General features: G+C 66.8%; 237 protein-coding genes, 1 tRNA gene and 2 pseudogenes (1 of these 240 running past the window's edge). 98 read left to right on the top strand and 142 right to left on the bottom strand.

The features are described 5' to 3' along the window. The 6 genes from CX676_RS03400 to aat form a co-directional block, all read left to right on the top strand. Positions 1 to 168, top strand: partial view of a DUF2867 domain-containing protein gene (locus CX676_RS03400; protein ID WP_101751360.1) — the final stretch only. Its footprint begins 285 nt before the window's first position; 168 of the gene's 453 nt are visible here — the last part of the coding sequence; its start codon lies off the left edge, out of view; its stop codon occupies positions 166 to 168. Positions 169 to 212: 44 nt separating this feature from the next. Next, a complete protein-coding gene (hisF, locus tag CX676_RS03395) occupies positions 213 to 974 on the top strand; it encodes an imidazole glycerol phosphate synthase subunit HisF (protein ID WP_101754118.1) in 762 nt (253 codons plus the stop codon). After that, entirely contained in the window at positions 971 to 1,285 is a 315-nt protein-coding gene (locus CX676_RS03390; RefSeq protein ID WP_101751359.1) for a phosphoribosyl-ATP diphosphatase, read from the top strand. The genes hisF and CX676_RS03390 overlap by 4 nt, the downstream gene beginning before the upstream one ends. Before the next feature lie 117 nt (positions 1,286 to 1,402). Beyond that, entirely contained in the window at positions 1,403 to 1,918 is a 516-nt protein-coding gene (accB, locus tag CX676_RS03385; protein WP_101751358.1) for an acetyl-CoA carboxylase biotin carboxyl carrier protein, read from the top strand. A 7-nt stretch (positions 1,919 to 1,925) separates the two neighbouring features. Continuing rightward, a complete protein-coding gene (gene accC, locus CX676_RS03380; RefSeq protein ID WP_101751357.1) occupies positions 1,926 to 3,272 on the top strand; it encodes an acetyl-CoA carboxylase biotin carboxylase subunit in 1,347 nt (448 codons plus the stop codon). Positions 3,273 to 3,324: 52 nt separating this feature from the next. Next, a complete protein-coding gene (aat, locus tag CX676_RS03375) occupies positions 3,325 to 3,903 on the top strand; it encodes a leucyl/phenylalanyl-tRNA--protein transferase (RefSeq protein WP_408634494.1) in 579 nt (192 codons plus the stop codon). Here the strand turns inward: aat and CX676_RS03370 are convergent. The 7 genes from CX676_RS03370 to CX676_RS03345 all read right to left on the bottom strand — a co-directional run bounded on the left by CX676_RS03370 (position 3,870) and on the right by CX676_RS03345 (position 8,506). Beyond that, positions 3,870 to 4,232, bottom strand: coding sequence for a DUF2155 domain-containing protein (locus tag CX676_RS03370; RefSeq protein ID WP_101751356.1), 363 nt, complete (start codon positions 4,230 to 4,232; stop codon positions 3,870 to 3,872). The two genes, aat and CX676_RS03370, sit on opposite strands and share 34 nt — an antisense overlap. After that, positions 4,229 to 4,714 carry an outer membrane lipid asymmetry maintenance protein MlaD gene (gene mlaD / locus CX676_RS03365; RefSeq protein ID WP_101751355.1) on the bottom strand — a complete coding sequence of 162 codons (486 nt, stop codon included), beginning with the start codon at positions 4,712 to 4,714 and terminating at the stop codon, positions 4,229 to 4,231. Before mlaD ends, CX676_RS03370 begins: the two co-directional genes overlap by 4 nt. A 1-nt stretch (position 4,715) precedes the next feature. Beyond that, positions 4,716 to 5,099, bottom strand: a complete 384-nt coding sequence (locus tag CX676_RS03360) for an NADH:ubiquinone oxidoreductase subunit NDUFA12 (protein ID WP_101751354.1) — start codon at positions 5,097 to 5,099, stop codon at positions 4,716 to 4,718. 90 nt (positions 5,100 to 5,189) lie between these two features. Then, on the bottom strand, positions 5,190 to 5,561 hold the full coding sequence (locus CX676_RS03355) for a RidA family protein (RefSeq protein ID WP_101751353.1): 372 nt from the start codon (positions 5,559 to 5,561) through the stop codon (positions 5,190 to 5,192). A gap of 190 nt (positions 5,562 to 5,751) precedes the next feature. Beyond that, positions 5,752 to 6,192, bottom strand: a complete 441-nt coding sequence (locus CX676_RS22455; protein WP_157935838.1) for a hypothetical protein — start codon at positions 6,190 to 6,192, stop codon at positions 5,752 to 5,754. A gap of 241 nt (positions 6,193 to 6,433) precedes the next feature. Next, positions 6,434 to 7,699 (bottom strand): ATP-dependent Clp protease ATP-binding subunit ClpX, encoded by a 1,266-nt coding sequence (gene clpX, locus CX676_RS03350; protein ID WP_101754116.1) that lies wholly within the window; start codon positions 7,697 to 7,699, stop codon positions 6,434 to 6,436. Between the two features lie 174 nt (positions 7,700 to 7,873). Beyond that, positions 7,874 to 8,506: an ATP-dependent Clp protease proteolytic subunit gene (locus tag CX676_RS03345; protein ID WP_101751352.1), complete on the bottom strand. Its 633-nt coding sequence runs from the start codon at positions 8,504 to 8,506 to the stop codon at positions 7,874 to 7,876. A 154-nt stretch (positions 8,507 to 8,660) separates the two neighbouring features. On the opposite strand from CX676_RS03345, the gene pth reads away from it, so the two are divergent. The 4 genes from pth to CX676_RS03325 are packed head-to-tail and all read left to right on the top strand — an operon-like array spanning position 8,661 to position 11,513. Further along, complete coding sequence (gene pth, locus CX676_RS03340) at positions 8,661 to 9,395, top strand: aminoacyl-tRNA hydrolase (RefSeq protein ID WP_101751351.1); 735 nt, start codon at positions 8,661 to 8,663, stop codon at positions 9,393 to 9,395. Continuing rightward, the gene (locus CX676_RS03335; RefSeq protein WP_101751350.1) at positions 9,392 to 10,429 is read left to right on the top strand and encodes a DUF2332 domain-containing protein; all 1,038 of its coding nucleotides are present in this window, start codon (positions 9,392 to 9,394) and stop codon (positions 10,427 to 10,429) included. The genes pth and CX676_RS03335 overlap by 4 nt, the downstream gene beginning before the upstream one ends. A gap of 39 nt (positions 10,430 to 10,468) precedes the next feature. Beyond that, positions 10,469 to 10,858: a DUF2237 family protein gene (locus CX676_RS03330; RefSeq protein WP_101751349.1), complete on the top strand. Its 390-nt coding sequence runs from the start codon at positions 10,469 to 10,471 to the stop codon at positions 10,856 to 10,858. Position 10,859: 1 nt separating this feature from the next. Beyond that, positions 10,860 to 11,513 (top strand): DUF4893 domain-containing protein, encoded by a 654-nt coding sequence (locus CX676_RS03325; RefSeq protein WP_157935837.1) that lies wholly within the window; start codon positions 10,860 to 10,862, stop codon positions 11,511 to 11,513. Here CX676_RS03325 and CX676_RS03320 read toward each other — a convergent pair. The 12 genes from CX676_RS03320 to ihfB all read right to left on the bottom strand — a co-directional run bounded on the left by CX676_RS03320 (position 11,485) and on the right by ihfB (position 19,523). Then, positions 11,485 to 12,063, bottom strand: a complete 579-nt coding sequence (locus CX676_RS03320; protein WP_101751347.1) for a helix-turn-helix transcriptional regulator — start codon at positions 12,061 to 12,063, stop codon at positions 11,485 to 11,487. The genes CX676_RS03325 and CX676_RS03320 overlap by 29 nt on opposite strands. Then, positions 12,056 to 12,589, bottom strand: coding sequence for a hypothetical protein (locus tag CX676_RS03315; protein ID WP_157935836.1), 534 nt, complete (start codon positions 12,587 to 12,589; stop codon positions 12,056 to 12,058). Before CX676_RS03315 ends, CX676_RS03320 begins: the two co-directional genes overlap by 8 nt. A gap of 135 nt (positions 12,590 to 12,724) precedes the next feature. Beyond that, positions 12,725 to 13,225 (bottom strand): PepSY domain-containing protein, encoded by a 501-nt coding sequence (locus tag CX676_RS03310; RefSeq protein WP_101751345.1) that lies wholly within the window; start codon positions 13,223 to 13,225, stop codon positions 12,725 to 12,727. Between the two features lie 336 nt (positions 13,226 to 13,561). After that, positions 13,562 to 14,143 (bottom strand): helix-turn-helix transcriptional regulator, encoded by a 582-nt coding sequence (locus tag CX676_RS03305; RefSeq protein WP_101751344.1) that lies wholly within the window; start codon positions 14,141 to 14,143, stop codon positions 13,562 to 13,564. Beyond that, positions 14,140 to 14,676, bottom strand: coding sequence for a hypothetical protein (locus CX676_RS03300; protein WP_157935835.1), 537 nt, complete (start codon positions 14,674 to 14,676; stop codon positions 14,140 to 14,142). The genes CX676_RS03305 and CX676_RS03300 overlap by 4 nt, the downstream gene beginning before the upstream one ends. 2 nt (positions 14,677 to 14,678) lie before the next feature. Continuing rightward, positions 14,679 to 15,269 (bottom strand): hypothetical protein, encoded by a 591-nt coding sequence (locus tag CX676_RS03295; RefSeq protein WP_101751342.1) that lies wholly within the window; start codon positions 15,267 to 15,269, stop codon positions 14,679 to 14,681. A gap of 261 nt (positions 15,270 to 15,530) precedes the next feature. Then, the gene (locus tag CX676_RS03290; RefSeq protein ID WP_157935834.1) at positions 15,531 to 16,256 is read right to left on the bottom strand and encodes a hypothetical protein; all 726 of its coding nucleotides are present in this window, start codon (positions 16,254 to 16,256) and stop codon (positions 15,531 to 15,533) included. Between the two features lie 123 nt (positions 16,257 to 16,379). Next, positions 16,380 to 17,606: a tryptophan synthase subunit beta gene (trpB, locus tag CX676_RS03285; protein ID WP_101751340.1), complete on the bottom strand. Its 1,227-nt coding sequence runs from the start codon at positions 17,604 to 17,606 to the stop codon at positions 16,380 to 16,382. A 49-nt stretch (positions 17,607 to 17,655) separates the two neighbouring features. Beyond that, positions 17,656 to 18,048: a GNAT family N-acetyltransferase gene (locus tag CX676_RS03280; protein WP_198590321.1), complete on the bottom strand. Its 393-nt coding sequence runs from the start codon at positions 18,046 to 18,048 to the stop codon at positions 17,656 to 17,658. Positions 18,049 to 18,104: 56 nt separating this feature from the next. Then, positions 18,105 to 18,737, bottom strand: coding sequence for a phosphoribosylanthranilate isomerase (locus CX676_RS03275; protein ID WP_101751338.1), 633 nt, complete (start codon positions 18,735 to 18,737; stop codon positions 18,105 to 18,107). After that, on the bottom strand, positions 18,738 to 19,181 hold the full coding sequence (locus CX676_RS03270) for a LapA family protein (protein ID WP_101751337.1): 444 nt from the start codon (positions 19,179 to 19,181) through the stop codon (positions 18,738 to 18,740). A gap of 57 nt (positions 19,182 to 19,238) precedes the next feature. After that, positions 19,239 to 19,523 carry an integration host factor subunit beta gene (gene ihfB, locus CX676_RS03265; RefSeq protein ID WP_101751336.1) on the bottom strand — a complete coding sequence of 95 codons (285 nt, stop codon included), beginning with the start codon at positions 19,521 to 19,523 and terminating at the stop codon, positions 19,239 to 19,241. A 311-nt stretch (positions 19,524 to 19,834) separates the two neighbouring features. Here ihfB and CX676_RS03260 point away from each other — a divergent pair, with 311 nt between their 5' ends. The 3 genes from CX676_RS03260 to CX676_RS03250 are packed head-to-tail and all read left to right on the top strand — an operon-like array spanning position 19,835 to position 21,325. Continuing rightward, complete coding sequence (locus CX676_RS03260) at positions 19,835 to 20,416, top strand: TetR/AcrR family transcriptional regulator (protein WP_101751335.1); 582 nt, start codon at positions 19,835 to 19,837, stop codon at positions 20,414 to 20,416. A 13-nt stretch (positions 20,417 to 20,429) separates the two neighbouring features. Beyond that, positions 20,430 to 20,723: a YciI family protein gene (locus CX676_RS03255; protein WP_101751334.1), complete on the top strand. Its 294-nt coding sequence runs from the start codon at positions 20,430 to 20,432 to the stop codon at positions 20,721 to 20,723. Continuing rightward, the gene (locus CX676_RS03250) at positions 20,720 to 21,325 is read left to right on the top strand and encodes a DNA-3-methyladenine glycosylase I (RefSeq protein WP_101751333.1); all 606 of its coding nucleotides are present in this window, start codon (positions 20,720 to 20,722) and stop codon (positions 21,323 to 21,325) included. The genes CX676_RS03255 and CX676_RS03250 overlap by 4 nt, the downstream gene beginning before the upstream one ends. An 86-nt stretch (positions 21,326 to 21,411) precedes the next feature. Here the strand turns inward: CX676_RS03250 and rpsA are convergent, their stop codons facing one another. Continuing rightward, entirely contained in the window at positions 21,412 to 23,091 is a 1,680-nt protein-coding gene (gene rpsA, locus CX676_RS03245; protein ID WP_101751332.1) for a 30S ribosomal protein S1, read from the bottom strand. A 341-nt stretch (positions 23,092 to 23,432) separates the two neighbouring features. On the opposite strand from rpsA, the gene puuE reads away from it, so the two are divergent. The 3 genes from puuE to CX676_RS03230 all read left to right on the top strand — a co-directional run bounded on the left by puuE (position 23,433) and on the right by CX676_RS03230 (position 26,241). Beyond that, complete coding sequence (gene puuE, locus CX676_RS03240) at positions 23,433 to 24,839, top strand: allantoinase PuuE (RefSeq protein WP_101751331.1); 1,407 nt, start codon at positions 23,433 to 23,435, stop codon at positions 24,837 to 24,839. Beyond that, a complete protein-coding gene (locus tag CX676_RS03235; protein ID WP_198590270.1) occupies positions 24,836 to 25,678 on the top strand; it encodes a bifunctional allantoicase/(S)-ureidoglycine aminohydrolase in 843 nt (280 codons plus the stop codon). Before puuE ends, CX676_RS03235 begins: the two co-directional genes overlap by 4 nt. 86 nt (positions 25,679 to 25,764) lie before the next feature. Continuing rightward, positions 25,765 to 26,241 carry a hypothetical protein gene (locus CX676_RS03230; RefSeq protein ID WP_101751330.1) on the top strand — a complete coding sequence of 159 codons (477 nt, stop codon included), beginning with the start codon at positions 25,765 to 25,767 and terminating at the stop codon, positions 26,239 to 26,241. Between the two features lie 4 nt (positions 26,242 to 26,245). Here CX676_RS03230 and CX676_RS03225 read toward each other — a convergent pair whose 3' ends face one another. Beyond that, a complete protein-coding gene (locus CX676_RS03225) occupies positions 26,246 to 27,157 on the bottom strand; it encodes a DMT family transporter (protein WP_232816689.1) in 912 nt (303 codons plus the stop codon). Between the two features lie 62 nt (positions 27,158 to 27,219). Continuing rightward, positions 27,220 to 27,819 (bottom strand): LysE/ArgO family amino acid transporter, encoded by a 600-nt coding sequence (locus CX676_RS03220; protein ID WP_101754113.1) that lies wholly within the window; start codon positions 27,817 to 27,819, stop codon positions 27,220 to 27,222. 96 nt (positions 27,820 to 27,915) lie between these two features. Here CX676_RS03220 and CX676_RS03215 point away from each other — a divergent pair. After that, positions 27,916 to 28,782, top strand: a pseudogene (locus CX676_RS03215) (LysR family transcriptional regulator ArgP). 7 nt (positions 28,783 to 28,789) lie between these two features. Here the strand turns inward: CX676_RS03215 and CX676_RS03210 are convergent. From CX676_RS03210 to ychF, 4 genes are all read right to left on the bottom strand, one after another. Then, positions 28,790 to 29,119, bottom strand: coding sequence for a DUF779 domain-containing protein (locus tag CX676_RS03210; protein ID WP_101751329.1), 330 nt, complete (start codon positions 29,117 to 29,119; stop codon positions 28,790 to 28,792). A 55-nt stretch (positions 29,120 to 29,174) separates the two neighbouring features. Next, positions 29,175 to 30,701 (bottom strand): aldehyde dehydrogenase, encoded by a 1,527-nt coding sequence (gene adh, locus CX676_RS03205; RefSeq protein ID WP_101751328.1) that lies wholly within the window; start codon positions 30,699 to 30,701, stop codon positions 29,175 to 29,177. A gap of 140 nt (positions 30,702 to 30,841) precedes the next feature. Continuing rightward, on the bottom strand, positions 30,842 to 31,789 hold the full coding sequence (locus CX676_RS03200) for a GAF domain-containing protein (protein WP_101751327.1): 948 nt from the start codon (positions 31,787 to 31,789) through the stop codon (positions 30,842 to 30,844). A gap of 102 nt (positions 31,790 to 31,891) precedes the next feature. Beyond that, entirely contained in the window at positions 31,892 to 32,989 is a 1,098-nt protein-coding gene (gene ychF / locus CX676_RS03195) for a redox-regulated ATPase YchF (RefSeq protein ID WP_101751326.1), read from the bottom strand. An 82-nt stretch (positions 32,990 to 33,071) separates the two neighbouring features. Here ychF and CX676_RS03190 point away from each other — a divergent pair, with 82 nt between their 5' ends. The 8 genes from CX676_RS03190 (at position 33,072) to CX676_RS03155 (ending at position 38,260) form a co-directional block, all read left to right on the top strand. Then, a complete protein-coding gene (locus tag CX676_RS03190) occupies positions 33,072 to 33,494 on the top strand; it encodes a VOC family protein (protein ID WP_101751325.1) in 423 nt (140 codons plus the stop codon). A 248-nt stretch (positions 33,495 to 33,742) separates the two neighbouring features. After that, positions 33,743 to 34,540, top strand: coding sequence for a tryptophan synthase subunit alpha (gene trpA / locus CX676_RS03185; RefSeq protein ID WP_101751324.1), 798 nt, complete (start codon positions 33,743 to 33,745; stop codon positions 34,538 to 34,540). After that, positions 34,540 to 35,124, top strand: coding sequence for a VOC family protein (locus tag CX676_RS03180; RefSeq protein ID WP_101751323.1), 585 nt, complete (start codon positions 34,540 to 34,542; stop codon positions 35,122 to 35,124). Before trpA ends, CX676_RS03180 begins: the two co-directional genes overlap by 1 nt. Beyond that, positions 35,121 to 35,612 (top strand): GNAT family N-acetyltransferase, encoded by a 492-nt coding sequence (locus CX676_RS03175; RefSeq protein ID WP_101751322.1) that lies wholly within the window; start codon positions 35,121 to 35,123, stop codon positions 35,610 to 35,612. Before CX676_RS03180 ends, CX676_RS03175 begins: the two co-directional genes overlap by 4 nt. Continuing rightward, entirely contained in the window at positions 35,609 to 36,202 is a 594-nt protein-coding gene (locus tag CX676_RS03170; RefSeq protein WP_157935833.1) for a lysoplasmalogenase, read from the top strand. The genes CX676_RS03175 and CX676_RS03170 overlap by 4 nt, the downstream gene beginning before the upstream one ends. A gap of 40 nt (positions 36,203 to 36,242) precedes the next feature. Then, complete coding sequence (locus tag CX676_RS03165; RefSeq protein ID WP_408634474.1) at positions 36,243 to 36,965, top strand: TerB family tellurite resistance protein; 723 nt, start codon at positions 36,243 to 36,245, stop codon at positions 36,963 to 36,965. Beyond that, complete coding sequence (locus tag CX676_RS03160) at positions 36,962 to 37,687, top strand: sterol desaturase family protein (RefSeq protein ID WP_101751320.1); 726 nt, start codon at positions 36,962 to 36,964, stop codon at positions 37,685 to 37,687. Before CX676_RS03165 ends, CX676_RS03160 begins: the two co-directional genes overlap by 4 nt. A gap of 54 nt (positions 37,688 to 37,741) precedes the next feature. After that, a complete protein-coding gene (locus CX676_RS03155; RefSeq protein ID WP_198590269.1) occupies positions 37,742 to 38,260 on the top strand; it encodes a hypothetical protein in 519 nt (172 codons plus the stop codon). 9 nt (positions 38,261 to 38,269) lie between these two features. Here CX676_RS03155 and CX676_RS03150 read toward each other — a convergent pair whose 3' ends face one another. The 10 genes from CX676_RS03150 to CX676_RS03105 form a co-directional block, all read right to left on the bottom strand. Then, on the bottom strand, positions 38,270 to 40,210 hold the full coding sequence (locus CX676_RS03150; RefSeq protein ID WP_101751319.1) for a 3'-5' exonuclease: 1,941 nt from the start codon (positions 40,208 to 40,210) through the stop codon (positions 38,270 to 38,272). Next, on the bottom strand, positions 40,204 to 40,575 hold the full coding sequence (locus tag CX676_RS03145) for a response regulator transcription factor (RefSeq protein ID WP_101751318.1): 372 nt from the start codon (positions 40,573 to 40,575) through the stop codon (positions 40,204 to 40,206). Before CX676_RS03145 ends, CX676_RS03150 begins: the two co-directional genes overlap by 7 nt. After that, positions 40,575 to 41,072: a hypothetical protein gene (locus CX676_RS03140; protein ID WP_101751317.1), complete on the bottom strand. Its 498-nt coding sequence runs from the start codon at positions 41,070 to 41,072 to the stop codon at positions 40,575 to 40,577. Before CX676_RS03140 ends, CX676_RS03145 begins: the two co-directional genes overlap by 1 nt. Continuing rightward, a complete protein-coding gene (locus tag CX676_RS03135; protein ID WP_101751316.1) occupies positions 41,069 to 42,883 on the bottom strand; it encodes a DUF294 nucleotidyltransferase-like domain-containing protein in 1,815 nt (604 codons plus the stop codon). Before CX676_RS03135 ends, CX676_RS03140 begins: the two co-directional genes overlap by 4 nt. A gap of 63 nt (positions 42,884 to 42,946) precedes the next feature. Further along, the gene (locus CX676_RS03130) at positions 42,947 to 44,770 is read right to left on the bottom strand and encodes a sodium:solute symporter family protein (RefSeq protein ID WP_101751315.1); all 1,824 of its coding nucleotides are present in this window, start codon (positions 44,768 to 44,770) and stop codon (positions 42,947 to 42,949) included. Between the two features lie 12 nt (positions 44,771 to 44,782). Then, positions 44,783 to 45,040 (bottom strand): DUF4212 domain-containing protein, encoded by a 258-nt coding sequence (locus tag CX676_RS03125; RefSeq protein ID WP_101751314.1) that lies wholly within the window; start codon positions 45,038 to 45,040, stop codon positions 44,783 to 44,785. 121 nt (positions 45,041 to 45,161) lie between these two features. After that, a complete protein-coding gene (locus CX676_RS03120; RefSeq protein ID WP_198590268.1) occupies positions 45,162 to 47,003 on the bottom strand; it encodes an MFS transporter in 1,842 nt (613 codons plus the stop codon). Positions 47,004 to 47,072: 69 nt separating this feature from the next. After that, positions 47,073 to 49,028: an acetate--CoA ligase gene (acs, locus tag CX676_RS03115; protein WP_101754111.1), complete on the bottom strand. Its 1,956-nt coding sequence runs from the start codon at positions 49,026 to 49,028 to the stop codon at positions 47,073 to 47,075. Between the two features lie 283 nt (positions 49,029 to 49,311). Then, entirely contained in the window at positions 49,312 to 51,606 is a 2,295-nt protein-coding gene (locus tag CX676_RS03110; RefSeq protein WP_101751312.1) for a glycosyl hydrolase family 28-related protein, read from the bottom strand. A gap of 124 nt (positions 51,607 to 51,730) precedes the next feature. After that, positions 51,731 to 53,332 (bottom strand): lysine--tRNA ligase, encoded by a 1,602-nt coding sequence (locus CX676_RS03105; protein ID WP_101751311.1) that lies wholly within the window; start codon positions 53,330 to 53,332, stop codon positions 51,731 to 51,733. Between the two features lie 91 nt (positions 53,333 to 53,423). Between CX676_RS03105 and CX676_RS03100 the strand changes: the two genes are divergently transcribed. Next, positions 53,424 to 53,846 carry a tellurite resistance TerB family protein gene (locus CX676_RS03100; protein ID WP_101751310.1) on the top strand — a complete coding sequence of 141 codons (423 nt, stop codon included), beginning with the start codon at positions 53,424 to 53,426 and terminating at the stop codon, positions 53,844 to 53,846. Here the strand turns inward: CX676_RS03100 and dacB are convergent. The 5 genes from dacB to CX676_RS03075 all read right to left on the bottom strand — a co-directional run bounded on the left by dacB (position 53,806) and on the right by CX676_RS03075 (position 58,151). Beyond that, positions 53,806 to 55,314 (bottom strand): D-alanyl-D-alanine carboxypeptidase/D-alanyl-D-alanine endopeptidase, encoded by a 1,509-nt coding sequence (gene dacB, locus CX676_RS03095; protein WP_101751309.1) that lies wholly within the window; start codon positions 55,312 to 55,314, stop codon positions 53,806 to 53,808. The two genes, CX676_RS03100 and dacB, sit on opposite strands and share 41 nt — an antisense overlap. A gap of 83 nt (positions 55,315 to 55,397) precedes the next feature. Next, positions 55,398 to 55,979: a nicotinate-nucleotide adenylyltransferase gene (locus CX676_RS03090; RefSeq protein ID WP_232816570.1), complete on the bottom strand. Its 582-nt coding sequence runs from the start codon at positions 55,977 to 55,979 to the stop codon at positions 55,398 to 55,400. A 127-nt stretch (positions 55,980 to 56,106) separates the two neighbouring features. Beyond that, positions 56,107 to 57,183, bottom strand: coding sequence for a GGDEF domain-containing protein (locus tag CX676_RS03085; protein WP_101751307.1), 1,077 nt, complete (start codon positions 57,181 to 57,183; stop codon positions 56,107 to 56,109). Next, complete coding sequence (locus CX676_RS03080; RefSeq protein WP_101751306.1) at positions 57,180 to 57,764, bottom strand: heme NO-binding domain-containing protein; 585 nt, start codon at positions 57,762 to 57,764, stop codon at positions 57,180 to 57,182. The genes CX676_RS03085 and CX676_RS03080 overlap by 4 nt, the downstream gene beginning before the upstream one ends. Positions 57,765 to 57,869: 105 nt before the next feature. Next, entirely contained in the window at positions 57,870 to 58,151 is a 282-nt protein-coding gene (locus CX676_RS03075) for a DUF3572 domain-containing protein (RefSeq protein ID WP_101751305.1), read from the bottom strand. Between the two features lie 229 nt (positions 58,152 to 58,380). Here CX676_RS03075 and CX676_RS03070 point away from each other — a divergent pair, with 229 nt between their 5' ends. The 3 genes from CX676_RS03070 (at position 58,381) to CX676_RS03060 (ending at position 61,117) form a co-directional block, all read left to right on the top strand. Next, entirely contained in the window at positions 58,381 to 59,817 is a 1,437-nt protein-coding gene (locus CX676_RS03070) for a diguanylate cyclase (protein WP_101751304.1), read from the top strand. 173 nt (positions 59,818 to 59,990) lie between these two features. Continuing rightward, positions 59,991 to 60,431 carry a DUF983 domain-containing protein gene (locus CX676_RS03065; protein ID WP_101751303.1) on the top strand — a complete coding sequence of 147 codons (441 nt, stop codon included), beginning with the start codon at positions 59,991 to 59,993 and terminating at the stop codon, positions 60,429 to 60,431. Further along, the gene (locus CX676_RS03060) at positions 60,428 to 61,117 is read left to right on the top strand and encodes an NUDIX hydrolase (RefSeq protein ID WP_101751302.1); all 690 of its coding nucleotides are present in this window, start codon (positions 60,428 to 60,430) and stop codon (positions 61,115 to 61,117) included. The genes CX676_RS03065 and CX676_RS03060 overlap by 4 nt, the downstream gene beginning before the upstream one ends. Before the next feature lie 15 nt (positions 61,118 to 61,132). Here the strand turns inward: CX676_RS03060 and CX676_RS03055 are convergent, their stop codons facing one another. Both CX676_RS03055 and CX676_RS03050 read right to left on the bottom strand, forming a co-directional pair. Further along, positions 61,133 to 62,743, bottom strand: coding sequence for an amino acid ABC transporter ATP-binding/permease protein (locus tag CX676_RS03055; RefSeq protein WP_101751301.1), 1,611 nt, complete (start codon positions 62,741 to 62,743; stop codon positions 61,133 to 61,135). Then, the gene (locus tag CX676_RS03050) at positions 62,740 to 64,389 is read right to left on the bottom strand and encodes an ABC transporter ATP-binding protein/permease (RefSeq protein ID WP_101751300.1); all 1,650 of its coding nucleotides are present in this window, start codon (positions 64,387 to 64,389) and stop codon (positions 62,740 to 62,742) included. The genes CX676_RS03055 and CX676_RS03050 overlap by 4 nt, the downstream gene beginning before the upstream one ends. A gap of 128 nt (positions 64,390 to 64,517) precedes the next feature. Between CX676_RS03050 and CX676_RS23200 the strand changes: the two genes are divergently transcribed. After that, entirely contained in the window at positions 64,518 to 66,572 is a 2,055-nt protein-coding gene (locus CX676_RS23200; RefSeq protein ID WP_101751299.1) for a calcium-binding protein, read from the top strand. A 51-nt stretch (positions 66,573 to 66,623) separates the two neighbouring features. On the opposite strand, the gene CX676_RS03040 is transcribed toward CX676_RS23200, so the two are convergent. The 4 genes from CX676_RS03040 to rplU form a co-directional block, all read right to left on the bottom strand. Further along, positions 66,624 to 67,649, bottom strand: coding sequence for an LLM class flavin-dependent oxidoreductase (locus tag CX676_RS03040; RefSeq protein WP_408634473.1), 1,026 nt, complete (start codon positions 67,647 to 67,649; stop codon positions 66,624 to 66,626). Positions 67,650 to 67,956: 307 nt separating this feature from the next. Next, the gene (locus CX676_RS03035; protein WP_101751298.1) at positions 67,957 to 68,502 is read right to left on the bottom strand and encodes a GNAT family N-acetyltransferase; all 546 of its coding nucleotides are present in this window, start codon (positions 68,500 to 68,502) and stop codon (positions 67,957 to 67,959) included. A gap of 100 nt (positions 68,503 to 68,602) precedes the next feature. After that, positions 68,603 to 68,875, bottom strand: a complete 273-nt coding sequence (gene rpmA, locus CX676_RS03030; protein ID WP_101751297.1) for a 50S ribosomal protein L27 — start codon at positions 68,873 to 68,875, stop codon at positions 68,603 to 68,605. An 81-nt stretch (positions 68,876 to 68,956) separates the two neighbouring features. Continuing rightward, positions 68,957 to 69,472, bottom strand: a complete 516-nt coding sequence (gene rplU / locus CX676_RS03025) for a 50S ribosomal protein L21 (protein ID WP_101751296.1) — start codon at positions 69,470 to 69,472, stop codon at positions 68,957 to 68,959. 278 nt (positions 69,473 to 69,750) lie between these two features. Between rplU and CX676_RS03020 the strand changes: the two genes are divergently transcribed. Continuing rightward, positions 69,751 to 70,722, top strand: a complete 972-nt coding sequence (locus CX676_RS03020; RefSeq protein ID WP_101751295.1) for a zinc-binding metallopeptidase family protein — start codon at positions 69,751 to 69,753, stop codon at positions 70,720 to 70,722. Here CX676_RS03020 and CX676_RS03015 read toward each other — a convergent pair whose 3' ends face one another. Beyond that, complete coding sequence (locus CX676_RS03015) at positions 70,723 to 71,385, bottom strand: TOPRIM nucleotidyl transferase/hydrolase domain-containing protein (protein WP_101751294.1); 663 nt, start codon at positions 71,383 to 71,385, stop codon at positions 70,723 to 70,725. A gap of 140 nt (positions 71,386 to 71,525) precedes the next feature. On the opposite strand from CX676_RS03015, the gene purL reads away from it, so the two are divergent. The 4 genes from purL to CX676_RS02995 are packed head-to-tail and all read left to right on the top strand — an operon-like array spanning position 71,526 to position 75,815. Continuing rightward, entirely contained in the window at positions 71,526 to 73,706 is a 2,181-nt protein-coding gene (purL, locus tag CX676_RS03010; protein WP_101751293.1) for a phosphoribosylformylglycinamidine synthase subunit PurL, read from the top strand. After that, positions 73,703 to 74,851: a bifunctional 2-C-methyl-D-erythritol 4-phosphate cytidylyltransferase/2-C-methyl-D-erythritol 2,4-cyclodiphosphate synthase gene (locus CX676_RS03005; protein ID WP_101751292.1), complete on the top strand. Its 1,149-nt coding sequence runs from the start codon at positions 73,703 to 73,705 to the stop codon at positions 74,849 to 74,851. Before purL ends, CX676_RS03005 begins: the two co-directional genes overlap by 4 nt. Beyond that, positions 74,848 to 75,348: a phosphatidylglycerophosphatase A family protein gene (locus CX676_RS03000; RefSeq protein ID WP_408634472.1), complete on the top strand. Its 501-nt coding sequence runs from the start codon at positions 74,848 to 74,850 to the stop codon at positions 75,346 to 75,348. Before CX676_RS03005 ends, CX676_RS03000 begins: the two co-directional genes overlap by 4 nt. Beyond that, positions 75,345 to 75,815 (top strand): CinA family protein, encoded by a 471-nt coding sequence (locus CX676_RS02995; protein ID WP_101751290.1) that lies wholly within the window; start codon positions 75,345 to 75,347, stop codon positions 75,813 to 75,815. Before CX676_RS03000 ends, CX676_RS02995 begins: the two co-directional genes overlap by 4 nt. A gap of 169 nt (positions 75,816 to 75,984) precedes the next feature. Here CX676_RS02995 and CX676_RS02990 read toward each other — a convergent pair whose 3' ends face one another. From CX676_RS02990 to CX676_RS02940, 11 genes are all read right to left on the bottom strand, one after another. Next, positions 75,985 to 77,022: a threonine aldolase family protein gene (locus tag CX676_RS02990; RefSeq protein WP_101751289.1), complete on the bottom strand. Its 1,038-nt coding sequence runs from the start codon at positions 77,020 to 77,022 to the stop codon at positions 75,985 to 75,987. Next, positions 77,019 to 77,459 (bottom strand): YcgN family cysteine cluster protein, encoded by a 441-nt coding sequence (locus tag CX676_RS02985; protein ID WP_101751288.1) that lies wholly within the window; start codon positions 77,457 to 77,459, stop codon positions 77,019 to 77,021. The genes CX676_RS02990 and CX676_RS02985 overlap by 4 nt, the downstream gene beginning before the upstream one ends. Then, a complete protein-coding gene (locus CX676_RS02980) occupies positions 77,459 to 78,391 on the bottom strand; it encodes a bifunctional riboflavin kinase/FAD synthetase (RefSeq protein WP_101754109.1) in 933 nt (310 codons plus the stop codon). Before CX676_RS02980 ends, CX676_RS02985 begins: the two co-directional genes overlap by 1 nt. Positions 78,392 to 78,429: 38 nt before the next feature. Beyond that, positions 78,430 to 78,873 carry a MaoC family dehydratase gene (locus CX676_RS02975; RefSeq protein ID WP_101754108.1) on the bottom strand — a complete coding sequence of 148 codons (444 nt, stop codon included), beginning with the start codon at positions 78,871 to 78,873 and terminating at the stop codon, positions 78,430 to 78,432. 132 nt (positions 78,874 to 79,005) lie between these two features. Then, positions 79,006 to 79,875, bottom strand: coding sequence for a TIGR01459 family HAD-type hydrolase (locus CX676_RS02970; protein ID WP_101751287.1), 870 nt, complete (start codon positions 79,873 to 79,875; stop codon positions 79,006 to 79,008). After that, positions 79,875 to 80,792: a manganese-dependent inorganic pyrophosphatase gene (locus tag CX676_RS02965; RefSeq protein ID WP_101751286.1), complete on the bottom strand. Its 918-nt coding sequence runs from the start codon at positions 80,790 to 80,792 to the stop codon at positions 79,875 to 79,877. The genes CX676_RS02970 and CX676_RS02965 overlap by 1 nt, the downstream gene beginning before the upstream one ends. Positions 80,793 to 81,002: 210 nt before the next feature. After that, positions 81,003 to 81,512 (bottom strand): CarD family transcriptional regulator, encoded by a 510-nt coding sequence (locus CX676_RS02960; RefSeq protein ID WP_101751285.1) that lies wholly within the window; start codon positions 81,510 to 81,512, stop codon positions 81,003 to 81,005. A gap of 321 nt (positions 81,513 to 81,833) precedes the next feature. Continuing rightward, positions 81,834 to 82,172: a ferredoxin FdxA gene (fdxA, locus tag CX676_RS02955; protein ID WP_101751284.1), complete on the bottom strand. Its 339-nt coding sequence runs from the start codon at positions 82,170 to 82,172 to the stop codon at positions 81,834 to 81,836. 157 nt (positions 82,173 to 82,329) lie between these two features. Next, complete coding sequence (locus tag CX676_RS02950; protein WP_101751283.1) at positions 82,330 to 82,629, bottom strand: RNA-binding S4 domain-containing protein; 300 nt, start codon at positions 82,627 to 82,629, stop codon at positions 82,330 to 82,332. Between the two features lie 7 nt (positions 82,630 to 82,636). Next, positions 82,637 to 85,609: a helicase-related protein gene (locus CX676_RS02945; protein ID WP_101751282.1), complete on the bottom strand. Its 2,973-nt coding sequence runs from the start codon at positions 85,607 to 85,609 to the stop codon at positions 82,637 to 82,639. A 4-nt stretch (positions 85,610 to 85,613) separates the two neighbouring features. Continuing rightward, positions 85,614 to 86,108, bottom strand: coding sequence for a tetratricopeptide repeat protein (locus CX676_RS02940; RefSeq protein ID WP_232816569.1), 495 nt, complete (start codon positions 86,106 to 86,108; stop codon positions 85,614 to 85,616). Between the two features lie 151 nt (positions 86,109 to 86,259). On the opposite strand from CX676_RS02940, the gene CX676_RS02935 reads away from it, so the two are divergent. From CX676_RS02935 to CX676_RS02925, 3 genes are all read left to right on the top strand, one after another. Beyond that, positions 86,260 to 86,544: an SCP2 sterol-binding domain-containing protein gene (locus CX676_RS02935; RefSeq protein ID WP_101751281.1), complete on the top strand. Its 285-nt coding sequence runs from the start codon at positions 86,260 to 86,262 to the stop codon at positions 86,542 to 86,544. A gap of 13 nt (positions 86,545 to 86,557) precedes the next feature. Continuing rightward, positions 86,558 to 87,499, top strand: a complete 942-nt coding sequence (locus CX676_RS02930) for an alpha/beta fold hydrolase (protein ID WP_101751280.1) — start codon at positions 86,558 to 86,560, stop codon at positions 87,497 to 87,499. Positions 87,500 to 87,811: 312 nt separating this feature from the next. Continuing rightward, positions 87,812 to 88,036, top strand: a complete 225-nt coding sequence (locus tag CX676_RS02925; protein WP_101751279.1) for an excalibur calcium-binding domain-containing protein — start codon at positions 87,812 to 87,814, stop codon at positions 88,034 to 88,036. A gap of 15 nt (positions 88,037 to 88,051) precedes the next feature. Here CX676_RS02925 and CX676_RS02920 read toward each other — a convergent pair whose 3' ends face one another. After that, positions 88,052 to 88,636: a YdeI/OmpD-associated family protein gene (locus CX676_RS02920; RefSeq protein ID WP_101754106.1), complete on the bottom strand. Its 585-nt coding sequence runs from the start codon at positions 88,634 to 88,636 to the stop codon at positions 88,052 to 88,054. Positions 88,637 to 88,769: 133 nt separating this feature from the next. On the opposite strand from CX676_RS02920, the gene CX676_RS02915 reads away from it, so the two are divergent. From CX676_RS02915 to CX676_RS02900, 4 genes are all read left to right on the top strand, one after another. Then, positions 88,770 to 90,587 (top strand): M3 family oligoendopeptidase, encoded by a 1,818-nt coding sequence (locus CX676_RS02915; RefSeq protein ID WP_101751278.1) that lies wholly within the window; start codon positions 88,770 to 88,772, stop codon positions 90,585 to 90,587. Continuing rightward, positions 90,584 to 91,054 (top strand): GNAT family N-acetyltransferase, encoded by a 471-nt coding sequence (locus CX676_RS02910; protein WP_101751277.1) that lies wholly within the window; start codon positions 90,584 to 90,586, stop codon positions 91,052 to 91,054. Before CX676_RS02915 ends, CX676_RS02910 begins: the two co-directional genes overlap by 4 nt. 33 nt (positions 91,055 to 91,087) lie before the next feature. Continuing rightward, positions 91,088 to 92,260 (top strand): dipeptidase, encoded by a 1,173-nt coding sequence (locus CX676_RS02905; RefSeq protein WP_101751276.1) that lies wholly within the window; start codon positions 91,088 to 91,090, stop codon positions 92,258 to 92,260. 136 nt (positions 92,261 to 92,396) lie between these two features. Next, positions 92,397 to 93,377, top strand: a complete 981-nt coding sequence (locus tag CX676_RS02900) for a BMP family protein (protein ID WP_101751275.1) — start codon at positions 92,397 to 92,399, stop codon at positions 93,375 to 93,377. Between the two features lie 31 nt (positions 93,378 to 93,408). On the opposite strand, the gene CX676_RS02895 is transcribed toward CX676_RS02900, so the two are convergent. Genes CX676_RS02895 through CX676_RS02880 form a run of 4 tightly spaced genes read right to left on the bottom strand, consistent with a single transcriptional unit; the run spans position 93,409 to position 95,642 of the window. Continuing rightward, the gene (locus tag CX676_RS02895; RefSeq protein ID WP_101754105.1) at positions 93,409 to 93,849 is read right to left on the bottom strand and encodes an NUDIX domain-containing protein; all 441 of its coding nucleotides are present in this window, start codon (positions 93,847 to 93,849) and stop codon (positions 93,409 to 93,411) included. A 2-nt stretch (positions 93,850 to 93,851) separates the two neighbouring features. After that, a complete protein-coding gene (locus CX676_RS02890; protein ID WP_101751274.1) occupies positions 93,852 to 94,889 on the bottom strand; it encodes a 5-(carboxyamino)imidazole ribonucleotide synthase in 1,038 nt (345 codons plus the stop codon). After that, positions 94,882 to 95,373 carry a 5-(carboxyamino)imidazole ribonucleotide mutase gene (gene purE / locus CX676_RS02885; RefSeq protein ID WP_198590267.1) on the bottom strand — a complete coding sequence of 164 codons (492 nt, stop codon included), beginning with the start codon at positions 95,371 to 95,373 and terminating at the stop codon, positions 94,882 to 94,884. Before purE ends, CX676_RS02890 begins: the two co-directional genes overlap by 8 nt. Before the next feature lie 50 nt (positions 95,374 to 95,423). Beyond that, positions 95,424 to 95,642, bottom strand: coding sequence for a YdcH family protein (locus CX676_RS02880; protein ID WP_101751273.1), 219 nt, complete (start codon positions 95,640 to 95,642; stop codon positions 95,424 to 95,426). Between the two features lie 174 nt (positions 95,643 to 95,816). Here CX676_RS02880 and CX676_RS02875 point away from each other — a divergent pair, with 174 nt between their 5' ends. The 4 genes from CX676_RS02875 (at position 95,817) to CX676_RS02860 (ending at position 98,512) form a co-directional block, all read left to right on the top strand. After that, on the top strand, positions 95,817 to 96,227 hold the full coding sequence (locus CX676_RS02875; protein ID WP_101751272.1) for an Hsp20 family protein: 411 nt from the start codon (positions 95,817 to 95,819) through the stop codon (positions 96,225 to 96,227). Between the two features lie 14 nt (positions 96,228 to 96,241). Beyond that, a complete protein-coding gene (locus tag CX676_RS02870; RefSeq protein WP_101751271.1) occupies positions 96,242 to 96,466 on the top strand; it encodes a DUF1150 family protein in 225 nt (74 codons plus the stop codon). 173 nt (positions 96,467 to 96,639) lie between these two features. Further along, positions 96,640 to 97,002 (top strand): DUF2946 family protein, encoded by a 363-nt coding sequence (locus CX676_RS02865; protein WP_157935832.1) that lies wholly within the window; start codon positions 96,640 to 96,642, stop codon positions 97,000 to 97,002. A gap of 43 nt (positions 97,003 to 97,045) precedes the next feature. Then, positions 97,046 to 98,512: a PepSY-associated TM helix domain-containing protein gene (locus tag CX676_RS02860; RefSeq protein WP_101751269.1), complete on the top strand. Its 1,467-nt coding sequence runs from the start codon at positions 97,046 to 97,048 to the stop codon at positions 98,510 to 98,512. A gap of 5 nt (positions 98,513 to 98,517) precedes the next feature. Here the strand turns inward: CX676_RS02860 and CX676_RS02855 are convergent, their stop codons facing one another. The 11 genes from CX676_RS02855 to ehuR all read right to left on the bottom strand — a co-directional run bounded on the left by CX676_RS02855 (position 98,518) and on the right by ehuR (position 109,261). Further along, positions 98,518 to 99,330, bottom strand: a complete 813-nt coding sequence (locus CX676_RS02855; protein ID WP_101751268.1) for a TolB family protein — start codon at positions 99,328 to 99,330, stop codon at positions 98,518 to 98,520. Positions 99,331 to 99,390: 60 nt separating this feature from the next. Then, on the bottom strand, positions 99,391 to 100,383 hold the full coding sequence (gene doeB, locus CX676_RS02850; protein ID WP_101751267.1) for a N(2)-acetyl-L-2,4-diaminobutanoate deacetylase DoeB: 993 nt from the start codon (positions 100,381 to 100,383) through the stop codon (positions 99,391 to 99,393). Continuing rightward, positions 100,380 to 101,576 (bottom strand): ectoine hydrolase DoeA, encoded by a 1,197-nt coding sequence (gene doeA / locus CX676_RS02845; protein ID WP_101751266.1) that lies wholly within the window; start codon positions 101,574 to 101,576, stop codon positions 100,380 to 100,382. The genes doeB and doeA overlap by 4 nt, the downstream gene beginning before the upstream one ends. A 9-nt stretch (positions 101,577 to 101,585) precedes the next feature. After that, positions 101,586 to 102,545 carry a cyclodeaminase gene (locus tag CX676_RS02840; protein ID WP_101751265.1) on the bottom strand — a complete coding sequence of 320 codons (960 nt, stop codon included), beginning with the start codon at positions 102,543 to 102,545 and terminating at the stop codon, positions 101,586 to 101,588. Next, complete coding sequence (gene eutB, locus CX676_RS02835; protein ID WP_101751264.1) at positions 102,542 to 103,495, bottom strand: hydroxyectoine utilization dehydratase EutB; 954 nt, start codon at positions 103,493 to 103,495, stop codon at positions 102,542 to 102,544. Before eutB ends, CX676_RS02840 begins: the two co-directional genes overlap by 4 nt. Then, positions 103,489 to 104,208 carry a maleate cis-trans isomerase family protein gene (locus CX676_RS02830; protein WP_101751263.1) on the bottom strand — a complete coding sequence of 240 codons (720 nt, stop codon included), beginning with the start codon at positions 104,206 to 104,208 and terminating at the stop codon, positions 103,489 to 103,491. The genes eutB and CX676_RS02830 overlap by 7 nt, the downstream gene beginning before the upstream one ends. 1 nt (position 104,209) lies before the next feature. Next, a complete protein-coding gene (locus CX676_RS02825; protein ID WP_101751262.1) occupies positions 104,210 to 104,653 on the bottom strand; it encodes a universal stress protein in 444 nt (147 codons plus the stop codon). 9 nt (positions 104,654 to 104,662) lie between these two features. Next, positions 104,663 to 105,949, bottom strand: coding sequence for a TRAP transporter large permease (locus CX676_RS02820; RefSeq protein WP_101751261.1), 1,287 nt, complete (start codon positions 105,947 to 105,949; stop codon positions 104,663 to 104,665). 3 nt (positions 105,950 to 105,952) lie between these two features. Continuing rightward, the gene (locus CX676_RS02815; protein ID WP_232816687.1) at positions 105,953 to 106,546 is read right to left on the bottom strand and encodes a TRAP transporter small permease; all 594 of its coding nucleotides are present in this window, start codon (positions 106,544 to 106,546) and stop codon (positions 105,953 to 105,955) included. Between the two features lie 111 nt (positions 106,547 to 106,657). Then, entirely contained in the window at positions 106,658 to 107,668 is a 1,011-nt protein-coding gene (locus CX676_RS02810; RefSeq protein ID WP_101751259.1) for a TRAP transporter substrate-binding protein, read from the bottom strand. A 183-nt stretch (positions 107,669 to 107,851) separates the two neighbouring features. Further along, positions 107,852 to 109,261, bottom strand: a complete 1,410-nt coding sequence (gene ehuR, locus CX676_RS02805) for a MocR-like ectoine utilization transcription factor EhuR (RefSeq protein ID WP_198590266.1) — start codon at positions 109,259 to 109,261, stop codon at positions 107,852 to 107,854. Positions 109,262 to 109,289: 28 nt separating this feature from the next. Between ehuR and CX676_RS02800 the strand changes: the two genes are divergently transcribed. The 3 genes from CX676_RS02800 (at position 109,290) to CX676_RS02790 (ending at position 113,106) form a co-directional block, all read left to right on the top strand. After that, positions 109,290 to 109,769 carry an Lrp/AsnC family transcriptional regulator gene (locus CX676_RS02800; RefSeq protein ID WP_101754103.1) on the top strand — a complete coding sequence of 160 codons (480 nt, stop codon included), beginning with the start codon at positions 109,290 to 109,292 and terminating at the stop codon, positions 109,767 to 109,769. Positions 109,770 to 110,074: 305 nt separating this feature from the next. Next, positions 110,075 to 111,523: an NAD-dependent succinate-semialdehyde dehydrogenase gene (locus CX676_RS02795; protein WP_101751257.1), complete on the top strand. Its 1,449-nt coding sequence runs from the start codon at positions 110,075 to 110,077 to the stop codon at positions 111,521 to 111,523. Positions 111,524 to 111,735: 212 nt separating this feature from the next. Continuing rightward, complete coding sequence (locus tag CX676_RS02790; protein ID WP_101751256.1) at positions 111,736 to 113,106, top strand: aspartate aminotransferase family protein; 1,371 nt, start codon at positions 111,736 to 111,738, stop codon at positions 113,104 to 113,106. A 63-nt stretch (positions 113,107 to 113,169) separates the two neighbouring features. Here the strand turns inward: CX676_RS02790 and CX676_RS02785 are convergent, their stop codons facing one another. From CX676_RS02785 to CX676_RS02755, 7 genes are all read right to left on the bottom strand, one after another. Further along, positions 113,170 to 113,760, bottom strand: coding sequence for a nucleotidyltransferase family protein (locus CX676_RS02785; protein ID WP_157935831.1), 591 nt, complete (start codon positions 113,758 to 113,760; stop codon positions 113,170 to 113,172). Then, positions 113,757 to 116,066: a Tex family protein gene (locus tag CX676_RS02780; protein WP_101751254.1), complete on the bottom strand. Its 2,310-nt coding sequence runs from the start codon at positions 116,064 to 116,066 to the stop codon at positions 113,757 to 113,759. The genes CX676_RS02785 and CX676_RS02780 overlap by 4 nt, the downstream gene beginning before the upstream one ends. 111 nt (positions 116,067 to 116,177) lie before the next feature. Next, positions 116,178 to 116,573 carry an OsmC family protein gene (locus CX676_RS02775; protein ID WP_101751253.1) on the bottom strand — a complete coding sequence of 132 codons (396 nt, stop codon included), beginning with the start codon at positions 116,571 to 116,573 and terminating at the stop codon, positions 116,178 to 116,180. A 60-nt stretch (positions 116,574 to 116,633) separates the two neighbouring features. Further along, a tRNA-Arg gene (locus tag CX676_RS02770) sits at positions 116,634 to 116,710 on the bottom strand. A 47-nt stretch (positions 116,711 to 116,757) separates the two neighbouring features. After that, a complete protein-coding gene (locus tag CX676_RS02765; protein ID WP_101751252.1) occupies positions 116,758 to 117,111 on the bottom strand; it encodes an MliC family protein in 354 nt (117 codons plus the stop codon). A gap of 8 nt (positions 117,112 to 117,119) precedes the next feature. Continuing rightward, a complete protein-coding gene (locus tag CX676_RS02760) occupies positions 117,120 to 117,587 on the bottom strand; it encodes a GNAT family N-acetyltransferase (RefSeq protein ID WP_101751251.1) in 468 nt (155 codons plus the stop codon). Then, the gene (locus tag CX676_RS02755; protein ID WP_101751250.1) at positions 117,575 to 117,886 is read right to left on the bottom strand and encodes an ETC complex I subunit; all 312 of its coding nucleotides are present in this window, start codon (positions 117,884 to 117,886) and stop codon (positions 117,575 to 117,577) included. Before CX676_RS02755 ends, CX676_RS02760 begins: the two co-directional genes overlap by 13 nt. A 138-nt stretch (positions 117,887 to 118,024) precedes the next feature. Between CX676_RS02755 and CX676_RS02750 the strand changes: the two genes are divergently transcribed. After that, on the top strand, positions 118,025 to 118,339 hold the full coding sequence (locus tag CX676_RS02750; protein WP_232816568.1) for an I78 family peptidase inhibitor: 315 nt from the start codon (positions 118,025 to 118,027) through the stop codon (positions 118,337 to 118,339). A 79-nt stretch (positions 118,340 to 118,418) separates the two neighbouring features. Continuing rightward, complete coding sequence (locus CX676_RS02745; RefSeq protein ID WP_101751249.1) at positions 118,419 to 118,688, top strand: I78 family peptidase inhibitor; 270 nt, start codon at positions 118,419 to 118,421, stop codon at positions 118,686 to 118,688. A 3-nt stretch (positions 118,689 to 118,691) separates the two neighbouring features. Here CX676_RS02745 and CX676_RS02740 read toward each other — a convergent pair whose 3' ends face one another. The 9 genes from CX676_RS02740 to CX676_RS02700 form a co-directional block, all read right to left on the bottom strand. Then, positions 118,692 to 119,180 carry an anthrone oxygenase family protein gene (locus tag CX676_RS02740; RefSeq protein ID WP_101751248.1) on the bottom strand — a complete coding sequence of 163 codons (489 nt, stop codon included), beginning with the start codon at positions 119,178 to 119,180 and terminating at the stop codon, positions 118,692 to 118,694. Positions 119,181 to 119,268: 88 nt separating this feature from the next. Next, positions 119,269 to 121,455 (bottom strand): excinuclease ABC subunit UvrB, encoded by a 2,187-nt coding sequence (gene uvrB / locus CX676_RS02735; protein ID WP_101751247.1) that lies wholly within the window; start codon positions 121,453 to 121,455, stop codon positions 119,269 to 119,271. A 265-nt stretch (positions 121,456 to 121,720) separates the two neighbouring features. After that, the gene (locus tag CX676_RS02730) at positions 121,721 to 122,935 is read right to left on the bottom strand and encodes an NAD(P)/FAD-dependent oxidoreductase (RefSeq protein WP_101751246.1); all 1,215 of its coding nucleotides are present in this window, start codon (positions 122,933 to 122,935) and stop codon (positions 121,721 to 121,723) included. 223 nt (positions 122,936 to 123,158) lie between these two features. Beyond that, on the bottom strand, positions 123,159 to 123,782 hold the full coding sequence (gene cobO, locus CX676_RS02725; protein WP_101751245.1) for a cob(I)yrinic acid a,c-diamide adenosyltransferase: 624 nt from the start codon (positions 123,780 to 123,782) through the stop codon (positions 123,159 to 123,161). A 58-nt stretch (positions 123,783 to 123,840) separates the two neighbouring features. Then, positions 123,841 to 124,731: an aldo/keto reductase gene (locus CX676_RS02720; RefSeq protein WP_101751244.1), complete on the bottom strand. Its 891-nt coding sequence runs from the start codon at positions 124,729 to 124,731 to the stop codon at positions 123,841 to 123,843. 20 nt (positions 124,732 to 124,751) lie between these two features. Continuing rightward, positions 124,752 to 125,978 (bottom strand): NAD(P)/FAD-dependent oxidoreductase, encoded by a 1,227-nt coding sequence (locus tag CX676_RS02715; RefSeq protein WP_101754101.1) that lies wholly within the window; start codon positions 125,976 to 125,978, stop codon positions 124,752 to 124,754. Positions 125,979 to 125,984: 6 nt separating this feature from the next. Then, the gene (locus CX676_RS02710) at positions 125,985 to 127,622 is read right to left on the bottom strand and encodes a long-chain-fatty-acid--CoA ligase (RefSeq protein ID WP_101751243.1); all 1,638 of its coding nucleotides are present in this window, start codon (positions 127,620 to 127,622) and stop codon (positions 125,985 to 125,987) included. Positions 127,623 to 127,960: 338 nt separating this feature from the next. Then, the gene (locus tag CX676_RS02705; protein WP_101751242.1) at positions 127,961 to 129,385 is read right to left on the bottom strand and encodes an amidohydrolase; all 1,425 of its coding nucleotides are present in this window, start codon (positions 129,383 to 129,385) and stop codon (positions 127,961 to 127,963) included. 10 nt (positions 129,386 to 129,395) lie between these two features. Then, a complete protein-coding gene (locus CX676_RS02700) occupies positions 129,396 to 130,391 on the bottom strand; it encodes a 2-hydroxyacid dehydrogenase (protein WP_101751241.1) in 996 nt (331 codons plus the stop codon). A gap of 217 nt (positions 130,392 to 130,608) precedes the next feature. Between CX676_RS02700 and CX676_RS02695 the strand changes: the two genes are divergently transcribed. Continuing rightward, positions 130,609 to 131,343 (top strand): SH3 domain-containing protein, encoded by a 735-nt coding sequence (locus tag CX676_RS02695; RefSeq protein WP_232816567.1) that lies wholly within the window; start codon positions 130,609 to 130,611, stop codon positions 131,341 to 131,343. 50 nt (positions 131,344 to 131,393) lie between these two features. Here the strand turns inward: CX676_RS02695 and CX676_RS02690 are convergent, their stop codons facing one another. The 3 genes from CX676_RS02690 to CX676_RS02680 all read right to left on the bottom strand — a co-directional run bounded on the left by CX676_RS02690 (position 131,394) and on the right by CX676_RS02680 (position 134,599). After that, positions 131,394 to 131,795, bottom strand: coding sequence for a hypothetical protein (locus tag CX676_RS02690; RefSeq protein WP_101751240.1), 402 nt, complete (start codon positions 131,793 to 131,795; stop codon positions 131,394 to 131,396). A gap of 26 nt (positions 131,796 to 131,821) precedes the next feature. Then, positions 131,822 to 133,846, bottom strand: a complete 2,025-nt coding sequence (locus CX676_RS02685; protein WP_101751239.1) for a M3 family metallopeptidase — start codon at positions 133,844 to 133,846, stop codon at positions 131,822 to 131,824. Between the two features lie 63 nt (positions 133,847 to 133,909). Beyond that, positions 133,910 to 134,599, bottom strand: a complete 690-nt coding sequence (locus CX676_RS02680) for an ArsR/SmtB family transcription factor (RefSeq protein WP_101751238.1) — start codon at positions 134,597 to 134,599, stop codon at positions 133,910 to 133,912. A 72-nt stretch (positions 134,600 to 134,671) separates the two neighbouring features. On the opposite strand from CX676_RS02680, the gene CX676_RS02675 reads away from it, so the two are divergent. Together CX676_RS02675 and CX676_RS02670 are read left to right on the top strand one after the other, a co-directional pair. After that, positions 134,672 to 134,995 carry an NIPSNAP family protein gene (locus CX676_RS02675; protein ID WP_101751237.1) on the top strand — a complete coding sequence of 108 codons (324 nt, stop codon included), beginning with the start codon at positions 134,672 to 134,674 and terminating at the stop codon, positions 134,993 to 134,995. Continuing rightward, positions 134,992 to 135,339, top strand: coding sequence for an antibiotic biosynthesis monooxygenase family protein (locus CX676_RS02670; protein WP_101751236.1), 348 nt, complete (start codon positions 134,992 to 134,994; stop codon positions 135,337 to 135,339). Before CX676_RS02675 ends, CX676_RS02670 begins: the two co-directional genes overlap by 4 nt. Positions 135,340 to 135,351: 12 nt before the next feature. On the opposite strand, the gene CX676_RS02665 is transcribed toward CX676_RS02670, so the two are convergent. The 3 genes from CX676_RS02665 to infC all read right to left on the bottom strand — a co-directional run bounded on the left by CX676_RS02665 (position 135,352) and on the right by infC (position 137,430). Continuing rightward, positions 135,352 to 136,437: a HesA/MoeB/ThiF family protein gene (locus CX676_RS02665; protein ID WP_101751235.1), complete on the bottom strand. Its 1,086-nt coding sequence runs from the start codon at positions 136,435 to 136,437 to the stop codon at positions 135,352 to 135,354. Beyond that, positions 136,434 to 136,907 (bottom strand): dUTP diphosphatase, encoded by a 474-nt coding sequence (dut, locus tag CX676_RS02660; protein ID WP_198590265.1) that lies wholly within the window; start codon positions 136,905 to 136,907, stop codon positions 136,434 to 136,436. Before dut ends, CX676_RS02665 begins: the two co-directional genes overlap by 4 nt. Before the next feature lie 70 nt (positions 136,908 to 136,977). Then, positions 136,978 to 137,430, bottom strand: a complete 453-nt coding sequence (gene infC, locus CX676_RS02655) for a translation initiation factor IF-3 (RefSeq protein WP_232816686.1) — start codon at positions 137,428 to 137,430, stop codon at positions 136,978 to 136,980. A gap of 283 nt (positions 137,431 to 137,713) precedes the next feature. On the opposite strand from infC, the gene CX676_RS02650 reads away from it, so the two are divergent. From CX676_RS02650 to CX676_RS22445, 8 genes are all read left to right on the top strand, one after another. After that, complete coding sequence (locus CX676_RS02650) at positions 137,714 to 138,436, top strand: flagellar basal body-associated FliL family protein (protein ID WP_232816566.1); 723 nt, start codon at positions 137,714 to 137,716, stop codon at positions 138,434 to 138,436. Then, positions 138,433 to 139,341, top strand: a complete 909-nt coding sequence (locus CX676_RS02645; RefSeq protein WP_101751233.1) for a glycosyltransferase family protein — start codon at positions 138,433 to 138,435, stop codon at positions 139,339 to 139,341. The genes CX676_RS02650 and CX676_RS02645 overlap by 4 nt, the downstream gene beginning before the upstream one ends. Positions 139,342 to 139,426: 85 nt before the next feature. Beyond that, positions 139,427 to 139,936 (top strand): bifunctional 3-hydroxydecanoyl-ACP dehydratase/trans-2-decenoyl-ACP isomerase, encoded by a 510-nt coding sequence (gene fabA / locus CX676_RS02640; RefSeq protein WP_101751232.1) that lies wholly within the window; start codon positions 139,427 to 139,429, stop codon positions 139,934 to 139,936. Between the two features lie 25 nt (positions 139,937 to 139,961). Beyond that, a complete protein-coding gene (gene fabB, locus CX676_RS02635; protein ID WP_101751231.1) occupies positions 139,962 to 141,191 on the top strand; it encodes a beta-ketoacyl-ACP synthase I in 1,230 nt (409 codons plus the stop codon). Positions 141,192 to 141,195: 4 nt separating this feature from the next. Further along, a complete protein-coding gene (locus tag CX676_RS02630) occupies positions 141,196 to 141,984 on the top strand; it encodes an enoyl-ACP reductase FabI (RefSeq protein WP_101751230.1) in 789 nt (262 codons plus the stop codon). A gap of 62 nt (positions 141,985 to 142,046) precedes the next feature. Next, positions 142,047 to 142,877: an alpha/beta fold hydrolase gene (locus CX676_RS02625; protein WP_101751229.1), complete on the top strand. Its 831-nt coding sequence runs from the start codon at positions 142,047 to 142,049 to the stop codon at positions 142,875 to 142,877. Between the two features lie 170 nt (positions 142,878 to 143,047). Next, positions 143,048 to 143,419, top strand: coding sequence for a hypothetical protein (locus CX676_RS22450; RefSeq protein WP_157935830.1), 372 nt, complete (start codon positions 143,048 to 143,050; stop codon positions 143,417 to 143,419). A 30-nt stretch (positions 143,420 to 143,449) separates the two neighbouring features. Further along, positions 143,450 to 143,770, top strand: a complete 321-nt coding sequence (locus CX676_RS22445) for a hypothetical protein (protein ID WP_157935829.1) — start codon at positions 143,450 to 143,452, stop codon at positions 143,768 to 143,770. A 145-nt stretch (positions 143,771 to 143,915) separates the two neighbouring features. Here the strand turns inward: CX676_RS22445 and thyX are convergent, their stop codons facing one another. After that, positions 143,916 to 144,842 (bottom strand): FAD-dependent thymidylate synthase, encoded by a 927-nt coding sequence (gene thyX, locus CX676_RS02620; RefSeq protein WP_101751228.1) that lies wholly within the window; start codon positions 144,840 to 144,842, stop codon positions 143,916 to 143,918. 148 nt (positions 144,843 to 144,990) lie between these two features. Here thyX and CX676_RS02615 point away from each other — a divergent pair, with 148 nt between their 5' ends. Then, positions 144,991 to 145,419: a VOC family protein gene (locus CX676_RS02615; RefSeq protein WP_101754097.1), complete on the top strand. Its 429-nt coding sequence runs from the start codon at positions 144,991 to 144,993 to the stop codon at positions 145,417 to 145,419. A 3-nt stretch (positions 145,420 to 145,422) separates the two neighbouring features. Here CX676_RS02615 and CX676_RS02610 read toward each other — a convergent pair whose 3' ends face one another. The 3 genes from CX676_RS02610 to alr are packed head-to-tail and all read right to left on the bottom strand — an operon-like array spanning position 145,423 to position 147,910. Further along, complete coding sequence (locus tag CX676_RS02610; protein WP_101754096.1) at positions 145,423 to 146,124, bottom strand: ABC transporter ATP-binding protein; 702 nt, start codon at positions 146,122 to 146,124, stop codon at positions 145,423 to 145,425. An 8-nt stretch (positions 146,125 to 146,132) separates the two neighbouring features. Continuing rightward, the gene (locus CX676_RS02605; protein ID WP_101751227.1) at positions 146,133 to 146,897 is read right to left on the bottom strand and encodes an MlaE family ABC transporter permease; all 765 of its coding nucleotides are present in this window, start codon (positions 146,895 to 146,897) and stop codon (positions 146,133 to 146,135) included. Next, positions 146,894 to 147,910 (bottom strand): alanine racemase, encoded by a 1,017-nt coding sequence (gene alr, locus CX676_RS02600; RefSeq protein WP_101751226.1) that lies wholly within the window; start codon positions 147,908 to 147,910, stop codon positions 146,894 to 146,896. The genes CX676_RS02605 and alr overlap by 4 nt, the downstream gene beginning before the upstream one ends. A 188-nt stretch (positions 147,911 to 148,098) precedes the next feature. Here alr and CX676_RS02595 point away from each other — a divergent pair, with 188 nt between their 5' ends. From CX676_RS02595 to CX676_RS02570, 7 genes are all read left to right on the top strand, one after another. Further along, positions 148,099 to 149,631: an acyl-CoA carboxylase subunit beta gene (locus CX676_RS02595; protein ID WP_101751225.1), complete on the top strand. Its 1,533-nt coding sequence runs from the start codon at positions 148,099 to 148,101 to the stop codon at positions 149,629 to 149,631. 202 nt (positions 149,632 to 149,833) lie between these two features. Next, complete coding sequence (locus CX676_RS22730) at positions 149,834 to 149,977, top strand: YajG family lipoprotein (protein WP_198590264.1); 144 nt, start codon at positions 149,834 to 149,836, stop codon at positions 149,975 to 149,977. 66 nt (positions 149,978 to 150,043) lie between these two features. Then, the gene (locus CX676_RS02590; RefSeq protein ID WP_101751224.1) at positions 150,044 to 150,451 is read left to right on the top strand and encodes a hypothetical protein; all 408 of its coding nucleotides are present in this window, start codon (positions 150,044 to 150,046) and stop codon (positions 150,449 to 150,451) included. A gap of 127 nt (positions 150,452 to 150,578) precedes the next feature. Continuing rightward, complete coding sequence (locus CX676_RS02585; protein WP_101751223.1) at positions 150,579 to 150,818, top strand: hypothetical protein; 240 nt, start codon at positions 150,579 to 150,581, stop codon at positions 150,816 to 150,818. Positions 150,819 to 150,932: 114 nt separating this feature from the next. Further along, positions 150,933 to 151,157 (top strand): hypothetical protein, encoded by a 225-nt coding sequence (locus tag CX676_RS02580; RefSeq protein WP_101751222.1) that lies wholly within the window; start codon positions 150,933 to 150,935, stop codon positions 151,155 to 151,157. Positions 151,158 to 151,277: 120 nt separating this feature from the next. Beyond that, complete coding sequence (locus CX676_RS02575) at positions 151,278 to 153,326, top strand: acetyl-CoA carboxylase biotin carboxylase subunit (protein WP_101751221.1); 2,049 nt, start codon at positions 151,278 to 151,280, stop codon at positions 153,324 to 153,326. 4 nt (positions 153,327 to 153,330) lie between these two features. Next, on the top strand, positions 153,331 to 153,966 hold the full coding sequence (locus tag CX676_RS02570) for a hypothetical protein (protein WP_101751220.1): 636 nt from the start codon (positions 153,331 to 153,333) through the stop codon (positions 153,964 to 153,966). On the opposite strand, the gene CX676_RS22440 is transcribed toward CX676_RS02570, so the two are convergent. Both CX676_RS22440 and CX676_RS02565 read right to left on the bottom strand, forming a co-directional pair. After that, entirely contained in the window at positions 153,932 to 154,129 is a 198-nt protein-coding gene (locus CX676_RS22440; protein WP_157935828.1) for a hypothetical protein, read from the bottom strand. The two genes, CX676_RS02570 and CX676_RS22440, sit on opposite strands and share 35 nt — an antisense overlap. 118 nt (positions 154,130 to 154,247) lie before the next feature. Next, positions 154,248 to 154,769 carry a DUF4174 domain-containing protein gene (locus CX676_RS02565; RefSeq protein WP_101751219.1) on the bottom strand — a complete coding sequence of 174 codons (522 nt, stop codon included), beginning with the start codon at positions 154,767 to 154,769 and terminating at the stop codon, positions 154,248 to 154,250. A 60-nt stretch (positions 154,770 to 154,829) separates the two neighbouring features. On the opposite strand from CX676_RS02565, the gene scpA reads away from it, so the two are divergent. The 4 genes from scpA to CX676_RS02545 all read left to right on the top strand — a co-directional run bounded on the left by scpA (position 154,830) and on the right by CX676_RS02545 (position 159,428). After that, a complete protein-coding gene (gene scpA, locus CX676_RS02560; RefSeq protein WP_101751218.1) occupies positions 154,830 to 156,974 on the top strand; it encodes a methylmalonyl-CoA mutase in 2,145 nt (714 codons plus the stop codon). Between the two features lie 111 nt (positions 156,975 to 157,085). After that, the gene (locus tag CX676_RS02555) at positions 157,086 to 157,610 is read left to right on the top strand and encodes a hypothetical protein (protein WP_101751217.1); all 525 of its coding nucleotides are present in this window, start codon (positions 157,086 to 157,088) and stop codon (positions 157,608 to 157,610) included. Between the two features lie 19 nt (positions 157,611 to 157,629). Then, a complete protein-coding gene (locus tag CX676_RS02550) occupies positions 157,630 to 158,064 on the top strand; it encodes a methyltransferase family protein (RefSeq protein WP_232816565.1) in 435 nt (144 codons plus the stop codon). A 74-nt stretch (positions 158,065 to 158,138) separates the two neighbouring features. Continuing rightward, positions 158,139 to 159,428, top strand: a complete 1,290-nt coding sequence (locus tag CX676_RS02545) for a homoserine dehydrogenase (RefSeq protein ID WP_101751215.1) — start codon at positions 158,139 to 158,141, stop codon at positions 159,426 to 159,428. Between the two features lie 37 nt (positions 159,429 to 159,465). Here the strand turns inward: CX676_RS02545 and CX676_RS02540 are convergent, their stop codons facing one another. The 9 genes from CX676_RS02540 to CX676_RS02500 form a co-directional block, all read right to left on the bottom strand. Next, positions 159,466 to 160,485, bottom strand: a complete 1,020-nt coding sequence (locus CX676_RS02540) for an LLM class flavin-dependent oxidoreductase (RefSeq protein ID WP_101751214.1) — start codon at positions 160,483 to 160,485, stop codon at positions 159,466 to 159,468. A 119-nt stretch (positions 160,486 to 160,604) separates the two neighbouring features. Beyond that, positions 160,605 to 161,483, bottom strand: a complete 879-nt coding sequence (locus tag CX676_RS02535) for a lysophospholipid acyltransferase family protein (protein WP_101751213.1) — start codon at positions 161,481 to 161,483, stop codon at positions 160,605 to 160,607. After that, positions 161,484 to 162,377 (bottom strand): DMT family transporter, encoded by an 894-nt coding sequence (locus tag CX676_RS02530; protein WP_101751212.1) that lies wholly within the window; start codon positions 162,375 to 162,377, stop codon positions 161,484 to 161,486. Positions 162,378 to 162,459: 82 nt separating this feature from the next. After that, on the bottom strand, positions 162,460 to 164,484 hold the full coding sequence (gene tkt / locus CX676_RS02525; protein WP_101751211.1) for a transketolase: 2,025 nt from the start codon (positions 164,482 to 164,484) through the stop codon (positions 162,460 to 162,462). Between the two features lie 107 nt (positions 164,485 to 164,591). After that, the gene (locus CX676_RS02520; RefSeq protein ID WP_101751210.1) at positions 164,592 to 165,524 is read right to left on the bottom strand and encodes a BKACE family enzyme; all 933 of its coding nucleotides are present in this window, start codon (positions 165,522 to 165,524) and stop codon (positions 164,592 to 164,594) included. 23 nt (positions 165,525 to 165,547) lie between these two features. Continuing rightward, a complete protein-coding gene (locus CX676_RS02515; protein ID WP_101751209.1) occupies positions 165,548 to 166,879 on the bottom strand; it encodes an HlyC/CorC family transporter in 1,332 nt (443 codons plus the stop codon). A 4-nt stretch (positions 166,880 to 166,883) separates the two neighbouring features. Further along, positions 166,884 to 167,864, bottom strand: coding sequence for a tyrosine recombinase (locus CX676_RS02510; protein WP_101751208.1), 981 nt, complete (start codon positions 167,862 to 167,864; stop codon positions 166,884 to 166,886). Beyond that, a complete protein-coding gene (locus tag CX676_RS02505) occupies positions 167,861 to 169,384 on the bottom strand; it encodes a hypothetical protein (RefSeq protein WP_232816564.1) in 1,524 nt (507 codons plus the stop codon). Before CX676_RS02505 ends, CX676_RS02510 begins: the two co-directional genes overlap by 4 nt. Next, positions 169,353 to 169,655, bottom strand: coding sequence for a hypothetical protein (locus CX676_RS02500; protein ID WP_157935827.1), 303 nt, complete (start codon positions 169,653 to 169,655; stop codon positions 169,353 to 169,355). The genes CX676_RS02505 and CX676_RS02500 overlap by 32 nt, the downstream gene beginning before the upstream one ends. A gap of 117 nt (positions 169,656 to 169,772) precedes the next feature. Between CX676_RS02500 and CX676_RS02495 the strand changes: the two genes are divergently transcribed. Beyond that, a complete protein-coding gene (locus CX676_RS02495; RefSeq protein WP_101751206.1) occupies positions 169,773 to 170,309 on the top strand; it encodes a shikimate kinase in 537 nt (178 codons plus the stop codon). Next, entirely contained in the window at positions 170,306 to 171,421 is a 1,116-nt protein-coding gene (gene aroB, locus CX676_RS02490; protein WP_101751205.1) for a 3-dehydroquinate synthase, read from the top strand. Before CX676_RS02495 ends, aroB begins: the two co-directional genes overlap by 4 nt. A 186-nt stretch (positions 171,422 to 171,607) precedes the next feature. Here aroB and CX676_RS02485 read toward each other — a convergent pair whose 3' ends face one another. Continuing rightward, a complete protein-coding gene (locus CX676_RS02485; RefSeq protein WP_101751204.1) occupies positions 171,608 to 172,660 on the bottom strand; it encodes a Glu/Leu/Phe/Val family dehydrogenase in 1,053 nt (350 codons plus the stop codon). A gap of 286 nt (positions 172,661 to 172,946) precedes the next feature. Continuing rightward, positions 172,947 to 173,468 carry a single-stranded DNA-binding protein gene (gene ssb / locus CX676_RS02480; protein ID WP_101754094.1) on the bottom strand — a complete coding sequence of 174 codons (522 nt, stop codon included), beginning with the start codon at positions 173,466 to 173,468 and terminating at the stop codon, positions 172,947 to 172,949. A 233-nt stretch (positions 173,469 to 173,701) separates the two neighbouring features. Between ssb and CX676_RS02475 the strand changes: the two genes are divergently transcribed. Continuing rightward, positions 173,702 to 174,337, top strand: a complete 636-nt coding sequence (locus CX676_RS02475; RefSeq protein WP_101751203.1) for a lytic transglycosylase domain-containing protein — start codon at positions 173,702 to 173,704, stop codon at positions 174,335 to 174,337. A gap of 195 nt (positions 174,338 to 174,532) precedes the next feature. Further along, positions 174,533 to 174,793 (top strand): YjhX family toxin, encoded by a 261-nt coding sequence (locus CX676_RS02470; RefSeq protein ID WP_101751202.1) that lies wholly within the window; start codon positions 174,533 to 174,535, stop codon positions 174,791 to 174,793. Here CX676_RS02470 and CX676_RS02465 read toward each other — a convergent pair. Beyond that, a complete protein-coding gene (locus CX676_RS02465) occupies positions 174,790 to 175,116 on the bottom strand; it encodes a DUF6665 family protein (protein WP_101751201.1) in 327 nt (108 codons plus the stop codon). The two genes, CX676_RS02470 and CX676_RS02465, sit on opposite strands and share 4 nt — an antisense overlap. A 316-nt stretch (positions 175,117 to 175,432) precedes the next feature. Between CX676_RS02465 and sucC the strand changes: the two genes are divergently transcribed. From sucC to lpdA, 12 genes are all read left to right on the top strand, one after another. Beyond that, on the top strand, positions 175,433 to 176,626 hold the full coding sequence (gene sucC / locus CX676_RS02460) for an ADP-forming succinate--CoA ligase subunit beta (RefSeq protein ID WP_101751200.1): 1,194 nt from the start codon (positions 175,433 to 175,435) through the stop codon (positions 176,624 to 176,626). Positions 176,627 to 176,631: 5 nt separating this feature from the next. Continuing rightward, complete coding sequence (gene sucD, locus CX676_RS02455; protein WP_101751199.1) at positions 176,632 to 177,516, top strand: succinate--CoA ligase subunit alpha; 885 nt, start codon at positions 176,632 to 176,634, stop codon at positions 177,514 to 177,516. Between the two features lie 51 nt (positions 177,517 to 177,567). Next, complete coding sequence (locus CX676_RS02450) at positions 177,568 to 177,882, top strand: hypothetical protein (RefSeq protein ID WP_157935826.1); 315 nt, start codon at positions 177,568 to 177,570, stop codon at positions 177,880 to 177,882. A 154-nt stretch (positions 177,883 to 178,036) separates the two neighbouring features. Further along, positions 178,037 to 178,447 carry a hypothetical protein gene (locus tag CX676_RS02445; protein ID WP_157935825.1) on the top strand — a complete coding sequence of 137 codons (411 nt, stop codon included), beginning with the start codon at positions 178,037 to 178,039 and terminating at the stop codon, positions 178,445 to 178,447. Positions 178,448 to 178,476: 29 nt separating this feature from the next. After that, positions 178,477 to 178,956 carry a hypothetical protein gene (locus CX676_RS02440; RefSeq protein WP_101751196.1) on the top strand — a complete coding sequence of 160 codons (480 nt, stop codon included), beginning with the start codon at positions 178,477 to 178,479 and terminating at the stop codon, positions 178,954 to 178,956. A gap of 49 nt (positions 178,957 to 179,005) precedes the next feature. Continuing rightward, the gene (locus CX676_RS02435; RefSeq protein ID WP_101751195.1) at positions 179,006 to 181,990 is read left to right on the top strand and encodes a 2-oxoglutarate dehydrogenase E1 component; all 2,985 of its coding nucleotides are present in this window, start codon (positions 179,006 to 179,008) and stop codon (positions 181,988 to 181,990) included. Positions 181,991 to 181,994: 4 nt separating this feature from the next. Further along, positions 181,995 to 183,623: a 2-oxoglutarate dehydrogenase complex dihydrolipoyllysine-residue succinyltransferase gene (gene odhB / locus CX676_RS02430; RefSeq protein ID WP_101751194.1), complete on the top strand. Its 1,629-nt coding sequence runs from the start codon at positions 181,995 to 181,997 to the stop codon at positions 183,621 to 183,623. A gap of 55 nt (positions 183,624 to 183,678) precedes the next feature. Beyond that, entirely contained in the window at positions 183,679 to 184,164 is a 486-nt protein-coding gene (locus tag CX676_RS02425; protein WP_101751193.1) for a hypothetical protein, read from the top strand. Beyond that, complete coding sequence (locus CX676_RS02420; protein ID WP_101751192.1) at positions 184,161 to 184,574, top strand: EVE domain-containing protein; 414 nt, start codon at positions 184,161 to 184,163, stop codon at positions 184,572 to 184,574. Before CX676_RS02425 ends, CX676_RS02420 begins: the two co-directional genes overlap by 4 nt. 3 nt (positions 184,575 to 184,577) lie before the next feature. After that, on the top strand, positions 184,578 to 184,832 hold the full coding sequence (locus CX676_RS02415) for a hypothetical protein (RefSeq protein WP_101751191.1): 255 nt from the start codon (positions 184,578 to 184,580) through the stop codon (positions 184,830 to 184,832). Between the two features lies 1 nt (position 184,833). Beyond that, the gene (locus tag CX676_RS02410; protein ID WP_101751190.1) at positions 184,834 to 185,223 is read left to right on the top strand and encodes an MAPEG family protein; all 390 of its coding nucleotides are present in this window, start codon (positions 184,834 to 184,836) and stop codon (positions 185,221 to 185,223) included. Positions 185,224 to 185,301: 78 nt separating this feature from the next. Further along, complete coding sequence (lpdA, locus tag CX676_RS02405; protein ID WP_101751189.1) at positions 185,302 to 186,690, top strand: dihydrolipoyl dehydrogenase; 1,389 nt, start codon at positions 185,302 to 185,304, stop codon at positions 186,688 to 186,690. Positions 186,691 to 186,912: 222 nt separating this feature from the next. Here lpdA and CX676_RS02400 read toward each other — a convergent pair whose 3' ends face one another. Continuing rightward, the gene (locus CX676_RS02400) at positions 186,913 to 188,331 is read right to left on the bottom strand and encodes a class II 3-deoxy-7-phosphoheptulonate synthase (protein ID WP_101751188.1); all 1,419 of its coding nucleotides are present in this window, start codon (positions 188,329 to 188,331) and stop codon (positions 186,913 to 186,915) included. A gap of 127 nt (positions 188,332 to 188,458) precedes the next feature. Here CX676_RS02400 and CX676_RS02395 point away from each other — a divergent pair, with 127 nt between their 5' ends. From CX676_RS02395 to CX676_RS02385, 3 genes are all read left to right on the top strand, one after another. Then, the gene (locus CX676_RS02395) at positions 188,459 to 189,445 is read left to right on the top strand and encodes a GlxA family transcriptional regulator (RefSeq protein WP_101751187.1); all 987 of its coding nucleotides are present in this window, start codon (positions 188,459 to 188,461) and stop codon (positions 189,443 to 189,445) included. Positions 189,446 to 189,597: 152 nt separating this feature from the next. Further along, on the top strand, positions 189,598 to 190,824 hold the full coding sequence (locus CX676_RS22885) for a Hint domain-containing protein (RefSeq protein ID WP_232816563.1): 1,227 nt from the start codon (positions 189,598 to 189,600) through the stop codon (positions 190,822 to 190,824). A gap of 24 nt (positions 190,825 to 190,848) precedes the next feature. Further along, positions 190,849 to 191,322 carry a GNAT family N-acetyltransferase gene (locus CX676_RS02385; RefSeq protein WP_101751186.1) on the top strand — a complete coding sequence of 158 codons (474 nt, stop codon included), beginning with the start codon at positions 190,849 to 190,851 and terminating at the stop codon, positions 191,320 to 191,322. Positions 191,323 to 191,389: 67 nt separating this feature from the next. Here CX676_RS02385 and CX676_RS02380 read toward each other — a convergent pair whose 3' ends face one another. Then, a complete protein-coding gene (locus tag CX676_RS02380) occupies positions 191,390 to 192,991 on the bottom strand; it encodes a bifunctional metallophosphatase/5'-nucleotidase (RefSeq protein WP_101751185.1) in 1,602 nt (533 codons plus the stop codon). Between the two features lie 137 nt (positions 192,992 to 193,128). On the opposite strand from CX676_RS02380, the gene CX676_RS02375 reads away from it, so the two are divergent. Both CX676_RS02375 and CX676_RS02370 read left to right on the top strand, forming a co-directional pair. Continuing rightward, positions 193,129 to 193,464: a DUF952 domain-containing protein gene (locus tag CX676_RS02375; protein ID WP_101754092.1), complete on the top strand. Its 336-nt coding sequence runs from the start codon at positions 193,129 to 193,131 to the stop codon at positions 193,462 to 193,464. Beyond that, on the top strand, positions 193,461 to 194,525 hold the full coding sequence (locus CX676_RS02370) for a quinone-dependent dihydroorotate dehydrogenase (protein ID WP_101751184.1): 1,065 nt from the start codon (positions 193,461 to 193,463) through the stop codon (positions 194,523 to 194,525). Before CX676_RS02375 ends, CX676_RS02370 begins: the two co-directional genes overlap by 4 nt. 6 nt (positions 194,526 to 194,531) lie before the next feature. Here CX676_RS02370 and cysE read toward each other — a convergent pair whose 3' ends face one another. From cysE to CX676_RS02255, 23 genes and pseudogenes are all read right to left on the bottom strand, one after another. Further along, complete coding sequence (cysE, locus tag CX676_RS02365; RefSeq protein WP_408634493.1) at positions 194,532 to 195,353, bottom strand: serine O-acetyltransferase; 822 nt, start codon at positions 195,351 to 195,353, stop codon at positions 194,532 to 194,534. 84 nt (positions 195,354 to 195,437) lie between these two features. Continuing rightward, positions 195,438 to 196,151, bottom strand: coding sequence for a DUF2793 domain-containing protein (locus CX676_RS02360; protein ID WP_101751183.1), 714 nt, complete (start codon positions 196,149 to 196,151; stop codon positions 195,438 to 195,440). Then, the gene (locus tag CX676_RS02355) at positions 196,138 to 200,016 is read right to left on the bottom strand and encodes a baseplate multidomain protein megatron (protein WP_101751182.1); all 3,879 of its coding nucleotides are present in this window, start codon (positions 200,014 to 200,016) and stop codon (positions 196,138 to 196,140) included. Before CX676_RS02355 ends, CX676_RS02360 begins: the two co-directional genes overlap by 14 nt. 24 nt (positions 200,017 to 200,040) lie before the next feature. Beyond that, the gene (locus CX676_RS02350) at positions 200,041 to 200,469 is read right to left on the bottom strand and encodes a C40 family peptidase (RefSeq protein WP_101751181.1); all 429 of its coding nucleotides are present in this window, start codon (positions 200,467 to 200,469) and stop codon (positions 200,041 to 200,043) included. Next, on the bottom strand, positions 200,462 to 201,367 hold the full coding sequence (locus CX676_RS02345; protein WP_101751180.1) for a DUF2163 domain-containing protein: 906 nt from the start codon (positions 201,365 to 201,367) through the stop codon (positions 200,462 to 200,464). The genes CX676_RS02350 and CX676_RS02345 overlap by 8 nt, the downstream gene beginning before the upstream one ends. Next, entirely contained in the window at positions 201,364 to 201,996 is a 633-nt protein-coding gene (locus CX676_RS02340; protein ID WP_101751179.1) for a DUF2460 domain-containing protein, read from the bottom strand. Before CX676_RS02340 ends, CX676_RS02345 begins: the two co-directional genes overlap by 4 nt. Before the next feature lie 12 nt (positions 201,997 to 202,008). Continuing rightward, the gene (locus CX676_RS02335) at positions 202,009 to 202,662 is read right to left on the bottom strand and encodes a phage tail tape measure protein (protein WP_101751178.1); all 654 of its coding nucleotides are present in this window, start codon (positions 202,660 to 202,662) and stop codon (positions 202,009 to 202,011) included. Between the two features lie 39 nt (positions 202,663 to 202,701). Further along, the gene (locus tag CX676_RS02330; protein ID WP_101751177.1) at positions 202,702 to 202,905 is read right to left on the bottom strand and encodes a rcc01693 family protein; all 204 of its coding nucleotides are present in this window, start codon (positions 202,903 to 202,905) and stop codon (positions 202,702 to 202,704) included. Further along, positions 202,902 to 203,216 (bottom strand): gene transfer agent family protein, encoded by a 315-nt coding sequence (locus CX676_RS02325; protein WP_101751176.1) that lies wholly within the window; start codon positions 203,214 to 203,216, stop codon positions 202,902 to 202,904. Before CX676_RS02325 ends, CX676_RS02330 begins: the two co-directional genes overlap by 4 nt. Then, positions 203,216 to 203,629: a phage major tail protein, TP901-1 family gene (locus CX676_RS02320; RefSeq protein ID WP_101751175.1), complete on the bottom strand. Its 414-nt coding sequence runs from the start codon at positions 203,627 to 203,629 to the stop codon at positions 203,216 to 203,218. The genes CX676_RS02325 and CX676_RS02320 overlap by 1 nt, the downstream gene beginning before the upstream one ends. A 12-nt stretch (positions 203,630 to 203,641) precedes the next feature. Then, positions 203,642 to 204,061 (bottom strand): DUF3168 domain-containing protein, encoded by a 420-nt coding sequence (locus CX676_RS02315; protein ID WP_101751174.1) that lies wholly within the window; start codon positions 204,059 to 204,061, stop codon positions 203,642 to 203,644. Continuing rightward, positions 204,058 to 204,396, bottom strand: coding sequence for a head-tail adaptor protein (locus tag CX676_RS02310; RefSeq protein WP_101751173.1), 339 nt, complete (start codon positions 204,394 to 204,396; stop codon positions 204,058 to 204,060). Before CX676_RS02310 ends, CX676_RS02315 begins: the two co-directional genes overlap by 4 nt. Next, complete coding sequence (locus tag CX676_RS02305) at positions 204,396 to 205,013, bottom strand: head-tail connector protein (protein ID WP_101751172.1); 618 nt, start codon at positions 205,011 to 205,013, stop codon at positions 204,396 to 204,398. Before CX676_RS02305 ends, CX676_RS02310 begins: the two co-directional genes overlap by 1 nt. Before the next feature lie 174 nt (positions 205,014 to 205,187). Further along, complete coding sequence (locus CX676_RS02300) at positions 205,188 to 206,351, bottom strand: phage major capsid protein (protein ID WP_101751171.1); 1,164 nt, start codon at positions 206,349 to 206,351, stop codon at positions 205,188 to 205,190. Positions 206,352 to 206,430: 79 nt separating this feature from the next. Next, on the bottom strand, positions 206,431 to 206,952 hold the full coding sequence (locus CX676_RS02295; protein ID WP_101751170.1) for an HK97 family phage prohead protease: 522 nt from the start codon (positions 206,950 to 206,952) through the stop codon (positions 206,431 to 206,433). 3 nt (positions 206,953 to 206,955) lie between these two features. Next, the gene (locus CX676_RS22880; RefSeq protein ID WP_101754090.1) at positions 206,956 to 207,189 is read right to left on the bottom strand and encodes a GTA head formation protein, RCAP_rcc01685 family; all 234 of its coding nucleotides are present in this window, start codon (positions 207,187 to 207,189) and stop codon (positions 206,956 to 206,958) included. Between the two features lie 13 nt (positions 207,190 to 207,202). After that, a pseudogene (locus CX676_RS02285) lies at positions 207,203 to 208,381 on the bottom strand (phage portal protein); the annotation flags it as partial. A gap of 106 nt (positions 208,382 to 208,487) precedes the next feature. Further along, on the bottom strand, positions 208,488 to 209,849 hold the full coding sequence (locus CX676_RS02280; protein WP_232816562.1) for a DNA-packaging protein: 1,362 nt from the start codon (positions 209,847 to 209,849) through the stop codon (positions 208,488 to 208,490). Next, the gene (locus CX676_RS02275; protein ID WP_101751169.1) at positions 209,785 to 210,213 is read right to left on the bottom strand and encodes a permease; all 429 of its coding nucleotides are present in this window, start codon (positions 210,211 to 210,213) and stop codon (positions 209,785 to 209,787) included. Before CX676_RS02275 ends, CX676_RS02280 begins: the two co-directional genes overlap by 65 nt. A 288-nt stretch (positions 210,214 to 210,501) precedes the next feature. Beyond that, a complete protein-coding gene (locus tag CX676_RS02270) occupies positions 210,502 to 210,969 on the bottom strand; it encodes a hypothetical protein (protein ID WP_101751168.1) in 468 nt (155 codons plus the stop codon). 129 nt (positions 210,970 to 211,098) lie between these two features. Next, positions 211,099 to 212,274 carry an endolytic transglycosylase MltG gene (mltG, locus tag CX676_RS02265; protein WP_101751167.1) on the bottom strand — a complete coding sequence of 392 codons (1,176 nt, stop codon included), beginning with the start codon at positions 212,272 to 212,274 and terminating at the stop codon, positions 211,099 to 211,101. Next, positions 212,271 to 213,533 (bottom strand): beta-ketoacyl-ACP synthase II, encoded by a 1,263-nt coding sequence (fabF, locus tag CX676_RS02260; RefSeq protein WP_101751166.1) that lies wholly within the window; start codon positions 213,531 to 213,533, stop codon positions 212,271 to 212,273. The genes mltG and fabF overlap by 4 nt, the downstream gene beginning before the upstream one ends. Before the next feature lie 286 nt (positions 213,534 to 213,819). Then, positions 213,820 to 214,404 carry a TetR/AcrR family transcriptional regulator gene (locus CX676_RS02255; protein WP_198590262.1) on the bottom strand — a complete coding sequence of 195 codons (585 nt, stop codon included), beginning with the start codon at positions 214,402 to 214,404 and terminating at the stop codon, positions 213,820 to 213,822. 71 nt (positions 214,405 to 214,475) lie between these two features. Here CX676_RS02255 and CX676_RS02250 point away from each other — a divergent pair, with 71 nt between their 5' ends. Together CX676_RS02250 and CX676_RS02245 are read left to right on the top strand one after the other, a co-directional pair. Next, positions 214,476 to 215,492, top strand: coding sequence for an NAD-dependent epimerase/dehydratase family protein (locus CX676_RS02250; RefSeq protein WP_101751164.1), 1,017 nt, complete (start codon positions 214,476 to 214,478; stop codon positions 215,490 to 215,492). Between the two features lie 74 nt (positions 215,493 to 215,566). After that, a complete protein-coding gene (locus tag CX676_RS02245) occupies positions 215,567 to 216,775 on the top strand; it encodes an aminotransferase-like domain-containing protein (protein ID WP_101751163.1) in 1,209 nt (402 codons plus the stop codon). A 10-nt stretch (positions 216,776 to 216,785) separates the two neighbouring features. On the opposite strand, the gene CX676_RS02240 is transcribed toward CX676_RS02245, so the two are convergent. Continuing rightward, a complete protein-coding gene (locus tag CX676_RS02240) occupies positions 216,786 to 217,799 on the bottom strand; it encodes an adenosine kinase (RefSeq protein WP_101751162.1) in 1,014 nt (337 codons plus the stop codon). Continuing rightward, positions 217,796 to 218,458: an endonuclease III gene (gene nth / locus CX676_RS02235; protein ID WP_101754088.1), complete on the bottom strand. Its 663-nt coding sequence runs from the start codon at positions 218,456 to 218,458 to the stop codon at positions 217,796 to 217,798. The genes CX676_RS02240 and nth overlap by 4 nt, the downstream gene beginning before the upstream one ends. Positions 218,459 to 218,565: 107 nt before the next feature. On the opposite strand from nth, the gene CX676_RS02230 reads away from it, so the two are divergent. Beyond that, entirely contained in the window at positions 218,566 to 219,078 is a 513-nt protein-coding gene (locus CX676_RS02230) for a DinB family protein (protein ID WP_101751161.1), read from the top strand. Positions 219,079 to 219,133: the final 55 nt, after the last annotated feature.

Below are 219,133 nucleotides of genomic sequence, written 5' to 3'. Positions count from 1 at the left end.
GACCGCCATCTGGATTTCCGCATCGCGGTGCTGCGCCAGTCGGGCATCGTCTATGGCGCGACCTGGGTGCATTGCCACAATCTCGCGGGCCGCGCCTATCTGGCGACCGTCATGCCCTTCCATATCCTCATGTCGCGCAATGCCCTTGGTCGCGTTGCGGATCGCTGACCGCCCCCCTTTCCCGGCCCGTGAATGCGCGCTATGACCGCGCCATGCTGAAGACGCGCATCATCCCCTGTCTCGATGTCGCCGATGGCCGCGTGGTCAAGGGCGTCAATTTCGTCGATCTCGTCGATGCCGGTGACCCGGTCGAGGCCGCCCGTGCCTATGACGCCGCTGGCGCGGACGAGATCTGCTTTCTCGACATCCACGCCACCCATGAGAACCGCGGCACCATGTTCGACCTGGTGACCCGCACGGCCGAGCAATGCTTCGTGCCGCTGACCGTGGGCGGCGGGGTGCGCAGCCATCAGGATGTGCGCGCGCTGCTGCTCGCCGGCGCCGACAAGGTCAGCTTCAACTCGGCCGCCGTCGCCAACCCGGACGTGGTGGCCGAGGCCGCCGACCGCTTCGGCAGCCAGTGCATCGTCGTGGCCGTCGACGCCAAGACCGTGACGCCGGGAAAATGGGAGATCTTCACCCATGGTGGGCGCAAGGCCACCGGCATTGACGCGGTCGAATTCGCCCGCCTCGCCGAGGCCAAGGGCGCGGGCGAGATCCTGTTGACCAGCATGGACCGCGACGGCACCAAATCAGGTTATAACCTGCCGCTGACGCGGGCGATCTCGGATGCCGTCGGCATCCCGGTCATCGCTTCGGGCGGCGTCGGCACGCTGGACCATCTGGTCGAGGGCGTGACCGAGGGCCATGCCAGCGCGGTGCTGGCCGCCTCGATTTTCCATTTCGGCACCTTCTCCATCGCCGAGGCCAAGGCCCATATGGCCGCCGCCGGCATCCCGATGAGGCTGACATGAGCGCGCTTGACCGCCTCGCCGCCACCATCGATGCGCGCAAGGGTGGCGATCCCGACACCAGCTGGACGGCCAAGCTGCTGGCAAAAGGCCCCGAGAAATGCGCCGAGAAATTCGGCGAGGAATCCATCGAGGCGATCATCGAGGCGGTGAAGGGCGACCGCGCCCGGCTGACCTCGGAAGCGGCAGACGTGCTTTATCACCTCCTCGTCATGCTGGCAGCGCGCGACCTGACGCTGGCCGATGTCGAGGCAGAACTTGCCCGCCGCGAAGGCAAATCCGGCATCGAGGAAAAGGCCGGCCGACCCGCCTAGGGCGGATTGACCCGAATATGCCGCTACTCCCTTCCCCTTGGGTCATCGAAGCGGCTATAAGCGACTGAACCGCCGCGACCAGAAAAAGGGCGGCATGAACACACGGCAGAGGTCCGCATGAGCAACGACTCCAAAGAAAGCAAGCATCACGAGGGCGACGTGGCCTTCATCCAGTCCCTGGCCGAGCTTCTGAACGCCAGCGAGTTGAGCGAGCTTTCGGTCAAGCGGGAATATGGCGAGCATGACCGCCTGACCGTCAGCCTGTCCAAGCAGGGCAAGCAGGTGGTGGTTCAGGCCGCCGCCCCCGCCTATGCCCCCGCCGCCGCGCCGGTGGCTGCTGCTGCCGCCCCGGCGGCAGGTGCTGCCCCCGCGGCCTCCAGCGACGACCCGGCCAGCCTGCCCGGCGTCGTCACCTCGCCCATGGTCGGCACCGCCTATCTCTCGGCCGAACCGGGCGCCGCGCCCTTCGTCACCATCGGCCAGCAGGTCGCCGAGGGCGATACGCTGATGATCGTCGAGGCGATGAAGACGATGAACCACATCCCCTCGCCCCGCGCGGGCACGGTGAAGCGCATCCTCGTCGACGATGGCAACCCGGTCGAGTTCGGCGCGCCCCTGATGGTCGTCGAGTGAGGCGCTGATGTTCGACAAGATCCTGATCGCCAACCGGGGCGAGATCGCCCTGCGCGTGATCCGCGCCTGCCGCGAGATGGGCATCCAGTCCGTCGCCGTCCATTCCACCGCCGATTCCGACGCGATGCATGTGCGCATGGCCGACGAATCGGTCTGCATCGGCCCGGCGCCCTCGACCGACAGCTACCTGTCCATGCCCGCGATCATCTCGGCCTGCGAGATCACCGGGGCGCAGGCGATCCATCCGGGCTATGGCTTCCTGTCGGAGAACGCCAATTTCGTGCAGATGCTGGAAGATCACGGCATCACCTTCATCGGCCCCCGGGCCGAGCATATCCGCATCATGGGCGACAAGATCACCGCCAAGGAAACCGCCAAGGAGCTTGGCATTCCGGTGGTTCCCGGTTCGGCCGGCGGCGTCGATGACATGGAGACCGCCAAGGCGGTGGCACAAGAGATCGGCTATCCGGTCATCATCAAGGCCACGGCGGGCGGCGGTGGTCGCGGCATGAAGGTGGCGCAGGACGAGAAGGGCCTCGAGGTCGCCTTCCGCACCGCCCGCGCCGAGGCCAAGGCGGCCTTCGGCAACCCGGATGTCTATATCGAGAAATACCTTCAGCGCCCGCGCCATATCGAGATCCAGGTCTTTGGTGACGGCCGTGGCAAGGCCGTGCATCTGGGCGAGCGCGACTGCTCGCTGCAACGGCGTCACCAGAAGGTGCTGGAAGAGGCTCCCGGCCCGGCCATCACCCCGGAAGAACGCGCCCGGATCGGCAAGATCTGCGCCGATGCCGTTGCCAAGATCCAATATGCCGGCGCCGGCACGATCGAATTCCTCTATGAGGATGGCGAGTTCTATTTCATCGAGATGAACACCCGCCTGCAGGTCGAGCATCCGGTGACGGAAGCCATCTTCGGCGTCGACTTGGTGCGTCAGCAGATCCTCGTTGCCGCCGGCGAAGAGATGGAATTCACCCAAGACGATCTGAAGATCAACGGCCATGCCATCGAGGTCCGGATCAATGCCGAGAAGGTGCCGGGTTTCACCCCCAGCCCCGGCCGGATCAGCCAGTACCACGCGCCGGGCGGCCTGGGCGTGCGCATGGACAGCGCCATCTATGACGGCTACCGCATCCCGCCCTATTACGACAGCCTCATCGGCAAGCTGATCGTGCATGGCCGCGACCGGCCCGAGGCGCTGGCCCGGCTGTCGCGCGCGCTTGGCGAGTTGATCGTGGACGGGGTTGATACCACGGTGCCGCTGTTCGACGCGCTGCTGCAAGAGCCGGACATCCTCGCCGGCAATTACTCGATCCACTGGCTGGAACGCTGGCTGGACAAGCATTACGGCTGAGGTGCTGACGCCGCGGCAATTGCTGGCGGGCTATGCCCAGGGCATTTTCCCGATGGCCGCCAGCGCCGACGACCCGACGCTGCACTGGTTCGATCCGCTGCGCCGGGGCGTCCTGCCGGTGGGCGGCGTCCATGCCTCGCGCTCGCTGCTCAGGGATCTGAGGCGCGGCGGCTGGTCGGCGCATCTCGATGGCGATTTCGATGCCGTGGTCTCGGCCTGCGCGGCGCGGGACGAAACCTGGATCAACGCGCCCCTGTCCGAGCTTTACAGCCAGCTGCACCAGGCGGGCCACGCCGCCGCGCTGGAGGTGCGCCATGACGGGCAATTCGCCGGTGGCATCTTCGGCGTCACGCTGGGGTCGGCCTTCTTTGGCGAATCCATGGTCTCGGCGCGGACCAATGGCTCGAAAATGGCGCTGATCTGGATCTCGTCGCAGCTGTCGCGCTGCGGCTTCACCCTGTTCGACACGCAATTCCTGACGCCGCACCTGGCGCGCATGGGCGGAACCGAGATCCCCCGCGCCAGCTATCGCCGGCAGTTGACACAGGCGCTGAAGCATCAGGCCGATCTGACGGCGCGGCCGCTTCTGTCAGCCGATCAGCTTTGGCAGGAGATCACCCAGACATCATAGCGGGCATCATCCAGCGCCGAGAGCGCGGGCGATGAGGCGATCATCCAGCCGCTGAAGATGGTGGTGTTCTCGCTCATGTCGGTGATGCTCAGCTGCGCATAGGCATCCGAACTGGGATCGCCCGCCGGATAGCGGCATTCCCCCAGACGCACCTCGAGCCGGCCATAACGCGCGGCCTCGCCCACGGCGACCATCAGATCGGTGGTCTGGCCCGAAACCTTGTCGAGCCCGCGGAGCAGCGCACCTTTGCCGCGCGCCACCTCCTGCGCCGCGACGGGCAGGGTCAGGGCGGCAAGGGCAGCGGTCATCAAGGCAAGACGGCGGATCATTGGCTGGCCCCACTGTCGCTATCCCCATCGCTGGCCTGGCTGTCGACGAATTTCATCATCAGCGAGATCAGGCTGACCGCGCCCTGCACGTCCTCGATCTCGTCGCCGGGGGCAAGGTTGTCCATGCTGCCGCCGGGTTGAAGCTGGATATAGGCGCCACCGAGCAGCCCGTCGGACTGGATCAGCGCGGCGCTGTCGGCGGGCAGCAGCACATCCTCGGGCACGCGGATCACCGCATCGGCCATGTAGGTCTGCGGGTTCAGCGAGATATCGGTGACACGGCCGACGCGCACGCCCGCCAGCCGCACCTCGGTGCCAACCTCGACGCCATCGACATCGGGAAACGAGGCGATCAGGTCGTAACCGCTGGCACTGCCGGGCAGCAGGTCACGCCCGGCCGACCAGCCCAGGAACCCCAGCGCGACGGCCAGAACCGCGGCGCCGGCGATCAGCTCGGCCCGATGCTCGGCGGAAGCAGACATGTTATTCCGGCTGCCAGGCGTCGTAATCGCTGCGCTTGGCGGGATCGGTGCGATAGATCGAGCCATCGGGGCGATAGGCCTCGCCGGTGCCGGTCAGGTTCGGCAGGTGCGGCTTTTCCCAGGGGCGATGCGGCAGCGGCGCCTTGGTCGGCGGCTCGGCCCAGGTGTGGTGCAGCCAGCCATGCCATTCGGGATCGACCCGGCTGGCCTCGGCCTCGCCGTTATAGATCACCCAACGACGCGCGCCGGTCTTGTCCTGGTAGAAGATATTGCCCTGGCTGTCCTCGCCGACCTTCTGGCCATAGCGCCAGGTCCAGAATTGCGTGTTCCAGGTTTCGCTGTTCCACCAGGTGAAAAAGCGAAGCGCGAGGGATTTCACGGACATGGGTCGGATGCTCCAAGGAATATCCCGTTTGGTATGGCGCAATCACCGCCAAAGGTCCAGAGCCGAGCCGGTCCCTGCGACCGTCCGGGTTCACTTTGGCACAAGCGCCGTCACCTCGATCTCGATGCGGTATTTCGGGTCGATCAGCCCGCATTCGATCATGGTGGCTGCGGGCGGATTGGGGCCGAAGGTCTCGGCCAGAAGCGGCCAGCAGGGTTCGAACTCGGCCCGGTCGGGCAGCATATAGGTGACGCGGATCACCTGGTCGAAACCCGACCCGGCCTCGGTCAGCGCCCGCCCGATCACCGCCAGCGCCGAGCGGCATTGGTCGACCACGTTCCCGGGCACCGGATCGCCCGTGGCCACCGTGCCCGCGACATGGACCATGCCATTGGCCACCACCGCCCGGCAATAGCCGATCTTCTGCTCGTAGACACCGCCTGAGGATATCCGCCGGATCATCGCGTTCTCCCAATGAAAAGGGCCGGCCTGCGGCCCGGCGCGTTACAGTAAATGATGCCTGTGGTTGGAATATCTCAGGTTTACGAAGTCATACAGAACAGAAGCTGTCGAAGAACCTTTCGGAAGTTGGGTATGGATGTCCGCAACGCGAACTAGCTGCCGTTCGTCGCGGTAGCGACCAATGTCTGCCTTAGCGTGACAGCTCAGAGAAATGCCGAGCGAGGCCCAATGCATGCCGTTGCCCTTGAGATTGCAACCAACCTCCAAGATCGTCAGCTCCCACTTGCCGCCCTTGTCCGAAAACCGGCGATGACTGCCTACGAAGTGCCTGCATGAAACGCTCTTCCCCGTCTCCACCAAGTGACTCGATGAACACATGTCGAATGTAGTTCAGCGCAGCATCCTGATCGCCGGTAGCGGATCGGTTGAACTGGTAGTTCGCCATATCAGCCACCCCGAACAGATAGCCTAAAGCAAACTCATCATCCTCGAGTTTGGCGCATAAACTGATCGGATCCAGATCGCAAAATGGGAGCTGAAGGAAGATGATTTGCGAGGCAGAGAAAGCGCCAGGAAAATCTGCGCTAGTATTGCCGGAGAATCCCCGCAGTTTTCTTAGAAAACCAAACATCCGTCATCCCAAACTTGAGTTCAAGTATCGGGATTAAGATTGCGGCTTCCATGCATAAGAGCAAGGGCTAACTGAGGATGGAGCGGGATCGCAAGCGGACACGAGGAAGGTAGTTGCCGCATGGCAGCTCTGGCCTCGGAACACACACTCCCCCCCAAACCTCGCCATCTCCCACTCGCGTCACCCACGAAAAAAGGCCACCCTGCGGCGGCCCTTTACCGGTTTCTCCCGCGCCCCAGCCTCAGCCGGCGGTCGCGGTTTCCTTTTTCTGGTCGGCATGGATCAGCAGCGGCTTGGCGGCGGGGTTGTCGACCGCCTCTTCGTTCACGACCACCTCTTCCACGCTGGTCAGACCCGGCAGTTCGAACATGGTATCCAGGAGGATGTCTTCCATGATCGAGCGCAGGCCGCGCGCGCCGGTCTTGCGCTGGATGGCGCGCTTGGCGATGGCGGTCAGCGCATCCTCGGTAAAGGTCAGCTGCACGTTTTCCAGATCGAACAGCCGCTGGTACTGCTTGACCAGCGCGTTCTTGGGCTTGGTCAGGATGATGATCAGCGCCTCTTCATCCAGATCGGTCAGCGTGGCGATGACCGGCAGACGGCCGACGAATTCCGGGATCAGGCCGAATTTCAGCAGGTCCTCGGGCTCGAGTTCCTTGAAGGTCTCGCCCACGCCGCGCGTGTCGTTTTCCTTGACCGCCGCGCCGAAGCCCATGGCGCTGCCCTTGTTGCGCTGCTGGATGATCCGCTCCAGCCCGGCAAAGGCGCCGCCGCAGATGAACAGAATATTGGTCGTGTCCACCTGCAGGAACTCCTGCTGCGGATGCTTGCGCCCGCCCTGCGGCGGCACCGAGGCGACCGTGCCTTCCATGATCTTCAACAGCGCCTGCTGCACACCCTCGCCCGAGACATCGCGGGTGATCGAGGGGTTGTCGGATTTGCGGGTGATCTTGTCCACTTCGTCGATATAGACGATGCCGCGCTGCGCCCGCTCGACATTGTATTCCGAGGCCTGCAGCAGCTTCAGGATGATGTTTTCCACATCCTCGCCGACATAGCCGGCTTCGGTCAGCGTGGTCGCATCGGCCATGGTGAAGGGCACATCGAGGATGCGCGCCAGCGTCTGTGCCAGAAGCGTCTTGCCGCAGCCCGTCGGGCCGATCAGCAGGATGTTCGACTTCGCCAGCTCGATATCCGATTTCGAGCCATGGTTCAGCCGCTTGTAGTGGTTGTGCACCGCAACCGAGAGCACGCGCTTGGCATGTTCCTGGCCGATGACGTAATCATCCAGCACCGCGCAGATCTCGCGCGGGGTGGGCACGCCCTCGCCCGATTTCAGCCCCGAGGACTTGGTTTCCTCGCGGATGATATCCATGCACAGTTCGACACATTCGTCGCAGATGAAGACGGTCGGGCCCGCAATCAGCTTGCGCACCTCGTGCTGGCTCTTGCCGCAGAAGCTGCAATAGAGCGTGTTCTTGCTGTCTCCGCCGGACTGGTTGGCCATCGACTTCTTTCCTTCCATCGCCTCGGGGCACCCCCGCCCCTTGGCCCGTGCAGACGGATCCTGATCCGCCCGAATTGCCCCCGACCGGCCCGCAGGATGCCCGGGCCGGGCCTTGCCTCTATGTTAGGGTTCGCCGCGTCGCGTCACAATCCCCAATACGTCGAGCATTCGGGCCTATTTCTTCTCGGGTTCGGCCTTGCCACGCGGCGCCAGAACCTCGTCGATCAGGCCCCAGTCCTTCGCCTCTTCCGGCGACATGTAGCTGTCGCGGTCCAGCGCGGTCTCGACCTCTTCCAGCGTGCGGCCAGTATGCTTGACATAGATCTCGTTCAGCCGCCGCTTCAGGCTTTCGGTCTCCTTGGCCTGGATCAGCAGATCGGTCGCGGTGCCACGGAAGCCGCCCGAAGGCTGGTGCACCATGATCCGGCTGTTCGGCAGCGAATAGCGCAGGCCCTTTTCCCCCGCCGTCAGCAGCAGCGAGCCCATCGACGAGGCCTGGCCCACCACCAGCGTCGAGACGCGCGGGCGGATGTATTGCATCGTGTCATAGATCGACAGGCCCGAGGTCACCACGCCGCCGGGGCTGTTGATGTACATGCTGATGTCCTTCGACGGATTTTCCGCCTCGAGAAACAAGAGCTGCGCCGAGATCAGCGTGGCCATGCCGTCATGCACGGGACCCGCCACGAAGATGATCCGTTCCTTCAGCAGGCGCGAGAAGATGTCATAGGCCCGTTCCCCGCGCGAGGTCTGTTCGACGACCATGGGGACAAGGGTGTTCATGTAGATTTCTGCCGGATTGCTCATCTGTCTTCCTTGCCTGATTGTCCGTTCCGCACGATTCGCCCCGGGTCGAGGTCCAAAGGCATAGACGCGAAAGGTTGACAGAGTCTTAGTAACGGGCGAGGTCCGCTGCAAGGGACGGATGTGAATTGCCCCGCGACCGGGGCCGGAGGTTTGGATGAAACTGTTCGTGGGGCTGGGCAATCCCGGCGCGAAATATGCCGCGAACCGCCACAATATCGGCTTCATGGCGCTGGACCGGATCGCCGAGGATCACGGCTTCGGCCCGTGGAAACCGCGCTTTCAGGGGCTGTTCTCGGAAGGCCGGCTGGGGTCCGAGCGGGTGGCGCTGTTGAAGCCGCAGACCTTCATGAACCTCTCGGGGCAATCCGTGGGCGAGGCGATGCGCTATCTGAAGCTGGAGCCGGCGGATGTGGTGGTCTTCCATGACGAGCTGGACCTTGGCCCCGGCAAATGCCGGGTGAAGCAGGGCGGCGGCCATGCCGGGCATAACGGGCTGCGCTCGATCCACCAGCATCTCGGCCCGGACTATGGCCGGGTGCGGCTGGGGATCGGCCATCCGGGGCACAAGGATCGCGTGGCGGGCTATGTGCTGTCGGATTTCGCCAAGGCCGAACAGAAGGGGCTGGACGATCTGCTGCGCGGCATCTCGGACGGGGCGGCCGATCTGGCGGCGGGCGAGGACGGACGGTTCCAGAACGCCGTGGCGCGGCGCGTGGCACCCTCGCGGAATGACGGGGCTGCGGCGAAGCCCGCGGCGGAGGGGAAGACCCCTGTCCCGCCGAAATCCCCTGATGCCACGCCGAAATCCCCTGAACCCAAACCCGCTACACCCGAGGCGCCGCAGAGCTTCGGCGACAAGCTGAAATCGCTGGCCGATCGTTTCCGGTGACCGTCCGCAGCGCCTTCGCCGATCAGGCGGCCTCCTGCCGCGCGCTCGGGTCGGAACTGACGGCGCGGGTGGTCGAGCGGCTTGGCACGGCGCTGCAGGTGTCGCAGGGGCCTGTGGCGGCGCGGGTGCTGGGCTGGCCGGGCGATGCCTCGTCGCGCGGGGACTCCGTGCCGCTGCGGCTGGCCGGGGCGCTGCATCACCTGGTCCTCTCGGGCCGCGCACCGGCGCAGGCGGCTGGCTATGCGGCAGGCGATCCCTCTGCCGAGGTGATGCTGGCCGCCATCGCGGCAAATGAGGAGATGGTGATGGCGTGGCTCGACAGCCCGCCGCAGACGAACGAGGTCGGGCGCTCGGCGGCGCTGATCGCGGCGGCGCGGTTTCTGGCCGGGCGGCATCCCCTGCCCTTCGAGTTGCTGGAACTTGGCGCCTCGGCGGGGCTGAACCTCAATTTCGCGCGCTATCGGCTGGTGCCGGACCGGGGCGCTGCCCCGGACCCCGGGATATTTCTGCCAGGTGAAGTCGTGCTGTCGCCTTTATGGACCGGGGAGTTCCCCGAGGCTGAGTTTATGGTGAGCGCCGCCGAGGGCGTGGATCTGCGACCCGTCGATCCTGTGAAAGGCGCGGAACGGCTGCTGGCCTATTGCTGGGCCGATCAGGCGGAACGGCTGGCCCGGCTGCGGGCGGCGCTGGCAGTTGCCAAGGCGCATCCGGTGCCGGTCCATGAAGACGATGCCGCCGGCTGGCTGCAGGCGCGGCTGGCTGATCCCGCGCCGGGGCGGCTGCGCCTCGTCTATCACACCGTCGCCTGGCAGTATTTCCCGCCCGATACGCAGGCGGCTTGCGAGGCCTGCCTGCAGGCGGCGGGCGCGCGCGCCAGTGCGACCGCGCCCTTGGCCCATCTGTCGATGGAAGCCGATGGCGGGCGCGGCGCGGCGCTGCAATTGCGGCTCTGGAGCGGGGCATATCAAAGCTGGTCGCTGGGGCGGGCGGATTTCCATGGCCGTTGGGTCGACTGGCAGCCTGCGCCATATTGATCCCTTGGCGGCAGGGCGGCGGCGGGTTAGCCTCGGGCCATGAAACACCCATCCGTCAATGTGCTGGGCGGCGAGTTGCACCCCTGTTCCAGCGATCCGCTGACCGGCTTCTACCGGGACAGCTGCTGCAATACCGGCCCCGAGGATGCGGGCAGCCACACGGTCTGCGTCGTGGTCACTGCCGAATTTCTCGCGCTGTCGAAATATCTGGGCAATGACCTGTCGACGCCCCGGCCGGAATACCGCTTTGCCGGGCTGAAGCCGGGCGACCGCTGGTGCCTCTGCGCCGCGCGCTTCCTGCAGGCGGCCGAGGAATTTGCCGCCCCCAAGGTGGTGCTCGAGGCGACCCATGCACGGGCAATTGATATCGTGCCGCTGGAACTGCTGAAGGCCCATGCGGTTGAGCCGGGACCCCACCCGGAGGACTGACATGCCCCGCCTGACCGCTCTTGCCCTCATGGCTGCACTGGCCGCGCCGGCCCATGCACAATCCTCTGGCGATGCCAACCCCGAGGCCGCTGCCGCCGAGGACCAGGCACAGCGGCAACTGCCCGATGGCACGACCCTGCGCGCCGATGACCTGCGCCGGCTCAACGGCACCGATCGCGCCTATGGCGCGGCGCTGCGGCAGGCGATGGCGGATGCCGCGCCCGGCGACCTCGACCAGCTGCTGCCCGCCCTGCGCGGCGCGCCGATGCCGCCCGCCGAGGCGAGGGCGGCGATGCCGGGGGACTGGTCCTGCCAGATGATGAAGGTGGGCGGCGGGCTGGCCCTGACCATCTACCAGCCCTTCGCCTGCCGCGCCGACGATCAGGGCGGGTTCCACAAGCTCACCGGCTCGCAGCGGACCAAGGGCAAGCTGTTCGAGCGGGAGGGCCGGCTGATCTATGTCGGCACCGGCTATACCTGGGACCGCGAGCCGCTCCCCTATGCCGATCTGCCCGAGGTGGTGGACGGCTCGAGCGATGCGCAGATGCTGCCCGAGGTTGGCGTGGTGGAACTCACTGGCGCGGACCGGGGGCGGATCCTCTTTCCCGACCCCTACCTGGAATCGGTCATGAATGTTCTGGTGCTGCGGCGGTGATCGCGGCCCGATCCGGCGCTGAAACGGCGGCGGGCATCAGGTCCGGGTCGAACATGTCCTCGATGAAGAGGCTCAGCAGTTGGTGGCGGTTGGCGACCCCGGCCTTGCGGTAGACCGCCACCGCCTGCGCCTTGATCGTGCCCTCCGAGGTGCCGCGCAGCCCGGCGATCTCGGCCACCGACAAGCCCTTGATCGAGAACAGCGCCACCTCGCGCTCGGCCGGTGACAGGCCCCAGTCGGCAAAGCGCTCCAGCGCCAGATCGGCGAAGGCGGTACGGGCCCGGCGCAGCTTTTCCTCGGCCCGCTGGCGCTGGCGCAGGGACTGCACCAGCATGTGCCCGCCAAGCACGATGCCGGCGATCAGCCCAAGCGCCGCGCCGATATCGAGATATTCGAGGTATTCCCAGGCCAGCGGCTCGTAATAGATGCCCAGCACCGACAGCACCATGTCGCGGACCAGGTAGATCGCGCAGAGCGATTGCAACGCCAGAAGGGCGATCAGGGGGGCGTGCTTCAGCAGGTGGCCCGATGAGGAGGCCCGGTCAGTCATCGTCCCCATCGTCGCTGTCGCTGTCACTGTCGCTGTCGCGGTCGCCACCGCCGCCGGAACCGGAACTGTCACCGTCGTCGCCGTCATCGCTGCCCGAGCCGGAACGGTCGTCATCCTCGCCGTCGTCACCGCCGCTGCCGGACCCGGAACTGTCGTCGCCGTCGTCCTTGTCGTCGTCCTTGTCGTCGTCGTCCTTTTCGTCGTCATCTCCGCGGTTGCCGACCCGGGCGATGCTGACACCGTGGTCGCCGCCGTTATCCTCGCGCACCAGATCGCGCAGCAGCGCCCCGTTGCGCGGGTCGATGACGATCTCGCGCTCATGCCCGTTGCCGCGCGCGGTGACCACGACCTTGCCCAGAAGGGTGCGCCGCACCTCGATCTGGCGATAGCCCTGTGCCCGCAGCTGCTGGCTGACCTGTGCCGCGACATCCGGCGGTGCCGCCACCAGCTGCGCCGGCGGAAGCGCCAGCACCACCGCCAGCGACAGGGCCTTCATTCCGGCCGAAAGGGTCTTGTGCCGCCTCACGCTTGATATCCTCATCTTATGAAGGATCGGGGCGGCAGGCGCCGCCCCTCTCCATTCTCTGCTCTGACAGGTTCTGCCGCAAGTCTCGATCCGAAACGTCCGGCTTGTCACCGCCGGATCAACGCCCTGCCGCAATCAGTCGCGGTCGTCATCCCGGTCGTCATCCCGGTCATCGTCGCGATCATCCCGGTCGTCCCGGTCGTCCCGGTCATCGCGGTCGTCATGATCATCGCGGTCGTCATGATCGTCCCGGTCGTCGTCATGACCATCGCGGTCATCGTCCCGGTCGTCATGGTCGTCGCGATCATCGCGGTCGTCCCGGTCATCGCGATCATCGCGATCATCGTACCAGTCGTCGCGGTCATCCGCCGCCTTGCCGCCCGGCACGCGCTCGCGTTCCTGCTTCACCACCGCGCCGGTGGCCGGGTCATAGGTCACTTCCAGTTTTTCCTCGCCGCGCCAGCCCTCGATCTCCAGCTGGCCATCGTCGCGCTTCACCTCGATATTGGTGAAACCCTGATCGGTCAGCGACCGGACAGCGTTGTCGGTGTTCATGGTCTGGGCCGAGGCCGCCGTCACGCCACCGACCAGTCCGGCGGTCAGCACTGCGGTGGTAAGGGTCAAAATCCTGCGCATCGTCTCGCTCCTTCTTTTTCGCGGGCCGGGTCATCCCGGCATGGGCAAGACTAGGCAGGCTGTCGCGGGCCCCGCTATTGGTCGACGGTCGGAAATAGGCCCAATAAACTTAAGATTAGTGTTGGGTTCCGGTCTTTACTGAAGCGGATTCCCGGTGAACCTCTAGGGTTTGGTCACTCATTGCCTGCAGATGCGCTCGTGAGGCGTGAAGCCTTTGACTGTCGTCAGCCTTCGCAGGGTGTTGCGGCACTGCCGTGAAGAATCACACCCAGGGCGCATCCGTCCATGTCGGGACAAGACTGCATCCCCAAATTCCAGGATCGGACGGCAGGTATCTCAGGCGACGCTGCGGGAGGGCCTTCCTGCAACCTCGGAGGCAGGGTTGCCCAACCTGAGCGGATCGTCGTCGCGCATCAACTCTTCGATGAACAGGCTCAACAGCTGCGTCCGGCCGCTGACGCCGGCCTTGCGATAGATCGCGTTGGTCTGCGCCTTCACCGTTCCGTCCGAAGTCTCGCGCAGGGTCGCGATCTCGGCCGTGGACATGCCCTTGATCGCGAACAGCGCCACATCGCGTTCGGCAGGGGTCAGCCGCCATTCGGCAAAGCGCTGGTTCAGGATCTCGGCAAACGCGCCCGAAGCCCGGCGCAGCCGTTCCTCGACCGCGTTGCGTTCGGCCACGGTCATGCGCAGCGCCCAGGCCCCCAGCGCGATCCCGATCACCAGGCCAAGCGCGGCCCCCAGTTCCAGCATCTCGCGGGACCGCCAGCTGAGCGGCCTGGTTTCCAGCCCGATCACCGACGACAGGATATCCGCGATGAAAACAGCGGCGCAGAGAATCTGGAACAACAAGAGCAGCGTCAGGCCCAACCGCTTTCTGGTCAGGAACCTGCGCAAGCCGGACGTTCTCGACCTCATTTGGGCTCCGTCAGATCGATTCCATCTTCGATCGATGCCTCGAGGTCGCGTGTCATCCCGATCGCACCAGCCTCGTCTTCCTGCCCGACCGCCTCGACATCGCCGCCATCCCTGAACCGGTGGGCCTCGCCCCCCGTTTCATCATCATGGTCGTCCGAGGCCAGCTGGCTGAAATTGCTGCGCAGGTCGCGCAGGATCTCGCCGGTCTTCGGATTGATGACGATCTCGCGGTGCATGTCGCCGCGTTCCGCCGTGAAGCGCAGCCGGCCCAGCCATGTGCGCGAGGCCTCGATCTCGTCATATCCCTGATCGCGCAGTTGCGAAACGACCTGGCTGCTCAGGCGGTTGTCGCCGGCCTGAGCCAGCGCCGGCGTTGCCACCATTATTGCCATCAAGGGAGCCAAGACGCAGAACCAACGTTTCATGTTACCTCCGGTCCCAACGGAAGAACCGGGGCAAGTTGGTGCCCCGGCGTTGAAATTTTCCCGACTCTGCTGATCGGGAAAGACAGCGTCAATCTGCCTTTTCAGCACAGTTAGTGGCTGAGATCTTCCGTCTTGAGACGGAGGAACGCGGCCGGCAGGTCATCATTGGAGACCGAGCCAGATTGACGCCCTGCCTGCTCATCCGCGCCGACCTCGCGCCTCAGCCATTCCTTTGGGATATCGCCGGAATCGTCCAATTGCATGACGCTGCCGTCCGTCGGCTCAACGAATCCGTCGGAGGTGTCGACGAACCCGTCCGCGGAATCCGCGGTTTCGTCCATCGTCTCGACGAAACCGTCGGTGGTATCAACGAAGCCGTCCGCAGGATCGCCCAGTTCGGGATCGATCGCGTCATCGCCGCCATCGACCTCGACCGCGATCGTTCCGTCTCCGTCTTCCTCGATCACGCCGCCCTCGATCACGTCGACGCCGATCTCGGTCACATCGGAGGGTTCATTCTCGTCGGGAATTTCCGGAAGAACCTCGTCCTCGCCCGCCGCAGCCAACCAGATCTGCCCCAGCCCGGAAGCATTCGCCGGCATGACCAAATCGCGCGGCATCGGCGACGCATAGCCGGCCCCCGCGATCAGCACGGAGGCCGCGACACCCGCAAGCAGCCTTTGCTTCTTCTTTCCGATCATTCTGTCTCTCCGAGAATATGGGCTTCGCCACCCTGGCGATCGCCGTGAGAGAACCTGGCCACCGCGACGGGAGACAGTCCATCCGAGGCGGGTTTAGGGATGCTGGCCAGGGGTTTATGCCGCGGGCCTAAACCGAAGTTTAGGGCGGCGATCGGCGCAAAAACCCGGCAAATGCAGTGATTGGTCCGTTGCCACGGAAAACGGCCGGGGCGAGAGATTCGCCCCGGCCGTTCCGGTTCATTGGGTCAGGGCAGGCTGAAATCAGCCGTTGGTCCCGTCGCTGTCCGAGCCGCCGGTGCCGTCCGAACCGCCATCCGAGCCCGAATCCGACCCGGAATCGGCGCCCGAGTCAGCGCCCGAGTCAGCGCCGGAATCGGTGCCGCCATCGGTCCCCGAATCCGTGCCGGTGCCGGCGCCAGCATCGGTGCCAGAATCGGTGCCGGTGTCGGCATCCGGGGTATCGGTCGCGCCATCCGTCGCGCCGTCGGTGGCACCCTCATCGGTCGCACCATCGGTCGCGCCATCGGTGGCCTCGTCCGTCGCCCCGTCCTCGGTCGCCTCGTCAGTGGGCTCCGTGGGGGCTTCCTCGGTCGCGGTGGGCTGCTCGGCATCGGGTGACGGGTCCAGCGTGCGCTCTTCCTCGGTCAGGACACGCTCGCCATTCACCTCGATCAGGCGACCCTCGACGAGGTTGTAGACCAGCTTGATGTCATCGCCGTCGCGGGTCGCGGTGACGGTCATCAGCGAGCCGTCGCGCAGGATGTAGATGTCGCTGAAGCCCTGGGCGATCAGCGTCTCGGCGATGGCCTCGTCATTGGCGTCCTGATTGAACACCGGGTAATCTGACTCGACCACGGTGGCGATCGGCGACACGCCGTCGGATTCGACCGCGGCACCGGGGACGACCACGGTCTGACCATCGGGGGTCTCGACCTCGGTCGCGGTCTGCGCCAGTGCGCTGGTGCTCATCGCGGCCGTCAGAATCATGGCCAATTTCATGTGCTTCGTCAGCATTCTTCATGCCTCCAGTAAGGTTGCTGGCAAGAGAACGCCCCGGATCAACGGGGGTTCGGCCTCCTCACGGAAACGTCAGAATGGTTAACCGGCCGTTCAGGTCTTGATGTCGACGCCGAGATGCTTGGCGACGGTGAAGATGTCCTTGTCGCCGCGCCCGCACATGTTCATCACGATCAGGTGGTCCTTGGGCAGGTCGGGGGCGATCTTCGCCACATGGGCCAGCGCATGGCTGGGCTCCAGCGCCGGGATGATGCCTTCGGTCGCGCAGCAAAGCTGGAAGGCCGCCAGTGCCTCGTCATCGGTGATCGAGACGTAATCAGCGCGCATCTGGTCTTTCAGCCAGGCATGTTCCGGCCCGATGCCGGGATAGTCGAGACCGGCGCTGATCGAATGGCCCTCGAGGATCTGGCCCTCGCTGTCCTGCAGCAAGTAGGTGCGGTTGCCATGCAGCACGCCGGCGCGGCCGCCGGTCAGGCTAGCGCAATGCTGCATCCGGTCATCGACGCCCTTGCCGCCGGCCTCGACGCCGATGATGTGGACGGATTTGTCGTCGAGGAAGGGATAGAACAGCCCCATCGCATTCGAGCCACCGCCAATGGCCGCGACCAGCGTGTCGGGCAGACGGCCTTCGCGCGACAGGATCTGTTCCCTGGTCTCCTTGCCGATGATCGACTGGAAATCGCGCACCATGGCCGGATAGGGATGCGGACCGGCCACCGTGCCGATGCAATAGAAGGTGTCGCGCACGTTCGTGACCCAGTCGCGCAACGCGTCGTTCATCGCGTCCTTCAGCGTGCCGCGACCAGAGGTGACTGGCACCACTTCGGCACCCAGCAGCCGCATGCGGAACACGTTCGGCGCCTGCCGCTCGACATCATGCGCGCCCATGTAGACCACGCATTTCAGCCCGAAGCGGGCGCAGACCGTGGCCGTTGCGACGCCATGCTGCCCTGCCCCGGTCTCGGCGATGATCCGGGTCTTGCCCATGCGCATCGCCAACAGGATCTGGCCCAGCACATTGTTGATCTTGTGCGCGCCGGTATGGTTCAGCTCGTCGCGCTTCATGTAGATCTTGGCGCCGCCCAGATGGTCCGACAGGCGCTCGGCGTGGTAGAGCGGCGAGGGCCGGCCGACGTAGTGGGTCCAGAGATCGTCCATCTGCGCCCAGAAGCTCGCATCGGTCTTGGCGCGCTCGTACTCGGCCTCGAGGTCAAGGATCAGCGGCATCAGCGTCTCGCTGACGAAGCGGCCGCCATAGATGCCAAAGCGCCCCTGCTCGTCCGGGCCGTTCTTGAAGCTGTTCACGAGATCATCGGCCATGGCGCTGCCTTTTCGGTGCTGGACTTGGATATTTGGACGAGAAAGAAACCTAGAGGGACTTCTTATAGCCGATATGGGACGGGGTGAAGCCCATGCGGTCATAGAAGCGGTGCGCGTCGGTGCGGGCCTTGTTGGTGGTGAACTGGATCAGGCTGCAGCCGGCGGCGCGGGCGCGGTCCTCGGCATCGTGCATCATCGCCTCGCCGATCCCCTGCCCGCGATGGCTGGCGGCGACGCGCACCCCCTCCATCAGCGCGCGACGGGCGGCGGTCAGCGACAGGCCGGTGATGAAGGTCAGCTGGTAGCAGGCCATCACCAGGCCCGCATCATCGCCGACGATGATGGTATTGCTGCCCTCGGCCCGCATGGCGTCGAAGGCGGTCAGGTAGCGGCTCATGTCGCTGCTTTCGCGCGACTTGCCCAGCATGTCATCGCTGAGCATGGCGACGATGGCGGGCACGTCCTCGCGCCGGGCCTCGCGCCAGATCACCGGCTGGCTCACGACGCAGCCGCGATGAAATCGCGGATCAGGTCGCTGTCCTTCTGGCCCGGCGCAGTCTCGACGCCCGAGGAGACATCGACCCCGGAGGCGCCGGTCAGGCGGATCGCCTCGGCCACGTTGGCCGGGGTCAGCCCGCCGGCCAGCAGCCAGGGCTTCAGCCATTTGCGCCCGGTCAGCAGTCGCCAGTCGAAGGCCAGCCCATTGCCGCCGGGCAGCACCGCATCCTTGGGCGCCTTGGCATCGACCAGCAGCATGTCGGCGACAAGTCCGTAATCCCAGAGCGCATCCAGATCCCCGGGCCCGGCCACGCCCAAGGCCTTCATCACCGGCAGCCCGGTCAGCGCCTTGATCTCGGCAACCCGGGCGGGGCTTTCCTTGCCATGCAGCTGGATCATGTCGAGCGGCGCGACCGCCAGCGTCCCGGTCAAGAGCGCATCATCGGGATCGACGAAGAGGCCGACGCGGGCGATGCCGGCGGGGATGTCCGCCATCAACCGGGCGGCCTCGTCAGGGCTGACGGCGCGCGGCGATTTCGGGAAGAACACGAAGCCCAGGTAGCGAGCGCCGGCCTCGACCGCCGCCGCGACATGCTCGGGCTGGCTGAGGCCGCAGATCTTGACCTGGGCCATTCAGCGTCCGCCGGGGCTCGGCAGCGTGGTTCCGGGCGCGGGCGAGGGCGAGGCGATCGGGCGCGGCGGATTGCCGGTGCCGGTGCCGCCGGCAGCGCGCGGACGATCGACAATGGCCAGAACCTCGTCGCGCGGGCCGGCGTGGCGGTCACGCAGATGGCCGACCTCGCGTTCCAGCTGGGCGACCTGGCTGGCGCGCTGGCGCGATTCGCGGCGGATATGCGCCTCGCGCAGCCATTCCCAGATTAGACCGATCACCACGCCGAACAGGATCGCCAGGAAGATCACCAGGAACAGCGGCAGGCTGATCGACCATGTGCCGCCCAGGTATTGACCGAAATTCGCCGGGAAGGCGGTCAGAGTCACCATCTCGCGGTTGGCGAGCGCTATGGCGATCAGCACGATGGCCAGCACGGCGACGAAAAGCAGGCGGATAAAGCGCATCTGGTATCCCTTCTTCCGGCCCGGAAGGCCCGGGCACGCGCGGCCTTTCTACGGCGATCAGGCCTCGCCGTTCAACCGGTCACGCAACAGCTTGCCGGTCTTGAAGAAGGGGACATGCTTTTCCTCGACATCGACGGCGTCGCCGGTGCGCGGGTTGCGGCCGGTGCGGGCATCGCGCTGCTTGACCGAAAACGCGCCGAAGCCGCGCAGCTCGACCCGGTCGCCGCGCGCCATGGCATCGACGATCTCTTCGAACACCGTGTTGACGATCCTCTCGACATCACGGCGGAACAGGTGGGGGTTCTCTTCGGCGATCTTCTGGATCAGTTCTGACCGGATCATGTTCTATACCTGCAAATAGCCTGGACCACGGGAACGGACGGTCGGTGCTTGGCCCACCGTTCGCACGAGTATAGCGCCCAACGCAAGACAAGTCATTTGGTTGCATCGGTTTGATATGCCCATCTTTTCCGACCGAGGGCGAAAGTCGCTTGCGAGCCCTCCAAAGGTCAGGGTCCGGGCGCGCGGCCAGAGGGGCACGATTGCGCCGTAGGCGGGCCAGAGGTTGCTGCGACCTGCGGTTCCGACATGGGCATTGACGAATTAGGTCATCTGTCCTAGAGATCGATGTGAGCTAGGACAGATGACCTAACATGCCAACGCCCACCACGCGCGAACTGATTGTCGAACAGGCGGATGCCCTCTTCTACGAGGGTGGATACGAGGCGACATCCTTCGCCGAGATCGCCGCGGCGCTCGGCATCTCGCGCGGGAATTTCTATCACCATTTCAAGACCAAGGACGATATACTTGATGCGGTGATTACCCGCCGCGTCGAGAAGACGCGCGTCCTGCTGGACGGCTGGCAGGCCGAAGCCATTGACCCGCGCGCCCGCATCCTGTCCTTCATCCGCCTCGTGATCGCCAATCGCGCCAAGATCATGGCCTTTGGCTGCCCGGTCGGCACGCTGGCCTCGGAACTCGCCAAGCTTGATCACGCCGCGCAAGATCGCGCGGCCGAGATCTTCGGCCTCTTCCGCGACTGGCTCGCCTGCCAGTTCCGGGCTCTTGGCGCGGGCGAGCGTAGCGAGGCCTTGGCGCTGCACCTGTTGGTCTGGTCGCAGGGCGTGGCGGTGATGGCATCGGCCCTGCGTGACGAGACGATCATTCACCGCGAGGTCGAGGGCATCGAGCACTGGCTCGCCACCCTTACCGACCTCGCCCCCGCCCAGTGACCTAGGAGCGCCGATGTTTGTCACCTTGCTGAAATTCGCCCAAAATCGCGCCGCGGCGCCTGCGTTCATGGCGGCGCATAATGACTGGATCGCCCAGGGCTTTGCCGATGCCGCCTTCCTCTGCGTCGGCGCGCTCGCGCCCAATGCCGGAGGCGCGATCCTCGCCGCTGGCGAAAGCCGGGCCGCTCACGATGCCCGGATCGCCGCCGATCCCTTCGTTGCCGAGGGGATCGTGACCGCCGAGACCTACGAGATCGATCCGAAGCGCACGGTGCCCGCGCTGGATTTCCTGAAGCTGCCGGCATGAGCGGCACCATCCCCGGCCCGGACGGCCGCCCGCGCTGCCGCTGGTGCGCAGCCGCGCCGGAGTTCTTCGCCTATCACGACCGCGAATGGGGCTTTCCGGTCGTCGACGACATCAGGCTGTTCGAGAAACTGTGCCTCGAAAGCTTCCAGTCGGGCCTCAGCTGGCGCACGATCCTCGCCAAGCGCGAGAACTTCCGCGCGGCCTTCGCCGGCTTCGACTTCCGCAAGGTGGCGCTGTTCGACGAGGGCGATGTGACGCGACTGATGGCGGATACCGGCATTGTCCGGCACCGGGGCAAGATCGAGGCCGTCATCAACAATGCCCGCTGCGCCTGCGACATGGTCGAGACCGAAGGATCGCTGGCGGCCTATCTCTGGAGGTTCGAGCCGGAGGGCGACGAGGCTGCGCCACAAAGCCGCTCCACCTCGCCAGCCTCCGAAAAGCTGTCAAAGGAGCTGCGCAAGCGGGGATGGAAGTTCGTCGGCTCGACCACTATCTACGCCTTCATGCAGGCGATGGGGCTGATCAACGATCACGCCAGCGACTGCGCGATCAGGCCCGAGGTCGACGAGGCGCGAAAGGCCCTGCGCCGCCCCGGCTGAGCCAACCCAACCGCCCCGCAAAGGAAAGGCCCCGCCCCTGCGATCTGCAGGGACGGGGCCAGGTCTCGTGGCGTATCGCCGCCCGCTTAGTTGTTGCGGTTCAGCGCGGCGCCGAGGATGTCACCCAGCGAGGCACCCGAATCCGAGCTGCCATACTGGTCGATCGCCTCTTTCTCTTCGGCGATCTCGCGGGCCTTGATCGACAGACCCAGACGGCGGGTCTTGGTGTCGATATTGGTCACGCGGGCATCAACCTTGTCGCCGACCTGGAAGCGCTCGGGGCGCTGGTCCTGGCGGTCACGGGCCAGATCGCTGCGGCGGATGAACGACTTGACGCCGTTATACTCCACTTCGATCCCGCCTTCCTCGATCGAGGTCACTTCTGCGGTGACGATCGTGCCGCGTTTCACGCCATCCACGGCCTCGGCCATGTTGTCGTTTTCCAGCGCCTTGATCGACAGCGAGATGCGTTCCTTGTCGATATCCACGTCCTGGACAACGGCTTTCACCACGTCGCCCTTGCGGAAGTCCTGGATCGCGTCTTCGCCACGGGCATCCCAGCTGATGTCCGACAGGTGAACCATGCCGTCGATGTCGCCCTCGAGCCCGATGAACAGGCCGAATTCGGTGATCGACTTCACTTCGCCTTCGATCTGGGTGCCGGCCGGGTGGGTCTCGGCGAAGACTTCCCACGGGTTGCGCTGCGTCTGCTTCAGACCCAGCGACACGCGGCGCTTGGCTTCGTCGATTTCCAGAACCATCACGTCAACCTCTTGCGAGGTCGAGACGATCTTGCCCGGATGGACGTTCTTCTTGGTCCAGCTCATTTCCGAAACGTGGACCAGGCCCTCGACACCGGCGGCCAGTTCAACGAACGCGCCGTAATCGGTGATGTTGGTCACGCGACCCGAATGCACCGAACCGATCGGGAATTTCTCGATCACGGTATCCCACGGATCGGCCTGCAGCTGCTTCATGCCGAGGCTGATGCGGTGGCTGTCCTTGTTGATCTTGACGACCTGGACCTTGACGGTCTCGCCGATCGACAGGATCTCGGACGGGTGGTTGACGCGGCGCCAGGCCATGTCGGTGACGTGCAGCAGGCCGTCAACACCGCCCAGATCGACGAAGGCGCCGTATTCGGTGATGTTCTTGACCACGCCGTCGACCGTCTGACCTTCGGTCAGGTTGGCGATGACTTCGGCGCGCTGCTCGGCGCGGCTCTCTTCCAGGATGGCGCGGCGCGACACGACGATATTGCCGCGGCGACGGTCCATCTTCAGGATCTGGAACGGCTGCTTCAGACCCATCAGCGGGCCGGCATCGCGCACCGGGCGGACATCGACCTGCGAGCCGGGCAGGAAGGCCACGGCACCGCCCAGATCGACGGTGAAGCCGCCCTTGACGCGACCGAAGATGGCGCCTTCGACGCGCTCTTCATCGGCATAGGCTTTTTCCAGACGATCCCAGGCTTCCTCGCGGCGAGCTTTCTCGCGCGAGATCGAGGCTTCGCCGCGGGCATTTTCCACGCGGTCCAAGTAGACCTCGACTTCGTCGCCAACCTTGATGCTGGCTTCTTCGCCGGGATTTGCGAATTCTTTCAGATCGACGCGGCCTTCCATCTTGTAGCCGACATCGATGATGGCCTGGCCCGCCTCGATGGCGATGACCTTGCCCTTGACAACGCTGCCCTCGTCGGGCGTGTCCATGTCGAGGCTCTCATTGAGCATCGCCTCGAAGTCTTCCATGGTCGCTTTTTCAGCCATGTGTATCCGTTTCCTTTACAATGTTGTGTCTGGCCATGCGGTTGGCTCCGCCGGTCTTTGGCGTCTCCCGGGAATGACAAAGGGTCGCGGCAATCTGCCCGACCCAAGTTTCAGCGGTCTGTTGTGACCATGTCGCCCGTTTGACTTGGGCGCGATATAACCCCCGAAAGCCCGCCACGCAAGGCCGGATCGCCCGTGCTTTGCCCGAAAACATGCAGAAATCGCAGGTTTCGCGGCCCCATCCTCTCCGTTTCATTGATACTGAATTCCGGATTGGCGGGATTGCAATACCCTGCCCGGCACGGCTTTCTTCTGGCAGACATCAGCAAGGAGCCCGCCCCATGCGCTACAGCCGCGACCTGCGAGGATATGGCGAACAGACCCCCGATCCGAAATGGCCGGGCGGCGCGCGGATCGCCGTGCAGATCGTCGTCAATTACGAAGAGGGCGGCGAGAACAGCATCGAGCATGGCGACGCGGCCTCGGAGGCCTTCCTGTCCGAGATCATCGGCGCTCAGCCCTGGCCCGGCCAGCGGCATTGGAACATGGAATCGATCTATGACTACGGTGCCCGCGCCGGCTTCTGGCGGCTGCATCGGATGCTGAAGGACATTCCTGTCACCGTCTACGGCGTCGCCCATGCGTTGAAGCGCAGCCCCGGGCAGGTCGAGGCGATGCAGGCCGCGGGATGGGAGATCGCCACTCACGGGCTGAAATGGATCGACTATCGTAACATCCCCGCCGAGGTGGAGGCCGAGCATATCGCCGAGGCAATCCGCATCCATACCGAGGTGACGGGCGAGCGGCCGCGCGGCTTCTACCAGGGCCGCACCTCGATGAACACGGTGGCGCTTGGCTGCGAGGAAGGCGGGTTCGAATACCTGGCCGACACCATCGCCGACGATCTGCCCTATTGGCATGTCCACAAGGGCAAGCCGCAGCTGATGGTGCCCTATACGATGGACGCCAATGACATGCGCTTCTCCTCGGGTCAGGGCTTCGGCACCGGGGTCGAGTTCTTCGACTATCTGCGCGACAGTTTCGACGTGCTCTATGCCGAGGGCGCGGCGGGGGCGCCGAAGATGATGTCGATCGGGCTGCATTGCCGTCTGGCCGGGCGTCCGGGCCGGGCCAAGGCGATCCAGCAGTTTCTGGACCATGCCCGCGCCCATGAAGGCGTCTGGTTCGCCTCGCGCCTCGACATCGCCCGTCACTGGGCGCGCGAACATCCCTGGCAGCCGCGCCAGCGCCCCTCGGAACTGGATCGCGAGACCTTCGTTCAACGCTTCGGCGGCATCTACGAGCATTCGCCCTTCATCGCGGAACGGGTCTGGGAGGGCGAGATGGGCGCGGTTCATGACAGCGCCGAGGGTCTTGCCGCCCGCATGGCGCAGGTTTTCCGCAGCGCCAGCGACGAGGAACGGCTTGGCGTGCTGATCGCCCACCCCGACCTCGCCGGCAAGCTGGCGGCAGCAAAGCGGCTGACCGCCGAAAGCACGTCCGAGCAGGCCAGCGCCGGTCTGGACGCGCTGACCGACGAAGAAAAGGCCGAATTCACCCGGCTGAACGACGCCTATACCGCCAAGCACGGTTTCCCCTTCATCATCGCCGTGCGCGACCATGACAAGGCTGGCATCCAGCGCGCCATGGCCCGCCGGGTCGACAACGACACCGCCACCGAACGCGCCGAGGCCGAACGTCAGGTCATGCGCATCGCCGAACTTCGCCTGCACGAGGCCCTGAAATGACCATCACCCCCCCGACCCGCACCTATACCGGCCCGATCGCCGGCCTGCCGCCGCAGACCGACCTGACCACCGACACCGCCGTCTTTACCGAGGCCTATGCCGTCATCCCGCGTTCCACCATGCGCGACATCGTCACCAGCTACCTGCCGGGCTGGGACGGGATGCGGATGTGGATGATCGCCCGGCCGCTCAGCGGTTTCGCCGAGACCTTCAGCCAGTACATCGTCGAACTGGCGCCGGGCGGCGGCAGCGATGCGCCCGATGGTGATCCCGAGGTGCAGCATGTGCTGTTCGTCACCGATGGCGAATTGCGCGCTACCATTGACGGCAAGGATCATGTCCTGACGCCGGGCGGCTATGCCTATATCCCCGCCGGAACCGCATGGTCGGTGCGCAATGCGACGGATGGCAAGACCGGCTTTCACTGGTGGCGCAAGCGCTGGCAGCCGGCGCCGGGCATCGGCAAGCCCGACGTGATCGTGACGCAGGAACAGGACGTCACCCCCAACGCCATGCCCGACACCAACGGCGCATGGGCTACGACCCGATTCGTCGATCCGACCGACCTGCGCCATGACATGCATGTCACCATCGTCACCCTGCAGCCCGGCGGCAGCATCCCCTTTGCCGAGACCCATGTGATGGAACACGGGCTGTTCGTGCTGGAAGGCAAGGCGGTCTATCGCCTGAACCGCGACTGGGTCGAGGTCGGCCCCGGCGATTTCATGTGGCTGCGCGCCTTCTGCCCGCAGGCCTGCTATGCCGGCGGTCCGGGGCCGTTCCGCTATCTGCTCTACAAGGACGTGAACCGGCACGCGACGCTCTGGCCGAACCGGTAGGGCATCCTCCCGCAGCTGTGCATTGAACCTTTGCCGCCGGCCCATCAGGTTGGCGGCATCTGGTTTTGCCCGCGTAAGGAGTATCCATGCCCCGCATCCTGCCCGCCCTGATCCTCGCCGCCCTCAGTGGCCCGACGCTGGCCGAGACAGAGCCCAATGTCTTCATGGACGATCGCTCCTCGCCGGAAAGCGTGGTGATCTCGTTCTACAATGCCATCCATCGCCACGAATACCTGCGCGCCTGGAGCTATTACGATCCCGACGATGCGCCCGACTATCCGGGGTTCCGCGATGGCTATGCCGGGACCGACAGCGTCAAGCTGCGCGTCGGCGAGGTCCAGTCCGAGGGCGCGGCAGGCAGCATCCATTCCTCGGTTCCGGTGGCGTTGCGGGCCACCGCGACAGATGGCACGGAAACGGTCTATACCGGCTGCTACCGCCTTACCCAGGTGCAGCCCGCGAACCAGGACATGCCGCCCTTCCGCCCGATCCAGATCGACGCGGGCGAGATGGCGGTCAGCGACCAGCCCTTCGCCAGCGCCATGGGGGTCTGCACGGAGTAAGGCCTCACGCCTTGGTGGCGTTCACCGGCGGGGTGACGGTGCTCGCCCGCACCCGCGCCTCGCGCCAGGTGATATAGCTGATCGCCCCGATCATCATCGCCCCGCCCAGCAGGACCCAGGCATCCACCGGCTCGCCGAAGACGAAGACGCCCAGAAGGCTGGCCCAGACCAGTTGCAGGAAGGTGACGGGCTGGGTCACGGTCAGCGGTGCGGCGGCGAAGGCGCGGGTCATGGTGTAATGCCCGGCGGTGGCAAAGACCGCGACCAGACCGAGCCAAGCGATCTGCTCCAGTGTCGGCGGCACCCAGTCCATCAGCGCCAGCGGCGCCAGCCCGATCGAGACGGTCAGCGACATCATCGCCACCACCACGGTTGCCGGCACCCGCTCGGCCAGTTGCTTGGCGATGAGATAGGAGAGGCCGAAACAGACCGCCGCCGCCACCTGCGACAGGTGGCCGGGATCCATGGGCCTCAGGCCCGGGCGCAGCACCACCAGCGCGCCGATCAGCGCGACCGCGATGGCAAGGATGCGGCGGACGGCCAGCTTCTCGCCAAAGATCAGCGCCGCGCCGATGGTCACCATGATGGGATTGAGAAAGCCGATGGCCGTCACCTCGGCCACGGTGATCCGCGACATGGCATAGAACCAGGCGATCACCGCCGCGACATGCAACGCGCCGCGCAAGAGGAACAGCCGCCAGACATCGGCCGGAAAGCCCTGCTTCAACGTCGGCACGATCACCGGCAGCAGGAAGGCCAGCCCGAAGAGAAAGCGGATGAAGGCCGCCTGCGGGGCGGGCAGCGCGCCTTCGAGCCCGCGCACGATGCCGTTCACCGCGACAAAGCACAGCCCGGTCAGCAGCATCCAGCCGATGCCCTGCAGGTCTTGCCTTGTGCTCGTGTCGAGTTGCATCATCTGCAAATGAACGCATTCCAGTTCGGGCGCAAGCAGGATCGCATGGGTGCCGGCGTGGCCTTCTACCCCAACAGCAGCTTGGCGGCGATGGCCCACATGATGCAGCCGATGGCGAATTCCAGCACCTGCCACGAGCGCGGCCGGGCGAAAACCGGGGCCAGCAGCCTTGCGCCATAACCAAGCGCGAAGAAGAAGGCGAAGGAGCCGGTGATGGCTCCGGCGGCAAAGGCGGTTTTCTGGGTGAACTTGGCCGAGACCGCGCCCAAGAGGAACACGGTATCCAGGTAGACATGCGGATTGGCCCAAGTCAGCATGGCGATGGTCGCCAGCGTCGCGACCAGCCCCGCACCCGCACCATTGGCCCGCGCCTGCAACGCCTCGCCCCCGCGCGAGGCCGCCAGAAAGGCCCGCGCGCCATACCAGATCAGGAAGGCCGCGCCGCCGTATTTCATCGCCACCATCGCCCAGGGCGCCAGTTCGGCGATCTTCCCCATGCCGCTGACGCCAAGCGCGATCAGGGCCGCATCCGACGCGGCGCAGAACAGGCAGACGGCGAAGACATGCTGCCGCAGCAGGCCCTGTTTCAGCACGAAGGCATTCTGCGCCCCGATGGCGACGATCAGTGACAATCCGGTGGCAAATCCGGTGAGATAGGCGTGCATGGCGGTCTTTCCTTTGCTTGCAAAGCCTCTTGCCATGCCGTGCGCCATAAGTGAAATTCATTCATCTGCATCAGCATTAGCCAGACTTATTATCCCATGCTCGACTACCCAGCCCTTGCCGCGCTTGCCCAGGTCATCCGTCGCGGCTCGTTCGAGGGCGCGGCCTCGGCGCTTGGCGTCACGCAATCGGCCATCTCGCAGCGCATCCGCGGGCTCGAGGATCGCATGGGCGCGGTGCTGGTCCATCGCGGCCCGCCGCCGGTGGCGACCGAGGCGGGCGCGCGGCTGATCGCGCATTTCGACCGGGTGCGGCTCTTGGAATCGGAACTGGGCGAGGACGTCACCGGCGCCTTGCCGGTGATCCGGGTGGCGGTAAATGCCGACAGCCTTGCCAGCTGGGCCATGCCGGCGCTGGCGGCGGCGCCGGGTCTGCTGGACCTGGTCATCGACGACCAGGACCATGCCGATCAATGGTTGCGCGCCGGTCAGGTCGCCGCCGCCATCACCGCCCAGCCCGGCCCCCTGCCCGGCTGCGACAGCCTGTCGCTTGGCGCGATGCGCTAACAGGCGGTGGCCAGCCCCGATTTCATCGCCCGACATTTCGCCGATGGGGTGACGCCCGAGGCACTGGCGCAGGCGCCGCTTCTGACCTTCAATACCAAGGACGCGCTGCAATCGCGCTGGCTCATGCAGGTGACGGGACGGCGGGTCAGCCCGCCCACGCATCTGATCCCCTCTGCCGAGGCTTTTGCAGCGGCGACCCGGTTGGGGATGGGCTGGGGGATGAACCCGGATGTGCTGATCGGGGATGACCTGGCAGCGGGGCGGCTTGTTCCGTTGATCCCCGGCACCGCGCTCGACATCGCCCTGCACTGGCAGGTCGCGCGGATAACCGCAACGGCGCTGAAGCCGCTGACCCGTGCGATCCGGGACGCGGCAGCCAAGGCTTTGGCACGGGGCTGACGCCCCCTCAGAGGCTGCAGATCTCCGAGCGGGTCAGGAACCGCCGCTCGCGGCCATTGTCGAGGCTGAACATCCCGCCGCGTCCGACCACCACGTCGATGATCAGATCGGTATGCTTCCACGCCTCGTGCTGGCTCGCGGAGATATAGAAGGGCGCGCCGCCGATCTCGCCGATCTTCACGTCGCGCTCGGACAGGCGGAACTCGCCCTCCGCATAGCACATCGGCGAAGACCCGTCGCAGCAGCCGCCCGACTGGTGGAACATCACCGGGCCATGATCGGCGACGATCTCGGCCAGCAGATCCAGCGCGGCGGGCGTCGCGGTGACTGTGGACATGGCAATCCTCCCAAACTGGAATGGGGGCCGCGTGGCCCCCATCCATTTCAGTTGCTCAGAAGAAGCCCAGCTTCTTCGGGCTATAGCTGACCAGCATGTTCTTGGTCTGCTGATAGTGGTCGAGCATCATCTTGTGGTTCTCGCGCCCGATGCCGGACTGCTTGTAGCCGCCGAAGGCCGCATGGGCCGGATAGGCGTGGTAGCAGTTCGTCCAGACCCGACCCGCCTGAATGGCGCGGCCAAAGCGGTAGCAGGTGTTCACATCGCGCGACCAGACGCCCGCACCCAGACCGTAGAGCGTGTCATTGGCGATCTCGAGCGCCTCTTCCTTGGTCTTGAAGGTCGTGACCGACAGCACCGGGCCGAAGATCTCTTCCTGGAAGATGCGCATCTTGTTGTTGCCACGGAAGACGGTCGGCTGGACGTAGTAGCCGCTGCTGAGCTCGCCCCCGTGATCGGCGGCGGCACCCCCGGTCAGCAGTTCGGCACCCTCTTTCTGGCCGATGTCGATATAGGAAAGGATCTTTTCCTTCTGCTCGCCCGAAGCCTGCGCCCCGATCATCGTCTCCAGCGCGCGCGGATCGCCCTGGCGGATCGCCTCGACGCGCTTGATGGCGCGCTCCATGAAGCGGTCATAGATCGATTCCTGGATCAGCGCGCGCGACGGGCAGGTGCAGACCTCGCCCTGGTTCAGCGCGAACATGGTGAAGCCTTCCAGCGCCTTGTCGAAGAAATCGTCATCCTCGCGCGCCACATCGTCAAAGAAGATGTTGGGCGACTTGCCGCCCAGTTCCAGCGTCACTGGGATCAGGTTTTCCGAGGCGTATTGCATGATCAGCCGGCCGGTCGTCGTCTCGCCGGTAAAGGCGATCTTCGAGATGCGCGGGTTCGAGGCCAAGGGCTTGCCGGCCTCGAGGCCGAAACCGTTCACGATGTTCAGCACGCCCGGCGGCAGGATATCCGCGATCACATCCATGAACACCAGAATGCTGGCCGGGGTCTGCTCGGCCGGCTTCATCACCACGCAATTGCCGGCGGCCAGTGCCGGGGCCAGCTTCCATGCGGCCATGAGCAGCGGGAAGTTCCACGGGATGATCTGTCCGACGACGCCAAGCGGCTCGTGGAAGTGATAGGCGATGGTGTCGTGGTCGATCTCGGAAATGCCGCCCTCCTGCGCGCGCAGGACGCCGGCGAAATAGCGGAAATGGTCGATCGCCAGCGGCACATCGGCGGCCATGGTCTCGCGGATCGGCTTGCCATTATCCCAGGTCTCGGCAATCGCCAGACGCTCGAGATTGGCCTCCATGCGGTCGGCGATCTTCAGCAGCAGGTTCGACCGCTCGGTGGTCGAGGCCGCGCCCCATTTGTCCTTGGCGGCATGGGCGGCGTCCAGCGCCAGCTCGATATCGGCCGCGCCCGAGCGGGCGATCTCGCCCACGCCGCCGCCGGTGATCGGGGTGGTGTTGGTGAAATAGCGCCCGTCACGCGGGGCGACCCATTTGCCGCCGATGAAGTTGTCGTAGCGCGGGGCAAAGGGAATCGCGGTCGCGCCTTGGAAATGCGGTGATTGATCGTTCGCCATTGTTGAAAATCTCCTCCTCAGGATTCCGCCGGCAGGCTGAAGCCGGTGATGGGAGGAAGGTGCCAGAGCGGCGGATTCGCACAATCGGGGGGGCTTGGGCGAGACCGGGCGACTGTCTCACGGGTGAGACAGTCGCCCGCTTATTTCTGCTCGAAGCCCAGTTTGGCCATCCGCCGATAAAGCGTCGCCCGCCCGATCCCCAGTGCCCGCGCCGCCGCCGAGGCATTGCCATCGGCCCGCGCCAAGGCCCGCGCGATGGCCGCGCGCTCGCCCTTGTCGAAACCCCGCATCCCCTCGTCGCGCTGCAGCACATCCGAGGCCGGGCGCGGCCGGATCTCGCCCTCGCGCGGCAGGCCCAGCAGCTTGCGGGCGGCGCGGGTGGCGCCGATGGTCAGGTCATCCTCGTCGACCGCGATCAAAGCCGCGCCGCCAAGCCGGTCTTCGCTGGCCAGCACGATGCGGGCCGAGGGGAAACTGGCGCGGAACAGCAGCGCCTCGATCGAGGCCGCCGCCTGCCCCACCTGCGCCGCGATCAGCCGGTTGTAATCATCAGCCTGCACCGGGCGGACCGAACTGACATCCAGCGCCGCGATCAGCCGCCCGTCCGGGCCCCAGATCGGTGCATCCATGCAGGACATGGCGGTGTTGCGGGTGTGGAAATGCTCGTCGCGGGTGATGGTCAGCGCGCGCCCCTCGGCCAGACAGGTGCCGATGCCATTGGTGCCCTGCGCCGCCTCGGACCAGTCAAAGCCCTCGCTGAGGCCCCAATCGGCGAATTGCGCCGCATCGCCGTCGCGCACCCGCTGCGCCAGCACCAGCCCCTCGGCATCGGTCAGCAGAACGTTGCAGCCCGACAGGCCCACCAGGTCGAACAGCTGATCGAGCTGCGGATGGGCGACATGCATCAACAGGTCCATCGCCTCGCGCCGCCCGGCCAGTTCCGATCCCAGCACCCGCGCCGGCAGCCGCGTCGCCGCCGGGTCGAGCCCGTATTTCACCAGCGAGCGGCGCCAAGAGCTGACCAGAGCCGAAGCCGCGCTGGCGGATTGCGACTGCTCGGCCACGAAATCGGCATGGGATTTGCGCATCCGGATGGTTCCTCCCCGGAGAAACCATAGCAAATGCGGGCGCGCCGGGGCGAGGCGCAATGCGCCGCACCCTATTGGACATAGGTCGAAGGAGGGTGAGGATCAGCCGCTGAAGAGGAAATGCAGGACGTCGCCGTCCTTGACCTCATAGGTCTTGCCCTCGACGCGCAGCTTGCCGGCCTCGCGCGCCCCCGCCTCGCCATTCCCGGCAACATAGTCGAGATAGGCGATGGTTTCGGCCCTGATAAAACCCTTCTCGAAATCGCCATGGATCTCGCCTGCCGCCTGCGGCGCCAGCGTGCCCTTGCGGATCGTCCAGGCCCGAGCCTCTTTCGGGCCGACGGTGAAATAGGTCTGCAGGCCGAGAAGGTCATAGGCGGCGCGGATCAGGCGATCCAGTCCGGCCTCTTCCAGCCCCATCTCGCCGAGGAACATCTCCTGCTCGTCGGCAGGCAGCTGGCTGATCTCTTCCTCGATCTTGGCCGAGATCACCACCGAGCCATTGCCCTGCGCCGCCGCCATCTCGGCCACGCGCGCCGACTGGCTGTTGCCCTTGGCCGCGTTCTCTTCCTCGACATTGCAGACGTAGAGCACGGGCTTGGAGGTCAGCAGCTGCAGCATGTTCCAGGCCTTGCGGTCCTCGTCATCGACCTTGACGGTGCGCGCGGGCTGACCGGCTTCCAGCGCCACCAGCGCCGCCTTCATCAGCTTTTCCTGTGCCGCCGCCTCCTTGTCGCCGCCCTTCAGCTTGCGCTGCAGGTTGGCCAGACGACGCTCGATCGATTCCATGTCGGCGATCATCAGCTCGGTCTCGATCACCTCGGCATCGGCGATCGGGTCAACGCGGCCCTCGACATGGGTGACGTCGCCATCCTCGAAGCAGCGCAGCACATGGGCGATGGCATCGACCTCGCGGATATTGGCGAGAAACTGGTTGCCAAGCCCCTCGCCCTTGCTCGCGCCCTTCACCAGACCGGCGATATCCACAAAGGTGATCCGCGTCGGAATGATCTGTTTCGACGTGGCAATCGCCGCCAGCTTGTCCAACCGGGGGTCGGGCACGGCCACCTCGCCCACATTCGGCTCGATGGTGCAGAAGGGGAAATTCGCAGCCTGCGCGGCAGCGGTTTTCGTCAGCGCGTTGAACAGCGTCGACTTGCCGACATTCGGCAGCCCGACGATCCCCATGCGAAAGCCCATGATTGCAACCTTTCCTGAATTCGGCGGTTACTTAGAGCCGGGGCGGGCACAAGTCCAGCCTGACGGCGGAAAGGATCCTCTCATGCAGTTCATCCCCTATCTCTCGTTTCAGGGCGAATGCCGCCCGGCCTTCACCACCTATGCCGAGATCTTCGACGGCACGCTGGAGCTGATGCCCTTCTCGGACATGCCGCCGGGCGACGGGATGCCGAGCCTGCCGCCCGAGCAGGCGGGCTGGATCATGCACGGATCGGTCACCCTGCCCGATGGCGGCTTGCTGATGGGCGCCGACATGCCGCCGCAATTTGGCGGCGAGCGCATGGCCGGGGCCTCGGTGGCGATCTCGCTGCCCTCGCCCGCCGAGGTGAACCGGGTCTTTGACGCGCTGAAGGTGGATGCGCAGACCATCGCCATGGAGGTAGGCCCGACCTTCTTCTCGCCCGCCTTTGGGATGCTGACCGACCGCTTTGGCACCAGCTGGATGATTATGACCGAGCCGCAATAGGCGCGGCAGAGGGCGGGCGCCGGCCCGTGGGTGGGCGCCGCACCGGCCGAGCGATGCGCTTTATGGCGCCAGCTACCTCTTCTGCGGCGACGCAGGACCAGCGGCACCAAAGCGCCTACCCGCCGGAACGGGCAGGCGCTCGCCCGGCGGTCTTGCAGACCGCGTATCGGGCGGGGTTGCGGGACCAGCCGATTGCGTCTCTCCCCCATAGAAGCTAGTGCTAACAGCCGGACAAGACGGGGCGGGACATGACCAGAATCGACGACACTTTCGCGCGGCTCAAGGCCGAGGGCAAAAAGGCCTTCGTGGCCTATATCATGGCCTCGGACCCCGACGAGGCGACCACCGCCGAGATCCTGCGCGGCCTGCCCGGCGCCGGCGTCGACATCATCGAACTGGGCATGCCCTTCACCGACCCGATGGCCGATGGCCCGACCATCCAGCATGCCGGCCAGCGGGCGCTGGCGGCGGGGGGCAGCGTCACCCGCACGCTCGCGATGCTGCGCGAGTTCCGCAAGACCGACAACACCACCCCCGTGGTGCTGATGGGCTATTACAACCCGATCTACGCCCGGCGCGGCGGGGTCGACCGCTTTCTGGAAGAGGCCGTCGAGGCCGGTGTCGACGGGCTCATCGTCGTCGACCTGCCGCCCGAGGAAGATGCGGAACTCTGCATCCCCGCCGGCAAGGCCGGGCTGAACTTCATCCGCCTCGCCACCCCCACGACCGATGACCGCCGCCTGCCCGCCGTGGTCAAGAACACCTCGGGCTTCGTCTACTACGTCTCGGTCACAGGCATCACCGGCGGCCCCGCCGCCAATGCCGCCGAAGTGGCCCCCGAGGTCGCCCGCATCCGCGCCGCCGCCGGCCTGCCCGTGGTGGTTGGCTTCGGAATATCGACCCCCGAGGCAGCCCAATCCGTGGCCAGCGTCGCCGATGGCTGCGTGGTGGGCAGCGCCATCGTCAAGATGATCGGCGAAGGCCGCCCAGTGCCCGAGATCCTCGGCTTCGTCGCCGAACTGGCCGCAGGGGCGCATCGGGGCTGATGTCTTCCCGGCTGGCCCTCGACCACATCGTCATCGCCGCCGAGACGCTGGCCGAGGGGGTGGACTGGCTGACCGCACGGCTTGGCACCCCGCCCTTGCCCGGCGGCAAGCACCCGCTGATGGGCACGCATAACGCGCTCTGGCATCTGGGCGCGCGCGAGTATCTGGAAGTCATCGCCATCGACCCCGAGGCCCCGGCCCCGTCGCGGCCCCGCTGGTTCGGGCTGGATCAGTTCAGCGGCGCGCCGCGTCTGGTGGCATGGGTCGCGCGCAGCAGCCCGCTGACCGCACCCGAGGGCAGCACCATATCCGAGGCGAGCCGGGGCGACCTCAGCTGGCGCATTGCCATTCCCGACAGCGGGGTCTCTGCCGCAGACGGCATCGCACCCCTGCTGATCGACTGGGGCGACGGGCCGCATCCGACCAGCCGGATGCCCGAGCAGAGCCTGCGCCTGACCGCGCTGACCCTCTCCCATCCAACCCCGCCGGCATTGCCGCTCACCGATCCGCGCATCACCGTGACCACCGGCCCCCTTGGCCTCTCGGCCCGGATCGTCAGCTATCAGGGCGAGGTCAGCCTGTGATCCGCGACAGCCGCGTGGGTGATGCCGCCGCCATCGCCGCGATCTGGAACCCGATCATCCGCGACACCGCCATCACCTTCTGGCCGAGCGAGCGCGGCGAGGCCGAGATTGCCCAGATCATCGCCGAGCGCCAGCGTCAGGGCTTTGCGCATCTGGTCATGGAGGCCGATGGCGCGATCATCGGCTTTGCCAGCTATGCCCAGTTCCGTGGCGGTGGCGGCTACGCCCATTCCATGGAACACACCATCCATGTCGCTCCCGAGGCGCGGGGCACCGGCACCGGCCGCGCGCTGCTGATCGCGCTCGAGGATCACGCCCGCGCTGCCGGCCACCGGCTGATGATCGGCGCGATCACCGCCAGCAACGCGCGCTCGGTCCGGTTCCATGACCGCATGGGCTATGCCCAATGGGGCCGCATCCCGGCGGCGGGCTGGAAGTTCGGCACCTTCCACGACCTGATCTTCATGGGCAAGGACCTCGCCGCATGATCTGGCTCGCCGCCGGCTTTGCCGCGATCTACGGGCTGCGCCATGCCGGGGCCGCGCCGTCCTGGGCGGGCAGCATCGCCAAGACCGCCGCCACCGCGCTTCTGGCCCTCACCGCCCTGATGGCCGACGCGCCGCCCCTGCTGATCGCCGGCCTTGCCCTCGGGGCCGCCGGCGATTTCGCCCTGTCACGCCCCGGCCAAGCCGCCTTCTTGGCCGGCATGGGCGCCTTTGCCGCCGGGCATCTGGCCTATGTCGCGCTGATGTGGACGCCCGAGGGCGTCGGGCAGATCTGGCCCTTGGGGCTGGCGATGCTAGCGCTGGCGATCTCCACCGAATTCTGGCTGATCCCGCGCGCGGGCGAGTTGCGCTGGCCGGTGCGGGTCTATGTCCTCATCATCTCGTTGATGGCGCTGGCCGCGCTGAGCCTGCCGCCGGACCAGACCCTGACCCGGATCGGCGCGGGGTTGTTCGTGCTGTCAGACCTGCTGCTGGCGATCCACCTCTTCGTCGCCCCGCGCCGCCTCTTGGCGCTGACGCTCTGGCCGGCCTATTGGGGCGGGCAGGCGCTGATCCTGATGGGCCATCTGTGACCCGCTGGCCCCCTGCGCAGAACCACGATACTCTGCCCCGATGATGGATCAGGCGATACCACCGATCGACGCGCCCGAACTGCCGAAGCCCCGCAGCTTCTGGCAGCGAATCGCCGACCGGCTGGCGGCGATGCTGTCGCCGCGCCCGGCCTCGGTTGCGCCGGAACGCTCGGTGGCTTTCTCCATCGCCATCATTGCCCTGGGCGCAAAACTCGCCAAGGCCGATGGCGCGGTAGCGAAATCCGAGGTGGCGGCCTTCCGCCGGCTCTTTGTCATCCCGCGCTCCGAGGAAAAGAACGCCGCCCGGGTCTTCGATCTCGCCCGACAGGACGTGGCGGGCTATGACGCATGGGCGCGGCGCATCGCCGCCATGTTCCCACCCGCCGATCCGGTGCTTCTCGACGTGATCGAGGGCCTGTTCATCATCGCGCTGGCCGATGGCGGGCTGCACCAGGCGGAAGTGGAGTTCATCGACGAGGTGGGCCGCATCTTCGGCGTCACCCCGGCACGCATCGCCGCCATCCGCATGCGCCACGATCCCAATCGCGGCTGCGCCCCTTGCGAGGTGCTGGGCCTTGCCCCTGACACGCCGCTGCCCGAGGCGCGCAAGCGCTATCGCTCGCTGATCCGCGAGGCCCATCCCGACCGCGCCATCGCCCGTGGCCTGCCGCCCGAGGCGGTGCGTCTGGCCGAGGCCCGCACCCGCCGCCTGACCGAGGCGTGGGAGCAGTTCCGCAACATGCAGCAGGTCCCTGCGGGATGAGCCGCCTGCGTCTGCTGGCCAGTCACTGGGCAATTTTGGTCATGGCTCTGGCCTTTTTGGCCGGGCTGGTCATCACCGCAAACGGGCCGCTCTGGCTGTGGCTGCTGGTGCCCCTGGGCGTGGCGCTGCAATTCGTGAACGAATACGGCATGCACCGTTTCCTGTTCCACCTGCCGCCGCCACGCGCGCAATGGCGCTTTGACCTGATGTACCAGGCACATTACGGCCATCACGATTTTCCGACCGTGCCGGGGCTGTTCTTCGTGCCGTGGTGGATTGCCCTGCCGATGCTCGGCACGCATTACCTGATCGCCAGCGCCCTCGGCAGCCTCCTGTTTCCCGGCCTCGGCTGGCAGGTTGGCGCGGCGGTGATCCTTGTCGGCGGTGTCGGCACCTTCCTCGCCTATGAGTGGTTCCATGCCACCGCGCATCTGCCGGTCAAGAAGACTGCCGCCGAGCGCCATGTGACCATGCTGCACAACCAGCACCATTTCCGCGACTTCTCGCGCTGGTTCCATGTCTCGCCCGGTGGCGAGGTGATCGACCGTGCGCTTGGCACTGCCATCGACCGCGAGGCGCTGAAGGGTGCGCAGCGGGCCGAGTTCATGACCACGCTTGGTCTGCGCCCCGACGATCCGCGCCTGATCGCCGCCCGCCGCCGCTTCGGCCCGCGCCACGGCATTACCGAGACACAGATCGCCCGCGCCGCAAGACTGGGCTGACCTGTCGCAGCCTTGCGACTTGCGCCAGCGCCGTTCAGCCCCCACATTCGGCGAATGAAACGCATCTACGCCCTGCCCGTGATCGCCCTTCTGGCTGCTGCGCCCTTCGCACTGGCCCAACAGGAGAACGCGCCCGATCTTCCGGCGCCGGATTACCAGTATACCCCGCCGCTGGCCGACGAGGCCCCCGGCTCGCCTGCTCCTGATGCCGGCGGCTCCATGGCCGAAGGCGGCGACCTGATCGAGCGCGGCATGGGCATGTTCCTCGACAACCTGCTGAACGACATGGCGCCCGAGATCGACGGGCTGTCGCGCGATCTGGGTGGCGCCTTGTCGATGCTGGGGCCGGTGATGACCGATCTCTCGACGCTGGTCGATGACATCTCGAACTACCAGACGCCCGAGCGGCTGGAGAACGGCGACATCATCATCCGCCGCAAGGCCGATGCCCCGCCGCCGCCGCCGATCGGGGAAAGCCTGCGCGGCTTTGGCCGCGGCACGCCGGAAGGTGAGTCTGCGCCAGACGGCCGGCAGTTTCCGGTCGATCCATACCAGCCTCAGGTAGAACTTTAGGTTCTTTCCCTAACCATCTGATCTTGAATTAACATCGTCGATCAATCGGCGATGTTTCCGGGCTTCTTTCAGCACATCCTCGAACCGCTCGATCCCTTTCGCCGCCAGCGCCGGCACCATGCGCAGGAAGGCCGAAGCCGTCGCCTGCGCGTCCCCCATGGCGGTATGGCGCAGCTCGGGCGGGATGGCGATGTCCAGCCGGGCGCAGAGCGCATCCAGCGAGTGATCGGCCGATTGCCCCCAGAGCATCGCGGACAACAGCACCGTGTCCAGCACCGGGTTGGTGAAATGCGCCCCGGTCTCCGGAGCGGCGCGGCGCAGGAAGCCCATGTCGAAGGGGGCGTTATGGGCGACCAGCGTGGCCTCGTCGCAGAAATGCTGGAAGGCGGTCAGGGCGGCGGCCTTCAGCGGCGCATCTGCGACCATCGCGTCGGTGATGCCATGGATGCGGGTCGAGGCGGCGGGGATCGGGCGGCCGGGCTGAACCAATGTCTCGAACCTCTCGCCGGTCAGCCGCCCGCCGGCGATGCGCAGGCCCGCGATCTGCAGGATACGGTCGCTGTCGGTCAGGCCCGTCGTCTCGGTATCGAAGACCACGCAGGTCAGGTCCGCCAGCCGGGTCGAGGCCGCACCACGCCCGGCCAAAGCGAAATCATAGGTCAGCCCGCCCGACGCATCCGCACCGGCCGCCCGCGCCAGCGGCAGGACCAGCCGTGCCTTGCCATCGGCAGCGCGCTCGGCCCAGATGCCGGCACCCTGTGCCGCCAGCAGATCCGCGCCGGAAACATCGGGCTGGTCGGGATCGGGGGCGCGGGCCAGCCAGTCCTCCAGCCGGTCCATCGGCAGCGCCGCGCCTTGCCATTCGAGCACGAGCCGCACTTCCTCGGGATCATCCGCCTCGACGCGCAATTGCGGATCATGCCCCTCGGCCCGCAGGCTGCGGTCAAGATCGCGCAGGAGCGCATTCACCGGCCCGGCCTCTGCCTGCACCGCGATCAGCGGCAGGGTGTCGGCGAAAAGCCCGGTGGCCAGCTCCGGCAGCAGCGCGCGGGCGGTGGGCAGGGCGCGGGCCGAGGCGTCGGACAGCGCACGGGTGGCGGCGGCCAGCCCCTGCCCCTCGACCCGGATCGCCTCGGCCAGCGCCGGCGGGATCGGACCGTCCAGCGCCCCCAGCATCGGCACCAGAGTCGCGGCATGGCGGCGCAGCGCCTCGATCGAGGCGCGGGCATCTGCCCGGTCGGCGGGATGATCGCGCAGGATCAAGAGCGTGCCGTGATCCAGCAGCCGCATCCGCCCCGCCAGCCGCCCGCCCGTCACCGTCAGCGCGGTCAGATCGGTGGCCTCGATCCCCTGCCCGTCCAGTCGCGCCCGCGCCGCCAGCAGCGGCCCCCGGCGCAGATGCCGTTCCAGCGGTCGGTCCAGTCCCAGCCCCGGCAGCATCCGGGCGGCGGCGGCGTTGTAGAAGACCACCCGCCCGGCCGCATCGCTCATCACCGCGCCGGCACCGAAATCCGACAGGATGCTTTCCAACACCGCCATCTCATGCGCCTGTTCGGCCGCATGGTCCTTGAGCGCCTGCGCCAAGGCTTCGGCGGACCGCGCCCGCGCCTCGGCGGCATCCCGTGCGGCGGGGCCGAGATCGCCAAGATACTGCGCCTCCTCGCCTGCGGGGGCCTGCCCGGTGCGCAGCCCCCCGGCCAGCGTCTCGATCGGCCGGGCGACATGGCGGTCGAAGAGATACCAGACCGCGACCACGGCCAGCACCACGCCCAGAACGGCGACGAAACCCGCCAGCAGCATCGGCGACAGCGCCTGATCCAGCGCCACGCCCTGCGCCATCAGCCGCCGCGCCTCGACCCAGAGGGCGAAGAGGATGACCAGCGCCGCCGCCGCTGCCAGCCCTGCAAAGATCAGCAGGACCCGCAGCCGCAACGGCAGCTGGCTCAGCATGGCTTTTCCAGAAGCCGGGCCATCTCGGCCCTGAGTTCCGACAGCTCGAACGGCTTGGCGATGAAGCCATCGGCCCCCAGCGCCATGCCCTTGCGCCGTTCGACCACCGAGCCGCGCGCGGTCATCATCAGCACCCGCGTCGCCGACAGACCCGGATCGGCCCGCATCTCCTGCACGATCTGGTAGCCCGAGACCTCGGGCAGCATCACGTCGAGCAGCACCAGGTCAGGCCGCTGGTCGCGGATCGCCTGCACCGCGCCCGCGCCGCTGGCCATGCGCGAATGGTCATGGCCGTCGCGGGTCAAGAGGTAGTCCAGCGCCAGCGCGATATTGTCCTCGTCCTCGATGACCATGACCCGCGCCATCACGCCCCCTCCCCGCAGACCAGGCGGAAGGCCGGGTCATCCGCCCCCGCCGCCTGCCAGTCGCCCGATGCGGGCCGGATCAACCGCTTTGCGCAGTCGAAATCCTGCGGCACCACGACGGTATTGCCCCGCCGCTCGACCAGCATGATGCGGGCGCGCGAGGTAGCGTCGGCGTTGCTTTCGATGCTGGCCGGGTCGATGGCGGCAAAGCGGGTGGTGATCGGGAAGAGATAGCTCCAGGGCGCCCAGGGCTGGCTGACCTCGCCGGTCAGCAGCACCGAGGCATCAGTCGGCAGGCGGGCGACAGCGCGGTCATACCAGGCGTAATCGTTCCAGACCGAATAGGCGATCATGGCAAGGCCGATACCGGCGGGCAGCAGCCAGCGGGCCGGGATGACCCCGGCCTTTCGCAGCGCATGAAACAGCGCGTAAAGCACCGCCGCCGCGCCGATCCCCACCGCGATCACCCCCAGAACCTCGACCCCTACCCCTGTCATCCCAGCATTCCCTTTCCCTGTCCCAGTGCCGATTGCATCCCGCGTACGACGACGAAGGCATCCCGCAGATGGCTGCGCTCGAAATCGGGCAGATCGGCGGGGGCCAGATAATTGTCGGGCTTGCGGCCCGAGCGGATCAGATGCGCCTGGTTTTCCAGCCGCAGCGTCTGGATCACGTCATAGGCGGCGATCAGGTCGCGCGCGCCGCTGCCCGAGATGACGCCGCGATCCTCGGCCTCCAGCAGTCGGGCGCGGGTGTTCACCGCCGTCAGTCGCCCCTGCAGCGCATAGATGCGGGCAAGGTCAGTGACCGGCACCACGCCGTTATGCTTCATGTCGATATGGTGGCGATGCTCTCCCGAGCGGATGGTGGCAAAGCCGCCGATGATGCCCAAGGGCGGGCGGTGCTTCAGCGAGTTGGCGATCATGTGGGCCACGAAGATCGAGTTCTTCGAGGCCATCGCCAGCGTCTCGGCCTGCAGCCCGGTCAGCAGCGCCGCCTCGCCACCGATGGCGCGCAGGTCGAACATCACCGAGGCCAGCATCTGCGCCTCGGGGCTGGGCTTGCGGATCCAGCCGGTGAAATAGTCGCGCCAGACGTTCAGCGGCTGCCGCCAGCGCGGATTGGTCGCCATCATGTCGCCGGGACAAAAGACGAAGCCCGCCCGGTTCAGCCCGTCGCTGACGAAGCGCGCGAGCGCGGCGAACCATGGATGCGCAGGGTCGGCGCCCTGCTCGAGGATCAGGCAATTGTCCTGATCGCTGACCCCGGTCTGTTCCTGCCGCCCCTGGCTGCCACAGGCCGCCCAGAGCCAGCGGGCGGGGGCCGGGCCAAGCTCGGCCTCGGCCAGCACCAGCAGCCGGCGGGTCACAGCATCGGTGATGTCGGTGATCATCCGGGTGATGACCTCGTGGCGCTGATGCGCGGCGACGAGGCTGACCAGCAGTTCCGGCACCCGCGCGGTGATCCGCGCCATCTCCTCGGCGGAACCGGTATCGGCCAGATCGCGGATCAGCACCGAGGCGCTGATCGCCTGCACCCGCGTCAGGTCGGTCTGGGTGATCATGCCGACGAAGCGACCCTGATCGACCACCGGCAGATGACCCACGCGACGTTCCAGCATGGCGTTCAGCACGTCATAACCCAGGGCCTGCGGCGGCAGGGTCACGGGATCAACGGTCATCACCTCGCTGACCGGGCGCGACGGGTCGAGGCCCGCCGCGACGACGCGGTTCGACATGTCGCGGATGGTGACGATGCCCAGCAGGCGCCCCTCCTCGGTCACACCGATGCTGCTGACTCCGGCATCGCGCATCATCTGCGCCGCCTGTCGCACGGGTGTTCCGGGCGCACAGGTCAGCGGCTTGCGGGTCAGCAGGTCCTCGACCTTCAGCGTGGCGATCTCGGCGCCCCGTCCCTGTCCCTGCCCGCTGCGGCCCCGGTCAAAGAAGCGCGCCACCGCCCGGTTCTGCGCGATGAGATCCAGCAGCACCTCGCGCGGCAGCATCCACAGCACCGCATCCTCGGTGACGCGGGCGGTGGTGACCGCCGACCCCTCGCGCAGCAGCCCGCGCTCGCCGAAGCTGTTCCGCGGCCCCAGTTCCGAGACGGAATCGCCATTGCGGTCGCTGACCGCCACCCGGCCGCTTTCGATCAGCCAGATGCCCGGCAGCAGGTCGCCATATTCATAGACCACGGCACCCGCCGGCATCTGCCTGCGGCTGAAGGAACTGGCGGCACGCGCCAGCTCGTCCTGCGACAGGCTGTCATAGGGGTGGACCGAGGCGATGAAACCGGCGGCGTCCGTCATGTCACTCCCTTGGTCTTGCAGAGAAATGGCCGCGCCCCGAGCAGGGGGCGCGGCCGGTCCGTATCAGTGGGCGACGGCGTCGCCGGCACCGCGCGGGACGCGGATCGACTCGACCAGTTCGATCACCTCGACCGGCGGCTCCTCGGTCGCGCTCGACACCGCATAGGCGACGATGAAGTTGATCAGCGCGCCGACGGTCCCGAACGAGGCCGGCGAGATGCCGAACAGCCAGTTCGCGGCCGTATCTTCCAGCATGTTGGTGCCCGAGATGAAGAACCAACCCTTGTAGGCGAAGATATAGAGCAGCGTCGACAGGATGCCGGCAAGCATCCCCCAGATTGCCCCCTGCTTGTTGATGCGCTTCGAGAAGATGCCCATCATCAGCACGGGGAAGATCGAGCTTGCGGCAAGGCCGAAGGCCAGCGCCACGGTCTGCGCCGCGAAGCCCGGTGGGTTCAGACCGAGGATCGTCGCCACCAGGATCGAGACCCCCATCGAGATCCGCGCCGCCATCAGCTCGTTCTTCTCGCTGATGTTCGGGTTGATCGCGCCCTTGATGAGGTCATGGGAAACCGCACCGGAGATCGCCAGCAACAGGCCCGCCGCCGTCGACAGCGCCGCCGCCAGACCGCCCGCCGCCACGATGGCGATGACCCAGCCCGGCAGGTTGGCAATCTCGGGATTGGCCAGAACCATGATGTCGTTGTTCACCGTGGTCAACTCGTTGCCGGTCAGGCCCTGCGCCGCGATCTGCTCGGCCACCGGGGCGCCTTCCGCGCCGGCCTCGTTGTAATACTGGATCAGGCCGTCGCCGTTCTTGTCCTCCCACGAGAGAAGCCCGGTGGTCTGCCAGTTCCGCATCCATTGCAGTTCCGGTGCGGTCTCGATCTGTTCAAGCGAAATCGCCGGTTCCGAGAAGGTCGAGCCCGCCTCGGTTCCGGTCACCGCCCCCGGCCACATGGTCGCGGTCAGGTTGAAGCGTGCCATCGAGCCCACGGCAGGCGCGACGGTATAGAGCAGCGCGATGAACACCAGCGCCCAGCCTGCAGAGGCCCGCGCATCCGACACCTTCGGAACGGTGAAGAAGCGGATGATGACATGGGGCAGACCCGCCGTGCCGATCATCAGCGCCAGCGTGAACAGCACCATGTCCAGCGTGGACTTGTGGTGGCCGGTATAATTGGCAAAGCCCAGATCGGTGACGACCTGGTCCAGCTTGGCCAGGAACTTGGCGCCCGACGCGTCATGCGTGCCGAACAGGCCGGTCTGCGGCAGGACGTGGCCGGTCAGCTGCATCGCGATGAACACTGCCGGGATGGTATAGGCGATGATCAGCACGACATATTGCGCCACCTGCGTATAGGTGATGCCCTTCATGCCGCCCAGAACCGCGTAGCAGAAGACCAGCGCCGCACCGATCCAGAGGCCGGTCGAGTTGCTGACCTCGAGATAGCGCGAGAAGGTCACGCCGACGCCGGTCATCTGGCCGATCACGTAGGTGATCGAGATGATCAGCAGGCAGATGACGCCGATGATCCGCGCGGTCTGCGAATAGAAGCGGTCGCCGATGAATTCCGGCACGGTGAACTTGCCGAACTTGCGCAGGTAGGGCGCAAGCAGCAGCGCCAGCAGCACGTAGCCACCAGTCCAGCCCATCAGGTAGGTCGAGTTGTCATAGCCGGTGAAGGCGATCAGGCCCGCCATCGAGATGAAGCTGGCCGCCGACATCCAGTCCGCCGCCGTCGCCATGCCGTTCATCACCGGGCTGACACCCCGGTTCGCGGCATAGAATTCCGATGTGGAACCGGCCCGGGTATAGATGGCGATGCCGATATAGAGGGCAAAGCTCAGGCCGATGACGATGAGGTTAAGCGTGAATTGATCCATGTCTCTGCCCCCTCACTCGTCCACGCCATGTTCACGGTCGAGACGGTTCATCCGCGCCGCGTACCAGAAGATCAGCACGATGAAGATCAGGATCGAGCCTTGCTGGGCAAACCAGAAGCCCAGGTCCGTGCCGCCGATGCTGATGCTCGAGATCAGCGGCCGCAGGATGATGCCGAAGCCATAGGACACCAGCGCCCAGATAATGAGACAGACCCAGATGATCCTGAGATTGGCCTGCCAATATGCGTTCGATGATTGTCTGTCACTCATGTCCTTCGCTCCTCCTCGTTAGGGACAGCCGTCTTGTTCGCGTGACTCCCGGCCCGACGGCGGAGACGGGGTAGACGATAAGGCCCCGGCACTTTCGCGCCGGGGCCCCTGTTTCATTCGCTCACCAGCCCTTCGAGGGCGGGGCATTGTCATAGCCCGAGTGGTGAACCTTGTGCTCTGTGTCGTCGCCGAACAGGCTGCGGCGATAGCCGCTGTTCGGGACGAAGATCAGGCCGATGATGACGGTCAGCCCGGCAACCACGATCGCGTACCAGAGACCGGCATAGATGTTGCCGGACTGGGCCGAGATGGCGAAGGCGGTGGCGGGCAGCAGCCCCCCGAACCAGCCGTTGCCGATGTGGTAGGGCAGCGACATCCCCGAGTAGCGGATGCGGGTCGGGAACATCTCGACCAGCGCCGCGGCCATCGGGCCATAGACCATCGTGACCAGCACGATGAGATAGGTCAGCAGCAGCACCAGCTTGAAGTTCTGGCCGTTGAACACGTCGAAGAAGTGATCGGCCTTGGCGATCGTGGTGTTGGTCTTGGGATCGATCGGATAGCCGGCCTCGGTCAGCGCCCCGTTCACGGTCTTGTCGAACTCGGCCTTGGCCGCTTTCAGCTCCTCCGCCGGCAGGGTGCCGTCATAGACCGGGATCTGCTTGTCGCCGATCTGGACCACGGTCGGCGCACCGGCCGCGACATCCACCGAGGTATAGTTGACCGAGGACTTGGCCAGCATCGCCTTGGCGATGTCGCAAGCCGAGGTGAACTTGGCGGTGCCGGTCGGGTTGAACTGGAACGAGCAGGTTTCCGGGTCAGCCGATACGGTGACGACGGTATTGGCCTGCGCCTGCGCCAGCGCCGGGTTGGCGGTTTCGGTGATCATGCGGAAGACGGTGAAATACGAGACGACCGCCAGCGCGCAGCCCAGAAGGATGATCGGCTTGCGACCGATCTTGTCCGAGAGCGAACCGAAGAACACGAAGCCCGCGGTGCCGAGGATCAGCGACCAGGCCACCAGCACGTTCGAGGTGAACTGGTCCAGTTTCACGACGTTGTTGATGAAGAACAGCGCGTAGAACTGACCCGAATACCAGACCACTGCCTGACCCGCGACCAGGCCGAACAGCGCGATCAGGGCGATCTTGCCGTTCTTCCACTGGCCGAAAGCCTCTTTCAGCGGCGCCTTGGACTGGGTGCCCTCCTCCTTCATGTGCTTGAAGGCCGGGCTCTCTTCCATCTGCAGACGGATATAGAGCGAGATCAACAGCAGGAAGATCGAGCCGAGGAAGGGAATGCGCCAGCCCCAGGCCTTGAACGGCTCGAGCATGACCTGCAACCCGTCGGGGCCCAGAAGCGGCTCGCCATTCGAGAATTGCGGGACGGGTTCATAGTTGCCGTTCACATAGGATTGCACCATCAGGATGACGACCAGCGACAGCAGGAGACCCATGGTCGCCGTCGTCTGGATCCAGCTGGTGTAATAGCCGCGGCGGTTCATCGGCGCGTGCTCGGCGACATAGGTCGCGGCACCGCCATATTCGCCACCGAGGGCCAGGCCCTGCAGCATCCGCAGCGCGATCAGGATGATCGGCGCGGCCATGCCCCAGCTTTCATAGCCGGGCAGAAGACCGACGATGAAGGTGGACAGACCCATGATGAGAATGGTCATGAGGAAGGTGTATTTGCGCCCGACGAGATCGCCGAGCGAGCCGAAGACAAGTGCGCCGAAGGGACGCACGATAAAGCCAGCCGCGAAGGCCAGCAGAGCAAAGACGTTCCGAGTTGCCTCGGGGAACGAGGTAAAGAACTGGGCCCCGATGATCGCTGCCAGCGATCCGTAGAGGTAAAAGTCATACCATTCGAAAACGGTACCCAGCGAAGACGCGAGAATGACCTTCTTCTCCTCGCGCGTCATCGGCCTCGAACGGTCGACGTCTGTTGCTTCGACTACTGCCATTTGTTTCCTTTGGCTCCCTGAAGGAAAGGCGCGGGCGGGATGCCCGCGCCGGCGAAACGCATGTCCGGGCTATCCCCGGTTCATGCGATTATTGATAAGCTCGTCCACAACCTCGGGCTCGGCGAGCGTCGAGGTGTCACCCAAGGCGCCGAAATCGTTCTCGGCGATCTTCCTGAGGATGCGGCGCATGATCTTGCCCGAACGGGTCTTGGGCATACCCGGCGCCCATTGGATCAGGTCGGGCTTGGCGATCGGGCCGATCTCGGTGCGGACCCATTTCTCCAGCTCGCCGCGCAGATCCTCGGTCGGCTCGACCCCGTTCATCAGCGTGACATAGGCATAGATGCCCTGCCCCTTGACCGGGTGCGGATAGCCCACGACCGCCGCCTCGGCGACCTTCTCATGGGCGACCAGCGCGCTTTCGACCTCGGCCGTGCCCATGCGGTGGCCCGAGACGTTGATCACGTCATCGACGCGGCCGGTGATCCAGTAATAGCCGTCCTCGTCGCGGCGGCAGCCGTCGCCGGTGAAGTAATAGCCCGGGTATTGCTGGAAATAGGTTTCCATGAAGCGCTGGTGATCGCCCCAGACGGTACGCATCTGGCCGGGCCAGCTGTCACCGATGCAGAGCACGCCCTCGGCCGGGTTGCCCTCGACCACCTTGGCGCTTTCGGCCTCCAGCACCACCGGCTTCACGCCGAAGAAGGGCACCGTGGCCGATCCGGCCTTGGTCTCGATGGCGCCGGGCAGCGGCGTGATCAGGTGGCCGCCGGTCTCGGTCTGCCACCAGGTATCGACGATCGGGCAGCGGCCCTTGCCGACATGGGTATTGTACCAGTTCCAGGCCTCGGGATTGATCGGCTCGCCCACCGTGCCGAGAAGGCGCAGGCTGGACAGGTCGTGCTTTTCGACGAATTCCGCGCCCTTGCCCATCAGCGAACGGATGGCGGTGGGCGCGGTGTAGAACTGGTTGACCTTGTGTTTGGCGCAGACCTCCCAGAAGCGGCCGGCATCGGGCCAGGTCGGCACGCCCTCGAACATCAGCGTGGTCGCGCCATTGGCCAGCGGGCCATAGACGATATAGCTGTGGCCGGTCACCCAGCCCACATCGGCGGTGCACCAGTAGATGTCGCCGTCCTGATAATCGAAGGTGTATTGATGGGTCATGGCGGCAAAGACCAGGTAGCCGCCGGTGGTGTGGACGACGCCCTTGGGCTTGCCGGTCGAGCCGCTGGTATAGAGGATGAACAACGGGTCCTCGGCATTCATCGCCTCGGGTTCGCAGGTCTCGCTCGCCTCGGCCATCAGCGCCTTCAGGTCGATGTCGCGCCCCTCGGTCCAGGTGGTCTGGCCGCCGGTATGCTTCACCACCAGGCATTTCACCCGGTCCGAGGTGTTGAGCAGCGCCTGGTCGGCATTGGATTTCAGCGCCGTCCTGCGGCCGCCGCGCGGCGCCTCGTCGGCGGTGATCAGGATGTTGGCACCGGAATCGTTGATGCGGTTGGCCAGCGCGTCGGGCGAGAAGCCGGCAAAGACGATGGAATGGATGGCGCCGATCCGGGTGCAGGCCAGCATGGCATAGGCCGCCTCGGGGATCATCGGCAGGTACAGGACGACGCGGTCACCGCGCTTGACGCCGAGGTCGCGCAGCACGTTGGCCATCTTGTTCACCTGGCGCGACAGCTCGGCATAGGTGATGTGCTGGGCTTCGGCCTTGGGATCATCGGGCTCGAAGATGATCGCGGTCTGGTCGGCGCGGGTGGCGAGATGGCGGTCGATGCAATTGGTCGAGACGTTCAGCTGCCCGTCCTCGAACCATTTGATGCTGACCTGGCCGAAGGTGAAATCGGTGTTCTTCACCTTGGTATAGGGGGTCATCCAGTCGAGACGCAGGCCTTCGCGGCCCCAGAACCCATCGGGATCGTCGATCGATTCGGCATACATCCGCCTGTAATCGTCAGGTCCCGCATGAGCCTTTTCAAACCCTGCCGGAATTGCGTGCTTTTCAATCGCTTCTGCACTCATGACGCCCATCCTCCTCATGGCCAGCGCGCCGGATCCGATCCCCTGCCGACGGGCTGCCTGACAGGCTCGGATCACGGGTTGGCGATATGTTAATCACAAACCACCCATTCGCGTAAACTGTTTTTTTCAAAGGAAAGTTTTGTAAATTTATTAGCTGATCTGTTTGGAAATTTGTAAAACATTCACAGAAACGCGAGCCAATTCGCGACCTAAGTCGAACGAAACGCCGCCGCAGTCGGGACTGCGGCGGCGTCGAGCCACGCGGAATGGCCTGCGCGGTTACTCAGTTCGGATCGTCGACACGCACCCTCAGCGAGACGCTGCCCTTGACCGGCACGCTCCAGTTCAGCCGCAATTGCCGGCCGTCCGTGCCGACGGCGCTCTGGACCCAGGGCGATTCGGACACCGGCGCGCCGCCGACATTGGTCAGCGCGCCGGTCAGCACCACCGAACTGACATTCTTGGCCCAGCCCTGGAACGGCAGGCCGGTGACCACCGGCAGCGTCCAGGTCTTGGCGGCACTGGCCTGGACATGCGCCACGGTCAGCGGGTTTGCGACATAATCACGCACCCCGTTCAGGCTGTTGCCGGAGAACTGGATGTTGCGCATCCGGGCATAGTTCAGATCGGCATGGCTGGTATCGACCCGCTCGATCCGGTCGACCTTGGTATAGAGCGACTTGAACACGTTGCCCGAGACGTTCAGCCCGTGGATGAACTGGCCGCTGCCGAAGGGCTTGACCACGAGCCATGAAAACCACGGCACCGTGCTGTCGGACAGAAAGGTGTTGTTGCTGATCGTCAGCCCGCCAAAGCTGTAGCCGCCGGATGCGAAATCGGGCTTGGCGTCATGCTCGTTGGTCCATTCGATGGCGGCGTTATCGACATAGTTGCCGCTGATGGTGATCATCGGGTTCAGCAGCGTCAGCACCAGACCGGCGGTGCGCAAGCCCTCCTCGGACCCATCGCCCTGGAACCAGTGGTTGCCGGTGATGATATGGCCGCCGCCATGCGCCACCATGAAATGCGCGAAGCGGACAAAGCGGTTATGCCGCACCTTCACGTCATTGGCGTTGATGTTGACCGCGATGCTGCGACGCAGATGCGCCGGCTGGTCCGTCTCGTTCGAGCGGAAATCGCACTGGTCGATCAACATGCCTTGGCAGCCGCGCCCGATCGAGGTGATGCCGCGATCCTTGGGCCGGTCAAAGCAGCAGTCGCGGAACCCGAACAGCCCGCCATCGGCCGGCAGCATCACCGCGCTGCCAAGGCCCTCGCAGTTGAACTCGACATCGACGAAATTCACCCGCTGCAGCCCCGGCACCTCGGCGAAATCCAGCGCGTAGCGGCAGCGGTGGAAACCGTAGCTGCGGGTGCCAGAACCGCCATGAAGCGGCTGCGACAGGCTCAGCGTCGCGCTCGCCACGTCGCGGCCATTGACATAGACCTCGCGCCCGACCCCCGGCCCTTCCAGCCGGCTGCCGATCTCGATGGCGGCGACATTGGCGACATTGCGCAGGATCAGCGGGTCGTCATCGTCATAGCTGGCGGCGCTGGTCAGCGCCCGGGTGGTCCAGGCCGCACCCGCCACCAGCCGGATCTCGCCATTGGCGATGGTGCGACGCGTGCTGAAGTTCCGCAGGTCGGGCACCACATCTGCAACCACGATCGGCTCGGCCAGATCGACCCGCCGGCCGCAAAGATCCAGTCGCACATGGTCGGAATAGCCGAACAGCGCCTGGATGGCCTTCTTCAGCCCCAGTGTCTCGTCGCCGAAGGCATCGGCATAGGTGGGGAAATCGAAGCTGCGCAGGAAAGTGATGCGCGCCGCCGCCGGCGCGGTCAGCTTGCCCTTGAAGCGGATGGGCGCGGCGACCGAGAGGCTGCTGCCGATGCGGAAATTGCCCTCGGGCACCAGGATGCCGCCGCCCCGGCTGGCCGCGTCCGCGGCGGCGAAGGCAGCGCGGTCATCGGTCACGCCATTCCCGACCGCGCCGAAGTCGCGCACATCCACCCAGTCGATGAGTTCCGGGATGAAGGCCGAAGTCACGTCCTCGATGCGGACCGATTCAATCCGCACCGCGCCACCATTCGGCCCGGTCAGGTCCAGCCCGAAATGACCATAGACCGGTCGCGGGCCCCAGCTCAGATCCACGCCCCGGCGCGCGCCGATGCCGACGATGGCGCTGATCTCGATGATCTCGCCGTAGCCCGGCAGGCTGCGTGCGGGCGCAACCTCGGTCAGCCCGGCCACGTGGTCACGCTGCCCGTCCCCGGCCCAACCGGCGATGCGCGCCTCGGGCAGCGCACCGGCCATCGCCTTCAGCCGTGCCGAGACGCGCAGGTAGACGCCGGGGATCATCGGCGTCTCGCCCTTGAAGCGGATGCGGGTGGTGGTTGCGGTCTTGACGATTTCCAGGCAGGTGCCGAAATCCTGGTCCGCAGGCACGATCGCCGCATTCGGCTGGCCCGCCCAACTGTCGCTGCCCGGGGTGCCGTCCTCGCGCGACCAGACCGTCAGCCCGGCGCCAAAGCTTGGCGGCATCAGCAGCAGCCCGTCGGTAATCGCAATGTTCATCGCCCATCCCCTCCATCCTGACCCGGCCGAGACGGGCCGCGTGACAGCGCGAAGGAATAGGCGATGAGGCTTTAACGGCGGCTTGAGGCTGCGCGCGCCGCAACGGCGCGGCGCGCAACAGGGATCAGGCGTCGGCGGTAGTGGTCGCGCTGCTGACCAGTTCACCCGCCAGCGCCCGCTCGATCAGCGCGCGGGTCTCGTCGATGCCGTAAAGCGCGATGAAGCCACCGAAGCGCGGCCCCTGGTCGGCGCCCAGCAGCACCTGGTAGAGCGCCCCGAACCAGTCGCGCAGCGGCTCGAACCCGTGTTCCTTGCCGACGGCGAAGACCATCGACTGCAGCGCCTCGGCATCAACCGGCTGGTCCCATGCGGCCAGACGCCCGGCCAGATCCTCGATCGCCCGGCGCTCGACCTCGGTGGGCAGGCGGAAGACCCGCGTCGGCGCCACGAAATCGTTGAAATAGCGCACGGCGAAACCAGCGGCGTGATCCAGACCCGGATGGGTCTCGGGGCTGGCCTCCGGCGCATAGCGCTGGATGAAGCCCCAGAGCCCGTCCTTGTCCTTGGCCCCGGCCACCGAGGCGAGGTTCAGCAGCATCTGGAACGGCACCACCATGTCCGATGCCGGCACATCGCCGCCGTGGATATGCCAAACCGGGTTCGCCGCCTGCTGCTCCGGCGTCTGGTCGGCATAGGCGCGCAACTGCTGGTGATACTCGTCGACCGCCTTGGGGATGACATCGAAATACATCCGCTTGGCAGTCTTGGGCTTCTGATACATGAAATAGCTGAGGCTCTCGGTCGAGGCATAGGTCAGCCATTCATCGATGCTGAGCCCGTTGCCCTTCGACTTCGAGATCTTCTGGCCTTCCTGATCGAGGAACAGCTCATAGGTGAAATGCTCGGGCTTCCGGCCGCCCAGAATCTCGCAGATGCCGTCATAGATCGGCGTATTGGTCGAGTGATCCTTGCCATACATCTCGAAATCGACATCCAGCGCCGCCCAACGGGCGCCGAAATCGGGCTTCCACTGCAGCTTCACATTGCCACCCGTGACCGGCAGCGTGGTTTCCACCCCGTCCTCGTCGAAGGTGATCGTGCCGTTCTTCGCGTCCACATGCTTGATCGGCACGTAAAGCACCCGGCCCGTCTTGGGGCTGATCGGCAGGAAGCAGCTATAGGTCTGCTGACGCTCCTCGCGCAGGCTCGCCAGCATCACCTCCATGATCGCGTCATAACGTTCGGCGGCCAGTAGCAGCGTGTCGTCGAACTGGCCCGAGCGATAGAACTCGGTGGCGCTGATGAATTCGTACTCGAAACCGAAGGTGTCGAGGAAGCGGCGCAGCATGGCGTTGTTGTGGTCGCCGAAGCTGGGATACTCGCCGAAGGGATCGGGCACCGTGGTCAGCGGCTCCTGCAGGTGCTGGCGCAGCATCTCGGTATTCGGCACGTTGTCCGGCACTTTGCGCATCCCGTCGAGATCGTCCGAGAAGCAGAACAGCCGCGTCGGAATGTCGCTGATGATCTCGAAGGCGCGGCGGATCATCGTGGTGCGCGCCACCTCGCCGAAGGTGCCGATATGGGGCAGGCCCGAGGGACCATAGCCGGTTTCGAACAGCACGTAGCCCTTTTGCGGCGGCGCCTTTTCATAGCGTTTGAGCACCCGGCGCGCCTCTTCGAAGGGCCAGGCCTTGGAGGTCATTGCGGCGTCGCGCAGGGTGGTCATGGGAATTCTCCGTTCCAAAGAGGTGCCGAGGGCTTATTGAAACCCCGAAGGATCGTCAATAATTTGGCCCTGAAACGCTACGGAGAAATCGATGACCAGCGACCTGCCCTCCTTCTCGCCCTGCGACGCGCTGGTGGCGGTCATGGTCGCCACCTCGGCCTCGGATGAAACCATGCGCACCTCGGAACTCGTGGCGATCCAGCGCATGGTCGATCACATGCCGATCTTCGCCGAATATGACGCCGACCGCATGCGCGCCGTCAGCCAAACGGTGATCTCGCTGTTCGAGGAGGAAGAAGGTCTGGATGCCCTCTTCGGCCTGATCCGCGAGGCGCTGCCCGAACGGCTTTACGAAACCGCCTATGCCATGGCCTGCGACGTGGCCGCCGCCGATGGCCGCACCTACGAGGGCGAGATCGCCATGCTAGCCGAGATCCGGCACGAGCTGAACATCTCGCGCCTGCACGCGGCGGCTATCGAGCTATCGGCTCAGGTTCGGCACCGGCTGCAATAGGCAGGCCCTCGACCGCACCCTCGACCGCGCCTGAGCTCCACCCCTCAATCAATTGTCGCTGCAAAGTTTTCGCACGCTTGGTCCAGGTAGACACCCCGGCGGGCAGCTCCTTGCCCTCGCTGGCCGCGCGCCGGTCCAGGTCGCCGCAAAGCACGGCAAAGGCGATCTGCCGCCCCTCGGTGCCGCTGGCATAGCCTGCAAGGTTCGAGACGAAATTCAGCGTCCCGGTCTTGGCCTCGATCCGCGCCAGCGCGGCCGGGTCGCGGCCCAGGTCCTCGGTCAGCGGATCGTCCTTCATCAGCTCGCGCAGCCCCGCCGTCGCGCCATAGCCGGCCATCAGCCGGGCCATCGACTGCGCGGTGATCTGGCTGTCGGCCGACAGTCCCGAATGATCGGCAAAGCGCAAGTCTCCGCTGCCGCCCCGCTCCTTCAGCCAGCCGGCCATCGCCTGCCCCGATGCTGCCAGCGAGGTCGCACCGCTGGCGTGCAGCCCGACCACCTCGGCGGTCAGATTGGTGGAATAGCGCATCATCCCCAGCAGGATCTCGCGCAAAGACGGGCTGTCGATGCCGGCCAGTTCGCTTACGCCTTCGGGTAGCTGATCGATCACCTCGGGCGCGGGCAGGACCAGCCCGCGGGCGCGGCAAAGGGTCTGGAACACATCGCCGGCGTAAAGCTCGGGCTGGCGGACCGGCAGCCAGCGGCTGCCCGCCCGGCCCATCGCCGCGCGCGAGATCAGCCAATGCTCGCGCTTGTCATCGGCGGAATAGGTGAACAACTCGCGCTGCGGACCCGGCGCGGCGGTGATCGAATAGGCGCGCGGCGAATTCCGCTCGGCCCGCGCCTCGAGCGACAGCTGGTAATCGCCCGCCGCTTGCCGCCAACCCAGGTGCACCCGGTTGAAATTGAGGATCATCCCCGAGATGGTCGGGTTATAGGCCAGCCAGACCGCCTGATCCGGTTCGAGCTCGGCGATCCGGGGCAACGCGCCACCCCAGACGGCAAAGCGCGCCGGGCTTTTGGCCCCCGTCGCCACCAGCGCCTCGGCCAGACGGTCCAGATCGTCGGTGCTCAGCACCGGATCGCCGCCCCCGGCCAGCACCAGCGTGTCGCCCATGCGCAGGATGCGGGTGCGAAAGCGGTGATCGGCCCCCAGCCGGTCCAGCGCGTAGAGCGCGGTGATCGATTTCAGCGTGCTGGCGGGCGGCAGCGGTGTGTCCCCGCCCCGCGCCTCGATCACCTCGCCGCTGTCGAGATCGATGGCCGCGAAACTGACGACGCCCCCCAGCCCCGCCTGCGCGATCAGCGCCTCGGACGAGGGCCGTGGCTTTGCCCGGGGGCGGCGCGCCAGACCCTGAGGATCGGGCGGCCCGCCCAGAACCTCGACCGGCTGCGCCAGCGCCGCCCGCACCGTCAGGGCAGAGGCCGCAGCAGCGGTCAGAAATCCGCGCCGGTTCATCCGGGTCATGGTTCAGCCTCGCATCTTCAATTCGTTGCGCCGGCTATAGACCCTGATCCGCCACGCTGTCAGCCACGCACGCAGTTTTGTGATCACCGCACGGGCTTGGCCTTGCGCGTGCGCCGCGCGCGAAGCGCGGTCGAGGACAGGCTGGACATCGGCACATTGATCATCACCCAGGCCGGCGGATCGGAAAACGCCAGTTCCCGCGCGCGGTGCTCCGGCAGCCGCCAGCGCTTCAGCACCTGCGCCGCAACCGAATGCCGCGCCGCCAAGCGCGATCCGGGCCGGGCCATCACCCCGATCGGCACCCGACCGGCGATCTCGCGCCAGCGGTCCCACTGGTTGAACTGCACGAGGTTGTCGGCCCCCATCAGCCAGACGAAATGCACGCCGGGATAAAGCTCCTGCAGCCGGGCGATGGTATCGGCGGTCATGCGGGTTGCGATCTGCGCCTCGATCCCGGTCACCGTCACCCGCGGGTCCTGCATCAGCGCGCGGCCATTGGCGATGCGCTCGGCCAGCGGCGCGGGCTGGCGCGCCTTCAGCGGATTGCCGGGGCTGACCAGCCACCAGACCCGGTCGAGATCGAAACGCCGCAGCGCCTCCTCGGTGATCATCACATGGCCCTCATGCGGCGGATCGAATGACCCGCCCAGCAATCCGACCCGCATCCCGGGCAAAGCAAAGGGAAAATGATGCCTCATAACCGAGGTTTAGCCTGCGAAACGCGGCGCTCCAAGCCCTTCCGTCACCCGTCAATTCGGCCCGCGGGAACGCCCGGCCCCGCACCCCGGCGGCTCAGCCCGTCCCCTCCTGCCCCGGATCATGGATCGAGGCCCGCGCACGACCGGCATGTTTCGAGCGGTAGAGCGCGGCATCCGCATCGGCCAGCAACGTTTCCGCCACCGGCGGATCATAGAGCGAGGACAGGGTGATGCCGATGCTGACCGAGATCAGGCACTCGCCTTCGTCCAGCAGGATCGGCCGCTCGATCTCGGCGATGATGCGCTGCGCCAGACGCTCCAGCGGCGCGGTGGCGGTCATGCCGGGCAGGATCAGCACGAATTCATCGCCGCCAACCCGGGCAACGGTGTCATTGCTGCGGGTCTCGCTGCGCAGGACCTCGGCCACCCGGCACAGCACCTGGTCGCCCGCCGCATGGCCGTATTGGTCATTCACCTCCTTGAAGCGGTCGAGATCCAGGTGAGCCAGCGCGAATCCGGGCCGTGCCGCGACCCCTGCCGGGCCCGATGGCCGCGCGGTCGCCGCCCGCAGCGCCATGGCCAGCGCGATCTCCAGCCCGCGCCGGTTGTAGAGCCCGGTCAGCGGATCGCTGAAGGCCTGGGTTTCGGCCACCTCGCGCGCCTCCTCTAGCCGTAGGTTGAAGCGCGACAGCTCGCCCATCACCGCGCGATTGGCCTCGTGCAGGAACAAAAGCTCCATCGCCAGCTCGGCCGGGGCGAAATCGCTGTCCTTCAGCTCCAGTTCCCGCACCGCATCGACCAGCGCGATGCCGAAGCCGAGGTTCAACAGCAGCCGCCCGGCCCCGATCTCGACCGCGTGGCCGCGCAGCGACAGCTGCGGCGGCGCGATCATGCGCAGGAACACCCGTTCGGCCTGGTGCGCGGCGAGGATCAGCGCCTGATGATCGTCCTCCTGCGCCACCGGACGGGTCAGCACGAAGACATCGGACAGGCGCGCCGGACCGGCAGGCACGATCTTGCGCAGCGTCGGCCCGGCGGAGCCGATGCGGCCATCGGCCTCGATCATCAGGTGCATGGGCAAGAGATCATCGAGAATCGTCGGGGTGAACAGCACATCCGCCGCCCGGGACAGCGGCGGGGCAGAGGGTTCGGGATCGGGAAGCTGGGTCATGCCGCACCCTCGTCCCGATGCAGCGGGCCGGCGCCAAGCTCGAACCCGCGCCCCTCGCTGAAGCTTTCATGCGAGATGGTGACCTTTACCGCATTTCCCTCGACCGAGATCAGGCCCAGCACGCCGTAATCATCCGCCATGCCGCGCAGCAGCCCGGCCATGACGCTGCGCCATTCGTTGAAGCAATCGGGCATGACGATGCGCAATTCATCCTCGCCCCCCGGCTCGACGCGGATGCGCGGCATGCCGAGGTCGGGGATCACCATATGCGCCCGCCCCTTCAACTCTTCCAGCGAATGCAGGAAATCGACGAAGCTGCGGCCCGAGAAGCGCAACAGCCGGCGCACCGGCTCGACCCGCGCCAGCCAGGCCCCCAGGTCCTCGAGCAGCGCGGTCTCGGGCTTGTCCAGACGCTGAGAGGCCTGGTTGATCAGCGCTTGGCTGATCGAGTCGGGATAAAGCCGAACGGTCTGGAAGCCGCGGGCATCGATACCCGATGCCTCGGCGACATCGGCCCAGAAGGCGTCGCCATAGGTGTCGCGCAGGAACCCCTCGATCGAGCGATTGATCAGACCGTGCATTCTCTCCTCTTCGGTACCGATCTTAGCGGCGAACGGTTAAGAAATCGAAACAGAATGCGATTTGGCACGATCCCGTGACCTTGGGTCGCAGCCCTATCGAACGGGTCAGCCATCGCGGCCGTCCCCGCCATGGATCAGCCATTCGCGCGCCTGCAGAACAGCCTCGGGCGGAACCGCCCGATCCGCCGCAAAGGCAAGGACCCGTCGGTCGTCCTGCAGGATGAAATCCAGCAGGAACAGGCCGAATTCGGGCTTCGCGGCAGCCTTGCGCAGATCGCCCGGCTGCAGTCCCGAAACATCGAGCAGCGCGGTGACCAGTTCGGGGTCCGCGGCGATGAAGCCCAGGGCATCCGCTGCCAAGTCCCTTGCCCGCGATTCTGAAAGCATCTGCCCGTCCCGTCGATCAGTCTCAGACGCCGATGCTTTCCCGCCTTCCGGGAAATTGCAATCACTTCAATTGTTTTTGAACGTTTTTTCGGCGTCGAGGCCGGAGGTCACGCGCGGGGTCAGGACAATTTCTGCAGATTCCGCAAATTTGTTCCCCGGGGAAACCGTTTGTTAAACTTTCTCTGCGAGTCTTGTCTCCAAGGGAATAAGACAAAGGAAGATCGGCCGCATGACCGGACGAATCCTCATCGCTGACGGGCTTGCCACCAATCGAATCATGCTGAAGGTCAGGCTGTCGGCCGCCTGCCATGACGTGCTGACGGCCGAGACGACCGAACAGGTGATGGCGCTGGCGATGCGCGAACGGCCGGACCTGATCATCCTTGGTGCCTCGCTGACCGGCGACGACCCGGTGGCGCTGTGCCGAAGGCTGCGGCAGGACGCGGCCACCGCGACGGTTCCGCTGCTGGTGCAATGCGATGCGGCACGTCAGATCGAGGCGCTGCGGGCCGGGGCGACGGCGGCGCTGGACCCGCGTATCGACGAGCAGATGCTGCTCGCCCGCATCCGCAGCCTGCTGCGCGAACGGGAATTTCTGGGCGCGATGCCGGGTATGGCCGAGGCGGCCGCCGGGTTCGAGGCACCGCTGCGCGGCACGGTCACGCTGGTGGCCGACACGCCAAGCCGCGCGCTCGGCTGGAAGCACCTTCTGTCGCAGCGCCTGCCACTCAACTTCACCGTCAATGATGCCGAACAGGCGCTGGCCGCCGCCGCGCGCAACAAGCCGGCCGAGCTTTACGTGATCGCCTCGGATCTCGAACACCAGGGCGAGGGGCTGCGGCTGCTGGCCGAACTGCGCTCGCGCACAGGTTCGCGCGATGCCTCCTTCATCATGGCGGTGCCGCAGGGTCGTTCGGACATCGCCACCATCGCACTCGATCTGGGCGCGGGCGACACCATGCCCTTGGCGCTGCAGACCGATGCGGCGGTCGAGGCGACGGCCATCACCATCACCGCGCAGATCCGCCGCAAGCGCCAGACCGACCGTTACCGGGCCGAGGCCGAGCGTCACCGGGTCTGGGCGATGACCGATTCGCTGACCGGGCTCTACAATCGCCGCTATGCCCTGCCGCGACTGACCGCCATCGCGCAGGAGGCGCAGGAACAGGGCGCGCCCTTCTCGATCCTGGCCATGGACCTTGACCGGTTCAAGCAGGTCAACGATCGCTTCGGTCATGCCGCGGGCGATGCGGTGCTGGTCGAGATCGCCGCGCGTATCGATGCTGCCCTGCCCGAAAGCGTGCTGGTCGCCCGCGTCGGCGGCGAGGAATTCGTGGCCGTGCTGCCGCAGACGGATGCCGACGAGGCGATGGGCATGGCCGAAACCGTGCGCCAGGCGGTGATGGCCGAACCGGTGATCCTGCCCGAGCGTGTCGGCGGCGGCGATCTGCAGGTGACGCTGTCGATCGGCATTGCCACCGGCTGCCCGGTCGAGGGCCGCTGTGCCGAACCCTTGCGGGTTGCCGAAGATGCCATGGATCAGGCCGACCGGGCCATGCTGGAGGCGAAATCGCTTGGCCGGAACCGGGTGATCCGCGCCTCGGCGCTGAGGACAGCCTGGCAATGGCCGCAGTCCGCATCGCGGGCCGGTGTCTCGGGCAGGTAGGGTCCGCCCGGCACATTTCCCGGCAGGTCTTGAATCATACCCTCCGCTGTCGTGACATTCCCCGCCAGACAGGGCAAACTCGGGTCAAGTCAAAGGGGGTGCGACATTTTCGCAGTGGTTGCGCGGGGTCTCGCTTCCTAGATTGTTCCTGTCACCAAATAGGACAAGTTGCGATGAACACCGACCAAGGAACGGTCGCCGGGGGCTATTCGACCCAATCCGGCGCCACCGAGAACGACCGGCCGACCCGTCCGGCCATGCTGCGCGGCGCCATGGGCCGCTGCCCCGCCTGTGGCGAGGGCAAGATTTTCGACGGCTATCTGAAGGTCAACGACCATTGCCCGAATTGCGGCGAAGAACTGCATCACCAGCGGGCCGATGACGGCCCGGCCTACCTGACCATTCTCATCGTCTCGCATATCGCGACGCCGCTGCTGCTTTACATCTTCATCGCCTATCGCCCCTCGGCCCTCAGCCTGCTCCTGGGCTTCGGCATCGGCACGGTGTTGGCCTGTCTCCTGATGCTGCCCCGGATCAAGGGCGCCTGGGTCGGGCTGCAATGGGCACGGCGGATGCACGGCTTCGGCCTGCCCGCAGCGACGAAATCCGCATGACAGCGGGCGACCCGCCGATCCGCGACGCCGCCACCGTCATCCTGCTGCGTCGCGGGCCGCAGGGCGCCAGCGTGCTGATGGGGATGCGCGGCGACAAGGCCGCGTTCATGCCGTCGAAATACGTCTTTCCCGGCGGCGCCGTCGATGCCGGAGACGGCGCGGTCGCACTGGCTGCCGGGCTGGCCGAACCGAGCCTCGGCCGGCTGGCGCAGGAGCCACGTCCGGGCGTCGCCATCGATGCGCCGGCCCTTGCCGCCGCCGCGCTGCGCGAACTGGTCGAGGAAACCGGGCTGATGATCGGCCGCAAGGAAGGTGTGGGCTGCGACTGGCCGGGCTATGCCGAGGCCGGGCTGACGCCCGATGCCGGGGCGCTGCATTACGTCTTTCGCGCCATCACTCCGCCGGGCCGTCCGCGCCGCTTTGACGCGCGCTTCTTCATCGCCGATGCCGCCACGCTCAGCAATGATCCCGACGATTTCAGCGCCGCCGCTGACGAGTTGTCGCACCTGCACTGGGTCCCGCTGGACGAAGCGCGGGCACTGAACCTGCCATTCATCACCGAGGTGGTACTGGCCGAGGTGGCAGAACTGGTGGCCGAGTCGGGCGATGGCCCGCTGCAGGCGCCGGATACGGTGCCCTTCTTCGACAACCGCAACGCCACGCCGCGTTTCGCCCAGATCAGCTGACCCGCCTGCCTTCGGTCACAGCGCGATGACGCGACCCGCCGCGTCACGCTCTGCCGGGCGGTGCGAGGCGATGAGGATCGCGGCATCGGGCAGATAGGCGCGGATGCCCGCCAGAACCTGCCGCGCGGTGGGTTCGTCCAAGCCTTCGGTCGGCTCGTCGAGCATCAGGATAGCCGGCCGCCGGATCAGCACCCGCGCCAGCGCCAGCCGCCGCGCCTCGCCGCCGGAAAGCCCCTGTCCGGCCTCGCCCAAGCGGCGCTCCAGCGGCAGCGGCAGGGCCACGACCTCCAGCACCTTCGCCATGTCCTCGGCCGTCGCATCGGGCCTGCCCAGCAGCAGCGCCTCGGCGATGGTGCCGCTCGTCAGCGCCGGCCGCTGGGTCAGATAGCCGAGCATCTGCCGCAGCGCCACCTCGTCCTCAGCGCCCTGCCCCAGCGCGATCCGGCCCGACAGCGGCGGGCGCAGCCCGGCAATTGTGTCAAGGAGTGTGGTCTTGCCCAGCCCGCTGCGCCCCGAAAGCGCCACGGTCTCGCCCGGCGCGACGGCCAGATCGAGCGGGTGCATCAGCGGCACCCCGTCCAAACCGACGACCAGCGCCTCGACGTCCAGCCCGCCTGATGGCGCGGCGGGAATCCCCGGACCCTCGGCCTCGGGCGCAGCCTGCATCAGCGGGGTCAGCCGCGCTGCCGCGCCGCGCATCCGGCCATAGTCGGCAATGGCGCGTGAGAGGGGCGCCATCACCTCGGCCACCGCCAGCGCCGCGAAAAACGCCAGCGCCGCTCGCGCCGGATCGAGCGCGCCCGCCAGCACCGCCTGACCGGCAATGACCAGCGCCCCGGCAGCGGTCAGCGCGTTCAGTGCCAGCAAGGCCGCATCAAGGCTGATCTCGATCCCCGCCAACCGCAGCGCCGCTGCCCGCGCCGCGCTGTCATGGGACAGGGCTGCCGCCCGCGCCGAGGGCAGCCGCCCCTCGACCGCCAGGGCCGAGCGGCTGCGCAGGTGATCGATCATCGCCGCGCGCAGGGATTGCCGCGCCGCCTCGGCCCGCTCGGCCTCGCGCGCCGCCGGCGACCCAGCCATGAGCGCCAGCAGACCCGCGCCCAGCAGACTGCAGCCGGTGATCCACAAGGCGACAGTGGGCAGCACCAGCCACCACAGGAACGCCCCGGCGACCGAGAGGCTCAGCAGCCCGGCGAGGACCGGGAAGACCAGCCGGATCGCCAGCCCGTCCAGTGCATCCACATCCGCCGTCAGCCGGTTCAGCACCGCCCCGCCGCGCAGCCGCGACTGCAGCCCGTGACCGGCCAGCGCCAGCGCCGCCAGCAGCTGCACCCGCCAGCCGGCCAGAACCCGCAGCGTGGCGTCATGGGTCAGCATCCGCTCGCCATAGCGCGCCACCGTGCGGGTCAGCGCAAGGAAGCGCACGCCCGAGGCGGGGCGGAAGATCTCGAAGGTGATGCCCAGCCCCGCCAGCCCGGCGATGCCGGCGGCGGTGATGAACCAGCCCGAGAGGCCCAGAAGCGCGATCCCGGCCAGCAGCACGACCAGCGACAGGACCAGGCCGCGGATCAGCGCCGGGCGCTCAATGACCCAGATCCGGCGCAGGAAGGGGGCAAGGTGGTTCACAGCGCGATCCTCCGCCCCATCGCCGCGATCAGCCGCGGGTCGTGGCTTGCGACGACCAGCGTGGCGCCGGCGCGGTGCAGGTCCATAAGCCCCGCGATGACCTCGGCGGCGGTCTCGTCATCCAGATCGGCGGTCGGCTCGTCGGCCAGCAGCAGCGCGGGGCGGCGCAGGGCCGCGCGGGCAATCATCAGCCGCCGCGCCTCGCCGCCCGAAACCCCGGCCCCGCGCTCGCCAAGCCGGGTCTGCAACCCCTCTGGCAGCCGCGCGACGATGTCCTGTGCATGGGCCAGCCGCAGCGCCTCCTCCAGACCCTCGGCCCCGTCAGGACCAACCCCCAGCGTCTCGGCCAGCGTCTCATCGCCGAAGTGGACCTGCTGCGGGATCAGCGCCAGCCCGGCCCGCCATCCATCGGCCGTGTCCGGTCCGATGGGCTGGCCGCTGACAAGCACCTGCCCCGGCGCAGCCTCGCCCAGCCCCGCCAGCAGGGCGATCAGCCGCGATTTTCCCGCACCAGACGGCCCGGTCAGCGCAAGGCTCTCGCCCGGGGCAAGATCGAAATCGGGGATCGCGCGACCCTCGATGCTGACACCCCGCAGCTGCAAGCCGGTGAATCCCATCGCTACCGCCGCGCCGCCCTCGCCCAGAATCTGCGGCGCGGGACGATCCATCTCGGCCGCCAGATCGCGGGCCAGCGCCAGCGCATCGGCGCGGTCATGCCAGGCTGCCGCCAGGTCGCGCATCGGCTGGTAGAAGGCCGGGGCCAGCATCAGCAGGAATATCCCCTGCCCCAGCCCCAGCCCCTCGCGCCAGAGACCGAAATCGATCAGCCCCAGCAGCGAGAAGCCGACATAAAGCGCCATCATCGCCACGCCGAGCGCCGAGAAGAGTTCCAGCACCGTGCTGGAGAGAAAGGCCAGCGCCAGCACCCGCATGGTGCGGCGGCGCAGCCGGTCGGCGGTCTCCGCAAAGCCGGCCAGCATGGTCCCGCGCGCGTCGAGCAGACGGATATCGGTCAGCGCCGTCAGCCGCTCGACCAGCAGCGCGTTCATGTCCGAGATCTCGTCCATCCGCTCGCGGCTGGCCTGCCCGGCGGCCATGCCGACCAGCGCCATGAAGACCGGGATCAGCGGCCCGGTGATCGCAAAGATCAGCGCCGCCGCCCAGGAGATGGTCAGGGCGAGCAAAAGGATCAGCAGCGGAACGGTCGCGACCCGCATCCGCGCCACCGGCCAGCGGCGCAGATAGGGCAGCAGCAGCGCCAGCTTGTCGGTGGCCAGCGCCGCGATCGTTGCCGAAGGCGCCGCCCCGGCCTCGGGCGCGCGCCGGTCCGCCCGTTCCAGCAGCTTCGCGCGCCACACCCCGGTCAGCGCATCGCCGGCCCGGGCCAGCCGCAGGCCGGCCAGCGCGTTCAACCCGGCACGGACCAGCCCGACCAGCAGGAAGCCTCCCGTGCCGAGCAGCAGATCCCGCCCCGCCGTTTCCGTGCCTTGGGCGAGCCCCGCCAGCACCAGCGCCACCAGCCCGGCCTGAAGGGTCCACAGCGCCTCGGCCAGCGTCGCCAGCACGGCGGCGCGTTTCAACTGGCCCGACTGGTCCCGCGTGATCCGTTCGAGGTCTGCTCGGTCATTGGCACTGGCTCTGCTCATGCGCCCTCCATTCCGGGATTTGGCGGCAAGGTCAATGCGACCGGCTGTCCCCGACGCGGCGGCGATTAACCGGGGATTAGGCCGGTGCTGCTAGCCTGCCCCCTGTCTCAACCGTGAAGGGGTCGCCCATGTCTGATCCGGCCAGTCTCGATGGCGACGCGGGCGACAACCTGCTGACCGGCAGCGCCGGGGCCGACCTGATCCGGGGACTGGGCGGCGATGACCAGATCACCGCGCTCGACGGGGACGACCTGCTGCAGGGCGGCGACGGCAATGACAGCCTTTTCGGCGATGCGGGCAATGACACGCTGGAGGGCGGCGACGGCGGTGACGTGCTGGATGGCGGGACGGGGATCAACCTGCTGGTCGGCGGCACTGGTGACGACCTCTATTTCGTCTACCAGCCCGGCGAGATCATCATCGATGTCGCAGGGCCGGCCGGCGGCTATGACCGGGTCTTTGCCCTTTGCAGCTTCTCGCTGCTGGATCAGGCCGCCGAGGTCGAAGAGATTTTTGCCATCGGGTCAGGCAACCTGGTCCTGCAGGGTAATGACATTGCCAACCTGATCATCGGCAATGGCGAGGACAACCAGATCAGCGGTCAGGCCGGCGATGACCGCCTCCACGGCCATGGGGGCAATGACCGGCTGGATGGCGGCAGCGGCGCTGACCTGATGGTGGGCGGCGAGGGCGATGACATCTTCGTCGTCGATGCGGCCGGCGACCAGGTGGACGACACCTCCGGGCAGGACCGGGTGGAGAGCACGGTTAGCTATGACCTCGCCCGTGCCGCCGGGCAGGTCGAGGAACTGGTCCTGCTGGGCATGGCCGCGCTGAGCGGCTGGGGCGGTGACACCGACAACCTTCTGACCGGCAATGCCGGCGCGAACCGGCTGTCAGGCCGGGGTGGCAATGACCTGATCGACGGCGGCGCGGGCAATGACCGGCTGGAGGGCGGCGACGGCAATGACGGGCTGACCGGCGGCGAGGGCGATGACGAGCTGATCGGCGGGGCGGGAAGCGACACGCTGAGCGGAGGGATTGGCAATGACATCTACCAGGTCGATGATCCGGGCGATGTGATCGACGAGCGCCCGGGAGAGGGCGCGGACCTGATCCGCATCGCCGCCTCGATCCAGCTGGTCGGCGTCTTCGCCAATCTCGAGCACGCGACGCTTCTGGGTTCAGCGTCCTATACCCTGCGCGGCAATGAGCAGCCCAACCGCCTGACCGGCAATGCCGGAAACAACCTGCTGGCCGGCTATGGCGGCATCGACCTGTTGCAGGGCGGTAGCGGTCAGGACCACCTCGCCGGCGGTATGGGCGATGACCGGCTGCTGGGTGAAGCCGGCCATGACCGGCTCTATGGCGAGGACGGGGTGGACCGGCTGGAGGGCGGGCCCGGCAACGACCTGCTGTCGGGTGGGGCCGGCAACGACGTGCTGCTGGGCGGGTCCGAGCGCGACAGCTTGACCGGCGGCAGCGGCAGCGACCGGCTGTGGGGATCGACCGATCACGATCTTCTGCTCGGCGCCGGGGATGGCGACACGCTGCTGGGCGAGGCGGGCGATGACCGGCTGTATGGCGAGGATGGCCATGACCGGCTGGATGGTGGCATCGGCAATGACCTGCTGTCGGGCGGCAACGGCAATGATACGCTGCTGGCCGGTCCCGGGCGCGACAACCTGTCGGGCGGCACTGGCAATGACTGGCTGGCGGCCTCGACCGATCACGACCTGCTCAATGGTGGCGATGGCGCCGATACGCTGCTGGGCGAGGCTGGCAACGACCGGCTCGGGGGCGGCAACCAGAATGACAACCTTCAGGGCGCTGATGGCGATGACACGCTTTACGGTGAGGCCGGGGATGACCTGCTGATCGGCGGCAACGGGGTGGACCGTCTGCGCGGCGGCCCGGGCCATGACCGGCTGATCGGCGGGATCGGCACCGATTATTTCTATTTCGAGGGCAAGGGCGGTCGCGACACGGTCATCGGCTGGCAGAATGGCATCGACCGGCTGGTCTTCCTCGACAGCAGCCACATGGACAGCTTTGCCGAGGTCAGGCGCTATTTCCGGCAGGTCGGGGACGATGTGCGGATCGCCCTGCCCGATGGCACCGCGATCCTGCTGGACCACGCCCGCACCGGTCATCTCGATGCGGGCGATTTCATCTTTCTTTGACGGCCTTCCTTGACCGCGCGAGCGATCACGACGCCGCCTGCGCGGCGCCCGTCAGACCGCCGCTTTCGCGGCAGGATGCGCCCCGGCCAGCGACTGCATCGCCTCGGCGGCCAGTTCGAAGCTGTGCAGCCGCGCGGCATGGTCGTGGATCTGCCCGGTCAGGATCACTTCGTCGGGCTGGTAGCGGTCGATCAGCGCGGCCAGCTGGTCGCGCACCTGGTCACGCGTGCCGATGGCGCTGATCCGCATGGCCTCGTCGACGCCGCGGCGGATGGCCGGCGGGATCACCGCATCGATGTCGCGCACCGGTGCGGGCAGCTTGCCCGGCATCCCCGTGCGCAGCTTGGCAAAGGCCTGCATCATCGTGGTCTTCAGATATTGCGCCTCGTCGGTGCTGTCGGCGGCAAAGACATTCGCGGCCAGCATGAAGCGCGGCTCGGGGTTTTGCGCCGTGGGCTTGAACCGCTCGCGGTAAACGGTGACCGCATCGTCCAGATCGCCGGGGGCGAAATGGCTGGCAAAGGCATAGGGCAGCCCCAGGTAAGCGGCGAGCTGCGCCCCGAAAAGCGAGCTGCCCAGCATCCAGATCGGCACATTGGTGCCCTCGCCCGGCAGCGCGCGGACGGCGGCGCCCGGCCGCTCGGGGCCGAGATATTCCATCAGTTCGACCACGTCCTGCGGGAAACTGTCCGCCATCGGGTCGCGGCGAAGCGCCCGGATCACCGCGCCATCGCCGCCGGGCGCACGGCCCAGCCCCAGGTCGATGCGACCGGGAAAGGCGGTGGCCAGCGTGCCGAAGGCCTCGGCCACGGTCAGCGGCGCGTGGTTCGGCAGCATGATGCCGCCCGAGCCGACGCGGATGGTCTTGGTCTTCGCGGCGACAAGCCCGATCAGCACCGCGGTCGCGGCGCTGGCGATGCCGGGCATGTTGTGATGCTCGGCCATCCAGTAGCGGTGGTAACCCCAGCCCTCGGCTTTCTGCGCGAGGTCCAGCGTGTTGGCGATGGCCTGTCCGGCATCCGAGCCCTCGGGCACGGGCGACAGGTCGAGAACGGAATAGGGGATCGCATGTGTCATGGGGGATAGCTAGGAAGCCATCCGCGTCACGAAAAGAGCCGGCGCGACGAACGCGACGGCTTTTTTGCAGATCGTGCAGATCTGGGCTACGGTTTTCGGGTGGGAAGAAGCATGACCGAGGGCCGGCGGCCTGCCGTGGATGGCCGCTGCGGCGGCCGAACGACAGAGCTTTATGGCTCCAGCATATCGAACAACTGCACGGCGCGGGTGGTCACCAGAGCGGCCAGCCGCCGGGACGGCAGGCCGCTGGCCCGGCGGTGCTGCGCACCTTCATTCCGGGCCAGGTCGCTGTTCAGCTACCAGCCACTCAGTCCATCCGGCGCAGGTAGGTCCAGGTCGGCACCCGGGCCTGGCGCGCCACCGACCAGCTTTCGGCATCGCCCAGGTAGGCAAAGCCGCAATTGGTCAGGACGCGGGCCGAACCCGGATTGTCCTGGAACGCCTCGGCGAAGAGGGTGCGCGCACCATGGGGATTGGCCGCGACCAATGCCTCGACCGCCTCGGTGGCAAAGCCGGTGTTCCAGAAGCCGGCCCCGATCCAGAAGCCCAGTTCCGACTGCTGATCCTCGAGCCGGGTCAGCGAGACCACGCCCAGCAGTTCGGCCAGGCGGTTGGCGCTGCCGTCGATGGCCCAGACATCCTCGCTGCGCTCGGGCGCCAGCGCGCGCTTGATGAAGCCTTCCGAGGCGCCGGGCGGCAGCGGATGGGGAATGGCGCGGGTGCCCTCGGCCACGCGCTTGTCGGCGGTGTAATGGGCCAGAAGCCCGGCATCGGACGGGCGCAGCGGACGCAGCAGGAAGCGCGGCGTCTCGATTGTCGGCTGGATCGACGTGGCGGGGGCCAGATCAACCATGTGAATGTTCCTCCCGGGTGCCGCCAGAACACGGCGGCGAAAATGAAAAGGGGGACCGGCTGAGCCGATCCCCCGATACTGTACGTATCTCAATCGGCCGTTATTCGGCTGCCTCGATATTGGCGGGCATAATCGAGACGAAGGTGCGGCCCTTCAGGCCCTTGGTGAAGGTCACCGCGCCATCGGTCAGGGCGAACAGGGTGTGATCCTTGCCCATGCCGACATTGGCGCCGGCCCACATCTTGGTACCGCGCTGACGCACGATGATGTTGCCGGCGATGGCTTCCTGACCGCCATACAGCTTGACGCCGAGACGACGACCGGCCGAGTCGCGGCCGTTGCGGGACGAACCGCCTGCTTTCTTGTGTGCCATGACTTTAGTCCTCTTGCACTCTGGCCGGATCAACCGGCCGACTTGTTCCGTTCAGCGGGGCCATCGGGGCCCCAGCAGCGATCAGGCTTCGTCCGAAGTCTCGGCGGCTTTCTTGGCCTTGGCCGGCTTCTTCGCCGCTTTGGCGGGCGCGGCGGCGTCAGCAGCCTCGACCTTCGCCTTGGCGGGTTTCTTGGCCTTGGCAGCGGGCTTCTTGTCGGCAGCCGGGGCCGCGACGAAGGACGCGCCGGCGGTGCGGAAGCCGATGGCTTCCTTCACGCCCGACTTGTCGGCGCCCGATTCCAGCACCTCGGTCACGCGCAGCAGCGTCAGTTGCTGGCGGTGGCCACGGGTGCGCTGCGAGCTGTGCTTGCGGCGGCGCTTGACATAGGTGATGACCTTGTCAGCCTTGATCTGCTCGATCACTTCGGCCTGCACGCCGGCACCCGCCACCAGCGGCGCGCCGAGGGTCGAGCCGACCATCAGAATCTCGTTGAACTGGACGGTATCGCCTGCATTGGCGGCCAGTTTCTCGACGCGCAGGACGTCACCCGCCTGCACCTTGTACTGCTTGCCACCGGTTTTCAGAACCGCGAACATGCCTTGTCTTCCTTCATTTGCCGCGTCCTGTGGCCCCTGCCTGCGCAGGTGTTGCCGGGCCTGACCCGCCGTCGGACAGCGCACCCTGTCGATTGGGTGGTGTTGAAAATAACGCACCGGCCAAAAGCGTTTGCCTGGCCGGTCCGCGGCTATATGGCGGATTCGGGGGGGCAAGTCAAGCGATGCAGGGGGTGGCGACGGGTGTCGCTCGCGTGATCATGACCCGGAACCCGCCCGGCCCGCAAGGCATTGTCCCGCGAAAGGAACCTTGCCAACCCATGCAACGCTTTGCCTGTCCCGCCTGCGGCCGCCGCGCCTATTTCCACAGCCTCAGCTGTCCCTGTGGTCACGATCTCTATTTCGACCCTGCCCGCGCCCTGATGCTGAACGCCGCCCCGCCCTGCCCCAATCGCGGCCCGATCGCCTGCAACTGGATCGCGGGCGATCTGGGCGCCTTCTGCGCCTCCTGCGCGCTGTCGCAGGTGGTGCCCGACCTCAGCGCCGGCAACAATATCCAGCTGCTGAACCGGGCCGAGCGCGCCAAGCGATGGGTGCTGGCCAATGTCGCCAAGTGGAACTGGTTCACCGCATCCGATCCCGGCCCGCGCCCGCGTTTCCTGATGCTGTCCGAGGATATGGGCGGCCGCGTCCAGCAGATCACCATGGGCCATATGGGCGGCGAGATCACCATCAACGTGACCGAGGCCGACGAGCTGATCCGGCTGCAGCGCCGGCAGGAACTGGGCGAGCAATATCGCAGCATGGTCGGGCATTTCCGCCACGAGCTGGCGCATTTCTTCTTTGACCGGCTGGCGGTCTCGCCGAATTTCCTGCCGGGGTTCCGCGCGCTGTTCGGGGACGAGCGCGCCGATTACGGCCTGGCGCTGCAGACCTACTATGCCGCCCCGCCGGACCGGACCAATGTTTTCATCACCCCCTATGCAGGTGCCCATCCGCACGAGGACTGGGCCGAGACCGTGGCCCATCTGCTGCATCTCGTGGACATGACCGACAGTTTCGTCAGCACCGGCCTTTCGATGCCCGACCTGCCCGAGGGCTTTGACGCCTATGCCGCCGATGACACCGAGGCGCTTCTGGACATCGCCGCCCGCGTCGCCATCGCGGTGAACGACATCAACCGCGCGCTGGACAATGCCGATCTCTATCCCTTCGTGCTGACCACGCCGATGCGGCAGAAGATCGGCTTCGCCCATCGCTGGTTGAAGAACCATCTGGCGGAAGGGGCCTAGTCAGACCGAGGCCAGCACGGCACGCAGCGGTGCCGGAATGCAGTCCTCGTCCAGCGCCTCGACGATCAGCCGGGCATAGCGCAGGCTGCGGCTGGCCTTGCTGCGCAGGAAGCGGTGCAGCAGGTCCCCGGCCGGTCGGTCCCGCCACTCGGCCGGTTTCCCCAGCGTCGCCAGCGCCCCACCCTCGCCCTCGGCCGCGATCAGCGCCGCCAGCCGCGCCGGGCCGATGGCACGGATCAGCTCGTCCTCGAGATCGCGGGTCGAGATGTGAAAGCCAAGCTCTGCAAGGCCGGTGACACTCTCGGACGCCTCCAGGCCCGCCGCCGCCAGCGCGCGGCGGAGAAGCGGAAGCGCATCGCGGTCGAAGAGCCCGGCGAGGATGGGACGCGGCTCGGCAGCGGCAAACTCGGCAAGATAGCGCCGCAGCGAGCCTGAGCCGCCGGTCGGAAAGACCAGCACCCCCTCGGCGGCCAGATCGCGCCCACATCGCCGGGCCAGCGTCTCGATGGCGATCTGGTCGCTGATCCCCTCGACCAGAATGATCGCCCGCGCGGCGTCCGCCTGCGCGATGCCCGCCCGGATCGCCGCCAGCGCCGCATCGGGGCCATGGCGATAGCCCGCCAGCACCTCCAGCGCGCGGTCGGATTGTTTGGCTCGCCGCAAACCCTTCCCTCCCCGAGATCGCACCGCTTTGGGCCAGCCTAGCCCCGCGCGGGGCCGGGGAAAACCATCGCCCCTTTCCCTTGCCCGCCGCAGCGCCTAAAAGGCGGCGAATTCCCCGATGACCGCAAAGGGCGCATGACATGCAGGAACCGTCGATCACCCCGGATCTGATCGCCGCGCACGGGCTGAAGCCCGACGAATATGACCGCATCCTGCAGATCATCGGGCGCGAACCGAGCTTCACGGAACTCGGCATCTTCTCGGCCATGTGGAACGAGCATTGCTCCTACAAGTCGTCGAAGAAATGGCTGCGCACCCTGCCAACCACGGGCCCGCAGGTCATCTGTGGCCCGGGCGAAAATGCGGGCGTCGTCGATATCGGCGACGGTCAGGCCGTGGTCTTCAAGATGGAGAGCCACAACCACCCCAGCTATATCGAACCGCACCAGGGCGCGGCCACCGGTGTCGGCGGCATCCTGCGCGACGTCTTCACCATGGGCGCGCGTCCGATCGCGGCGATGGATTCGCTGAGCTTCGGGCGTCCCGAGCACCCCAAGACCCCGCATCTGGTCAAAGGCGTGGTCGAGGGGATCGGCGCCTATGGCAATGCCTTCGGCGTCCCGAACGTGGGCGGCGAGGTGCGCTTTCATCGCAGCTATGACGGCAACTGTCTGGTCAATGCCTTTGCGGCGGGGCTCGCCGATGCCGACAAGATCTTCTACTCGGCCGCTTCGGGCGTCGGCATGCCGGTCGTCTACCTGGGCGCCAAGACCGGACGCGACGGCGTCGGCGGCGCGACCATGGCCTCGGCCGAGTTCGATGACACGATCGAGGAAAAGCGCCCCACCGTTCAGGTCGGCGACCCCTTCACCGAGAAATGCCTGCTGGAAGCCTGCCTCGAGCTGATGGCCTCGGGCTCGGTGATCTCGATTCAGGATATGGGCGCGGCGGGGCTGACCTGCTCGGCGGTCGAGATGGGCGACAAGGGCGGGCTTGGGATCAAGCTGCAACTGGACGCCGTGCCGCAGCGCGAAACCGACATGACCGCCTATGAGATGATGCTGTCGGAATCCCAGGAGCGGATGCTGATGGTGCTGAAGCCCGAGAAAGAGGCCGAGGCGCGGGCGATCTTCGTCAAATGGGATCTCGATTTCGCCATTGTCGGCGAGACCATCCCCGAAGACCGCTTCCTGATCCTGCACGGCAACGAGGTGAAGGCCGATCTGCCGCTGTCCAAGCTCTCCTCCAGCGCGCCGGAATATGACCGGCCCTGGGTCGAGACCCCGGCGGCGAAGGCGATGCCCGCCCTGCCCCCGATCACCCCGATCGCGGCGCTGCGCAAATTGATCGGCTCCCCCTCCCATGCGCATAAGGGCTGGGTCTGGGAGCAATACGACACGCAGGTTGGCGCCGACACGATCCGCCGCCCCGGCATGGGTGCGGGCGTGGTCCGCGTCCATGGTACGCAAAAGGCGCTGGCCTTCACCAGCGACGTGACCCCGCGCTATGTCAAGGCGAACCCCTTCGAAGGCGGCAAGCAGGCGGTTGCCGAGGCCTATCGCAACCTTTCCGCCGTGGGCGCGCTGCCCTTGGCCACCACCGACAACCTGAATTTCGGCAATCCCGAAAAGCCCGAGATCATGGGCCAGTTCGTCGGCGCGGTGAAGGGCATCGGCGCGGCCTGCGCGGCGCTGGATTTCCCCATCGTCTCGGGCAATGTCTCGCTTTACAACGAGACCGACGGCACCGGCATCCTGCCCACGCCGACCATCGGCGGCGTCGGGCTGATTGAAAACCTCGACGAGCTGATCGCTGGCCTGCCCGAGGATGGGCACATCGCCATCGTCATCGGCAAGACCGAAGGCCATCTGGGCCAGTCGGCACTGGCCGCCGAGGCCTTCGGGATCGAGGCGGGCGACGCCCCGCATGTCGATCTGGCCGCCGAGCGCGCGCATGGCGAGTTCATCCGCGACAATCGCAGCCATATCCGCGCCTGCGCCGATCTGTCGGATGGCGGGCTGGCGCTGGCCGCGTTCGAGATGGCGGAAGGTGCGGGCATCGGGTTGCGCCTCGACAGCGGCGAGATCGGCCAATTGTTCGGCGAGGATCAGGCCCGCTATCTGGTCGCCACCGATGCCGAGGGCGCCGAGGCGCTGCTGAAAGCCGCCGAGGCCGCTGATGTGCCGGCCGCGCAGGTCGGCAGCTTTGGCGGGCTGGCGGTGCAGATGGGCGAGGATGCGGGCGATCTGGCCGAGCTCTCGGCCCTCTATCGCAGCGCCTTCGCCACCGCGATCAGGGGCGACATGCCCGATCACGCATGAGCGTGACAGCCCCGAAAGGCTATGCCGCCATCATCACCGCCGCCGGTCGCGGCACCCGTGCGGGGGGCGGTGAACCCAAGCAATGGCGCGCCTTGCAGGGCCGGCCGGTGCTGGCCCACACGCTTGACCGCTTTGCCGGCTTCGAGCGGGTGATCCTGACCGTCCATCCCGAGGACATGGCCCGCGCGCAGGACCTGTTCGCCGGGCAAGTGACGATCCTGACCGGCGGCGAGACCCGCGCCGCCAGCGTCCGTGCTGCACTCGACAGCCTGCAGGGCAGCGACATCACCCATGTGCTGATCCATGACGGCGCAAGGCCGCTGGTCAGCGATGCGGTGATCGAGGGCGTGATCGCCGCGCTGCAATCGGGGGCCGAGGCCGCCGCCCCGGCCTTGCCCGTCACCGATGCGCTCTGGCGCGGCGAGGGTGGCAGCGTCACCGGCACCGCCTCGCGCGATGGCCTGTTTCGCGCGCAGACGCCGCAGGGTTTCTCGCTCGCCCAGATCTCCAAGGCCCATCGCGACCACCCGCAGGATGCCGCCGACGATGTAGAACTGGCGCGCAAATCCGGCATCCCGGTCGCCATCACCCCGGGCGACGAGGACAATCTGAAGATCACCTTTGCCCCGGATTTCGCCCGGGCCGAGCGCATTCTGGGAGGCGGCATGGATATCCGCATGGGCAATGGCTATGACGTTCACGCGCTTGGCCCCGGCGATCATGTCTGGCTCTGCGGCGTGCAGATCCCGCATGACCACGGGCTGGTCGGCCATTCCGACGCCGATGTGGGCATGCACGCGCTGACCGACGCGATCTACGGCGCGCTGGCCGAGGGGGACATTGGCCGCCACTTCCCGCCCTCTGACCCGCAATGGAAGGGTGCCGACAGCGCCATCTTCCTGGCGCATGCCGCAGAGTTGTTCCGCGCGCGCGGCTTCCGCCTTGGCAATGCCGATGTGACGCTGGTCTGCGAGGCGCCGAAGATCGGCCCCCATGCCCTTGCGATGCAGGACCGGCTGGCGGCGATCATGGGTGTCGAGGCCGGGCGTGTCAGCGTCAAGGCCACCACCTCGGAGCAACTGGGCTTCACCGGCCGGCGCGAGGGCATCGCCGCCATCGCCACCTGCACCCTGATCGGAGCGTGAGCATGCAGCGCCTTCTCAGCATCTGGTTTGGCGCGGGGCTGTTGAAGCCCGCCCCCGGCACCTGGGGCTCGGCCGTCGCCGTGGCGCTTGGCCTGCTCATTCACCGCATCGGGCATTTCCCGCTGCTGGCGCTGGCGACGCTTGCCGTCACCCTTGCCGGTTTCTGGGCGGTCCGGGGCTATACCGCCGGCATGGCCGATCCCGATCGCAGCGAGATCGTCATCGACGAGGTGGCCGGGCAATGGCTGGCGCTGTGCTTCCCCTCGGCGGGTTTCTGGTTCGCCGGCCTGCCAGTAGACAGCTTCCCCTATCCGGGCTGGGTCGCGGCCTTCGTGTTCTTCCGGCTTTTCGACATCTGGAAGCCCTGGCTGGTGGGCCGCGCCGACCGGCGCAAGGATGCGGTGGGGGTGATGGCCGATGACCTCTGGGCTGGCCTCTTCGCCGGCATCGCCACGATGATCGCCTCCGCCGCCTTCCACATCCCGTTGATGCTATGAGCCTCGCGGCCGAGGTTCTGGACGCCGCCCGCGCGCAAGGCGCGATGATCGCCACGGCGGAAAGCTGCACCGGCGGGCTGATCATCGGTGCGCTGACCGAGATCGCCGGATCCTCGGACGTGGTGGATCGCGGCTTCGTCACCTATTCCAATGCCGCCAAGATGCAGATGCTGGGGATCAAGCCGGAGACGCTGCGTGATTTCGGCGCCGTCAGCGAAGAGATCGCCGCCGAGATGGCCATGGGCGCGCTGGAGCATTCGCAGGCGCAATTCACCGTCGCCGTCACCGGCATCGCCGGTCCAGGCGGGTCCGAGCACAAGCCCGAGGGTCGGGTCTGCTTCGGGCTGGCCGGGGCGCAGGGGCTGCGGGTCGAGACGGTGGAATTCGGGGCGATTGGCCGGGCGCAGGTGCGCGCAGCAACGGTTGACCATGCGCTGAGAATGCTGCTCGAGGCGTTGAAGGGCTGACACAGGGCGAGAGCCTGCCCGTGGGGTGGCGCTGCCATGGGCTGAGCGATGCGCTTTATGGTGCCAAGTCCCTCGCTTCCCTGAACGCAGGATCAGCGGCACCAAAGCGCCAGCCCGCCGGAACGGGCAGGCGCTCGCCCGGCGGGCTTCGCCCTTGTTCCGGGCGAGGTCAGCCGATCAGCCGCAAAAACCCCTCGATCTCCTCATCCGGCGTGTCCCAGGCCGTGACCAGCCGCAGCGGCACCGGGTCCAGCCCCTCGGCGCTCTTGTCGGGCCAGAGGTGATAGCGCACGCCGGCCGCCCTTGCCCGCTGATGCGCAGCCGTCGGCAGGGTGGCGAAGACCGCGTTCGACTGCACCGGCAGGATCAGCCCGCCGCCTGCCGCGAGAATCCCCTCGGCCAGCCGCGCGGCCTTGGCATTGGCCAGCCGGCCCAGTTCCAGCCACAGCCCGTCGGTCGCCAGCGCCAGCATCTGCGCCGCCAGATAGCGGTTCTTGGAAAAGACATGGCCTGATTGCTTGCGGCGATAGTCAAAATTCTCGGCCTGGGCGGGATCGAAGAAGACCATCGCCTCCGCCCCCATCGCGCCGTTCTTGGTGCCGCCGAAACACAGAGCATCGACGCCCGCGCGCCAGGTCAGGTCCGCCGCCGTCACCCCCAGACCCGCGACGGCATTGGCAAAGCGCGCGCCGTCCATGTGCAAGGGCAACCCGCCGGCATGGGCGATCTCGGCCAGCGCCGTCACTTCGGCGACGCTGTAAAGCGTGCCCCATTCGGTCGCATTGGTGATCGAGACCATGGCGTTGCGGCCCTCGTTCAAGCCGCCGGCGGCCCCGCGCCGGATCGCCTCGGTCAGCGTCTCGGGGGCGATCTTGCCGCCCGCGCCGGGCAGCGTCACCAGCTTGGCGCCGCCGGTAAAGAATTCGGGCGCGGCGCATTCGCTGGTCTCGATATGTGCGTCCTCGTGGCAATAGATGCGGCCGAAACCCGGTGCCAGTTGCGCACAGACCAGCGCATTGGCCGCAGTGCCGGTGGCGACGAAGCGGATGACGGCCTCGGGCGCCTCCAGCACCTCGCGCAGCGCGGCCTCGGCCGCCGCCGTCACCGCATCGGCGCCATAGCCCATCATCGCGCCGTGGTTGGCGTCAGTCAGCGCGGCCATTACCGCCGGATGGGCGCACCAGGCATTGTCCGAGGCGAAATTCACGACAGGTCCTCGATCATGTAATCTTCCCAATCATCCTCATCCACCTCGACCTCGCTGATGGTCCGGTCGCGCATGCTGATGCCGGCGCGATGGATGGTCTCGCGGTCGCCCGAGATCAGGTAATGCCAATTCTCCAGCGGCTTGCCCTCGTGGCGAAGCCGATAGGCGCAGGTCGCCGGCAACCAATAGGCCACCTCTTTCAGCTTCTTCGGCGTCAGCACCACGCAATCGGGCACGTAGTCGTGGCGGTTGGCATAGGAGGTGCATTGGCAGGCATGGCCGTCGAGCAAACGGCAGGAGACGCGAGTAAAGACCAGTTCGGGCGGGTCCTCGAATTCCAGCTTGTTCAGGCAGCATTTGCCGCAGCCGTCGCACAGCGCCTCCCATTCCTCGGGATCGAGCTTCGCCAGCGGCAATTCCCAGAAACGCGGACGCATCAGACCCCCGCCAGGATCGCCCGCGCCTGAGCGGCATCGGCCTCGATCTGCGCGATCAGCGCCGGCAGCCCGTCGAATTTGGCCTCGTCGCGCAGGAAATCGACCAGCGCCACCGACAGGTGCTGGCCGTAGAGGTCGCCCGAGAAATCGAACAGGTTCACTTCCAGGTTGGGGCGGTTCTCGCCGAACATCGGCCGCACGCCAAGGCTGGCCACGCCCTGGTAAGTGCCGCGATCCGGCCCGGTCAGCACATCGACCAGCACCGCATAGACGCCAAGCCGCGGCAGGTGCAGCCCATCTACCGACATGTTGGCGGTGGGCCAGCCCAGTTCGCGGCCGCGCTTCTCGCCATGGATCACCTCGCCCTCGATCCGGTGCCAGTGGCCCAGCATGGTCTCGGCCTCGCGCACCCGGCCCTCGGCCAGCGCATCGCGGATCGCGGTCGAGCTGAAATCGGTGCCGTCGCGGCCAATCAGCGGCGCGATGGTGACGCCAAAGCCCATCTCGCGCCCCAGCTGCTGCAGGGTCTCGGTGCTGCCCGCCCGGCCCTTGCCGAAGCAGAAATCCGCGCCGACGGTGACATGGGCCAGACCCAGACCGTCGCACAGCACCTGACGGGCGAAAGCCTCGGGCGAGAGGCCGGCCAGAACCGGGCCGAAGGGCAGTTCGAACAGGTGTTCGACGCCAAGCCGGGCCAGCCGGTTGGCCCGCGCCTCGGCATTCATCAGCCGGAAGGGCGCGGCGTCACGGGCAAAGAACTGGCGGGGATGGGGTTCGAAGGTGATGACCGACAGCGCCGCGCCGGGTTGGGCGCGATGCGCCGCCTCGATCACCGAGCGATGGCCCAGATGCACACCGTCGAAATTGCCCATGGCGGCACTGGTTCCGCGCGCGCTGGCGGGCAATCCGGTCCAGTGATGATGGATCTGCACGGCAGCGCCCCCCATGGGGCGCGCGCCGCACCCCGTCTTCAGTCGAATTTGCGGCTTGGCGCCAGAACCACCGCCTCGCCCTTCAAGACGACCGTATCACCGACGAGGCAGCGGGTTGCAAGGGTCACGCGGCGCTTGGACATGTCAATATCCAGCACCGAGACCTCGGCGCGGACCATGTCGCCGGGGCGAACGGGGGCCATGAACTTCAGCGTCTGGCCCAGGTAGACCGTGCCGTGGCCGGGCAGCTGCTCGCCGATGACGGCCGAGATCAGCCCGGCGGTCAGCATCCCGTGGGCGATGCGGCCCTCGAAGATGGTATCCTGCGCGTAAGCCTCGTCCAGATGCACCGGGTTGCGGTCGGTCGAGACCTCGGCGAACAGCTCGATATCGTGGTCTGTCACCTGCTTTTGCAGGTAACGGGTCATGCCGATTTCGAGATCCTCGATGACGATGGTGCCACGCGGAAGATTGTCCAACATCCCAAACCCCTTGCTCCGGTTCTGATGCTGCATAGCAGCATGAAAACCGTCACGCAAGAAAATATCGCGACGCTTGGCCTAAAGTATAAGATTGTTACCCGGCGGATTTTCAGCCGCCGGAACGGCCGCGCCTCAGCGCAGCCGCCCGATGGCATAGGTCGGGGTCAGCTGGTGCATCGCCAGCCATTCCTGCAACAGCACCGGATCGGGGTTCTCGACGTCATCGCCAAGCGCCGACGCCGCGAGGCCGCCGGTGACGAACAGCGAATCGATGCCCTCCTCGACCGCGCCCTTGATGTCGGTGTTGATGCCGTCGCCGATGGCCAGCACCCGCGCGTCATCGCCGAGACCCAGAAGCTGTCGCGCCCGGTCATAGATCGGCGGGTAAGGCTTGCCAAAATAAAGCGAGGTGCCGCCGATCTCGTCATAAAGCGCGGCCAAGGCGCCTGCGCAGTAGATCCGGGTCTCGCCCATGTCCACGACGACGTCGGGATTGGCGCAGAGCAGTTTCAGCCCACGCTCGCGCGCCAGCATCAGCCGGCCGCGATAATCGTCGGGCACCTCGTTCAGCTCGTCGAAGGGGCCGGTGCAGACGATGCCTTCGGCCTCTTCCAGCGGTACCCGGACAATCGCCGGCGCATCCTGCCATGCGGCGGGAATGTCGCTGAAGAAGCCCTCGTCTTTCTCGGTGCCGATGAACCAGACCTTGCGGCCCACCGCGCCCGCGAACATCGCATCCTGCGCGCAATCGCCGGAACTGACGATGATGTCATAGGAGTCCTGCGGCACGCCCATGCGGTCCAGCTGGGCGCGGACATATTGGTTCGGACGCGGCGCGTTGGTCATCAGGCAGACCTTGCCACCGCCCCGGCGATACGCCTGCAGCGCCGCCACGGCGGCCGGATAGGGCTGCTTGCCATTGTGCAGGCAGCCCCAGAGGTCGCAATAAAGCGCGTCATAGCCCTGCCCGATCTCGGACAGGGAGTTGATGATCGGAACCATCAGACAGCCAGAGCCGGGATGATCTGCTTCTTGCGGCTCATGATGCCCGGCAGCAGCACGGTGTCGCCGGTGACGGTGGCGTTGAAGCTTTTCTCGGCCACGGTCTTCACGAAGTCGTTCGGGACCAGCAAGGTCGCCTGCTCGTTGAGGATGTCGACGATGAACAGCAGAACCTCGTCGGCACCATCGGCGGCGGCAACGCCCGGCATGGCGGCCATCAGCGCATCCTTGCGGTCCAGCAGCACCTGCGGCGCGGTGGTTTCCAGAACCGAGACGCGCAGCTGCTTGCCGCCCAGCTCGTATTCCTTGCTGTCCATGCGCAGCAGCGCGTCATCGGCAAAGGCCGAGACATCGGACTTCGCGGCGAACATTTCGGCGGCATAGTCGGGGATGTTCACGCCCAGGTCGGCGGCCAGCTTCTCGGCCACGGCCCGGTCATGGGCGGTGGTGGTCGGGCTGCGGAATTCCAGCGTGTCCGACAGGATGCAGGTCAGCATCACGCCCTTGATCGCCTCGGGGGCCTGCGCCAGATCCTCGCCGATCAGGTCATGCATGATCGTCGCGGTGCAGGCCAGCGGGCGGATGGTGATGTTGATCGGCGTCTTGGTCTTGATGCCGCCGGCCAGCAAGTGGTGGTCGATGATCTCGATCACGTCAGCCTCGTTGATCGAGGCGGGCAGCTCGGCCGGGTTGTTCGTATCGACGACCACGACCTTCTCGCCCGCCGCCAGGTCGGCGATAATCTCGGGCTTCTCGACGCCCCAGCGGGTCAGCATCCAGCCGGCCTCGGTATTCGGCTCGCCCTGCAGCACGGCGGCGGCCGGGGTCTTGCGGACCTCGTTCAGATACCAGGCCCAGATGACAGGGGAGCCGGTGGCATCGGAATCGGGGGCCTTGTGGCCGAGAACCTTGATCATGGTGCGCCTCATAAAGGGATGGGAAATTTGCCGGCCTTATAGGTGGCCGGGGCGGCAATGTCCACGCGGGGCGCGGCGGGCGGGGATGCGACGAAAGGCCGGGGTGTCTACGCATATGGCAGCAACCCCGCGCGGATAGCAGCAGTCCGGCCCGCCCAAGAAAAAGGGCGCCCCTTGCGGGACGCCCTTCCGATGTGGTGACGCAAATTCTTACGCGGCGCGGCTGGTCAGGACCTCGTCCACGCGCTTCTGGGCCGAGCCCTCGTCGAGGCCGGCCACGGCGGCAACCTCGCGGGTCAGGCGGTCCAGCGCGGCTTCGTAGAGCTGACGCTCGGAATAGGACTGCTCGCGCTGGTCGTCATTGCGGTGCAGGTCGCGGACCACCTCGGCGATCGACATCAGATCGCCCGAATTGATCTTCTGCTCGTATTCCTGCGCGCGGCGCGACCACATGGCGCGCTTGACGCGGGCCTTGCCCTTCAGCGTCGCCAGCGCCTGGTCGACCAGATCGGGCGAGGCCAGGCTGCGCATGCCGATCTCGGCGGCGCGGGCGGTGGGCACACGCAGGGTCATCTTGTCCTTCTCGAAGGAGATGACGAACATCTCCAGCTTAAGACCGGCGACTTCCTGCTCTTCGATCGAAACGATCTTGCCTACGCCATGTGCAGGGTAGACAACGAAATCGTCGGGACGGAATTCGTTTTTCTTGGTTTTCGACATCAGGCTTCCTCATCGATAGTGTCCATGCGTCAGCGCAGGGCACAAGCGGCCCGAGGCGGGATGCCCGCCCGGGGTCGCGTCTGGTCATTTTCATCTTGTCCCAGGACCGGCAGGGGTCATTGGGATCAGCAGCTTACGGGCGCACGTATCCCGGGGCCTCACCCCGGTAAACGCGAATGTAACCATTATATAGCATAAAAAACGCTTCAAAAAAAGAAGCTTGCGTCAATTCGCGCCCGGGAAACGCATGTTCAATTAAGACTTGTTTGCCATGGGGTTAGCGCCTGACAACTGGGCCTGCCCGCTGCGCGACCGGACGAATCAGTCGCCCTCGCCCGGCGCTTCCGAGAAATACTTGTCCAGCTTGTCGGCCTGCCCGTCCATTTCCTCGGCGGTCGGCAGCGGGTCTTTCTTGCGGGTGATGACCGGCCATTGTTCCGAGTATTTGCGGTTGAACTCGACCCATTTTTCCATGTCCGGTTCGGTATCCGGGCGGATCGCATCGGCCGGGCATTCGGGCTCGCAGACGCCGCAATCGATGCATTCGTCGGGGTGGATCACCAGGGTGTTCTCGCCCTCATAGAAGCAGTCGACCGGGCAGACCTCGACGCAATCCGTGTATTTGCACATGATGCAATTATCGGTGACGACATAGGTCATGGGATGCTCCGTTCAGTCCGAGGCGCTAGTTACGCCCGGCGGCGCGATCAATCAAGGCCGCGCGGGTTGAAAAGTCCGGCATTCCGGACAGGTGGCAAAGCCGGAACGCCCGTCCTGCCGGCGGGTCGGGACGGCAAAAACCATCCCGGTCGCGGGCTCAGTCTTCGGTCGCGTCCGTCGGGCCGGGTTCGGTCAGATCCTCGTAGAGCGTCTGCGCCTCGCTGGCCGGGCCGCGCCGGACACCCGGCGCGATCATCCGCAATGCACGCACACGGCCCTGCATCGAGACGGTCACCTCGTCACCGGGCCGGATGCTGCGGCCCGGCTTGCGGCTTGGCTGGCCGTTCACCCGCACGCCGCCGCCCTCGATCCTCTCGGCGGCCAGTCCGCGCGTCTTGAACAGGCGCACATGGACCAGCCACTTGTCCAGCCGGATGCTGTCGGGCGCCTCGCTCACGCGCGGGTCAGACCTTGCCCTTCAGCGCCGCCAGCACCGCGAAGGGACTATCGGGATCGGCCTTCTTCTCGGGGCGCGACTGGTAGGTCTTGGGGCTTTGCGAGCCAGAGGGTTTGCCACCCTTCTTGAAATCGCCCTTCTTGAAGTCACCCTTCTTGCCAGGACCGCGACCGGGCTTGCCCTCGCCCCGGTTCTCGCCGCGACCTTCACCGCGGGCTTCCTTGCGGTCCTCGCGCTTGGGCCGATCGCCCTGCGGCTGACCTTCGCGCTGTCCCTGACCCTCGCGCGGACCCTGCGAAGCGTCGCGGCGCGGGCCGCGACGGCCCTGACCCTCGCCCTGCGGACGACGCGGGGCGCGGGGCTTCGGCGCCCAACGGAAGGTATAGAAGGTTTCGAGCTCGGCGGCCTCGGTCTCGGCCGGGGCCTCGCCGTCTTCGGCAACCGCCTCGCCCGCTGCCGCAGCCGCCTCGGCCTCGGCGGCCTTCTTGGCCGCCTGCTCGGCTTCCCATTTCGCCCGGGTCTCGGCGGCCAGCACCGATTCCTCTTCGGTCATCGGAGCATCGGTCGCCGGCGTCTCGGCCACGGCTTCCGGTGCGGCCTCGACCGCCTTGGCCTTGGCCCGCTCGCCCTTCTCGGCGGCATAGCCCAGCCCCTGCATCAGGCCGGCGAACTGTTCCAGCGTCATGCCGGTGATCGACAGCATGTCGGGATTGGCCTCGAAGCCGCCGCGCGTGTCCTGCGCGCGCACCAGATCGGCCAGCCGCTCCAGCATGTCGATGCGGATCGCGCGGTCGCCCGCCGGGTGATAGCCCGAGAGAATGTAATAGCCGTCCGGCACCTCGGCCAGATGCGGGATCGTCACCAGGCCCGGTGGCGGGCTTTCGGGGAATTCGTCAAGGCCCGCGTTCAGCGACCACAGGACCAGCCGCAGCCGCGTCGGCGCAGGCTTCAACAGGGCCGGCTGGAAGATGGTGAACTGGCCAAAGCGCACGCCATGCTTGCGCAGGGTGCCGCGCGCGTCCTGATCCAGCGATTTCACATCGCCCGCAACCTCGTCGCGCGGGATCACCCCCAACGACTCGACCAGCCGGAAGGCGAAACCGCGTGCCAACCCGGTCAGCGCCTCGTCCTTCTGCAGCGCGAGCAGCGGCTCGAACAGGGTCGCGACCTTGCGGTCGATGAAATGCTGCAGCCGGCGGCGGACCTTCTCGGCGATCTCGGGACCGGCTTCCTCGTCCACGAAAGGCTCGACGCCCGGATGCAGCGCGTCCGCGCCCTTGACCAGCTTGCCCACGGCCGAGGCGCCCCACATCAGCCCACCCTGCTCGGTGAAGTCGAGCTCGGTATCCGGGGCGTTGTAGAAGCGGTCGGCGCGCAGGTGGAATTCGGGCTTCAGCGCCTCGTAGCTGGCGCGGTTCAGCATCTTCGCCTCGTCCGCCGTCGCGGTCTGGTCGGGGCGGAAGCGGAATCCCTCCAGCCGGCCGGCGAACTCGCCTTCGACCGTCACTTCGCCCTTGTCATTCACTTCGGCCACGAGGCTCTCCTTCTGCTTGAGCCGGCGCAACAGCACCGAGGTGCGCCGGTCCACAAATCGTTCGGTCAGTGCGACATGCAGCGCATCCGACAGGCGGTCTTCTACAGCGCGCGTTTCCCCGCGCCAATGGCTTTCATCCTGAACCCAGCCACGCCGTTGCGCCACATAGGTCCATGTGCGGATATATGCCAAGCGCTTCGACAGCGTGTCGATATCCCCTTTCGGGCGATCCAGCCGCTCGATCTGGCCGGCCAGCCAGTCCGAGGGGATCGCGCCTTCCTGCAGGAAACCGAAGATGCGCTGCAGCAATGTCGTGTGTTCCGCCGGGGAAATGCCCCTGAAATCAGGCACCCGGCAGACATCCCAGAGCAGCCGCACATCCGGCGGCCCGGTCACCCGGTCGCGGATCTCGGGCAGATCGCCCAGGGTTTTCAGCGCCCGCAGGTCATCGGCCTCGCGCCCGCGCACCAGCCATTCGTTCTCGGGCGAGACCTCGAGACTGGCGATCAGCCGTTCGAGCGTGCCGTATTCGACTGCGGCATTGCGCCACATCAGCCGCTGGATCGGCGCGAAGCGGTGGTTCTCCAGCGCGTCGATCAGCCCCTCGTCCAGCGGCCGCGCCTCGCCGGTGACGCCGAAGGTGCCCGGTTCGCTGTGCCGCCCGGCCCGTCCGGCAATCTGGCCCATCTCGTGCGGGAAGAGGTGCCGCACCCGGCGGCCGTCGAATTTCTGCGTGGAACTGAAGGCGACATGGTGGATGTCGAGATTGAGGCCCATGCCGATGGCATCGGTGGCGACGAGGAAATCGACCTCGCCCGCCTGGTACATCGCCACCTGTGCATTGCGCGTGCGAGGGCTGAGCGCGCCCATGACCACGGCGGCCCCGCCACGCTGCCGCCGGATCAACTCGGCCATGGCATAGACATCATCGACGCTGAATCCGACGATGGCCGAGCGCGCCGGCATCCGGCTGAGCTTCTTCGAGCCAGCCCAGGTCAGGGTCGAGAACCGCTCGCGCCGCTCGAAGCGGACATTGTTCACCAGCGCGTTGATGGCGGGACGCATGGTGTCGCTGCCCAGAAGCAGGGTCTCGTGCAGCCCCCGCATGTTCAGCATCCGGTCGGTGAAGACATGGCCCCGCTCGGGATCGGCGCAAAGCTGGATCTCGTCGATGGCGACGAAATCGGCGCCAACCTCGGGCATGGCCTCGGTGGTGGCGACCCAGTATTGCACCCGGTCGGGCACGATCCGTTCCTCGCCGGTGACCAGCGCCACGACCGAGGGACCGCGCGCCTTGACGATCCGGTCATAGACCTCGCGCGCCAACAGACGCAGCGGCAGGCCGATGACGCCGGTGCGATGCGCCAGCATCCGGTCGATGGCGTAATGGGTCTTGCCGGTATTGGTCGGCCCCAGCATGGCCGTCACGCGCGAATTCGACTTCATGGGATCAGATATCGGTGCCGTGATTGGCCATTTCCAGACGGGCCAGCCCGTCGATGGCCTCCTGCTGATGCGGATGGATCTCCAGCGTGGCGCGATAGGCGGCCATGGCGCGTTCGTCGTCGCCCATTTCCTCCAGCATCACGCCCATCTGGGTCAGCGCCGCGAATTGCCGTGGTTCCAGTTCAAGCGCATGGGCCAGGTCGGCGATGGCCGGGCCGTAATCGCCCTTCAGCGCATAGGCGGCGGCGCGGGCCTGGTAGCCGGTGGCGAAATCGGGAGCGTGATCGGTCAGCGCGGTCAGGTGGCCGATTGCGGTGACGGCGTCGCCCTGGTCCAGCGCCTCCTCGCCGCGCTTCAGCAGCAGGTCCATCGCCGGCGAGCCGGATTTCGACCATTCGCGCAGGATATCGCTTTCGGCAATGCGCCAGCCCTCGCCCTCGGGCTGGGACAGTTGCTGAAACAACGCATCCATGTCGACCGTGCCCTGGGATGACGCCACGCCAGCACTTGCGCCAAGGGCAAAAATGTTGACGCTTGCGGCAAGCAGCACTGCTGCGACCCGAACCATTTTCCCGCCTTCCGCCTTGTCTGCCCCCAGTGTAGACAGTCCTTGGGTTGGGGACCAGTCATAGCGCAACGGAGAAATGCAGATGAGCGAAGTCGTGAACAAGGCCGTCGAGAAACTGAACGAGCGTCTCGGGAGCTTTGACTCCACCGCGAAATTCGTGATCGAGGATGAAGGCGCGATCATGATCGATGGCAATGGCGCCCGCGCCGGCGACGAAGAGGCGGAAGTGACCCTGTTCGCTTCGCGCGAAACCTTCGAGGGCATCCTTGACGGCACCGAGAACCCGACCTCGGCCTTCATGACCGGCAAGCTGCGCATCGAGGGTTCGATGCCGCTGGCGATGCAGCTGGGCGTGGCCCTGTCCTGATCCGGAGCGCCCGGTGAGACCTGCCCCCTTTCACAGCCTGCCGGGGGATCACCTTCCCCCGGCAGAGGCGTTTTTCGTCACCGCCGATGACGGGGTGCAACTGCGTCTGGCGCATTGGCCGACCACCCGGCGGACGCCGCGGGGCAGCGTGCTGCTGTTCCCGGGCCGCACCGAATATGTCGAGAAATATACCGGCGTCGCCGCGCGGCTGAATGCCGCTGGCCTCTCGGTCCTGTCGATCGACTGGCGCGGCCAGGGCCTGTCGGGTCGGCTGCAGAACGATCCCCGCCCCGGCCATGTCAGAGATTTCGCCGACTACCAGCGCGACGTGGTGGAGATGGTCCTTGCCGCGACCGAACTGGACCTGCCCCGGCCCTGGCATCTGCTCGCCCACTCCATGGGCGGCTGCATCGGGCTGGCGGCGCTTTACAACGAATTGCCGGTCGAGACCGCAGCCTTTTCGGCGCCGATGTGGGGGATCAACCTCCGGCAAATGCCGCATGGCGTGGCGCTTGGCATGGCCTACCTGGCCGGTCGGCTTGGTCACGGTGGCCGCGCCGCGCCGGGCAGCGGTGCCGCCGGAACCTACCTGCTCGACGAAAGCTTCAGCGCCAACCTTCTGACCCATGACGCCCCGACCTGGGCGCGTCTCGTCTGCGAGGCGGCCGCCTGGCCCGAGCTGACCATCGGCGGCGCCAGCTTCGACTGGGTGGCCAAGGCGCTGAACGAATGCACCCGGCTTGCGGGCCTCGACTCGCCCGGATGCCCGGTGCTGATCACCCTTGGCGACGGCGAGAAGATCGTCTCGGGCGCCGCCATCCGCGACCGTGCCGCCCGCTGGCCGGGATCGGAGCTGCTGGAACTGGCGCGCTGCCGGCACGAGGCGATGATGGAAAGCCCCGACGTGCAGGAGCGGTTCTATGACGCGCTGCTCAGGCATTACGGGGCGGCGTGACGCTTTTGCGGCGCTGACCTGACGCGCATCAGAGGGCCAGCGCCGGCCCGTGGGGTGGCGCTGCAACGGCCGGCCTACGCGCTTTATGGTGCCAAGTCCCTCGCCTTTCTGAACTCGGGACCAGCGGCACCAAAGCGCCAGCCCGCCGGGACGGGCCGGCGCTGGCCCGGGCGGGCTTCGCCCTGGTTCCCGGGCCGATGTCGCCGCGCGAACCTCAGTGAGATCTGCAGGACCGACCCCACCCCACTAGCCATTCAGACATATTGCCATCCCGTTAACCACATCCGACAGTCGGGCATTGGAGTTTGCCCGATGTTCCGAGTCAGCCTTTTCACCCTACTCTTCATGCCCGCCGCCTCTTTCGCGCAGGACTGTCATCCCAGCTATGATCTGGTCTGCGTTCCGGTCAGCAGCGATGTCGATTGCGCCGGTGGCAGCGGCAATGGCCCGGATTACGTGCGTGGGCCGGTTCGGGTCATCGGCCCCGATGAATACGGCCTCGACCGTGACGGCGACGGCATCGCCTGCGAGAAATAGGCCCGCTTACCCCCCTCAATCATGCATCCCCTTCCCGGCGAGGATCTTCTCGGCCGCCTTCTCGATCCGTGCCACCACCGTCTTTGACTGCTTCGGCTGCGAGAAATGCAGCAGCCAGCCGCGCCGCCGCCCCGGGGTCAGGGCGTCGAAGGCCTCGCGCAGCGCCGGATCCGCGTCCAGCGCCTCGTCAAGTTCCGGGGGATGGTCCAGATCGTCCTTCTCGAAGGTGATCTTCAGCCCCTTCGCCTCGTTCTCCACTGCCTCGACCACCAGCGCCCGGATCGCCGGGGCGGCGGTCTTGATCCCGGAGAGATCGGTGAATTTCAGCATCCGGGCCGAGCGTGAATTGTCGCCCGGCGGGACCAGCAGCCCCTCGGGATCACTCAGAAGCGCGCCCTTGAGGAACGAGACGAAGGCGCAATCCTTCATCCCGCCGATGATGGCGATATTGCCGTCATGGGCGCGGTAGCAGGGCTGGCGCCAGCGCAAGTCTTCTTCGACCGGGCCCTCCAGCATGATCACCCTCAGCGCCTTCACCTCGGCCTTCCAGGGCGTGTCGCGGTCAAAGAAGCGGTCCAGCCGCGGGTTCGGGTCGGCCATGCGGTCCTCCGTCTCGGGTTCGGCCAAACTTGCCCGACGCGCGGCAAGCTGTCCACCGCCCGAACTTGAGCCGCCCCGGCCTTGCACCGGCCCGCCCGGCGGTCCACATCTAGGCCAACAGAAAGGACCCAAGATGTTGCGCACCCCGCTTTTCGACGCCAAGGACCCGGTCACCGACAAGCCCTTCGGCGATCTGCCCGAATGGGATCTGACCGACCTCTACCCTGCCCCCGACGCGTCCGAACTGGCGCGCGATGTCGAGGCGCTGCGCGACCAGGCCGCCAGTTTCGCGGCGGATTACCAGGGAAAGCTGGCCGATCTGACGCCGTCGCAGATGCTCGAGGCGATCCAACGTTACGAGGCCATCGACATCCTCGGCGGCCGGATCATGTCCTATGTGGGCCTGCGCTATTACCAGCAGACGACCGACCCCGCCCGCGCCAAGATGCTGGGTGATTACCAGTCGAAGATCACCGATCTGACCACGCCGCTGGTCTTTTTCAGCCTCGAATTCAACCGCATCCCCGATGCCACCTACGAGGCGATGTTCACCGCCGCCGATGGTCCCGCGCGCTACAAGCCGGTCTTCGACCGGATGCGTGCCATGCGCCCGCACCAACTGTCGGACGAGCTCGAGCAGTTCCTGCATGACAATTCCGTCGTTGGCGCCGCCGCGTGGAACCGGCTGTTCGATGAAACCACCGCCGGGCTGGAATTCGATGTCGACGGCGAGACGCTTGGCATCGAGGCCACGCTGAACCTTTTGACCGATCACGACCGCGCGCGGCGCGAGGCCGGTGCCAAGGCGCTGGCAGTGGTCTTCCAGAAGAATATCGGCCTCTTCGCGCGCGTCCACAACACGCTGGCCAAGGAAAAGGCCATCGAGGACAAGTGGCGCAAGATGCCCACGCCGCAATATGGCCGGCACCTGTCGAACCATGTCGAGCCGGAAGTGGTCGAGGCTCTGAGGAATGCCGTCACGGCCGCCTATCCGCGCCTCTCGCATCGCTATTACGCGCTGAAGGCCAAATGGCTGGGCCTTGACAAGATGCAGGTCTGGGACAGGAACGCCCCGCTGCCGACCGAAACGCCCCGCGTCATCGACTGGCCCGAGGCGCGGCAGACCGTGCTGGACGCCTATGCCGGCTTCTCGCCCGATCTCGCCGATCTGGCCGAGCCGTTCTTCGACAAGGGCTGGATCGACGCGGGCGTGAAGCCGGGCAAGGCACCCGGCGCCTTTGCCCATCCGACCGTCGTCACCGTTCATCCCTATGTGCTGCTCAACTATCTCGGCAAGCCGCGCGACGTGATGACTTTGGCGCATGAGCTTGGCCACGGCGTCCATCAGCGACTGGCGGCCGATCAGGGCGAGCTTCTGGCCTCGACGCCCCTGACGCTGGCCGAAACCGCCTCGGTCTTTGGCGAGATGCTGACCTTCCGCGCGCTGCTGGCGAAAACCACCGACCCGGTGCAGAAGAAGGCGCTGCTGGCCGGCAAGGTCGAGGACATGATCAACACCGTGATCCGCCAGATCGCCTTCTATGATTTCGAGGTGAAACTGCACGCCGCCCGCGCCGAGGGCGAGTTGACCCCGGATGACATCAATGCGCTGTGGATGTCGGTTCAGGCCGAAAGCCTCGGGCCCATCTTCGAGTTCATGCCGGGCTACGAGACCTTCTGGACCTATATCCCGCATTTCGTTCACTCGCCCTTCTACGTCTATGCCTATGCTTTCGGCGACGGGCTGGTGAACGCGCTCTACGCCGCCTACGAGGACGGGCTGCCCGACTTCCAGCAGAAGTATTTCGAGCTGCTGAAGGCCGGCGGGTCGAAGCACCACAAGGAGCTTCTGGCCCCCTTCGGCCTCGACGCCTCTGACCCGGCCTTCTGGGACAAGGGCCTGTCGATGATCGAGGGGCTGATCGACGAGATGGAGGCGCTGGAGGCGTGATCCTGCTTCAGCCTTTGTCCAAGGACGACCCCGCCCGGGTCGCCCATATCCACGTACTGCCCGAGCAGGAGCCGTTCTGCGGCACCATCGCCGGGCATTTCGCGGATTTCGACCCAGCGGTGGATTTCCACCAGATCAGCCGCGACGGTCAGGTGGTCGGTTTCTTCAAGATCGATCACGCCTATCCCCAACGCTACGAGTTTGCCCATCCGGGCGAGATCGGGCTGAGGGGGGTGATGATCGACCGGGGCGAACAGGGGCGCGGCACCGGCACGGCGGCCATGGCGATGCTCAGGCACTACCTGCCCGGCCTCTATCCCGAGCCGCCGGCGCTGGTCCTGACGGTGAACGCGATCAACCCGGCGGCCATCGCCGCCTATACGCGGGCCGGTTTCACCGATACCGGCGAGCGGTATCTGGGCGGCAAGATCGGGCCGCAACATGTCATGCGCATGGCCCTGTGCTGAGGCGCGGGGCAGAATGGGACAAGAGGGACGGGAATGGTTCGGAAACTGCTGATCGGGCTTTTGGGGCTCATCTCTCTCGCGGTCATCGCGGTGCTTATCTGGGGCCCGGCCTATGTCGAGCGCCAGCTGAACCCGCTGACCACCCCGCCCGAGGGCTGGCCGGCCTCGGCCGAGGCGCAGGCGCTGCATGACCGGCTGGTGATCGGCGACTGGCATGCCGATCCGCTGCTCTGGGACCGCGACCTTCTGGACCGGGGCGTGCGCGGCCATACCGACATCCCGCGTCTGGCCGAGGGCAATGTGGCGGTGCAGGTCTTCACCACCGTCACCAAAAGCCCGCGCGGACAGAACTACAGCGAGAACAGCGCCGAGGCGCCCGACAACATCACCCCCCTCTTCATCGGCCAGTTGCGCCCGGTTCGGGCATGGTTCAGCTTGAAGGAACGGGCGCTGGTGCAGGCCGAAGCCTTGCGCGACATGGCCGAGGCCGCGCCCGACCGGCTGTCGCTGATCCTGACCCGCGCCGACCTGCAAGCCGTGCTCGACCGCCGCGCGCAGGGCGAGCCGGTACTGGGCGCGGTGCTGGGCAGCGAGGGCGGACACCCGCTGGAGGGCGAGATCGCCAATCTCGACGTGCTCTATGACGCCGGCTTCCGGCTGATGGGGCTGACGCACTTCTTCGACAACGAGCTTGGCGGCAGCCTGCATGGTCAGGGCGACAAGGGGCTGACCGAGTTCGGGCGGCAGGTGGTTCTGGCGATGATGGCGAAGGGCATGGTCATCGACCTCGCCCATGCCAGCCCGCAGGTGGTCCGCGACGTGCTGGCGATGGAGGGCACGCAACCGATCATCTCGCATACCGGCATCCACGGCCAATGCCAGACGCCGCGCAACTTCACCGATGACCTGATGCAGGCGGTGGCGCAGAAGGGTGGCGTCATCGGCATCGGCTTCTGGGCGGATGTGGTCTGCGGCAAGACACCTGCCGACATTGCCGCCGGTATCCGCGCCGCCATCGCGCTGGTGGGCGAGGATCACGTGTCGCTCGGCTCGGATTACGACGGCTCGGTCGATGCGCCCTTCGATGTGGCGCATCTGTCGGCATTGACGCAGGCGCTGATCGATGCCGGTCTGACCGAGGACCAGATCGCCAAGGTCATGGGCGGCAACATGATGCGCTACCTGGCGGAGACACTACCGGAATAGCCGGGATCACATCAACCTCGCCGCTCAAACCAAACCGAGCGTTTCAACGAGGCCCGGCATCAGCATATAGAAATCATGAGTAACCGGATGTGCAGCACCAAACCATGATGGCTCCACTCAACCTAGGGAGGAAGTCATGCGGAAGTTCTGTTTTGCCGGCGCCATGGCGCTGATCGCTTCATCGGCTCAAGCTCAAGATCAAAACCTGGAAGTCGCGATGCTGCTGCCCGGCAATATCGAGGATAACGGATTCATGGAGGCGGGCTATAGCGGCCTGCTCGCCATTCAAGAGCAATTTGGCGCGGAGATATCCTATATCGACGGTGTAAAGCCCGAGCCGGCGCTTCTGGAGGCGGCGCTGCGTAAGCTTGCCGATCGCCAGCCGGACATGGTGATCGCCCATGGTGGCCAGAACAACACGGCCGCCGAGGTGGTCGCCGCCGAATATCCGGGTATCGAGTTTGTTGTCGTTCAGGGCGGGGTGACGGGGCCGAACCTCTCGAGCTACGAGGTGCTTCAGGAAGAGAGTGCGTGGCTCGCCGGAGCTGCTGCAGGGATGCTCACCAAGAGCGGTGTGGTCGGCCACATTTCTGGCATTCGCGTGCCACCGGGGCTGAAGGGTCGGGGCGCTTTCCACGATGGCCTCATCCACAGCAATCCGCAGGCAAAGTTCGTGACGATCTTCGCCGGCGATCAGGACGACAATGCACTATCGGCGCGCGTGGCCAAGGCCGAAATCGAGCAGGGCGCGGACATCATCTTCACCATGCTCAATGCCGGTCGGACCGGGGCGACCGATGCCATGCGTGAGGCTGGTGTCCAGCAGATCGGCAATGTGATCGACTGGACCGAGATCGATCCCGCTGTCTTTGTTGCCTCGGCCGTGGCCAATGTCTCGATCCCGAGCGTCGAGGCCGTCCGCGACTTCACCGGAAGTGACTGGAAACCGGGCGTCATCAAGTCGATCGGCCTCGAGAATCCTGACGCGGTCTCGCTGACGCTTTCAGGCAATGTCCCCGATGACGTGCGCCAGAGCATCGATGTGTTCCGCCAGAAGATCGTCGATGGCGAGATCGAGGTCGTGACGGATTACGAGGGACCAGAACTCGAGATCTAGGCAGGCCGGTCAGGATCAAGTGGGCGATGGATCAGAGGACGATCCGCTCCAGCGGGTCATAAATCGCGCTTGCCTCGCCCCAGACCGCCGCGCCAAGCGCATCCGGCTTGTGCCGCAGCCCGGCAAGCTCGGCGCGGCTGACCCAGCGAAAGCGGTTCACCACCCCCTCGGGGTCCTCCAGCCGCACCGCATCGCCGCCGTCCAGTTCGGCGCGGAAGAACAGCTCGACCTGGTGGAAGCCGCTGGCCGGGTCGTGGAACTCGTTCACCAGGAAGGGCGCGCCGACCGTGATGGCGAGGCCGGTTTCCTCACCAACCTCGCGGATCAGGTTCTCGGGCAGCGACTGGCCCGGCTCGACCCCGCCGCCCGGCAGCGCCCAGAGATCGCTCTCTTGCCCCGGATAGGCGTTGACCAGCAGAAGCCGGCCGCGATGCAGGATCGCCGCGCGGACAGCCAGTCGCGGGCGGGCCAGCTTCACCGGGTGATCCGGTTCACATGGCCCATCTTGCGGCCCTCGCGCGCCTCGCCCTTGCCGTAAAGATGCACCTGCACATCGGGCGCGCGCAGCAGCTCCGGCACCCGCGCGATGTCGGCGCCGATCAGGTTCTCCATCACCACATCGACATAGCGTTTGCCATCGCCCAAGGGCAGCCCGGCCACGGCGCGGATATGCTGCTCGAACTGGTCAACGGTGCAGCCGGCCTGCGTCCAGTGACCGGAATTATGGACGCGGGGCGCGATCTCGTTCACGATCAGCCCGCCGGGCGTCACGAAAAGCTCGACCCCCATGACGCCGACATAATCCAGCGCCGCCGCGATCCGGGCGGCGATCAGCACCGCATCGGTCGTCACCCGCGCGGGCAGACCGCAGGGCACAGTGGTCGTGCGCAGGATGCCGCCCTGATGCACGTTCAGCCCGGGATCGAAGGCCGCGACCTGACCATCGGCGCCGCGCGCCACGATGACGCTGATCTCGGCGGTGAAATCGACGAAGCCTTCCAGCACCGAGGGCGCCCCGGTCCAGTCGGCTTGGGCCGGGTCGGTGATCCGCACCTGCCCCTTGCCGTCATAGCCCATGCGCCGGGTCTTCAGGATCGAGGGCGTGCCGATCTGGGCAATCGCCCCGGCCAGCGCCGCCTGATCGGGCACATCGGCAAAGGGCGCCGTCGCCAGCCCGATCTCGTTCAGAAAGGTCTTCTCGGTCAGCCGGTCCTGCGACACGGCCAGCGCCCGGCGGTTGGGGCGGATCGGCGCGAACCGCTCGATCAGGTCCAGCGCCTCGGTGGGCACGTTCTCGAATTCATAGGTAACCACATCGACCGAGGCCGCAAAGCTGCGCAGCGCCGTCTCGTCCTCGTAGGTCGCGGTGGTCAGGTCATGGGCCACATCCGCCGCCGGGGCCGCCCCCGGCTCGTAGATATGGCAGCGCAGGCCAAGCCGGCTGGCCGCGACCGAGAGCATTCGGCCCAACTGCCCGCCACCAAGGATGCCGATGGTGGTCACGTCACTCATCCTTGGGCTCCTCCGGGATAGAGGCCGAGAGCGCCGCGCGCCAGTCATCCAGCCGCTGCGCCAGCGCCGGATCGGAGACGGCGAGGATACCCGCCGCCATCAGCCCGGCATTGGCCGCACCCGCCGCGCCGATGGCCATGGTGGCGACCGGGTAGCCCTTGGGCATCTGCAGGATGGAATAGAGCGAATCGACCCCGGACAGCGCCTTGGTCTGGACCGGCACGCCAATGACCGGCACCCGCGTCTTCGAGGCCATCATGCCGGGCAGATGCGCAGCCCCGCCAGCCCCCGCGATGATGACCTTGAGGCCCCGCGACACCGCCGTCTTGCCGTAATCCCACAGCCGGTCCGGGGTGCGATGGGCGCTGACGATCTTCGTCTCGTAAGCCACGCCCAACTCGTCAAGGATCGCGGCGGCCTCGCGCATGGTCGGCCAGTCGGACTGGCTGCCCATGATGATTCCAACGGGTTTTTCCAACGCCATCCCCCTTTTTCTCACCGGCACGCCTTAGCGCGCGGCGGCGCGGGGCGCAATCAGGCGATGATATCCGGGGTCAGCTCATCCGCCAGCCGGGCGATGCGGTCCTTCAGCCCCAGCTTCTGCTTTTTCAGCCGCTGCAGGGTCAGGGACGAGGACAGGTTCTGGGCAGACAGCGCGGCAATCGCCTCGTCCAGGTCGCGGTGCTCGCGCTTGAGCACTTCAAGACGGGCGCGCACGATCTCTTCATGCGACATTTCGTGATGGGTATTCATGGGCTGACTTCTTGCTGGCTGCCGCGAACGGGAACCCTGTTATAGCGCGCCGCCCCGCCGCTGTTAACAGAATCTTGCGGCACTTGCGCGCAAGCCGGACGGGGCACATATTCTGGACACGGGCCGCTGCCATGGCGGGGTTCGTGACCTGCAGTCGCTTCGAAAGGGCTGACCATGACCAAGATCTCGCTGGGGGCGCACCCCTACCTGCTGGGCTTCGATCAGCTCGAGCGGCTGGCCGAACGCGCGGCCAAAGGCGCCGAGGGCTATCCCCCCTATAATATTGAGCATTTCGCCCCCGATGGATTCCGCATCACGCTGGCGGTGGCTGGCTTTGCGGAAGACGATATCAGCATCACCATGGAGGACCGGCAATTGGTCATCCGGGGCCGTCAGGCCGAGGAGGATGGCGAGCGGGTTTTCCTGCATCGCGGCATCGCCGCCCGGGCCTTCCAGCGCAGCTTCGTCTTGGCCGATGGCGTGGATGTGACCGAGGCCAGACTTGAAAACGGGCTGCTCAATATCGATCTGACAAGGGTGCAGCCACAACAAGTGGTGCAGACCATTCCGATCAGCCGCAAGTAAAGGGGATCAGAGAGATGAATACGAAATACGATTTTGGCGACGGCGAACAGAACACCGTCTATATCCGCCGCGTGGCGATCGACAGCCTGCCCGACGAGGTGCGCGAACAGGCGCCCGATCTCGACAGCCTCTATGCCGTCCACGGCATCGACGGCGAGCGTCTGGCGCTGGTCAAGGACCGCAAGCTGGCCTTCTTCCTGGCCCGGCAGAACGACCTTTCGCCGGTCAGCGTTCACTGAATTCTTTCCGACAGGGGTCGCCGATGGGCGGCCCCTGTTGCCATCTGCCTTGTGACCCGACGCCACGGTATGCCGCAGCGCCTTACTTGACCCCGCATTCCCCGATCGCCTAACACGGGCTCGTGACAAACGGGTCGGTTCAGCGCGGCTTTCGCCAAATGGTTGTGGGGGCCTTGCTGGCTCCCTTCCTGCTGCTGTCGCTGATCTCGGATGCCGTCATGCCCGTGCGCGGGGCCGATGGCCAGCTGATGCTGGTCCTCTGCACCCCCATCGCAGTGCAGCAGGTCGCGACAGACCCGCACCACCATAGCGGCCATGCCGGGCATGCGCAGGACGATCCCGAAGACCAGCCCGCAGCAACCGACCGTTGCCAATGGGCCGGCCTTCATCCGGTGCTCGCCCTTATCACCCCGCCGGACCTGCCGCTGCCCGAAAACCGGGTCCTGTCGCCGGCCCCGCCTCCCCTGCCCGTCATCCTCATCGCCGCCCGTGCGACCGGCCTGCCGCCGTCCACCGGGCCACCCCTCGCCGTCTGAGTTTCCGACCTTTCAGAAACCCAATGACGACGAGACAACCTGAATGACCGACATTCCCCGGGGGACGGCTGTCCCCAAGGCCGAACCGGCTGCAAGCAATACCTATTTCATCGCCTGGCGCTGGCATTTCTATGCCGGGCTTTACGTCATCCCCTTCCTGACCATGCTGGCCCTGACCGGGCTGATGATGCTGTGGGTCTCGTGGAGCAGCGGCATCGGCAGCGAGCGTCTGGCGGTCACGCCCTCGGGCGACCTCCTGCCCGCCAGCACCCTGCAGGCCACCGCCGAGGCCGCCGTTCCGGGCGCAACCGCCTTCCACTATCTCGAACCGCTGGCCGCTGACCGTGTCGCCATCGTCGCGGTTGCCGCCGATGGCGTGAAAACCGGCGTCGCGCTCGACCCCTATAGCGGCGAGGTGCTCCGCAGCTTTGACTGGCAGGCCGGTTGGTATGACTGGCTCAGTGTCATCCACGGCACGCTGATGCTGGGCGTGACCGGCGACCGGATGATCGAGATCGCCGCCAGCCTTGGCCTCATCATGATCGCCACCGGCATCTACCTCCACTGGCCGCGCGGTCAGTCGGGCTGGCGCGGCGCGCTGGTGCCGCGTCTCTCGGCGCGCGGGCGCAGCTGGTGGAAATCGCTGCATGGCGTCTTGGGTTTCTGGGTCTCGGCGCTGCTGGTCGTGTTCCTCGTCTCGGGCCTCAGCTGGAGCGGCGTCTGGGGCGAGAAATTCGTGCAGGCCTGGAACACCTTCCCGGCCGAGAAATACGCCCCGCCGCCGTCGGAAGCCGTGGCGGTCGCCGCCGGTGAAGCGACGCACGACATGGCCATGCACGAGATGCCGATGTCGGACGATGTCCATGCCAAGATGAACCACGGCGCCGAGAAGGAGGTGCCCTGGACGCTGGAACAGGCCCCGATGCCGGCCTCGGGCTCGCTGGCCGGCACGGCCGCCATCGACGGCGCTCCGGATCTGGACAGCGTGGTGGGTTTCGCCCGTGCTCTCGGCTTTGACGGGCGTTTCCAGGTCGCCCTGCCCGATGGCCCCGAGGGCGTCTGGACCGTCAGCCATGACAGCGCCTCGAATGACGGCCCCGGAGCCGGCAGTGACCGGACGCTGCATCTCGACCGCTATACCGGCAATGTGCTGGCCGATATCCGCTATGCCGATTACTCGCCCTATGCCAAGGCAATGGCCTGGGGTGTGGCCTTCCACGAGGGCGATCTGGGCGTCTGGAACCTGGTCCTGAACACGCTTTTCTGCCTGTCGGTGGTGTTCCTGACCGTTTCGGGTCTGGTCATGTGGTGGAAGCGCCGCCCGGATCGCGCCGGTCGTCTGGCCGCCCCGCCCCGCTCGCCCGAGCGGTCGCTGTGGAAAGGCGCGGCGGTGCTGGTGGTAATCCTGTCGGCGCTGTTCCCGCTGGCCGGTGCCGCCATCGTCGCGGCATGGCTGCTGGACCTCACGCTTCTGCGGCTGATGCCCGGACTGAAGCGCGCGGTCAGCTGACCGGCCTACGCCTCGGGGGCATAGCGCATGAAGGCGAAGCTTTGCCCATCGGGCGACCAGCAGGGCACGTTGATCGTGCCCTGCCCTCCGAACAGATCGAAAAGCTTGCGGCGGTTGCCGCCGTCCTGATCCATGATCCACAGCGCCACATCGCGGTCGCGCGGATGACCCTCGGTTCCGGGCGCATAGGCGAGATAGATCACCCGCCGCCCGTCGGGCGAGGGATGCGGAAACCAGTTCACATTCTCATCGCGAAAGACCGGCGCGGCCTCGCTGCCATCAACGCCCATGCGCCAGATCTGGGCATGGCCCGTGGCATCCGAATTGAACCAGATATGCTGGCCAGAGGCCGCGAAATCCGGCCCGTCATGATGGGCGATGCCGGGGGTCAGCACCGTCTCGGCCCCGGTCTCCAGATCCATCACCGCCACCCGTACCACCCGGTCACCTCCCCGCGCGCAGGCATAGGTGATGCGCGACCCGTTGGCCCCGTGCCACCAGCTGGGCCGGGGCAGTTTCAGGTCGCGCGGACCTTCGGGCTCGAGGATGTAAATCCCCGCGCCCTGATCGTTGTGACAGGAAAAGACGATCCGGCCATCGGGCAGGAAACCGTGATCGTTGTTGCAGCGATCCAGCCCGCCGAGATCGATGGGCGTCAAGCCTTGCGCACCCGCCCGCCACAACCGGCCTTCGCCATTGACCAGAAACCAGCCCTCGGGATGCCAGTTCGGTGCCTCGATCAGCAAGTCGCTTTGCAGGACCACGCGGGTCTCGCCGCTTGCCGGGTGATGCACCTCCAATGACGACCGCCAGCCCATCGCGTCCCTCCGCCTGTCCGGTCCAGCGGTGACCGATTGCGGCGCGCGGGGCAAGACGGTTCAGACCAGAACCGCGATCACCGCCAGACAGTCGCCGCCCTGCACCAGTCCGGGGAAATGCCGCGCGGCCAGCAAACCGTCGCGGTTCGCCCGCACCTCCTCGGGTGCGACGCCGCTGCGGTCCTTGGGCCAGATGCGGGCGATGGGCTGGCCGGCGGTGACCGCATCGCCCAGATCGACGAGCGACTGCACCAGCCCGTCGCACGTGGCGAAATGGAAGCAGTCATCCGCCGGCATGTCGAGCATCCGGCTGCCCCCCGCAAGCTCGATCCCGCCCGACAGGATGCCGGCATGGCGCAAGACGTTCTTTGCCCCGCGAAGGGCGATCTCTGCCGATCGCGCCGTCGCCGTGCCGCCGCCGCCAAGTTCTGTCGTGACGAAGACCTTGCCCTGTTCCTCGACCGCCGTGTCGAACATGCCCACGGCGTCGATCTCGACCATCATCATCGAATAGGGTGCACCAAAGGCGCGGACGGCGGCAAAGCAGGCCTCTTGCTGGGTCTTGTCCGCCAGATAATGCGCGGCGGCAAAGGGCAGGAAATCAAGCGTCTTGCCGCCGGAATGGTAGTCCAGCACCACATCGGCCATCGGCACCAGCGTGTTGCAAATATAATCGGCAATCTTCTGACTGGGGCTGCCATCGGGCTTGCCGGGAAAGGCGCGGTTCAGGTTCACCTGATCGATCGGGCTGACCCGCGTTCCGGCGCGAAAGGCCGGGCTGTTCAGATAGGGGATGAGGATGATCCGCCCCGTCACCTCTTCCGGCTCGATCTCCCAGGCCAGCTGCTGCAATGCGATCGGACCTTCGTATTCATCGCCGTGATTGGCCCCGGTCAGAAGCGCCGTCGGCCCCTGCCCGTTCGCAATGACGGTGATCGGGATCATCACCGAACCCCAGGCGCTGTCATTGCGGCTATAGGGCAGGCGCAGGAAGCCATGCGCCTTGCCGGGGGCATCGAGCGGAATGGTCGGGCGGATCGGGTTCGCCGTCATGCTTTCACCAGCATCTTCCGGGGCAGGTCGCAGAAGGTTTCGGGCGCGCCCTCGGTGATCAGGATCGACTCGGTGGTCTCGTAGCCCCAATCCTCCATCCAGAGGCCGGTCATGAAATGGAAGGTCATGCCCGGCTGCAGCACGGTCCGGTCGCCCCGGCGCAGCGACATGGTGCGCTCGCCCCAGTCGGGCGGGTAGCTGAGGCCGATCGGATAGCCGGTGCGGTTGTCCTTCACGATGCCGTAACGGTCGAGCACGGTGAAGAAGGCGATGGCGATATCCTCGCAGGTATTGCCGGCGCGCGCGGCGGCCAGCCCGGCCTCCATCCCCTCGAGCACGGCCTTTTCCGCCTCGATCATCTCGGCGGGCGGCTTGCCCAGAAAGATCGTGCGCGACAGCGGGCAGTGATAGCGCTGATAGCAGCCGGCGATCTCGAAGAACGTGCCCTCGTTCGCGCGCATCGGCAGATCGTCCCAGGTGAGATGCGGGGCGGCGGCATCGGGGCCCGAGGGCAGCAGCGGCACGATGGCCGGGTAGTCACCGCCCACCCCGGTCGCCGGATCAAAGCGCAGCCCGGCATCGTAGATCTCGGCCACCAGATCGCATTTGCGCATCCCCACCTCGACCGTCTCGGCGATGCGGCGGTGCATCCGCTCGACGATGCGGGCGGCCTTGCGCATATAGGACAGTTCCGCCGGGGATTTCACCGCCCGCTGCCAGTTGACCAGGGCCGTCGCGTCGACAAGGGCGGCATCGGGCAGGCCCGATTGCAGGCGTTCATGGGCGCGGGCGGAAAACCAGTAATTGTCCATCTCGACGCCGATGCGGCCGCGGTTCCAGCCCCGGTCAGTCAGCTGCGCGGAGAGGTAGTCCATCGGGTGCCGCTCGGTCGATTGGACGTAATGGTCGGGATAGCCGATGATATTCGCCTCGCCCATCCAGACGGTGCGCAGCGCGCCATTGCCGTCCTGCCCGCGCCCGAACCAGAGGGGCGGGCCATCCGGGCCGACGATCACCGCCTGATGCACATAGAAGGACCAGCCGTCATAGCCGGTCAGCCAGGCCATGTTCGAGGGGTCGCTGACGATCAAGAGGTCCAGCCCGGCCTGCTCCATCGCGGCGCGGGTGCGGGTCAGGCGGGCCTCGTATTCGGCGGTGGGGAAACGTTCGGTGCTGCGCTGCAACTCGGGCATGGGAAACCTCTAGGCAAACAGGGAAAGCGTGTGGCTGGCGATGGCGGTGTCCTGAACCCCGGTGCCGGTCAGGTCGGCAATGGTGATCTGGTCGGGCGAGCTTCGCCCCGGATGCTGGCCGGCGATGATCTGGCCAAGCTCGGGGAAGGCGGCATCCCTGGCGATCAGCCCGGCGGCCAGCGCCGCGCGCAGCTCGCCCAGATCGCGGGTCTGGCTGAGGCGGTCGGCGACATAGATATCGGCGCGGTCCAGCGCGCGGGGGTCCAGTTCGTTCTTGCCCGGCTGATCGCTGCCCATGGCGGTCACATGCTGGCCGGGACGCAGCCAGTCGGCGCGCAGGATCGGGGTGGTCGCGGGGGTGGTGGTGACGATGATATCCGCTGTCGCCACGGCGGTTTCGGGGTCGGCCTCGGCGCGGGTGGGCAGACCCTCGGCACTCATCTCGACGGCCAGCGCGCGGGCCTTGACCGGATCACGCGCCCAGATCGTGGCCTCGGTGATCGGGCGCACCAGCCGCAGGGCTTGCAGCTGCAACCGCGCCTGCAACCCCGCGCCGAAGATGGTGGCACGGCTGGCATCGGCCCGCGCCAGATGCCGCACCGCCACGCCCCCCGCCGCCGCCGTGCGCAGGTCGGTCAGGTAGCCGTTATCCAAGAGCACCGCCTGAACCCGCCCGGTCGCGGAGGAGAGCACCACCATCAGCCCCGAGGTCGAGGGCAGGCCCTTCGAGGGATTGTCAAAGAAGCCGGGAGAAATCTTCACCGCGAAGCCCGGCAGGCCGGGCACGAAGGCGGTTTTCACATCGACCTCGCCATTTGCCTGCGGCAGGTGCATCGACAGGATCGGCGGCATCACCACCTCGCCGCCGGCCAGCGTGGCGAAGGCAGCTTCGATCACGTCGATCAGGCTCGCGTCCAGAGGAATGCGTTCACGCAACTGCGTCTCGGTCAGGATCAGGATCTCGCTCATGTTTCGCCCTTCACGATGGCGGTGTGGCGGGCCGGATCGATATTGCCGCCCGAGAGGATCAGGACCATCGGGCCGGTAGCGCGCAGCTTGCCGGCAAGCACAGCCCCTGCCCCCACCGCCGCCGCGCCTTCGACCGTCTCGCCATCCTCCAGCGCCAGATGGCGGATGCCGGCGGCGATCTCGGCCTCGGTCACAAGGATCAACTCATCCATCAGGTCGCGGACCATCGGGAAAGTCAGGTGATTGCCCTGGCCGATACCGCCGCCAAGGCTGTCGGCCAGCGTCTCAACCTCCTCGACCTCGACCGGATGCCCGGCCTTAAGGCTCGTGGCCATCGCCGCGCCCCGCTCCATGCTGAGGCCGATGATGCGGATGCCGGGGTTCAGCGCCTTGGCCGCCGCCGCCACGCCCGCCAGAAGGCCACCACCCGACAGCGGCACGGCAATCGCGGCCGCATCGGGGATCTGGTCGAGAATCTCCAGCCCCAGCGTGCCCTGGCCGGCGATCACATCGGCATGGTCGAAGGGCGGGATCAGGGCAAAGCCCTCGTCGCGCTGCAAGCGTCGGGCCTCGGCAAAGGCTGCGTCCTGACTGGCGCCGATCACCCGCGCCTCGGCCCCCAAGGCGGCGATGGCGTCCAGCTTGTTCTGCGGCACCAGGGACGAGACGCAGATGATCGCCGGCAGCCCGCGCGCCCGCGCCGCATGGGCCAGCGCGCGGCCATGATTGCCGGTCGAGGCGGTGGTGACACCCGCCACATCCCCCAGCCGCGCCACCGCGTTGCTGGCCCCGCGCAGCTTGAAGGCGCCGGTCAGTTGCTGGTGCTCACCTTTCAGCCAGACCGACCCGCCCGCCAGCGCCGACAGGCTGGCGGAGGATTTGATCGGCGTCACCCGCACCATCCCCCGGATGCGATCTTCCGCCGCGCGGATGTCCTCGAGGCTCACCATGTCCGCACCGACATCAGCCGATAGGCGCCGGCGGCGGCGATGCCCGCCTGATCCAGCATCGACCAGTAGAGCGCCAGATTGGCCGAGAGCACCGGCTTTTGCAGTCGCGCCTCGAGCCGGGGGATGACGTCCAGCGCGGCGAGCGCGGTGCAGGAGAGAAACAGCGCCTCCGCCTCGGGATGGTCGGTCGCCAGCGCGGCCTCGATCAGCGCCTCATCCCCCAGCCGCGCCATGTCGCGGTCATCGGCATGGCCGAGCGAGCGGCTGGCCACCACCGCGATCCCCTGTGCCTCGAAATAGCCCGCGACCGGAACGGTGGTTTCCGGCAGATAGGGCGTCATCAGCGCGATCCTCTCGATGCCCATCGCCCGGAACGCCCGCACCGCCCCGCCCGCTGGCGTAGAGATCGGCGCGCGGGTGTCACCGATCAGCGCCGGCAGATCGTCGCCCAGAACCGCCCCGGCCGAGGTGCAGGCAAAGCCGATCCCCGCCAGCGGCACATCCGGCACCAGCAGCGCCGCCGCATCGCGCAGGCGCGGGCCGGTGGCACGCAGGTTCTCGGGTGTCGTCGGGTTCTCGAAGGCGATGCGGGTGACATGCAGCGCCGTGCCCTCAGGCATCAACCGGGCGGCGTCGCGTTCGGTCGTCAGGTCCGTGGCCAGCGCGATGAGGCCAAAGCGGCGGATCGGATCAGGGGGCAGCGGGGCGGGCATCTCAGACCACCAGCACCGGACAATCGGCAAGACCCGTCACCTTGTGACTGACCGATCCCAGAAGATAACCCTCGGTCGAGCCGAGGCCGCGCGAGCCGACGACGATCAGGTCGGCGCCCTTCTCGGTCGCGACCGAGATGATGGTGCGGGCGGGCTGCCCCGCCTTGATGAAGGCCGACACCTTCGCCACACCGGCATCCTTGGCATGGCTTTTGGCATAGTCGGCAGCGTTGCGGGCGGTGTCGCGCATGGCCGCGTCCAGGTTGCCGCCCGGCTCCAGCGCACCGCGCACCATCGAGATCGAGGCCTCGAGCATGGAATGGTGGCGATAGACAGTCAGCACGACCAGCGCCGCGCCGGTCAGCTTGGCCAATTCGGATGCCTTCTCCAGCGCGCGCTCGGCACCGACCGAGCCGTCATAGGCGATCAGGATCTTCTGGAACATCGCCGCCCCCTATTTCGCAAAGGCCAGGTCACGCAGGAACAGCGCGATCTGCGGGAAGAAGATCAGCGCCACCGACACGCCCAGCAGCATGATGATGAAGGGCGGCGTGCCACGCACCACCTCGGCATAGGGGCGCTTGAAGATGGCGATGGCGGTGAAGATGTCGCAGCCAAAGGGTGGCGTTGCGCTGCCGATGGCGACCTGCAGGGTGATGATGGTGCCGACCAGCACCGGGTCGAGCCCGACCGAGTTCACCACCGGGGCAAAGATCGGCACGAGGATCAGGATCACCACGATCGGATCGACGAACATGCAGCCGATGAAGAAGGCGATCGAGATGGTGAAAAGGACGCCGTAAGGCCCCATGCTGTCGATGCCGATGCCGCCAAGGATCGCCTGCGGGATCTGCGCGAAGCTGATGACATAGGAAAAGGCCGCCCCTGCCCCGACGAGGATGAAGACCACGGCGGTGATGAGGCCGGTCGATTTGGCCGTCTGGTACAGCTGGCGCAGGTTCATCTCGCGAAAGACCACCATCTCCAGGAACAGCGCGTAGAGGACGCAGGCAGCGGCGGCCTCGGTCGGCGAGAAGATACCGCCGTAGATGCCGCCGACGATGATCAGCGGAAACCCCAGCGGCCACAACGCCCGGCGCAGCGCCGCCACCCGCTCGGCCCAGCTGGCCTTGGGTTCGGTGGGAACGTTGTTCCTGAGCGCGTAGATGTAGGAATAGATCGAGAAAAGCACGAGGATCAGCAGCCCCGGCCCGATCCCGGCGATGAACAGCTCGGAAATCGAGGTGCCCGAGACGACGCCGTAGATGATCATGCCGATCGAGGGCGGGATCAGGAAGGCGATATCCGAGGCATTGATGATCAGCGCCAGAACGAAGCTGTCATTGTAGCCCGCCTTCAGCATCCTTGGCCTCAGCGGCCCGCCGACGGCGACGACAGTGGCCTGTGTCGAGCCCGAGACCGCACCGAACAGCGTACAGGCCGTGGCGGTCGAGATCGCCAGCCCGCCCCGGATATGGCCGACAAAGGCCATGACCAGATCGATCAGGCGGTTGGCCGACTGGCCGCGCGTCATGATGTCGGCGGCGAAGATGAACATCGGCACGGCGATCAGGCTGGCGGGCCGGATGCCGGCGAGGATCTGCTGGACCATCGTGTCCAGCTGTCCGAAGCCACCGAAAAGCGCGATGAACCCGATCAGCGCGCCCATGAGCAGCGGGATCATCATCGGGAAACCGATCAGCAAGAGCACGATCATCGAACCGAAGATGGCATAGGCCATGGCTCAGACCTCCTCCTCGGTGCTGTCGTCATAGCCCTCGATGACCGAGGTCGACAGCCAGACATCGCGGTCGATCAGGTTCTTGATCGCGGTCAGCGCGTATTGCAGGCCAGTGAGCAGGAACCCCAGCGGCACCCAGACGATGATCCACCATTGCGGGATCTGCAGCGCCGGTAACAGCCGGCCCCGGCCCATCTGCGCCATGAGGTAGTCGAAGGAATACCAGCTGAGCAGGAACATCATCGCGGCGGTAATTGCCGCGATGGCGACCATCATGGTCTTGCGCAGGGGAAAGGGCGCGGCGTCGAAAAAGGCCGACATGCGGATATGCCGTCCGTGCCGCGCGGCATAGGAGATGCCGGCAAAGGTGATCAGGATGATCAGCGCCTGATTGAGCTCCTCGGAAAAGAAAATGCTTTCGCCGAGAAGATAGCGACCGACGACATTGGCCATGGTATTCAAGGCCATCAGCAAGACGCCAAGCGCCAGCAGCACCGCCTCGATCCGCGCGATCACCACATCGATCACCCCCAGCGGCCCGGGCAGGCCCGAGACATAGCGGGAATCGTCGATATCGTCATCGGTGGCCGAGATCATCTCGGGGATAGCGGCGGGCTTGTCGTGCAGGGTCATCGGGTCGCCTCGTGAGTGGTGGTGTGTCAGAGGACGGGTCAGGCCCGGCCCGAAGGCCGGAGCCACTGTCAGGGATCAGCCGCCGGCAGCGGCGGCCAGATCGGCTTTCATCTGGTCCAGAATGGCCTGCGCCTGCGACCCGCCGATCTCGAGGAACTTGGCCTCGACCGCCTCGGCCGTGGCCTTGAAGGGCGCGCGCTGTTCCTCGGTCAGGGTGGTGACGGTCATTTCGGGCTTGGCCGCCTGGATCTTCTCGACCGATTCCTCGGTCAGCCCGGTCTGGTACTCGATGATATAGTCAAAGGCGGCGGCAGTGGCGTTCTGGATGACGGTCTTGTCCTCATCGCTGAGGCCGTCAAAGAACTCCTTGTTCGCCATGACCGCGGTGGTGAAATTATTATGCCCGGCGCGGGTCAGGTGATCGGTCACCTCGTACATCTTGGTCGATTCGATGAAGAAGGCGGGGTTTTCCTGCCCCTGAATGATGCCGGTTTGCAGCGCGCCATAGACCTCGCCCCAGGGCAGCGGCGTCGGCGTGGCACCGAAGGCCTTGTAGCTTTCGACCAGCAGCGGGTTGGTCATCACCCGGAACTTCACCTCGTTCAGATCCTCGGGACTGGCGACCGCTTCGGTGGTGGTCATCATCACCTCGCCCTCGGGGAACATGGTCAGCAGTTCCAGCCCCTGCTCGGCATAGAGCGGCGGGAACAGCTCGTGGATGGCCTTGGAATTGCGGAAGAAGCTGACCAGCTGATCCTGATCGGCGGGCAAGAGATAGGGCACGAAGAACACCTGCGCCTCGGGGATCAGCGCACCGGTAAAGCCGGGCGATTGGTCGACGAATTGCAGGATGCCCGATTGCGCCTGTTCCATGATATCGGCGCTTTCCCCCAGCGTGCCGAAGGGGAACAATTGCACCTCGTGGTCGGAATTGGCCTCGACCTCTTCCTTGAACTTCTGGGCGTATTTGCCCTGAACCTCCTCCATCGCCTCCTCGAAGGCATAGCGCCAGGTATCGGCAGCGGCCGCTCCTGCGCCGAGGATCAGCGCGGTCAGACTGACAGCGGTAAGAGCCTTGTAATGCATGGTTTTTCCTCCTGTTCTGGGCAGCGCATCCGAAGCCGGTGCGCGCCTCTGGTTTGCAGGATTCGGGCCGGTTTTCGCCCGATCTGGCTGGCCCCAGAACATGCGCCCGGAAAATTACAAGTCAATTTTTATATTAAATCATGACAATTTTCGAGGATGCCCCTGCCCACTGAAAAAGCGGTTTCAGCCCGCCGGCAGCAGCCGTGCCAGCGTTGTCAGCCCCTGTTCGAGATCGGGCAGGCTGGCCCCGCCAAGCGAGACACGCAGCGCCGGGGTGGTGTCGGTGACGGCAAAGCCCGCGCCGGGCGCCAGCGCCACATCCTGTTCCAGCGCATCGGCCAGCAGCGCGCGTTCGTCGCTGTCCTCGGGCAAGGGCAGCCAGCGGTGCAGCCCATGCGGAAAGCCCTGCCCTGCCCCGGAGAGAAGCCGCTGTGCCAGACGGTTGCGCGCCGACAGTTCCGCCCGCTGCGCCTCCAGAAGCCGGTCGGCGATGCCGCTCTCGATCCAGTCCTTGGCGATCTCGGCCATCAGGGGCGTGGTCATCCAAGAGATCGACAGATGCCGGTTCAGCGCCTGCCGCGCCTGACGCTCGGGCATGACGAGGAACCCCAGACGCAAGCCGGGCGACAGGCTTTTCGACAGGCCGGTGAAATAGAAACTGCGCTCGGGGGCGAAGCTCGACACCGGCGGCGGGCGGCGCGGCGAGACCGGGCCGGTGGCATCGTTCTCGAGGATCGTCAGCCCGGCCAGCGCCGCAGCCTCGGCCAGCACCTCGCGCCGCTCGCGGTCGATGATCCGGGCGAAGGGACCGGCACCCGAGGGCAACAGGAACACCGCCGTCATCCGCCCGGCCGAGGCACGCGCCGCCGCCAGCAGCGCCTCGGGCAGCATGCCGCGCTCGTCGCCCTCGATGCCGCGCAGCTGGGCGTGCAGGTATTGCGCCGCCGGCTTCAGCGTGTGGCAGGTCGAGCTTTCGGTGGCGATGATCTCGCCCGGCTTCACCGCCGTCATCAGCGCCACGAACATCGCGGGCGTGGTGCCATTGGTGATCAGGATACGCTGCGACGGCACCACCATGCCGCAGCGCGCCAGCCAGCCCGCCGCCATGCCAGCATAGCGGGTCATGGTCTGGCGCGGACGAAAGGACAGCATGGCCGGGTCGGGCAGCCGGTCGGCCAGCCGGTTCAGGCTGTCGCGCCAGGCCTCGGCGATCAACGGCAGGCTGACCGGGGTCATCATCGACAGGTCGATCGGCTGGCGACCCTCGGGCGCGCGATACCACGGCACCTCGACCACCTCGCGCGGGCCGGATTTCACGAAACTGCCCCGCCCCACCTGCCCCGAGATCAGGTCGGCCCGGATCAGTTCCTCATAGGCGCGGCTGACGGTCTGGACCGAGACGCCCAGCTTCCAGGCCAGATCCCGATGCGGCGGCAGCCGGTCGCCGGGGCGCAGGTTCCCCGCATCGATGGCCGCGGCAATGCCCTGCGCCAGACTGCGATAGGCCGGGCGGGTGATGTCAGAACGGGTCAACGGCCAATGCGACATGGACCGAGTGTCGCCCCGGCGCAGGTCCTTGTCCAGAATTGACAAAGCGAAGCCTTGACCGGCAGATGGCCAGATGACCCAGACCCGCCTTGACGATCGTGACATCGCCATCCTTGCCGTCCTCGCGCGCGAGGGTCGCATCGCCAAGACCGAACTGGCGGCGCGGGTGAACCTCTCGCCCACGCCCTGCTGGGAGCGGATGAAGCGGCTGGAACAGGCCGGGCTGATCCGAGGCTATCGCGCCGAGATCGACCTGACCCTGCTCGGACCACACGTGCAGATCTTCGTCACCGTCGAACTGGACAGCCACAAGGCCGAAAGCTTCCAGACCTTCGAGCGGGTGGTGGCGCGCATGGATCAGGTGACCGGCTGCTGGGCGATCGGCGGCGGTCATGACTATCTGATGCAGGTGATCGCGCGCGACGTGGCGGCGTTTCAGGACCTGATGGACGGGATGCTGGAAAGCCGCGCCGGGGTGCGGCGCTATTTCAGCTATATCGTGACGAAGCCGGTGAAGGACGGACCACCGGCGCTGGGGTTGCTGGGCGGGTAAGTGCGGCGTAGGGCCTGCGGTCTGCCGTGGATGGCCGCTGAGGCGACTGTGCGACGCGGTTTATGGTGCCAGTATATCGAACGGCTGTTCGGCGTTGATGGCCACCAATGCGGCCAGCCGCCCGGACGGCAGGCCGCAGGCCCGGCGGCACTTCGTGCCTTGCTCCGGGCCGGGTCTGCCCTGCCACCCGAGTTTTCCTCTCTTCGGTCGTGGCGGAAAAAGAGAAATCCTCTGCCCGCCGCCCAACAATCAGCGAAATCCCCTGCCCGTCCACCCGCATCCTTCCCGCAACAGGGAGGGATGCGATGCTGGACGAACCCAAGGCGAAACTGGCCGATCCGGATCTGCTGAACCTGACCGGCGATTTTGCGGGCCATGGGCGGCTGGCGGTGCGCGACCCGGCGACCGGTGATCTGGTGGCACAGGTCGCCATCAGCGATGCGGCGGGCGCGCGGGCTGCGGTCGATGCAGCCGAGGTCGCCTTCACCGGCTGGTCGACGCTGCTGCCCCAGCATCGGGCCGAGATCCTGCATCGCTGGCACGGGCTGATCCTTCAGGCGAAAGAGGACCTGGCGCGGATCATGGTGGCCGAACAGGGCAAGCCCATCGGCGAGGCGCGGGGCGAAATCGATTATGCCGCGAGCTTCGTGCAGTTCTATGCCGAGGAGGCACTGCGCCCGAATATCGAGGGCGTCACCAGCCACTTGCAGGACGCCGAGATGGAGTTGTGGCGCGAGCCGGTGGGCGTCGCCGCGCTGATCACGCCGTGGAATTTCCCCTGCGCCATGATCACGCGCAAGGCGGCGGCGGCGCTTGGCGCGGGCTGCACCGTGGTCATCCATCCCTCGGCCGAAACGCCGCTCTCGGCGCTGGCGCTGGCCGAACTGGCGCGGCGCGCGGGCTTTCCCGGCGGCGTGGTGAATACCGTCATCGGCGATGCTGCGACCATCGTCGGCGCATGGACGGCGGATGCCCGCGTCCGCGCCCTGTCCTTCACCGGCTCGACCGAGGTCGGGCGGCTTCTCTATCGCCAGTCGGCGGACACGGTGAAGCGGCTGGTGCTGGAACTGGGCGGCCACGCCCCCTTCATCGTCTTCAAGGGTGCCGACCTGGACCGGGCGGTGGCCGAGGCGGTGAAGGCGAAATTCGCCACCTCGGGGCAGGATTGCCTCGGCGCGAACCGATTCTATATCCATCGCCCGATCTATGCAGAGTTCTGCGCCCGCTTCACCGCAGCGGTCGAGACGCTGACGCTCGGGCATGGGATGGATGACCCCGATCTCGGCCCGCTGATCCATGAGCGCCAGATCGCCAAGCAGATCGCCCATGTCGAGGATGCGCTGTCACACGGCGCGCGGCTCTTGACCGGCGGCAGGGTGGACGAGGCGCTTGGCCCACTGTTCTTCCGCCCGACCGTTCTGGCGGATGTGCCCGACGCGGCAGCGATCATGCGCCAGGAGACCTTCGGCCCGGTCGCCGCGCTGTCCCCCTTCGAGGATGAGGCCGAGGTGATCACCCGCGCCAATGCCAGCGAATACGGGCTCATCGCGTATCTCCACAGCCTCGACCCGCGCCGCATCTACCGTCTCACCCGGGCGCTGCACTACGGCATGGTCGCGGTGAACCGAACCAAGGTCACCGGCGCGCCGATCCCCTTTGGCGGGATGAAGCAGTCGGGGCTGGGCCGCGAGGGCGCGCGGCAGGGTTTGGAAGCCTTCACCGAGATCAAATATGTCTGCCGCGACTGGGGTTGAGCAACGCGACACCGGCCCGGGAACAAGGGCGAAGCCCGCCCGGACCAGCGCCTGCCCGTCCTGGTGGGCTGGCGCTTGGGTGCCGCTGTCCCTGAGTTCAGGCAAGAGAGGGCCTTTGCACCATAAACCGCGCCGACGATCCGTTGCGGCGCCACCCCACGGACAGGCGCTGGCCCTCTGGTCGCGCAAGATGACCCCGAAAGGAAACCGACATGCTGACGAATGACGAACTGGCGAAATGGGACCGCGAGAGCTTCTTCCACCCCTCGACCGCGCTGGGGCAATTCGCCCGGGGCGAGGCGCCGCAGCGGATCATCAAGGGCGGCGAGGGCGTCTTCATCACCGACCGCGACGGCAACCGGCTGCTCGATGGCTTTGCCGGGCTTTATTGCGTGAATGTCGGCTATGGCCGGACCGAGATCGCCGACGCCATAGCGAAACAGGCGCATGAGCTGGCCTATTACCACGCCTATGCCGGTCACGGGTCCGAGGCGAACATCACCCTTGCGAAGATGGTCATGGACCGCGCGCCCGAGGGCATGGCGCGGGTCTATTTCGGCTTGGGCGGCTCGGATGCCAACGAGACCAACATCAAACTGATCTGGTATTACAACAACATCCTCGGCCGGCCCGCGAAGAAGAAGATCATCAGCCGCTGGCGGGGCTATCACGGCTCGGGGCTGATGACCGGCTCGCTGACCGGGCTGGAGCTGTTCCACAAGAAATTCGACCTGCCGCTGGCGCAGGTCATTCATACCGAGGCGCCCTATCACTTCCGCCGCCCCGAGCTGACGATGAGCGAGGCGGATTTCGTCGCCCATTGCGTCGAGCGGCTGGAGGCGCTGATCGCCGCCGAGGGGGCCGACACTATCGCCGCCTTCATCGGCGAGCCGGTTCTGGGCACCGGCGGCATCGTGCCCCCGCCTGCGGGTTACTGGCCGGCGATCCAGAAGGTGCTCGACCGCCACGACATCCTGCTGATCGCCGACGAGGTGGTGACGGGTTTCGGACGGCTGGGGTCGATGTTCGGCAGCGATCACTATGGCCTGAAGCCCGACCTCATCACCTGCGCCAAGGGCCTGACCTCGGCCTATGCGCCGCTGTCGGCGACCATTGTCGGGAACCGCATGTGGGAGGTGCTGGCGCGCGGCACCGATGAGAATGGCGTGCTGGGCCATGGCTGGACCTATTCCGCCCATCCCATCGGTGCGGCGGCGGGGATCGCCAACCTGAAGCTGATTGACAAGCTGGGGCTGGTGCAGAATGCCGGCGAGACCGGGGCCTATCTGAACGCCGCCATGCGTGCGGCGGTCGGCGATCATCCGAATGTCGGCGAGGTGCGCGGCGAGGGGATGCTGTGTGCGGTGGAACTGGTGGCCGACCGCGAAGGGCGGCAGTTCTTTGAGCCGGCGCAGGGGATCGGTGCCAAGGTCGTGGCGGCGATGCTGCGGCGCGGGGTGATCGCGCGGGCGATGCCGCAGGGCGACGTCCTGGGCTTTGCGCCCCCCTTGTGCCTGACGCGGGAGGAGGCGGATCAGATCGTCGAGGTCACGAGCGAGGCGATTGCGGAAGTGTTGGGGTAATTGCCGCCGTCGGACCGGGGCGCTGCCCCGGGCCCCGGGATATATGGACCAGGTGAATGTGGTTTACCGGGACAGCTTGCGCAGCGCCTCGGGCGTGTCGATGTCGGGGAGTTGTCCTGACGCATCGATGATCTGGCCTGCGGGCAAGTCGCGCAAGAGGCGCCCTGCCCCTTGGTCGCCCGTCAACTCGGCAAGGCGCGGCAGCCAGCTTGCGGGAAAGCAGGCGGGCGGCATGGGCGGGCCATTCGCCTCGCGGCCGGCCGATGCATGGTCGTCGGTGCAGGCGGCGATGACACGATCCAGCAGTTCGGCGCTGACCAGCGGCATGTCGCCAAGCGCGATCAGCAGGCGGTCGGGCGTCCCTGCGGCGGCAATGCCCGCGCGCAGGCTGTCGGATTGTTCGCCCTGCGCGATGCGGATGACCTCGAACCCGTCCAGAAGCGCGGCGGTTTCGGCGGAACTGACCACGGCGATGCGGCGGTCCAGCGCCGCCGCGCGCATGGCTGCGGCAGCATGGGACAGAAGCGGCCGACCCGCGAAGGGGGCCAGTAGCTTGTCCTCGGGGCCAAAGCGGCGCGAAGCGCCGGCGGCGAGCAGCAGGCCGGTGCGCTTCGGCGGGTGGGCTGTGCCTTCCATCGCGCCGGACCCGGTCACCGCTTCTTCATCGCCTCGAGCAGCGCCGCGCCGAGCCCACCGGGGGCATCCGGTTTCGTGCCTTTCGGTGCCGCACCCTTGGGCTTGCCGCCCTGCCGCGATGGCTGCCCCCGGTCGGCGGGCTTCTCCTGCGAGGCGCCGCCATCCTTGCGCATGGTCAACCCGATACGCTTGCGGGCAATGTCGACCTCGGTCACGCGGACCTGCACGACATCGCCCGCCTTGACCACCTCATGGGGGTCCTTGACGAAACGGTCGGCCAGCTGGCTGACATGCACCAGCCCGTCCTGATGCACGCCGATATCAACGAAGGCACCGAAGGCCGCGACATTGGTGACGGTGCCTTCCAGCCGCATCCCGGGTTTCAGGTCCTTGATCTCCTCGACGCCCTCCGAGAACTTCGCCGTCTTGAACTCGGGCCGAGGGTCGCGACCGGGCTTTTCCAGCTCGCGGAAAATGTCGCGCACCGTGGGCAGGCCGAAGCTTCCGGTGACGAAATCCTCGGCGCGGAGCGCGTTCAGCGCCCCCGCCGTGCCGACGATCTGTCGCAGGTCCCGGCCACAGGCCGAGACGATCCGGCGCGCGACCTCGTAGGCCTCGGGATGGACGGACGATGCGTCCAGCGGCTCGGCCCCGTCGCGGATGCGCAGGAAGCCCGCGCATTGCTCGAAGGCCTTGGGACCAAGGCCCGAGACCTTCAAGAGCGTCTTGCGCGAGGGGAAGGAGCCATGTTCCTCGCGGTAAAGCACGATCGACTCCGCCAGCGACGGCCCCAGACCCGCGACCTGCGCCAGAAGCGGGGCCGAGGCGGTGTTTAGATCCACGCCCACCGCGTTCACCGCATCCTCGACCACCGCGTCCAGCGCGCGCGACAGGCTGCGCTGGTCCACGTCATGCTGGTATTGCCCGACGCCGATCGATTGCGGGGTGATCTTCACCAGTTCCGCCAGGGGGTCCTGCAAGCGCCGGGCAATCGAGACTGCACCGCGCAGCGAGACGTCGAGACCCGGGAATTCCCTGGCTGCCAGTTCCGAGGCGGAATAGACCGAGGCCCCGGCTTCGGACACCACCACCCGCGTCGGTGCCTTCACCCCCTGCGGCAAGAGCCGCAGCGTGTCGCCGACCAGCTTCTCGGTCTCGCGGCTGGCGGTGCCATTGCCGATGGCGACCAGTTCGACGCCATGCTTCGCGATCAGCTGGATCAGCGTGGCCTCGGCCCCGCGAACATCCATGCGCGGCTGGAAGGGATAGATCGTCGCGGTTTCCAGCAGCTTGCCGGTCTTGTCCACCACCGCGCATTTCACCCCGGTCCGGATGCCGGGGTCCAGCCCCAGCGTCGCCTTGGCACCGGCCGGCGCCGCCAGCAGCAGGTCCTTGAGATTGCGCGAAAAGACGGTGATCGCCGCCTCGTGCGCGCGCTGGCGCAATTCGCCCAAAAGGTCGATGTAAAGCGTCAGCGAGAACTTGACCCGCCAGGCCCAGTCCGCCGCCGCGCGCAGCCAGCGATCGCCGGGCGTATCGCCGGCGGTGCCAAGCGAGGCCGCGATCATGGCGATGGCCTGCGGCACGCCGGTCTCGGCCTCCGGGGCGACCTCGATGGTGACGATCTCTTCCTTGGCCGCGCGCAGGATGGCCAGCGCCCGGTGCGAGGGGATGTCGGCCCATTTCTCGCGCTGGTCGAAGTAATCGGCGAACTTGGCCCCCGCGGCCTCCTTGCCCTCGATCACCTTCGAGACGACGAAAGCCTCGCGCCGCATGAAATCGCGCAGCTTGCCCAGCAGGTCCGCACGTTCCGACAGCTCCTCGGTCAGGATGTCCCGCGCGCCGGTCAGCGCGTCCTTTACCGTCGGCACGGCCTCGGTCAGGTAGGCTTCGGCATGGGTTTCCGGTGCCACTGCCCGCTGGTCCATGATGGCGCGCAGCAGCGGCTCCAGACCGTTCTCGCGCGCGATCATCGCCTTGGTGCGGCGCTTGGGCTTGAACGGCAGGTAGATATCTTCCAGACCCGCCTTGGTCTCGGCCTGGGCGATGGCGCGCGTCAGGTCATCGGTCAGCTTGCCCTGCTCGCGAATGGATTTCAGGATCGCCTCGCGCCGCGCCTCGAGCTCGCGCAGGTAGGCCAGCCGCTCGGCCAGCGTCCGCAGCTGCGTGTCATCCAGCCCGCCGGTCACCTCCTTGCGATAGCGCGCGACGAAGGGCACGGTCGCCCCCTCGTCCAAGAGCGTCGCCGCCGCGGCAACCTGCGCCGGGCTGGCGGCGATCTCTTGCGCGATGACGCGGGCGATATGGGCGGCGGTCTGGGTCACGGTGGGCTCTCCATCTGTCGGAAGTCCGTGATAATCAGCCAGCGCCGGGGCGGCAACACGGAGTTGCGGCGGGGGTGACGCTTAGGCGCCATCGCAGCGAAGCCTTGCCCGTTAGAGGCCCGCCGAGATCGTCACCGGCCCGAGGCTGTTGCTGATGGTGCAGATCGCCTTGGCATCGGCGACGAGATCGGCACCACCCGGCTGGTCCATCGGCCAACCCTCGACGGCATAGCGGATGCTGCCCAGCCTGCCCGGCAGATCGAGCGCCCGTTCGCCGATCACGGTGATGGTGAAGGCCCCGGGCGTCAGCCCCTTGCCGCGGGCGACGATGCGCAGGGATTCGACGAGGCAATGGCCGAGCGAGGCGAGCAGCGTGACCACCGGCGTCGAATGCGGCGGATGGGCATGGCGCTCGCCCGTCTCGCCCTCGGCAAAACTCACGCCGCCCTCGCCGTCGAAATGGACGTGAACCGGGCCATAGGTCTTGGGTTTGAATTTCAGGGCCATCTCGGAACCTCTCCTGCGGTCAGGGTGATCGCAAGAGAGATTATTCCGCAGCAACCCGATTGGCGATCCCGGAAGGGCTCGAACCCTCAACCTGCCGATTAGAAGTCGGCCGCTCTATCCAGTTGAGCTACGGGACCGCGTGGCGGCTTTCTGCGTGATCGGGCGTCCGGGTGCAAGCACCGCCTCACTTGGCGGCGGTGCAATCCTCGGCCACGGGCGCATCCGCATCCTCGGGGCCCTTGGTGATCATGGCGTCGTCGCCCTTGGTCCAGATCTGGTAGCCCGGCGCCGGCGTGTCGCTGCGATAGCGCGCGCCCGAGGCCGAGACGGCCAGCGGCAGGACCATCAGCTTTCCCTCGATGACAGCGGTCGCATAGCCGGTGTCGGAATCGGGCGGATTGACGAAGATCACCGGCACGGTCACGTCACCGGCGCAGCGATAGGTGACCGGCACCTGTTCCGGCGTCTGGCCTTGCGGGGTCATGGCGCAGGCAGGCGCGGCAAGGGCGAGAAGCCCGGCGGCAAAGCGTAGATACATGGTTTAACTCACAATTCCCGCGTCATGAAGACGCTGTTGGGGTCAGGGCGATAGCTGCCGAAGGGCGCGCATTCGGAAAAACCAGCACGGGCATAGAGGCCACGGGCCGAGGCGAAACTGTCCTGCGATCCGGTCTCGAGCGAGAGCCGGGCGAGACCATCCGCGCGCGACGCGGCAAGCATGTGGTCCAGAAGCCGGCGCGACAGGCCGCGGCCCCGTGCCTCGCTGAGCACATGCATGGATTTCACCTCGCCATGGCCCGGCGCGATGGTCTTCACAGCACCCATGGCCAGCGGGCCGGTCTGGTCGCGCAGCACGAAGAAAGCAATATCAGGCCGGTCCAGATCGGCGCGCGGCATCATGTGGATCGATTCGGGTGGCGTGTCGCCATGCACCATCTCGACGGTGTGGCGTTCGAACAGCAGCGCGAGATCAGCCGCCAGCGGGCTGTCGCGCGTGATCGTCAATGCGTCCATGGCGAACGGCGGTCGGTGGCGAAATTCTCGCCATAACCGCGCGGACGGACATTGGCGGCGCGGCTGTGCGGATCCACGACCGTGACCTCGATCTTGTTGGCGCGGGCATATTCCTCGGCCTGCTTGCGGGTCTCGAAGCGCAGGCGCACCTGGCTTTGGGTGTCGTCGCTGCTGGTCCAGCCCATCAGCGGGTCGATCTCGCGCGCGTCGGCGGGCGGAAATTCCAGCACCCAGCCCTGGGTCTGGGCAAGGCCCGACTGCATGGCGTTGCGGGCAGGCTGATAGATGCGGGCGCGCATGGGCTGGTTCCTTCCAGAGCGGTCTTGCCGTCTTATCGCCAATGCACGCGCCCGGATCAAGGGCCGGATCGTCGCAGGACCGGGAACAATGCCGGGCATCTTGGCGTTCCGCCTGCACAAGATTTCAGGGAGAGAAACATGAACATCCTCAAGCCCCTTGGCCTTGCCGTCCTGCCGCTTGCACTGGCCGCCTGCGCCCCGCCGCCGACCCAGGTGATCGTCCCGATCATCGAGGAGACCCCGGTGACCGAGGCCGACGCCCCCGGCGACACCTGCGGCGCGACCACCTATCAGCAATATGTGGGCCAGCAATCGCCGCAGATCAGCCTGCCCGCCGGCACCGTCATCCGCCACTACCGGACCGGCGATCCGATCACGATGGATCACGCCTCGGGCCGGATCAATTTCGAGTATGACCGGACCGGCAAGCTGGTGAAGGTCGCCTGTGGCTGACCGCACGCAGCGGTGATTTCGGGATCGCGGGCGCGGCGGATATGCTGGGCGCCCGCGACGCCTTCAGGATGGAGACGCCATGACCCGCCTTCCCCTCCTCGGCCTTGGTCTTCTGACGTTGGCCGCCTGCGAACCTGCTGCGCCTACCGGGACGCCCGCCGCAGCACTCGCCTGCGATGACAGTTACCAGTCCCTCGTCGGCCAGAATATCGGCGCGGTCACCCTGCCCGCCGGTCTGTCGCACCGGATCATCTCGCCCGGCATGGCAGTGACCGAGGATTACAACCCGGACCGGCTGAACGTCTATGTCGATGACAAGGGCTGGATCGCCAAGACCGAGTGCTGGTGAGGCTCAGCCCCGGCTGTCCCGCCCCAGCCGCCAGGTGCCCCAGCCGGCGAGCAACAGCGCGAGCCCCGAGGCAACCGTGCGGACCTGGTTCCAGACTTGCCAGCGCGGTGAATAATCGGCCCAGATCGCGGCGGCTTCGGCCCGGTCCTGCGGGATGGTCACCTGTGCGAGCGCCTCGTTCATTGGCACATTGACCGCAAGCGTCAGGATCAGCCCGCCGAGGGTGTAAACGACCGCCGCCGCCGCAAAGGCCAGCGCGGCCGCGCCCGAGGCCCTGCGACTCGCCAGCGCCGTGACCAGAAGCACCAGCGGCGTGCCGAAGAAGGCCGGCGCAAAGACCGCATTCCTGACCGAGGCATTCATCGCCTGCATGGCGGCAATGGCGACCTGCGGATCGGCGGCGTCCAGCCCCCACATGGTCGATGAAACCCAGGCATAGAAGAAGCCGAAGATCGCGCCGGAAAACAGCAGCGACAGCAGTGCGAAGACCATTGCGAAACCCCTGACTGATAACGATACGCGCCCGTTCTGGACGATCGGGCGGCGCTTGCCAACTGGTCCGAGGAGCCGGGCGCTTGGTTCAGCCGCGCCGTTTCGACCGCTTGTTGCCGCCGCGCTGGCCCGCCCGTCCCGCCGTGGACCGGCCCGAGGATTTCACCGCCTCTTCCGCCGCCGCCTCGATGGCCGATTGCCGCGCCAGCGGATCGTCGGCAATCGCCAGATCGACGGCTTCCAGCCGCTTCACCTCGTCCCGCAACCGCGCCGCATCCTCGAATTCGAGGTTCTCGGCGGCCTTGCGCATCTGCGCCCTGAGCGCCTCGAGATGCGCCTGCAGGTTCGAGCCGACCATCGGCTTGTCGATCTTCGCGGTGATCCGTGACTGGTCGGTATCGCCCTGCCACAGGCCCGCCAGAACATCCTCGACATTCTTGCGCACGGTCTGGGGGGTGATGCCATGCTCGACATTATAGGCGTGCTGCTTGGCACGCCGCCGATCCGTCTCGGCAATCGCGCGTTCCATGCTGCCGGTCATCTTGTCGGCATAGAGGATCACCCGGCCATCGGCGTTCCGCGCCGCCCGGCCGATGGTCTGGATCAGCGAGGTTTCCGAACGCAGGAAGCCCTCCTTGTCGGCATCCAGAATGGCGACGAGGCCACATTCAGGAATATCAAGACCTTCGCGCAACAAGTTAATGCCGACCAGCACATCGAAAGCGCCAAGGCGCAGGTCGCGCAGGATCTCGATGCGTTCGATGGTGTCGATGTCGGAATGCATGTAGCGGACCTTGATGCCCTGCTCGTGCATGTATTCGGTCAGATCCTCGGCCATGCGCTTGGTCAGCGTGGTGACCAGCGTGCGCATCCCCGCAGCGGTCACCTTGCGCACCTCGTCCAACAGGTCATCGACCTGCATTTCCACCGGGCGGATCTCGACCACCGGGTCCAGAAGGCCGGTCGGGCGGATCACCTGTTCGGTAAAGACGCCGCCGGTCTGGTCCATCTCCCATTGCGCGGGCGTGGCCGAGACAAAGACCGACTGCGAGCGCATCGCGTCCCATTCCTCGAATTTCAGCGGGCGGTTGTCCATGCAGGACGGCAGGCGGAAGCCGTGTTCCGCCAGGGTGAACTTGCGCCGGAAGTCGCCCCGATACATGCCGCCGATCTGCGGCACCGAGACATGGGATTCATCGGCGAAGACGATGGCATTGTCGGGGATGAACTCGAACAGCGTGGGCGGCGGCTCGCCGGGCGCGCGGCCGGTCAGGTAACGCGAATAGTTCTCGATGCCGTTGCAGACGCCGGTGGCCTCCAGCATCTCGAGATCGAAATTCGTCCGCTGCTCCAGCCGCTGCGCCTCCAGCAGCTTGCCCTCGTCGGTCAGCTGCTTCAGCCGCTCGATAAGTTCCTTGCGGATGCCCTTGATCGCCTGCTGCATGGTCGGGCGCGGGGTGACGTAGTGGCTGTTCGCATAGATGCGGATCTGCTTGAAACTGTCGGTCTTCTGGCCGGTCAGCGGGTCAAACTCGGTGATCGCCTCCAGCTCGTTGCCGAAGAAATCGAAGCGCCAGGCCCGGTCCTCGAGGTGCGCCGGCCAGACCTCGACCAGATCGCCGCGCACGCGGAAGCCGCCGCGCTGGAAGCTGGCGTCGAGGCGGCGGTACTGCTGCGCCACCAACTGGCCCAGAAACTCGCGCTGGTCATAGGAATTGCCCACGATCATGTCCTGGGTCATGGCCGAATAGGTCTCGACCGAACCGATGCCGTAGATGCAGCTGACCGAGGCCACGATGATCACGTCATCGCGTTCCAGAAGCGCGCGGGTGGCCGAGTGGCGCATCCGGTCGATGGCCTCGTTGATCTGGGATTCCTTCTCGATATAGGTATCCGACCGCGCCACATAGGCCTCGGGCTGGTAGTAGTCGTAGTAGCTGACGAAATACTCGACCGCGTTGTCGGGGAAGAAGCCCTTGAATTCGCCATACAACTGCGCCGCCAAGGTCTTGTTCGGGGCAAGGATGATGGCCGGTCGCTGGGTCTCTTCGATGACCTTGGCCATGGTGTAGGTCTTGCCGGTGCCGGTCGCGCCCAGAAGCACCTGATCGCGCTCGCCGTCGCGCACGCCCTGCGACAGCTCGGCAATGGCCGTGGGCTGGTCGCCGGCGGGCAGGAATTCGCTGGACATGACAAAGCGCCGCCCGCCCTCGAGCTTGGGACGGCTGACTTCGGGAAAGCGCGCGACGGGGGCGTTGGTGTTGTTGTGAGCCATGCGGTTCAAGGTGGGCGTGAGGGACGGAAAGTCAAGCCGGGCTGCTGATAGGAGGTGTCAGGAGGCGGGGGAGTGTCGGAAATGTAGGGCTGAGGGCCGCGCCCGGCCCTCGGGTGGGCGTTCGTGGCGGCTCGCTTGCCGTGCTTTATGGTGCAAACCACATCCGACTGCCGTGCTGATCGCAGCGTCGCAATGCGCCCTCCCGGTGGGAGGGTCGGGCGCGGCCCGTGCTGGTCGCACGGGCCAAGGCGTGAATAACGGCCCCTTACCGCTTCAACCGCATCGGCTGCAGTTCCGCCCAGCCCTGCCCGCCATCCATCTCGTCGGCGAGGATCTCGGCGGTAACCGGGCCCAAGGTAAAGCCCTGGTGGCCATGGCCGAAATGGGCCCAGAGGTTCTCGTGATCGGGCACCCGGCCAACCACCGGCAGCATGTCGGGCATGCAGGGGCGGCGGCCGGTCCAGGGTTCGGCCTCAACCGGGGCGCCGATATGGAACAGCTCCTGCGCGGCCTTCTCGCCATGCTTGAGCTGCGGCGGCGACAGGCGCGGATGCGGGGTCAGCTCGGCGGCGGTGGCGATGCGCAAGCCCCGGCGCATGGGCGACAGCACCACCGAATTGCCGAAATCGGCGATCGGGTGATTGGGCGGCGTCTCCATGTGGTAATGCTTGTGATAGCCGCGCTTGTAGACCATCGGCACCTTCAGTGCATAGCGCGCCAGCAGCATCGGTGACCACGGCCCCAGCGCGATGACGGCATGTTCACCTTCGGCCTCGTCGGCCTTCCAGCCCTTGCCGGCGCGGTGCAGATCGCCCGCATCGCCGACCACGACACGACCGCCGCGCTTCTGGAACAGCGTCGCATAGGCCGCCACCAACCCGCCGGGATCGGCACAGTTCCAGCTGTCAGACCAATGGGTTGCGCCCTCAACCTCGATCTTGATCGAAGGTTCCAGCCGGGCCAGTTGCTTGCCATCCATCAGCGTCGCCTCGACCCCGAACTCGGTCAGGAAGCGCTCGGCCACCTTGCGCGCCTTGTCCATCTTGGCAGGGGTGCGGTGGATCTCGATATAGCCGTCGCGGCGGATGATATTGTCGGCACCGGCAGCGGCGATCAGCGGGCCGTGCCGCTCGGTCGATTGCCGGATCAGCTTGCCCCAGGTCTGCGAGGCGCGTTTATGCGCCGCCGGCAGCGAGTTCCGGGCATAGGTCAGCACCGCCTGCGCCTGCGACAACAGACCCGAGACGTTCCATTTCACGTCATAGCCGCGACCCATGGCGATCTGCAGCAGCGCACCCGGCGCCAGCGGCATGGCATAGGGCTCCACCGCTTCGGTCTGGATCAGCCCGGCATTGCCATAGCTGGTCTCGCGGCCCGGCGCGGTGCGGTCGATCATGACCACCTCATGCCCGCGCGCCTGCAAGGCCAGCGCCGTGCTGACCCCCACCATCCCTGCACCCAGAACCAGAATCTCGGCCATCACCGCCTCCACACAGCATTTCCGCGAGCAGATGCTTATTCCTCTGCGATCTGGCAAGGATTATCGCACCTTCTGCGGAGTCCTGTCGAAAATTCGCAAGATCCTTCTGCGCTGCAGAAATTCCGTCGAAGAAGGTTCGAAAAAAAGGGGCCGTCACCCCACCCCTGCCCGCTGGCAGAGGAGGCTGACGGCCCCGGCTGATTCTCGTTACGGGTCTGGCGGTTCAGAACTCGACCCCGGCCTGCGCGATGATGCCCTGCGACTTGAACGGGTGCTTCACCTCGGTCATCTCGGTGACCAGGTCGGCGGCCTCGATCAGCTCGTCCTTGGCATTGCGGCCGGTCAGGATGACATGGGTCATCGGCGGCTTCTCGGTCAGCAGGAACTCGACCACCGCATCGACGTCGAGATAGTCATAGCGCAGCGCGATGTTGATCTCATCGAGCAGCACCAGCCGCATCGCCGGATCGCGGATCAGCTCTTTCGCCTTCTCCCATGCGGCACTGGCGGCGGCGATGTCGCGCTGCCGGTCCTGCGTGTCCCAGGTAAAGCCCTCGCCCATGACATGGATCTGGCATTCCTTGGCAAAGTGATCGCGCAACACCCGCGCCTCGCCGGTCTCCCATCCGCCCTTGATGAACTGCACCACGGCGCAGGGCATCCCGTGACCGATGGCGCGGAGGATCATGCCGAAGCCCGAGGAGGACTTGCCCTTCCCCTTGCCGGTATGGACGATGATCAGGCCCTTCTCGCCACCGGTCTTGCCGGCCATGATCTTCTGCCGCGCGGCCTGAATGCGCTTCTTCTTCTCGCTGTGGCGAATGTCCTCGTCGCTCGCGTCTGTCATGTCCCTGCCCTTGGTTGATGGCGGGACAGTGGCACAGCGGCGCGCGCGGCGAAACCCGTCAGGGCACGTCCCGGCCAAGCGCCGCCTGATAGAGCGCGAACCAGTCCTGCCGGTCCATCCGCACCGCCAGCGCCTGATGGGCCTGGGCGATGCGGTCGAGATTGTTGGTGCCCACCACCGGCATGATCCGCGCCGGATGGGCAAGAAGCCAGGCGAGGGCCACGGCGCCCATATCGACACCCTCGCGCTCGGCCAGGTCCTTCAGCATTGCGGTCAGCTCGGGCCGGACCGAGGCAAACAGGCTGCCACCGCCAAGCGGCGACCAGGCCATGACCGGGATGCGGCGTTCCATCAGGAAGGCCAGATCGCCATTCTCAAAGGGTTCATGCGCCAGAAGGCTGAGTTCGATCTGGTTGGCCGAAAGCGGCTGTTCCATCCGGCTTTGCAACAGGCTCATGTCCCAGGGCCGGAAATTCGAGACGCCCACCGCCCGGGTCTTGCCCTCGGCTACCAGCTGGTCCAGCACCGCGCCGGTCGCGTCGGCATCCATCATCGGGTCGGGGCGGTGGATCAGCAGCAGATCCACCTGCTCGACCGCCAGATCGCGCAGGCTTTGTTCCAGCGAGGCGCGGATATAGGCGGGGCTGGTGTCGTAATGCTTGACCTGCGCGCCATTCCTGCCCGGCGGCACGATGCCGCATTTGGTGACCAGTTCTATCCGCTGGCGCAGGTCCGGCGCGGCCCGCAGCGCCGCGCCCAGAAGGGTCTGGCCGGTGCCGCCGCCATAGATATCGGCATGGTCCATCGTGGTAATGCCCTGCGCCAGGCAGGCCTCGATCTTCCGTTGCACCAGCGCCGGCGAGGTGTCGGCATCATCGCCAAGGCGCCACATGCCATAGACGATGCGGCTGAGGCTGACGCCGCCTCCGGGCAGGTCGATCCGTTCCATGATTGCGTCCTTTGGCTGGCTCAGGTCAGGCGCGCGGGGGCAAGCTCGGGAAAGACCGCTCCGCCCGCCATCGCATCGGCCAGAAGAACGCCGCTGATGGCCGCCAGAGTCAAGCCGTGATGACCATGCCCGAAATTGGCCCAGAGGCCCCGTTGACCCGGCACCGCGCCAATGACCGGTAGCATGTCGGGCATGCAGGGTCGCCGGCCGGTCCAGGCCTGCGGCTCCACCGGATCGAGCGGTCCCAGGAGTTCGGCGGCGGCGGCCTCGCCCCGGCGCAATTGTCGCGGGTCGGGGCTGGGCTGGGCGGCCAGATCGGCGGCGGTGCAGATGCGCAGGCCCGCCTGCATCGGCGCCAAGACCACGCCATGTTCCAGATCGGCGAGGGTATGGCGCGGGGTCGTCGCCGGGCGATAGTGCCGATGATAGCCACGCTTCAGCAGCATCGGCACCCGCAAGCCGAAGCGCCCGGCCAGAGCGGGCGACCATGGGCCAAGGGCAATGACGGCAGCCCCGGCCTCGACCGTGCCGCCTTCGGCCAGTCCCAGCCGCCAGCCGCTGGCGGCCCGGTGCAGGCCCATCGCGTCCCCTCGCAGGATGCGGCCGCCGCGACGGGCGAAAAGATCGGCATAGCGCGCGGTCAGCGCGGCCGGGTCGCTGACCGTCCAGCAATCGCGCCAATGCAGCGCGCCGGGGAGGTCGCGCCGAATGGCCGGCTCGGTCGCGCGCAGCCCCGCCCCGTCCAGCACCTGCACCGCCACGCCATAATCCTCGGCAAAGCGTCGCGCCATCGCCCGGCCCTCGTCCAGCCCCCGGTTGCTGCGGAAAAGCTCCAGGTAACCGTCGCGGCGGATCAGATCCTCCGCCCCCGCAGCCTCGATCAGCGGGGCGTGGCTCGTGCAGGCCTCGGGGATCAGCCGGCGATAGGCGGCGATGGCGCGGGCATGGGCAAGGGGGCGCGAATGCCGGGCATAGCGCAGCAATGCCTCGCCCTGCCCCATCAGCGCCGCCGGGGTCCAGCGTACATCATTGCTGCGCCCGCTGGCGATCTGCCACAGCGCGCGGGGCGCCAAGGGCATGGCATAGGGCTCGACCGCCTCGCATTGAATGATGCCGGCATTGCCGAAGCTGGTTTCCTGCCCCGGCGCCGCACGGTCGACCAGGGTGACGGCATGGCCCTGCTGCTGCAAGGCCAGCGCCGCCGAGACGCCGACGATCCCGGCGCCGAGAACCAGCGTCTCCGGCATCATCCCCTAGCGCAGGTCCGGGTGGACGTAATCGGCCAGCGACTCGCGCAGGTTCAGCTTGCTGATCTTGCCGGTGGCGGTCATCGGCAATTGCTCGACGAAGACGATGTCATCGGGCAATTGCCAGCGCGCCATCGACCCCAGCATCAGCGCCTGGATCTCCTCGAGCGTCGGCAGGTCATCGGCGGATTTCGCCACCACGACCAAGAGCGGCCGCTCGTCCCATTTCGGATGTGGCACGGCGACCACCGCCGCCTGCGCCACCTTGGGATGGGCGGTGGCGATGTTTTCCAGATCGATCGAGCTGATCCATTCGCCGCCCGACTTGATCAGGTCCTTCGACCGGTCATGCAGCTGCAGGTAGCCATCGCCCCGAATCGAGGCGACATCGCCGGTGGCGAACCAGCCCTCGGCATCCATCACCTTGGCGGTGGCGGCGTCATTCTCGTAATAGCCCGAGGTGATGTTGTTGCCGCGCACATACAATTCGCCCTTGGCCTTGCCGTCATGGGGCTGGCGCTTGCCGTCATCGCCGACGATCTTCATCTCGACGCCATAGGCGCGGCGGCCTTGGGTGGATTTCAGCGCCATGCGCTCGTCAAAGGGCAGGTCGGCGATTTGCCAGGCCAGCGCGCCATGGCTGCCGATTGGGCTCATCTCGGTCATGCCCCAGGCATGGTTGACGCTGACCCCGCTCTGCTCGAAGCGCTCGATCAGCGAGCGCGGCGCGGCGCTGCCGCCGACGACGATCTGGCGCAGCGCGGCGGGCTTGCGACCATGGCGGTCGATGGCGCCCTGCAGCCCCTGCCAGATGGTCGGCACGCCCCAGGAGCTGGTGACGCCCTCCTCCTCCATCAGCGTCCACAGGCTTTCGCCATCGAGGTTCGGCCCCGGAAAGACCAGATCGGCCCCGACCATCGGCGCCAGATAGGGCAGGCCCCAGGCGTTCACATGAAACAGCGGCACCACCGGCAGGATCCGGGCATCGCGCCCCATATCGGTCAGAAAGCCGCTGGCCGCGATCTGAAGCGTGTGCAGCACGCTCGAACGGTGGGAATAGAGCACGCCCTTGGGATCGCCGGTCGTCCCCGAGGTATAGCAGAGACCCGCCGCCGTGGTCTCGTCGAACTCGGGCCAGTCGCGCGTGGTCGGTTGGCCGTCCAGCAGATCCTCATAGCAAAACGCGTTCAGCGTGTTCTCGGGCATATGCGCGGCATCGGTCATGAAGACATGGCGCATGTCGGCCGGGAAAATGTCCTTCAGCTTTTCCAGAAGCGGCACGAAGGTCAGGTCGGAAAACAGCAGCATGTCGCCGGCGTGATTGGTGATATAGCCCAGCTGCTCGGCCGAGAGGCGCGGGTTGATGGTGTGGCAGATCGCGCCGATATTCGAGATGGCGTAATACAGTTCCATGTGGCGATAGCCGTTCCAGGCCAGCGTCGCCACGCGGTCGCCGGGCTTCACCCCAAGTTCCTCGAGCGCCAGCGACAGCTGCACCACCCGCGCGCGCATGGTCGGATAATCGGTGCGATGAATGTCACCCTCGACCCGGCGCGAGACGATGGTGGCATGGCCATGAACCTCTGCGGCATAGTCCAGGATGCCGCTGATCAGCAGCGGCCGGTGCATCATCATACCCTTCATCACGTTCCTCCTCGTGGTCATGCGGATGTGGCGGCAGCCTGTTGGTCCATCCGAGTCGGATCAACCGCAGGTCGTCCCTTGGACGCAGGGTAACCGAGCGCGAACGTCGGGTCACCTCCTGCCATGGAGTCGGGGGGATGGCAGTTGTGCCACATGCGCGGCACTGGGCGGGCGCCTGTCCGTGGGCCGGCGCCGGAACGGTTCGCCGGCACGCTTTATGGTGCCAAGGCCCTCGCATCCTGATCTCGGGACCAGCGTCACCAAAGCGCCGGCCCGCCGGGACGGGCAGGCGCTCGCCCGACGGTCTTGCAGACCGCGTATCGGGCGGGGTCTGCGGCTCACCCCACCGGGCGCGGCACCAGCGGCGGCTCGACATCCTCGGGCAGCGGGTTCCGGTAGGGCGTTTTCCTCAGCCGCTCGGCATGTTCGGCCTGCGCCTCGGCCAGCAGCGCCGGGTCCTCGATCAGCATCTGGGCGCAGCGCGCCATCACCTTGGCGGCATGGGTCATGCCCTTGTGCGCGGCAGGGGACTTGCCCTGCGCGGTGATCTGCCAGCTGTGCGCGGGCGTGCCGATGGCATGGGTGGCGACCAGCACCTCGCTGAGCGGGACAACCCAAGACACATCCGACACGTCGGTCGAGCCGATCAGCACCTCGCCCCCGGGCCGCAGCGGCACGATGTAGTCACACAGCGGCTCGTCCTCGCGCGGCTCCATCGCCACGCCGCGATAGGGCGCGGCCAGATCGGCCTCGGTCAGCGTTGCCTGAATGGCGCGGGCATAGAGGCGGTCGGCCTCGTCAAAGGGCACGCCGCCCAACTCCTCCAGCGCCCGCTGCATGGCACCGTCCATGACCTTGTTCTCCAAGGTGCTCGACACCGCCGAGAAGATCTGGAAGGACATTTCGGTGCCGGTCATCAGCGCCGCGCCACGGGCCACGTCCTTCACCCGCTCGACCAATGCCAGCATTTCCGCCGAATGCAGCGCGCGGATGGAATAGCGCACCTTGGCGCGGGACTGCACCACGTTCGGGGCCGAGCCGCCAGCATCGAGATAGGCGTAATGGATGCGCGCATCCTGCACCATATGCTCGCGCAGATAGTTCACCCCCACCGAGGTCAGCTCGACCGCATCCAGCGCCGAGCGGCCCAGATGCGGGTTCATCGCCGCATGGCTCGAGCGGCCCTGAAAGGTGAAGTCGATGCGGGTATTGGCGAGGCTGAGGGGATCATCCACCCGGGTCATGCCGTCGGGATGCCAGGTCACGGCGGCATCGACATCGGCGAAGGCGCCATCGCGGACCATGAAGGTCTTGGCCGCCCCGCCCTCTTCCGCCGGGCAGCCGTAATAACGCACCCGGCCGGGCGTCCCGGTTTCCGCCAGCCAGTCCTTCAGCGCGGTGGCGGCCAGCAGCGCGGCCGAGCCCAGCAAGTTATGCCCGCAGCCATGGCCATTGCCGTTCGGCGTCACCTCGCGCGGCTCGGCGATGCCCGCCACCTGCGACAGACCCGGCAGCGCGTCATATTCGCCAAGGATGGCAATGACCGGCCCGCCCTCGCCCGCCTCGCCCATCACGGCGGTAGGAATGCCGGCCACGTTCTCGGTCACGCGGAATCCCTTGGCCTTCAGCATCTCGGCATGGGCCTGACACGAGGCATATTCGCCATAGAGCAGTTCCGGCGTCGACCAGACCTGGTCGGCCAGCCCGGTCAGGTCATCGCGATGGGTCTCGACATGGGCCCAGATCGGCGGGGTGTTCAGCATCGCGGCATCCTCACAGCATCGAGGGCACGACCAGATCGGGCGGGCGGTGGCCGTCGGCGAAGGTCTTGATGTTGATGATCACCTTCTCGCCCATCTCGTTGCGACCCTCGACCGTTGCCGAGCCCATATGCGGCAACAGGACGACATTCGGCAATTCGCGCAGGCGCGGGTTGATCTCGTGCCCGTGCTCGAACACGTCGAGACCAGCGCCGGCGATCTCGCCCGCGCGCAGCATCCGGGTCAGGGCGTTCTCGTCGATCACCTCGCCGCGCGAGGTGTTGATGACCACGGCCGAGGGTTTCAGCAGCTTCAGCCGCCTTGCGTTCAGCAGGTGGAAAGTGCCGGGCGTATGCGGGGCATTGACGCTGATGATGTCCACCCGCGCCATCATCTGGTCGAGGCTTTCCCACCAGGTCGCCTGCAATTCCTCTTCGATCTCGGGGCGCAGGCGCTTGCGGTTGTGGTAATGGACCTGCATGCCGAAGACATTTGCGCGCCGCGCCACCGCCTGGCCGATCCGGCCCATGCCGAGAATCCCCAGACGCCGGCCACCGACGCGCCCGCCCAGGTGCGAGGTCGGCGCCCAGCCATGCCAGCGCCCGGCCTGCATCTCGGCCAAGCCCTCGGGGATCTTGCGGGTGACGGCGAGGATCAGCGCCATCGCCATGTCGGCGGTATCCTCGGTCACGACCCCCGGCGTGTTCGAGATCAAGACCCCGCGCTGACGCGCCGACAGGACGTCGATATGGTCAACACCCGCGCCGTAATTGGCGATCAGCTTCAGCCGCTCGCCGGCCTGTGCCAGCATGTTCGCGTCGATATGGTCGGTGACGGTGGGCACCAGCACGTCGCTGTCGCGCATCGCGCGGGCCAGTTCCTCGCGCGTCATCTTGGTGTCGCTCTCGTTCAACGAGACGTCGAAAAGCTCCTTCATCCGGGTCTCGACCGCCTCGGGCAGGCGTCGCGTCACCGTGACCTTCAGGCGTGGGCGCGATGATGATGACATATTGACCTCACATTCTCGACGACGTGGTGCTGCGCACTTTTCTTGCGCGGCCGGTTTTGGCAAACTGCCCCCGTTGAGGGGCAGGCACAAGACCCCTGTAGGTGGGTTGTCGCGGTCATCGTGCCGCGAGCGATCCGAGGATGAGGCAAGGCAGGCGGCAGGCAGCGCCCGGTGGACCGGGCGCGGCGGGCTGATGGCAGGCAGGAACGGGCAAGGAATGACGCTTTCAAAGGGTTTCGGCGCGATCGGAACGAGGATGCGGCGGGGGATCATCTTCGGCACTGCAGTGGCCCTTGCGCTGCCATTGCTGGCGGGCGGCCCCGCGCCGGCGGAAACATCCGACACAGGAACACCGGCCCCAGAGGCGGTCACCATCCCGCCCGGCGTCACCATCGTCTCGACCGGCGGCCCCGACAATTCCACCAATGGCCTGCCGGTCCCTGCGGGCGGCGGCGTCATCGTGCTGAGCCAGGCGCCAAGCGCCGATGCCCAGATCAGCCGCAACCCCGGTGGCCGCGACCCCAATCGCGGGCCGGTGACCAACATGCCCCTGCCCCGCTATGTCAGCCTCAAGGGCGGCGAGGGCAACGCGCGGCGCGGGCCGAGCCTCTCGCATCGCATCGACTGGGTCTTCCGCCATGCCGGGATGCCGCTGCGCGTGGTGGCCGAGTTCGGCCACTGGCGCCGGGTCGAGGACAAGGACGGCGCCGGGGGCTGGGTCCATTACGCGCTGCTCTCGGGCGTGCGCACCGCCATCGTGCAAGAGGACATGGTGGAACTGCATTCCAAGCCCGACCTCGATTCGGATGTCGTCGCCCGGGCGGAGGCCGGGGCCATCGTCCGCCTTGGCGAATGCACCAAGGACTGGTGCCGCATCTCGGGCGGGGGCGAACGGGGCTGGGTGATGAAGCCCTCGATCTGGGGTGTCGATCCGGGCGAAGTGCGGGAATAGGTCAGACCCGCCGACCGCGAGGGCCGGCGGGTGCGATCAGGCCGTTCCGATCAGGCCCCAGCCTCGCATTTGAAATAGGTCAGCGTGGTCGAGTCGTCGGTCAGGCGCAATTCGCCCGGGCGGTTCTGCAGTTCGACGACGCGGTTCCGCTGCTCGCCCTCGCCGGCACAGGACAGCGTGACCTGCGTGGACGAGGTGCCGGGCTCCGAGGCCGCGACGGTGCAGGCGGATTCGTAGAAGTTGAACTTGTTGCCCTCGATGGTAAGCCGGGTCTCGGGCGCGCCCTGATCGGTGCAATCCGAGGCCCTGAGGTTATAGGTGCCGTTCAGCGAACCGGGCGCGTCGATCGGCCCGGCTGCGGGTTCCGGCACGGGCGGCGCGGCGCCCTCTTCGCAGGCGGCAAGCCCGAGGGTGGCGATGGTGGCAATGGCAAACAGGCTGACGGTTTTCATGAACTCTCTCCCTTTACATCGGGCGCTCAGCTCAACCCGCGCCCCTCTAGTAAAGGCCCAACCCCCGGCATTCGTTCCCTGAACTCGATCCAGAGGTCATCGGCCTGCGCCGATCCGCCGCGCGACAGGATCGCGCTTTCCAGCCGTTTCGCAGTTTCGGGGTCGAAGATGTCGCCGGCCTCGACAAAGGCGGCGAAGGCATCGGCATCCATCACCTCGGACCACATGTAGCTGTAATAGCCGCTGGCGTAATGGCTGCCGGAAAAAACATGGCTGAAATGCGGCGTGTCGTGGCGCAGCGGGATGGCCGGGGGCGCACCCAGTTGCGCCAGCAGATCGGCCTGCCGCGCCGCAGGGTCGGCGGGCGCATCGCCCCGGTGGAAGGCCAGATCGACCAGCGCCGATTCCAGGTATTCGACGGTCGAGAAGCCGGCATCGGCCTTGTCTGCGGCCAGCAGGCGGTCCAGCAGCGCCGGTGGCAGCGGCTCTCCCGTCTGGTAATGCCGGGCATGCTGCGACAGAACCTGCGGCTGCGACAGCCAGTGCTCGTAAAGCTGGCTCGGCAATTCGACGAAATCGAGCGCGACCGAGGTGCCCGAGATCGAGGGCCAGTGCACATCCGACAGGATGTGATGCAGCGCATGGCCGAACTCATGGAACAGCGTGCGGGCATCGTCCCAGGACAGGAAGGCCGGGGCACCGGGCTGATCCGGCGGGGTGAAGTTGCAGACATTCACCACGATGGGTCGCTGCCCCGCGCCGATCTTGTGCTGGGGTTGCAGCGAGGAACACCAGGCCCCCGAGCGCTTGCCCGGTCGGGCGTAGTAATCACCAAGGAAGACCGCCATCGGCTGGCCGTCGCGGCTGATCTGCCAGGCCCGCACATCGGGGTTCCACAAGGGCGCCTCGAAGGGCGTGAACTCCAGCCCGAACAGGCGCTGCGCGGTGTCGAAGACCGCGCCGATCATCGCGTCGAGCGTCAGGTAGGGTTTCAGCAGGTCGGGGTCGAAATCATGCTCGGCCCGCTTGCGGCGCGCGGCGTAATGGCGCCAGTCCCATGCTTCCAGCGGCCCATTTCCGCCCTCGGCTTGCAGCATCTCGGTCAGCGCGACCTCGTCCTTTTGCGCCCGCGCCACAGCCGGACGCCAGACCTGCATCAGCAGATCCTCGACCCGGTCCGCATCGCGCGCCATCTCCGGCTCGAGCCGGTAGGCGGCGAAATCGGCATAGCCGAGCAGCCGGGCCTTTTCATGCCTCAGCGACAGGATCTCGGTGACCAGACCGCGATTGTCGGTGGCAGCACCCCCGGCGCCCGCGCCCGAGCCACGCGCGGCCCAAGCCCGGAAGGCCATCTCGCGCAGCGCCCGATCTTCGGAGAGTTCCAGGAACGGCACGATCAGCGAGCGGCTGAGGGTGACGACCTGCCCGGTCAGCCCGCGTTCCCGCGCCGCCGCGCGCATCGCGCCCAGAAGCCAGTCGGGCAGCCCGGCCAGCCGGTCATCGGGGATGGGCAGAACGAAATCGCGCTCGTCGGTCAGCACGTTCTGGGAAAACTGCGTGGTCAGCACCGCCAGCCGCTCGTTGATCGCCGCCAGCCTTGCGCGATCCTCGGGCGGCAGACCGGCCCCCGAGCGGCGCCGGGCGCGCAGCTGCAATTCGGTGATCCGGGCATCCTCGACCGGCAGCGCCTCCACGGCGTCCGAGACAGCCTGCACCCGCTCGAACAGCCGCGGGTCCATCATCACCGTGCTGGAATAGGCCGACAGTTTCGGCGCCAGATCGCGCTGCAATGCCTCGCGCGCGGGGTTCGAGGCGACGCCGGCCAGCGTGTAGAACACCCCGCAGGCACGATCCAGCGGCTCCTCGCAGGTCTCCATCGCGGCGACGGTATTGACGAAATCCGCCGGCGCGGCATTGGCGGCGATGGCCTCCACCGCGGCCTCGGCGCGCGCCAGTTCGGCATCGATGACCGGGGCGAAATCCGCGTCCGCGATCAGGTCAAAGCGCGGCAGCCCATGCGGGCCGGTCCACTGCGTCAGTTCGGGATTCATCGGCGGCTCCTCTGCGTGTCGGACCAGAGGCTATGCCAGCGCGCCGGCAGGTGCCAGAGGGGGTCAGGCCGTGACCAGCGCGAATTGCGCCCGAAACGCCCGCTCGCCCGCCGGGCTGAAGCGCAGGGCGCGGCTGTCATCCTGACGGCTGGCCCAACCCAGCGCCTCGATCCGGGTCAGCAGCGCCCGACCGAAACTGCCGGCCAGGTGGGCCCGCCGTTCGCTCCAGTCCAGGCATTCGCGGCAGAGCGGCGCCCGACCCACCGACAGCGCGGCAATGTCGATGCCGAAACCGGTGGCGAACCCCCTGCCCGCCTCGGTCAGCCGCAAGGCCTCGCCCTGCCGCGCGATGATCCCCTGCGCCAGCAGCGCATCGAACAGCTGGGTGCCCAGATCGCCCGCCAGATGGCTGTAGCAGACCCGCGCATGGCGCAGCGCCGGATCGGCGGGGCCGGTGCGGCTGCGCAGATGTCCCGCCCCCGCTGCCACGCCCATCAACAATTCCAGCAGCCGCCCGATCTCGTCCCCGGCCAGCGACAGGTACTTGTGACGCCCCTGCTTCTGCTGGCGCAACAGCCCGCCCTCGGTCAGCCGGGCCAGATGGCTGCTGGCGGTCTGCGGGGTGACGCCGGCCTCGGCGGCCAGTTCGGTCGCGGTCAATGCCTTGCCGCTCATCAGCGCGGTCAGCATGTTGGCGCGGGCGGGATCACCGATCAGCGCGGCGATGCGGGCAATGTCGGGGCCAGATTTCATAGTTCGACGCTAGCCGAAGCATTTCGGTCGCGCAACAGGCTAGATGAGGGAAAGCCGAGAAAGGAAATCCCGATGCTGACCTGCGTGATCCGATACGAGATCGACCCGACCCGCCCCGAGCTGTTTCATGAGTACGCGCAGAACTGGGGGCAGGCAATCCCCCGCTGCGGCGCGGACCTGATCGGCTATTTCGCCCCGCATGAAGGCTCTTCGACGCTGGCCTATGGCATCTACAATATCCCCAGCCTCGCCGACTACGAAGCCTATCGGGCGCGGCTCAAGCTTGATCCGCTTGGCCGGCGCAACTACGATTTCGCCCGGGCCGAGGGCTTCATCCGGCGCGAGGATCGCACCTTCCTGAAGCTGGCATCGGCCCCGCATGGAGGAGCCACATGATCGCCGTCATCTTCGAGGTTGAACCCGCCGGCGACAGCCAGCGCAGCGCCTATCTGGACATTGCCGCCGGGCTGAAACCGCTTCTGGAGCAGATCGACGGCTTCATCTCGGTCGAGCGGTTCCAGAGCCTGACCAATCCCGGCAAGATGCTGTCGCTGTCGTTCTTCCGCGACGAGGCCGCCATCGCCGAATGGCGGCAACTGTCGCGCCACCGCGCCGCGCAGGAGGCCGGGCGGGGCGGGCTGTTCGCGGATTACCACCTGCGCATCGCCCATGTGATCCGCGATTACGGGCTGAACGAGCGCGACGAGGCCCCGGCGGACAGCCGTGCGGTGAATGGCTGAGACCTTGCCCGGTCAGGCGGGATGCACCCCGCCGCAGATCGGGCAATCCGCGCGGCGTTCGGTCTGGATCATCCGGGTCTCGCCGTAGAGCCCGTCGAAGATCAGCATCCGGCCGCGCAGCCCCTGCCCCGCGCCGGTCAGGTGCTTGATCGCCTCGAGCGCCATCAGGCTGCCGACCACGCCGGGCAAGGCACCGACCACGCCGGCCTCGGCGCAGGCCGGGGCCAGACCGGCGGCGGGGGCTTCGGGGAAGAGACAGGCAAGGCAGGGCCCGCCCCGCACCGGGTCGTAAAGCGCCAGCTGCCCTTCCCATTGCGCAATCGCCCCGGCCAGCAGCGGCACGCCCGCCGCGACGCAGGCGGCGTTGATGGCCAGACGCCCGGCGAATGTGTCGCTGCCGTCCAGCACCAGGTCATGTTCGGCGATCAGCGCGGCGTCGTCAGCGGTGATGCGTCGTCGCAGCGGCGTCACCGTCACATGCGGGTTCAGCGCCGTCATCGCGGCAGCCCCGGCCTCGGCCTTGGGCGCGCCGGTCTGGTCGCTGCGGAAGATCACCTGTCGCTGCAGATTCGACAGGCTGACCGCATCGTCATCCGCCAGCGTGATCCGCCCCACTCCCGCCGCCGCCAGATAGAGCGCCGCCGGCGCGCCAAGACCGCCCGCACCGATCAGCAACACATTCGCCCCGCGCAGCCGCATCTGCCCCGGCCCGCCGATCTCGCGCAGCACGATATGGCGGGCGTAGCGGTCAAGCTCGGCATCAGAGATGGCGTTCGACGGCGGAACCGCAGGCGCCTCGGCGGGCGCCGTGACCGGTGCCGGCTCCGCGATCGGCAGCGCGGCGTCGCGCAGTCGCCCGATCACCCGGCGATAGCCGATGACCAGCGCGACCGCTATTCCCGCGACGAACCAGCTGCCGAGACTTCCCCCGAGCTGGTGGGCCATCCAGTACAAGGGCTGGCTCGAGGCGGCAAGGTAATGGATCGCCAGCACCGCCAGCCACCAGAGTAGCAGCCCCCAGCGCAGGACCCGCCATCGCAGACCCAGAACCACCCAGGCAAAGGCAAAGGCCGCCGCGCTGATGAGCAGAATGCTCATCCCCGCCCGGTCGAGCCGAAGCCGCCCGCCCCCCGTTCGGTGTCATCCAGTGCCTCGACCAGCTCGAAACGGGCCTGCGGTGCAGGCGCGACCACCATCTGCGCGATACGATCGCCGTGGGCGATGGTAACGGGCGCCTGCCCCAGATTGACGAGGATCACGCCGAGAGGCCCGCGATAATCGCTGTCGATGGTGCCGGGCGTATTCAGAAGCGTGATGCCCTGCTTCAGCGCCAGGCCCGAGCGCGGGCGGATCTGAACCTCCCAGCCCTCGGGGATCGCCAGCCGCAGCCCGGTCGGGATCAGGGCGCGGGCACCCGGCGCAAGCTCGACCGTGCCGCCGCCCAGATCGGCGCGCAGATCGGCACCCGCCGCGCCGGCGCTGGCATAGGCCGGCAAAGGCAGCGCGGGATCGGCGCTCTCGATACGGACAATGCGGATGACAGGCAGAGGATGGGATTTGTCGGACATGGCCGCTCTTCCCATGAAAAAGGCCGCGCGGCAATAACCAGCGCGGCCCCCATCAATGCGGCGTGAGAGATCAGCGCGGGGCGATCATCATCACCATTTGCCGGCCTTCCAGCTTGGGCATGGATTCGATCTTGCCGGTCTCGCCGACATCCTCGCGAACCCGGTTCAACAGATCCAGACCCAGATCCTGGTGGGCCATCTCGCGGCCACGGAAGCGCAGGGTGATCTTAACCTTGTCGCCCTCGCCCAGGAACTTCATGACGCTGCGCATCTTGACGTCATAGTCGTGCGTATCCGTACCGGGACGGAACTTCACTTCCTTGATGTCGATGATCTTCTGCTTCTTGCGCGCTTCGGCCTCGCGCTTCTGCTGTTCGTACTTGAACTTGCCGAGGTCCATGACCTTGCACACCGGCGGAACGGCATTGGGCGAGATCTCGACCAGATCGAGGCCGGCCTCTTCGGCCATCCTCAAACCGACGGAGGGCGGCACGACGCCAACATTCTCTCCCTCGGGGCCAATCAGGCGAATTTCGGCGACGCGGATACGGTCGTTGACGCGAGGTCCGGTGTCGCGTTGGGGCGGCGCATTGTGCGGTCTGCGGGCTATGGCGAGAATCCTTGGATTGTGGAAGTTTGATTAACGGAAAATAGGCAAGACAACCGGGTGATTCAACCGGATTCCGGTGGCATTCGTGGCATATCAGGGACATCCGGCGGCGAATCCTTCCGCAAGACGCGACTTTTCGGAGGCGTGCCGCTGTGCAATAGCTGGGGCAACCTGACCCTCAGCCGGAGCCCTGCCCATGCGTCGTATCCTGCCCCTCATCGTGATTCTCGCGGCGGCCTTCGCCGGCTGGCAGTGGTGGCAGGGGCGCGAGGCCGACCAGGCGGCGGTGACCGAACCCGCCGCCCCGCCGACCGAGCCGGTGGAAACCGCCCCCGAAGCCGCCGCCGAGGTCGCCGAGGAGACGGCTGCCGAGGCGGATGCGGCGGCAGATGTGGCCGAGGCGGATGCCGCTGACCCCAGCGCCGATACCGCCGCCGCCGCCGAGGCCGCAGCAGATGCCGCAGCCGATGCCGCCGCCACCGCCAGCGATGCCGCCGCCGAGGCCACCCGCGCCGCCGACGAGGCCGGGATCGAGGCCGCCGGTGAAGCCGCGACCGAGGCCGAGGCTGCCGCCGAAGCCGCGATCGAGGCCGCCGACCGCGCCGCCGATGCGGCTGCCACCGCCGATTCCGCCGCCGCCCCCGCCGCCGAGGAAGCAGCTGCCGAAGAGGCCGCCGAGGCTGCACGCGATGCCGCCAGCGCCACCGGAGAGGCTGCCGATGCCGCCAGCACGGCGGGCGAGATAGAGGCGCTCTTGACCCCCGAGGGCTTCGACCTGGCCAAGGTCAACGGGCTGATCGATGGCTCGGCCCTCAGCGAGCCGCAGAAGGCGACGCTGAAACGGCTGGTGGAAAGCGCCAGCGGCAATCCCGACCTGCTGCGCTCGGCGCTGGAGCAGGTGAAGGCGATCATGCAGTGACCGCCAGTCCGGTCCAGACTGCACCGGGAAAGCCTGTCCCGGCCCTGGCCGATTACCTCGCCGCGCGCCCGGCTGTGCTGAAGCGCGGGCCGGTGGCGATGATCCTGTTCGAGGATCTGGCGGCGGTCGGGCCGACACTGGACCATGCCCTTGCCCGTGGCTTCCGCCTGATCCTGGCGCTCTCGCCCGAACCCCTCGCCCTGCCGCCGCATCTGGCTGGCGAGACGCGGGTGGTGAACCTGATCCACGACACCCGCCGCCCTGATGCCCATGTCCCGGCGGTCAATGCGCTGATCGAGGCGGTGCCGGCGGGGACCTGGCTGCATTACGGCTTCAACGCCGAATTCCTGTTCTATCCCTTCTGCGAGACCCGCAGCGTCGGCGAGCTGCTGGCCTTCCATGCCGAGGAACGGCGCGATGCGATGCTGGGCTATGTGCTGGACCTCTATGCCCCCGACCTGGCCAGCCATCCCGATGCGGTGGATCTGGACGGGGCGATGTTCGACCGCAGCGGCTATTTCGCCCTTGGCCGCAAGAAGCCCGTGGGCGATGGCTATGAGGAGCGACAGCTGAACTTCCACGGCGGGCTGCGCTGGCGCTTCGAGGAACATATTCCCGCCGACCGTCGCCGCATCGACCGGATCGCGCTGTTCAAGGCCGCGCCCGGGCTGCGGGTGACAGGCGATCACCGCTTCAGCGTCGAGGAATACAACACCCATTCCTGCCCCTGGCATCACAGCCTGACCTGCGCGGTGGCCTCGTTCCGGGTCGCCAAGGCGCTGCTGCGTAACCCGATGTCGCGCGACCGGATCGACAGTTTCCAATGGCGCAACTCGACCCGGTTTGACTGGCAGGGCCAGCAGCTGATGGATCTGGGGCTGATGGAACCGGGACAATGGTTCTGAGCCTGCACTTGCGGCGGGCTGACTGCGGGTGATAGACGAAACGTCAACGTGATACAGTGACCCCATCGCAAGGAAGACCGTTCCCATGGCCATGACCCAGACCAGCTTTGACTATGATGACCTGCTGGCCTGCGCCCGCGGCGAGCTGTTCGGGCCGGGCAATGCGCAATTGCCCGAACCGCCGATGCTGATGATGGATCGCATCACCGAGATCTCGGAAGACGGTGGCGCCCATGGCAAGGGCCATGTCGTCGCCGAATTCGACATCAAGCCCGACCTGTGGTTTTTCGCGTGCCATTTTCCCGGCAACCCGATCATGCCCGGCTGCCTTGGCCTTGACGGCCTCTGGCAGCTGACCGGCTTCAACCTCGGCTGGCGCGAATGGAAGGGCCGCGGCTATGCCCTCGGCGTCGGCGAGGTCAAGCTGACCGGCATGGTCCGCCCCGACCGCAAGCTTCTGCGCTACACCGTCGATTTCACCAAGGCGGTGCAGACGCGCCGCCTGACGATGGGGGTCGCCGATGGCAAGGTCGAGGCCGATGGCGAGCTGATCTATCAAGTCAAGGACATGAAAGTCGCGCTCTCCGAGAGCTGATTTCAACCGAATGAAAGGGGTGCCCATGCGCCGCGTCGTCATCACCGGGCTGGGGATCGTCTCGCCCATCGGCAATAACGCTGCCGAAGTCACCGACAGCCTGAAGGCCGGCCGTTCCGGCATCGTCTTCGCGCCGGAATATGCCGAGCACGGCTTCCGCAGCCAGGTCCACGGCATGCCGCAGATCGTGCTCGAGGACCATATCGACAAGCGCAACATGCGCTTCATGGGTCCGGGCGCGGCCTATAACTTCCTCGCCATGGAACAGGCCATCGCCGATAGCGGGCTGGAGGAAAGCGACGTCTCGAACGAGCGCACCGGGTTGATCATGGGTTCGGGCGGCCCGTCGACCTCGAATTTCTTCGAGGCGCACCGGATCGTCATCGACAAGGGCGCACCCAAGCGCATGGGTCCGTTCATGGTCACGCGCTGCATGTCCTCGACGAACTCGGCCTGCCTTGCCACGCCGTTCAAGATCAAGGGCGTGAACTACTCGATCACCTCGGCCTGCGCGACCTCGGCCCATTGCATCGGCAATGGCGTCGAGCAGATCCAGATGGGCAAGCAGGACATCGTCTTTGCCGGCGGTGGCGAGGAACTGGACTGGACGCTCAGCTGCCTCTTCGACGCGATGGGCGCGATGTCGTCGAAATACAACGACACGCCCGAAACCGCCTCGCGCGCCTATGACGCGACCCGCGACGGTTTCGTCATCGCCGGCGGCGGCGGGGTGGTGGTGCTGGAAGAATTGGAACACGCGCTGGCGCGCGGCGCCAAGATATATGCCGAAGTCACCGGCTATGGCGCGACCTCGGACGGCTATGACATGGTCGCGCCCTCGGGCGAAGGCGGCGAGCGGGCGATGCGCGTGGCGCTGTCGACCCTGCCCGAAGACCGCAAGGTCAGCTATATCAACGCCCACGGCACCTCGACCCCGGTCGGCGACCTGGGCGAGATCAAGGCCATCCGCCGCATCTGGGGCGAGGGCAGCACGCCGCCCGTGAGCTCGACCAAGTCGCTGACCGGCCATTCGCTTGGCGCGACCGGTGTGCATGAGGCGATCTATTCGCTGTTGATGCTGCAGGATGACTTCATCACCGCATCGGCCAACGTGACGACGCTGGACCCCGAGATCATTCCGAACGAGATTGCCACCACGCGGGTGGACAATGCCGGTCTGGATACGGTGCTGTCGAACAGCTTTGGATTCGGTGGCACCAACGCCACCCTCGTGATGTCGAAATACCGGGATTGAGTGCATGGGCGATTTGCTGAACGGAAAACGCGGCCTTGTGATGGGGGTCGCGAATGACCGTTCCATTGCCTGGGGCATTGCAAGGGCGCTGGCGGAACAGGGCGCGGAGCTGGCCTTCTCCTACCAGGGCGAGGCCTTTGGCCGGCGGGTCGAACCGCTGGCGGCCTCGGTCGGATCGGATTTTCTCGTCGATGTGGACGTGACCGATGACGCATCGCTGGACGCCGCCTTTGCCGCGATCACCGAACGCTGGGGCAAGCTGGACTTTCTGGTCCATGCGATCGCCTTCTCGAACAAGGACGAACTGACCGGCCGCTTCGTCAACACCAGCCGCGAGAACTTCAAGCACAGCCTTGAAATCTCGTGCTATTCGCTGATCGAGGTCGCGCGCCGCGCGCATCCGCTGATGGTGCCGGGTTCCTCGATCATCACCCTGACCTATGGCGGATCGAACCGGGTCACGCCCTTCTACAACGTCATGGGTGTGGCCAAGGCGGCGCTGGAATCGACCGTGCGCTACCTGGCCAATGACCTTGGCACCGACGGCATCCGCGTCAACGCCATCTCGCCCGGCCCGATGAAGACACTGGCCGGCGCGGCCATCGGCGGGGCGCGCAAGACCTATCGCCATACCGAGGCCAATTCGCCCCTGCGCAGCAATGCCACGCTGGAAGCGATCGGCGGCACCGCCGTCTGGCTGACCAGCGACTGGGGCGGCTCGACCACCGGCGAGATCGTCATGGTCGATGGCGGCTACCACGTGCTGGGGATGCCGCAGAGCGAGAACCTTTGAGCGCCGGCCGGGGGCTTCGCGCCCCCGGACCCCCGCGGGATATTTCAGCGAAAGAGAAGCCCATGGACGTGCAGTTCTTTTCGACCGCCGACGGCGCGCGGCTGGCCTATTCGGACGAGGGCCAGGGCCTGCCGGTCCTCTGCCTTGCCGGGCTGACCCGCAACATGGGCGATTTCGACTATCTCGCCCCGCATCTGCCGGATGTCCGGTTGATCCGCATGGATTACCGCGGCCGCGGCCAGTCGGACTATACCGGCGCCGCCACCTATACCGTCCCGCAAGAGGGCAAGGACGCGCTGGCGCTGCTGGACCATCTGGGGATCGAGAAGGCGGCGGTGCTGGGCACCTCGCGCGGCGGGCTAATCGGGATGCTGCTGGCAGCCGTGGCGCATGACCGTCTGCTGGGCCTCTGCCTCAACGATGTCGGCCCGGTGATCGAGCGCGTCGGGCTGGAGCGCATCTTCGACTATGTCGGGCGCAATCCCTCGGCCAAAACCTACGAGGCCGTGGCCGAGCGCATGGCCGCGCTGAACCCCGGCTTTGCCAATGTCCCCGAGGGGCGCTGGCTGTCGGACGCGCGGAAATTCTATGCCGAGACCGAGCGCGGCTTGCAGATCCGCTATGACCCGACCCTGCGCGAGGCGTTCCTGGCGGCCTTCGAGGGCGAAACCCCGGACCTCTGGCCGCTCTGGGAGGCGACGGCGGGTTTCCCGGTCGCGCTGATCCGGGGGGCGAATTCCGACCTGCTGTCGCGCGAGGTCTATGACGAGATGCGGCGGCGGCGGCCGGATGGCGTTTACGCCGAGGTGCCGGACCGGGCGCATGTGCCTTGGTTGGATGAGGCCGAGAGCGTGGCGGCGGTCAGGGAATGGGTTCGGAAGGTGCGGGCGTAGGGTGGGGTTTCACCCCACCATGTGCGCGTCGGTCGGAATGGTGGGTTGGAAACCCACCCTACGCGGGTTGGCACATCAGACAAATGTGCCATTTTGTTCAATTTTTTTCTTGTTACCCTAGTCAAGGGCGAGCGCATCGGCATTATCCTCTGCAAGAGGGAGAATGCTGAATGTCTGACGAGATCTTCTATCTGAAGGCCCGAATGAAGCAGGCGCGCGCAGCCGTTAAGGCGACCAACGGCTTTGGACACAAAGATTCTCAGTATGCGGAGTTAAAGGGCTTTCTCCTTGACTTGGCCAAGAATCTGGCGGGCCAGCGTCAGGCGGAATTCGACCAGGCATTCGGTTTTGTTGTGCGTGCAATGGGAGAAATCGCACGTCAAAACGCCTCGGAAGCATATAAACCACACGGATACAAGAATCCGTTCGAAGCGCGTCCTGTTGCCCCGGCACCTCCACCGAAGTCGCCGGCCCAGCCAAAACCATTGTGGTCGTTTCCAGTCATCAACCACCCGCCGAAAAATGGCAGCAGCGATTTCTGAGCAGACTTTCGCAGGTACTCCGCGCTCAAGATGTTCGGATACACCGTCGGAAAAACGGATGGCTGGCGCCCGACGGAGCGCCGGCGTTTCCTATCGAATTTCATCGAACTGCAGCTTCCGAGCATTGTTGAAGATACATTTGGCGATGAGTATGGAGCGCCCATGACTGCTCAGAGGCTTCGCAAGGTCGCGAACGTAATTGCGTCAAATGCCAGCAATTTCTACAGAAATGATCCACGCCGCTATGAAAACGCGATAAGCGATTGGGAAGACGATCTCAGTTTCCTGAAAAAAGAGTACTATGAGCGCGCTGGCATGAAGTTCCAGCCTTGGCCGACAACAAGGTCATGAGTTTGCCGAAGGCGGGCGACCTGGGAAAGTCTGGCACCCTGTCTCCAAGCCTCACCTGCGAGACAAGGCACCTTGGCTTCTGACGGACCGAGTTTCGGCCCGTACAAACTCTTCAGTGTGGGAAGAACCTATACAGGCCTCGCCCTCACCCCCAATCCCCCTCAAACTCCCGCCATTCCCGCGCGCTCATCCCGCTCTCTTCCTGCGTGACCACCTCGCCCTTCAACCGCCGCCGCAGCACCGCCGCTGCTTGTGCGGACAGGCTCACCGCCTCCATCCGGTAATCCCGGAACGCCCCGAAGGCCGCCGGCACCCAGTCGGCGACAATGGCGCACATGGCGTCTGCATAGGCGCGGATCTCGTACTGGGCGTGGGGGTCGGCGCGCAGGCGCAGGAAATGCAGCAGGTTGTGGAGATCGACCTTCCAATACCATTGCGTATAGATATTCGCCGGCAGGTTCATCCGCGCCAGCTCACGCGCCAGACCCTGCTGGGGCGTTCCATCAGGCTGGGCCTGGCTCAGCATCGCCTCGTAATGGTCATAGCTGCGCATCGCGTCCTCGCGCAGCAGCGACAGCACGCGCTGCGCCTCCTCGCCCTCCAGCACCTCGCCCCGGCCCTGGTTGTTCTGGCGCGACTGCGCCGCCAGTTGTTCGGGCTGGGGGATGTAGAATTCGCGGTCGAGGATCGAATAGCGCGCCGAATATTCGTTCACATTGGCGGTGCGGTGGCGGATCCATTGCCGGGCGACGAAGACCGGCAGCTTGACGTGGAACTTGGCCTCGCACATCTCGAAGGGGGTCGAGTGCCAGTGCCGCATCAGATAGCGGATCAGCCCCTCGTCATTCTGCACCGACTTGGTGCCGCGGCCATAGCTGACCCGGGCCGCCTGACAGATCGCGGCATCGTCGCCCATATAGTCGACGACGCGGACAAACCCGTGGTCCAGCACCGGATGGGCGGTGTAAAGATGCGCCTCCATCCCCGGCGACACGGCGCGCAGGGTGGGTTGCGGGCTGTCGCGCAGCGCGTCGATCTCGGCCTGTTGGTCGGCACTTACCGGCGTATTCATGGTAGTCTGTCCCTTTCGATCCACATCATCTTGTGCCACCTACGTCCGAGTCGTTCAACCGAATTGCGCCGCTTGCGAACGGTTTGCGCCCCGGCTTTCGGCGTGCCAGTCTGCGGCCCGAAACTGGCTGCATTGAAAGGCGAGGATGATGAAAATCCGCTATCTGCACACCATGGTCCGGGTGAAGGACCTCGAGGCCAGCATGGCCTTCTTTCGCCTGTTGGGGCTGGAGGAGATCCGCCGCAGCGACAGCGAGAAGGGCCGCTTCACGCTGGTCTTCATGGCGCCGCCGGGCCAGCCGGAGTGCCCGGTCGAACTGACCTATAACTGGGATGGCGACGAGGGCCTGCCCGCCGACAGCCGGCATTTCGGCCATCTCGCCTACCGGGTCGAAAACATCTACGAACTTTGCCAGAAACTGATGGATGCCGGCGTGACCATCAACCGTCCGCCGCGCGACGGGCATATGGCCTTCGTGCGCAGCCCCGACAATGTCTCGATCGAGCTGTTGCAGGAGGGCGAGCATCTGGCCCCGGCGGAACCCTGGGCCAGCATGGAAAACACCGGTCACTGGTAGGGTCTACTCGGCCCCGAGAAACGCCTGCAACGGGTCGGCGGCGGCCATCTGCGCCACCGGCCCGTCCCAGGCAATGCGCCCGTCCTGCAACAGCGCGACCCGGTCGCCGATGGCGCGGACAGAGTGCATGTCATGGGTGATGGTGATCGCCGTCGCCCCGGTCTCGGTGACGATGCCGCGGATCAGCTCGTTGATGCGGCGCGCGCGGATCGGATCGAGCCCGGTGGTCGGTTCGTCGAAGAAAATGACCTGCGGGTCATCGGCAATGGCGCGGGCCAGCGCCGCGCGCTTGGCCATGCCGCCCGACAGCTCGGCTGGCATCAGGTCGGCGGTCTCGGGGCCAAGGCCGACGCGGGCCAGCTTCTCGACGGCGATGGCGCGGGCACGGGCGTCGGACATGCGCTGGCGCAGGCGGAAGCCGACATTCTGCCAGACGGTCAGACTGTCGAACAGCGCCGCGCCCTGGAACAACATGCCGAAACCCGAGAGGAAGTCGCGCCGCGCCGGGGTCAGGGGCTGGCCCTGCCACAGCACGTCGCCCGCGTCAGGCTCGACCAGCCCGAGGATGCATTTCAAGAGGATCGACTTTCCGGTGCCCGACTGGCCGATGACGCAAAGGCTTTCGCCCTGCCCCACGGCGATGTCGATGCCCGCGAGCACCTGCTTCGGGCCGAAGGATTTCGTCAACCCGCGGGTCTCGATCAGCGGCGCAGTCATTGGAAGAACGCCCCGGTCAGGATGAAATTGGCGGCAAGGATACCGACGGCGGCGGCGACCACGGCGGATTTCGTCGCCCGCCCCACCCCCGCCGCGCCGCGATCCGAGCGCATGCCGAACCAGCAGCCGCTGACCGCGACGATCAGCCCGAAAGCCGCGCCCTTGATCAGGCCCGACAGCACGTCCCATTCTTCCAGATAGGCCCAGCTGTTCGACAGATAGGCGGCGGACGTGAAGCCAAGCGATTGCGTGCCGACGATCCAGCCACCCATGATGCCGATGATGTCACCGACGCCGACCAGCAGAGGCACGGTCAGCACCCCGGCCCAGAGGCGCGGCGTGACCAGCCAGCGCATCGGATCGGTAGAGAGTGTCACCAGCGCGTCGATCTGTTCGGTCACCTTCATCGTGCCGATCTCTGCGGCGATGGAGCTGGCAACGCGGGCGGCGACCATCAGCCCGCCCAGCACCGGCCCCAGCTCGCGCACCATGCCGATGGCGACGATGGCCGGAACCACGTCACCGGCCTGAAACCGCGCGCCGCCGGAATGGATCTGCAGGGCCAGTGCCGCGCCGGTGAAAAGTGCGGTCAGCCCCACGACCGGCAGCGACAGCCAGCCGATCTGGACCAGTTGCGCGGCGAGCGCGCGGCCATGGAAGGGATGCAGGCCGAAGAGACCGCGCCCGGTGAACAGCGTCACCGCGCCGATGCCCCGCGTCAGCCACAGCGCCAGCCGGCCCAGCCATCGGACAGGGTTCACAGGTAGGCCCGTTCGTAACGCCGGCCGAGGGAGGTCAGGATTTCGTAGCCGATGGTGCCCGCCAGCTCGGCCAGCGCGTCGACGGGCTGCGCCGGGCAGATGATGTCCAGCGCCTCGGGCACCTTGGCCAGCCCGGTCACGTCGACGGTGATGAGGTCCATCGAGACGCGCCCGACGATCGGACAGGCGGTGCCGGCGGCATAGAGGTTCGCGCCCTTCCCCGACATCGCCCGGTGCAGCCCGTCGGCATAGCCGGCGGCCACTGTGGCGATGCGGCGCGGGCTGTCGGCCACCCAAGCCGCGCCGTAGCCCACGAACTCGCCTGGGGCCACGTCGCGGGTCTGGATCACCGGCAGCGACAGGCGGATCACCTGCCGCGCTTGCGCGAAGGGCAGCCCGCCATAAAGGCCGACGCCGGGCCGGGTCAGGTCGAAATGATAGTCCGGTCCCAAGAGGATGCCCCCGGTCGCGGCCAGCGATCGCGGGACGTTGCAGCCCTCGGTCATCGCGTGGAAGGCGGCAAGCTGCATGGGATTGGCCGGATGATCCGGCTCATCGGCGCAGGCCAGGTGCGACATGATCAGCGCCGGCCCCTCGGCAAGCACCTCGTCGCGGATCGCGGCCCATTGCGCCGGTTCCATGCCAAGCCGGTTCATGCCGGTGTCCAGCTGGATGGCGAAGGGCTGGCCCGGGCGCAGGCTGCGGTCGCGGAAATATTGCTGCGGGCTGTTCAGGACCGGCACCAGCCCGTCCAGATCGGCGCCCTCCATATGGCCCGAGAGGACGAAGATGCGCGCGTCATCGGCCAGGTGCGGGCGGATCGCCTGCCCCTCGCCCGCCAGCGCGACGAAGAAATCGCGCGCCCCGGCCCCGTAGAGCGCCGGCGCCACCCGCTCGCCGCCCAGCCCATAGGCATTGGCCTTGACCACCGCCCCCGCACGCGCCTTGCCCGAGCGGTCGGACAGCGCCAGCCAATTGGCCCTGATGGCCCCAAGTTCGATCTGCAATACCATGCCTATCGCTTGCCCGCGCCCCTGCCCCTCGTCAAGAGTGGATCAACCGCGACCGGGTGGCGCAGGACGTTTGCAATTTCGCAATTTGCATCATCAACTCGCGACTGATTTTGCAAATTTTCTGCATTTCGCTTTCCTCTCGCGCGTCCCCGCCTTAATTTCCGGCAACTTTACCGGGAGAGGCAGCCATGAAAGACATTCTGGGTGAGCTTGAGCGCCGTCGCGATCAGGCCCGGCTTGGAGGCGGTCAGCGCCGCATCGACGCACAGCATGCCCGCGGCAAGCTGACCGCGCGCGAGCGCATCGACCTGTTGCTGGACGAGGGCAGCTTCGAGGAATTCGACATGTTCGTCGCCCATCGCTCGACCGATTTCGGCATGGAGGCGGACCGCCCCTATGGCGATGGCGTGGTCACCGGCTGGGGCACGATCAACGGCCGCATGGTCTACGTGTTCTCGCAGGATTTCACCGTCTTCGGCGGCTCGCTGTCGGAAACCCATGCGCAGAAGATCTGCAAGATCATGGACATGGCGATGCAGAACGGCGCACCGGTCATCGGCATCAACGATTCGGGCGGCGCGCGGATCCAGGAGGGCGTGGCCAGCCTTGCCGGCTATGCCGACGTGTTCCAGCGCAACATCATGGCCTCGGGCGTGATCCCGCAGATCAGCCTGATCATGGGCCCCTGCGCCGGCGGCGCGGTCTATTCGCCGGCCATGACCGACTTCATCTTCATGGTGAAGGACACCAGCTACATGTTCGTCACCGGCCCCGACGTGGTGAAGACGGTGACCAACGAGGTGGTGACCGCCGAGCAGCTGGGCGGTGCCTCGACCCATACCAAGAAAAGCTCGGTCGCCGATGGTGCGTTCGAAAACGACGTGGAGGCGCTGTCCGAGATTCGCCGGCTGTTCGATTTCCTGCCGCTCTCGAACCGCGACAAGGCCCCGACCCGGCCTTTCTTCGACGACCCGGCCCGGATCGAGGACAGCCTCGACACGCTGATCCCCGACAACCCGAACCAGCCCTATGACATGAAAGAGCTGATCCTGAAGGTTGCCGACGAGGGCGATTTCTACGAGATCCAGAAGGACTACGCCGCCAATATCATCACCGGCTTCATCCGCATCGAGGGCCAGACGGTCGGCGTCGTCGCCAACCAGCCGATGGTGCTGGCGGGCTGCCTCGACATCGACAGCTCGCGCAAGGCCGCGCGCTTCGTGCGCTTCTGCGACGCCTTCGAGATCCCGATCCTGACCTTCGTCGACGTGCCGGGCTTCCTGCCGGGGACGACGCAGGAATATGGCGGCGTCATCAAGCACGGGGCGAAACTGCTGTTCGCCTATGGCGAGGCGACGGTGCCGAAGGTCACGGTCATCACCCGCAAGGCCTATGGCGGCGCCTATGACGTCATGGCGTCCAAACATCTGCGCGGCGATTTCAACTATGCCTGGCCCACCGCCGAGATCGCGGTGATGGGGGCCAAGGGCGCGGTCGAGATCCTGTATCGCAGCGAGCTGGGCGATGCCGAGAAGATCGCGGCGCGGACCAAGGATTACGAGGACCGCTTTGCCAATCCTTTCGTCGCCGCCGAGAAGGGCTTCATCGACGAGGTGATCCAGCCGCATTCGACCCGTCGGCGCGTGGCGCGGGCCTTCGCCAGCCTGCGCAACAAGAAGCTGACGAACCCGTGGAAAAAACACGACAACATTCCGCTGTAAGGTCGCCCAGAATGACGCATTTGCACGAATCCGTGAATGATGCAGCGCCGCCACAGGGCGGTTGGCATCTGTCGCCGCGCCAGCCTGGAAACTGTTTCGGCGCGAGGCCCGTGGCTAAGGTGGATTGTCCGGCGCGTGAAGACGCCGGTGTCAACCCGAGCAGTCGGGCCGTGCGCGGCCCGCGAAACAGGAGCTTGCAGATATGTCGAAGAAACTCGCCTTTGCCCTCGTGCTGGTCGGCGTCCTGGCCGCCTGCGCGCAGCAGCAGCCCGATGTCGTCGTCACCGACCCGATGGTCCCGGTCACCCAAGAGCCGGTCTACCAGGGCAAATACGGCGCCACCTGACGCCCTTCTGCGCGGGTGGCCCTGCCGCCCGCGCAACCCGCAGGCCGCCCGCATGGGGGGCGTGTCATGCTGAAGCATCGCGGCTTTCCGGGCCGCCTTCCCGGTTCAGACTTCCAGTTCACCATCCGCCGCGCCGTCAACAAGAAGGGCGCGACGCCGATCGTCCGGCGCGAGCGATTCCGTGATCGGCGCGCCCATGACCGCGCTGCCGACGAGGGTTTTCTCGCGGCGCTGATCGAACATTTCGGAGGTGAAGAGTTTCAACGCGGAAACCTCGATGCCGGTCGCCTCTCCTGGCTGATCGGGCGCGAGGTTGTTGCAGTTGGGCAACTCGACCCCACCGATTACGAGCAATTGCTGCGGGTCGACCTGGCTGCAGCCGAGGCCTCTTTTCCCCAATTGTTCAAGCAGGTTGGCGATGATGCCGACGGCGAGGACGAGGATTGGGACGAAGATCAAGAGGAACGTGACTGATGCGCGATTTGCCGCCCATAGAGGTCGCGTCACATGCTTGTCAGTTTGACGGCCCTCTGCCGCGTGCAATATTCAGCGCATACCTACAACCGACCCCCAAGCGGGTCTCAACTACAGGCGAAGACCAATGCAAATCTCGACCCTTTTCCGCCTTTCGGGCGCCCTCGTCGTTGCGGCCACTCTGGCGGCCTGCGCCCCCGGCTACCAGACCGGCCTGTCGCCCGACGCGCAGCGCGCTGCTGGCGGTGCTGTCGCCGGTGCCGTCATCGCCAAAGCGCTTGACGAAGACATCGCGACCGGCGCGGCTCTGGGTGGTGCAGCCGGTGCACTGTGCGACGACGCCGGCGTCTGCCAGCGTCGCTACTGATCAACGCAACCGTGAACCCGCGGCGCCGGAACCAACGGCCGTCGCGGGGGTTGCAGTTCGGTCAAGACGGGGCGGTTCAGTTCCGTCCATCGAGCAAACCAAAGGATCACTTCCATGCGTAAATCCGCAACTTTCGCAGCCATTGCCGCGCTCGGCTTTGCCGTGGCCGGCTGCACCCAGGGGATCAACCCGACCGACACCGACCGCGCCATCATCGGCGCCGCTGTCGGCGCGACCGCTGCCCATGTCGGCGGCCGCGAGGAAAGCGACTACTACAAGGCTGCTGCCATCGGCGCTGCCGGCGGTGCGCTTTGCGACGACGTTCGCCTCTGCCAGTAACAGCCTGATCCTGCGCGGCCAGCCGGCTGCCGCAGCATCCCCGACCCTTGACGCCGTTCCCGCACATCGCGGGGGCGGCGTTTTTCGTTTTCCGTCTCAAGACAATCCGCAGGGACAGCCATGTTCAAGAAAATCCTGATCGCCAACCGGGGCGAGATCGCCTGCCGGGTCATCAAGACCGCCCGCAAGATGGGCATCAAGACCGTGGCCGTCTATTCCAACGCCGACCGCAACGCGCTGCATGTGAAGATGGCCGACGAGGCCGTCCATATCGGCCCGCCGCCGGCGAACCAGTCCTATATCGTGATCGACAAGATCATGGAGGCGATCCGCCAGACCGGCGCCGAGGCGGTGCATCCGGGTTACGGCTTCCTGTCGGAGAACATGAAATTCGCCGAGGCGCTGGAAGCCGCCGGCGTCGCCTTCATCGGCCCGCCCTCGCCCGCCATCGAGGCGATGGGCGACAAGATCACTTCGAAGAAGATCGCCCAGGAAGCCGGTGTCTCGACCGTCCCCGGCTACATGGGCCTGATCGCCGATGCCGACGAGGCGGTGAAGATCTCGAACCAGATCGGTTACCCGGTGATGATCAAGGCCTCGGCCGGCGGCGGCGGCAAGGGCATGCGCATCGCCTGGAGCGACCAGGAGGCGCGCGAGGGGTTCGAAAGCTCGAAGAACGAGGCGGCCAACAGCTTTGGCGATGACCGGATCTTCATCGAGAAATTCGTGACCCAGCCGCGCCACATCGAGATCCAGGTTCTGGCCGACAAGCATGGCAACGCGGTCTACCTTCACGAGCGCGAATGCTCGATCCAGCGCCGCAACCAGAAGGTCATCGAAGAGGCCCCCTCGCCCTTCCTCGACGAGGCCACCCGGAAGGCCATGGGCGAGCAGGCCGTGGCCCTGGCGAAGGCCGTGGGCTATTCCAGCGCCGGGACGGTGGAATTCATCGTCGATGGCGACAAGAACTTCTACTTCCTCGAGATGAACACCCGGCTTCAGGTGGAGCATCCGGTGACGGAACTGATCACCGGCGTCGACCTGGTCGAACAGATGATCCGCGTGGCCGATGGCGAGACCCTGCCCTTCACCCAGGCCGATCTGCAGATCAACGGTTGGGCGATGGAAAGCCGGCTCTATGCCGAGGACCCCTATCGCGGCTTCCTGCCCTCGATCGGCCGCCTGTCGCGCTATCGCCCGCCGGTCGAGATCGCGGCCGGTCCGCTGAAGGCCACCGGCAACTGGGTGAATGACAGCGACGGCCGCGACAGCGCGGTGGCTGTCCGCAACGATACCGGCGTCTACGAGGGTGGCGAGATCAGCATGTTCTATGACCCGATGATCGCCAAGCTCTGCACCTGGGCGCCGACGCGCGGCGAGGCGATCGAGGCGATGCGCGTGGCGCTGGACACCTTCGAGGTCGAGGGCATCGGTCACAACCTGCCGTTCCTCTCGGCGGTGATGGACCATCCGAAATTCGTCGCCGGCGACATGACAACGGCCTTCATCGCCGAGGAGTATCCCGAGGGCTTCCAGGGCGTCGAACCGGCACCCGAGGACATCGCCCGCATCGCCGCCGCCGCAGCTGCCATGCACCGCGTGGCCGAGATCCGGCGCACCCGGATCACCGGGCGGCTTGGTAATCACGAGCGCCGGGTGGGCAAGCATTGGGTGGTCTTCATCGGCAATCACGACATCCCGGTCGAGATCGAGGCCGACCGCGACGGCTCGACCGTCACCATCGACGGCCGCGCCATGCGGGTCGAAAGCGACTGGCTGCCCGGCCAGTCCCTCGCCCGGCTGGTGGTCGATGGCCAGCCCTTGGTGCTGAAGGTCGACCGCATCCCCGCCGGCTATCGCCTGCGCACCCGCGGTGCGGACCTGAAGGCCTATATCCGCCGCCCGAACGCCGCCGCCATGGCCCGGCTGATGCCGGTCAAGGAAGCCCCCGACACCTCGAAATTCCTGCTCTGCCCGATGCCGGGCCTGATCGTGAAGATCAACGTCGCTGCCGGTGACGAGGTGCAGGAAGGCCAGGCGCTGGCCACCGTCGAGGCGATGAAGATGGAAAACATCCTGCGCGCCGAACGGAAGGGCGTGGTCAAGTCGGTGAATGCCGAACCGGGCCAGAGCCTCAAGGTCGATGATGTGATCATGGAGTTCGAATAGGCCCTTGGACTGGCAGGCGCTCCTTCTGAACGACCGGGTCGTCGCATCCCTCGTCACCGCCCTTGTCGGCGGTGGCGTGGTCGCGGCTGGCTGGTTCTGGACGCATGCCCTGTCGCGCCGCCGCGACAAGCTCTTGCGCAACGAGCGGATCGACGACATCCAGCGCGCGCTGCTGGCCGAGATCAGGGCCCATGTCGTCGCGCTGGAACGCCAGAGCGATGCCGGCGGGCTGGAAGCGCGGCCGCTGATCAGCGACGAGGATTACCTGCCGATCCTGCCCCATGACGCCAATGACCGCATCTTCCGCGCCATCGTGGAAGAGGTGCACATGCTGCCCGAATGGGCCATCGATCCGGTGGTGCGCTACTACCGCCTGCTGGCCGTGCGCGCCGCGCTGGCGCAGGACATTCGCAGCAATGCCAAGGACTATCCCCGCCGCGCGGCCGAGATGTTCCGGGACTATGTGCTGCTGAACGAGGAGACGCTGGAAACCGGGCTCGACGCGATGGAGATCCTGACCGCCAGCGTCAAGGGCGGTCGTCGCGAGGTCGAGGCGGCACTGGCACGCCGGCGGCGCGAGATCGAGGGCGACCTTACGGTTGCCGTCAATACGCGATCTTCGGACCCGAGAGGCCAGTGATGGGGGTCAGTCCGATGGCGCTGGTAATGTCATTCGCGCGGCGGCGGGCCGGCTTTCCGGCTGGCTTGTCGCGCGCAGCGGCCTCGCGCTCCTCGCGGAACTCGCGCGAGACCCGCGTCCGCAAGTCCTGCGGGGACCGTTTCTCGACTGCCGAATTCGTCATCGCGCCATCCTCCGTCGCAGCGGATCTGTCCGCCGTTACCAACAATATAGGTCAGGCCGCGCAGTTCCACAATATTTTGCATCAAACCCCAGAGTTCCGCCCGATGCGCGCCATCCGGCTAGGGCAGCACCCCCGCCCGGCCGATCTCCTGCCGGCGCAGGGGGAACTTGTCGATGGCCCGGCCGATCTCGCGCCCGCTCCAGGGCAGGGGCTTGCGCAGCTTGACCTGCCCGTCCTTGTCCATGAGGACCAGCGAAAAACCGCGCGGATGCAGGGTGTTGCGCCAGACAGTTCGCGAATCGGGTGCGGTATCGGTGATCACCACCACGTCCCGCTCGGCCAAGAGGGCGGCGCGGGCGGTGATGGCATTCATCTGCTCGACGAAGGCCGGGTCCTGCGGGGTGTCGGCAAAGACCACGACCGGGCGGCGCTGCCACAGGAATTCTTCCGGCGTGGCTTGCGCGGCATCCATGATCACCAGTTCGGGCGCCACGGGTTCGGGCACCACCTCGGGTGCCGGCTCGGGTTGAACCTCGGGCTGCGCCTCGGGCGCAACCTCCGCAGCCTCGGGCAAGGCACCGGATTTCCCCGGCCCCATCGCGGCCAGAAGCATCACCATCAGAACGGGTCTCAGATTCATCGGCACCTCTTTCCCTTGGAATATAGGGCAGACGGGCCGGGACGAAAGGACGGATAAGACATGACCGACGACACGAAACCGACACTGGCCGACTGGCAGACGCTGGCCGCGAAGGAATTGAAGGGCCAATCGCCCGACAGCCTGAACTGGGACACGCTGGAAGGCATCACCGTCAAGCCGCTCTACACGGCCGAGGATACCGACGGGCTGGCGCATATGAACAGCCTGCCCGGCATCGCCCCCTTCACCCGTGGGCCACGCGCCACGATGTATGCGGGCCGGCCCTGGACCATCCGGCAATATGCCGGCTTCTCGACCGCCGAGGAATCGAACGCCTTCTATCGCCGCAACCTCGCCGCCGGGCAGCAGGGCGTGTCGGTGGCCTTCGACCTCGCCACCCATCGCGGCTATGACAGCGACCACCCGCGCGTCGAGGGCGACGTTGGCAAGGCCGGGGTGGCCATCGATTCCGTCGAGGACATGAAGATCCTCTTTGACGGCATCCCGCTGGACAAGGTGTCGGTCTCGATGACCATGAACGGCGCGGTGATCCCGATCCTCGCCAGCTTCATCGTCGCGGGCGAGGAACAGGGCCATTCCCGCGCCGTGCTGTCGGGCACCATCCAGAACGACATCCTGAAAGAGTTCATGGTGCGGAACACCTATGTCTATCCGCCCGAACCCTCGATGCGGATCATCGCCGACATCATCGAATACACCTCGAACGAGATGCCCAAGTTCAACTCGATCTCGATTTCCGGCTATCACATGCAGGAAGCCGGGGCGAACCTGGTGCAGGAACTGGCCTATACGCTGGCCGACGGGCGCGAATATGTGCGCGCGGCCATCGCGGCGGGCATGGATGTCGATGTCTTCGCCGGACGGCTCAGCTTCTTCTTCGCCATCGGCATGAACTTCTTCATGGAGATCGCCAAGCTGCGCGCGGCGCGGATGCTGTGGCACCGGATCATGTCGGAATTCGGCGCGAAAAAGCAAAGCTCGCTCATGCTGCGCACCCATTGCCAGACCTCGGGCGTCAGCCTGCAGGAGCAGGACCCCTATAACAACGTCATCCGCACCGCTTACGAGGCCATGTCGGCGGCGCTTGGCGGCACCCAGTCGCTGCACACCAATGCGCTGGACGAGGCCATCGCCCTGCCCACCGACTTCTCGGCCCGGATCGCGCGGAACACCCAGCTGATCCTGCAGGAAGAAACCGGCATCACCCATGTCGTCGATCCGCTGGCGGGCTCCTATTACATCGAAAGCCTGACGGCGGAACTGGCCGAGAAGGCCTGGGCGCTGATCGAGGAGGTCGAGGAGATGGGCGGCATGACCAAGGCTGTCGCCTCGGGCATGCCCAAGCTGAGGATCGAGGAATCGGCGGCCCGGCGGCAGGCGATGATCGATCGCGGGCAAGAGGTCATCGTCGGCGTGAACAAGTATCGCAAGGACAAGGAAGACCTGCTCGACATCCTCGACATCGACAACATGGCCGTGCGCGACGCCCAGATCGCCCGGCTGGAAAGGATCCGCGCCAGCCGCGACGAGGCCGCCACCCAGGCCGCGCTCGAGGAACTTACCCGCCGCGCCAAGGATGGCGGCAACCTGCTCGAGGCGGCCGTCGAGGCCGCCCGTGCCCGTGCCTCAGTCGGAGAAATCAGCATGGCTATGGAAAAGATCTTCGGTCGTCACCGCGCCGAGGTGAAGACGCTGGCCGGTGTCTATGGCGCCGCCTACGAGGGCGACGAGGGCTTTGCCGCCATCCAGCGCGATGTCGAGAAATTCGCCGAAGAGGAAGGCCGCCGCCCGCGCATGCTGGTGGTGAAGATGGGTCAGGACGGTCATGACCGCGGCGCCAAGGTGATCGCCACGGCCTTCGCCGATATCGGTTTCGATGTCGATGTCGGCCCGCTGTTCCAGACCCCGGAAGAGGCGGCACAGGACGCGGTGGACAATGACGTGCATGTCATCGGCATCTCGTCGCAGGCCGCCGGTCACAAGACGCTGGCACCGAAGCTGATCGAGGCGCTGAAGGCGCAGGGCGCGGGCGAGATCCTGGTGATCTGCGGCGGCGTCATCCCGCAGCAGGATTACGACTTCCTGAAAGCGGCGGGCGTCAAGGCGATCTTCGGCCCCGGCACCAATATCCCCGCTGCCGCCGCCGATATCCTTCAGCTGATCCGCCAGGCCCGCGCGGCCTGACCCGGGACACATTGCCCCCCTCTTTCTCGCGGAAATATCCTCGGGGGGTGAATTGGCCGAAGGCCAAGAGGGGGGCAGACAGCCCCCCTTTTCTGTGACTAGATCAGGCCCATGACCATACCCCGCGCCCCCGACCGCCTGTCCGACGAGATGGCCACCGCCATCGGCCATGCCGTTTCCGCCTTCGGTTTCCTCGAGGAAGCCCTGAAGCGCGCCATCTTCTCGCTGACCCGCAAGGACCTCGGCGAGGAGGTCAGCGAGAAGGCGATGCAGAAATGGCTGCGCCGGATGGAGGATATCGCCGATGACACGCTTGGCACGCTGATCGACAGCTTCCTCGCCGCGCTGCGCAACGGCCGGATGGCGGAGCGGCAGGAACTGGCCGGGGTGCTGGCCGAGATCCGGATGAAGCGCAACCTGCTCTGCCATGCCTCGTGGCGGCGCGGCAAGGAACCGGGGCAATGGCATCCGACCTTCATCAACACCCGTGGCGAAAGCTTTCCCGATGATATGGGCGTCGAGGAGGTGATGGCGGTGCACGCCATGACGCTGAAAACCGCGCGGCGGGTGGTTGGCATCATGCGGGCCACCGGGATCGATGGCGAATGGCTGGGCTGGGACGATGTCGAGGCGTGAGGGCAAACCCGGCTGGCCCGTGTCCGCGGATTACCCGCCGGTCTGGACGCTGGGGTTTGCCGTCGCCATCTGGCTGATCGGTCGCCTGCTGCCCTCGGGTGCCGCGCTATTTGTCGCACTCGGTTGGCTTCTGGTGCTGGTCTCGCTTGGCCTGATGCTCTGGGCGGTGCTGCACTTTCGCCGCGCGAACACCACCGTCAACCCGCATGGCCAACCCGCGCGGCTGATCACCGGCGGGCCGTTCCGGTTCTCGCGCAATCCCATCTATCTCGGCGATGCCTTGCTGCTCGTGGGCCTCTGCCTCGCCTTCCGCGCCCTGACCGCGCTGGTCCTGATCCCGGTTTTCGTCTGGATCATCAATCGCCGCTTCATCGGGCCGGAAGAGGCGCGGCTGACGGCGGCCTTTCCGCAGGACTACCCCGAATATGCAAGCCGCATCCGCCGCTGGCTGTAGGCCGGTGCTTTCGCGCGTTGCAACGCGCCCTCGTCCGCGCTAACACCCTGCCGATACGGAACAAGAGGGACATCATGTCAGCGCCCCTACGCCTTGGCATCGCCGGGCTCGGCACGGTCGGGATCGGTGTGGTCAAGATCGTGCAGAAACATGTCGATCTGCTGGCCGCACGCTCGGGCCGCCCGATCGCCATCACGGCGGTCTCGGCCCGCGACCGGATGAAGAACCGCGATGCCGACCTGTCGGCGATCACCTGGGTCGATGATCCGATGGCGCTGGCCGTGCGCGATGACGTGGATGTCTATGTCGAGCTGATCGGCGGCGATGCCGGCATCGCCAAGGACAGCATCGAGGCCGCTTTGCGCGCCGGCAAGGATGTGGTCACGGCGAACAAGGCGCTCTTGGCGGTGCATGGCCAGGAGCTGGCCTCGCTGGCCGAAAGCCTCGGCCGGGTGATCCGCTTCGAGGCGGCGGTGGCGGGCGGCATCCCGGTCATCAAGACGATGACGGAATCGCTCGCTGGCAATGGCATCACCCGCGTCATGGGCGTGATGAACGGCACCTGCAATTACATCCTGACGCGGATGGAAAGCGCCGGCCTGCCCTATGACACGGTGTTCGAGGAGGCCCGGCAACTGGGCTATCTCGAGGCCGATCCGACGCTGGACGTGGGCGGCATCGATGCCAGCCACAAGCTCGCCATCCTCTCGGCCATCGCCTTCGGCACCAAGGTCGATTTCGACGGCGTCGAGATCGAGGGGATCGAGCGCGTCAGCATCGACGATATCCGCCGCGCCCATGACATGGGTTACAAGATCAAGCTTCTGGGCGTGGCGCAGATGACCGCGCGCGGGCTGGAACAGCGCATGTCGCCCTGCCTCGTGCCCGCCGAAAGCCCGCTGGGGCAGCTGCATGGCGGCACCAACATGGTGGTGATCGAGGGCGACAGCGTCGGCCAGATCGTGCTGCGCGGTGCCGGGGCCGGCGAAGGTCCGACCGCCAGCGCCGTCATGTCCGACATCGTCGAGATCGCCCGTGGCGTGCGCCTGCCGGTCTTCGGCCAGCCGGCTGACGGGTTAAAGAACGCCCAGCCCGCCCGCACCGCCGTTCCGGCCGCCTATTACATGCGGATGGAGCTTCAGGACAAACCCGGCGCGCTGGCCAAGGTGGCCTCGGTTCTGGGCGATGCCGGCATCTCGATCGACCGGATGCGGCAATATGGCCATGGCGAGGATGACCGGGTGCCGGTGCTGATCGTCACCCACAAGACCACGCCCGAGGCCATCGACCACGCCATCGAGGCCCTGCCCCGCACCGGTGTCCTCTCGGGCGAGCCGGTGGAACTCCGGATCGAGGAAGTCTGAGAGCGGCGCCCGCAATCAGCGGGCGCCCTCCATCCCCTCAGCGCCAGCCCATCTCGGGCGCCACATGGGTCAGGATGCTTTCGATCACATGGGCGTTGTAGTCGACGCCCAGCATGTTCGGCACCGTCAGCAGAAGCGTATCGGCCTCGGCAATCGCCTCGTCCTCTTTCAGCTGCGCAACCAGCCGGTCGGGCGTATCGGCATAGCCGCGACCGAAGATGGCGCGGAAATCGTCGATCTGGCCGATCTGGTCGCTCTCTTTCCCGCCCCGGCCGAAATACATCCGGTCCTGATCGTTCATCAGCGCGAAGATCGAGCGGCTGACCGAAACCCTCGGCTCGCGGTCGTGCCCGGCGGCTTTCCACGCCTCGCGGAACTTGCGGATCTGCGTGGCCTGCTGGATGTGGAAGGGCTCGCCCGTCTCGTCGTTCTTCAGCGTCGAGCTTTGCAGGTTCATCCCCATTTCGGCCGCCCAGACCGCCGTCGCATCCGAGGCCGCACCCCACCAGATCCGCTCGCGCAGGCCCTCGGAATGCGGTTCCAGCCGCAGAAGACCCGGCGGGTTCGGGAACATCGGCCGCGGGCTCGGCTCGGCAAAGCCCTGGCCTTCCAGCAGGTTCAGAAACACCTCCGCATGGCGCCGCGCCATCGCGGACCCATCCTCGCCCTCGCCGGGCTGGTAGCCGAAATGCCGCCAGCCATCGATCACCTGCTCGGGCGAGCCACGGCTGATCCCCAGTTGCAGCCGCCCGTTCGAGATCAGGTCGGCGGACCCGGCATCCTCAACCATGTAGAGCGGGTTCTCATAGCGCATGTCGATGACGCCGGTGCCGATCTCGATGGTCTTGGTGCGCGCCCCCACCGCCGCCAGCAGCGGGAAGGGCGAGGCCAGTTGCCGGGCGAAATGGTGGACGCGGAAATAGGCCCCATCAAGGCCCAGTTCCTCTGCTGCCACCGCCAATTCGATCGACTGCTGCAACACATCCGCCGCCGTCCGCACCCGCGAGCCGCGATCCGGCGACCAATGACCGAAGGAGAGGAAACCCAGTTTTTTCATGACCCTATGCTCCGCTTGCAGGTTGGCCTCATGCCACCCGCCTTGACCCCTATCTGGGATCAGAGATGCAGCCTGTGCAAGTGGCGGCGGCCCTGCAGGGATGCGCAGGGCCTGTGCAGCTATTTCCAGCGGCGATGGATCCAGAACCACTGGTCCATGTGCCGCCGCACCAGCGCCTCGAGATCGTCATTTAGCGCCTGCATCATCACCGCAGGCTCGTCGGGCTGCAACGGCGCGCCGACATGAACCTTGAAGGACAGCCCGTCCGGCTGGCGGATGCCGGCGATATGGACGACCAGCGCGTCATTGCGGATCGCCAGTTCGGCGGGGGTCAGAACGGTCTTGGTCGGCAGGTCGAAGAAGCGCAGTTCGGCCCCGTCGCGCTGGTACTGGTCAAAGCCGAGCGCCATCCAGCCACCGCCGCGCAGGAAGCGCAGCATGGCGGTCAGTCCGGCCCGGCCGCGCGGAAAGATCGGCTCGGCAATGGCGCGCATGGCCGGGATGTAATGGGCGTTGAAGGCCTGGTTGTTCATCGGGCGGTACAGCGCGCCAACGGGCCAGCCCCGTGCCGCCAGCGCCGCGCGCATGGCGTCGTAATTGCCGAAATGGGCGCAGGCGAGGATCACCGCGCGGTTGGTCTTGAACGCCGCCTCCAGCGCCGGGACGCCCGGCCCCTCCATCGGATTGCTGTCGCGGATGCGGTCGGTGAACTCGGCGCCCGAATAGATCTCGGCCAGCGAGCGGCCGGCATTGTCGGGAACCGCGCGGACCAGCGCCTCGACCTCGTCGGATGACAGGTCCGGCCGGGCCAGTGCAAGATTGTCGCGGATGCGCTTGCGCCAGCCGGCCACCGGGGCCAGCACGCGCGAAAAGAACCAGCCCACCGCCGGGATGCGGCGGTCATAGGGCAGCAGCCGGGCGATCCCCATGACCGCGAGAAAGGCGCCATTGGCCAGCCGGTCGCGCAGGTCTGGCTTCTCCTCGGTCTCGTCGCTCATTCACGCCTTCCGGGTTGCGGGCCGTGCCAGGGCCGCCTCGCGCGACCAGACATAGATGCCGGCGGCCACGATAATCGCCGCGCCAAGGATGGTCCAGCCATCGGGGATCTGCCCGAAGAACAGCGCCCCCCAGACTCCCGCCCAGATCAGCCCGGTATAGCCGAAGGGCGCGATGGCACCGGCCTCGGCCAGCGCAAAGGCACGGATCAGCATGGCCTGACTGCCGGCCCCCAGCACCCCGATCAGCAGAAAGGCCCAGAGATGTTCCATCTGGATCGGCTGCCAGAAGAACGGCACGGCCAAGCTGGCGATCAGCGTGCCGAAAACCGTCGACCACAGAAGCGAGGTGGCGGTGGAATCGCCCCGCACCACGCGGGTCAGCAGCGCGCCGGCGGCATAGGTGAAAGCGCCGATCAGCGGCAGGATCGCGGCGGGCTGGAACACGCCCATGCCGGGCCGGATGATGATCAGCGCGCCGGCCAGTGCGGCGGCGATGCCAAGCGCCCGGCGGATGCCGATGCTTTCGCCCAGAAACAGCGCCGCACCAAGGGTGATCAGCACCGGGTTGATGTCCATGATCGCGGTGGCCTCGGCCAGCCCGATATATTGCAGCGAGGAAAAGAACAGCCCTACCGAGCCGATCTGCGTCAGGCAGCGCAGGAACTGCACCCCCGGCTGGCGTGTGCGCATCAGCGTCGGGATGCGGACGTGGAAGATCGCCACCAGCAGAACCATGTTGCCGGCAAAGCGCGCCCAGACCACTTGGGCCGGGTGATAGAATTGCGTCAGGTATTTCGCCGTGGCGTCCATCAGCGTGAAGCTGAGGATCGCCGCCAGCAGCAGCAGGATACCGGCGGACTGGTCACTGCCCGGCCGCCGCAGCCCCCGCATCATTCCGCCCGGGCAGGGATCATCGGATGAAGAGGAAAGGTTTTCTTCTTCATCCAGATATCCCCGCCGGAGGCGGAACGCTTCATCACAGCAGGGCCTTGGCCTTCTCGACCACGGCGTCGGCGGTGATGCCGAATTCTTCGTAAAGCTCGGGTGCCGGGGCCGAGGCGCCGAAGCCCGTCATGCCGACGAAATCGGACTTTTCCTCGCGCCCGCGCTCGCCCAGCAGCAGCCAGTCCCAGGGCTGGCGCACGGCGGCCTCGATGGCGATGCGGACGGTGCCGGCGGGCAGCACGTCGCTGCGATAGGCGGCGTCCTGTTCGCGGAAAAGCTCCATCGAGGGGACCGAGACCACGCTGGTCGGTGTGCCTTCGGCTTCCAGCACCTCGCGCGCCGCCACGGCGATCTCGACTTCCGAGCCGGTCGCCATCAGCACCACCGCGGGCTTGCCGCCCGAGGCGGCGCGCAGCACATAGGCACCCTTGGCCGACAGGTTCTCGGCGCTGTTCTCGACCCGCAGCTCGGGCAGGTTCTGGCGCGACAGGGCCATGACCGTCGGGCGGGACATCTGCGACAACGCGATTTCCCAAGCCTCGGCGGTTTCCACCTGGTCGCAGGGGCGCAGCACCAGCGTGTTCGGCGTGGCGCGCGAGATCGCCAGATGCTCGACCGGCTGGTGGGTCGGGCCATCCTCGCCCAGGCCGATGCTGTCATGGGTCATGACATAGACGACCGGCAGACCCATCAGCGCCGACAGGCGCATGGCGCCGCGGGCGTAATCGGTGAAGGTCATGAAGGTGCCGCCATAGGGGCGGAAGCCGCCATGCAGCCACAGCCCGTTCATCGCCGCCGCCATGCCATGCTCGCGGATGCCATAGTTCAGGTAACGGCCCTTGCGGTCCTCGGGCGAGAAGATGCCCAGATCCTTGGTGAAGGTGTTGTTCGAGCCGGTAAGGTCGGCAGAGCCGCCGAAATTCTCGGGCATCACCGGGTTCAGCACTTCCAGCGTGTTCTCGCTGGCCTTGCGAGTGGCGATCTTCGGCTTGGCGGCAACCGCCTGATCCTTCAGCGCGGTGATGGTCGGCGCCAGGTGCGGGTTCACGTCGCCATTGATGCGTCGGGCGAATTCGTTGCGCGCATCGGCGGCCAGCGCATCGACGCGGGCGTTCCAGCCGGCGCGGGCCTCGGCGCCACGGGCGCCGATGGCGCGCCAGTCACCCGCGATGTCGTCGGGAATGATGAAGGGACCATGTTCCCAACCGATGGCAACGCGGGCAGCCTCGATCTCCTCGGCCCCCAGCGGCGAGCCGTGGACCTTGTGGCTGTCGGCCTTGTTCGGCGCTCCGAAGCCGATGATGGTCTTGCACGAGACCAGCACCGGGCGGCCGTCCTCCTGCTGCGCCTCCGTCAGGGCGCGATCGATATCGGCGGCGTCATGGCCGTCGCATTCCAGCACCCGCCAGCCCGAGGCGGCAAAGCGCGCCAGCTGGTCGGTCTTGTCCGAAATGGTGACACGCCCGTCGATGGTGATGTTGTTGTTGTCCCAGAGCACGATCAGCCGGCCCAGTTGCTGACGCCCGGCCAGGCCGATTGCCTCCTGGCTGATGCCCTCCATCAGGCAGCCGTCGCCGGCGATGACCCAGGTGCGGTGGTCGCACAGATCCGCACCGAATTCCGCCCGCATCGCCTCTTCCGCGACGGCGAAACCGACCGAGGTGGCGATGCCCTGCCCCAAGGGGCCAGTGGTCGTCTCGATGCCCTCGGCATGACCGTATTCCGGGTGGCCGGCAGTGATCGAGTGCAGCTGGCGAAAGTTGCGGATCTGCTCCATCGTCATCTGCTCGTAGCCGGTCAGGTGCAGCAGCGCGTAAAGCAGCATCGAGCCGTGGCCCGCCGACAGGATGAAGCGGTCGCGGTCGAACCAGTTGGGCGCCGAGGCGTCGAATTTCAGGTGCTTCTGGAACAGCACGGTGGCCACGTCGGCCATGCCCATCGGCATCCCCGGATGGCCGGAATTCGCGGCCTGCACCGCATCCATGGCCAGGACGCGGATGGCGCTGGCCAGTTTCCAATGGGCGGGGTCGGCCTTGCGGCGGGCTTCGATGTCCATGTCGGTCCTCTGCGGCTGAAACTGACGGCGTGTCGCTTTGCCGCCCTGATAGGCAGGGAGCGATCCGGTTGCAAGGTGAACTGCCGTGGCGGCGGGCCGGATCGGCGTCAGAAGGCGACCTGATCCACGCCTTTCAGCGCCAGCATCTCGCGCGCCTCGTCGGGCGTGGCGATCTCGAGCCCCAGCCCCTCGATGATCTGGCGCACCTGCCGCACCTGCTGGGCATTGCTTTCGGCCAGCTTCCCCGGCCCGGCCCAGAGCGAATCCTCCAGCCCCACCCGGACATTGCCGCCCATTGCTGCCGCCATCGCGGCAACCGGCATCTGGTTCCGGCCCGCACCCAGCACCGACCAGCGATACTGGTCACCGAACAGCCGGTCCGCCGTGCGCTTCATGTGCATGACATCCTCGGGATGCGCGCCGATGCCACCCATCAGGCCGAAGACCGTCTGGATGAACAGCGGCCCCTGGACCAGCCCCTGATCGTGGAAATATTTCAGGTTGTAGAGATGCGAGCTGTCATAGCATTCGAACTCGAAGCGGGTGCCATTGGCGCCAAGCGTGGTCAGGATATGCTCGACATCGCCGAAGGTGTTGCGAAAGAGGATGTCCTTGTTCGCCAGGTAGCCCTGTTCCCACTCATGGCGCAGCTGGCCCTCGAACCGGCCCAGCATCGGGAAGAGGCCGAAGTTCATCGAGCCCATGTTCAGCGAGGCGACCTCGGGCTGCCAGGTCGCGGCGGGCAGGATGCGCTCGGCGATGGTCATGGTCGGCGCGCCGCCGGTGGTGATGTTCACCACGCAGTCGCTTTGCTGCTTGATGACCTGCAGGAAGGGCCGGAAGGCCTCGGGCGTCTGGTCGGGCCGGCCATCCTCGGGGTTGCGGGCGTGCAGGTGGATGATCGCCGCCCCGGCCTCGGCCGCGCCAATCGCTGATTCCGCGATCTCGGCGGCGGTCACCGGCAGATGCGGCGACATGGACGGCGTGTGGATCGAGCCGGTGATGGCGCAACTGATGATGGTCTTCCGGGTCCGGGCCATGCGAGTTCCTTTGATCTGGGGGATCAGCCCTCCTCGGCCTGATCGTTGCCGGCCAGCGGCCTGATCCGCAGCTTGGTGATGCGGTTGTCGCGCCGGGCCACCACCTCGAAGCGATAGCCGTGGAAGGAGAAGACCTGCCCCTGTTCGGGGATCGACTGCGCCATGTGGATCACCAGCCCGGCCACCGTGTTTGCCTCGTCATCGGGCAGGTTCCAGTCCAGTTGGCGGTTCAGGTCGCGGATGGTCATGCCGCCCTCGACGGTATAGTCGCCCGCCGCGTTCGGGGTCAGCGTCTGGTCGGCCTCGGTGTCGTGTTCATCGGCGATCTCGCCGACGATTTCCTCGAGGATATCCTCGAGCGTGATCAGCCCGCGCAGGCTGCCATATTCATCGACGACCAGCGCGAAATGGGTGCGGCGCTTCAGGAACTCGCGCATCTGCTCGTCGAGCGGGCTGGTCTCGGGCACGAAATAGGGCTTCATCGCCACCGACATCACGTCCAGCGTCTGCAGCGCCGCCGGGTTGCCGGTCTCGCGCACTGCGCGGTTGACCGCGCGCAACAGGTCCTTGGCATGGATGACGCCGACGACATTCTCGCGCTCGCCCTTGTAGACCGGCAGGCGGGTATGGGGGCTGGCCAGCACCTCGCTGAGGATCTCGGCGGGGGGCGTGGCGGCATCGATCATCTCGATCTCGGATCGGTGGCGCATGATCTCCTCGACCGTGCGGTTGCCGAGATCGAGCGCACCCAGCAGGCGGTCGCGGTCTTCCTTCTGCACCGCCCCGGTTTCCTGCCCGATGGACAGCGCGCCCGCGATCTCCTCGTGCAGCGAGAACATGTGCGAGCCGGGATCGGTGCGCTGCCCGAACAGCCGCAGGATGCCGCGCACGATGAAGCGCACCACGGCCACCACCGGCGACAGGATCACCGTCAGCCAGCTGATCGGGCGGGCGACGTTGCTGGCGACGTTCTCGGGCGCCGAGATGGCATAGGTCTTGGGCAGCACCTCGGAAAAGATCAGCACCATCACCGTCATCACCAGCGTCGCCAGCGCCACCCCGCCCGAGCCGAAAAGCCGGGTGAAAAGCGCGGTGGCGAGACTGGCCGAGAGGATGTTGACGACGTTATTGCCCAGCAGGATCGCGCCGATCAGCCTTTCGCTGTCCTGCGTCACGTTCAGCGCCGCCTGCGCGCCGGCATCGCCCTTGTCGGCGCGGGCGCGCAGCTTGGCGCGGCTCGAGGCGGTCAGGGCGGTCTCGGAACCCGAGAAGAAGGCGGACATCATCAAGAGGACGACAATGGCGATGATCGTGGTCCAGAAGGTGACATCCATCATCGAGGCGGCGTGTTCCATGGGCTCAGTCTGTTGTCCTGTCGGGGGGTGAAGCCTGCGACGCGCCGTGCGGCTGCGCAAGGGGGTGGTGGTTCAGCACCAGATCGCGCATCCGCGCGTCGAGCACATGGGTATAGATCTCGGTCGTGCCCAGATCGGCATGCCCCAGCAGCGTCTGGATCGCGCGCAGATCGGCGCCACCTTCCAGCAGATGGGTGGCGAAGGCGTGGCGGATGACATGGGGGCTGACCCGCGCCGGATCGACCCCGGCGGCGGTGGCAATCTCGCCCAGCAGCCTTCCGAAGCTTTGCCGCGGCATATGCCCCTCCGCACCGGGGGCGGGGAACAGCCAGCGCCCGCCCTTGCCGGCGACCAGTTTTCCAAGCGGGGTTGTCTCGTCGGCCCGGTCGCGGATCGCCAGCCATGCGGCCAGCGCCGCGCGCGCCTTGGGGGTCAGCGGCACCATCCGCTCGCGCCCGCCCTTGCCGCGAATGAGCAGCACCGCCGGATCGCCGCGGCAGGCGCTGACCGGCAGCGCGACCAACTCGCTGACCCGCATCCCGGTCGCGTAGAGCAGTTCGATCAGGCAGGCATTGCGCGCCCGCTCGACCGGGTTGCGGCCCAGATCGGGCGCGGCGTCCAGCATCGCCCCGACCTCGGACTGGCTCAGCGTCTTCGGCAGGCGCTGCGCCCGGCCCGGACCGCTGATGCGGATGGCGGGATCATCCTCGCGCAGACCTTCCTCGAGCGCGAAGCGGGTGAATTGCCGGATCGAGGACAGGCGGCGCGCGCGCGTCGCCCGAGACAGGCCCTGCGCGTCGCAGAAGCTCAGGTAGTCCTCGATGCCCTCGCGGCTGACGCCGGGCAGGCCACCGCCCTGCCCCGCCAGCCATTCGGCGAAATCCGCCAGATCGCGGCCATAGGCCAGAAGCGTGTTCCGCGCCGCCCCGGCCTCGGCCGCCTGTGCGTCCAGAAAGGCCGAGATCAGGCGATGATCGCTGCTCATGGGGCGCTGAGCCCCGGGGCGAGGGTCAGCTGCGTCTCGGCCAGATCGGCCTCGGCTGTCAGCCCGAGGGCGCGCAGCGTCGCCAGCCCACGCGCCGCCTGCGCCCTGTCGCCGTCGAGGCCCCGGTCGATCTGGGTCATGGCAATTAGTAGCGCCTCGCCCTTGCGATCAGACCCTGCGGCCAGCGCATCGGCCTCGCCCCCGGCCAGCGCCGGATCGGCAGGCGTGGGCTTGGCCACCGTCAGCCCCTGCCATTGCCTGAGCTTGCCGGCAATTTCGCCCGCCTCGCCCGGCAGGTCATCGGGCAGTTGCTCGGCCACCAGTGCGGCCAGAACATCGCCCATGTTCGCACCGGTGAACTCGGCAAAGGCCGGTGGCAGCGCCTCGGCCAGCGCGGCCTTGTCGTCCGAGGCCAGCGCCGCATCGAGCCGCTGGAAGCTGGCCGCCCGTTCCCAGACCCCGCCCGAGGCGGCGGGCTTCTGTTCGTCATAGATGCCGTGCAATTGCGACGGCGGCAGCACACCGGCACTCGCCAGCCGTTCGGCGGCCTCGAGCCGGGCCTTCCAGCCGCCATTCGGCCTGAGGTCGGAATGGGCAAAGGCCAGCGGCAGCGGCGCGGTCGGCAATGGTTGACCCACGGCCTCGTGCATGCGGAAATCCAAGGGCGTCACCGGCTGCGGCGGTTCCAGCACCTGGCCGGCATCGACATAGCTGTCATCGAGATATTGCGCCAGCAGCAGCAGCCGGTCCTCGGGGATCAGCTGCAGCGCCTCGGCCCCGTGGAAGGTGATTGCGGCGGCGGACCAGTCGCCCGATTGGGCAAGACAGAAAATGCGGGCGGCAAAGCTGGGGGCGATGCCGGGCGTGTCGTTCATCACCGCGCAGGCCCGCGCCTCTTCGCCGGCCAGCAGCGCCACGTCGAAGAGGCGGCGGAAGCTTTCGGGCGAGCGCAGACCGGCGCTGGCCAGAAGCCGCGCGGCCTCGGCATTGGCGCCCATGCCCAGCAGCCGGTCGACGCGCGCAAGAAACAGCGTGCCGGGCGCGGCCTCGACCATGGCCGAAGGCGGGGTCAGCTGCGCGGTCAGCACCCGGCGCAACAGCGCGTTCATCGCCGGCAACCGGGCCGGCGTCTCGCCGATCAGCTGCGCCAGCCGGGCCGGATCGCTGCCCGACCAGAGCGAGGCCGGCAGCCCGGCCTTTCGCGCCGATTGCGTGCCGGCGGCGTCGGGATCGGCCTCGTCCAGCCGGGTGACGGCGACCGCCCCCACCGCCCCGGTCTCGGCCACCGGCGGCAGGACGCGCTTGGGCGGCAGCGCGTCGGCGGGCAGGCCCTGATCCGGCCGCCAGCCCGAGCTTTCGCGCGGCGGTGCCTGGATCGAGCCCGAGAGCCAGTCACTCGCCGACAGCGGGTCCTGCGCCAAGCCCGGCGCCGCGCTGACGCCAATTGCGATTAGCGCGGGCAAGACCAGTGCGGGAATGCGCCGGGGATTAGTCACCCGGCGCCTCGCTGGTGTCTTCATTGGTGATGGCCTCTGCGGGCGCGTCTGCTGCCGGGGCCTCCGCTGCGGGAGCCTCTGCCGGGGTCTCTGCTGCCGGGGCCGCAGGCTCGGCAGGTGCCTCTGCCGCACCCTCTGCCGGCGCCGCGGGTGCCGGGGCCAGTTCGCCGCCCTGCACCGGGATGGCAGTTCGGATCTCGCGCTGCTGCGGCTCCATGTCGCCCAGGTAGGCATAGCCCACCAGCGCGATGACCGCCGCCACCACCAGCACCACGAGAAACTTGATCAATCGCATCTAACTGCCCTTTCTTCGCCGGTCTCAGGCCGGTTCGGTGGAAATATATATGGCCTTTCCGGAAAGATCACGCCATTGAACGCAATCGAGCCCCAAAGGCTCAATCAAGGGGCAAGGATGGACCGGCATATCGTTCTGATCGGCATGATGGGCGCAGGCAAGACGGCTGTGGGCGGTGAATTGTCGCGCAAGCTGAAGGCCCGGTTCATCGATTCTGACCACGAGATCGAATCCGCCGCCGCCATGACCATTGCCGAGATCTTCGCCCGCGACGGCGAGGAGTTCTTTCGCGCCCGCGAATCCGAGGTGCTGCGCCGGTTGCTGGATGGCCCGCCCATGGTCATCTCGACCGGCGGCGGCGCCTGGCTTCGGGCCGAGAATCGCGAGATGATCAAGCAGAAGGGCCTGTCGGTCTGGCTGGATTGCGATCTCGAGACGCTGTGGAACCGGGTGCGGATGCGCTCGACCCGGCCGCTGCTGAAAACCCCGGACCCCAAGGGCACGCTGACGCAGATGCTGGAAACCCGGCGGCCCTATTACGCCATGGCCGAGCTTATCTACCCGGTGCAGCCGGGCGATACGGTGGACCAGACCGCGACGCGGCTGCTTGGCATGATCCGCGAACACCATCCCGAGACGCTGGGGCAAGCATGACCGACGAGACCACCACCACCGTTCACGTTCCCCTTGGCGACCGCGCCTATGACGTGCTGATCGGACAGGGGTTGATCGGTCGCGCCGGGGCGCTGATCGCGCCGCTGCTGAAGCGCCCGCGCGTTGCGATCCTGACCGATGAGACCGTGGCGGCGCTGCATCTGGCGCCGTTCGAGGCGGCACTGAAGGCCGAGGGCATCGACAGCACGGCGCTGGCCCTGCCGGCGGGTGAGAGCACGAAAAGCTGGCCCTATCTGACGCAATCGGTCGAATGGCTCTTGGAACAGAAGGTCGAGCGGCGGGATATCGTCTTGGCGCTTGGCGGCGGCGTGATCGGCGATCTGGCGGGCTTCGCCGCCGCGATCCTGCGCCGGGGCGTGCGCTTCGTGCAGGTGCCAACCTCGCTGCTGGCGCAGGTCGACAGCAGCGTCGGCGGCAAGACCGGGATCAACAGCAGGCAGGGCAAGAACCTGATCGGCGCGTTTCACCAGCCCTCGCTGGTGCTGGCCGATATTGACGTGCTGGACACGCTGACGCCGCGCGACTTCATTGCCGGCTATGGCGAGGTGGCGAAATACGGGCTTCTGGGCGATGCCGGTTTCTTCGACTGGCTCGAGGTGAACGGCCCTGCCCTCGCCACCAATCCCGCCCTGCGCCAGAAGGCGGTGGCCCATTCGGTCGCGATGAAGGCCGGCATCGTCAGCCGTGACGAGACCGAACAGGGCGAGCGCGCGCTGCTGAACCTTGGCCATACCTTCGGCCATGCGCTCGAATCCGCGACCGGCTACTCCGACCGGCTGCTCCATGGCGAGGGCGTGGCGATCGGCTGCGCGCTGGCCTTTGACCTTTCGGCGCGGATGGGGCTGTGCAGCCAGGAGGCACCAAGCCGGGTGCTGCAACATCTGCGCCAGATGGGGATGCCCGCGCGGCTGTCGGACATTCCGGGCGAACTGCCCGATGACGAGGCGCTGATCGCGCTCATGGGGCAGGACAAGAAGGTGGTCGACGGGCGTCTGCGCTTCGTCCTCGCGCGCGGCATCGGCGAGGCTTTCGTCAGCGATGATGTGCAGGTGGAGATGCTGCGCGCCGTGCTGGCCGACGCGCGGCACTGAGCGCGGCGAAGGGCGAGCGCCGGCCCGTGGGGTGGCGCCGCAACCGTTCGTCGATGCGGTTTATGGTGCCAGGTCCCTCGTCGTTCTGAACGCGGGACCAGCGTCACTAAAGCGCCAGCCCGGTGGGGCGGGCCGGCGCTCGCCCGGCGGCACTGCGTGCCTTGTTCCGGGCGAGGTCTGCGGACCTTACGCCGCTTTCGCCTGGTCCAGCATCCGGTCGACCATGGCATCGGCGATCTCGACCGTGGTGCGGCCTTCGGCCTTTGCTCGGGCCAGCATCTCGGCGACGCGGGTGGCGATGCCGTCCAGACGGCCACGGCGGTAGTTTTCACCGCGCTTGTGGATCTCGCTCGCCACGCTGATGATGCCGCCGGCATTCACCACGTAGTCGGGCAGGTAGACGATCCCGCGCGCCTTCAAGAGATCGGCGATCTCGGGCGTGGCCAGCTGGTTGTTGGCCGCGCCGCAGACCAGTTTCGCGCTCAGCGCCGGCACGGTTTCCGCATTCAGCACCGCGCCAAGGGCGCAGGGCGCGAAAATGTCCATCTCCTGCTGGAAGACCTCGCCCGGCGCGATCACCTCGGCCCCCAGGCGCTCGGCGGCATCGGCAAGGGCGGCGGCGTTGATGTCGGTGACGATCAGCTTGGCACCGGCGGCGTGCAGTTTCTCGGCCAGCGACAGGCCGACATGGCCCAGCCCCTGCACCAGCACCCGCTTGCCGGTCACGTCCTCGGTTCCCCAGATATGGGCGGCACCCACCTTGAGGCAGCGGAACACGCCCTCAGCGGTCCAGGGCGAGGGATCGCCCGAGCCGTGATCGCCACCGGCCAGACCGACCGCATAGACGGTTTCCTCGGCGGTGTAAGCCATGTCCTCGGTCGAGATGCCGACATCCTCGGCGGTGTAATACTGCCCGCCAAGCGCCTGCACCGCGCGGCCAAAGGCGCGCATCAGCTCGGGCGTCTTGTCGCGGCGGGCATCGCCGATGATGACCGACTTGCCGCCACCCAGGCCCAGGTCGGCCATGGCGTTCTTGTAGGTCATGCCGCGCGCCAGACGGGTCGCGTCGGTGATCGCCTCGGCATCGCTGGCATAGTTCCACATCCGGCAGCCGCCGGCCGCCGGGCCAAGCGCGGTCGAATGGATGCAGATCAGCGCGCGCAGGCCCGCATCAGCGTCTTCGGCCAGCACCAGGCGTTCGAAGCCGGGCTGTTTCAGGTCGGTCAGGTTCAGGGTCATCAGGGTCGCTCCTCCCGCTCGGGGCGCCGCTCGGGCGCCCGGTCCAGGGCAGAAATGCCGCAGTTTGAAGGCATTGCAAGCCTAGCATGTTTTGCAAAGGAAGGCCCGCGTGACGCGATATTTTCGGTCGCGCGAAAGATTGTTGCGCGCAATTTTTGGCGGGCGGTTTCCGGCGTGCCGGGGTGATAGCGCCAACCGGGACGGCGTGGTGATTCGCGCCGGCCCGAAATGACAAACGCCGCGCCCTTGCGGGGCGCGGCGTTCTATCTGGACCTGTGGCCCGGGATCAGAACGGGATTTCGTCGTCGTAATCAGACCGGCCGCCGCTGCCACCGCTGCTGCTGCCACCGCCCGACGAGGGGCCCTGGTCATAGCCACCACGGTCGTCATAGCCGCCGCCGCTGCCGCCCCGGCTGCCGCCGCCATAATTGCCGCCGCCGCCACCGCCGCCCTCGCCGCGACCGTCAAGCAGCGTTAGGTTGCCCGAGAAGGGCCGCAGCACCACCTCGGTGGTATAGCGGTCCTGGCCCGACTGGTCCTGCCACTTGCGGGTTTCCAGCTGGCCCTCGAGATAGACCTTGCTGCCCTTCTTCAGATACTGCTCGGCGATCCGGGCCAGCGGCTCGGAGAAGATCGCCACCGAATGCCATTGCGTGCGTTCCTGGCGCTCGCCGGAATTGCGGTCCTTCCACTGTTCGGAGGTGGCGATGCGCAGGTTCACCACCTTGCCGCCGTTCTGGAACGTGCGGACTTCCGGGTCCTGACCCAGATTGCCGATCAGGATGACCTTGTTGACGCTGCCTGCCATGATTGCCTCGAATTCGCTGGATTTCGGCATGGGTCTATCGCGTTGCAGCCCTCCACGCAACGCTCTGCACGGGCGATGGCTAACAGCCGCTTGGGTTAATTTCGATCGCGTAATGGTTGTATTTGGGCGAAATCTCGCCGACGCGACCGGGCATGGAACTGGTGAAATCGGTGCTTGTGGCGTCAAAGTGCATTTGCTGTATAGTTCTGCAAAAGACTTTGAGGGCGGTGAACATGCAAATCCAGAAGATCGCGCGCGGGGCGGTGACCCTCGCTCTGGGCGCCATGCTGGCGATGCCGGTGGCCGGTTCGGCCGAGGCCGAGGGGCTGCGGCTCTCGGGATCGTCGTCGAAGTCGCGGGCCGAGCAGTTCGCCCGCCAGACCCGGCTGATGGATTCGCGTCTGGCCGGGCAGTACCAGCAGTCGGCGCGGCTGCAGCCGGGGGCGAACAACAAGTCGGTGGTGACCATCGAGCTGTCGCCGAACATCCCCGCCTATCGCGGCAAGCGCAGCACCTACCTGCCCCATGCGCAGGCAGCGGCGCGGAAATACGGCATCCCGGAAAACCTGTTCCTGCGGCTGGTGCAGCAGGAAAGCGGCTGGAACCACGGCGCGCGCTCGCACAAGGGCGCGATGGGGCTGGCGCAGCTGATGCCCGGCACCGCGGCCAAGCTGGGGGTGAACCCGCGCGACCCGATCCAGAACCTCGAGGGCGGCGCGCGTTACCTGCGCATGATGTACAACCAGTTCGGCGACTGGCGGCTGGCGCTGGCGGCCTATAATGCCGGGCCGGGCGCGGTGGCGAAATACGGCGGCATCCCGCCCTATCGCGAGACCCGCAACTATGTGCGGATCATCGCTGGCGGCTGATCGGCCACAGGCAGCAACCATGCGGGCGCCGTCGCTTGACCGGCGCCCTTTTTCATGGCACCTCCGCCATCCCTGAACCCAGAGTTTTTATGTCCGAGACTGTCTGAACCTGACCCTGCACGATGCAGGGTCGCCTTGTCCCCGGTGACGCAACCCGCGCCGCCGGACCCATGACGTTCAGACCCAGGACATTCCATGAATATCTCGAAACGGGAACAGCGCGTCTTGCACGTGCTGGCGCAGGGCGGTTGCATCCGCCATCTGCGCGAAGACGACCAGCGCCGGATCAGCGAGGTGATCTGTGTCACCCGCGACGGCGCGGTGCTGAGTGATTGCGACCTGCCCCTGTTCCGCCGCCTGCGCCAGCGCGGGCTGATCGGATCACAGGGCGGCGCGCCTTACCGCATCTCGCTGAAGGGGCGACGCGCGGTCAGGGCGCAGCCTGACAACCGTTAGGTGGAAGACCGAGGCTGCACGGCGCCCATGCCGTGCAGCACCTCGGGCGGGATCGCATAAAGCCGGATCACCGCCGGCCAGTCGCGCAAGCCTGCCGCCTCGCGCTGGACCATGAACTCCCACGCCCGCCGCCGGGCCATGGCAAGCCGCGCCGCGCGGTTCGTCTCATCCGCCGTTGCAAGGTCCGCCAGCGCCGCTTCCAGCCGCTTGCCGCCGGTGCCAAGCGCCGAGGCGCGCTCGGCCTGCAGCTGCGCCTCCAGAATGTCGCTGCCGCTCTGCTTCAGCGCGCTGGCCCATTCGATCTGCGGCAGGAATCTGGACATGGCGCCCCCGATGCGTATCGACCCAAGTCTAGCCGGGCGCGAGCGGACCGCAACCCGGCTCCGCCCCCTCACCTGCCCCCTCACCCATTGCCTCCCTCGAATCAGTGCCGGCAAAAACGGCAAAGCCGCTCTCGGCATACCGTTGCATGCCAAACGCGAATTCCCCTGCGGATTTGTGATCACGACCTTTCGCCCCGTGATCACAACCTTGTCTTTCCGCCCGAATTCCTGCGTTTGCGGGCGGAAAACGGTTCATCGCCCCGCCGCTCTATGCCAGAACCGCCCGAAATCTGCTGAACCGATCAAGGGGGTCGCGATGAACATCCACGAATATCAGGCCAAGGCGCTGCTGCGTCAATTTGGGGCGCCCGTCAGTGATGGCCGCATCGTCACGCAGGCCGATCAGGCCAAATCCGCCGCCGGCGAGCTGGATGGTCCCCTCTGGGTGGTCAAGGCCCAGATCCATGCCGGCGGTCGCGGCAAGGGCCAGTTCAAGGAAAAGGAAGCCGGTGAAAAAGGCGGCGTCCGTCTGGCGAAATCGGTGAGCGAGGCCGAGGAGCTGACCCGCCAGATGCTGGGCCGCACGCTGGTTACCCACCAGACCGGCCCGGTCGGCAAGCAGGTGAACCGCATCTATATCGAAGACGGCTCGGACATCTCCCGCGAGCTGTATCTGGCCCTGCTGGTTGACCGTGGCACCAGCCGCGTCAGCTTCGTCGCCTCGACCGAGGGCGGCATGGACATCGAGGAAGTCGCCGCCAAGACCCCGGAAAAGATCGTCAGCTTCAGCGTCGACCCGGCCTCGGGCCTGTCGGATTTCCACGGCCGCCGCGTCGCCTTCGCCCTCGGGCTGGAAGGCGCGCAGGTCAAGCAATGCGTGGCCCTGATCAAGACGCTCTACCGCATGTTCATCGAGAAGGACATGGAGATGCTGGAGATCAACCCGCTGATCGTCACCGAGAAGGGCGATCTGAAATGCCTCGACGCCAAGATGGGCTTTGACAACAACGCCCTCTACCGCCAGCCCGACATCATGGCGCTGCGCGACGAGACCGAGGAAGACCCGAAGGAACTGGCCGCCTCGAAGTTCGACCTGAACTACATCGCGCTGGATGGCGAGATCGGCTGCATGGTGAACGGCGCCGGCCTGGCGATGGCCACGATGGACATCATCAAGCTTTACGGTGCCGAGCCGGCCAACTTCCTCGACGTGGGCGGCGGTGCGACCAAGGAGAAGGTGACCGAAGCCTTCAAGATCATCACCTCGGACCCGAACGTCAAAGGCATCCTCGTGAACATCTTCGGCGGCATCATGCGCTGCGACATCATCGCCGAGGGCATCGTCGCCGCGGTGAAAGAGGTCGGGCTGGCGGTTCCGCTGGTCGTGCGCCTGGAAGGCACCAATGTCGAACTGGGCAAGGAAATCATCCGCAACTCGGGTCTGAACGTGATCGCCGCCGACGATCTGAAGGACGGCGCCGAGAAGATCGTCAAAGCGGTGAAAGGGTAAGAAAAATGGCCATTCTCGTCGACAAGAACACCAAAGTCATCACCCAGGGCATCACCGGCTCGCAGGGGACCTTCCACACCGAGCAGGCGATCGCCTATGGCACGCAGATGGTCGGCGGCGTGACCCCCGGCAAGGGCGGGTCCGAGCATCTGGGCCTGCCGGTCTTCAACTCGGTCCATGAGGCCGTGGCGAAAACCGGCGCCAATGCCACCGCGATCTACGTGCCGCCTCCCTTTGCTGCGGATTCGATCCTCGAGGCCATCGATGCCGAGATCCCGCTGATCGTCGCCATCACCGAGGGCATCCCGGTTCTGGACATGATGCGGGTCAAGCGCGCGCTGGAAGGCTCGTCCTCGAAGCTGATCGGGCCGAACTGCCCGGGCATCATGACGCCGGACGAGTGCAAGATCGGCATCATGCCGGGCACCATCTTCAAGCGCGGTTCGGTCGGCGTCGTGTCGCGTTCGGGCACACTGACCTATGAGGCGGTGAAGCAGACGACCGATGTGGGCCTTGGCCAGTCCTCGGCCGTGGGCATCGGCGGCGACCCGATCAAGGGCATGGAGCATATCGACGTGCTGCGCCTGTTCCTCGACGATGACGAAACCACCTCGATCATCATGATCGGCGAGATCGGCGGTTCGGCCGAGGAAGAAGCCGCCGAGTTCCTGGCCGAGCAGAAGCGCAAGGGCAAGTGGAAGCCCACCGCCGGCTTCATCGCCGGCCGCACCGCCCCTCCGGGCCGGCGCATGGGCCATGCCGGCGCCATCGTCTCGGGTGGCAAGGGCGACGCGGAATCCAAGATCGAGGCCATGAAAAAGGCCGGCATCATCGTCGCCGACAGCCCCGCGGGCTTGGGCGAAGCGGTGCTGAAGGCGATCAAGGGCTGATCCGTCATGAGGTTTCGTCGGCACGGCAGCAGATCGAACCAGGCACGCCGTTTGGCCGCATGGATGATCGGCGGCCTCGTCCTGGGTGTCCCCATGCTGGCCCAAACCAGCCAGGCTGAAACCGTCGGGCTCATGGAGGCCGTCACCGGCGAACCCATGGGCCCGATGCCGATCATCGGTCGCATTGGCCGGCCTTCGAGCGGCATCTCGGTCGGCTATGACAACACCATGATGACGGAAGCCGACGCCGAAGCCTATGCGATCGAGGACTGTGCGGATTACGACAAGGCTCCGGCCAAGCTGAGACACCAGCCAGCGCAACCGGATGCCCCTCACTTGTCCTTCGTCAAGTATACCTGCGAATAGCGAGGTTCAGCCATGATCGACCAATCTTCCGCCGCCGCCTCGACCGCCGACAGCCCTGCGGGCCTCGGCGAAGCGGTGCTGCCGGCGATCAAGGGTTGATGATTTGAAACCCTGCGCCCCCCGGCTTAGTTGGGATGGGGGGCGCAGTTAAGGAATGTTGGGTGCTACGGTGATGATGCAGGATCGGGCCGAACCGCGACAAGCGGCAGAGCGCAGGAACGGGATGCGGGGCCTTGCCCTGCCCGCCGCCGCTCTTGCCCTGCTGGCGCTGTCCGCCTGCGGACGTGCGCCGACCGAGGACATCCTGCGCGGCGGTGTGCCGGCGATGACCAACCTGCACCAGGCCAGCAACCTGCCACCCGAATCCGTCCGCACCGTGGCGCGGCGCGATTACGGCTGGCGGCTGATCTATCACCCGGCGCGCGCGCCCGTGAATGCCGAACAGGGCGCCGCCCGGGCGCTCTGCGGGCTGGAAAGTCGCCGCGCCGCCCGCATCGACCATATCCCGCGCATCGATCCGCTGGCCGATCCCGGTGCGCGGATCATCGACATCTACTGTGCATGAGCAAGACACCGTCCAACATGGGGGCTAGCATGAAACCGAACCTGATCGTCCGTCCTACCCGGGGGCGCATGGCGCTGACGCTTCTGGCGGCGCTGGCCCTGTCGGCCTGTGCCGTGGCCCCGATGGCGACCAATGCGCCGGTCGCGCCGGTCACCTCGGCGCCGCCGCCCGCCAGCCCCTATCGCACCCTGCCCGCCCCGGCGCCCACACGGCCCGCCGCCCCGGTTGCGCCCGTCGCCCCGGCGACGCCGCCTGCCCCCACCTATTCCGGCGGCTTCGATGCCCGCACCGGGCTGCGCCAGTCGGCGGTCGTCGGCGTCAGCGGCGATGCCAGCTCGGGCTATACCATGATGTACCGCCCGGCGCGGACCGAACCGGCCACCGTCGATGCCGCCGCCGGCAAGCTCTGCGGTGACGCGGGCGTGGCCAGCAGCCGCAGCAACTCCGCCGGCTCGGGCAGCGCCATGCCCGGCGTGCAGATCATGATCGTCAAATGCAACGCCGCCTGACCGCGACGTCTTCACCCCTTCCATCCATTGCGTCAGGGACGCGCTGAACATGACCGACCAACCCAAGAACGCCGATTTCCACGACTCTTCCTTCCTGCAGGGGCATAACGCCGCCTATATCGAGCAGCTTTACGGTCAATGGGCGAGGAACCCGCAGGCCGTGGATGCGGCCTGGGGCGAGTTCTTCCGCGGTCTCGGCGATGCCGGGACCGACGTGACCCGCGAGGCCTCGGGCGCCAGCTGGAAGCGCGCCGACTGGCCGCCCGCGCCCTCGGATGAACGCACTTCGGCGCTGACCGGGGAATGGCCGCAATCCACGAAGGCCGAAGCCGACGCGGCGATGAAGAAGATCGCCGCCAAGGCCGAGGAAAAGGGCGTCACGCTCAGCGATGCGCAGATGCGTCAGGCCACGCTGGACAGCATCCGCGCGCTGATGCTGATCCGCGCCTACCGGATCCGGGGTCACCTGCACGCCTATCTCGACCCGCTGGGGATGCGCACCTATCCCGATCATGGCGAGCTGAAGCCCGAGACCTATGGTTTCGGTCCGAACGACCTGGACCGGCCGATCTTCATCGACAACGTTCTGGGGCTGGAAGTGGCCTCGATCCGCCAGATCAGCGAGCTGATGTGGCGCACCTATTGCGGCACCTTCGCACTGCAATACATGCATATCTCGGACCCCGAGGAAGCCGCGTGGCTGAAAGAGCGGATCGAGGGCTACGGCAAGGAGATCCAGTTCACCCAGGAGGGCCGCCGCGCCATCCTGAACAGCCTGGTCGAGGCCGAGGGCTTCGAGAAGTTCCTGCATGTGAAATACATGGGCACCAAGCGCTTCGGCCTTGATGGCGGCGAGGCGCTGATCCCGGCGATGGAACAGATCATCAAGCGCGGCGGCCAGCTGGGCGTGAAAGAGATCGTCATCGGCATGCCCCACCGGGGCCGCTTGTCGGTGCTCGCCAACGTGATGGAAAAGCCCTATCGCGCCATCTTCCACGAGTTCCAGGGCGGCAGCTACAAGCCCGAGGACGTGGACGGTTCGGGCGACGTGAAATATCACCTCGGCGCCAGTTCCGACCGCGAGTTCGACGGCAACAATGTCCACCTGTCGCTGACCGCGAACCCCTCGCACCTCGAGGCGGTGAACCCGGTGGTGCTGGGCAAGGTCCGCGCCAAGCAGGACCAGTATAACGATCGCAATGCGCGGACCGCCGTTCTGCCGATCCTGCTGCATGGCGACGCGGCCTTTGCCGGACAGGGCATCGTGGCGGAATGTCTGCAGCTGTCGGGCATTCGCGGCCACCGCACCGGCGGCACCATCCATATCATCGTGAACAACCAGATCGGCTTCACCACGGCGCCGCATTTCAGCCGCACCTCGCCCTATCCGACCGATATCGCGCTGATGGTCGAGGCGCCGATCTTCCACGTCAATGGCGATGACCCCGAGGCCGTGGTCCATGCCGCCCGCGTCGCGACCGAGTTCCGCCAGCGCTTCCACAAGGACGTGGTTCTGGACATCTTCTGCTATCGCCGCTTCGGTCACAACGAAGGCGACGAGCCGATGTTCACCAACCCGATGATGTACAAGCAGATCAAGGGCCACAAGACGACCCTGCAGCTTTACACCGAACGGCTGGTCAAGGACGGTCTCATCCCCGAGGGCGAGATCGAGGACATGAAGGCCGCCTTCCAGTCGCACCTGAACGAAGAGTTCGACATCGGCAAGAACTACAAGCCGAACAAGGCCGACTGGCTGGACGGCAAGTGGTCGGGCTTCGAGCGCGAGGGCGCCGAATATTCCTCGGGCGAGACCGGCATCTCCCCGCAGGTGATGACCGAGGTCGGCCATGCGCTGACCACCGCGCCCGAGGGCTTTGACCTGCACAAGACCGTGGCCCGGCAGATCGAGGCCAAGAAGCAGATGTTCGAAACCGGGACCGGCTTTGACTGGGCAACCGGCGAGGCGCTGGCCTTCGGCAGCCTCTTGGTCGAGGGCCACCCGGTCCGCTTGGCCGGGCAGGACAGCACGCGCGGCACCTTCAGCCACCGCCATTCGGCCTTCATCAACCAGAGCGACGAAGACCGTTACTACCCGCTGAACCACATCGAGAAGGATCAGGCGCATTACGAGGTCATCGACTCGATGCTCTCGGAATACGCGGTACTGGGCTTCGAATACGGCTATTCGCTGGCCGAACCGAATGCGCTGACGCTGTGGGAAGCGCAGTTCGGCGACTTCGCCAATGGCGCGCAGATCATGTTCGACCAGTTCATCTCGTCGGGCGAGAAGAAATGGCTGCGCATGTCGGGCCTGGTGATGCTGCTGCCGCATGGCTTCGAGGGCCAGGGGCCGGAACATTCCAGCGCCCGTCTGGAACGCTTCCTGCAGATGTGCGCCGAGGATAACTGGATCGTCGCCAACTGCACCACGCCGGCGAACTATTTCCACATCCTGCGCCGGCAGATCCATCGCGGCTTCCGCAAGCCCTTGGTGCTGATGACGCCGAAATCGCTGCTGCGCCACCCGATGGCCGTCAGCAAGGCCGAGGATTTCCAGACCGGATCGACCTTCCACCGGGTGCTGTGGGACGATGCCGAGCGCGGCAATTCCACCACCACGCTGGTCCCGGATGACGAGATCAAGCGCGTCGTGGTCTGCTCGGGCAAGGTCTATTACGACCTGCTGAAAGCCCGCGACGAGGCCGGTATCACCGACATCTACCTGCTGCGGCTGGAACAGTTCTACCCGTTCCCGGCGCAGGCGATGCAGAAGGAACTGTCGCGCTTCAAGCAGGCCGAGATCGTCTGGTGCCAGGAAGAGCCGAAGAACCAGGGTGCCTGGAGCTTCGTCGAGCCGAACCTCGAATGGGTGCTGGACCGGATCGGCGCCAAGCATGGCCGCCCGCGCTATGTCGGTCGCAATGCCGCGGCGTCCGTCGCCACCGGCCTCGCCTCGCGCCACAAGGCCGAGCAGGAGGCGCTGGTGAACGACGCGCTGTCGATCAACGACATCGTGGCCAACGAAGGATGAGCTGATGACAACCGAAGTCCGCGTTCCGACACTGGGAGAATCCGTCACCGAGGCCACGGTCGCCACCTGGTTCAAGAAACCCGGCGACCGGGTCGAGGTCGACGAGATGCTGTGCGAGCTGGAAACCGACAAGGTGACGGTCGAGGTGCCAAGCCCCGCCGCCGGCATCCTGGCCGAGATCATCGCCGAGGAAGGCGCGACGGTCGAACCGAACGCGCTTCTGGCGCAGATCACCGAGGCGGGCGCTGCATCCAGCCCCGCCCCGGCGAAACCCGCCGCCCCCGAGAAGGCCCCCGAACCGGCCTCGGCGAAGGCCCCCGAAAAGCCCGCAGACAAGCCCAAGGAGGGGCAGACGAACATGAGCGGTAAAAATGTTGACGTGATGGTGCCCTCGCTTGGCGAAAGCGTGACCGAGGCGACCGTCGCCACCTGGTTCAAGAAGGTCGGCGATGCCGTGGCCGTGGACGAGATGCTGTGCGAGCTTGAGACCGACAAGGTCTCGGTCGAGGTTCCCAGCCCCGCCGCCGGCGTGCTGGCCGAGATCCTGGCCGAGGAAGGCGCGACCGTCGATGCCAAGGCCCGTCTGGCGATCATCAGCGAAGGCGCCAGCGCCGGTGGCGCAGCGCCCGCCGCCGGCAAGGAGCCGGAAGCCGAAGGTGACAAGGACAGCGACACCGCATCCGATGTCGGCTCGCCCGGTGCCGGTCCGGAAGAGACCAAGCCCCGCGAAGGCGCCGGCCGCACGGATGTCGAGGATGCGCCCTCGGCCAAGAAGGCCATGGCCGAAGCCGGCGTCAGCCGCGATGCCGTCACCGGCACCGGCCGCGATGGCCGGGTGATGAAGGAAGACGTGGCCCGTGCGGCTGCCGCCCCGGCACCTGCTGCTTCCTCACCGGCCAAGGCCCCGGCTGCCCCGCGCTCGACCGATCAGGCTGACCGCGAGGAGCGGGTCAAGATGACCCGCCTGCGCCAGACCATCGCCCGCCGGTTGAAGGACGCCCAGAACACCGCGGCGATGCTGACGACCTATAACGAGGCCGACATGTCGGCCATCATGGCGCTGCGCAACGAGTACAAGGACGCCTTCGAGAAGAAGCACAAGGTCAAGCTCGGCTTCATGTCCTTCTTCGTGAAGGCCTGCACCCATGCGCTGTCCGAAGTGCCCGAGGTCAATGCCGAGATCGACGGCGACAGCGTGGTCTACAAGAACTACGTAAACATGGGCATCGCCGTCGGCACGCCCTCGGGTCTGGTGGTTCCGGTGGTCCGCGATGCCGACCAGAAAAGCTTTGCCGAGATCGAGAAGGAAATCGGCGAGCTGGGCATCAAGGGCCGCGACGGCAAGCTGACCATGGCCGAGATGCAGGGCGGCACCTTCACCATCTCGAATGGCGGCGTCTATGGCTCGCTGATGTCCTCGCCGATCCTGAACCCGCCGCAATCGGGCATCCTCGGCATGCACAAGATCCAGGACCGCCCGATGGCTATTGGCGGGCAGGTCGTCATCCGCCCGATGATGTACCTGGCGCTGAGCTATGACCACCGGATCGTCGACGGCAAAGGCGCCGTGACCTTCCTCGTCCGCGTGAAAGAAGCGCTGGAAGATCCGCGCCGGCTGCTGATGGACCTGTAAGCATCGGACAAGGGCGGCGACATCGCCGCCCTTTCTCTCTCGGACGAGCCAGACCATGACCCCGCGCCTCGCCTTCATCACATCGCTGCTCATGTCGCTGATCATGGCGGTGGGTCTGGTGCCGCTGCTTGGCCTCTTCGGCGTAGAACGGCTGCAACCCGGCGCCGGTCAGACCTTCTGGTTCCTCGTCACCGTCATCGCTCTCGGTACCTTCTGCGCGATGCTTGGCGAGATCGGGCCGACCCCACGCTGCCGATGGTGTGACCGCATCGTCCGCGTCCTCCGCTATGTCTGGATCGTTTGGGTCGCGCTGCTCTTTGCATCCTTCATCTACATCATGCCGACCCGGCCCGCTTCGGACCTGCCGCCATCGCAACTTGCGCTGGCGATCGCCTCCGTGGCGGATTGGCTTGCCAGCTTCCATGCGGCACTGACGCAGCACCTGGCCGATCTGCCGGCCGAATTGCTATTGCTGATCCCAGCTCTGTTCGCTGCGGCCGCCCTTCACCGCCACCGCGCCAGCAGGGGCGCACCCGCATGACCCGCCACTGGATCAGCGTTGTTTCCCGCGAACATGTCCTGATCGGCGTGGCGGGTGGCTTTGCGATGATGAACCACGGCAAGCTCGCCCCGCTGAAGCGCCTGAACCCCGGCGACAGCCTGACCTATTATTCGCCCAAGACCGCCTGGCCGGAGGGCGAGCCGCTTAAGGCCTTTACCGCCACCGGCACGGTCGGCGCGGCCCCACCCTACGGCGCCGAGATGCCCGGCGGGTGGACCGGAAACCGCATCGATATCGACTGGATGACCGCCCGCGAAACCCCTATCGTCAACCTCACCGACCGGCTGGAATTCACCAAAGGCAATTGGGGAATGCTGGCCCGCCGGAGTTTGTTCGAAATCTCTGACGCGGATTTCCGGACCATCCGCGCCGCCATGACAGGAGACTGATCCATGCAGATGATCGCGCATTACAAGGTGACCGAGTACAGCACCTTCAAGACCGCCTTCGACAATGACGCGGAAGACCGCGACAATGCCGGGCTGTCGCTGCTGCAATTGTGGCGCGAGGATAATGGCAATGCCTGGGCGCTGTACCAGGTGAACAACGCCAAGGCTGCGCGGGATTACCTGCAGGGCGCCGCCGGCGTGTTCAATAGCCAGGCCGGGGTGACCTCGGCCGATTTCCACATGGTCGAGACCGCCTGAGATGACGCCCGAGCTGACGGTGCTGGCGCTTGCGGGTCTGCTTCAGGGCCTGCAACTGGCTGCCTTCTCGGTCGCCGCCAACCGACAGGTCGGGCCGAAGGTCACGACCGGCACCCGCGACAATGCGCCCACCCTGACCGGCACCGCCGGCCGATTGCAGCGCGTTGTGTCGAACCATTTCGAGGGGCTGATCCTCTTCACCATCGCCGTGGTGGTGGTCAGCTTCGGCCAGCAGGGATCGGGCTTCACCGCCACCTGCGCCTGGATCTATCTCGCCGCGCGCGTGCTTTACGTGCCGGCCTATGTCTTTGGCTGGGTGCCCTGGCGCTCGGCTATCTGGGGCGCGGGCTTTCTGGTCACGGTCCTGATGATCTTCGCCAGCCTGATCTAGCTCACCCTGGCCTCAATATCCTGCGGGGGTCCGGGGGCGCAAAGCCCCCGGCTCCGACACTGAAAGAAGGGACCACCAATGTATGACCTGATCGTAATCGGCGCCGGCCCGGGCGGCTATGTCTGCGCCATCCGCGCCGCGCAGCTGGGCCTGAAGGTCGCCTGCGTCGAGGGCCGCGACACGCTCGGCGGCACCTGCCTGAATGTGGGTTGCATCCCCTCGAAGGCGCTGCTTCATGCCAGCCACATGCTGCACGAGACGCATGAGAATTTCGACAAGATGGGCCTGACCGGCGCCAAGGTTAAGGTCGACTGGACCAAGATGCAGGGCTACAAGGCCGACACCGTCACCACCAACACCAAGGGCATCGAGTTCCTGTTCAAGAAGAACAAGATCGACTGGCTGAAGGGCTGGGCCACCATCGAAGCCCCGGGCAAGGTCAAGGTCGGCGATACCGTCCATGAGACCAAGAACATCGTCATCGCCTCGGGCTCGGAGCCCTCGCCGCTGAAGGGGGTCGAGGTCGACAATGCGGGCGGCGTCATCGTCGATTCCACCGGCGCGCTGACCCTGCCGAAGATCCCGAAATCGATGATCGTCATCGGTGCCGGCGTCATCGGGCTGGAGCTGGGTTCGGTCTATGCCCGCCTTGGCGCCGAGGTCACGGTGATCGAATATCTCGACGCCATCACCCCGGGCATGGATGCCGAGATCCAGAAGCAGTTCCAGAAGACGCTGACGAAGCAGGGCTTCAAGTTCATCCTTGGCGCGGCCGTCCAGGGCGCCGAGGTCAAGAAGGGCAAGGCCGTCGTCACCTATGCGCCGAAAGCCGGCGGCGACGCGCAGACCGTCGAGGCCGACGTGGTGCTGGTCGCCACCGGTCGCCGCGCCTTCACCGAGGGGCTGGGGCTGGCCAATGCCGGGGTCGCGGTCAGCGATCGCGGCGTGGTGCAGGTGGACAAGCACTGGCAGACCAATGTGCCGGGCATCTATGCCATCGGCGACGCGGTGCCCGGCCCGATGCTGGCGCACAAGGCCGAGGATGAGGGCATGGCGGTGGCCGAGGTCATCGCCGGCAAGGCGGGGCATGTGAACTATGACGTGATCCCCGGCGTCATCTATACCAGCCCCGAGGTCGCCAATGTCGGCCTGACCGAAGAGGCGGCGAAGGCCACCGGACGCAAGATCAAGGTCGGCAAGTTCCCCTTCATGGGCAATGCCCGCGCCAAGGCCATGTTCATGGGCGACGGCTTCGTGAAGATCATCGCCGATGCCGAGACCGACCGGGTCTTGGGCGCGCATATCATCGGCCCGAACGCGGGCGAGATGATTCACGAGATCTGCGTGGCGATGGAATTCGGCGCCTCGGCCGAGGATATCGCCCTGACCTGCCACGCCCATCCGACCACTTCGGAAGCCGTGCGTGAGGCCGCGCTGGCCCTCGGCGGCGGCGCGATCCACGTCTGAGACATAAGACCCGGGCCGGTGCATCTGCGCCGGCCCGATCAAGCATCGCCAGTTCAACGCGTTGCACCGTCGCCTCGGCGACCTTGGCCCTGCGCGCGGCAGAGGGTCAGCACAAGCTGCATCCCGCAGATCGGCCAGACACGCGGTTCCATCCTGCCCAAACGAAAACAGCTGGCCGCGAGGCGGCCAGCTGAGTGAGGTGTTCAACCTGTGACGGGCGGCTCAGCCGGCCTTGGCCTGCTGCGACGCTCCGCCGTTCTGGCGACGGTCCCGCAGCTCTTCCGCCACGAGGAAGGCCAGTTCCAGCGACTGGCTGGCGTTCAGGCGCGGGTCGCAGGCGGTGTGGTAGCGGTCCGACAGATCCTCGTCGGTAACCGCACGGACGCCGCCGGTGCATTCGGTCACGTCCTGGCCGGTCATCTCGAAATGCACGCCGCCGGGGACGGTGCCCTCGGCCTTGTGGATGGCGAAGAACTCGCGCACCTCGCGTAGCACCGAGTCGAAGGGCCGGGTCTTGTAGCCGGTCGCCGACTTGATGGTGTTGCCGTGCATCGGGTCACAGGACCAGACGACGTTCGCCCCCTCTTCCTGCACCGCCTTGACCAGCCGCGGCAGGTGATCGCCGACCTTACCCGCACCGAAGCGCGCGATCAGGGTCAGGCGGCCGGCCTCGTTTTCCGGGTTCAGCTTGGCCATCAGCACCTTCAGATCCTCGGCAGTAGTCGTCGGGCCGGTCTTGAGGCCGATCGGGTTCTGCACGCCACGGGCAAATTCCACATGCGCGCCGTCCGGCTGCCGCGTGCGGTCGCCGATCCAGATCATGTGGCCCGAGCCCGCGACCGGCAGGCCGGTGGTGGAATCGGTGCGCGCCAGCGCCTCTTCGTATTCCAGAAGCAGCGACTCGTGGCTGGTGTAGAAATCGACCTGGCCCAGGTCATGCGCGGTCTCGGCAGTGACGCCGGCCGCCGCCATGAAGGCCATGGCATCGCCGATGCGGTCGGCGACCTCGCGGTATTTCGCCGCTTCCGGGCCACCGACGAAATCGGCGATCCAGCTTTGCACCCGGTGCATGTCGGCATAACCGCCGGTCGAGAAGGCGCGCAGCAGGTTCAGCGAGGCAGCCGCCTGGGTATAGGCCGCCAGCATCCGCTGCGGATCGGGAATGCGGGCCTCGGGGGTGAAGTCGAAGCCGTTGATGATGTCGCCACGGTAGCTGGGCAGTTCCACCCCGCCCAGAACCTCGGTCGGGGCCGAGCGCGGCTTGGCGAATTGACCGGCCATGCGGCCGACCTTGATGACGGGCATCTGCGCGCCCCAGGTCAGCACCACGGCCATCTGCAGCATCACCTTGAAGGTGTCGCGGATATTGTCGGCGCTGAATTCGGCAAAGCTCTCGGCGCAATCGCCGCCCTGCAACAGGAAGCCCTTGCCGCGCGAGACATCGGCCAGCTGCGCCTTCAGACGGCGAACCTCGCCCGCAAAGACCAGCGGCGGGAACTTGCCCAGCTGCGCCTCGACCGCCTGCAGCGCGGCCGGATCGGTATAATCGGGCATCTGGACGCGCGGATAGGCGCGCCAGCCGGCCTTCGTCCAGCCTTGGGCGGCGGGGGCAGCGGCGGTGCGGTTGTCCTGCGTCGTCATAGCACGATCTCCTGTTCAAATGCTGGGCTGTATATATGGCCCCTGATCGCCGAGTAAAAGCCTTGCCTCTTGCGGGCGGACCGGTTCCTGACTTAGCTGGTGTTCGATAACGACCCGAAATGCCCCAATGACGACCTCAAAACCCCGGCGCTTCACCTTCCTGCTGCTCGAACGCTTTACCATGTTGCCCTTCTCGGGGGTGATCGAGGCCCTGCGGCTGGCCAACCGCGCGGCGGGGAAGACCCTTTACGAATGGCGGCTCGTCGGGCCGCAGGGCGATGTGGCGCATTGCTCGAACGGCACCGGCATGGTGCTGGATGCGGGGCTGGAGGATCTGTCGAGCTTTGGCGAACGCGCGACCCCGCGCGGCGACCAGGTGGTGATCGTCTGCGGCGGGATCGACGTGCGGAAAGAGGCGACCAAGCCGGTCCTGAACTGGCTCAGGCGGCAGGAGCGCGGCGGGGCGATCATCGGCGCGGTCTGCACCGGCGCCTGGGTGCTGGCCGAGGCGGGTCTGCTGGATGACCGCCGCGCGACGATCCATTGGGAGAACCATGACGGCTTTGCAGAGGCCTTTCCCGATGTGGACCTCTACCGCTCGGTCTTCGTCAATGACGGCAACCGCATCACCGCCGCCGGCGGCACCTCGTCGATCGACCTGATCCTGCACCTGATTTCCGAGGATCATGGCGAGGCGCTGGTGACGCAGATCGCCGACCAGATGCTGCACACGGCCATCCGTTCCGATCAGGATGACCAGCGCCTGTCGATCCCCACCCGCATCGGCGTGCGCCATCCGCGCCTGTCGGAAGTGATCGCCCGGATGGAGGCCAATCTGGAAGAGCCGATCAGCCCGGCGAAGCTGGCCGCCGATGCCGGCATGTCCACGCGCCAGCTCGAGCGGCTGTTTCGCCGTTACCTGAACCGCAGCCCCAAGCGCTATTACATGGAAACCCGCCTCGCCCGCGCCCGCAACCTCTTGATGCAGACGCAGATGTCGATGATCGAGGTGGCGCTGGCCTCGGGCTTTTCCAGCCCGTCGCATTTCTCGAAATGCTACCGCGCCCGTTACGGCAGCACCCCTTATCGCGAGCGCGGTACCGGGGGCGCGTGATCGTCCCCGTCGAAGAATTCTCACAACTTAATCCTGCATTAACCGGCTCTTAAGCATTCCTGCCTAATCCTGAAGGCGAGGCGCAAGGCCGCTGAGACGGCCGCGCCCGCAAGGCCATGCCCCGGCATGGCGCGGGAGGGAGAGCTCGGCCGATGGACTACACGATCACCGTCATCACGATGACAACACCCATTCCCGTGGGGAAGTTAGGGAATGCGGCACAAACACCCTATGGAAACCTTACACCCTATTCGGAGAGCTCGAACACCGGTCAATTGCTGAACTTTGCCGGTGCCGACATCAAGACCATGCAAGTCAGCGATGGTGACGCGCGGCTGGACGGGTATGTCGGCGCAAAATCCGCCGGTGTTCCCCCCGATCTTGATCAGGTGGTGAGCACGCCCATCACCCTGGGCCATGGCGACAGCAGCCAGAGCCTGCTGGCCGGGCAGCGGATCGGCTACGACTTCTCCGCCTACATCTACCGGGTCGATCAGGGCCAGATCATCGCTGCCTATGAGATCGCCTTTCCGCGCATTCCGGCCGCCACCGAGGGCAATGTCGGCACCATCGTCGGCAGCAAGTATTCGATGATGGTGATCCCGGTTTCCCATACATTGAAATCGGGTGCGGTGCTGGATCCGGTTCCGTTCGATCCCAGCAAGAGCTTTTACTTCGGCCGCAACGCCTTCTACAGCAAGGACCACTATGCCATCGACTACTACGTCGATTGCTTCGCCACCGGCACCCTGATCGACACCGCCTCGGGGCCGCGCCCGGTCGAAACGCTGCAGGCCGGCGACCGGGTCGAGACGCGCGATCACGGGCCGCAGCCGCTGCTCTGGGCCGGCAGCTGCCGGGTCGATGCCGCCCGGATGGACCTGCAGCCGAACCTGCGCCCGGTCCGCGTTGCCGCCGGCGCGCTAGCACCCGGATGCCCGGCCCGCGACCTGGTCCTGTCGCCACAGCACCGGGTGCTGGTCCGCTCGTCCATCGCGCTGCGCATGTTCGACACGCCCGAGGTGCTGGTCGCCGTCAAGCATCTGGTCGGCCTGCCCGGGATCGAGGTGCTGACACCACCCGAAGGCGTCGGCTATCACCACCTGCTTTTCGCCGGGCATGAGGTGGTCCGCTCGGACGGGGCATGGACCGAAAGCCTGTTCCTTGGCCCGCAGGCGATGAAGGGGCTGGACCCCTCGGCCCGGCGCGAGGTGATGGCGCTGTTCCCGGAACTGGCGGCGCAGGATGCCATGCCCCGGCCCGCGCGCCAGCTCCTGTGCGGGCGCGAGGGGCGCAAGCTGGCCGAGCGTCACGGCCGGAACCGCAAGCCGCTGGTCGAGCCGGTCAGCGAGACCGCACTGCCCCTCTTGCCGGCCTGATCCGGGCGGCATAGCGTGCCGCGCATGAGCGCATATACCATCGAACCCGCCCGCTTTCCCGAAGATGCCGAGACCGTGCGGCGCCTCTTCCGCGCCTATGCCCATTGGTTGGCGGTGGATCTGGATTTCCAGGATTTCGAGGCCGAACTGGACGCCCTGCCCGGCGCCTATGCGCCGCCCGACGGCGCGGTGCTGCTGCTGCGCAATGCAGCCGGCGAGGCGCAGGGCTGCGTTGCCCTGCGCAAGCGCGCAGACGGCGAGTGCGAGATGAAGCGGATGTATCTCGACGATGCGGCGCGCGGATCGGGCCAGGGCCGCGCCCTCGCGCTGGCGATCATCGCCACGGCCCGCGCCGCCGGCTATCGCCGCATGGTGCTGGATTCGCTCGACCGCCTCGGCTCGGCGCTCAGGCTTTACGACAGCCTCGGCTTTCGGGAAATCGCGCCCTATTACCACAACCCCCTGCCCGGTGTGGTCTATCGCGGGCTGGATCTCTAGCGGGGACCCTCCACGCAAATGAAAAGGCCCCGGCCAATGCCGGGGCCTTCACTTTGGCAAACCGCGCTCAGTTCACCGTGATCCGGCCATCCAGCACCGGCTTGAAGCCGGGGCCTTGCGCGGCGAGGTATTCGGCCAGCACATCGGCCAGGTCGGGACCGAAGTCATAGGGGTTCTGGGCCTTGGTGGCGAAGACCTCGAACCCGTCGCCGCCGCCGCGGACATAGTTGTTCGAGACCACGCCATAGACCGCCGCCGGATCGATCGGCGCCCAGGCACCTTCCTGCATCACCTGCACGTCGCTGACCCGACTGCCCGCCGCCGCCTTGCTGTCGATGGTGTATTTCAGCCCGGCCACCTGCGCAAAGCGGCCCGCGCCTTCCTCGATCTGGCTAGCGCCGTTTTCCAGCGCGGCCACCACGTCGGCGCCGGTCAGCTGGAAGGTCGCCAGCGTGTTCTGGAAGGGCAGCACCGTCAGCACCTCGCCCATCGACACCGGCCCGGCATCGATCGAGGCGCGCAGCCCCCCACCATTCGAGATGGCGATGCTGACGCCCTGGTCCTTCACCCGTGCCAACATGGCTTCCGAGACGACATTGCCCATCTCGCATTCCTTGGCGCGGCAATTGGCGCGATCGCCGTCGATCGGCGCGGCGGTCTCGGCCACCAGCTTGTTCTTCAGCTCCTCGATCGGCGCGCCCAGCTCCTTGATCCGGGCCAGCGTCGCCTCGTCAGGGGTGACCGAATTGTCCATCAGGATCGGCTCGCCCTCGACCTTGATGACCTTGCCGGCATCGTCGAAGGTCAACTTCAGGTGGCCAAGATATTTCGAATAGGCATAGGCCTGTACGACCGGAACCTCGACGCCCTCGCCGCCCATCACCATGGTCGGATAGGGGCCGACGGCGTTTTCCATCGTGCCAAGCGGGCTGTGCGAATGGCCGCCGACAATGGCGTCAAGGCCGGGCACTGCGGCGGCAAGTTCCTGATCGCGCTTGTAGCCCTCGTGGGTCAGGGCGATGATCTTCGTCACCCCCGCCTCGGTCAGTTCCTGCACGTCGCCCTTGATGCTTTCCACATCGTCCATGAAGATCACGTGGTCGCCCGGCGCGGCGATCTCGGGCGTGTCCAGCGTGGTGCCGCCGATGATGCCGATCTTCTCGCCACCGACTTCAAGGATCGCATTACCGGTCAGCTTGCCCTTCAGGTGCTCGTCCTGCGAGGCGTCGATATTGGCCGAGATGACCGGAAATTCCACCGCATCCATGAAGGCCGCCAGTACTTCGGGGCCATCGTCGAACTCGTGGTTGCCCACGGCCATCGCGTCATAGCCGAGCTTGTTCATGAACTCGGCCGTGTCCTTGCCCTTGTAGGTGGTATAGAACAGGCTTCCCTGGAACTGGTCGCCCGCATCCAGGAGGATCACCGGCTCGCCCGCTTCCTCGAACTGCTTGCGAAGCTCGGCGATCTTGGTGACAAAGCGCGCGGTGCCGCCGAAGCATTCACCCTTGCCCTCGGTCTCGGCGTCGCAGGTGCTGTCGAAGGCGTTGATCGATTCGACGCGGCTGTGGAAGTCATTGGTGTGCAGGATGTGCAGCACGGTTTCGGCCTGAGCCGTTCCCGCAGCCAGCGCCGCCGCCGAGGCAGCCAGAAGAAGCCGGTTTTTCATTATGATTCCTTTCGGTCCCTGTTGGTCTGATGGGGACAGACTGGCGCAGCGATCCGCCCCGGTCAAACGCATTGGTCTGCGGGTGGCCGCGTGCCTTGGCCCTTGACCCGAACGCGCAGCCCGCCGCATATGCCGCCATGCTGATCTACAAGATATTCCGCCCCGCCGAATGGGCCGAGCTGCAGTCAGAGGGTGCCACTCCGGGCGCCCCCGTCGACCGCGCCGATGGCTATGTGCATTTCTCGACGGCCGATCAGGTCGCGGGCACACTGGCCAAGCATTTCGCCGGTGAAGAGGGGCTGACCCTGCTGGCCTGCGAGACGGATGCGCTGGCAAATGATCTGCGGTGGGAGGCGTCGCGCGGCGGGCAGGACTTCCCGCATCTTTACCGCGCGTTGCGGATCGGGGATGTGCTCTGGTCGCGGCCGATTGAGTATGGCCCTGACGGCCACAAGCTGCCGGACCTGACATGAACATGCTGGAGAAACTGGGCGTCGCCGCGCTGCACCGGCTGGACCCCGAACAGGCGCATGACCTGTCGATCCGGGCGCTGGCCGCAGGGCTGGTGCCCCTTCCCGGCGCGCCCGTCACCTCGGACCGGCTGCGGCTCAGACTGGCGGGGCTCGATCTGCCGAACCCGGTCGGTCTAGCCGCCGGCTATGACAAGAACGCGCGCGCCGTCGCGCCGCTGATGCGGGCGGGCTTCGGCTTCATCGAGCTGGGCGCGGCCACGCCCCGGCCGCAGCCCGGCAATCCGAAACCGCGCCTCTTCCGGCTCAGCGGCGATCGCGCCATCATCAACCGCTTCGGCTTCAACAATGAAGGGGCCGAGGTCATCGCCGCGCGGCTGGCGGCGCGTCCCAAGGGCATCCCGGTCGGGCTGAACATCGGCGCCAACAAGGACAGCACCGACAAGGCCGAGGATTTCGCCCGCGTCGTCCGCCTCGCCGGCCATGCGGCGGATTTCCTGACGGTGAATGTCAGCTCGCCCAATACCGAGAAACTGCGCGACCTTCAGGGTCCGGCGGCCTTGGCGGCGCTGCTGCAGGGGGTGATGGAGGCGCGGGACGGGCTGACTGCCAAGCCGCCGGTCTTCATCAAGATCGCGCCGGATCTGGACGAGGCTGCGCTGGCGGATATTGCCGCCGTGGCGCGCGAGGCCGGGGTGGACGCAATCATCGCGACCAATACCACGCTGTCGCGCGAGGGCTTGGGCGATCCGCAAAAGGGCGAAACCGGCGGACTCTCGGGCGCGCCGCTGTTCGAACGCTCGACGCGCGTGCTCGCGCGCCTGTCGCAGGAAACGGGTGGGAAAATTCCGCTGATCGGGGTCGGAGGCATCTCGACAACGGATCAGGCCTGGGAAAAGCTGCGCGCGGGCGCGAGCGCCGTCCAGCTCTATTCCGCCCTGATCTACCAGGGCTTTTCGCTGGCGGCGCGGATCGCGCGGGAGCTGGATGAACGGCTGGCGGCACAGCGGCTGACGCTGGCCGAATTGACCGGCAGCGGCGTCAGCGACTGGCTTCGGCAGTAGCGGGCTTCAGAAGTAATCGTCGATCCCCAGAAGCTGGTTCATCGTGCGCGAGGGATCGGTGCAGCCGGCATCGCCGATGACCCGCGCCGGCACCCCGGCCACGGTCTTGCAGCGCGGCACGCTCTGCAGCACGACCGAACCGGCAGCGATGCGCGAATGGTCACCCACGGTGATATTGCCCAGCACCTTGGCCCCGGCCCCGATCAGCACGCCCTCGCCGATCTTCGGATGGCGGTCGCCATCCTCCTTGCCGGTGCCGCCAAGCGTCACCGAATGCAGCATCGAGACATCATTGCCGACCACCGCCGTCTCGCCGATCACGATGGAATGGGCATGGTCGATCATCACCCCGGTGCCGATCCGCGCACCCGGATGGATGTCCACGCCAAAGCATTCCGAGCAGCGCATCTGCACGAAATAGGCCATGTCCAGTCGGCCCTTGCGCCACAACCAATGGGCGATCCGGTACGCCTGCAGCGCCTGGAAGCCCTTGAAGAACAGGATCGGCTGGATCAGCCGGTGGGTCGCCGGATCGCGGTCATAGACCGCCAGCAGATCGCAGCGCGCCGCATCGCCAAGCGAGGCATCGTCGGCATAGGCGGCATCGGCGATCTCGCGCAGGATCTGCTCGCTCATCTCTGCCGAGGCCAGCTTCATCGAGAAGCGATAGGCCAGCGAGGCCTCGAGGCTCGGGTGATGCAAAAGCCCGGCATGGATCATCGCGCCCAGCAGCGGTTCGCCCTGCACGGCATCGCGCGCCTCGTCGCAGACCTGCGCCCAGATGGCCTCGCGTCCACGCGCCGCCGTGGTCTTGGCATTGTTCTGCATGTTCATGGCAGGCCCGCCCATTCTGTTTCAGACCCTCTATCTATACCATTCGTGTCAAGGGTTAAAGAACGGGCGGGCAGGTTCTCAGTCCGGCAGGCGCAATGCCAGCCAATGCACGGCGATCTTCACCTTGCCACCGGCGAACTGGCCGTTTTCAGCGGTCAGGATCAGGTTCTCGGCCTGCCAATAGGTCATCGGCTGGCCCAGCATCCCGCGCGCCCAGCTGCCGGTTTCCTTGCCCAGACCCTGGCCGAAACGGTTCTCGGCCCCCGGCGTGCCCAGTTGCCAGCCACTCAGGTTGCCGGTCAGCGCCGCGCTGACCCGCGCCGTGGCGCCGATGACCAGACTATGCGCCGGGATCTGGACATCGCTGGTGACGCTGGCGCCCGGGGTGATCGTCACCTCGCCCTCGGCCAGCCCGGCCAGCAGCCCCGCGCCGGTCAACCCCAGCGTGATCGCGCCCGTGACCCAGTCCCGGCCGTCATGGATCGCCTGCAGCCCCCGATCCGCGACAAAGGCGCGCAGCCCCAGCGCCGGTTGCCGGAACACCCAGCCGCCATTCGCTCCGATGGCGATCTGTCCGCCCTGCCCCTGCCAGTCCCCGCCAGCCCCATCGGGCACCGCCCAGCAGAGCCCGTCCGTGACCACATCGGGCGGCGTGGTGACGCTGGTGCTTTGCAGCACCAGACCCACCAGCCCGTCGAGCCGCATCAGCGCCTCGTTCACCGTTACATGCTTCTGCGCCTGTGCCGGCATCAGCAGCGGCAGGCCCAGTCTCGCGGTATCATTCTCCGCCATCGATCTCTCTCCTGACAAACGGCCCGGCCCCGAACTGGTCGGAGAGTTGCGCCACTTCGATGATGAAGGCACCTGCGGCGCTGGCCTGCTGCCAGATCGCCGACGGCACCTCGTATTCAGGCCGCTCGACGCGGGCGGAGTGGATCACCACCCCGCCCCGCCGCAGCCGCAGCAGATATTGCTCGCGGCTTTCCCCCAGCGGCACGTCCGGCCCGTCCCAGCCATCGCCGTCGATGCGGGTCCGGCGGATCCAGCTGATACGCCGCCCCTCCTGACGCAGATGACAGGGCGCATAGGGCCGCAGGCCGATGCCGCTGATGGTCAGTGCACCCGCGCGATAGGCCCGGTCATCCATCGGCCGCGCCGCCGGACCGATCCGCCAGAACCGCTCCTGCCCGCGTGCGGCGGGTGGAAGACCAAGCTGCGTCACCGCGCTGTCCAGCAGAACCACCGTGCAACCGGCGGGCCAGGTCTCTGGCATAAGCGCCTCGGTTCCCGCCTGCCCGCGCAGCCGCTCGCTGATCTCCCAGATGCCCTTGGCGACGGGAACGGCGCGGGCGAATTGCAGCACCTCCCAGTGATCCGGGCGGCCATCGCCGATCGCCAGCACGTTCGCCCCGTTGAGCAGCGCCCGCTGCCCGACCGAGGCAAGCTGCCCATCCAGCAACCGCAGACGCAGCGGCGCGCCGCGGTCGATCACGCCCGGCCTCGCCGCCGCCAGCGGCGTTTCGGTGACACCCATCGTCGCCGGCTGGTTCAGCGTTCGGTTCAGCGTGAACCCTCCCTCTTCCTCGACCGACAGGAAGGCCGCGACCGGGCCGGGCCAGCTCTTGGCCGCCACTGCGAGGCTCGGCGCATGAGGCACCTCGTCGCCGCGCAACAGCGGCAGGTCCATCAGCACCGGCCAGACCAGCATCGGCGGGCGATAGGCCTTGACCGAAGCGCCGGCATTGGTCGTGAGCGCGGGCAGATAGATCCCCGGCTCGACCCGGACCGCATCCACGGTTGCCGCGCCCGTCCGTTCCACCCGGTCGATCCGCCAGCGATGCGCGCGACCATCCCTGCCCCGGACCCGCACCACATCGCCAACCCCCAGATGCGACAGCGAGGGCGGCAGGGCAAAGCGCGCGGCATCGCGGGCCACCCGCGATTCCGCCAGCCAGCGCTCAGCGATGGCACGCCCCTCAACCCGGGTCAGCGACAGCGGAAACTCGCTGTCGGCCACGGCCACCGGATCGTCGCCCGGCAACATCGCCTCGGCGGTGCAGGGCGTGTAATCCGACCCGGCCTCGACATGGGTCAGGCGGATGCGCCCGGCCAGTTCCGGCTCGGCCGCGCGCACCGCCTCGAATCCGCCGATCTCCCCGGCCAGCGCCAGATGTTCCGGCCCAAGTTCCGCCACCGCCTGCCCGTCACGCATGACGAAACGCAGCACGCCCTCGCGCTCGACCGCGTCGAAACCGTAAGCCAGCATCAGCGGCTGCAGCGCCGCCCGCCCGGTTTCATCGCCGCCAAGGACATAGCCGCGCACGGTTCCCGACAGCCCGCTGGTATCAAACGCGGCGATCCCGGCCTCACGGCAGATATCCCCCACGACCGAGGCCAGCGGCACCGCTCCCGCGCGCCCGTTCAGCCAATGGCCCCGTTCCCAGGCCGGGCCATCGCTCCACAACTCGCCGCGCTGCGGGAAGGCCGGGTAAGGCCGCGCATCCCAGCACCAGACATGCGCGCGGGCGGTATCCACCATGCGCCCGCCCGGCATCGCCGGGTTGTTGGTAGGATTCGACCAATGGTCCATGATCGCCCGCAGATAGGCGGTCTGGACCGCGTCATCGCGCCGCCCGTTCGAGAAATAGGGCAGCCGGCTTTCCGAACTCATCGCGTCGAGGAACTTGTTCGGCTGGTTCGTGCCCTTGTCCAGTGCCGCGCAGCCGATCTCGGTGAACCAGATCGGTTTCGAGCCCGGCACCCAGCCGGTCGCCTGCTCCTGCCGAACTCCGCCGGGGCGGTTGAAATGCGGGTTCTCCCACCAGCCCTTCAGATCCTTGTAGCGCCAGATCCAGTCCTCGCCATGCGCGCCGTCGCGGATCGGGCTGCGGTTCTGGTCGCGGCGGTCCTGCTCGCTGGCGTAATGCCAGTCATACCCCTCGCCGCCACAGACATTCGCGCGCAAGTAGGCCGGGTTGTCGATCCGCCGCCAGCGCGCATCCAGATGTTCTTCCCCGTCGCGCCAGTCCGACAGCGGCATGTAATTGTCGATGCCAATGAAATCGATGTTCGGATCGGACCAGAGCGGGTCGAGATGGAACATCACCTCGCCCTCGCCCGGATGATGGCCGAAATATTCCGACCAGTCGGCAGCATAGCTGATCTTGACCCCGGGCCCGAGGATGGCCCGCACGTCACCGGCCAGCCGCTTCAGCTGTGCGACGGCCGGATAGCTGCGCCCCTCGCCCCGGATCTGGGTCATGCCGATCATCTCGGACCCGATCAGGAAGGCATCGACCCCGCCCGCCAGCGCACAGAGATGGGCATAGTGCAGGATGAAGCGGCGATAGGACCATTCGTCCGGCCCGGCATAGCCGACCCCGCCATCCGCGATGGTGAAGTCCGAGGCTTCCGCCGTTCCGAAAAACGCATCCACCTCGACCTTCGCCGCCGCCGTGCCATGGCTCGACCCCGCACGCCCTGCCGCGATGCGGGTCGTGATCCGCCCGCGCCAGGGCATCACCGGTTGCTCCCCGGCCCCATGAGGGTCGGGCAGGCCGTTCCCTGCCAACTGGTCCATCAGGATGAAGGGATAGAACATCGCCTTGCGGCCCGTTGCCGAGATGGCCTGCAACGCCTCGATGACGGAACGGTCGCAAGGTGTGCCGCCATAGATCGGCCGCCCCTCGACCCGCGCAACCTCCTGCGCCTCGGCGCGTGCAATGCCGCCAGCCCGCCAAGGCATCTCGACCCCGTCGGCGCCCCGGTGCTCGACCTTCGGCTGCAGTTTGCACTGGCCGATCCGCAGATCGTCCCCGAACCAGGACACCACCAGCGAGACCGAACCTACCTTCGGCAGCTCGCGCCTCAGCGTCCGCAGGCTGACGGCGAAATCCGTGCCGCCCGCCGGGGTGTTCACATTGACCAGCTGCTCGTCAAAGCGATCAAGGCGCCGCGACACCTCGGTCGTCGCCAGCGCATATTCCCCGGTCGCCGGGATCATCGCCACCGCGCGAACATCGCCGGCCAGACCCGATCCGTCCCGCGCCGCCGCCGTCACCTCGAAGCTCAGCTGCGGCATCCGGTTGCCCCAGCGCTCCAGTCCCAGGTCCTCCAACACGACATAGGCCAGCCCGCGATAGGCCGGTGCCTCCTCGCCATCCTCCGCCGCAACGGCACTGTCGGGCAGTTGCTCCTCGCCACCGCGATAGACCCGCATGTTCAGCTCGCTTGCGGCGATCTCCTCGCCATCGGCCCAGACCCGGCCAACGCCAAGGATCGGCCCCTCGCACAGCGCCAGCGCGATCGACAGGCGATAGCTGATCTCGGTCACGCGCGGCTTCGGCGCGCCCTTGCCGCCGCCCTGCTCGTGCCGGATTTCTTCGAGGGCCGAGGCCCAGATGACATGGCCCGGCAGGCGCATCTGCCCCCAGACCTGCGGGATCGCGGTGCCCTCGCCCGCCGTCTGCAGGCGCAAACGGTCGATCCGCCCGGTCTCGACCGCCTTCGAGCCGCCGCCCAGCAGGCGCTGATCGATGGCGCGGCCCAGGGTCGCCCCGACCGCCCGCCCGATCACCGCCCCCGACAGGCCCAGGAACGCGCCGCCAAAACCGCCCCCGATCGAGGCACCCACGGCTGCAAGCACTAACGTGGCCATGCCGGCCCTCCTTCTCTCGTCACCTCAGGGAACGCGGAACCGGCGCACCAGCCGCGCCCGCCAGGGATCACCGAACGGGCTCTCGATCACGCCATGGCGGTCATAGGCATGGAGAAAGCGCGCGGCCCCGCCCACCGCCGTCAGGATACCCAGATGCTTGGCAACGGCGCCCTCGCGCATCCGAAACAGCAGCACCTGCCCCGGCGCCTCGGCTTCATCCAAGGCCACCGGGTGCAAATGCCGCATCGCGCCGTCGAGCAGTTTCTCCTCGCGCCCCGCCTCGCCCCAGTCAGCGGAATAGGGCGGAACCGGCTCCGGCTCGTCGCCATGAAGCTCACGCCAGATGCCACGGATCAGCCCGAGGCAATCGGTGCCCGCGCCCTTGATGCTTGCCTGATGCACATAGGGCGTGCCGATCCAGCCGCGCGCCAGTTGCACGATCCGCTCACCCATCGCGATCCCCCAGCGCTGCCGAAATGCTGAAATCCGACAGATCGCCTGCGGACCGCGCATCCGGGGCGCGCTTTGCCCTGTCGGGCGACATCAGCCAGTCCTCGCTCGGCAGGTGCGGGAAGCCACGGAAGTTCACGAAGTTGTCGAACTTCCCCCGGCAGGTCCCGGCGTGCTTGTCACAGCCCGCCACCAGCCGCAGCCGGTCGCCCGCCCCGGGCAGGATGCCGAACCCCGCCCACAGATCGACCCGCCGCCTGCCCCCCGGCAGGGCGCGGTCATTCTTCACCCAGCCGCGCAGCCCCCGCGCCGGCCCAGTCAGCACCTCGACCGCCCCGCGTTCGAACCAGCCGCTGGCAAAGCTGCCTGTCACCCACAGGTCAAAGGCCGCTCCCTCGGCAGCCGGCGGCGCGAGGATGTCGGCCTCGACCCGCATCCCTGCCCGGCCCAGGTCGGCGCGGCACTGGCCGTCGCCCAGCATGGCCGAACAGCGCGGGTGAAAGCGCCGCCCGCGCGCCTGGTTGAGCGGCTCGGACAGGCCGCGCAACTCGGCCCGGAAGGCACCGCCGCTGCATGACACCTCGCCCAGTGTGCCGCGAAACTGCAACCGGCGTTCCGTGGGCCGCTGCCAGTCCACCTCCCACATCCGCAGCTCGGCCCCGTCCCACAGCCCGGCCATCAGATCGGCCTCGGTGATCGCGTCATCCGACAGCGCGCCCTCGGCCTCGCTATTGTCGACCGACAGGCCTGCCGCCTGGACCAGCGCGCGCGCCGAGAGGCCGGTTTCGGGACGAAAGCGGATGCCGCCGAAACTCAGCACCCCGTCATGATCGGTAAAGCCCAGAACCAGCCCGTCCCTGCGGCTGATGGCCCAGGCCCGGGCCAGCGTCGTCGTGCTCATATCCGGATCTCCACCACCGGCACCTGCGGCAGGTCGCCGGCCTGGAACGAGGCCACCGAGACCGCGATCCTGTCGGTGTCAAAGCGCACCGGCACATCGAACTCGAACCCCGCCGTCACCGCGACGCCGGGTGCCGGGGCGGTCTCGAAGGTGACGACCCCGGTCGCATGATCGACCGAATAGCCCGCGCCCGGGAACAGCTCGATACTGCCGATCCCGGCCTTGACGCTGTCCAGCACCGGCTTGCTGATCGGCCGTTCATAGCGCACGCCGCCCGAGACATAGGCCTTCAGCAATTGAAACGCCCGGCGCTCGCCATCGCCCCGCCCGATCACCTGGTCGCCGAACTGCGGCGCGGCGGATGGCTTGCTGCTCTTGAAATCCGACCAGTCCTTCCAGCGAAAGCCGTGCAGCTGCCCGGCCCGCGCCTCGAAGAAGGCCAAGAGGTCCTGCACATCGTCCAGCGAGCGCAGCCCCATCCCCGCGTCATAGCGGCGGCGCGAATGCGCCCAGGGCGAATTCCGCTCCTCGAAGCCGCTGGCCAGCGTCACGATCTCGGATCGCCGTTCCGGCCCGCCGACCGAGCCAAGGGACAGGCTGGCCGGAAAGCGCACCTCATGAAAAGCCATTCTGCTGTCTCCTCAACCGTTCCGCTCGCCGCGCGACAGGGCCCGGCCCAGCTCTGCCGCGATCTGCGACTGGCTGCGCCGGAAGCCCGCCACATCGGGCGTGGTCACGTTCATGGTGATATTGATCGCCCGGCCGCCACCGGTCGCCGCGACCCCCAGCCGGCCATCGGCCCCGCGCCGCAGCGGCATGATCGCCTCGGACCCCGCCTCGCCCATCAGCCCGGTCGCACCGCGCATCGGGAAGGTTGTCGGCTGGCTGACCACGCCGCCCTTGGCAAAGGGCATCACCCGCCCCTGCAGAAAGGCCCCACCCATGGCAAAGGGCATGGCCCCCGCCATCACCCCGCCGATCCCCTGCGCCAGCGTCCCCGCCAGCGCCTGCTCGACCGGCTTCATCGCGACGGCAAAGATCGTGTCCGAGATCGAGCGTCCCAGCCCGCGCAGCGTGTCCGACAGTTTCGCCCCGTCGAAGACCAGCCCCTCGAAGGCGCGGCGCAGCCCGCTGCCGATGCCGCTCGACAGCGAGCTGACCTCGCGGCTGGTGAACATCATCTCTTCGCGCAGCCGCGCCAGTTCCGCCTCGAAGGCGGCGGTCATCGCGCCGGCTCGGTCGAAATCCTCGTCCAGCCCGTCGAGCCCAACTGAAAATCCGTTGCTCTCCGTCATCAAACGCCCTCGCTTGCAGAAATCCCTGCGCCCGCCCGCTCAGTCGGGAAAGCGCGCCGCCAGTTCGGCCAGCCGGTCGCGGGTCATCGCGGCAGCCCCCGCCTCGATCCCCAGCATCAGCGCCAGTTCCGCCGGGGTCAGCGCCCAGAACTCGGCCGGGCGAAGGCCGAGGCCCCGCATCCCCGCGCGCATCAGCCCCGGCCAGTCCAGCCCGCGCGGCCGGCCCTCCGGCGCCCCGCTCATGGCTCTAGCCGGAAGGCCCGGGCCAGCAGTTCCGCCGCCAGCCGCGCCGCCGCCATCGGCCCGCCGCCGATCTCGACGTGCTGCAGATCCTCGGCCCGCCCCTGCCAGCCACCGCCGCGCAGGCCGGTGACCAGCACGGCCAGCACGTCGCGGCTGGAAAAGCGCGCCTGCTCGAACCGCTCGACCAGCGCCAACATGCTGTCTGCGCCCAGTCCTGCCTCAAGCTCGGCCAGCGCCCCCAGCGTCAGCCGCGCCAGATGAGCCTCGCCATCCAGCGTCACCTCGACCTCGCCGCGCATCGGGTTTGCCATCACAACGCCACGAAGCTCAGCGCCCCGGCCGAGGCCAGCGTCAGCTCATAAGTCGCCTCGCCATTATGGCTGCCGGCATATTCCAGGCTGGTGATCTGGAACGGCCCCTCGACGATACCGAAATCCGGGATGATCACCTGGAAGCGCGGCACCTCGCCGTCAAAGAACACCTGCCGCGCACGGCCATCGCTCGCGGCATCGCGGAACACGCCCGAGCCCGAGATCGAGGCGCTGCGCACGCCCGCCCCGGCCAGAAGCTCGCGCCAGCCGCCCTCGCTCTCGAGGCTGGTCACATCCACCGTCTCGGCGTTGAAGGCCAGCCGCGAGGCGCGCAGCCCGCCGACCGTCTCGAAAGAGCCGTCGCCGATCATGTCCATCTTGATCAGCAGGTCACGCCCGTTCTGCACTGCCATTTTCCTGTCTCCTCAACCCAGATCAATCCGCGCGCGAAAGGTCAGATCGACCCGCCGCCCCGCCCCATTTTCCACTCGCAGCGCCCGTGCGCGCAGGAACCACAGCCCCGCCAGATGCCCCCGATCGAGGTCCAGCCGGGACGTCTCCAGCGCCTCGGCCACCGCGCCTGCGACCGCCTTCACCTCGCGAAAGCCGCCGCTCCCCTCGGACCCCGACAGAACCGAAACGATGAAATCATGGCGCGAGCCGCGCCCGGTCATGTCCCCCGCATCGCGCGCCTCGTCCGGCCCCAGCGCCACATAGGTTCCGCCCGGCGCCTCGACCGGCATGGCGTCGAAGATCGCGTCGCCCACCAGCCCGGCCAGCGCCGGATCGGCGCAGAGCTGTTGATAGACAGCCGCCTGCAGGGCCGCGCCCGCCGCATAGCTCATGTCCGTTTCTCCTCTCGGGCAAAGCAGGTGAGATAGCGGCCATCGCCATCGCGCTCGGCCACCGCATCGATGCGGAACAACCGCAACCCCATGCGCAAACGCTGCTCGGGCCTTGGCCGGCGCGGATCGCCCTCGGGTGCCCCCCGCGTCACGATCCGCCAGGTGACGACGCTCTGTGCCCCCGCCTGACCCGAGCGCTCGGCCCCGCTGACGGCGCTCAAGCCCGCCCAGAGCTGGCCGACCACCTGCCAGACGGTGCGATACCCGCCCGCGCCATCGCCCTGCCGCTCGGGCGTCTCGAGGATCATCGGCAGGTTCAGCCTTGGCTCGGCCATCACCGCCCCTCCCGAACCGCGCCGCGCCCGGCCAGCGTGCGCACCGCCCGCCAGCGCTCGATCAGCGCGCTGACGCCAAAGGGCAGCGCCGATTTCGCCGCGCCGGAACTGCGGTCCTCATAGAACTGCGCCGCCAGCATCAGCACCGCCTGCGCCAGATCCGCCGGCACCCTGTCCCAACTGTCGCCGAACCCCGCCATGAACGTCACCGCGACCGAGCCGAGCCGCGGCACATGCGGCAGGATCACCCCCGCCGGCAGGATCATCGGCCGCTGCAGGTCACCGATCAGCCGCCAGCTTTCCGCCGGCAATTCCGTGACCGTGCCCTGCCCGTCCTCGATCTCGATCCGCTCGACCGCGATCACCGGGGCCAGCGGCAGGGTCTGCCCCAGCCGGTCGCGCCAGTCATCCAGCCGCATCACGAAGCGTCGCGTCAGCAGCACCTTGCCGGTGCGCCCCTCGATCGTCGCGATGGCGGCACGCAGGAACCCCGCCAGCGCCGCGCTCTCCGCCTCGTCATCGGCCAGCCCAAATCCCGAACCCAGCCGCAGATGCGCGCGCAGCTGGGCGACCGGCAGCGCCTCCGCCGTCGGCGCCGTTTCTTCGATCAGCAACATCTCCCGAACCTTCCCTGCTGCCATTCCGCCAGAAATCCACTGCGCCGCTCCATCCCGAGGGACAGGGCGGCGCAGGTCGGGGGTCGCGCCCGCGCACCTGGCTTCAGCGCGCGCGGACAGTTGTGCCGGTCAGCCCGGCGCGTGCTGCGCGGCCCCCTTTCGCCCGATCCCCGATCAGGCGAATTTCATCAGCTTCACGGCACGGAAATCGGTGACGCCGCCGCCGACGCGCTTGGTGGCATAGAACAGCACATGCGGCTTGGCGCTGAACGGATCGCGCAGCACCCGCAGGTCCGGGCGCTCGACCACGGTATAGGCGGCGCGGAAATCGCCAAAGGCGATCGAGAGCGACTCGATGTCCAGGTCCGGCATGTCCTCGCTGACCATCACCGGATAGCCCAACAGTTGCGCCGGCTGGCCGGCCGCCAGCCCGTCCGCCCAGATGAACCGGCCCTCGGCATCCTTCAGCTTGCGCACCGCCGCCGCCGTTTTCGAGTTCATCAGGAAGCTGGCATTGGCGCGGTATTCCGCGCCCAGCGCATAGACCAGGTCGATCAGCGCGTCTGCGGGATCGACCGGGGCGAAATCACCCAGGTTGCCGCTGGCGACCGTGCCGATCTGGCCCTCGCCCTCGCTGCCGGCCTCCGCCGTGGCATAGGACAGGATGCCGCGCGGCTTGCCTGCACCATCGCCGGTGATGAAGGCCGCGGCCTCGGCCCGGGCGAACTTGTCGGCGATCCGCTCGGCCAGCCAGGCCTCCACGTCGAAGGCCGCATCGTCCAGCAGCCGCTGGCTGGCCTTGGGCATGGCCGACAGTTCGTGCACCGGGATCGAGATACGCTCGATGCCCCCCGCACCGGTCTCGGCCGTCTGGGTCTCGCTGGCCCAGCCAGCCCCCAGATCGCCCTTGTCGACCAGAACCTCGTAACTCGCGCTCTCGACCGTCACCACGTTCGCCAGCTTGCGCAGCGAGGCACCCGAGCGCAGCACCGCCTGCACCGCCTCGGCCACCTGCGGCGCGGCGAGGAACCCGCCATCGCTGGCAACCGTCAGGCCCTTGCCTTCCAGAGCGATGCCGCGCAGCGCGTCATCATCGCCGCTGCGCAGATAGGCGTTGAAGGCCTTCTGATGCGGCACCTCGACCTCGGCATGGGTAGACAAAGGGCTGCGGCCCCGGAAAGCGGTCTTGCGGTCCAGCATGGTCATGCGGTCGTCCTGTGCTTGAAGTTTGCTCTGAATATCGTCGCGGAAGCTCTTGAGTTCGCTGACGAACCCAAGCATCGCCCCCTTCAGTTCGCCGGGCATGTCATCCCCGGCCGCGGCTTTCACCTCGGTCATTCCCTTCTCCTCATCACGTTGGTCTGGGCGATGCCGCCCCATGGTCTGAACCGCGCGCAGCCCGCGCGGCCCGAACGCCTCACCCCCGCAGCGCCTCGGACGCCGCAAGGAAAACCGCCGCCATCTCGCGCATCTCCTCGGCAGCCTTGCTGCCCAGCTTGGCCTCGGGCAGCATCGGGAAGGTCACCAGCGACACTTCCCACAGCTCGACCTCGGCCAGCCTGCGCCGGCCCTTCTGGTCCCGCTCGGCCCGGATGGTGCGATAGCCGATCGACAGCCCGTCGATCGCCCCCGCCCCGATCAGCGCCGCCGCCTCGCGCGCCTGCGCCACATCCGTCAGCAGGCGTCCCTTGACCCACAGCCCCTTGCCATCCTCGCGGATCTCGTCCCAGACTCCGATGGGTTGCGCCGGATCATGCTGCCACAGCATCCGCACCTTGCGATCCACCGATCCCAGCCGCTTCAGCGACGCCGCGAAGGCGCCCGGCAGGACCGCATCGCCGCCTTGATCGGTCAGCCCGAAGAGGCTCGCATAGCCCTCGATCACCGAGCCATTGCTCAGCACCGGCACCCCGCCGGCGAATTTCCGTTCCAGATCCATCCCTCAGCCCCCTTTCGGCACATAGTCCAGAATTCCCTGCACGGCCTGCGTCAGGATGACGGCGACGACGCCGTAAACCGTCATCCACAGCCGCCGCTCCAGCCCCTCGATCAGCGCCTCGATCCGCTCCAGCCGCTTCTCGACCGCGCCGAACTGCAGCGCCATGATCCGCTCCTGCGCCTCGAAGCGCTGGTCGTGCCAGCCCCAGGCATCCTTGACGAAACGCGATCCCTCCATCGCGCCCCCATCCATCTGCCAGCGGCGGCAGTCCCAGCAGGGCCCGCTTCTCCGAGTCGGTCAGGAAGCTCGCCTCGCCGATCCGCCGCCATTGCTGGTCACGCTCGGCCGCCAGCGCCGGGACGCCATCGGGATCGGGCCGCAGATCGACCTCGGCCCCCAGATGCTCGCTCAGCCACCAGGCCACCGCCGCTGCCACCCGCGTCGCCAGCGGCAGCACGGTCAGCCGGTAGAATGCCCGATGCGCCTCGGCGTAGTTCGCATAGGTCGCATCGCCGGGAATCCCCAGCAGCATCGGCGGCACGCCAAAGGCCAGCGCGATCTCGCGCGCGGCGGCCATCTTGGTCTCGTGGAACTCCATGTCCGAGGGGCTGAACCCCATCGCCTTCCAGTCGAGCCCGCCCTCCAGCAGCATCGGCCGCCCGGCATTCCGCGCGCCCTGGTGGTTCGCCTCGATCTCCGAGACCAGCCTGTCATATTGCTCGGGCGACAGGCTGCCCTGCCCATCCGCGCCCCTGTAGACGATCGCCCCAGAAGGCCGCGCCGCGTTATCCAGCAGCGCCTTGGACCAGGCTGAGGCGCTGTTATGCACATCCAGCGCCACCGCCGCCGCCTGCATCGGCGACAGCCCGTAATGGTCGTCCTGCGGGTGGAAGCTCTTGATATGGCAGATCGGATCGGGACTGCCCGCCATATCGAAACGATGCTTGCGCCCGCCCACCGCGTAATCGAACGCCACCGGCCAGCCATCCGCCCCCGGCACGATGCTCATCCGGTCCGAGCGCAGCACATGCAGCTCCTCGGGCAGCCCGTCCTTGCCCAGCCCGACGGCTTCCAGGTAACCATTGCCGGACAACAGCATCTGCCCGAACAGCGCCTCGAACAGCTCGGCCCGACCCTGCCCCGGATTGGGCCGGCGCAGCAGCTCGATCACCGGATGGCTGTCATAGCGCCGCTCCTTGTCCTGGCAGATCAAGGGCACCGCCGCCGCCGCCTCGGCGATCAGCCGGACCGAGCGGAAGCCCACCGGATTGCCGACAAAGCCGCCGCGCGTCAGGCTGCCCATATCCCGCGCCGACCAGGCCACCCGGCCAGACCCGCTAGCAAAGGCCACCACCCGCCCGGTCGCACTGGCCTTCTTCTCCACCACGGGCGGGGCCTTGCCCTCCCGCGAAAACAATCGAAACGCCATCTCCCGCCTCCTGCGCTCCCCAAATGAAAAGGGCCGCCCCGCAGGACGACCCCATTTCATCTTGGCAAAAATATCCCGGGGTCCGGGGCAGCGCCCCGGTCCTCCCTCACAGCCCGCGGACTTGCGGCCTTCGCCAGCCCGCCGCCGGTTCGATCATCAGCTCGTGGATCGCCCAAACCAGCGCATCCAGCCGGTCGGGCGAGCCGCGCCCCTCGAAACCGCGCACCGTCATCTGGGTCAGCTGATCCTCCAGCGCCCCCAGATTGCCGGTCCGCAGATGCTTGACCCGACCCTGTTCATAAAGCGCCGCCACCGGCTCGGCCCTCAGCCCCTTGCCGCGCCCGGCCCTCAGGCCCCGGAACGGCACCAAGGGATCGACCTGCCGGATCACCTGCTCGACCAGATCGCCCCCTTGGTTCACCTCGGCCACCAGCCGCTCGGCCCCATGCCGGTCCATCGCCGCGATGGCAGCCCGCGCCCAGTCCATCGGGCTGCCCTTGACGGTCGCATCCTCCAGCACATAGCCGCGCCAGTTGCCCGGCTCCCCCTCGCAGACCACACCGGCCACCACGATCCCGCATTCGTCGCTGGCGCGCCCCGCCGTCACCGCCGGATCGACCGCCACGACCACCCGGCTCAGCTTCGGCGCCCGCTCGACCCGGCACGCCTCCAGCATGGCCGACGACCACAGCGCCCCCTCGACATCGTCGAGCAGCACCCCCTCCAGCTCCTGCCGCCCCTGCCGCGTGCCGCCATAGCGTGCCGCCACCTCGGTCAGGAAGCTTTCCGCCAGGTAGGCGCGGTTGGCATCGGTCGGCGCATGGGTCGTCACCGTCGAGGCATTGGCGAGGATGCGCTTCAGCACCGCGATGTTCTTCGGCGTCGTCGTCACCACCTGCTGCGGATGCTCGCCCAGACGCAGGGCGAATTGCAGCATGTCCCAGGCCTCCTCGGCCTTCTGCCACTTGGCCAGCTCGTCGACCCAGGCGCCGTCGAATTGCGGGCCCCGCAGCGCCTCGTAGTCATGGGCCGAATAGACCGTCGCCGTGGCGCCATTGGCCCAGACCAGCCGCCGCCGCCCCGCCTCCCAGACCGGCCGGCGATCGGGAGGCGAGCAGGCAAGGATGCCGCTCTCGCCCATCACCATCACCTCGCGCGCCTGCTCGTAGGTCTCGCCCAGCAGCGCCAGCCGGTGACAGCGCCCCGGCGCGGTGGCCGTCGGCCCCTCGACCATGCGCCGCACCCATTCCGACCCGGCGCGGGTCTTGCCCGCGCCCCGCCCGCCCATGATCACCCAGCTTTTCCAGTCGCCCCCGGGCGGCAGCTGGTGCGGCAGCGCCCAGAACTCGAACAGCCAGGGCAGGCTCAGCAGCGCGTTCTCGCTCAGCCCGTCGAGGAATTCGTCAACCTCCGCCGGCTCGGCGCAGGCAAGCCAGGCGGCGCCCGATCTCGTCTCGTGCGGCGCCAAGGTCGAGGCAGCCTCCTCCGACCCCGCCGGCCAAATCCTTGCGAAGTTTGTCAACCTTGTCCCTCTCCTGCTTCATCAGCACCAGCGCCTCGCGCACATCCCGCGCGGATTTCACCGCCCGCTTCAGCGCCTCGGCATCCAGCGACACCTCGCGACCCGCCCGCATCTCGTCGAAATCGCGTTTCAGATCGGCCACATAGCTCCAGAACAGCGACGAGGTGAACGCCACCCCGTCCGTGTCCTTCGCCTCACCCGCCCGCGCGACCGCCGCCAGCACCGCCGCGCGGTCCGCCTCGGGCACGCTGTCGGGGACCGCAAACGGCCCCCCGGGACCACCGGCCCCGCCCCACGTCATGTCATCCATCAGGTTACTGCCCCGCCTCGTGTCCTGTCCGCACGAGCGAGAAACGAAAAAGCGGCCCAAGGGTCACCCCCGGCCGCTTGCCCACCTCTCCCAGCATGTATAATTTCTACTTTAGGGCGTTCCGTGAGTCAATGGGAAACCCATGGGGCGATCAATTCACGTTCTATAAACACGCAAAAACAATTAGTTACATAACGCAACAGGGGCAGCGCGCGCTGCGCAACACTGCCCCTGCCAATAGAAAAATTCAACCTATGCGAGTGCCATTCGACGCGAATCCCCGCGCGATCAGGCCTTCTTCTTGCCCGCCGGCGCAGCCGCCTTGCCGGCCTTGCCCCGCGCCTCGGCGGCAGCTGCAACGGCCTTGCTGGCCTCTTCCTGCACCTGCTGGGCATAGGCGACCATGTTCGCGGCATAGGCCTCGGACCAGTCGGCCACGTCCTCCTCGTGCATGTCCTTGGCGGCGACGCGCATCTCTTCGCCCTTGGCCTTGATCTTGGCGACCTCCTGGTCCCAGTCGGTCTTGGCGGTGTTCCACTGCGCCTTCACCTGCTCGCTGGCATCGTTGAAATAGCCCTTGATCTGCGCGTCCAGATCCTGCTGCCGCTGCTCGGCGGTCTCGCGCCATTTCTTGGCGCTTTCCATCATGTCCTCGCCGCGCTCGCGGAAATCTTCCTGCCACTTCTCGACGCGTTTCTCGAAATCCTGCGCGTTGCGGGCAAGCGAAGCGAACATGTCCGAAAGTTTCATCACCATCACCAACTTCTCCTGTGGCTCGTTCCGAAAACAGATCCTGCGATCAGACCCAACGAAAACCCCCGCGCCGGGTTCCGGTCACGGGGGTCATGATGGCGTGGATTCCTGCCCAGTTCCAGCGGCTTCGCGTCAGCCACCGTTCTCGGGCTGGGTCGCGGGCTGGCTGGCCTCGATCTCGCGCCAGCGCGCGACATTGGCATTATGCTCCTCCAGCGTCCGGGCAAAGGCATGGCCACCCGAGCCATCGGCGACGAAGAAAACGAACTCGGTCTCCGCCGGGTTCAGCGCCGCATGGATGGCAGCCTTGCCCGGATTGGCGATGGGCGTCGGCGGCAAACCGTCGATCTGGTAGGTGTTATAGGGCGTCGCCCGGTTCAGCTCCGATTGCCTCAGGCCGCGGTCCAGAATGCCCTGCCCGCCGGTCACGCCATAGATGACCGTCGGGTCGGTCTGCAGCCGCATCCCTTCCTCCAGCCGGTTGACGAAGACGCTGGCAACCGTCTCGCGCTCGTCGGGAATGCCGGTTTCCTTTTCCACGATCGAGGCCATGATCAGCGCCTCTTCCGGGCTGGCATAGGGCAGGCCAAAGGGCCGCGCCTCCCATTCCGCCGCCAGGATCGCCGCCTGCCGCGTGCCCATCTCGGCCAGCAGCGCGGCGCGGTCGGCCCCCGGCTTCACCTCGTAGGTATCGGGCGCCAGGCTGCCCTCGGCCGGCACCTCCCCGACCTCGCCGGCCATGAAATCGGCCTCTTTCAGCCCCTCGACGATCTGCCAGCTGGTCACGCCCTCGGCCACGGCGATGCGCAGACGTGCATCCGGCTGCTGCTCCGCCGCAAGGATCGCCTCGGGTGCTTCTTCCTTGGCCGGGTCGTATTTTACCCGCTCCTCATAGGCGCCGGTCTCGGGGTTGATGTCGCGCAGGACCACGCTATTGGCCCGCACACCAACGCGGAAGATCACCTCGGTCCCGCAGGTCGACGGCCCGCCGGCGGTGATCGCATCGGCGATATCCTCCATGCTGGCCCCCGGCGGCACCATGTAGCTGCCGAATTTCAGCTGGCCCGCGCGGCCCTGGTAATCCACCCCGGCGCGGAAGATATAGGCGCTGCTGATCGCCCCCTGCTCGGCCAGCCGGTTGCTCACCGCGTTCAGGCTCGCGCCCTGCGCCACCTGCACGCATTGCGCCGTGGCGCTTGGCCCCGGCCCGCTGAACTGCCGCTTGCCCCAGGCCACGGCAATCGCCGCCGCCACCATCAGGACCAGCGCCAGCGTCAGGAAATTCGAGGCAACATGACGCCAGATCATGCGTCGACCTTGCCAAGGACCAGGCTGGCATTGGTGCCACCAAAGCCAAAGCTGTTCGACAGCGCCACGTCGATCTTGCGGCGCACGGCGGCATTGGCCGCCAGGTCCAGCTTCGGCGTCACCGCCGGGTTGTCGAGGTTGATCGTCGGCGGCGCGATCTGGTCGCGGATGGCGAGGATGCAGAAGATCGCCTCGACCGCCCCGGCCGCACCCAGCAGGTGCCCGATGCTCGACTTGGTCGAGGACATCACGGCATCCTTGGCATGGTCGCCCAGCAGGCGCTCGACCGCGCCCAGCTCGATCGTGTCGGCCATGGTCGAGGTGCCATGGGCGTTGATGTAATCCACGTCCGCCGGTGCCAGCCCGGCGCTTTTCAGCGCGTTGCGCATGGCCCGGAAGCCGCCATCGCCATCCTCGCTCGGGGCGGTGATGTGATAGGCATCGCCCGACAGGCCATAACCCAGCACCTCGGCATAGATCTTCGCGCCGCGCGCCTTGGCGTGCTCGTATTCCTCCAGCACCACCACCCCCGCGCCCTCGCCCATGACGAAGCCGTCCCGGTCGGCGTCATAGGGCCGGCTGGCCGATTTCGGGTCATCCTCGCGCTTGGTGGACAGCGCCTTGCAGGCGTTGAAGCCGGCAATGCCGATCTCGCTGATCGGCGCTTCCGCCCCGCCCGCGACCATCACATCGGCATCGCCCAGCATGATCAGCCGCGCCGCATCGCCAATGGCATGGGCGCCGGTCGAGCAGGCCGTGACCACCGAATGGTTCGGCCCCTTGAAGCCGAAGCGGATCGAGACCTGCCCCGAGGCGAGGTTGATCAGCGAGCCGGGGATGAAGAAGGGCGAAACCCGCTTCGGTCCGCGCTCCTTGATCAGCACGGCGGTCTCGGCGATCGAGGTCAGCCCGCCGATGCCCGAGCCGATCATCACGCCCGTCGCCTCGCGGTCCGCGTCGGTTTCCGGCTTCCAGCCCGAATCCTCGACCGCCTGCACCGCCGCAGCCATGGCGTAAAGGATGAAGTCATCGACCTTGCGCCGGTCCTTCGGCTCCATCCAGTCATCGGGATTGAAGGTGCCGTCGCTGCCATCGCCGTAAGGGATCTCGCAGGCATATTTGGTGATGACATTGCTCGCGTCGAACCGCGTGATCGGCCCGGCCCCGGACTTCCCGGCCAACAGCCGCTCCCACGTCGCCTCGACCCCCGAGGCCAGCGGCGTGACCATTCCCAATCCGGTGACTACAACCCTGCGCATCCGCGTCTTCCTCTGATCTGCCCGTCTTTTTTGACCTGATACACGCGGGGTGCATAGCGCGCAACGCCGGCCTGCCCCGCACCGGCTCACGCCCGCGCGACAATCCGGCCGCACAGAGGGCCAGCGCCGGCCCGTGGGGTGGCGCTGCACCGGCACGCCTGCGCGCTTTATGGCGCCAAGTCCCTCGCCTCCCTGAACTCGGGACCAGCGGCACCAAAGCGCCAGCCCGCCGGAACGGGCAGGCGCTGGCCCGGGCCGCTTGCGCGGCGCATCCGGGCCGGGTCTGCTACGCCACCCCCAGCACCGCCGCGATCACCGGCTCCAGCAGCCCCGCCAGCACCTCGGGATCGGCATCGGCCAGTGCCGGCAAACCGATTTGCTGGCGCATCAACTGCACCCCCGCCACCAGCGACAACAGGATCGCCGCGCGTTCGGGCGCGTGATCGCCCCGGACCAGCCCTTGGGCCGTGGCGTGGTGCACCGCCATGATCTGCTCGCGCGCGATCCGCGCCGCCACCTCGCTGCCACCCGAGGCCCACATGACCCGGAACCCGTCCAGCACCGCCTGCCCCGGTGTGCTGAGGCCAACGAGCGCCCGGGCGAACTCCCGCGCCATCTGCGGCGATCCGAGATTCTCCGCCGACAGGATCACCGGGTCGCGCATGGTATCGGCGACCACTTCGGCAAAAAGCTGCTCCTTCGAGCCGAAATAGCGCCCCACCATCATCGCCGTCACCCCCGCCGCCTCGGCAATGCCGCGCAGCCCGGCGCCGTCATAGCCGCTTTCGGCGAAGGCCTTCCGGGCCGAGGCCAGAATGGCGCTGCGCGTCTCCTCGGCATTGCGCCTGCGTGCCGGTCTCTGATCCGCCATCATAATCCCCTTGTAAGTCTACACTCGTATACTTATATCCGGCTCATCAGATTTGCAAAGGGATTCGTTCCATGTCCAAGACCGTCCTCGTCACCGGCGGCACCGGCTTTATCGGCAGCTGGTGCATCGTCGATTTGCTGAAGCGCGGCTATGATGTCCGCACCACCATCCGCAGCGCCGCCCGCGAAGGTGATGTGCGCCGCGCCGTCGGTTCGCAGGTCGATCCCGGCGACCGCCTCAGCTTCGCCATCGCCGACCTGACCAGCGATGCCGGCTGGACCGAGGCCATGGCCGGCATCACCCATGTCCTGCATGTCGCCTCGCCCCTCGGCCGCGAGGCGCCCAAGGATCGCGACGCCCTGATCGCCCCGGCCCGCGATGGCACCCTGCGCGTGCTCAAGGCCGCCGTCGCTGCCGGTGTTGACCGCGTGATCCTCACCTCCGCCGCCGCCACCGCCCGCGACCGCGCCACCGGCCAGTCCAGCGAGGAGATCTGGGCCGATCCCGAGGATCCGCTGCTCGAAGCCTATCGCCGCTCGAAGATCCTGGCCGAACGCGCGGCCTGGGACTTCATGCGGGACCACGGCGGCAAGACCACGCTGACCACCATCCATCCGGGCGCGGTCTTCGGCCCGCTTCTGCCCGGCATCGATCCCTCCTCGGTCTGGCTGATCGGTGCGCTCCTGCAGGGCCAGCCGGCGCGGCTGCTGAACCTCGGCCTTTCGGTGATGGACGTGCGTGACCTTGCCGCCGCCCATGTTGCCGCGCTGGAAGTCCCCGCCGCCCCCGGCCAGCGTTACCTCTGCACAGGCCATTTCCTCTGGATGCCCGAGATCGCACAGATCCTGCGCGACGGCCTCGGCCCCCGTGCCGCCAAGGTGCCCACCAAAACCCTGCCCAATGCGCTGGTGCGGGTCGTCGCGCTGTTCCAGCCGCACCTTCGGATGTTCCGCCACGATATCGGCCAGCGCCGCGAGGTCGATCATTCCAAGGCCACCCGCGATCTGGGCTTCCGCCCGCGTCCCGCCGGCGAAACGCTGATCGATTGCGCCGCCTCCCTGCTCGAACCCCGCAAGCAAGCCGCCTGAACAGGTCAGACCCATTGACTTACCCTCTGCCGCACGCATTGGTTGGCAGAGGGAGCAGTAAGGGGAGACCGGCGATGGATTGGAGCACGCTCTGGGCCGAGCGGATGACGCGGATGCGTGCCTCGGAGATTCGCGAGCTTCTGAAGCTGCTCGACCAGCCCGACATCATCTCCTTCGCCGGCGGCATACCCGACCCGGCGCTGTTCCCGGCCGAGGCGTTTCGCGCGGCCATGACCAGCGCGCTCAGCGACCAGAATGCCGGGGTGGCGCTGCAATATTCGGTCAGCGAGGGCTATGGCCCGCTGCGCGACTGGATCGCCGAACAGATGACGGCCGACGGCATCCCCTGCACCCGCGAGAACATCCTGATCACCTCGGGCTCGCAGCAGGCGCTGGATTATCTGGGCAAGCTGATGCTGACGCCCGGCGATACCGCACTGGTCGGCTGGCCGACCTATCTGGGCGCCATCGGTGCATTCAACGCCTATCAGCCGCGCTATGCCCCGCTGATCCCCGGCGATAACCGAGCTGCAGCCGAGATCCGGGCCGAGGCGCAGGCGGCGGGCGGTCAGGTGAAATTCGCCTATCTCTCGCCCGATTTCGCCAATCCCACCGGGGTCAGCATGGACCGGGCCGAACGCCTGCGCATCCTCGATCTGGCCGATGAATTGGGCATGGCGATCCTCGAGGACGCGCCCTATGCGGCGCTGCGCTATCAGGGCGAGGCTGTGCCGCCGATCCTCGCGCTCGAGATCGCGCGCAAGGGTAGCATCGACCAGTGCCGCACGGTCTATTGCGGCTCGTTCTCGAAGACGCTGGCGCCGGGGCTGCGCATTGGCTGGGCCTGCGCCGCGCACGAGGTGATCGGGCGGCTGGTGCTCTTGAAACAGGCCGCCGACCTGCACACGGCAACGCTGAACCAGATCGCCACCCATCTGGTCGCCAGCGAACATTTCGCCGCCCATGTGCCAATGCTGCGCGGGGTCTATGGCCGCCGCCGCGACCTGATGCTGGCCGCGCTCGCGCGCGAGATGCCGGAAGGCGTCCACTGGACCCGCCCCGAAGGCGGCATGTTCATCTGGCTGACCCTGCCCGAGCATCTGGACAGCGCGGAACTGCTGGCCCGGTCACTCCGGGCCGAAAAGATCGCCTTCGTCCCCGGCCATGCATTCTTCCCCGACGGATCGGGCCGGAACACGCTGCGCCTCTGCTTCACGCTGCATGACGAGGCCATGGTGAACGAGGGCATCGCCCGGCTGGGGCGGCTGCTCGGCAGCGCCTGACCGGGCGGGGTCAGATCAGGCCTTCGGCCCGGAAATCGGCGCGCAGATCGCGTTCCGGGCGCGGGCCGACATGGCCGATCACCTCGGCCGCCGCAAGGCAACCCATGCGCCCCGCTGCTTCCAGCGTCGCGCCGATGGCAAGGCCATAGATCAGCCCGGCGGCGAACTGGTCGCCCGCGCCGGTGGCATCCACCGGCACCACCCGATCAACAGGCACCTCGACGCGCTCGCCCTCGCGGATCAGGATGGCGCTCTCGCCCGAGCGGGTGCAGATCACCGTGCCGCAATCGGCCACGGCCTGCGCCAGCGCGGTTTCCAGATCCTCGGTCTGGTAGAGCGAGCTCCATTCATGGATATTGCCGATGACGTAATCCATCGGCCCGGCAACCAGACGGCGGAAATCCTCGCGGTGACGATCGACGCAGAACGGATCGGATAGCGCGATCCCGGCGCGCCCGCCCGCCGCATGGCAGGCCTCGGCGGCCTTCAGGAAGGCCTGCTTCCCGTCCGGCTTGTCGAACAGGTAACCTTCGAGGAACAGCCAGCCAGCGCCTTGGAATGTCGCGGGATTCACGTCCTCGACCCCCAGCTCGGCCGAGATGCCCAGGTAGGTATTCATCGACCGCTCGCCATCCGGGGTGACGAAAATGATGCTGCGGCTGGTGGGCAGCACCTCACCGCCAACCGGCGGATTGACGAAAACCGTTCCCGCCGCCTCGGTCTGCTCGGCATAGCTGAGCCCCAGCGCGTCATTCGCCACCCGGCCGATGAAGGCCGTGCGCAGCCCCAGCATGCCGATCCCGGCCAGCGTATTGGCCACCGATCCGCCCGGCACCAGCCGCGCCTGTTCTCGCCGGGGGCTGTGGTCGTCAGCCTGCGCCGCCATCAGGTATTCCGACCGGTCGCGCTCGATCAGCTGCATGATGCCCTTCTGGATGCCCAGCTGGGCCAGCCGCGCGTCGTCGGTCGGGGCGATCACATCCATGATCGCATTGCCGATGCCGATCACATAGGGGGTGGTCATTCGGTCTTCTCCTCGAAGGGGCAGAGGTCGCGGATCACGCAGAGGCCACAGCGTGGCCGGCGCGCCTGACAGATATAGCGGCCATGCAGGATCAGCCAGTGATGGGCGTGGTGCTGAAAGCGGGCGGGCACATTGTCCTCGATGGCGCGCTCGACCTCGTCCACGTCACGGCCCGGGGCGACGCGGGTGCGGTTGCCCAAGCGGAAGATATGGGTATCGACCGCCTGCGCCGGCTGGCCGAAGGCCACGCTGAGGACGACATTGGCAGTCTTGCGCCCGACGCCCGGCAGGCTCATCAGCGCCGCCCGGCTGTCCGGCACCTCGCCCGCGTAGTCCTCGACCAGAATCCGCGACAGCGCGATGACGTTCTTGGCCTTCTGCCGGAAGAGGCCGATGGTCTTCACCGCCTCGGTCACACCCTCCAGCCCCAGATCCAGCATCTTCTGCGGCGTGTCGGCCACCGCGAACAAGCCGCGCGTGGCCTTGTTCACGCCGGCATCCGTCGCCTGCGCGGACAGCGCCACGGCCACGACCAGCGTGAAGGGATTGGTGAAATGGAGTTCCGTCTCGGGTTCCGGATTGGCCTCGGCCAGCCGCGAGAAGATCGCGACCTGTTGGGCAAAGGGCAAGGGATCGGGCAGTCGCGCGGGTTTGGCCATGGCACGGGTTTTCGCCGGATGCGCCCGGCTTTGCAAGCCGCCCTTGCCATCGCCCTTTGGTTGCGCGCTAATGTCGTCCATTGAGTCACGATCAAAGGGGATGCGCGATGACCGACCCCGCCTATGCGCAGATGATGGCGCGCTACAATTGCTGGCAGAACGACAATCTTCTGACTGCCGCTGACGAGTTGGACGATGACAGCCGCCGGTCTGAGCGTGGGGCGTTTTTCGGCTCGATCGAAAAGACCTTCTCGCATCTGCTCTGGGCCGACCGGATCTGGCTGGGACGCTTCAGCGACACCGCGCTGCCAACCGGCGGCATCTCCGACTCGACCGGGCTGATCGGTGATTGGGAGGCCTTCCGGCAGGAGCGGATGCAGATGGACCGGCGCATTCTCGATTGGGCCAGCCATGTCGCGCCGGACTGGTTCGAGGGCGATCTGACCTGGCATTCCGGTGCGCTTGGCCGGCAGATCACCCGGCCCCGGGCCGAACTGGTGGTGCAGCTTTTCAACCACCAGACCCATCACCGCGGCCAGATCCACGCCATGCTGACTGCCGCCGGGGCACGGCCAAGCGATACCGACCTGCCCTTCATGCCGGAAATCTACCGAAACTGACCTGGCCCGTCGCAATGCGCTGAAATTAGCGCCTGCCCGCCCGGTCCACACAAGC

Origin of the sequence: Paracoccus zhejiangensis (genome assembly GCF_002847445.1) — a bacterium.
GTDB classification, from domain to species: domain Bacteria; phylum Pseudomonadota; class Alphaproteobacteria; order Rhodobacterales; family Rhodobacteraceae; genus Paracoccus; species Paracoccus zhejiangensis.
The sequence above is the reverse complement of the archived record's forward strand: the minus strand, read 5'-3'. Positions and strand labels throughout refer to the sequence as shown.

Excerpts from the sequence above, each read along its gene's own strand:
- eutB (WP_101751264.1), bottom strand. The coding sequence starts at position 103,495 with ATGGTGAGCCTCGAGGACATCCGCGCGGCGGAAGATCGCATCCGGGGG.
- CX676_RS02935 (WP_101751281.1), top strand. The coding sequence starts at position 86,260 with ATGAGCGAAGTCGTGAACAAGGCCGTCGAGAAACTGAACGAGCGTCTC.
- clpX (WP_101754116.1), bottom strand. The coding sequence starts at position 7,699 with ATGGCCAACCAGTCCGGCGGAGACAGCAAGAACACGCTCTATTGCAGC.
- CX676_RS02860 (WP_101751269.1), top strand. The coding sequence starts at position 97,046 with ATGACCGACATTCCCCGGGGGACGGCTGTCCCCAAGGCCGAACCGGCT.
- aat (WP_408634494.1), top strand. The coding sequence starts at position 3,325 with ATGGCCGCCAGCGCCGACGACCCGACGCTGCACTGGTTCGATCCGCTG.
- CX676_RS02440 (WP_101751196.1), top strand. The coding sequence starts at position 178,477 with ATGAAACCGAACCTGATCGTCCGTCCTACCCGGGGGCGCATGGCGCTG.
- rpsA (WP_101751332.1), bottom strand. The coding sequence starts at position 23,091 with ATGGCTGAAAAAGCGACCATGGAAGACTTCGAGGCGATGCTCAATGAG.
- CX676_RS03320 (WP_101751347.1), bottom strand. The coding sequence starts at position 12,063 with ATGACTGACCGGGCCTCCTCATCGGGCCACCTGCTGAAGCACGCCCCC.
- CX676_RS02340 (WP_101751179.1), bottom strand. The coding sequence starts at position 201,996 with ATGGCTTTTCATGAGGTGCGCTTTCCGGCCAGCCTGTCCCTTGGCTCG.
- CX676_RS02510 (WP_101751208.1), bottom strand. The coding sequence starts at position 167,864 with ATGAGCAGCGATCATCGCCTGATCTCGGCCTTTCTGGACGCACAGGCG.
- CX676_RS03020 (WP_101751295.1), top strand. The coding sequence starts at position 69,751 with ATGCAACGCTTTGCCTGTCCCGCCTGCGGCCGCCGCGCCTATTTCCAC.
- CX676_RS02420 (WP_101751192.1), top strand. The coding sequence starts at position 184,161 with ATGACCCGCCACTGGATCAGCGTTGTTTCCCGCGAACATGTCCTGATC.
- trpB (WP_101751340.1), bottom strand. The coding sequence starts at position 17,606 with ATGGCCGATGATCTCGTGAACAGCTTCAAGAACGGCCCGGACGAGCAG.
- CX676_RS22730 (WP_198590264.1), top strand. The coding sequence starts at position 149,834 with ATGTCGAAGAAACTCGCCTTTGCCCTCGTGCTGGTCGGCGTCCTGGCC.
- CX676_RS03235 (WP_198590270.1), top strand. The coding sequence starts at position 24,836 with ATGACCATCACCCCCCCGACCCGCACCTATACCGGCCCGATCGCCGGC.
- CX676_RS02230 (WP_101751161.1), top strand. The coding sequence starts at position 218,566 with ATGACCGACCCCGCCTATGCGCAGATGATGGCGCGCTACAATTGCTGG.
- CX676_RS02515 (WP_101751209.1), bottom strand. The coding sequence starts at position 166,879 with ATGGAACACGCCGCCTCGATGATGGATGTCACCTTCTGGACCACGATC.
- CX676_RS02410 (WP_101751190.1), top strand. The coding sequence starts at position 184,834 with ATGACGCCCGAGCTGACGGTGCTGGCGCTTGCGGGTCTGCTTCAGGGC.
- CX676_RS02275 (WP_101751169.1), bottom strand. The coding sequence starts at position 210,213 with ATGGATGACATGACGTGGGGCGGGGCCGGTGGTCCCGGGGGGCCGTTT.
- CX676_RS02650 (WP_232816566.1), top strand. The coding sequence starts at position 137,714 with ATGCGTCGTATCCTGCCCCTCATCGTGATTCTCGCGGCGGCCTTCGCC.
- CX676_RS02870 (WP_101751271.1), top strand. The coding sequence starts at position 96,242 with ATGAATACGAAATACGATTTTGGCGACGGCGAACAGAACACCGTCTAT.
- CX676_RS02710 (WP_101751243.1), bottom strand. The coding sequence starts at position 127,622 with ATGAAGGGTATGATGATGCACCGGCCGCTGCTGATCAGCGGCATCCTG.
- CX676_RS03225 (WP_232816689.1), bottom strand. The coding sequence starts at position 27,157 with ATGATGCAACTCGACACGAGCACAAGGCAAGACCTGCAGGGCATCGGC.
- CX676_RS02435 (WP_101751195.1), top strand. The coding sequence starts at position 179,006 with ATGACCGACCAACCCAAGAACGCCGATTTCCACGACTCTTCCTTCCTG.
- CX676_RS02790 (WP_101751256.1), top strand. The coding sequence starts at position 111,736 with ATGCTGACGAATGACGAACTGGCGAAATGGGACCGCGAGAGCTTCTTC.
- CX676_RS02385 (WP_101751186.1), top strand. The coding sequence starts at position 190,849 with ATGAGCGCATATACCATCGAACCCGCCCGCTTTCCCGAAGATGCCGAG.
- purL (WP_101751293.1), top strand. The coding sequence starts at position 71,526 with ATGCAGGAACCGTCGATCACCCCGGATCTGATCGCCGCGCACGGGCTG.
- CX676_RS02920 (WP_101754106.1), bottom strand. The coding sequence starts at position 88,636 with ATGGCCGACCCGAACCCGCGGCTGGACCGCTTCTTTGACCGCGACACG.
- CX676_RS03360 (WP_101751354.1), bottom strand. The coding sequence starts at position 5,099 with ATGTCCGTGAAATCCCTCGCGCTTCGCTTTTTCACCTGGTGGAACAGC.
- CX676_RS02965 (WP_101751286.1), bottom strand. The coding sequence starts at position 80,792 with ATGATCAAGGTTCTCGGCCACAAGGCCCCCGATTCCGATGCCACCGGC.
- CX676_RS02295 (WP_101751170.1), bottom strand. The coding sequence starts at position 206,952 with ATGGATCTGGAACGGAAATTCGCCGGCGGGGTGCCGGTGCTGAGCAAT.
- trpA (WP_101751324.1), top strand. The coding sequence starts at position 33,743 with ATGACCAGAATCGACGACACTTTCGCGCGGCTCAAGGCCGAGGGCAAA.
- scpA (WP_101751218.1), top strand. The coding sequence starts at position 154,830 with ATGACCGACGACACGAAACCGACACTGGCCGACTGGCAGACGCTGGCC.
- CX676_RS02815 (WP_232816687.1), bottom strand. The coding sequence starts at position 106,546 with ATGATCTCGGCCACCGATGACGATATCGACGATTCCCGCTATGTCTCG.
- CX676_RS02415 (WP_101751191.1), top strand. The coding sequence starts at position 184,578 with ATGCAGATGATCGCGCATTACAAGGTGACCGAGTACAGCACCTTCAAG.
- CX676_RS03170 (WP_157935833.1), top strand. The coding sequence starts at position 35,609 with ATGATCTGGCTCGCCGCCGGCTTTGCCGCGATCTACGGGCTGCGCCAT.
- CX676_RS02520 (WP_101751210.1), bottom strand. The coding sequence starts at position 165,524 with ATGGCCCGGACCCGGAAGACCATCATCAGTTGCGCCATCACCGGCTCG.
- CX676_RS02855 (WP_101751268.1), bottom strand. The coding sequence starts at position 99,330 with ATGGGCTGGCGGTCGTCATTGGAGGTGCATCACCCGGCAAGCGGCGAG.
- CX676_RS02960 (WP_101751285.1), bottom strand. The coding sequence starts at position 81,512 with ATGTCGAAAACCAAGAAAAACGAATTCCGTCCCGACGATTTCGTTGTC.
- CX676_RS03295 (WP_101751342.1), bottom strand. The coding sequence starts at position 15,269 with ATGATCGGAAAGAAGAAGCAAAGGCTGCTTGCGGGTGTCGCGGCCTCC.
- pth (WP_101751351.1), top strand. The coding sequence starts at position 8,661 with ATGAAACTGTTCGTGGGGCTGGGCAATCCCGGCGCGAAATATGCCGCG.
- CX676_RS02240 (WP_101751162.1), bottom strand. The coding sequence starts at position 217,799 with ATGACCACCCCCTATGTGATCGGCATCGGCAATGCGATCATGGATGTG.
- CX676_RS02565 (WP_101751219.1), bottom strand. The coding sequence starts at position 154,769 with ATGAATCTGAGACCCGTTCTGATGGTGATGCTTCTGGCCGCGATGGGG.
- adh (WP_101751328.1), bottom strand. The coding sequence starts at position 30,701 with ATGGCGAACGATCAATCACCGCATTTCCAAGGCGCGACCGCGATTCCC.
- CX676_RS02255 (WP_198590262.1), bottom strand. The coding sequence starts at position 214,404 with ATGGCGGATCAGAGACCGGCACGCAGGCGCAATGCCGAGGAGACGCGC.
- CX676_RS02320 (WP_101751175.1), bottom strand. The coding sequence starts at position 203,629 with ATGGCAGTGCAGAACGGGCGTGACCTGCTGATCAAGATGGACATGATC.
- CX676_RS02315 (WP_101751174.1), bottom strand. The coding sequence starts at position 204,061 with ATGAGCTATGCGGCGGGCGCGGCCCTGCAGGCGGCTGTCTATCAACAG.
- CX676_RS03345 (WP_101751352.1), bottom strand. The coding sequence starts at position 8,506 with ATGAGCAATCCGGCAGAAATCTACATGAACACCCTTGTCCCCATGGTC.
- CX676_RS02325 (WP_101751176.1), bottom strand. The coding sequence starts at position 203,216 with ATGGCAAACCCGATGCGCGGCGAGGTCGAGGTGACGCTGGATGGCGAG.
- CX676_RS02875 (WP_101751272.1), top strand. The coding sequence starts at position 95,817 with ATGACCAAGATCTCGCTGGGGGCGCACCCCTACCTGCTGGGCTTCGAT.
- CX676_RS03370 (WP_101751356.1), bottom strand. The coding sequence starts at position 4,232 with ATGATCCGCCGTCTTGCCTTGATGACCGCTGCCCTTGCCGCCCTGACC.
- puuE (WP_101751331.1), top strand. The coding sequence starts at position 23,433 with ATGCGCTACAGCCGCGACCTGCGAGGATATGGCGAACAGACCCCCGAT.
- CX676_RS02250 (WP_101751164.1), top strand. The coding sequence starts at position 214,476 with ATGTCCAAGACCGTCCTCGTCACCGGCGGCACCGGCTTTATCGGCAGC.
- CX676_RS02830 (WP_101751263.1), bottom strand. The coding sequence starts at position 104,208 with ATGCCCGCCCCGCTGCCCCCTGATCCGATCCGCCGCTTTGGCCTCATC.
- CX676_RS03325 (WP_157935837.1), top strand. The coding sequence starts at position 10,860 with ATGCCCCGCCTGACCGCTCTTGCCCTCATGGCTGCACTGGCCGCGCCG.
- CX676_RS02810 (WP_101751259.1), bottom strand. The coding sequence starts at position 107,668 with ATGCATTACAAGGCTCTTACCGCTGTCAGTCTGACCGCGCTGATCCTC.
- CX676_RS22450 (WP_157935830.1), top strand. The coding sequence starts at position 143,048 with ATGTCTGACGAGATCTTCTATCTGAAGGCCCGAATGAAGCAGGCGCGC.
- CX676_RS02335 (WP_101751178.1), bottom strand. The coding sequence starts at position 202,662 with ATGACGGAGAGCAACGGATTTTCAGTTGGGCTCGACGGGCTGGACGAG.
- CX676_RS02270 (WP_101751168.1), bottom strand. The coding sequence starts at position 210,969 with ATGGTGATGAAACTTTCGGACATGTTCGCTTCGCTTGCCCGCAACGCG.
- CX676_RS02970 (WP_101751287.1), bottom strand. The coding sequence starts at position 79,875 with ATGGTTCCGATCATCAACTCCCTGTCCGAGATCGGGCAGGGCTATGAC.
- CX676_RS02585 (WP_101751223.1), top strand. The coding sequence starts at position 150,579 with ATGCAAATCTCGACCCTTTTCCGCCTTTCGGGCGCCCTCGTCGTTGCG.
- CX676_RS02505 (WP_232816564.1), bottom strand. The coding sequence starts at position 169,384 with ATGAAGACACCAGCGAGGCGCCGGGTGACTAATCCCCGGCGCATTCCC.
- CX676_RS02330 (WP_101751177.1), bottom strand. The coding sequence starts at position 202,905 with ATGAGCGGGGCGCCGGAGGGCCGGCCGCGCGGGCTGGACTGGCCGGGG.
- CX676_RS02355 (WP_101751182.1), bottom strand. The coding sequence starts at position 200,016 with ATGGCCACGTTAGTGCTTGCAGCCGTGGGTGCCTCGATCGGGGGCGGT.
- CX676_RS03085 (WP_101751307.1), bottom strand. The coding sequence starts at position 57,183 with ATGACCCAGCTTCCCGATCCCGAACCCTCTGCCCCGCCGCTGTCCCGG.
- cobO (WP_101751245.1), bottom strand. The coding sequence starts at position 123,782 with ATGACAGACGCGAGCGACGAGGACATTCGCCACAGCGAGAAGAAGAAG.
- CX676_RS02820 (WP_101751261.1), bottom strand. The coding sequence starts at position 105,949 with ATGGCCTATGCCATCTTCGGTTCGATGATCGTGCTCTTGCTGATCGGT.
- aroB (WP_101751205.1), top strand. The coding sequence starts at position 170,306 with ATGACCGACGAGACCACCACCACCGTTCACGTTCCCCTTGGCGACCGC.
- CX676_RS02595 (WP_101751225.1), top strand. The coding sequence starts at position 148,099 with ATGAAAGACATTCTGGGTGAGCTTGAGCGCCGTCGCGATCAGGCCCGG.
- CX676_RS02345 (WP_101751180.1), bottom strand. The coding sequence starts at position 201,367 with ATGAGCACGACGACGCTGGCCCGGGCCTGGGCCATCAGCCGCAGGGAC.
- CX676_RS02395 (WP_101751187.1), top strand. The coding sequence starts at position 188,459 with ATGACGACCTCAAAACCCCGGCGCTTCACCTTCCTGCTGCTCGAACGC.
- CX676_RS03160 (WP_101751320.1), top strand. The coding sequence starts at position 36,962 with ATGAGCCGCCTGCGTCTGCTGGCCAGTCACTGGGCAATTTTGGTCATG.
- CX676_RS02370 (WP_101751184.1), top strand. The coding sequence starts at position 193,461 with ATGAACATGCTGGAGAAACTGGGCGTCGCCGCGCTGCACCGGCTGGAC.
- CX676_RS02760 (WP_101751251.1), bottom strand. The coding sequence starts at position 117,587 with ATGGACGCATTGACGATCACGCGCGACAGCCCGCTGGCGGCTGATCTC.
- uvrB (WP_101751247.1), bottom strand. The coding sequence starts at position 121,455 with ATGGCTCACAACAACACCAACGCCCCCGTCGCGCGCTTTCCCGAAGTC.
- CX676_RS02425 (WP_101751193.1), top strand. The coding sequence starts at position 183,679 with ATGACCCCGCGCCTCGCCTTCATCACATCGCTGCTCATGTCGCTGATC.
- CX676_RS03220 (WP_101754113.1), bottom strand. The coding sequence starts at position 27,819 with ATGCACGCCTATCTCACCGGATTTGCCACCGGATTGTCACTGATCGTC.
- CX676_RS03165 (WP_408634474.1), top strand. The coding sequence starts at position 36,243 with ATGATGGATCAGGCGATACCACCGATCGACGCGCCCGAACTGCCGAAG.
- ihfB (WP_101751336.1), bottom strand. The coding sequence starts at position 19,523 with ATGATCCGGTCAGAACTGATCCAGAAGATCGCCGAAGAGAACCCCCAC.
- CX676_RS02720 (WP_101751244.1), bottom strand. The coding sequence starts at position 124,731 with ATGGAACGGATCGACCTGCCCGGAGGCGGCGTCAGCCTCAGCCGCATC.
- CX676_RS03105 (WP_101751311.1), bottom strand. The coding sequence starts at position 53,332 with ATGACCACCCTGCGCGACGCCGCAATGACCTCCAAGGCCTGGCCCTTC.
- CX676_RS22885 (WP_232816563.1), top strand. The coding sequence starts at position 189,598 with ATGGACTACACGATCACCGTCATCACGATGACAACACCCATTCCCGTG.
- CX676_RS02535 (WP_101751213.1), bottom strand. The coding sequence starts at position 161,483 with ATGAGCGACGAGACCGAGGAGAAGCCAGACCTGCGCGACCGGCTGGCC.
- CX676_RS02360 (WP_101751183.1), bottom strand. The coding sequence starts at position 196,151 with ATGGCGGAGAATGATACCGCGAGACTGGGCCTGCCGCTGCTGATGCCG.
- dut (WP_198590265.1), bottom strand. The coding sequence starts at position 136,907 with ATGTCCGACAAATCCCATCCTCTGCCTGTCATCCGCATTGTCCGTATC.
- doeB (WP_101751267.1), bottom strand. The coding sequence starts at position 100,383 with ATGACGGCGAACCCGATCCGCCCGACCATTCCGCTCGATGCCCCCGGC.
- rpmA (WP_101751297.1), bottom strand. The coding sequence starts at position 68,875 with ATGGCACACAAGAAAGCAGGCGGTTCGTCCCGCAACGGCCGCGACTCG.
- rplU (WP_101751296.1), bottom strand. The coding sequence starts at position 69,472 with ATGTTCGCGGTTCTGAAAACCGGTGGCAAGCAGTACAAGGTGCAGGCG.
- CX676_RS03075 (WP_101751305.1), bottom strand. The coding sequence starts at position 58,151 with ATGCTTTCAGAATCGCGGGCAAGGGACTTGGCAGCGGATGCCCTGGGC.
- CX676_RS02740 (WP_101751248.1), bottom strand. The coding sequence starts at position 119,180 with ATGGTCTTCGCACTGCTGTCGCTGCTGTTTTCCGGCGCGATCTTCGGC.
- CX676_RS02985 (WP_101751288.1), bottom strand. The coding sequence starts at position 77,459 with ATGCGTCCGCGTTTCTGGGAATTGCCGCTGGCGAAGCTCGATCCCGAG.
- CX676_RS03270 (WP_101751337.1), bottom strand. The coding sequence starts at position 19,181 with ATGCGCTTTATCCGCCTGCTTTTCGTCGCCGTGCTGGCCATCGTGCTG.
- CX676_RS03200 (WP_101751327.1), bottom strand. The coding sequence starts at position 31,789 with ATGCGCAAATCCCATGCCGATTTCGTGGCCGAGCAGTCGCAATCCGCC.
- CX676_RS02245 (WP_101751163.1), top strand. The coding sequence starts at position 215,567 with ATGGATTGGAGCACGCTCTGGGCCGAGCGGATGACGCGGATGCGTGCC.
- accC (WP_101751357.1), top strand. The coding sequence starts at position 1,926 with ATGTTCGACAAGATCCTGATCGCCAACCGGGGCGAGATCGCCCTGCGC.
- accB (WP_101751358.1), top strand. The coding sequence starts at position 1,403 with ATGAGCAACGACTCCAAAGAAAGCAAGCATCACGAGGGCGACGTGGCC.
- doeA (WP_101751266.1), bottom strand. The coding sequence starts at position 101,576 with ATGCCCGAGTTGCAGCGCAGCACCGAACGTTTCCCCACCGCCGAATAC.
- CX676_RS03110 (WP_101751312.1), bottom strand. The coding sequence starts at position 51,606 with ATGAACATTGCGATTACCGACGGGCTGCTGCTGATGCCGCCAAGCTTT.
- CX676_RS03065 (WP_101751303.1), top strand. The coding sequence starts at position 59,991 with ATGAACACCGACCAAGGAACGGTCGCCGGGGGCTATTCGACCCAATCC.
- ssb (WP_101754094.1), bottom strand. The coding sequence starts at position 173,468 with ATGGCAGGCAGCGTCAACAAGGTCATCCTGATCGGCAATCTGGGTCAG.
- CX676_RS02945 (WP_101751282.1), bottom strand. The coding sequence starts at position 85,609 with ATGAAGTCGAATTCGCGCGTGACGGCCATGCTGGGGCCGACCAATACC.
- CX676_RS03290 (WP_157935834.1), bottom strand. The coding sequence starts at position 16,256 with ATGATTCTGACGGCCGCGATGAGCACCAGCGCACTGGCGCAGACCGCG.
- CX676_RS02890 (WP_101751274.1), bottom strand. The coding sequence starts at position 94,889 with ATGAGTGACGTGACCACCATCGGCATCCTTGGTGGCGGGCAGTTGGGC.
- dacB (WP_101751309.1), bottom strand. The coding sequence starts at position 55,314 with ATGACCCGGATGAACCGGCGCGGATTTCTGACCGCTGCTGCGGCCTCT.
- CX676_RS03355 (WP_101751353.1), bottom strand. The coding sequence starts at position 5,561 with ATGATCCGGCGGATATCCTCAGGCGGTGTCTACGAGCAGAAGATCGGC.
- CX676_RS03130 (WP_101751315.1), bottom strand. The coding sequence starts at position 44,770 with ATGGATCAATTCACGCTTAACCTCATCGTCATCGGCCTGAGCTTTGCC.
- CX676_RS02925 (WP_101751279.1), top strand. The coding sequence starts at position 87,812 with ATGTTCCGAGTCAGCCTTTTCACCCTACTCTTCATGCCCGCCGCCTCT.
- cysE (WP_408634493.1), bottom strand. The coding sequence starts at position 195,353 with ATGCAGAACAATGCCAAGACCACGGCGGCGCGTGGACGCGAGGCCATC.
- CX676_RS02795 (WP_101751257.1), top strand. The coding sequence starts at position 110,075 with ATGCTGGACGAACCCAAGGCGAAACTGGCCGATCCGGATCTGCTGAAC.
- CX676_RS03135 (WP_101751316.1), bottom strand. The coding sequence starts at position 42,883 with ATGACGGACGCCGCCGGTTTCATCGCCTCGGTCCACCCCTATGACAGC.
- CX676_RS02905 (WP_101751276.1), top strand. The coding sequence starts at position 91,088 with ATGGTTCGGAAACTGCTGATCGGGCTTTTGGGGCTCATCTCTCTCGCG.
- CX676_RS02670 (WP_101751236.1), top strand. The coding sequence starts at position 134,992 with ATGATCGCCGTCATCTTCGAGGTTGAACCCGCCGGCGACAGCCAGCGC.
- CX676_RS02755 (WP_101751250.1), bottom strand. The coding sequence starts at position 117,886 with ATGCGCGCCCGCATCTATCAGCCTGCCCGCAACGCCATGCAGTCGGGC.
- CX676_RS03100 (WP_101751310.1), top strand. The coding sequence starts at position 53,424 with ATGACCAGCGACCTGCCCTCCTTCTCGCCCTGCGACGCGCTGGTGGCG.
- CX676_RS02675 (WP_101751237.1), top strand. The coding sequence starts at position 134,672 with ATGCTGACCTGCGTGATCCGATACGAGATCGACCCGACCCGCCCCGAG.
- CX676_RS02305 (WP_101751172.1), bottom strand. The coding sequence starts at position 205,013 with ATGTTGCTGATCGAAGAAACGGCGCCGACGGCGGAGGCGCTGCCGGTC.
- sucD (WP_101751199.1), top strand. The coding sequence starts at position 176,632 with ATGGCCATTCTCGTCGACAAGAACACCAAAGTCATCACCCAGGGCATC.
- CX676_RS03145 (WP_101751318.1), bottom strand. The coding sequence starts at position 40,575 with ATGGCGCGGGTCATGGTCATCGAGGACGAGGACAATATCGCGCTGGCG.
- CX676_RS02685 (WP_101751239.1), bottom strand. The coding sequence starts at position 133,846 with ATGAATCCCGAACTGACGCAGTGGACCGGCCCGCATGGGCTGCCGCGC.
- CX676_RS22445 (WP_157935829.1), top strand. The coding sequence starts at position 143,450 with ATGTTCGGATACACCGTCGGAAAAACGGATGGCTGGCGCCCGACGGAG.
- CX676_RS02375 (WP_101754092.1), top strand. The coding sequence starts at position 193,129 with ATGCTGATCTACAAGATATTCCGCCCCGCCGAATGGGCCGAGCTGCAG.
- CX676_RS02500 (WP_157935827.1), bottom strand. The coding sequence starts at position 169,655 with ATGCGATTGATCAAGTTTCTCGTGGTGCTGGTGGTGGCGGCGGTCATC.
- CX676_RS03125 (WP_101751314.1), bottom strand. The coding sequence starts at position 45,040 with ATGAGTGACAGACAATCATCGAACGCATATTGGCAGGCCAATCTCAGG.
- CX676_RS03005 (WP_101751292.1), top strand. The coding sequence starts at position 73,703 with ATGAGCGTGACAGCCCCGAAAGGCTATGCCGCCATCATCACCGCCGCC.
- CX676_RS03260 (WP_101751335.1), top strand. The coding sequence starts at position 19,835 with ATGCCAACGCCCACCACGCGCGAACTGATTGTCGAACAGGCGGATGCC.
- fabF (WP_101751166.1), bottom strand. The coding sequence starts at position 213,533 with ATGCGCAGGGTTGTAGTCACCGGATTGGGAATGGTCACGCCGCTGGCC.
- CX676_RS02555 (WP_101751217.1), top strand. The coding sequence starts at position 157,086 with ATGACCATACCCCGCGCCCCCGACCGCCTGTCCGACGAGATGGCCACC.
- CX676_RS02530 (WP_101751212.1), bottom strand. The coding sequence starts at position 162,377 with ATGATGCGGGGGCTGCGGCGGCCGGGCAGTGACCAGTCCGCCGGTATC.
- CX676_RS02750 (WP_232816568.1), top strand. The coding sequence starts at position 118,025 with ATGAACATCCTCAAGCCCCTTGGCCTTGCCGTCCTGCCGCTTGCACTG.
- CX676_RS03305 (WP_101751344.1), bottom strand. The coding sequence starts at position 14,143 with ATGAGGTCGAGAACGTCCGGCTTGCGCAGGTTCCTGACCAGAAAGCGG.
- CX676_RS03250 (WP_101751333.1), top strand. The coding sequence starts at position 20,720 with ATGAGCGGCACCATCCCCGGCCCGGACGGCCGCCCGCGCTGCCGCTGG.
- fdxA (WP_101751284.1), bottom strand. The coding sequence starts at position 82,172 with ATGACCTATGTCGTCACCGATAATTGCATCATGTGCAAATACACGGAT.
- CX676_RS02700 (WP_101751241.1), bottom strand. The coding sequence starts at position 130,391 with ATGTCATCATCATCGCGCCCACGCCTGAAGGTCACGGTGACGCGACGC.
- CX676_RS03275 (WP_101751338.1), bottom strand. The coding sequence starts at position 18,737 with ATGGCCCAGGTCAAGATCTGCGGCCTCAGCCAGCCCGAGCATGTCGCG.
- ychF (WP_101751326.1), bottom strand. The coding sequence starts at position 32,989 with ATGGGCTTTCGCATGGGGATCGTCGGGCTGCCGAATGTCGGCAAGTCG.
- CX676_RS02975 (WP_101754108.1), bottom strand. The coding sequence starts at position 78,873 with ATGTTGGACAATCTTCCGCGTGGCACCATCGTCATCGAGGATCTCGAA.
- sucC (WP_101751200.1), top strand. The coding sequence starts at position 175,433 with ATGAACATCCACGAATATCAGGCCAAGGCGCTGCTGCGTCAATTTGGG.
- CX676_RS02715 (WP_101754101.1), bottom strand. The coding sequence starts at position 125,978 with ATGCCGGAGACGCTGGTTCTCGGCGCCGGGATCGTCGGCGTCTCGGCG.
- CX676_RS02900 (WP_101751275.1), top strand. The coding sequence starts at position 92,397 with ATGCGGAAGTTCTGTTTTGCCGGCGCCATGGCGCTGATCGCTTCATCG.
- CX676_RS02300 (WP_101751171.1), bottom strand. The coding sequence starts at position 206,351 with ATGACCGAGGTGAAAGCCGCGGCCGGGGATGACATGCCCGGCGAACTG.
- CX676_RS02380 (WP_101751185.1), bottom strand. The coding sequence starts at position 192,991 with ATGAAAAACCGGCTTCTTCTGGCTGCCTCGGCGGCGGCGCTGGCTGCG.
- CX676_RS03255 (WP_101751334.1), top strand. The coding sequence starts at position 20,430 with ATGTTTGTCACCTTGCTGAAATTCGCCCAAAATCGCGCCGCGGCGCCT.
- CX676_RS03190 (WP_101751325.1), top strand. The coding sequence starts at position 33,072 with ATGCAGTTCATCCCCTATCTCTCGTTTCAGGGCGAATGCCGCCCGGCC.
- CX676_RS03390 (WP_101751359.1), top strand. The coding sequence starts at position 971 with ATGAGCGCGCTTGACCGCCTCGCCGCCACCATCGATGCGCGCAAGGGT.
- purE (WP_198590267.1), bottom strand. The coding sequence starts at position 95,373 with ATGGCGTTGGAAAAACCCGTTGGAATCATCATGGGCAGCCAGTCCGAC.
- CX676_RS02775 (WP_101751253.1), bottom strand. The coding sequence starts at position 116,573 with ATGGCCCTGAAATTCAAACCCAAGACCTATGGCCCGGTTCACGTCCAT.
- CX676_RS03330 (WP_101751349.1), top strand. The coding sequence starts at position 10,469 with ATGAAACACCCATCCGTCAATGTGCTGGGCGGCGAGTTGCACCCCTGT.
- CX676_RS02765 (WP_101751252.1), bottom strand. The coding sequence starts at position 117,111 with ATGTATCTACGCTTTGCCGCCGGGCTTCTCGCCCTTGCCGCGCCTGCC.
- CX676_RS02485 (WP_101751204.1), bottom strand. The coding sequence starts at position 172,660 with ATGACCCTGAACCTGACCGACCTGAAACAGCCCGGCTTCGAACGCCTG.
- CX676_RS02800 (WP_101754103.1), top strand. The coding sequence starts at position 109,290 with ATGACCCAGACCCGCCTTGACGATCGTGACATCGCCATCCTTGCCGTC.
- CX676_RS03180 (WP_101751323.1), top strand. The coding sequence starts at position 34,540 with ATGTCTTCCCGGCTGGCCCTCGACCACATCGTCATCGCCGCCGAGACG.
- CX676_RS03060 (WP_101751302.1), top strand. The coding sequence starts at position 60,428 with ATGACAGCGGGCGACCCGCCGATCCGCGACGCCGCCACCGTCATCCTG.
- CX676_RS03120 (WP_198590268.1), bottom strand. The coding sequence starts at position 47,003 with ATGGCAGTAGTCGAAGCAACAGACGTCGACCGTTCGAGGCCGATGACG.
- CX676_RS02580 (WP_101751222.1), top strand. The coding sequence starts at position 150,933 with ATGCGTAAATCCGCAACTTTCGCAGCCATTGCCGCGCTCGGCTTTGCC.
- fabB (WP_101751231.1), top strand. The coding sequence starts at position 139,962 with ATGCGCCGCGTCGTCATCACCGGGCTGGGGATCGTCTCGCCCATCGGC.
- CX676_RS03070 (WP_101751304.1), top strand. The coding sequence starts at position 58,381 with ATGACCGGACGAATCCTCATCGCTGACGGGCTTGCCACCAATCGAATC.
- CX676_RS03040 (WP_408634473.1), bottom strand. The coding sequence starts at position 67,649 with ATGACACATGCGATCCCCTATTCCGTTCTCGACCTGTCGCCCGTGCCC.
- CX676_RS03280 (WP_198590321.1), bottom strand. The coding sequence starts at position 18,048 with ATGCTCAGCGATGACATGCTGGGCAAGTCGCGCGAAAGCAGCGACATG.
- CX676_RS02475 (WP_101751203.1), top strand. The coding sequence starts at position 173,702 with ATGCAAATCCAGAAGATCGCGCGCGGGGCGGTGACCCTCGCTCTGGGC.
- CX676_RS22455 (WP_157935838.1), bottom strand. The coding sequence starts at position 6,192 with ATGTTTGGTTTTCTAAGAAAACTGCGGGGATTCTCCGGCAATACTAGC.
- CX676_RS03155 (WP_198590269.1), top strand. The coding sequence starts at position 37,742 with ATGAAACGCATCTACGCCCTGCCCGTGATCGCCCTTCTGGCTGCTGCG.
- CX676_RS02540 (WP_101751214.1), bottom strand. The coding sequence starts at position 160,485 with ATGAAAAAACTGGGTTTCCTCTCCTTCGGTCATTGGTCGCCGGATCGC.
- hisF (WP_101754118.1), top strand. The coding sequence starts at position 213 with ATGCTGAAGACGCGCATCATCCCCTGTCTCGATGTCGCCGATGGCCGC.
- CX676_RS02705 (WP_101751242.1), bottom strand. The coding sequence starts at position 129,385 with ATGCTGAACACCCCGCCGATCTGGGCCCATGTCGAGACCCATCGCGAT.
- CX676_RS03090 (WP_232816570.1), bottom strand. The coding sequence starts at position 55,979 with ATGCGGGTCGGATTGCTGGGCGGGTCATTCGATCCGCCGCATGAGGGC.
- CX676_RS02575 (WP_101751221.1), top strand. The coding sequence starts at position 151,278 with ATGTTCAAGAAAATCCTGATCGCCAACCGGGGCGAGATCGCCTGCCGG.
- CX676_RS02590 (WP_101751224.1), top strand. The coding sequence starts at position 150,044 with ATGCTGAAGCATCGCGGCTTTCCGGGCCGCCTTCCCGGTTCAGACTTC.
- CX676_RS02665 (WP_101751235.1), bottom strand. The coding sequence starts at position 136,437 with ATGAGCATTCTGCTCATCAGCGCGGCGGCCTTTGCCTTTGCCTGGGTG.
- CX676_RS03140 (WP_101751317.1), bottom strand. The coding sequence starts at position 41,072 with ATGACAGGGGTAGGGGTCGAGGTTCTGGGGGTGATCGCGGTGGGGATC.
- CX676_RS23200 (WP_101751299.1), top strand. The coding sequence starts at position 64,518 with ATGTCTGATCCGGCCAGTCTCGATGGCGACGCGGGCGACAACCTGCTG.
- CX676_RS02310 (WP_101751173.1), bottom strand. The coding sequence starts at position 204,396 with ATGGCCGAGCCAAGGCTGAACCTGCCGATGATCCTCGAGACGCCCGAG.
- CX676_RS02545 (WP_101751215.1), top strand. The coding sequence starts at position 158,139 with ATGTCAGCGCCCCTACGCCTTGGCATCGCCGGGCTCGGCACGGTCGGG.
- CX676_RS02690 (WP_101751240.1), bottom strand. The coding sequence starts at position 131,795 with ATGAAAACCGTCAGCCTGTTTGCCATTGCCACCATCGCCACCCTCGGG.
- CX676_RS02615 (WP_101754097.1), top strand. The coding sequence starts at position 144,991 with ATGAAAATCCGCTATCTGCACACCATGGTCCGGGTGAAGGACCTCGAG.
- CX676_RS02630 (WP_101751230.1), top strand. The coding sequence starts at position 141,196 with ATGGGCGATTTGCTGAACGGAAAACGCGGCCTTGTGATGGGGGTCGCG.
- CX676_RS02400 (WP_101751188.1), bottom strand. The coding sequence starts at position 188,331 with ATGACGACGCAGGACAACCGCACCGCCGCTGCCCCCGCCGCCCAAGGC.
- tkt (WP_101751211.1), bottom strand. The coding sequence starts at position 164,484 with ATGGACATCGAAGCCCGCCGCAAGGCCGACCCCGCCCATTGGAAACTG.
- CX676_RS02745 (WP_101751249.1), top strand. The coding sequence starts at position 118,419 with ATGACCCGCCTTCCCCTCCTCGGCCTTGGTCTTCTGACGTTGGCCGCC.
- CX676_RS02625 (WP_101751229.1), top strand. The coding sequence starts at position 142,047 with ATGGACGTGCAGTTCTTTTCGACCGCCGACGGCGCGCGGCTGGCCTAT.
- CX676_RS02995 (WP_101751290.1), top strand. The coding sequence starts at position 75,345 with ATGAGCCTCGCGGCCGAGGTTCTGGACGCCGCCCGCGCGCAAGGCGCG.
- lpdA (WP_101751189.1), top strand. The coding sequence starts at position 185,302 with ATGTATGACCTGATCGTAATCGGCGCCGGCCCGGGCGGCTATGTCTGC.
- CX676_RS03050 (WP_101751300.1), bottom strand. The coding sequence starts at position 64,389 with ATGAGCAGAGCCAGTGCCAATGACCGAGCAGACCTCGAACGGATCACG.
- CX676_RS02470 (WP_101751202.1), top strand. The coding sequence starts at position 174,533 with ATGAATATCTCGAAACGGGAACAGCGCGTCTTGCACGTGCTGGCGCAG.
- mlaD (WP_101751355.1), bottom strand. The coding sequence starts at position 4,714 with ATGTCTGCTTCCGCCGAGCATCGGGCCGAGCTGATCGCCGGCGCCGCG.
- CX676_RS03035 (WP_101751298.1), bottom strand. The coding sequence starts at position 68,502 with ATGGTTGATCTGGCCCCCGCCACGTCGATCCAGCCGACAATCGAGACG.
- fabA (WP_101751232.1), top strand. The coding sequence starts at position 139,427 with ATGGCCATGACCCAGACCAGCTTTGACTATGATGACCTGCTGGCCTGC.
- CX676_RS02495 (WP_101751206.1), top strand. The coding sequence starts at position 169,773 with ATGGACCGGCATATCGTTCTGATCGGCATGATGGGCGCAGGCAAGACG.
- mltG (WP_101751167.1), bottom strand. The coding sequence starts at position 212,274 with ATGATCTGGCGTCATGTTGCCTCGAATTTCCTGACGCTGGCGCTGGTC.
- alr (WP_101751226.1), bottom strand. The coding sequence starts at position 147,910 with ATGGTATTGCAGATCGAACTTGGGGCCATCAGGGCCAATTGGCTGGCG.
- odhB (WP_101751194.1), top strand. The coding sequence starts at position 181,995 with ATGACAACCGAAGTCCGCGTTCCGACACTGGGAGAATCCGTCACCGAG.
- CX676_RS02840 (WP_101751265.1), bottom strand. The coding sequence starts at position 102,545 with ATGAGCGAGATCCTGATCCTGACCGAGACGCAGTTGCGTGAACGCATT.
- thyX (WP_101751228.1), bottom strand. The coding sequence starts at position 144,842 with ATGAATACGCCGGTAAGTGCCGACCAACAGGCCGAGATCGACGCGCTG.
- CX676_RS03230 (WP_101751330.1), top strand. The coding sequence starts at position 25,765 with ATGCCCCGCATCCTGCCCGCCCTGATCCTCGCCGCCCTCAGTGGCCCG.
- CX676_RS02445 (WP_157935825.1), top strand. The coding sequence starts at position 178,037 with ATGTTGGGTGCTACGGTGATGATGCAGGATCGGGCCGAACCGCGACAA.
- CX676_RS22440 (WP_157935828.1), bottom strand. The coding sequence starts at position 154,129 with ATGACGAATTCGGCAGTCGAGAAACGGTCCCCGCAGGACTTGCGGACG.
- CX676_RS02825 (WP_101751262.1), bottom strand. The coding sequence starts at position 104,653 with ATGTTCCAGAAGATCCTGATCGCCTATGACGGCTCGGTCGGTGCCGAG.
- CX676_RS02730 (WP_101751246.1), bottom strand. The coding sequence starts at position 122,935 with ATGGCCGAGATTCTGGTTCTGGGTGCAGGGATGGTGGGGGTCAGCACG.
- CX676_RS02680 (WP_101751238.1), bottom strand. The coding sequence starts at position 134,599 with ATGAAATCTGGCCCCGACATTGCCCGCATCGCCGCGCTGATCGGTGAT.
- CX676_RS03310 (WP_101751345.1), bottom strand. The coding sequence starts at position 13,225 with ATGCGCAGGATTTTGACCCTTACCACCGCAGTGCTGACCGCCGGACTG.
- CX676_RS03210 (WP_101751329.1), bottom strand. The coding sequence starts at position 29,119 with ATGTCCACAGTCACCGCGACGCCCGCCGCGCTGGATCTGCTGGCCGAG.
- CX676_RS03080 (WP_101751306.1), bottom strand. The coding sequence starts at position 57,764 with ATGCACGGTCTGATCAATCGCTCGATCGAGGGGTTCCTGCGCGACACC.
- CX676_RS22880 (WP_101754090.1), bottom strand. The coding sequence starts at position 207,189 with ATGGAGGGATCGCGTTTCGTCAAGGATGCCTGGGGCTGGCACGACCAG.
- CX676_RS02880 (WP_101751273.1), bottom strand. The coding sequence starts at position 95,642 with ATGAATACCCATCACGAAATGTCGCATGAAGAGATCGTGCGCGCCCGT.
- CX676_RS02695 (WP_232816567.1), top strand. The coding sequence starts at position 130,609 with ATGACGCTTTCAAAGGGTTTCGGCGCGATCGGAACGAGGATGCGGCGG.
- CX676_RS03150 (WP_101751319.1), bottom strand. The coding sequence starts at position 40,210 with ATGCTGAGCCAGCTGCCGTTGCGGCTGCGGGTCCTGCTGATCTTTGCA.
- CX676_RS02915 (WP_101751278.1), top strand. The coding sequence starts at position 88,770 with ATGTTGCGCACCCCGCTTTTCGACGCCAAGGACCCGGTCACCGACAAG.
- CX676_RS02350 (WP_101751181.1), bottom strand. The coding sequence starts at position 200,469 with ATGGGTGAGCGGATCGTGCAACTGGCGCGCGGCTGGATCGGCACGCCC.
- CX676_RS02465 (WP_101751201.1), bottom strand. The coding sequence starts at position 175,116 with ATGTCCAGATTCCTGCCGCAGATCGAATGGGCCAGCGCGCTGAAGCAG.
- nth (WP_101754088.1), bottom strand. The coding sequence starts at position 218,458 with ATGGCCAAACCCGCGCGACTGCCCGATCCCTTGCCCTTTGCCCAACAG.
- acs (WP_101754111.1), bottom strand. The coding sequence starts at position 49,028 with ATGAGTGCAGAAGCGATTGAAAAGCACGCAATTCCGGCAGGGTTTGAA.